178 protein-coding genes, 1 other RNA gene, 2 pseudogenes and 1 riboswitch (2 of these 182 only partly in view) are annotated in these 230,686 nt (G+C 37.4%); of the genes and pseudogenes, 158 read left to right on the forward strand and 23 right to left on the reverse strand.

Features of this window, described 5'->3' with window-relative positions; translation table 11 throughout:
• Together RBU59_RS18965 and RBU59_RS18970 are read left to right on the forward strand one after the other, a co-directional pair.
• Nucleotides 1-488 carry the 3' portion of an O-antigen ligase family protein gene (locus RBU59_RS18965; protein WP_308144045.1) on the forward strand. Its footprint begins 769 nt before the window's first position, so the window shows 488 of its 1,257 coding nt (coding positions 770-1,257); the start codon falls outside the window, past its left edge; it ends in the stop codon at nucleotides 486-488.
• A 54-nt stretch (nucleotides 489-542) separates the two neighbouring features.
• Nucleotides 543-1,466 (forward strand): AEC family transporter, encoded by a 924-nt coding sequence (locus RBU59_RS18970; protein ID WP_308144046.1) that lies wholly within the window; start codon nucleotides 543-545, stop codon nucleotides 1,464-1,466.
• Nucleotides 1,467-1,751: 285 nt separating this feature from the next.
• Here the strand turns inward: RBU59_RS18970 and nifJ are convergent, their stop codons facing one another.
• Nucleotides 1,752-5,282, reverse strand: coding sequence for a pyruvate:ferredoxin (flavodoxin) oxidoreductase (nifJ, locus tag RBU59_RS18975; RefSeq protein WP_308144047.1), 3,531 nt, complete (start codon nucleotides 5,280-5,282; stop codon nucleotides 1,752-1,754).
• Between the two features lie 522 nt (nucleotides 5,283-5,804).
• On the opposite strand from nifJ, the gene greA reads away from it, so the two are divergent.
• From greA to RBU59_RS19110, 27 genes and pseudogenes are all read left to right on the forward strand, one after another.
• The gene (gene greA / locus RBU59_RS18980; RefSeq protein WP_308144048.1) at nucleotides 5,805-6,287 is read left to right on the forward strand and encodes a transcription elongation factor GreA; all 483 of its coding nucleotides are present in this window, start codon (nucleotides 5,805-5,807) and stop codon (nucleotides 6,285-6,287) included.
• Between the two features lie 34 nt (nucleotides 6,288-6,321).
• Nucleotides 6,322-7,803: pseudogene (gene lysS, locus RBU59_RS18985) on the forward strand (lysine--tRNA ligase); the annotation flags it as partial.
• Nucleotides 7,804-8,558: 755 nt separating this feature from the next.
• Nucleotides 8,559-8,939 (forward strand): VOC family protein, encoded by a 381-nt coding sequence (locus RBU59_RS18990; RefSeq protein WP_308144050.1) that lies wholly within the window; start codon nucleotides 8,559-8,561, stop codon nucleotides 8,937-8,939.
• 519 nt (nucleotides 8,940-9,458) lie between these two features.
• Nucleotides 9,459-9,980, forward strand: a complete 522-nt coding sequence (locus tag RBU59_RS18995) for an AAA family ATPase (RefSeq protein WP_308144051.1) — start codon at nucleotides 9,459-9,461, stop codon at nucleotides 9,978-9,980.
• A gap of 15 nt (nucleotides 9,981-9,995) precedes the next feature.
• A complete protein-coding gene (locus RBU59_RS19000) occupies nucleotides 9,996-10,445 on the forward strand; it encodes an 8-oxo-dGTP diphosphatase (RefSeq protein WP_308144052.1) in 450 nt (149 codons plus the stop codon).
• A gap of 56 nt (nucleotides 10,446-10,501) precedes the next feature.
• A complete protein-coding gene (locus tag RBU59_RS19005) occupies nucleotides 10,502-12,181 on the forward strand; it encodes an aminoglycoside phosphotransferase family protein (protein WP_308144053.1) in 1,680 nt (559 codons plus the stop codon).
• A 420-nt stretch (nucleotides 12,182-12,601) separates the two neighbouring features.
• The gene (locus RBU59_RS19010) at nucleotides 12,602-13,042 is read left to right on the forward strand and encodes a LytTR family DNA-binding domain-containing protein (protein ID WP_308148605.1); all 441 of its coding nucleotides are present in this window, start codon (nucleotides 12,602-12,604) and stop codon (nucleotides 13,040-13,042) included.
• Nucleotides 13,032-13,454 (forward strand): hypothetical protein, encoded by a 423-nt coding sequence (locus RBU59_RS19015; RefSeq protein WP_308144054.1) that lies wholly within the window; start codon nucleotides 13,032-13,034, stop codon nucleotides 13,452-13,454. Before RBU59_RS19010 ends, RBU59_RS19015 begins: the two co-directional genes overlap by 11 nt.
• Nucleotides 13,447-14,061 (forward strand): methyltransferase family protein, encoded by a 615-nt coding sequence (locus RBU59_RS19020; protein ID WP_308144055.1) that lies wholly within the window; start codon nucleotides 13,447-13,449, stop codon nucleotides 14,059-14,061. The genes RBU59_RS19015 and RBU59_RS19020 overlap by 8 nt, the downstream gene beginning before the upstream one ends.
• 317 nt (nucleotides 14,062-14,378) lie before the next feature.
• Entirely contained in the window at nucleotides 14,379-15,224 is an 846-nt protein-coding gene (locus RBU59_RS19025) for a creatininase family protein (protein WP_308144056.1), read from the forward strand.
• A 3-nt stretch (nucleotides 15,225-15,227) separates the two neighbouring features.
• Nucleotides 15,228-16,034: a MerR family transcriptional regulator gene (locus RBU59_RS19030; protein WP_308144057.1), complete on the forward strand. Its 807-nt coding sequence runs from the start codon at nucleotides 15,228-15,230 to the stop codon at nucleotides 16,032-16,034.
• 334 nt (nucleotides 16,035-16,368) lie between these two features.
• Nucleotides 16,369-18,678 carry an AraC family transcriptional regulator gene (locus RBU59_RS19035; protein WP_308144058.1) on the forward strand — a complete coding sequence of 770 codons (2,310 nt, stop codon included), beginning with the start codon at nucleotides 16,369-16,371 and terminating at the stop codon, nucleotides 18,676-18,678.
• Between the two features lie 315 nt (nucleotides 18,679-18,993).
• The gene (locus RBU59_RS19040) at nucleotides 18,994-19,941 is read left to right on the forward strand and encodes an ABC transporter permease (protein ID WP_308144059.1); all 948 of its coding nucleotides are present in this window, start codon (nucleotides 18,994-18,996) and stop codon (nucleotides 19,939-19,941) included.
• Nucleotides 19,942-19,956: 15 nt separating this feature from the next.
• A complete protein-coding gene (locus RBU59_RS19045; protein ID WP_308144060.1) occupies nucleotides 19,957-20,826 on the forward strand; it encodes a carbohydrate ABC transporter permease in 870 nt (289 codons plus the stop codon).
• Between the two features lie 96 nt (nucleotides 20,827-20,922).
• Nucleotides 20,923-22,518, forward strand: a complete 1,596-nt coding sequence (locus RBU59_RS19050; protein ID WP_308144061.1) for an extracellular solute-binding protein — start codon at nucleotides 20,923-20,925, stop codon at nucleotides 22,516-22,518.
• Nucleotides 22,519-22,637: 119 nt separating this feature from the next.
• Nucleotides 22,638-23,516 (forward strand): hypothetical protein, encoded by an 879-nt coding sequence (locus RBU59_RS19055; protein WP_308144062.1) that lies wholly within the window; start codon nucleotides 22,638-22,640, stop codon nucleotides 23,514-23,516.
• A 32-nt stretch (nucleotides 23,517-23,548) separates the two neighbouring features.
• Nucleotides 23,549-25,561 carry a right-handed parallel beta-helix repeat-containing protein gene (locus RBU59_RS19060; RefSeq protein ID WP_308144063.1) on the forward strand — a complete coding sequence of 671 codons (2,013 nt, stop codon included), beginning with the start codon at nucleotides 23,549-23,551 and terminating at the stop codon, nucleotides 25,559-25,561.
• 369 nt (nucleotides 25,562-25,930) lie between these two features.
• Nucleotides 25,931-26,332, forward strand: a complete 402-nt coding sequence (locus RBU59_RS19065; protein WP_308144064.1) for a hypothetical protein — start codon at nucleotides 25,931-25,933, stop codon at nucleotides 26,330-26,332.
• 16 nt (nucleotides 26,333-26,348) lie between these two features.
• Nucleotides 26,349-27,404 carry a hypothetical protein gene (locus tag RBU59_RS19070; RefSeq protein ID WP_308144065.1) on the forward strand — a complete coding sequence of 352 codons (1,056 nt, stop codon included), beginning with the start codon at nucleotides 26,349-26,351 and terminating at the stop codon, nucleotides 27,402-27,404.
• A 37-nt stretch (nucleotides 27,405-27,441) separates the two neighbouring features.
• Nucleotides 27,442-28,320: a diadenylate cyclase CdaA gene (cdaA, locus tag RBU59_RS19075; RefSeq protein ID WP_308144066.1), complete on the forward strand. Its 879-nt coding sequence runs from the start codon at nucleotides 27,442-27,444 to the stop codon at nucleotides 28,318-28,320.
• Entirely contained in the window at nucleotides 28,301-29,527 is a 1,227-nt protein-coding gene (locus RBU59_RS19080; protein ID WP_308144067.1) for a CdaR family protein, read from the forward strand. Before cdaA ends, RBU59_RS19080 begins: the two co-directional genes overlap by 20 nt.
• Nucleotides 29,528-29,596: 69 nt before the next feature.
• Complete coding sequence (locus RBU59_RS19085) at nucleotides 29,597-29,860, forward strand: HPr family phosphocarrier protein (protein ID WP_308144068.1); 264 nt, start codon at nucleotides 29,597-29,599, stop codon at nucleotides 29,858-29,860.
• A gap of 267 nt (nucleotides 29,861-30,127) precedes the next feature.
• Complete coding sequence (leuA, locus tag RBU59_RS19090) at nucleotides 30,128-31,807, forward strand: 2-isopropylmalate synthase (RefSeq protein ID WP_308144069.1); 1,680 nt, start codon at nucleotides 30,128-30,130, stop codon at nucleotides 31,805-31,807.
• A gap of 221 nt (nucleotides 31,808-32,028) precedes the next feature.
• Complete coding sequence (gene tagD / locus RBU59_RS19095; protein WP_308144070.1) at nucleotides 32,029-32,424, forward strand: glycerol-3-phosphate cytidylyltransferase; 396 nt, start codon at nucleotides 32,029-32,031, stop codon at nucleotides 32,422-32,424.
• A gap of 15 nt (nucleotides 32,425-32,439) precedes the next feature.
• The gene (locus RBU59_RS19100; RefSeq protein ID WP_308144071.1) at nucleotides 32,440-33,693 is read left to right on the forward strand and encodes a CDP-glycerol glycerophosphotransferase family protein; all 1,254 of its coding nucleotides are present in this window, start codon (nucleotides 32,440-32,442) and stop codon (nucleotides 33,691-33,693) included.
• 59 nt (nucleotides 33,694-33,752) lie between these two features.
• The gene (locus RBU59_RS19105; protein ID WP_308144072.1) at nucleotides 33,753-34,922 is read left to right on the forward strand and encodes a glycosyltransferase family 1 protein; all 1,170 of its coding nucleotides are present in this window, start codon (nucleotides 33,753-33,755) and stop codon (nucleotides 34,920-34,922) included.
• A gap of 122 nt (nucleotides 34,923-35,044) precedes the next feature.
• Entirely contained in the window at nucleotides 35,045-36,235 is a 1,191-nt protein-coding gene (locus tag RBU59_RS19110) for a CDP-glycerol glycerophosphotransferase family protein (RefSeq protein ID WP_308144073.1), read from the forward strand.
• Between the two features lie 193 nt (nucleotides 36,236-36,428).
• On the opposite strand, the gene RBU59_RS19115 is transcribed toward RBU59_RS19110, so the two are convergent.
• Together RBU59_RS19115 and RBU59_RS19120 are read right to left on the reverse strand one after the other, a co-directional pair.
• Nucleotides 36,429-37,454 carry an LCP family protein gene (locus tag RBU59_RS19115; protein WP_308144074.1) on the reverse strand — a complete coding sequence of 342 codons (1,026 nt, stop codon included), beginning with the start codon at nucleotides 37,452-37,454 and terminating at the stop codon, nucleotides 36,429-36,431.
• A gap of 201 nt (nucleotides 37,455-37,655) precedes the next feature.
• Nucleotides 37,656-39,074 (reverse strand): undecaprenyl-phosphate glucose phosphotransferase, encoded by a 1,419-nt coding sequence (locus tag RBU59_RS19120; RefSeq protein ID WP_308144075.1) that lies wholly within the window; start codon nucleotides 39,072-39,074, stop codon nucleotides 37,656-37,658.
• Between the two features lie 356 nt (nucleotides 39,075-39,430).
• Between RBU59_RS19120 and RBU59_RS19125 the strand changes: the two genes are divergently transcribed.
• The 17 genes from RBU59_RS19125 to RBU59_RS19205 all read left to right on the forward strand — a co-directional run bounded on the left by RBU59_RS19125 (nucleotide 39,431) and on the right by RBU59_RS19205 (nucleotide 59,271).
• Complete coding sequence (locus tag RBU59_RS19125; RefSeq protein WP_308144076.1) at nucleotides 39,431-41,095, forward strand: S1C family serine protease; 1,665 nt, start codon at nucleotides 39,431-39,433, stop codon at nucleotides 41,093-41,095.
• 421 nt (nucleotides 41,096-41,516) lie between these two features.
• Nucleotides 41,517-42,968, forward strand: coding sequence for an ATP-dependent Clp protease ATP-binding subunit ClpX (gene clpX / locus RBU59_RS19130; RefSeq protein WP_308144077.1), 1,452 nt, complete (start codon nucleotides 41,517-41,519; stop codon nucleotides 42,966-42,968).
• Nucleotides 42,969-43,121: 153 nt separating this feature from the next.
• On the forward strand, nucleotides 43,122-43,799 hold the full coding sequence (locus tag RBU59_RS19135; RefSeq protein WP_308144078.1) for a hydrolase: 678 nt from the start codon (nucleotides 43,122-43,124) through the stop codon (nucleotides 43,797-43,799).
• Between the two features lie 59 nt (nucleotides 43,800-43,858).
• Nucleotides 43,859-44,116, forward strand: a complete 258-nt coding sequence (locus tag RBU59_RS19140) for a hypothetical protein (RefSeq protein WP_308144079.1) — start codon at nucleotides 43,859-43,861, stop codon at nucleotides 44,114-44,116.
• Nucleotides 44,117-44,426: 310 nt separating this feature from the next.
• A complete protein-coding gene (locus RBU59_RS19145; protein WP_308144080.1) occupies nucleotides 44,427-45,572 on the forward strand; it encodes an ABC transporter substrate-binding protein in 1,146 nt (381 codons plus the stop codon).
• Between the two features lie 315 nt (nucleotides 45,573-45,887).
• A complete protein-coding gene (locus RBU59_RS19150) occupies nucleotides 45,888-46,766 on the forward strand; it encodes a branched-chain amino acid ABC transporter permease (protein ID WP_308144081.1) in 879 nt (292 codons plus the stop codon).
• Nucleotides 46,767-46,773: 7 nt separating this feature from the next.
• On the forward strand, nucleotides 46,774-47,772 hold the full coding sequence (locus RBU59_RS19155) for a branched-chain amino acid ABC transporter permease (RefSeq protein WP_308144082.1): 999 nt from the start codon (nucleotides 46,774-46,776) through the stop codon (nucleotides 47,770-47,772).
• A gap of 18 nt (nucleotides 47,773-47,790) precedes the next feature.
• Entirely contained in the window at nucleotides 47,791-48,549 is a 759-nt protein-coding gene (locus RBU59_RS19160) for an ABC transporter ATP-binding protein (RefSeq protein WP_308144083.1), read from the forward strand.
• A 196-nt stretch (nucleotides 48,550-48,745) separates the two neighbouring features.
• Entirely contained in the window at nucleotides 48,746-49,456 is a 711-nt protein-coding gene (locus tag RBU59_RS19165; RefSeq protein ID WP_308144084.1) for an ABC transporter ATP-binding protein, read from the forward strand.
• 53 nt (nucleotides 49,457-49,509) lie between these two features.
• The gene (locus RBU59_RS19170; RefSeq protein ID WP_308144085.1) at nucleotides 49,510-50,133 is read left to right on the forward strand and encodes a cytidylate kinase-like family protein; all 624 of its coding nucleotides are present in this window, start codon (nucleotides 49,510-49,512) and stop codon (nucleotides 50,131-50,133) included.
• Nucleotides 50,134-50,700: 567 nt separating this feature from the next.
• On the forward strand, nucleotides 50,701-52,005 hold the full coding sequence (ltrA, locus tag RBU59_RS19175; protein WP_308144086.1) for a group II intron reverse transcriptase/maturase: 1,305 nt from the start codon (nucleotides 50,701-50,703) through the stop codon (nucleotides 52,003-52,005).
• Between the two features lie 225 nt (nucleotides 52,006-52,230).
• Nucleotides 52,231-53,523, forward strand: a complete 1,293-nt coding sequence (locus tag RBU59_RS19180) for a LysM peptidoglycan-binding domain-containing protein (RefSeq protein WP_308144087.1) — start codon at nucleotides 52,231-52,233, stop codon at nucleotides 53,521-53,523.
• Nucleotides 53,524-53,664: 141 nt separating this feature from the next.
• A complete protein-coding gene (locus RBU59_RS19185; protein WP_308144088.1) occupies nucleotides 53,665-54,855 on the forward strand; it encodes a pyridoxal phosphate-dependent aminotransferase in 1,191 nt (396 codons plus the stop codon).
• 129 nt (nucleotides 54,856-54,984) lie between these two features.
• On the forward strand, nucleotides 54,985-56,046 hold the full coding sequence (gene hisC, locus RBU59_RS19190; RefSeq protein WP_308144089.1) for a histidinol-phosphate transaminase: 1,062 nt from the start codon (nucleotides 54,985-54,987) through the stop codon (nucleotides 56,044-56,046).
• A gap of 106 nt (nucleotides 56,047-56,152) precedes the next feature.
• Nucleotides 56,153-56,428: a hypothetical protein gene (locus RBU59_RS19195; RefSeq protein ID WP_308144090.1), complete on the forward strand. Its 276-nt coding sequence runs from the start codon at nucleotides 56,153-56,155 to the stop codon at nucleotides 56,426-56,428.
• Nucleotides 56,429-56,687: 259 nt separating this feature from the next.
• Nucleotides 56,688-58,412, forward strand: a complete 1,725-nt coding sequence (locus RBU59_RS19200) for a glutamine--tRNA ligase/YqeY domain fusion protein (RefSeq protein WP_308144091.1) — start codon at nucleotides 56,688-56,690, stop codon at nucleotides 58,410-58,412.
• A 13-nt stretch (nucleotides 58,413-58,425) separates the two neighbouring features.
• Nucleotides 58,426-59,271 (forward strand): DUF2225 domain-containing protein, encoded by an 846-nt coding sequence (locus tag RBU59_RS19205; protein WP_308144092.1) that lies wholly within the window; start codon nucleotides 58,426-58,428, stop codon nucleotides 59,269-59,271.
• Between the two features lie 234 nt (nucleotides 59,272-59,505).
• Here the strand turns inward: RBU59_RS19205 and RBU59_RS19210 are convergent, their stop codons facing one another.
• On the reverse strand, nucleotides 59,506-60,252 hold the full coding sequence (locus tag RBU59_RS19210) for a DUF6062 family protein (protein ID WP_308144093.1): 747 nt from the start codon (nucleotides 60,250-60,252) through the stop codon (nucleotides 59,506-59,508).
• A 467-nt stretch (nucleotides 60,253-60,719) separates the two neighbouring features.
• Between RBU59_RS19210 and RBU59_RS19215 the strand changes: the two genes are divergently transcribed.
• The 6 genes from RBU59_RS19215 to guaB all read left to right on the forward strand — a co-directional run bounded on the left by RBU59_RS19215 (nucleotide 60,720) and on the right by guaB (nucleotide 67,892).
• Complete coding sequence (locus RBU59_RS19215; RefSeq protein ID WP_308144094.1) at nucleotides 60,720-61,007, forward strand: co-chaperone GroES; 288 nt, start codon at nucleotides 60,720-60,722, stop codon at nucleotides 61,005-61,007.
• A gap of 34 nt (nucleotides 61,008-61,041) precedes the next feature.
• On the forward strand, nucleotides 61,042-62,664 hold the full coding sequence (gene groL, locus RBU59_RS19220) for a chaperonin GroEL (protein ID WP_308144095.1): 1,623 nt from the start codon (nucleotides 61,042-61,044) through the stop codon (nucleotides 62,662-62,664).
• Between the two features lie 606 nt (nucleotides 62,665-63,270).
• Nucleotides 63,271-64,575 (forward strand): group II intron reverse transcriptase/maturase, encoded by a 1,305-nt coding sequence (ltrA, locus tag RBU59_RS19225; protein WP_308144086.1) that lies wholly within the window; start codon nucleotides 63,271-63,273, stop codon nucleotides 64,573-64,575.
• 380 nt (nucleotides 64,576-64,955) lie between these two features.
• Complete coding sequence (locus RBU59_RS19230; RefSeq protein WP_308144096.1) at nucleotides 64,956-65,114, forward strand: hypothetical protein; 159 nt, start codon at nucleotides 64,956-64,958, stop codon at nucleotides 65,112-65,114.
• Between the two features lie 213 nt (nucleotides 65,115-65,327).
• Complete coding sequence (locus tag RBU59_RS19235; RefSeq protein ID WP_308144097.1) at nucleotides 65,328-65,825, forward strand: DUF6106 family protein; 498 nt, start codon at nucleotides 65,328-65,330, stop codon at nucleotides 65,823-65,825.
• A gap of 612 nt (nucleotides 65,826-66,437) precedes the next feature.
• A complete protein-coding gene (gene guaB / locus RBU59_RS19240) occupies nucleotides 66,438-67,892 on the forward strand; it encodes an IMP dehydrogenase (RefSeq protein WP_308144098.1) in 1,455 nt (484 codons plus the stop codon).
• A 139-nt stretch (nucleotides 67,893-68,031) separates the two neighbouring features.
• Here guaB and RBU59_RS19245 read toward each other — a convergent pair whose 3' ends face one another.
• Nucleotides 68,032-68,727 (reverse strand): peptidoglycan recognition protein family protein, encoded by a 696-nt coding sequence (locus tag RBU59_RS19245; RefSeq protein WP_308144099.1) that lies wholly within the window; start codon nucleotides 68,725-68,727, stop codon nucleotides 68,032-68,034.
• Between the two features lie 231 nt (nucleotides 68,728-68,958).
• Nucleotides 68,959-69,438, reverse strand: coding sequence for a deoxycytidylate deaminase (locus RBU59_RS19250; protein WP_308144100.1), 480 nt, complete (start codon nucleotides 69,436-69,438; stop codon nucleotides 68,959-68,961).
• 262 nt (nucleotides 69,439-69,700) lie between these two features.
• Here RBU59_RS19250 and RBU59_RS19255 point away from each other — a divergent pair, with 262 nt between their 5' ends.
• The 7 genes from RBU59_RS19255 to RBU59_RS19285 all read left to right on the forward strand — a co-directional run bounded on the left by RBU59_RS19255 (nucleotide 69,701) and on the right by RBU59_RS19285 (nucleotide 76,911).
• On the forward strand, nucleotides 69,701-70,633 hold the full coding sequence (locus RBU59_RS19255) for a phosphate ABC transporter substrate-binding protein (protein ID WP_308144101.1): 933 nt from the start codon (nucleotides 69,701-69,703) through the stop codon (nucleotides 70,631-70,633).
• The gene (pstC, locus tag RBU59_RS19260) at nucleotides 70,633-71,553 is read left to right on the forward strand and encodes a phosphate ABC transporter permease subunit PstC (RefSeq protein ID WP_308144102.1); all 921 of its coding nucleotides are present in this window, start codon (nucleotides 70,633-70,635) and stop codon (nucleotides 71,551-71,553) included. The genes RBU59_RS19255 and pstC overlap by 1 nt, the downstream gene beginning before the upstream one ends.
• Before the next feature lie 22 nt (nucleotides 71,554-71,575).
• The gene (pstA, locus tag RBU59_RS19265) at nucleotides 71,576-72,730 is read left to right on the forward strand and encodes a phosphate ABC transporter permease PstA (RefSeq protein ID WP_308144103.1); all 1,155 of its coding nucleotides are present in this window, start codon (nucleotides 71,576-71,578) and stop codon (nucleotides 72,728-72,730) included.
• 25 nt (nucleotides 72,731-72,755) lie between these two features.
• Nucleotides 72,756-73,514, forward strand: a complete 759-nt coding sequence (gene pstB, locus RBU59_RS19270) for a phosphate ABC transporter ATP-binding protein PstB (protein WP_308144104.1) — start codon at nucleotides 72,756-72,758, stop codon at nucleotides 73,512-73,514.
• A 172-nt stretch (nucleotides 73,515-73,686) separates the two neighbouring features.
• A complete protein-coding gene (phoU, locus tag RBU59_RS19275) occupies nucleotides 73,687-74,334 on the forward strand; it encodes a phosphate signaling complex protein PhoU (protein WP_308144105.1) in 648 nt (215 codons plus the stop codon).
• 115 nt (nucleotides 74,335-74,449) lie between these two features.
• A complete protein-coding gene (locus RBU59_RS19280) occupies nucleotides 74,450-75,148 on the forward strand; it encodes a response regulator transcription factor (RefSeq protein ID WP_308144106.1) in 699 nt (232 codons plus the stop codon).
• Between the two features lie 14 nt (nucleotides 75,149-75,162).
• Nucleotides 75,163-76,911, forward strand: a complete 1,749-nt coding sequence (locus RBU59_RS19285) for a sensor histidine kinase (RefSeq protein WP_308144107.1) — start codon at nucleotides 75,163-75,165, stop codon at nucleotides 76,909-76,911.
• Between the two features lie 108 nt (nucleotides 76,912-77,019).
• Here the strand turns inward: RBU59_RS19285 and RBU59_RS19290 are convergent, their stop codons facing one another.
• A complete protein-coding gene (locus tag RBU59_RS19290; RefSeq protein ID WP_308144108.1) occupies nucleotides 77,020-77,691 on the reverse strand; it encodes a TIGR01906 family membrane protein in 672 nt (223 codons plus the stop codon).
• A 362-nt stretch (nucleotides 77,692-78,053) separates the two neighbouring features.
• A riboswitch (ZMP/ZTP riboswitch) is annotated at nucleotides 78,054-78,139 on the forward strand.
• Between the two features lie 92 nt (nucleotides 78,140-78,231).
• On the opposite strand from RBU59_RS19290, the gene purH reads away from it, so the two are divergent.
• On the forward strand, nucleotides 78,232-79,785 hold the full coding sequence (gene purH / locus RBU59_RS19295; RefSeq protein ID WP_308144109.1) for a bifunctional phosphoribosylaminoimidazolecarboxamide formyltransferase/IMP cyclohydrolase: 1,554 nt from the start codon (nucleotides 78,232-78,234) through the stop codon (nucleotides 79,783-79,785).
• A gap of 179 nt (nucleotides 79,786-79,964) precedes the next feature.
• Here the strand turns inward: purH and RBU59_RS19300 are convergent, their stop codons facing one another.
• Nucleotides 79,965-80,165 carry a cold-shock protein gene (locus RBU59_RS19300; protein WP_161836471.1) on the reverse strand — a complete coding sequence of 67 codons (201 nt, stop codon included), beginning with the start codon at nucleotides 80,163-80,165 and terminating at the stop codon, nucleotides 79,965-79,967.
• Nucleotides 80,166-80,449: 284 nt separating this feature from the next.
• Between RBU59_RS19300 and RBU59_RS19305 the strand changes: the two genes are divergently transcribed.
• Nucleotides 80,450-80,824 (forward strand): hypothetical protein, encoded by a 375-nt coding sequence (locus RBU59_RS19305; protein WP_308144110.1) that lies wholly within the window; start codon nucleotides 80,450-80,452, stop codon nucleotides 80,822-80,824.
• A gap of 75 nt (nucleotides 80,825-80,899) precedes the next feature.
• Here the strand turns inward: RBU59_RS19305 and RBU59_RS19310 are convergent, their stop codons facing one another.
• Nucleotides 80,900-81,544, reverse strand: coding sequence for an Ig-like domain-containing protein (locus tag RBU59_RS19310; protein ID WP_308144111.1), 645 nt, complete (start codon nucleotides 81,542-81,544; stop codon nucleotides 80,900-80,902).
• A 304-nt stretch (nucleotides 81,545-81,848) separates the two neighbouring features.
• On the opposite strand from RBU59_RS19310, the gene RBU59_RS19315 reads away from it, so the two are divergent.
• The 5 genes from RBU59_RS19315 to RBU59_RS19335 all read left to right on the forward strand — a co-directional run bounded on the left by RBU59_RS19315 (nucleotide 81,849) and on the right by RBU59_RS19335 (nucleotide 87,437).
• Nucleotides 81,849-82,541: a response regulator transcription factor gene (locus RBU59_RS19315; RefSeq protein ID WP_308144112.1), complete on the forward strand. Its 693-nt coding sequence runs from the start codon at nucleotides 81,849-81,851 to the stop codon at nucleotides 82,539-82,541.
• A 144-nt stretch (nucleotides 82,542-82,685) separates the two neighbouring features.
• Complete coding sequence (locus RBU59_RS19320; RefSeq protein WP_308144113.1) at nucleotides 82,686-84,173, forward strand: sensor histidine kinase; 1,488 nt, start codon at nucleotides 82,686-82,688, stop codon at nucleotides 84,171-84,173.
• Between the two features lie 62 nt (nucleotides 84,174-84,235).
• Nucleotides 84,236-84,414, forward strand: a non-coding RNA gene (gene ssrS, locus RBU59_RS19325) — 6S RNA.
• Between the two features lie 70 nt (nucleotides 84,415-84,484).
• Nucleotides 84,485-86,410 carry an NAD(+) synthase gene (locus RBU59_RS19330; protein WP_308144114.1) on the forward strand — a complete coding sequence of 642 codons (1,926 nt, stop codon included), beginning with the start codon at nucleotides 84,485-84,487 and terminating at the stop codon, nucleotides 86,408-86,410.
• 154 nt (nucleotides 86,411-86,564) lie between these two features.
• Nucleotides 86,565-87,437 carry a DegV family protein gene (locus tag RBU59_RS19335; RefSeq protein WP_308144115.1) on the forward strand — a complete coding sequence of 291 codons (873 nt, stop codon included), beginning with the start codon at nucleotides 86,565-86,567 and terminating at the stop codon, nucleotides 87,435-87,437.
• Nucleotides 87,438-87,650: 213 nt separating this feature from the next.
• On the opposite strand, the gene RBU59_RS19340 is transcribed toward RBU59_RS19335, so the two are convergent.
• The gene (locus tag RBU59_RS19340; RefSeq protein ID WP_308144116.1) at nucleotides 87,651-88,097 is read right to left on the reverse strand and encodes a hypothetical protein; all 447 of its coding nucleotides are present in this window, start codon (nucleotides 88,095-88,097) and stop codon (nucleotides 87,651-87,653) included.
• Between the two features lie 538 nt (nucleotides 88,098-88,635).
• Between RBU59_RS19340 and addB the strand changes: the two genes are divergently transcribed.
• The 5 genes from addB to RBU59_RS19365 all read left to right on the forward strand — a co-directional run bounded on the left by addB (nucleotide 88,636) and on the right by RBU59_RS19365 (nucleotide 99,584).
• Complete coding sequence (gene addB / locus RBU59_RS19345; RefSeq protein ID WP_308144117.1) at nucleotides 88,636-92,106, forward strand: helicase-exonuclease AddAB subunit AddB; 3,471 nt, start codon at nucleotides 88,636-88,638, stop codon at nucleotides 92,104-92,106.
• Entirely contained in the window at nucleotides 92,090-95,836 is a 3,747-nt protein-coding gene (gene addA / locus RBU59_RS19350) for a helicase-exonuclease AddAB subunit AddA (protein ID WP_308144118.1), read from the forward strand. The genes addB and addA overlap by 17 nt, the downstream gene beginning before the upstream one ends.
• A 249-nt stretch (nucleotides 95,837-96,085) precedes the next feature.
• Nucleotides 96,086-98,317, forward strand: a complete 2,232-nt coding sequence (locus RBU59_RS19355) for a methyl-accepting chemotaxis protein (protein WP_308144119.1) — start codon at nucleotides 96,086-96,088, stop codon at nucleotides 98,315-98,317.
• 143 nt (nucleotides 98,318-98,460) lie between these two features.
• Complete coding sequence (locus tag RBU59_RS19360; protein WP_308144120.1) at nucleotides 98,461-98,679, forward strand: small, acid-soluble spore protein, alpha/beta type; 219 nt, start codon at nucleotides 98,461-98,463, stop codon at nucleotides 98,677-98,679.
• A complete protein-coding gene (locus tag RBU59_RS19365; protein WP_308144121.1) occupies nucleotides 98,676-99,584 on the forward strand; it encodes a diacylglycerol/lipid kinase family protein in 909 nt (302 codons plus the stop codon). Before RBU59_RS19360 ends, RBU59_RS19365 begins: the two co-directional genes overlap by 4 nt.
• 269 nt (nucleotides 99,585-99,853) lie before the next feature.
• Here the strand turns inward: RBU59_RS19365 and RBU59_RS19370 are convergent, their stop codons facing one another.
• Nucleotides 99,854-101,014 (reverse strand): ROK family transcriptional regulator, encoded by a 1,161-nt coding sequence (locus RBU59_RS19370; RefSeq protein ID WP_308144122.1) that lies wholly within the window; start codon nucleotides 101,012-101,014, stop codon nucleotides 99,854-99,856.
• A gap of 201 nt (nucleotides 101,015-101,215) precedes the next feature.
• Between RBU59_RS19370 and xylA the strand changes: the two genes are divergently transcribed.
• The 22 genes and pseudogenes from xylA to RBU59_RS19475 all read left to right on the forward strand — a co-directional run bounded on the left by xylA (nucleotide 101,216) and on the right by RBU59_RS19475 (nucleotide 129,537).
• Nucleotides 101,216-102,535 (forward strand): xylose isomerase, encoded by a 1,320-nt coding sequence (xylA, locus tag RBU59_RS19375; RefSeq protein ID WP_308144123.1) that lies wholly within the window; start codon nucleotides 101,216-101,218, stop codon nucleotides 102,533-102,535.
• Between the two features lie 221 nt (nucleotides 102,536-102,756).
• A complete protein-coding gene (gene xylB / locus RBU59_RS19380; RefSeq protein ID WP_308148606.1) occupies nucleotides 102,757-104,229 on the forward strand; it encodes a xylulokinase in 1,473 nt (490 codons plus the stop codon).
• 495 nt (nucleotides 104,230-104,724) lie between these two features.
• A complete protein-coding gene (gene garR, locus RBU59_RS19385) occupies nucleotides 104,725-105,615 on the forward strand; it encodes a 2-hydroxy-3-oxopropionate reductase (protein WP_330698366.1) in 891 nt (296 codons plus the stop codon).
• Nucleotides 105,616-105,619: 4 nt separating this feature from the next.
• Nucleotides 105,620-106,510, forward strand: coding sequence for a dihydrodipicolinate synthase family protein (locus RBU59_RS19390; RefSeq protein ID WP_308144125.1), 891 nt, complete (start codon nucleotides 105,620-105,622; stop codon nucleotides 106,508-106,510).
• Nucleotides 106,511-106,612: 102 nt separating this feature from the next.
• Nucleotides 106,613-107,557: an ABC transporter permease gene (locus RBU59_RS19395; RefSeq protein ID WP_308144126.1), complete on the forward strand. Its 945-nt coding sequence runs from the start codon at nucleotides 106,613-106,615 to the stop codon at nucleotides 107,555-107,557.
• An 11-nt stretch (nucleotides 107,558-107,568) separates the two neighbouring features.
• Nucleotides 107,569-108,453: an ABC transporter permease gene (locus tag RBU59_RS19400; protein ID WP_308144127.1), complete on the forward strand. Its 885-nt coding sequence runs from the start codon at nucleotides 107,569-107,571 to the stop codon at nucleotides 108,451-108,453.
• Between the two features lie 20 nt (nucleotides 108,454-108,473).
• A pseudogene (locus tag RBU59_RS28815) lies at nucleotides 108,474-109,445 on the forward strand (ABC transporter ATP-binding protein); the annotation flags it as partial.
• 72 nt (nucleotides 109,446-109,517) lie between these two features.
• Nucleotides 109,518-110,501, forward strand: a complete 984-nt coding sequence (locus RBU59_RS28820) for an ABC transporter ATP-binding protein (protein WP_442871716.1) — start codon at nucleotides 109,518-109,520, stop codon at nucleotides 110,499-110,501.
• A 91-nt stretch (nucleotides 110,502-110,592) separates the two neighbouring features.
• Nucleotides 110,593-112,212 carry an ABC transporter substrate-binding protein gene (locus RBU59_RS19410; RefSeq protein ID WP_308144129.1) on the forward strand — a complete coding sequence of 540 codons (1,620 nt, stop codon included), beginning with the start codon at nucleotides 110,593-110,595 and terminating at the stop codon, nucleotides 112,210-112,212.
• Between the two features lie 189 nt (nucleotides 112,213-112,401).
• Nucleotides 112,402-113,367, forward strand: coding sequence for a mannonate dehydratase (locus RBU59_RS19415; protein ID WP_308144130.1), 966 nt, complete (start codon nucleotides 112,402-112,404; stop codon nucleotides 113,365-113,367).
• Nucleotides 113,368-113,501: 134 nt separating this feature from the next.
• Nucleotides 113,502-115,394, forward strand: a complete 1,893-nt coding sequence (locus tag RBU59_RS19420) for a sigma 54-interacting transcriptional regulator (RefSeq protein ID WP_308144131.1) — start codon at nucleotides 113,502-113,504, stop codon at nucleotides 115,392-115,394.
• Nucleotides 115,395-115,466: 72 nt separating this feature from the next.
• A complete protein-coding gene (locus RBU59_RS19425) occupies nucleotides 115,467-117,887 on the forward strand; it encodes a hypothetical protein (protein WP_308144132.1) in 2,421 nt (806 codons plus the stop codon).
• The gene (locus RBU59_RS19430) at nucleotides 117,884-119,233 is read left to right on the forward strand and encodes an FAD-dependent oxidoreductase (RefSeq protein WP_308144133.1); all 1,350 of its coding nucleotides are present in this window, start codon (nucleotides 117,884-117,886) and stop codon (nucleotides 119,231-119,233) included. The genes RBU59_RS19425 and RBU59_RS19430 overlap by 4 nt, the downstream gene beginning before the upstream one ends.
• 161 nt (nucleotides 119,234-119,394) lie before the next feature.
• A complete protein-coding gene (hisA, locus tag RBU59_RS19435; protein ID WP_308144134.1) occupies nucleotides 119,395-120,195 on the forward strand; it encodes a phosphoribosylformimino-5-aminoimidazole carboxamide ribotide isomerase in 801 nt (266 codons plus the stop codon).
• Nucleotides 120,196-120,198: 3 nt separating this feature from the next.
• Nucleotides 120,199-121,149 carry a class I SAM-dependent DNA methyltransferase gene (locus tag RBU59_RS19440; protein WP_308144135.1) on the forward strand — a complete coding sequence of 317 codons (951 nt, stop codon included), beginning with the start codon at nucleotides 120,199-120,201 and terminating at the stop codon, nucleotides 121,147-121,149.
• Nucleotides 121,150-121,329: 180 nt separating this feature from the next.
• Complete coding sequence (gene hslO, locus RBU59_RS19445) at nucleotides 121,330-122,208, forward strand: Hsp33 family molecular chaperone HslO (protein ID WP_308144136.1); 879 nt, start codon at nucleotides 121,330-121,332, stop codon at nucleotides 122,206-122,208.
• A gap of 342 nt (nucleotides 122,209-122,550) precedes the next feature.
• Entirely contained in the window at nucleotides 122,551-123,651 is a 1,101-nt protein-coding gene (locus RBU59_RS19450; protein WP_308144137.1) for an FIST signal transduction protein, read from the forward strand.
• A gap of 14 nt (nucleotides 123,652-123,665) precedes the next feature.
• Nucleotides 123,666-124,643: a methyl-accepting chemotaxis protein gene (locus tag RBU59_RS19455; protein ID WP_308144138.1), complete on the forward strand. Its 978-nt coding sequence runs from the start codon at nucleotides 123,666-123,668 to the stop codon at nucleotides 124,641-124,643.
• 318 nt (nucleotides 124,644-124,961) lie between these two features.
• Entirely contained in the window at nucleotides 124,962-125,672 is a 711-nt protein-coding gene (purC, locus tag RBU59_RS19460; RefSeq protein WP_308144139.1) for a phosphoribosylaminoimidazolesuccinocarboxamide synthase, read from the forward strand.
• Nucleotides 125,673-125,997: 325 nt separating this feature from the next.
• Entirely contained in the window at nucleotides 125,998-127,440 is a 1,443-nt protein-coding gene (purF, locus tag RBU59_RS19465) for an amidophosphoribosyltransferase (protein ID WP_308144140.1), read from the forward strand.
• A 351-nt stretch (nucleotides 127,441-127,791) separates the two neighbouring features.
• Nucleotides 127,792-129,225: an adenylosuccinate lyase gene (gene purB, locus RBU59_RS19470; RefSeq protein ID WP_330698367.1), complete on the forward strand. Its 1,434-nt coding sequence runs from the start codon at nucleotides 127,792-127,794 to the stop codon at nucleotides 129,223-129,225.
• 87 nt (nucleotides 129,226-129,312) lie between these two features.
• The gene (locus RBU59_RS19475) at nucleotides 129,313-129,537 is read left to right on the forward strand and encodes a hypothetical protein (protein ID WP_308144141.1); all 225 of its coding nucleotides are present in this window, start codon (nucleotides 129,313-129,315) and stop codon (nucleotides 129,535-129,537) included.
• 224 nt (nucleotides 129,538-129,761) lie between these two features.
• Here the strand turns inward: RBU59_RS19475 and RBU59_RS19480 are convergent, their stop codons facing one another.
• On the reverse strand, nucleotides 129,762-131,174 hold the full coding sequence (locus tag RBU59_RS19480; RefSeq protein WP_308144142.1) for a glycoside hydrolase family 43 protein: 1,413 nt from the start codon (nucleotides 131,172-131,174) through the stop codon (nucleotides 129,762-129,764).
• A gap of 107 nt (nucleotides 131,175-131,281) precedes the next feature.
• Nucleotides 131,282-132,670 carry a glycoside hydrolase family 43 protein gene (locus tag RBU59_RS19485; RefSeq protein WP_308144143.1) on the reverse strand — a complete coding sequence of 463 codons (1,389 nt, stop codon included), beginning with the start codon at nucleotides 132,668-132,670 and terminating at the stop codon, nucleotides 131,282-131,284.
• 533 nt (nucleotides 132,671-133,203) lie between these two features.
• Between RBU59_RS19485 and RBU59_RS19490 the strand changes: the two genes are divergently transcribed.
• The 4 genes from RBU59_RS19490 (at nucleotide 133,204) to RBU59_RS19505 (ending at nucleotide 137,965) form a co-directional block, all read left to right on the forward strand.
• On the forward strand, nucleotides 133,204-134,199 hold the full coding sequence (locus RBU59_RS19490; protein WP_308144144.1) for an ArsR/SmtB family transcription factor: 996 nt from the start codon (nucleotides 133,204-133,206) through the stop codon (nucleotides 134,197-134,199).
• Between the two features lie 19 nt (nucleotides 134,200-134,218).
• Nucleotides 134,219-135,976, forward strand: a complete 1,758-nt coding sequence (locus RBU59_RS19495; RefSeq protein WP_308144145.1) for an extracellular solute-binding protein — start codon at nucleotides 134,219-134,221, stop codon at nucleotides 135,974-135,976.
• A 112-nt stretch (nucleotides 135,977-136,088) separates the two neighbouring features.
• Entirely contained in the window at nucleotides 136,089-137,045 is a 957-nt protein-coding gene (locus RBU59_RS19500) for an ABC transporter permease (RefSeq protein WP_308144146.1), read from the forward strand.
• Nucleotides 137,039-137,965, forward strand: coding sequence for a carbohydrate ABC transporter permease (locus tag RBU59_RS19505; RefSeq protein ID WP_308144147.1), 927 nt, complete (start codon nucleotides 137,039-137,041; stop codon nucleotides 137,963-137,965). Before RBU59_RS19500 ends, RBU59_RS19505 begins: the two co-directional genes overlap by 7 nt.
• A gap of 99 nt (nucleotides 137,966-138,064) precedes the next feature.
• On the opposite strand, the gene RBU59_RS19510 is transcribed toward RBU59_RS19505, so the two are convergent.
• A complete protein-coding gene (locus tag RBU59_RS19510; protein ID WP_308144148.1) occupies nucleotides 138,065-138,619 on the reverse strand; it encodes a hypothetical protein in 555 nt (184 codons plus the stop codon).
• A complete protein-coding gene (locus RBU59_RS19515; RefSeq protein ID WP_308144149.1) occupies nucleotides 138,620-138,820 on the reverse strand; it encodes a helix-turn-helix transcriptional regulator in 201 nt (66 codons plus the stop codon).
• 225 nt (nucleotides 138,821-139,045) lie between these two features.
• On the opposite strand from RBU59_RS19515, the gene RBU59_RS19520 reads away from it, so the two are divergent.
• The 32 genes from RBU59_RS19520 to RBU59_RS19675 all read left to right on the forward strand — a co-directional run bounded on the left by RBU59_RS19520 (nucleotide 139,046) and on the right by RBU59_RS19675 (nucleotide 183,535).
• Nucleotides 139,046-140,041: a LacI family DNA-binding transcriptional regulator gene (locus RBU59_RS19520; RefSeq protein WP_308144150.1), complete on the forward strand. Its 996-nt coding sequence runs from the start codon at nucleotides 139,046-139,048 to the stop codon at nucleotides 140,039-140,041.
• 396 nt (nucleotides 140,042-140,437) lie between these two features.
• The gene (malQ, locus tag RBU59_RS19525; RefSeq protein ID WP_308144151.1) at nucleotides 140,438-144,196 is read left to right on the forward strand and encodes a 4-alpha-glucanotransferase; all 3,759 of its coding nucleotides are present in this window, start codon (nucleotides 140,438-140,440) and stop codon (nucleotides 144,194-144,196) included.
• A gap of 213 nt (nucleotides 144,197-144,409) precedes the next feature.
• Nucleotides 144,410-146,167: a sensor histidine kinase gene (locus tag RBU59_RS19530; protein ID WP_308144152.1), complete on the forward strand. Its 1,758-nt coding sequence runs from the start codon at nucleotides 144,410-144,412 to the stop codon at nucleotides 146,165-146,167.
• Nucleotides 146,160-147,182: a response regulator gene (locus RBU59_RS19535; RefSeq protein ID WP_308144153.1), complete on the forward strand. Its 1,023-nt coding sequence runs from the start codon at nucleotides 146,160-146,162 to the stop codon at nucleotides 147,180-147,182. The genes RBU59_RS19530 and RBU59_RS19535 overlap by 8 nt, the downstream gene beginning before the upstream one ends.
• A gap of 312 nt (nucleotides 147,183-147,494) precedes the next feature.
• Nucleotides 147,495-148,385 (forward strand): ABC transporter permease, encoded by an 891-nt coding sequence (locus RBU59_RS19540; protein ID WP_308144154.1) that lies wholly within the window; start codon nucleotides 147,495-147,497, stop codon nucleotides 148,383-148,385.
• 16 nt (nucleotides 148,386-148,401) lie between these two features.
• Nucleotides 148,402-149,286 (forward strand): carbohydrate ABC transporter permease, encoded by an 885-nt coding sequence (locus RBU59_RS19545; RefSeq protein WP_308144155.1) that lies wholly within the window; start codon nucleotides 148,402-148,404, stop codon nucleotides 149,284-149,286.
• 44 nt (nucleotides 149,287-149,330) lie between these two features.
• On the forward strand, nucleotides 149,331-151,070 hold the full coding sequence (locus tag RBU59_RS19550) for an extracellular solute-binding protein (RefSeq protein ID WP_308144156.1): 1,740 nt from the start codon (nucleotides 149,331-149,333) through the stop codon (nucleotides 151,068-151,070).
• A gap of 93 nt (nucleotides 151,071-151,163) precedes the next feature.
• Complete coding sequence (locus RBU59_RS19555; RefSeq protein ID WP_308144157.1) at nucleotides 151,164-151,940, forward strand: histidinol-phosphatase; 777 nt, start codon at nucleotides 151,164-151,166, stop codon at nucleotides 151,938-151,940.
• A 65-nt stretch (nucleotides 151,941-152,005) separates the two neighbouring features.
• Nucleotides 152,006-152,692, forward strand: coding sequence for an MgtC/SapB family protein (locus tag RBU59_RS19560; RefSeq protein WP_308144158.1), 687 nt, complete (start codon nucleotides 152,006-152,008; stop codon nucleotides 152,690-152,692).
• 453 nt (nucleotides 152,693-153,145) lie between these two features.
• Nucleotides 153,146-154,162: a LacI family DNA-binding transcriptional regulator gene (locus RBU59_RS19565; RefSeq protein ID WP_308144159.1), complete on the forward strand. Its 1,017-nt coding sequence runs from the start codon at nucleotides 153,146-153,148 to the stop codon at nucleotides 154,160-154,162.
• Between the two features lie 3 nt (nucleotides 154,163-154,165).
• Complete coding sequence (locus tag RBU59_RS19570; RefSeq protein ID WP_308144160.1) at nucleotides 154,166-155,965, forward strand: alpha amylase N-terminal ig-like domain-containing protein; 1,800 nt, start codon at nucleotides 154,166-154,168, stop codon at nucleotides 155,963-155,965.
• A 1-nt stretch (nucleotide 155,966) separates the two neighbouring features.
• Entirely contained in the window at nucleotides 155,967-157,286 is a 1,320-nt protein-coding gene (locus tag RBU59_RS19575) for an extracellular solute-binding protein (protein WP_308144161.1), read from the forward strand.
• Nucleotides 157,287-157,387: 101 nt separating this feature from the next.
• Nucleotides 157,388-158,272 (forward strand): carbohydrate ABC transporter permease, encoded by an 885-nt coding sequence (locus RBU59_RS19580; protein WP_308144162.1) that lies wholly within the window; start codon nucleotides 157,388-157,390, stop codon nucleotides 158,270-158,272.
• Between the two features lie 12 nt (nucleotides 158,273-158,284).
• Nucleotides 158,285-159,124 (forward strand): carbohydrate ABC transporter permease, encoded by an 840-nt coding sequence (locus RBU59_RS19585; RefSeq protein WP_308144163.1) that lies wholly within the window; start codon nucleotides 158,285-158,287, stop codon nucleotides 159,122-159,124.
• 80 nt (nucleotides 159,125-159,204) lie between these two features.
• Nucleotides 159,205-160,128, forward strand: coding sequence for a LacI family DNA-binding transcriptional regulator (locus RBU59_RS19590; RefSeq protein ID WP_308144164.1), 924 nt, complete (start codon nucleotides 159,205-159,207; stop codon nucleotides 160,126-160,128).
• Nucleotides 160,129-160,544: 416 nt separating this feature from the next.
• Nucleotides 160,545-161,882, forward strand: coding sequence for a carbohydrate ABC transporter permease (locus RBU59_RS19595; protein ID WP_308144165.1), 1,338 nt, complete (start codon nucleotides 160,545-160,547; stop codon nucleotides 161,880-161,882).
• A gap of 11 nt (nucleotides 161,883-161,893) precedes the next feature.
• Nucleotides 161,894-162,715 carry a sugar ABC transporter permease gene (locus RBU59_RS19600; protein WP_308144166.1) on the forward strand — a complete coding sequence of 274 codons (822 nt, stop codon included), beginning with the start codon at nucleotides 161,894-161,896 and terminating at the stop codon, nucleotides 162,713-162,715.
• 186 nt (nucleotides 162,716-162,901) lie between these two features.
• A complete protein-coding gene (locus RBU59_RS19605; RefSeq protein ID WP_308144167.1) occupies nucleotides 162,902-164,272 on the forward strand; it encodes a sugar ABC transporter substrate-binding protein in 1,371 nt (456 codons plus the stop codon).
• A gap of 12 nt (nucleotides 164,273-164,284) precedes the next feature.
• On the forward strand, nucleotides 164,285-166,147 hold the full coding sequence (locus RBU59_RS19610) for a glycoside hydrolase family 13 protein (protein WP_308144168.1): 1,863 nt from the start codon (nucleotides 164,285-164,287) through the stop codon (nucleotides 166,145-166,147).
• A gap of 188 nt (nucleotides 166,148-166,335) precedes the next feature.
• Nucleotides 166,336-167,412: a Gfo/Idh/MocA family protein gene (locus tag RBU59_RS19615; protein WP_308144169.1), complete on the forward strand. Its 1,077-nt coding sequence runs from the start codon at nucleotides 166,336-166,338 to the stop codon at nucleotides 167,410-167,412.
• Nucleotides 167,413-167,788: 376 nt separating this feature from the next.
• Nucleotides 167,789-168,928 carry a CdaR family transcriptional regulator gene (locus RBU59_RS19620; RefSeq protein ID WP_308144170.1) on the forward strand — a complete coding sequence of 380 codons (1,140 nt, stop codon included), beginning with the start codon at nucleotides 167,789-167,791 and terminating at the stop codon, nucleotides 168,926-168,928.
• A gap of 273 nt (nucleotides 168,929-169,201) precedes the next feature.
• Nucleotides 169,202-170,443 carry a glycerate kinase type-2 family protein gene (locus RBU59_RS19625; RefSeq protein ID WP_308144171.1) on the forward strand — a complete coding sequence of 414 codons (1,242 nt, stop codon included), beginning with the start codon at nucleotides 169,202-169,204 and terminating at the stop codon, nucleotides 170,441-170,443.
• An 82-nt stretch (nucleotides 170,444-170,525) separates the two neighbouring features.
• Entirely contained in the window at nucleotides 170,526-171,428 is a 903-nt protein-coding gene (locus RBU59_RS19630; protein WP_308144172.1) for a sugar phosphate isomerase/epimerase family protein, read from the forward strand.
• Between the two features lie 30 nt (nucleotides 171,429-171,458).
• On the forward strand, nucleotides 171,459-172,415 hold the full coding sequence (locus RBU59_RS19635; protein WP_308144173.1) for a D-2-hydroxyacid dehydrogenase: 957 nt from the start codon (nucleotides 171,459-171,461) through the stop codon (nucleotides 172,413-172,415).
• Nucleotides 172,416-172,514: 99 nt separating this feature from the next.
• A complete protein-coding gene (locus tag RBU59_RS19640; protein WP_308144174.1) occupies nucleotides 172,515-173,906 on the forward strand; it encodes an ABC transporter substrate-binding protein in 1,392 nt (463 codons plus the stop codon).
• Nucleotides 173,907-173,988: 82 nt separating this feature from the next.
• The gene (locus RBU59_RS19645; protein ID WP_308144175.1) at nucleotides 173,989-174,873 is read left to right on the forward strand and encodes a carbohydrate ABC transporter permease; all 885 of its coding nucleotides are present in this window, start codon (nucleotides 173,989-173,991) and stop codon (nucleotides 174,871-174,873) included.
• The gene (locus RBU59_RS19650) at nucleotides 174,857-175,714 is read left to right on the forward strand and encodes a carbohydrate ABC transporter permease (RefSeq protein ID WP_308144176.1); all 858 of its coding nucleotides are present in this window, start codon (nucleotides 174,857-174,859) and stop codon (nucleotides 175,712-175,714) included. Before RBU59_RS19645 ends, RBU59_RS19650 begins: the two co-directional genes overlap by 17 nt.
• A 105-nt stretch (nucleotides 175,715-175,819) precedes the next feature.
• Nucleotides 175,820-177,976 (forward strand): alpha-amylase family protein, encoded by a 2,157-nt coding sequence (locus tag RBU59_RS19655; protein ID WP_308144177.1) that lies wholly within the window; start codon nucleotides 175,820-175,822, stop codon nucleotides 177,974-177,976.
• Nucleotides 177,977-178,078: 102 nt separating this feature from the next.
• Nucleotides 178,079-180,124: a hypothetical protein gene (locus tag RBU59_RS19660; RefSeq protein WP_308144178.1), complete on the forward strand. Its 2,046-nt coding sequence runs from the start codon at nucleotides 178,079-178,081 to the stop codon at nucleotides 180,122-180,124.
• A gap of 159 nt (nucleotides 180,125-180,283) precedes the next feature.
• The gene (locus tag RBU59_RS19665) at nucleotides 180,284-181,222 is read left to right on the forward strand and encodes an ArsR/SmtB family transcription factor (RefSeq protein ID WP_308144179.1); all 939 of its coding nucleotides are present in this window, start codon (nucleotides 180,284-180,286) and stop codon (nucleotides 181,220-181,222) included.
• Between the two features lie 288 nt (nucleotides 181,223-181,510).
• Nucleotides 181,511-182,431: a glycoside hydrolase family 43 protein gene (locus RBU59_RS19670; protein ID WP_308144180.1), complete on the forward strand. Its 921-nt coding sequence runs from the start codon at nucleotides 181,511-181,513 to the stop codon at nucleotides 182,429-182,431.
• Between the two features lie 261 nt (nucleotides 182,432-182,692).
• Nucleotides 182,693-183,535 (forward strand): SAM hydrolase/SAM-dependent halogenase family protein, encoded by an 843-nt coding sequence (locus tag RBU59_RS19675; protein ID WP_308144181.1) that lies wholly within the window; start codon nucleotides 182,693-182,695, stop codon nucleotides 183,533-183,535.
• Nucleotides 183,536-183,561: 26 nt separating this feature from the next.
• Here the strand turns inward: RBU59_RS19675 and RBU59_RS19680 are convergent, their stop codons facing one another.
• Nucleotides 183,562-185,160, reverse strand: coding sequence for a response regulator (locus RBU59_RS19680; protein ID WP_308144182.1), 1,599 nt, complete (start codon nucleotides 185,158-185,160; stop codon nucleotides 183,562-183,564).
• A 36-nt stretch (nucleotides 185,161-185,196) separates the two neighbouring features.
• Entirely contained in the window at nucleotides 185,197-187,020 is a 1,824-nt protein-coding gene (locus RBU59_RS19685) for a sensor histidine kinase (RefSeq protein ID WP_308144183.1), read from the reverse strand.
• 310 nt (nucleotides 187,021-187,330) lie between these two features.
• Here RBU59_RS19685 and RBU59_RS19690 point away from each other — a divergent pair, with 310 nt between their 5' ends.
• The 5 genes from RBU59_RS19690 to RBU59_RS19710 all read left to right on the forward strand — a co-directional run bounded on the left by RBU59_RS19690 (nucleotide 187,331) and on the right by RBU59_RS19710 (nucleotide 192,303).
• On the forward strand, nucleotides 187,331-188,647 hold the full coding sequence (locus RBU59_RS19690; protein WP_308144184.1) for a sugar ABC transporter substrate-binding protein: 1,317 nt from the start codon (nucleotides 187,331-187,333) through the stop codon (nucleotides 188,645-188,647).
• A 125-nt stretch (nucleotides 188,648-188,772) separates the two neighbouring features.
• Nucleotides 188,773-189,648: a carbohydrate ABC transporter permease gene (locus tag RBU59_RS19695; RefSeq protein ID WP_308144185.1), complete on the forward strand. Its 876-nt coding sequence runs from the start codon at nucleotides 188,773-188,775 to the stop codon at nucleotides 189,646-189,648.
• Nucleotides 189,649-189,658: 10 nt separating this feature from the next.
• Nucleotides 189,659-190,507, forward strand: coding sequence for a carbohydrate ABC transporter permease (locus RBU59_RS19700; RefSeq protein ID WP_308144186.1), 849 nt, complete (start codon nucleotides 189,659-189,661; stop codon nucleotides 190,505-190,507).
• Nucleotides 190,508-190,702: 195 nt separating this feature from the next.
• Nucleotides 190,703-191,809, forward strand: a complete 1,107-nt coding sequence (locus RBU59_RS19705) for a glycoside hydrolase family 172 protein (RefSeq protein ID WP_308144187.1) — start codon at nucleotides 190,703-190,705, stop codon at nucleotides 191,807-191,809.
• Between the two features lie 107 nt (nucleotides 191,810-191,916).
• On the forward strand, nucleotides 191,917-192,303 hold the full coding sequence (locus tag RBU59_RS19710; protein ID WP_308144188.1) for a VOC family protein: 387 nt from the start codon (nucleotides 191,917-191,919) through the stop codon (nucleotides 192,301-192,303).
• A gap of 594 nt (nucleotides 192,304-192,897) precedes the next feature.
• Here RBU59_RS19710 and RBU59_RS19715 read toward each other — a convergent pair.
• The gene (locus tag RBU59_RS19715; protein ID WP_308144189.1) at nucleotides 192,898-193,509 is read right to left on the reverse strand and encodes a hypothetical protein; all 612 of its coding nucleotides are present in this window, start codon (nucleotides 193,507-193,509) and stop codon (nucleotides 192,898-192,900) included.
• A 614-nt stretch (nucleotides 193,510-194,123) separates the two neighbouring features.
• Nucleotides 194,124-194,561 (reverse strand): helix-turn-helix domain-containing protein, encoded by a 438-nt coding sequence (locus tag RBU59_RS19720; RefSeq protein ID WP_308144190.1) that lies wholly within the window; start codon nucleotides 194,559-194,561, stop codon nucleotides 194,124-194,126.
• Nucleotides 194,562-194,984: 423 nt separating this feature from the next.
• Here RBU59_RS19720 and RBU59_RS19725 point away from each other — a divergent pair, with 423 nt between their 5' ends.
• The 8 genes from RBU59_RS19725 to RBU59_RS19760 all read left to right on the forward strand — a co-directional run bounded on the left by RBU59_RS19725 (nucleotide 194,985) and on the right by RBU59_RS19760 (nucleotide 205,814).
• Nucleotides 194,985-195,230, forward strand: a complete 246-nt coding sequence (locus RBU59_RS19725) for a helix-turn-helix transcriptional regulator (RefSeq protein ID WP_308144191.1) — start codon at nucleotides 194,985-194,987, stop codon at nucleotides 195,228-195,230.
• A 31-nt stretch (nucleotides 195,231-195,261) separates the two neighbouring features.
• The gene (locus RBU59_RS19730) at nucleotides 195,262-196,398 is read left to right on the forward strand and encodes a CdaR family transcriptional regulator (protein ID WP_308144192.1); all 1,137 of its coding nucleotides are present in this window, start codon (nucleotides 195,262-195,264) and stop codon (nucleotides 196,396-196,398) included.
• Between the two features lie 319 nt (nucleotides 196,399-196,717).
• Nucleotides 196,718-197,962 carry a glycerate kinase type-2 family protein gene (locus RBU59_RS19735; protein ID WP_308144193.1) on the forward strand — a complete coding sequence of 415 codons (1,245 nt, stop codon included), beginning with the start codon at nucleotides 196,718-196,720 and terminating at the stop codon, nucleotides 197,960-197,962.
• A 280-nt stretch (nucleotides 197,963-198,242) separates the two neighbouring features.
• Nucleotides 198,243-199,655, forward strand: a complete 1,413-nt coding sequence (locus tag RBU59_RS19740) for an ABC transporter substrate-binding protein (RefSeq protein ID WP_308144194.1) — start codon at nucleotides 198,243-198,245, stop codon at nucleotides 199,653-199,655.
• An 83-nt stretch (nucleotides 199,656-199,738) separates the two neighbouring features.
• Nucleotides 199,739-200,671 carry a carbohydrate ABC transporter permease gene (locus RBU59_RS19745; RefSeq protein ID WP_308144195.1) on the forward strand — a complete coding sequence of 311 codons (933 nt, stop codon included), beginning with the start codon at nucleotides 199,739-199,741 and terminating at the stop codon, nucleotides 200,669-200,671.
• A 37-nt stretch (nucleotides 200,672-200,708) separates the two neighbouring features.
• Nucleotides 200,709-201,545 carry a carbohydrate ABC transporter permease gene (locus tag RBU59_RS19750; RefSeq protein WP_308144196.1) on the forward strand — a complete coding sequence of 279 codons (837 nt, stop codon included), beginning with the start codon at nucleotides 200,709-200,711 and terminating at the stop codon, nucleotides 201,543-201,545.
• A 126-nt stretch (nucleotides 201,546-201,671) separates the two neighbouring features.
• The gene (locus tag RBU59_RS19755) at nucleotides 201,672-204,251 is read left to right on the forward strand and encodes a hypothetical protein (RefSeq protein WP_308144197.1); all 2,580 of its coding nucleotides are present in this window, start codon (nucleotides 201,672-201,674) and stop codon (nucleotides 204,249-204,251) included.
• Nucleotides 204,252-204,428: 177 nt separating this feature from the next.
• Nucleotides 204,429-205,814 carry an FAD-dependent oxidoreductase gene (locus RBU59_RS19760; RefSeq protein ID WP_308144198.1) on the forward strand — a complete coding sequence of 462 codons (1,386 nt, stop codon included), beginning with the start codon at nucleotides 204,429-204,431 and terminating at the stop codon, nucleotides 205,812-205,814.
• Nucleotides 205,815-205,885: 71 nt separating this feature from the next.
• Here the strand turns inward: RBU59_RS19760 and RBU59_RS19765 are convergent, their stop codons facing one another.
• Nucleotides 205,886-206,716 (reverse strand): AraC family transcriptional regulator, encoded by an 831-nt coding sequence (locus RBU59_RS19765; RefSeq protein WP_308144199.1) that lies wholly within the window; start codon nucleotides 206,714-206,716, stop codon nucleotides 205,886-205,888.
• Between the two features lie 275 nt (nucleotides 206,717-206,991).
• Between RBU59_RS19765 and galE the strand changes: the two genes are divergently transcribed.
• From galE to RBU59_RS19800, 7 genes are all read left to right on the forward strand, one after another.
• On the forward strand, nucleotides 206,992-208,005 hold the full coding sequence (galE, locus tag RBU59_RS19770) for a UDP-glucose 4-epimerase GalE (protein WP_308144200.1): 1,014 nt from the start codon (nucleotides 206,992-206,994) through the stop codon (nucleotides 208,003-208,005).
• A gap of 480 nt (nucleotides 208,006-208,485) precedes the next feature.
• Complete coding sequence (locus RBU59_RS19775) at nucleotides 208,486-210,048, forward strand: aldehyde dehydrogenase (protein ID WP_308144201.1); 1,563 nt, start codon at nucleotides 208,486-208,488, stop codon at nucleotides 210,046-210,048.
• 71 nt (nucleotides 210,049-210,119) lie between these two features.
• Entirely contained in the window at nucleotides 210,120-210,404 is a 285-nt protein-coding gene (locus tag RBU59_RS19780) for a GNAT family N-acetyltransferase (protein ID WP_308144202.1), read from the forward strand.
• Between the two features lie 30 nt (nucleotides 210,405-210,434).
• A complete protein-coding gene (locus RBU59_RS19785) occupies nucleotides 210,435-210,776 on the forward strand; it encodes an arsenate reductase family protein (RefSeq protein WP_308144203.1) in 342 nt (113 codons plus the stop codon).
• Between the two features lie 3 nt (nucleotides 210,777-210,779).
• Nucleotides 210,780-211,661 carry a LysR family transcriptional regulator gene (locus RBU59_RS19790; RefSeq protein ID WP_308144204.1) on the forward strand — a complete coding sequence of 294 codons (882 nt, stop codon included), beginning with the start codon at nucleotides 210,780-210,782 and terminating at the stop codon, nucleotides 211,659-211,661.
• Nucleotides 211,662-211,875: 214 nt separating this feature from the next.
• On the forward strand, nucleotides 211,876-212,649 hold the full coding sequence (locus tag RBU59_RS19795; RefSeq protein WP_308144205.1) for an MBL fold metallo-hydrolase: 774 nt from the start codon (nucleotides 211,876-211,878) through the stop codon (nucleotides 212,647-212,649).
• Nucleotides 212,650-212,905: 256 nt separating this feature from the next.
• Nucleotides 212,906-213,418, forward strand: a complete 513-nt coding sequence (locus RBU59_RS19800) for a deoxyuridine 5'-triphosphate nucleotidohydrolase (RefSeq protein WP_308144206.1) — start codon at nucleotides 212,906-212,908, stop codon at nucleotides 213,416-213,418.
• 254 nt (nucleotides 213,419-213,672) lie between these two features.
• Here RBU59_RS19800 and RBU59_RS19805 read toward each other — a convergent pair whose 3' ends face one another.
• Together RBU59_RS19805 and RBU59_RS19810 are read right to left on the reverse strand one after the other, a co-directional pair.
• On the reverse strand, nucleotides 213,673-214,191 hold the full coding sequence (locus tag RBU59_RS19805; protein ID WP_308144207.1) for a ClbS/DfsB family four-helix bundle protein: 519 nt from the start codon (nucleotides 214,189-214,191) through the stop codon (nucleotides 213,673-213,675).
• Nucleotides 214,192-214,265: 74 nt separating this feature from the next.
• The gene (locus tag RBU59_RS19810; protein ID WP_308144208.1) at nucleotides 214,266-215,075 is read right to left on the reverse strand and encodes a helix-turn-helix transcriptional regulator; all 810 of its coding nucleotides are present in this window, start codon (nucleotides 215,073-215,075) and stop codon (nucleotides 214,266-214,268) included.
• Between the two features lie 184 nt (nucleotides 215,076-215,259).
• On the opposite strand from RBU59_RS19810, the gene RBU59_RS19815 reads away from it, so the two are divergent.
• The 7 genes from RBU59_RS19815 to RBU59_RS19845 all read left to right on the forward strand — a co-directional run bounded on the left by RBU59_RS19815 (nucleotide 215,260) and on the right by RBU59_RS19845 (nucleotide 225,809).
• Nucleotides 215,260-217,266 carry a beta-galactosidase gene (locus RBU59_RS19815; RefSeq protein ID WP_308144209.1) on the forward strand — a complete coding sequence of 669 codons (2,007 nt, stop codon included), beginning with the start codon at nucleotides 215,260-215,262 and terminating at the stop codon, nucleotides 217,264-217,266.
• Nucleotides 217,267-217,544: 278 nt separating this feature from the next.
• The gene (locus tag RBU59_RS19820) at nucleotides 217,545-218,495 is read left to right on the forward strand and encodes an ABC transporter permease (RefSeq protein ID WP_330698368.1); all 951 of its coding nucleotides are present in this window, start codon (nucleotides 217,545-217,547) and stop codon (nucleotides 218,493-218,495) included.
• 12 nt (nucleotides 218,496-218,507) lie between these two features.
• Nucleotides 218,508-219,377, forward strand: a complete 870-nt coding sequence (locus RBU59_RS19825) for a carbohydrate ABC transporter permease (protein WP_308144210.1) — start codon at nucleotides 218,508-218,510, stop codon at nucleotides 219,375-219,377.
• A 106-nt stretch (nucleotides 219,378-219,483) separates the two neighbouring features.
• Nucleotides 219,484-221,136 carry an extracellular solute-binding protein gene (locus RBU59_RS19830; protein ID WP_308144211.1) on the forward strand — a complete coding sequence of 551 codons (1,653 nt, stop codon included), beginning with the start codon at nucleotides 219,484-219,486 and terminating at the stop codon, nucleotides 221,134-221,136.
• 127 nt (nucleotides 221,137-221,263) lie between these two features.
• Nucleotides 221,264-222,940, forward strand: a complete 1,677-nt coding sequence (locus tag RBU59_RS19835) for a sensor histidine kinase (RefSeq protein ID WP_308144212.1) — start codon at nucleotides 221,264-221,266, stop codon at nucleotides 222,938-222,940.
• Nucleotides 222,937-223,674 (forward strand): response regulator transcription factor, encoded by a 738-nt coding sequence (locus tag RBU59_RS19840; protein WP_308144213.1) that lies wholly within the window; start codon nucleotides 222,937-222,939, stop codon nucleotides 223,672-223,674. The genes RBU59_RS19835 and RBU59_RS19840 overlap by 4 nt, the downstream gene beginning before the upstream one ends.
• Before the next feature lie 116 nt (nucleotides 223,675-223,790).
• On the forward strand, nucleotides 223,791-225,809 hold the full coding sequence (locus RBU59_RS19845; RefSeq protein ID WP_308144214.1) for a beta-galactosidase: 2,019 nt from the start codon (nucleotides 223,791-223,793) through the stop codon (nucleotides 225,807-225,809).
• 31 nt (nucleotides 225,810-225,840) lie between these two features.
• On the opposite strand, the gene RBU59_RS19850 is transcribed toward RBU59_RS19845, so the two are convergent.
• Nucleotides 225,841-226,749: a helix-turn-helix transcriptional regulator gene (locus RBU59_RS19850; RefSeq protein WP_308144215.1), complete on the reverse strand. Its 909-nt coding sequence runs from the start codon at nucleotides 226,747-226,749 to the stop codon at nucleotides 225,841-225,843.
• 375 nt (nucleotides 226,750-227,124) lie between these two features.
• On the opposite strand from RBU59_RS19850, the gene RBU59_RS19855 reads away from it, so the two are divergent.
• On the forward strand, nucleotides 227,125-229,236 hold the full coding sequence (locus tag RBU59_RS19855; RefSeq protein ID WP_308144216.1) for a glycoside hydrolase family 36 protein: 2,112 nt from the start codon (nucleotides 227,125-227,127) through the stop codon (nucleotides 229,234-229,236).
• 58 nt (nucleotides 229,237-229,294) lie between these two features.
• Nucleotides 229,295-230,686, forward strand: partial view of a glycoside hydrolase family 31 protein gene (locus tag RBU59_RS19860; RefSeq protein ID WP_308144217.1) — the 5' portion only. The gene runs 678 nt beyond the window's last position; 1,392 of the gene's 2,070 nt are visible here — the first part of the coding sequence; the start codon lies at nucleotides 229,295-229,297; its stop codon lies off the right edge, out of view.

The following is a 230,686-nucleotide window of genomic DNA, read 5'->3' on the forward strand; positions in this document are numbered from 1 at the left end:
TCATATTTGCTCTAAATATCGATCTGATACCAAGACTTTCCGATGCAGGAGAAACCATAAGACTTCGACTTAAGATATGGAACTTTGTTGTGGAGGAAATTAAAAAAAGTCCATTATTAGGCCATGGCTCCATGTCCTGTGCTTTTCTGAGTTCTAAAAGTGACAATTTAATACCCCACAGCCATAGTATTTATCTGGATTCCTTACTTAACTATGGGATAATCGGAGCTATCATAATGCTGGTATGCTTCGCTAAATACTTATATTCTGTATTATCCATCTGCTTTAAAGAGAAACAGACTACGGTTACGTCTCTTATATTGGCAATAAGTGCGGCAGCTTTAGTTCATGGTATTACAGATTTAACCTTATTTTGGCTTCAGACATTACCGCTTTTTATATTTATATTATCGGGGATTGGTACATTTGAAAATCGTGAGGAAAAACGATTATTTAATCTTCTTATAAGACAACGGTATGCGGAATAAAATTTTTTTATAACTCACATATACTAAATAGGAATATACGATCGGAGAAAACATATGCCATTAGCTAAGATTGTTTTAGACCAAATACTGATTATGTTTATCTTAATATTAATAGGATATATCTGTTACAGATTTAAAGTAATTGATCAGGGGCTGAATAAAAAACTGTCCGATTTATTACTGTTATTGGTATCACCCCTGTTAATATTTAATTCCTATCAAAGAGAATTTAGTAAAGATTTGCTGGCCGGTTTGTTAATATCATTAGGATTAGCTATTTTTACACACTTATTCGGTATCTTAACAGCTTATGTCTTTTTAAGAAATAAAACAAATTCTGATGTTGTAATTGAAAGATTCTCTACAATATACTCAAACAGCGGATTTTTTGGTATACCCATAATAAATGGAATTTATGGAAGTGAAGGGGTCTTTTATATCACAGCATATATAACCATATTTAATCTGTTTGTATGGACCCAAGGCCTTATCATGATGAACGGAGTTCAGGATAAAAAAACAATGGTAAAAACGTTGGTTTCACCCACCTTGATTTCTATTATACTGGGATTCTTATTTTTTATTACACAGATACATCTTCCGAAAATAATGTTCAATTCCCTGCAGTATGTGGCAGATATGAATACTCCGTTAGCTATGATTATTGCAGGAGTGACCATTGCGCAGACAAATATACTGAAAATTTTCTTAAAGTTTCGAATTTATTTTGTGGTATTTTTAAAGCTGATTTTTATTCCCGTAATATTGTTACTGATTTACAGCAGATTACCTATAGCGATTCCGGTATTAGCAGCGGCAGTACTTGGAGCAGCTTGTCCAACCGGTGCAACCGGTACGCTGTTCGCAATACGCTATGAAAAAAATGCCCTCTATTCCTCTGAAATATTTGCTATGACTACCTTAATATCATTGATTACCATACCGATTATTATGGGGCTTATGGATTATTTAAGGTAATTATTTTTATAATTTGTGATAATGTAAAAGGCAGATAAATAACATAAAAAAGCAAGGAACGAAGTTGCTGTAGACTACTAAGTCAGTTAATTTACCGATGCAGGTAAATTAGCGACTTAATAGTCTACAGTATTTTTTTGGTCCCTTACTTTTTTTTGGTCCCTTACTTTTTAATGATTATATGCAATTATTACGGTATGCAAAAAAAGAAAGCCCACTATAGTGAACTTTCTCTTTTGATAATATCTTTATAACCCGAAGGTTATTATTTAAAATTATTTGTAATTAGTCCTGAGCTAATTTAGCTAACTTAGCATATTTATCTTTCGCATTCTTTTCAGCCTTAGCAAATAGTTCAGCTGCTCTTTCCGGATTGGAACGTGCAAGGGAGCTGTAACGAACTTCGCTTGTTAAGAATTCCTGATAATCAGCAGTAGGCGCTTTGGAGTCTAACTGGAATGGATTCTTGCCTTGCTCTTCCAGACGAGGATCGAAGCGGAATAAATGCCAGTATCCAGCCTGTACAGCACGTTTTTCTTCATTCTGAGCACCTTTCATACCACCTTTAATACCATGATTGATACATGGAGCATAAGCGATGATAATGGATGGTCCGTGATAGCTTTCAGCTTCTACAAATGCTTTAACACATTGATTATAGTCAGCACCCTGTGCGATTTGAGCAACATATACATAACCATAGCTCATAGCGATTGCTGCAAGGTCTTTCTTCTTAACTTCTTTACCAGCTGCTGCGAACTGAGCAATAGCACCGGTAGGAGTAGATTTAGAAGACTGTCCGCCTGTATTGGAATAAACTTCAGTATCGAATACTAAAATGTTAACATCTTCACCGCTTGCGATTACATGGTCTAAACCACCGAAGCCGATATCATAAGCCCAGCCGTCACCACCGAAGATCCATTGGGATTTCTTGGATAAGAAATCTTTATTAGCTAAGATGTTTGCTCTATCTTCATTATCACAGCCGCAAGCTTCTAATGTTTCAACTAATTCTTTAGCAGCAGGAGCATTTAATGTGCTGGAATCTTTTGTTGCTAAGTATTGTTCACAAGCTGCTTTTACATCTGCATTATCAACTACGGAGGTAAGAGCTTCAACGGAGGAAATTAAACGTCCTCTTAAAGCTTTCTGAGCAAGTGCCATACCATAACCATATTCGGCGTTATCTTCAAATAAAGAGTTAGCCCATGCAGGACCATGTCCGTCTTTGTTTACTGTATATGGTGTGGAAGGTGCGGAACCACCCCAGATAGAAGAACAACCTGTAGCATTAGCAATGTACATTCTGTCACCGAATAACTGTGTAGCAAGTTTCGCATATGGAGTTTCGCCACAACCTGCACAAGCACCGGAGAACTCAAGTAAAGGTTTCTTGAACTGACTTCCCTTTACCGTTGTTTCTTTGAATTTTTCTACAACTGCATCCGGATATCCGATTTCAACACCGTAATCAAATAATTTCTGTGCTTCTAATTGAGTTTCCAAGTTCTGCATTACTAATGCTTTCTCACCCTTCTTACCTGGGCATACATTAGCACAGGAACCGCAGCCTGTACAGTCAAGAACGGAAACAGACATAGCAAATTTATAACCCGGCATACCGTTTAAGTCCATGCTTAAAGAACCTGCAGGTGCATTAGCTGCCTGTTCTTCTGTCATAGCCACAGGACGGATAACAGCGTGAGGACAGACATAAGAACAGAAGTTACATTGAATACAGTTATCCGGATTCCAAGTAGGAACATCAACTGCAATACCACGTTTTTCAAATGCGGAAGAACCGTTAGGTGCTGTACCGTCAACATAATCAACAAATGCAGAAACAGGAAGATTGTTGCCGTCTTGTCCGTTTACTCTATTTTGAATCTTGTTAACATAATCTACGATATCACCTCTGTTACCGGATACTTTTACAGCTAAATCTTCATCAGCTGCATCAGCCCAGGAAGCAGGAACTTTAACTTCTTTAACATCTGTAATACCGCGGTCAATTGCATCATGGTTCATCTTAACAATTGCATCACCTTTTTTACTATAGGATCTTGTTGCGGCATCTTTCATATAATTAACAGCATCTTCAACAGGAATGATGTTTGCTAATTTAAAGAAGGCAGCTTGAAGAACTGTATTAATACGTCCGCCAAGACCGATTTCTTTACCAATGCTGATACCATCTATTGTATAGAATTTAATATTGTGTTTTGCGATATATCTCTTAACCTGTCCAGGTAAGTGATGTTCAATTTCTTCCATTGTCCAACCGCAGTTAAGTAAGAAAGATCCGCCGTCTTTTAAATCCTGAACCATATTGTATTTTCTTACATAGGAAGGATTGTGGCAAGCTACAAAGTTAGCTTTACTGATTAAGTAAGTAGCTTTGATAGGATCTTTACCGAAACGTAAATGGGAGATAGTAACACCACCGGATTTTTTTGAGTCATAATCAAAATATGCCTGTGCATACATATCTGTATGGTCACCGATAATTTTGATAGAGTTTTTGTTAGCACCAACAGTACCGTCAGCACCAAGTCCCCAGAATTTGCAGCTGATTGTGCTTTCAGGAGTTGTATTAGGATTATCTTTAATTTCAAGGGATAAGTTAGTTACATCATCTACGATACCTATTGTGAAATTCTTCTTTTCAGTATTATTAAATACAGAAATTACCTGGGCAGGAGTAGTGTCTTTGGAACCTAAACCGTAACGTCCTGTGAATACTGGAACTTTATCGAATTTAGTATCTTTTAATGCAGCTACAACGTCAAGATATAAAGGTTCACCAAGAGCACCTGGTTCTTTTGTTCTGTCTAATACGCTGATTTGTTTTACACTATCAGGAATTACATCTAATAAGTGTTTTACAGAGAAAGGCCTGTAAAGTCTTACTTTAATAACGCCGACTTTAGCGCCGGAAGCTAATAAATAATCAATCGTCTCGTCAATTGTATCACAAACGGAACCCATTGCTATAATTACATGTTCAGCATCAGCAGCTCCGTAATAGTTGAATAATTTATAATCGGTGCCGATTTTAGCATTGATTTTATTCATGTATTCTTCAACAATGCCCGGTACTGCATTATAATATGTATTGCTTGCTTCTCTTGCCTGGAAGAAGATATCAGGATTCTGTGCTGTACCGCGGGTTACAGGATGTTGCGGATTTAAAGCACGATTGCGGAATGCTTTAACCGCATCCATATCGGTAAGTTCTTTTAAATCATCATAATCCCAGGTTTCAATTTTCTGAATTTCATGAGAAGTTCTGAAACCATCGAAGAAATGCAGGAACGGAACACGTCCTTTAATTGTGGAAAGGTGAGCTACTGCACCTAAATCCATAACTTCCTGAACATTGCTGGAACAAAGTAATGCAAAACCTGTCTGGCGGCATGCATATACGTCTGAATGATCACCAAAGATTGATAAAGCGTGGCTTGCTAAAGCACGAGCAGATACGTCGATAACGCATGGTAATAATTCACCAGCGATTTTATACATATTAGGAATCATTAGCAATAAACCTTGTGAAGCTGTAAAGGTAGTTGTTAATGCACCGGCTGCCAAGGAACCGTGAACAGTACCAGCTGCACCAGCCTCTGATTGCATTTCTGTAACCTGTACTTCGTGTCCGAAGATGTTTTTTCTACCTTGGGTTGACCAAGCATCGGTAACTTCAGCCATTACTGAAGATGGTGTAATAGGATAGATTGCCGCAACATCGGTAAAAGCATAAGAGACGTGAGCCGCAGCATTATTTCCATCCATGGTTTTCATTTTTCTAGCCATATTATATTATCCTCCTTATGAATGCAGCAATCAGGGTTACTAAGTACTGCTTTGCGTAGATTTCACTTAATTCGGCGCACACTATTTGAGCTGAATCTTAAGTAAAATTTACGCAAAACAGTACTAGCGTTAAGGACAGCACGAAAAAGGCCACCTCATAGCGCCCTGATTACTATGAATTATGTATTTAGAAAAATACCTATACTAGAGAATATCACTATTCGACACAAGTGTAAAGGGTTTATTGGTACATATTCAAAAATTTAATAAAAAAAATAAAAAATGCCAAATTTTTTATAAAATGGATTATAAGATTCTAGTTTTTATGGAATAATTTCATAGGCGACAAGATAAGATATAGAATAGCCACAAGACACGATATTAATTATATAAAAAATGATGCAAAACTATTAGGAACTATTAGGAAATAAAGCCTTAATATGTTGACAAGGAACAAGTGATACGTTATAATACTTTGAATGTATCGTAATATTGATTAAAACGGAGGAAGGGTGTTTAAATATGGCAGATAAAAAGAACATATTGACCTATGAGGGATTAAGACTTTTAGAGGAAGAAATTCAGGATTTAAAAGTAAACAGACGAAAAGAAGTTGCTCAAAAAATAAAAGAAGCCAGAGAACAGGGCGATTTATCGGAAAATGCCGAATACGATGCTGCAAAAGACGAACAAAGAGAGATAGAAGCCAGAATTGAAGAGATAGATAAAATCCTTAAAAATGCAGAGGTTGTAGTAGAAGATGAGGTTGAAGTTGATGTCATTAACATTGGCTGCAAAGTTAGAATACTTGATTTAGAGTATAATGATGAGATGGAATATAAAATCGTAGGTTCTACGGAAGCAAATAGTCTTAAAGGGAAGATCTCCAACGAATCACCGGTCGGAAAAGCATTGATTGGTGCACGTATTGGGGATATTGTTAATGTTGAGACTCATTCCGGTATGCTTCAGTATAAAATACTGGAAATACAGAAATCTAATTAAGAAACGAATGTTATAAAAGAAAGGAAGAACGATTGTGGCTGAGGAAAAGATTCAAGCAGAACAGGATTTGAACGAACTTTTAAAAGTTAAGAGAGCAAAATTAACCGAATTAAAAGAAAATGCGAAAGACCCATTTCAAATCATGAAATTTGATGTAACACATCATTCTGCAGATGTAAGTGCAGATTTTGATAATTTAGAGGGAAAAACCATATCCATCGCCGGACGTATTATGTCAAAAAGAGTGATGGGCAAGGCTTCTTTCTGTAATATACAAGATGTGAAAGGCGGTATTCAATCCTACGTTAAAAAAGATGTAGTTGGAGAGGATGTTTATGCTGACTTTAAGAAATTTGATATTGGTGATATCGTAGGTATTACCGGTGAGGTATTTAAGACCCACACGGAAGAAGTTTCGGTTAAAGCAAGTCAGGTTGTGCTCTTGTCAAAGAGTCTGCAGGTTCTTCCTGAAAAGTTTCATGGTTTAAAAGATACGGATACCCGTTACAGACAGAGATATGTTGATTTAATAGTGAATCCGGAAGTAAAGGATACCTTTATCAAACGTTCCCACATTATCAGAGAAATTCGTAATTATCTGGATGGCAGAAGTTTTATCGAGGTAGAAACCCCTGTATTAGTTCCCAATGCAGGTGGTGCGGCCGCAAGGCCTTTTATGACCCATCATAATGCACTGGATGAAGATATACATTTAAGAATATCTCTGGAACTTTATTTAAAGAGATTAATTGTAGGCGGTCTGGAAAGAGTCTATGAAATCGGACGCGTATTCCGTAATGAAGGATTATCAGTAAGACATAATCCGGAATTTACACTTCTTGAATTATATCAGGCTTATACAGATTATTACGGGATGATGGATTTAGCGGAAGAGTTATTTAGAACAGTAGCAAGTAAAGTACTTGGAACAACAACGATTTCCTATGATGGTGTTGAAATAGATTTGGCAAAACCTTTTGCAAGAATGACGATGGTGGATGCAGTTAAGAAATTTGCCGGTATTGATTTTAATGATGTTAAGACGGAAGAAGAAGCAAAAGCTCTTGCTGATAAACATCACATCAAATATGAAGACAGGCATAAAAAAGGCGACATTATTAATTTATTCTTTGAAGAGTTTGTGGAAGAGAATTTAGTTCAGCCTACTTTTATTATGGATCATCCGGTTGAAATTTCTCCTTTGGCTAAAAGAAAGCCAAGTGACCCTAACTTTACGGAACGTTTTGAATTATTTATTACGAAGCGGGAAATGGCTAATGCTTTCTCCGAATTAAACGATCCTATTGATCAAAGAGGCCGTTTTGAAGCACAGGAAGCACTTCGTGCGGCAGGTGATGATGAAGCAAATTCCATGGATGAAGATTTCTTAAATGCCCTGGAATACGGTATGCCTCCGACAGGTGGTATCGGTATCGGTATTGACCGTTTGGTAATGTTGTTAACCGATTCTTCAGCTATAAGGGATGTATTATTGTTCCCGACGATGAAGAGCTTGGATAAATGAAGCTAGGAAAATTAACGGGTTGTGAAATTAGGTGGTAAGATTTACGATCATTTTACTACCAATATAAGAGAACACGTTCAAATAGAATCTCTGAAAATTGAGATTCTATTTTTTTTTATCACATACGTGAAGAATGATAGAAAATAACCTATCCCTTGGGCAAATGGGAATAGAGTAAATTAATGGAAGTTTAAATGTATTCTATTTCTACTAAATTTTAGCATTATTTATTGATAAGAAAGAAAGCACGTGCTATAATAAGAATATAATAAAACGAAAGGAGAGGATTTGTTATGAAAAATACTATATTAAGTGAGGTATTTGGCATTTAACTTAATATGGGGATGCATTAAAAGAGATAGCCATAAATGGCTTTATTTTTGATGCTATCATAACTAATCTTCTTGTGAATATGGTAAAAGTATGGTCACATCTGGTTGGTGTGGCTATTTTTATACCCTGAATTAGGTTAAATGCCATGTTAGTAAAATTGTTTGAGAAAATAAAAGGATAATTATAATGGAGAAATTGCGTAAGATGGTAGAAATGATGAACATGATTATATAGACGTTGATAAATATACGAAAATGTGTAAGTTTAATAATTGTATCAGATGTATAATTTGACAGGACCATGTATTTATTTTAAATGTTGTGAGGGGCTAGTAAAGGTAATTATCAACTAAACACCCATATTTGTATTTCTTATTGAATTATTAAATGCGGGTAACATGATAAGGAGAAAGAATGAAAAAAATTGGTGAAATAAACTTTGACAAAGTAGTTTTAGATTGTAAAAATCCTGTAATACTTTCTGATTTTTATGTTAACTTGCTGGGCTGGCATAAAGGTTATGAAACTGATGATTTTATTATCATATACTCAGAAAAGTGCAACGTAAACATTGGTTTTCAAAGAAATGAAATGTATGTTGCTCCAGTATGGCCCGAAGAGGTTAACAAGCAACAGCAAATGCTGCACCTTGATTTTAGTATGGAGAAAGCAAAGCTTCAGGAATGGATTAATTACGCTTTAGAACTTGGAGCAAGAAAAGCAGATATACAATACGGAGATTGGGCTGTAATGCTCGACCCAGAGGGACATCCGTTTTGCTTTGATGTAGTGTAAGTGCAGTCATGCCGATGCAGAAATTACAATAGACATTTATGCAGAAGCAACAAAGGACTTGAAGAAAGCTGAACTTATCAACTTTGGGGATTATTTTGACGCACAGAAGAAAAAAGAAGACTGGTACAAATTAGCTTACGACCATCTTACGACAAATTTACGACTATTTATAAAGACTGGCATAGAACGATGATGTAAGAAGACGTATTTATCGCAAGGGAATAAGGTATCAGGAATTTGCAGGAGAATTGGAAAATGTATTACTCCCAGTTTACCAATCTGCAAAAAATTGTGGATTTTCAAACTGGATTTATGAAGCAAGGGGTTAAATATGAAAGAATATAATAAGTCAGTCAGAGATTAAATACCAGAAATTATAGAGGAAGATGGAAAGAAAGCGATAACGCATGTTCTTTCTAAAGAAGAATAAATAGGTAATTGCGAAACTACATATTCAAAAAAACTATTTAGTTTCGTAATTGCCTAAAGAAGAACAAAAATAGGGAGGAGTTATATATTTTGGTAAATAGAATTGCTATAGTTGGAGGCAATGGAAGTGGAAAGACAACTATGGGGGCTGCGCTTTCTAAAGCATTGGATTACAAACATATGGATATAGAGGACTATTATTTCGAGGACACAGAAATTCCGTATTCACGCCCCCGTACACGTAAAGAAGTATTGCAATTAATGGAGCAGGATGCTTTTGAACATTCGAATTTTATTATATCGGCAGTAAATGCCGACCTGGGTGATCAAATTAATTCACTATATGAGTGCGTAATCTATCTTAAGGTACCTCTTGAAATTCGTCTTAAGCGTGTAAAAGAAAGGTCTTATGATAAGTTTGGAGACAGAGTTCTTACGGGTGGTGATCTATATGAACAGGAGCAGGAATTTTTTGATTCAATCGTAACGAAAACCTTGGAAAAAACGGATGACTGGGTAAAATGTATACCCTGTCCCATTATTTACGCTGATGGGACAAAGCCGATTGATGAAACAGTAGGATTACTTTTGTCTAAAATGGCAGAGTTATAACAGGGAGGGGATGTAATGGCACGAACAGAAAAAGTTGAGTTAACAGTATTATGCTTGATACACAGGGATAATAAGTATTTATTACAAGATAGAGTCAAAGAAGACTGGAAAGGATATACTTTGCCTGGTGGACATGTTGAAAAAGGAGAATCCATTGTAGATGCTGTAATTCGAGAAATGAAAGAGGAAACAGGGTTAACAGTGTTTCATCCGAAATTGTGTGGAGTAAAACAATTCCCCATAGAAGATGGCAGATATATTGTCTTCCTATTTACTTCGGATAATTTTGAGGGAGAAGTTGTTTCTTCAGATGAAGGGAGTATGCATTGGGTAAATAAAGAGGAATTGTATAAAGAGGATCTGGTAAGCGATTTTACAGAATTACTTCAGGTTATGTTGGATGAAAAACTTACAGAATTTCAGTATGTAGTCACAGATGACAACTGGAAAGTTGTATTAAAATAAAGGAATAAAGTTGATCCGAAACAATTTGGAAAGGTTATAAAGATGAGGATTAGAAGATGGAGTTTGTAAAAAAGGAACCGATTAATAAAGGGTGGTCATGTGATAAAAAGTTTTGTGTAACTACTGCAGATGGCGAAAAATATCTTCTTAGAATTACACCGAAAGAAAAAAGTGGTAACCGGGCAGATATGATTCGTATGCAGCAGGTGGTAGCTTCTCTTGGTATTCCTATGTGTAAGCCAGTAGAGTTTGGAGAATTTGAGGAAGGCATATATACCATTCAGACATGGATAGATGGAGAGGATGCAGAGAAAATCATACCCGAGTTATCTGATTCGGAACAGTATGCCTATGGTTTAGAAGCTGGTAAAATTTTAAAAAGAATTCACGAGGTTCCGGCTCCAGATACACAACCAGATTGGGAGTCCCGATTTAATGAGAAAATGAATCGTAAAATCAAACTGTATGAGGAGTGTCTGATTAAGTTTGATGGAGCTGAAGATATTATTTCCTACATAGATGCAAATCGCCAGCTATTAAAGAATAGACCACAATCCTTTCAGCACGGCGATTATCATATCGGCAATATGATGATTGAAAATGGCAAGCTTGTAATTATAGATTTTGACCGGTATGATTTTGGTGATCACTGGGAAGAATTTAATCGCATTGTCTGGTGTGCCAAGGCAGCACCCATCTTTGCCAGCGGTATGGTAAATGGATATTTTGATAATAAAGTGCCGATAAAGTTTTGGAAACTACTGGCTTTATATATTAGTTCCAATATGCTTTCATCAATTCCTTGGGCTATTTCATATGGAGAAAGCGAGGTACAAACTATGCTGAATCAGGCAAGGGATGTACTTGAATGGTATGATAATATGAAAAATCCTATTCCTACCTGGTACTTCAAAGGATACTATTTACAGTATGTGGATGGAATACCATACAAAATGAAGTCTTTTTATGATTTAGGCTTTATGAACCGGTATGGTACCGTGTTTAAAGTTTATGATGATCAGGATTCGGGAAATATATGCTTTGGAACAGAAAAAGAGGGACAAAAGTTTTTTGTTAAATATGCAGGGTCTCCAACAGAAGCGTATGATGGTGAGGCAGAGGATGCTGTGAAACGATTACAAGCCACATTGCCAATTTACCGCGACTTAAAACATAAGGATTTGATTGAATTTGTTGATGCAGAAGAAATTGCTGGTGGCTATGCAATGATATTTAGGTGGGTAAATGGTGATTGCATGGGGAGAATGTACCCAAAAGCACATCGCAGATTTTTTGAATTGCCAGTGGAAGCACGGCTTAAGGTTTATCATGATTTGTGTTGTTTTGTTGAACACGTGAATACACAGGGATATGTTGCGTTAGATTTTTATGACGGAAGTATTCTGTATGATTTTGAAAATGAAAGAACCACAATTTGTGATATTGATTTATTCCGTAAAAAACCTTGTATCAATGATATGGGGCGTATGTGGGGAAGCTCAAAGTTTATGTCACCCGAAGAATATCGACTTGAAGCAGAGATTGATGAAATAACGAATGTGTATACACTGGGTGCATTTGCATTTGCTTTGTTTGGAAATTATGAAAGGTCTTATGATAAATGGTCTTTGAATAGTGAATTGTACAGTGTTGCAACAAAAGCAACATCAAGTGACAGAGATAAAAGGCATCAATCGATCAAGCAATTAATTAAGGAATGGAATGATGCTATGTAAAGAGGAATTTACAGGTTAGCTATGGTACCGCAACGTGTTTTTTATGATTATTTTAAACGAATGAATATAATTGAACATTATATAAGTAGCATGAAAGGCCGTTTGTCGAATGACATTCGGTCTTTTTTTACGCATAAAACAATAATGGAGGAAAACCAGGGGTGTGAACAATGATATTTACAGTATCAGTTTCAAAAATGGTATAAAAGTTTCTAATTATATTTTGAAAATAGCAAATGATAGAATAAAATTGAGACATGTTAGTCTTCCTCATAATAGAAGTAAGGAGAGGTGTTATTTACTGATATATACTAGTGTATGGCATAATAAACATGATACAGGGTATTTAAAACAAATTTACTTGAGATAAGAAATAAAATGATTTATATTGAACGTAAAGGAGGTGTTTCCTTGAAATTAATGTTGCAGCATAAAAAAGAATTACAAGAAATAGAGTTAGAGATCAGATACCCGGAAATGACGAAAAAAGTATCGCAAATGATACAATTAATAAGACAATATGATTTTGTAATAGAAGGTTTTAAAGGGGATAAAGTTTATCAAATCTCTTTAGATCAGATTTACTATATTGAGTCAACGGATAGAAAGACATTTATCTATTTAGACCAGGATGTATATGAAAGTCGAAAGACGATTCAGGTAATCGAAACTATGATTGACGGTTCTACTATGGTACGAATTGGAAAATCAATATTATTAAACATTGCTATGTTAAAAAGTGTAAAACCATATCCTAATCATAGGATTATGGTTGAGTTATCAAACGGAGAGCATTTAATTGTATCAAGAAGATATATTGGAAGCTTAAAGGAAAGGATTAGGAGAGAATATGGTACATAAAATTTTAAAAGTATTTCTTCCTGCAATTTCAATGTCTTTTACCATAATAATTATATTAGCGGGAATCATAAGTTGGGTAGTAGATAAAAATCGAAATAGTTTTATTTCCTTTGTCTTTGAAGTGTTTATCTGTTTGATTATTACTTGTGTTATGGATGAATTAATTGGAAAGATAGATTTTAAATCCTATATTAGTCATTTTATAACAGTAAGTATATTGATTTACCCAATTATTTTATGTTTCGGTATTACCTTTAAATGGTTTGGATTGGGTGCTGTTAATATATTATTTTACTCTATTATCTATTTTTGCATAATGATAGGTATTCATATTTATTTTTATTATATTGAAAAGAATAATGTTGCAGAAATTAATCGTTTATTAAAAGAAGGGAAAGGTAATAATGGGTGATCCATCAAAATTTTCTAATCTAAGCTTGTTTTATATATTTCATTTAGTATTATTATCAATGATACTGGCAGAGGTATTCATATTTTTATACACATATCAGAGGGGAACAAAAACACAAAAAGTAAACAAAACAGATAAAGGTACCAAATGGATGTTAATATTTAATTTTTATATATGTATATATATTAGCTTTTATATGGTTGGACTTAATGTTTCCGATAGCATTCGCAATATGAAATTACCTGTCATATTTTCATATGTTGGAGTTACATTAATGCTAGCGGGTATAATAGTTCGTTTATGTGCAGTATTAACTTTAAAAAGAGCGTTTACCTTATCAGTGCAAACAGCAGAATCACAACATCTTATTACAACCGGTATTTATAATAAAGTAAGAAACCCTGCGTATTCGGGTAGTATTTGTAGTTTGATTGGTACAACATTAGGGTTAAGGAGTATTTATGCACTTATAGTTGTGTTTCTGCTATCTATAGGTTGCTATTCTGCAAGAATACATATTGAAGAGAAAGCATTAGTAAAACATTTTGGAAAAGAATTTTCTGATTACGAAAATCATACCTATCGTTTAATACCTTTTGTATGGTAACATTAGTTGGTAATAGTATTATATCAATAAATATTTAAATAACTAACGTCTCTATAAAGCATTCAAGCCAAAAACTTGGGTGCTCTTTTTATTGCATAGGAAAATTCTCTGAACTTACCTATGCAATAAAAAGCCCTCCGGGCAGGATGCACATGACGCACTTAAGGAAGATGTCACTGTCGTGACGGCGCGTCAGCGCTAGAGTCTGGCAAGCCAGACTCTTTTTCATCAAAATTGGAATAATAAAAATTGCATCTTGACATTCCAGTGAATGGAACCCTTAAACTGAATTTATTAAATTCACAGGAGGGATACAATTGAAACAGAATATTATGGAAATGAATTGGACGGATTTTAAAAAAATGAATAAGGAAAAAACGGTGGTATTTCTTGGGTTTGCACCAATAGAACAGCATGGAAAACACCTGCCACTGGGAGTAGATGTTTATGAAACCCAGTATTGGATGGATCAGGTGATAAAAGAGCTGGAAGGGGAGTATAAAGAGTTTACGTTTCTTACACTTCCGGTGATTCCCTATGGACATGCAGAAATGAAAGGATTTCCAGGAAATATACACTTGTCCCAAAAATTATTTTATGATCTGGTTCTTGCCACACTTCAAAATGTGATAGAATGGGGGTGCAGCAATATTATTATCATTTCAGGACATGCAGATCCAAAGCATGCGATTGCAGTGGAGCAGGCTTGTGAAAGAATAAAAAAAGATACCGGAGTGGTCGCATATGCCCCGATGGGAGCAATTTTTTCAAAGAATATTATATCCAATTTAGAGAAACCGAACTTACAACTGCAGGATAAAATGCAGCAATATCCGAATGATTTTCATGCAGGATGGATTGAAACTTCCAATATGCTTACAATCAGGCCGGATCTGGTGTCATTCAACTACAAGGAACAGCCGGATATTGAAATCAACGGCAGAGATATGATAAATTCCGGATTTGTTTTGGATAAGACAAAAGGATACGGACACCTGGGGTTTCCGAAAGAAGCCACAAAAGAGCTTGGAGAAGCTTTAAATAACTCGGCAATTCAAAAAATAAGACATTGTGTATCAGCTTATCTGAAAAGAGAGAACTACGAACAATATGAGCACCATCAGTTGTATCATGTGCCTGTATTAAGAGTTAAGGAGGACTAGCCAATGTACAGTATCGGACAGTTTTCAGTGATGTTTAATGTGAATAAAAAAACATTGCGATATTATGATGAAATTAGTTTGTTTAAACCGGCTTTTGTAGACGAGAATAATCAATATCGTTATTATGGCGAGAATCAGATTGCAGTTATGAAGGAAATTCAACGCCTGAAAGATATTGGAATGCCATTGGAACAGATTAGCATAGCACTGAATAATCAGGATAATACAAAACTTATAGAATTTTATAACGAGCGTTTACGTGAAATTGAGGAAACACAAAAAATGCTTGAAAAACAGAAACGTCTAATTCTGCACTATAAAGGAAATGAAGGTGAAAGGAATGATTTGCGGCCTTTCTTAACTGTAGAGATGGGCCATTTCATTGAAAAAGGATCTGTTTATTATAGATGTGTAAACTGCGAAATGGATGAGATTCAGAAATTCATCGGAATGTTTTATGAAAAAGCAAAAGGAATATCATTACAGGGATCACATATTTTTAAAATGAGTATGGAGGAAGATACGAACAGTGTTTCTGAAATATTTGCTTATACAGTGGAAAGAAAACATGAGCATGTCAGAGATCAGGAGAGAGAGAGGTGTCTAAAAGTAACATGTATGGAAATAAATCAGAGGGTGGATGGTTATCATACGATATTTGAGCACATGAAAAAGAATCATTTTAAGTTAAAGAATATTTATGAAAAATATAGCATGGAAGAAGGACAAATGAAGTTAGAGATAATAGCCAGTATTTTGTTGAGCAGTAATACATTAAATTCTGAGAGTAAATTTGAAAATGTGTATTAAAAATGATTAATGAAAAGCCTTCCAGGCAGGATGCGCATGACGCACTTAAGGAAGATGTCACTGTCGTGACAGCGCGTCAGCGCTAGAGTCTGGCGAGCCAGACTCTTTTTCACATAACTAAGATAAAGCAGATTCAATGAAATCACAGGCGTGAACTCAATAATAGTATTAGGAACAAATAACCTGCACATGGGTTTATATCAACTCACATAAAATACTTTACAAGAAAAAGAAAATACGTTATGTTAATACATATAGTACAGACAGAAATACATAATTGGGGAATGGTTGGGTGTACATGAAAAATTTTTCACGCAGTATTAAGGAATTTCGGATGAATAGCGTATTTGTCAGAATTTTTTTGTATATTATTATACTGGTCCTTGGCTCGGTTGGACTGGTATCTTTTTTTTCTTATGGGAAATCCTCTGATACGCTGATCAAAGAAGTGCAAGTCAATAATATGCTGATTCTTGCGCAGGCACAAAAAGGGATAGACCAGGAAATCAATGCACTGCAGTCCGATCTGATGCAGATGGCTTTGGCACGCAACCTGAATAAGGTGCTTTATTTGTCGCTGGAGCAAAGCTACCAGGAGACGGAACTGATTCAGGATTCCATTGCATATTTAAGTGCTTTGAAATCCAATAGTAATTATATTGCAGATATATGGTATTACCAGAAAAAGGCGGATATTGTATTGGGAACAGGAGGGAAATATCAAAAATCCCTCTTTCTTTCGGATGTCTGCGAGTATGCAGGTGACATGGACTGGGATGAAATATTTAACCAGAGCGGCTTCCGGGTTCTGGGAAAACAATCTGTTCACCATGGAATGTTTGATGTTCCTGTGCTGGTTTTTTCAGAATCATTGCCTTTTATCAATAAGAAACCTAAAGGAATGATTGTTGTCAATCTCAGTGAATCGCTGTTTAAAAAAGAAATGGCCAATTCCAACGATGAGAAAATCGTATTTGATTATGTTATTGATGCAGCTGGTAACGTGATATATACCAATGAGCAGTCCTATCCTGATTTTGAGGACCTGAGATTGATTCGGGAAGCCGTTGGGAGCAGATCCGCAGAGATGGAAAAACCGCAGGATACTGTGGAACTGTCCATTGAAGGAAAACCCTTTACGGTACAGTATGTGAAATCAAGTGTATTTGACTGGCTGTATATTTCTGTGATACCAACGGAATATATCACCAAAAGTGTAAACCAGATCAAAGAGTTTACTATGCTGATATCTGTCATCAGTTTTTTCCTGGCAGTAATTCTTACCTATTACATCGTGGCAGGACTCTATCAGCCGATGAATAAGATCATGAATTATATTAATATCATAGGCAGTAAGAAATCCGTGATGCGACACGGGAAGAATAATAACGAATTTACTTTAATCAATGGAATCATTGATTATGTCTATAAAGAAAATCAATCCCTGCAGGATAGTTTTGAAAAGAATAAACCCATGCTCCAGGATAAATATATTTATGATATTATTAACGGGCAGATCAGAAAAGATAACTTTATAGATTCTGGTGCCGATGTTGGGATTGTATTTCCGTTTCCATATTATCAGGTTATTGTTTACGAAATCGGTGACAGGGCCTCTATGGAGTTAAAAAAATACGGGAAGTCCTGTAAAGAATATGTGGAAGAGATGAATAAAATTGCGGAAGACTCACTGGGAGAACAGTGTAAGTGCTATTTCCTGGAAAAAGATGGTCAGACCATCGTATCCGTATTAAACGCAGAGAAGTCTTTTTACGAATTAAGTGGAATCAATAATTATCTAGGTAAGATTCAGAAGTATCTGGAGGAAAGCTCCGATGCACCTTATACTATAGGCGTGGGCCAGAGCTATGAAAATATCTGGAATTGCTATCTTTCTTTCATTGATGCATTAGAGACGTTAAAATATAAGAGTGTGAGGGGACAGAACACAATCATTTATATCGATGAAGTCAATAATATTTCCAATGCTGTGATTTTATATCCCATTGAGGAAGAAATGCAATTGATGACTGTGGCCAAATCAGGTAACCAGGCAGCAGTTTTTGGGATTCTGCAGAAAGTATATCAGGATAATTTTAAAGAGAAAAATGTTTCTCCTGAGCAGGTGGATAATCTATTCCATGCGCTGACAGGGACAGCAATCAGAACCATATTTGAGATGCGGCTGACCAGTGACAGGATTTTTGGGATGAAAGAAGATATTTATAACGAAATAGATAACAAAAAAGGTCTTGAAGAGAAAGAAACATATATCTCCTATGTATTTGAGATGATTACCAGATTTGCGGAAGAGAACAAGCATAGCCAGCAGAGTCATGTTCTGGAGAATATTCACCAGTATCTGGAGGAAAATTACAGCGAAGATATCTCATTGGACACAGTGGCGGAAGTGGTTAATCTCTCTACTTCCTACTTAAGTTTTATTTTTAAAGAGATATCAGGAAAGAATTTTGTGGATTATGTAAATGAATTCCGTATTGAAAAGGCTAAAATACTTCTGGAGGAGACTTCATTTAATATTTCACAGATAGCGGAAAAAGTTGGTTATAACAGTGCCAACAGCTTTAGTAAAGTTTTTAAAAAATATGTCGGTATCTCACCAGGACAATTCCGGAAACTATAACAGGGAAATACAAAGATGGTATTATTTGTGAAGCACATGCCATTCAGAAATATAAAAGGGCTGTTACACCGCTGATTTCATGATAATCAGCAGGAGTGACGGCTCTTTTTATCGTGGACAACTAAAAATCTGCAGAAACACTGGAGATCTGCATGAAACTGCCCGGCACGAAATCTAAAAAATGGACACTTGCAATCATAAGAATTTCCACAAATCCTAAAAAACGGAAGATTTACAGAAAGGGTCCTCTATGCTAATCTAGGTCACAAGCAAGGAGCATAGCGAATGCTTAATAAAAATTGTGAGGTGTGATGCATGGGAAATATGAGAAAGAAGGCCACTGGTGATCGGGCGAAAAAAGGACACAAGTTAGCCATTAGGAAATACGTTCCATTCTATATTATGTTTCTTCCGGTACTGATATATTATGTTGTATTTCGATATGTACCTTTGATTTTTGCTTTTATCATTTCAGTAGAAAAGTATAAGCCGGCGAAAGGAATTCTCCATAGTAAATTTATTGGTTTGGAATATTACCGCCAATTCATCAGTTCGCCGTTTTTCTTGAGACTGATTCGAAATACGTTAGGAATCAATTTCTTACAGCTGACGATAGGATTTGTGGCTCCGATTATCCTGGCGCTACTGTTAAATGAAGTGGGAAGAACGCGATATAAAAAAGCGGTACAGACTGTTACATATCTTCCGAACTTTATATCAAGTGTAGTAGTAGTCGGTATGGTGGTTACGTTCTTATCACCAAGCACAGGTCTGGTCAATAACATTCTGGCGGCCTTTGGAATGGAGAGGGTGAATTTCCTGACAGAACCAGGTTGTTTCTGGATTATCTATACTTTGATGACAATATGGCAGATGGCAGGTTACAGCGCTATTATTTATCTGGCATCACTAACGGGAATCAGCTCGGATATGTACGAAGCGGCCAGGATTGACGGCGCAGGAAGATGGAAGCAGCTATGGTATGTAACACTTCCTGGAATATCCTCCACGATTATACTGATGTTCTTAATGAAAATCGGAGGCATTCTGGATGTAGGTTATGAAACTATCGTACTTATGTACAATCCAAGTACGTACTCCACGGCCGATGTTATTGGAACCTATGTATACCGAAGAGGTATCTTGAATGGAGAATACAGTTTTTCTTCTGCAGTTGGATTTTTCCAATCCGTCATAGGTCTGTTGCTCGTTGTATTTGCAAATAAAGTTGCAAAGAAATATTCAGAGGCTAGTCTATGGTAAGGAGGAAAGCGTGAAATGAAAGATAGTAAAAGCAGGATTGTTTTTCAATGTATAAATTATAGTTTTCTGTTTCTTTTGATGGTTGTTGCCTTATACCCGGTACTTTATGTTCTGGCAGCATCCTTAAGCAGCTTTGAATTCCTTGCAAAGGGCAAAGTAGGAATTGTTCCAATGGGCTTTACCCTGGATGCATACAAAAGAATATTGTCTTACCCCATGTTGGGCCGGGCATATTTAAATACATTTTTCTATACGATTGCCGGTACTTTCATCAGTATGCTGTTATCGGCACTGGCGGCGTATCCGCTGTCCAGAAGACCATTTCCGGGACAGAAATTCATGTCAAGTGTAGTTGTGGTAGCTATGTTATTCAGCGCCGGAATGATACCAACTTTCCTGGTGGTCACAAAACTGCATATATATAACACGGTATGGTCCATTTTATTGCCTACCGCAGTATCTTCTTTTAATGTGGTACTTCTGAAGAATTTCTTTCAGCAGATACCCTACGAGCTGGAGGAGTCAGCATCGCTGGATGGCTGCAGCCAGATAATGATTCTGTTTCGGATTATTTTTCCTCTTTCCATGTCGGGACTGGTTACGGTTGGATTATTTTACGCTATAGCCCAGTGGAACAGCTATTTTCCGGCAATGTTGTATCTGCGGGACAGGACTTTAGTGCCTATGCAGATTATTCTGAGAGATATTGTTATTCAGAATCAGACCAATGAGTTAGCCATCGACCTGGTCAATGGTTCCGACCAGATCAGTGAATCCGTTAAATATGCAACAATCATGGTTGCCACAATTCCGATTATGATGGTATACCCGTTTATCCAGAAATATTTTGTAAAAGGAATTATGGTTGGCTCTGTAAAAGGCTGATAAACATGATGTAATATTAAAGAAAGGAGGCTGTAGGCAGGGGAAACAGGAAGTAAAGTAAAAACTATCAGGAATGAAAAAAAGGAGGAAGTATTTATGAAACGAGTAATTGCATTGGCATTGGTATTAATTTTAGCAATGTCCACACTAGCCGGATGCGGATCCACAGCATCTACAAATGGAAGTAATGGGGAAAATGGTGCAAAAAAAACTGAGGACCAAGCTGCCGGCACAAACGATGAAAAAAAAGAGGACATTACAATCAGTCTGTTCCTGCAGGATTCTGCTGACCAGGCAATCAGCACAGATTTACCGATCATTCAGGAAATTACAAAGAGGACAGGTGTGAATTTTGATTTCATAGCAGCGCCTAATACGGAGGATCAGTTCCGCGAAAAGTTTAATGTTACGGTTGCTTCCGGTGAGATACCGGATGTTATGGTCAGCACCTATCGGGATGATATGATGAAAGTTGCAGAGCAGGGAACCTTTGCTCCGTTAGATGAATATATTGACAAGTATGCACCGAACTTAAAGAAAATCCTAGACGAGCATCCGGAATATATCAGAGATTTAAAATCTACCGATGGACAGATTTATTTTCTTCCGTTTATCGGAGCCGTAAGAACCTTCAAGGTGTGGATGTTACGCGGTGACTGGCTGGAAAAATTAGGGCTGGAGGCACCAGAAACATTGGATGACTGGTATAATGTATTAAAAGCCTTCAAGGAAAAGGATCCAAACGGCAACGGAGAAGCAGATGAGATTCCATATACCACGAGAAATACACAGGCTGGTGTTCTTGCTTTTATGGAAGCATTCGGAATCAGTGGTTTTGAAGCAAATGAGCAGTTCTTTATCGAAGACGGTAAAGTAAAATATGCATATACTGATCCACGCTGCAAGGAAGCATTAACCTATATCAATAAACTATACAAGGAAGGTTTAATTGATCCAGAATATGCCACGAACGATACCAATGTATGGCTTTCCCGCATCACCAATGAAGTTTCCGGTTCATGCCAGGATACCACCGCACGTGCTTATTCTTTGGGAACACAGGTACAGGCAGCAGGTTCTAAAGATGCACACTTTGTAGTAGTAGCACCACCAAAGGGTCCGGATGGAACTCAGATGACTACCAGCCAGATGCAGCCAATCAGAGGTTACACAGCAATCAGTGCAGATTCAAAATATATCAAAGAAATTGTGCAGCTGTTCGATTATTTCTACAGTGAGGAAGGAAGCAGGTTAATGAACTTTGGTATCGAAGGCGAAACCTATAACATGGATAATGGCAAACCTGCTTATACAGATGCAATTGCACATGATCCGGAAGGAAGATCAATTCTTTCTATGCTGAATATTTACGGACATAGAGAATGGGCATATCAGCAGGACATCGGGTATGAAGATTCCTTACTTAATCCTGAGTATGTCAAATACAGAAATGAAATGGAACAGTATATCCGTCCGACCATTCCGGCATTATCCTTTACAGAAGAGGAAAGAGATGTGATCAACAGTACTTATCCGGAAATTCAGACCTATAAAGATGAAATGATCAACAAGTTCATCATGGGTAAAGAATCCCTCGACAATTTTGATTCTTTTGTATCAAAACTTGAAAACATGAAAATAGATGCTGTTCTCGCAGCAGAGCAGGCGGCATACGACCGTTATATTCAGTAAGGAAAGGCAATAGAGCGACTTTAAGGTTTTGTGTCAGCAAAGCTTTTGAGCCGTTCAAAACAAGTATGCCCTGGTGCATTTGAACAGTTAAACATCATAGATTGAAGGAGGAAATAATCTTGGATCTGAAACAACTTAGAAACCCTGTATGGGAGAGATCGGACAATTTGCGGGATCCGTCTATATATAAAACGGAGGAGGGGTATCATTTATTTTATTCCCGTTATTCCAATAAAGACTGGAGCAAACCCGAGAACTGGGCCATTGGTTATACCTTTACAAAGGATTTTGTACATTATGAACAGGATCGTGACATATCAGCAAAAGGATTTGCATCACCGGGAGATCTGATAATATGGAATGGAAAATATATTCTTCCCTACCAATCTTATCCCGAGACACCAACGATGCTTTGCTATAGTGTATCAGAAGATTTAAAAAACTGGACAGAACCGGTTTTCTTTCTAGAAGAAGCAAGAAACCTGCCCTGGAATCAGGCAGAGCGTGTGATAGACCCTACCTTTGTGGTGAGTGGGAACAGACTGCATTGTTTCTTTGTAGGAACCGATCGTATGCATTATGAAAGAGCAACAAATCTGGTGGGACATGCGTACACGGATGACCCGGAACTTAAGAAGTGGGTTATTACAACTGTAGACAGTCCGTTAATCGGCGCAAGCAAGGCAGCACCGGATGGAGCGGAAAATGTCACTGTTTATCGGAAACAGGATGAATGGGTCATGATTTACAGTGAGGGATTGTTTGAACAGCATCTTGCATATGCGGTTTCCACAGATCTTATACAGTGGGAGTTTAAAGGTAAAATTGATATTGAGGTACAGAACTGGATGACTGTTAGATATGGAGCACCTTATGTCTGGAAGGAGACAGAATGTTTTATGATGATTCTTATGGGTGAAGATAAAAGCAATCATACAACCTTTGGGCTGTTATCTTCCGTAGACGGAATCCATTGGAAAATGCTGAAAGAAAAATAAAGCCATTTAAGAATGAGCGAGGAGGGATTTTCATGAAAATTTATGTATCAGGCAAAGCAAGAGGCGGAGACGGGACAAAAGAATATCCGATGAACTCCATTGCACAGGCGGCGCGTTTTGCACGTCCGGGGGACGAGGTTATCGTAGCACCTGGTATTTATAGGGAATATGTTGATCCGGCGTTTGCTGGAACTAAAGAACAGAGAATCATTTATCGGTCAGAAGTTAAAAATGGCGCGGTAATCTCAGGCGCAGAGCGGGTCAGGACCTGGATACGGTATCAAGGCACCGTGTGGACAGCCAAAATTCCAAATGGTATTTTCGGAACCTATAATCCTTATACCGTTGAAATCTTTGGTGACTGGTACGATGCCATAAAACCATTACATACCGGAGAAGTATACCTTAATGATAAATCTTTATATGAGACAGATACACTGGAGGAGGTACTAAATCCTACTCCGTGCAGTGGTTCCTGGGATCAACCGGGCTCTTTTTACAAGTGGTATACGAAACAGGATGGAAATAATACTGTTCTGTATGCAAATTTTCACGACTTTGACCCCAACGCAGAAAATGTTGAAATTAATGTAAGAAGAAACTGCTTCTATCCGTCCAGGGAAGGCATAGGTAATATTACACTTGCCGGGTTTACAGTTACCAAAGCAGCTACCCAGTGGGCACCGCCGACTGCTTATCAGGAGGGTATGGTGGGACCTCACTGGTCGAAAGGTTGGATTATCGAAGATTGTGAGATTTCCCATTCCAAATGCAGCGGTATTTCACTTGGTAAATATCTGCAGCCGAATAATAATAATAAATGGGCTGTGAAACATACCAAGACAGGAACGCAGACAGAACGTGATGCGATCTGTCAGGCACAGCGGGAAGGTTGGACAAAAGAAAAAATCGGTTCTCATGTCATACGCCGTTGTAATATCCACGATTGCGGACAGACCGGTATTGTAGGACATCTTGGCGGCGTATTTTCAGTTATAGAAGATAATGATATCCATCATATCAATAACAAGCAGGACCTTGCCGGTGCAGAAATTGGTGGAATCAAGATGCATGCGGCCATAGATGTTATCATCAGACGGAACCGTTTCCATCATTGTACCCGTGGATTATGGCTCGATTGGCAGGCGCAGGGAACGCGCGTGACACAGAACCTGTTCTACGCCAATACACCGCCGGATGGAACGGTTATGTCAGAGAATTTATCCGTAGCGGAGGACCTTTTTATTGAAGTATCCCATGGTCCGTCCTTAGTGGATAACAATATCCTGTTATCCGATGTCGCAGGACGTTTCTGTACTCAGGGAATTGCTCTGGTACATAACCTGATTGCAGGCTCTTTTGCAGGTGTCGGAAGCGGTGTGGACAATGGCGGCAAGAAATTCCCCTCCCCGCGTTATACACCTTACCATGTTCCCCATAGAACAGAGGTGGAAGGATTTATGACCATCCTCCATGGCGATGCAAGGTTCTACAACAATATTTTTGTTCAGCAGCCGGTAAGGCAGCTTCTTGTGGATTATGCAAGAGAGAGACACTTAGATTCCTTAGATCAGATGAATTATATCACGGGAACCAAGCCATACGATGGATATCCGGATGCAGAGACTTATTTTGCAAAATTCCAAGAAGACAATTACAAGATCCGCGAGGAGAGAGATAAATATTACGATCATCTTCCGGTCTATACAGGAGGCAATATCTACTTTAATGGGGCAGAGCCTTATGATGGGGAAAAAGACTACGTGAAGGATGACCTGCATCACATAGAATTGCAGCTGGTGGAAGAGAAAGATGGTATTTTTCTCAAAACAAATTTGTTTCAGTATCTGCCGGATTCCAAAAACGAAGTTATCACAACGGAGGTGTTAGGAGAAGCCTTTGAACCGGAAGAAAAGTTTGAGCATCCTGATGGCTCACCAATTACATTTAACGAAGATTATCAGGGACAACACAGAGGCATCCATCCGATGAGCGGACCTTTTGAGATTACGAAAGAGAGGAAGGTTAATGTAGTACCTGTCTAGGGGTACTTTTTTACAACTGGTCCGGCAAAAGGAACATCCGGATAAGAATCCTTTTGACGATGATAAAGCGTGGGTTAACCCTAAAATCTGGGCTTAAAATAAAATAATTAAATTAATATCATATATAAAATGCTGTCTATAAGGGAGCTTGGTGAAACATCTGTTTCACTGAACTCTTTCCCAGGCAGCTTCTTGTTATTTTAAGGGTGAGAATCCCAAATTAGCAAAAAAACATTTTTCTTTAAAAATAAGGCTCGAAAATAATTGGCTAATATGTTATAATGTATGATAATACTGTGAAAAATACAAATATAATTATTACAATGAAAAGGAAGGGGCAGGATTATAGTATAAAACGGAGGTAATAAGATGTTAAACAATAAAAAAATCAGAATTATGACAAAACTTGCCTTGTATGAACAAAACGAAGGTAAAGAAGATATTAAGCTGGGTAAATACTATAAAACCGATTATGTAAGACTTCAGGTATTAAAAACAGTAGTATGTGTTACTATCGGTTATCTTCTTATTCTGTTTATGATAGGGATGTATAAGGCTGAATATATAATCAGTAAATTAGTTACATTTAATTTTGTCCGCATCGGACAATACCTTTTAGGATTTTATATCATAATAATGGCAGTATTTATAACCGGCTCAATCATCGGATATTCATTAAAATATGATAATTCCAGAAAAAGTCTATCAAAATATTATAAATCTTTGAAGAAATTAAGCAATTTCTATCAGGAAGAAAAAGTGAACGGATAGTTGGGAGGCAAACATAATGATGACATTTTTAGTACTTAGGTCAAGACTTAGAAGCCTTTATCAAAAGTATGAAATATATCTTGAGACGGTAGTAAAGTTTATTATAGCATTTGCGGTATTCCAGATAATTAATAATTCAATTGGTTATGACCACCGGATTAAACAGATATCCATAGTCCTTGTATTGTCGTTACTAAGTGCATTTACTCCATCAGCCATTATGGTTTTATTAGCCGCACTGGTAGCCATCGGTCATGTATATTATTTATCAAAAATCTTGTCCGTAATTGTAATACTTATTATGTTAATCATGTATTTTTTATTTATACGCTTTACACCTAAATTGGGTTATGCGGTTATCGCCGTGCCTGTTTTATATTTCTTAAAGATACCGTATGTAGTACCAATCGTGCTAGGATTGTTTGCGACACCTATCGCCATAGTACCTACTGCCTGCGGAGTAATTCTATTTTACTTATTCCAGGTTATACAGGAAGCAGCTACTATGCAGATTAGTATCAGTGTGGAAGATACCCTGCAATTATATACTTATGTTGTTGACAATTTAGTTGAAAATAAACAACTATTCATGACTATAATTATTTTTTCTTTAATAATTTTAATAACATACTTTATCAGACGTAAGAAATTTGACTATGCTCGTGAAATCGCTGTAGCTGCCGGGGCTTTAACCTGTATACTCGGATTTTTATTCAGTGATTTAAGACTGGATGTATCGGAACAGATCGGGATCATGATATTAGGTACGCTGATTTCCGCTATTTTGGCATTAATAATACAGTTTTTCCATCTTGCGTTGGATTACACAGGTGTGGAACATGTACAGTTTGAAGATGAAGATTACTACTATTATGTAAAAGCAGTACCTAAAATCAATGTAACAGAACCGCAGATAAACGTGAAACGTTTTAATACACAAAAAAATGCCGGATTAAGTCAAAGAGTATCCGGTAAATTAAACAATGAAGTATTATCAGAAGAGGAAGACGATTACGAAGAGGATTATGAGGATTACAAACTTGGAACCAGCAGTAAAGACGATGCAAAATAATAGTAACTAATAATACTATGTAAAGCAGGTGGTTATTATGGAGACGATTATAAGTTTTTTTCAAGATTATGTAGCATGGCTGTCACTTCCCAGAATAGGAATTACAGATATTTTTGAAATTCTTATTATTGCTTTTGCAATATATAATGTAATAACCTGGGTAAAACAGACGAGGGCCTGGATCTTAGTGAAAGGTCTGATTGTGTTACTGATTTTATGGATTATTGCCTCCATACTCGACTTAAATGTAATCTTATGGATCTTTTTTAAAAGTATTAATGTTGGAATTATTGCCGTTATTATTGTTTTTCAGCCGGAATTCAGAAAGGCATTGGAACAGCTGGGGCAGAATAATTTAGTAACACCGCTGTTTAACTTCAATGATTCAAAAGACAGAAGTGAGAGGTTTTCTGACCAGACAGTTGCAGGTATTGTAAAAGCTTCTTTTGAGTTGGCTAAAACGAAAACAGGTGCTTTAATTGTAATTGAAAAGGATATTTCATTAATTGAATTTGAAAAAACAGGAATAGCAATAGATTCCCTGATAAGCAGCCAACTATTAATTAATATTTTCGAGCATAATACTCCTTTGCATGACGGTGCAGTGATTCTTAGAGGTAATCGTATCGTGGCGGCTACCTGTTATCTGCCGTTAACGGATAACATGCATTTAAGTAAGGATTTGGGTACCAGACACAGAGCAGGTATCGGCGTCAGTGAGGTCAGTGACAGTTTAACAATCATTGTTTCAGAGGAAACCGGTAAGGTTTCTATAGCCACCGGCGGTGCGTTAATCCGAAACGTGGATGGAGATTATTTGCGTAATAAAATTAATTCCCTCCAAAATAAAGTAACTGATGTTAAGAAAATTAAATTATGGAAGGGAAGAGTTAAGAATGAAAGAAAGATTGACTAGAAACCCAGGTCTTAAAATTCTATCCCTGCTTATGGCATTTCTGGTTTGGGTCGTTATCTTAAATGTTGATGATCCGGTTACTCCGGGCTCTTTTAAAAACATAGAAGTTACGAAGATTAATGAAAATGCTATAGCTCAAAAAGATAAAGTATACGATGTGATTTCGGGAGATACTGTGGATGTGAAAGTGAAAGGTAAACGCCATATCATTGAATCCCTTAAAACATCGGATTTTCAGGCAGTTGCAGACCTTTCAAAGTTATCTATTGTGAATGCTGTCCCTATTAATATTACAATTCCCAAGTATGGTGACAGTGTGGAGATCTTACCAGAGAATTATACCATGCAGGTCAGCCTGGAAGATCTTGAAACGAAGCAATTTCGTATAGATGTCGTTACAACCGGTGACGTTTCAGAAGGATATTATATAAAAGAAAAAACTGCCAGTCCTAACATTATACAGGTTTCCGGTGCGGAATCAGTAATTAATAAGATTAAAGATGTAGTTGTGGATGTAAATGTAGGAAATGCCAGGGAGTCCTTTAAGAAAGCAGGTGTTGTTCCTAAAGTTTATGATAAAAACGGTACCCTGATGGACTCTGGTAAAATGAAATTAAGTTATGAGGCAGTGGATGTGTCGGTTGATCTTCTTAAAACGAAAACGGTTAATTTGTTCATTGATCTAAAAGGCACCCCATATCCGGGCTATAAATATGGGAAAGCTGACTATGAACCAAAGCAGGTAGTGATAGCAGGTGAACAGAGTGAACTTGATAAAGTACAGTATATAATGGGTGAATACTACATTGATAATCAGAGGACAGATATTGAAGATGAAGTGAATATAGCCGATTTTATCAAGAATGATGTAATCTTAATCGATGAAAATAAGACAGCCGTTATTAATGTTAAAGTTGAAAAATTAAAAAGTAAAGATATCAGTTATAATACCAGTGATATAGAATTAAGAAATATACCGGCAGGTTTGGCGGCAGTATTAAATGAAAATAGCATCATACAGGTAGAAGTTATGGGTGAAGATGATATCCTATCCAATATTAATAAATATACGTTAAAACCTTACATTGATTTAGCAGATACCAAGATAGGAACAAAGCAGTTCAATTTAGAGTTCATTCCGCCCGACAGCGGTTTAACTATTTCGAATACCAGCGTCAGCGTAACAATAACTGAAGCAGCCGGTTAGTAAAATAGCAGTCGGTTAACGGATTGAATACATACAAATAACCAAAGGCGGTTTATAGGAGGTAGAAGAATGGTAAGTGGTAAAGTGGTAGTTAAAAATCCTACCGGATTACATTTACGGCCGGCTGGAATACTATGCAAAACAGCCATAGAATTTCATTCCAGGATAAATATAAAATTTAAAGATACGACTGCCAATGCTAAAAGTGTCTTAGGAGTATTAGGTGCATGTATAAAAACCGGAGATGAAATTGAACTTGTCTGTGAAGGTGAGGATGAGAACGAAGCTTTAACTGCCCTTATAAAAGCCATTGAATCCGGTCTGGGGGAGTAATACAGACTGAGCTCCAGAAAATAATGGTTGTAATATTGGATTTACAATGATATAATGAAGAACACATAAATTAAACATAGCAAAGGAATGATAAGGATGGGGCTAGAATAGACAATGCCAAGTTATTTATTGTAAAAAAATACAGCGTGATATACCGACTCCGTAGTAAATAAACACTTCCAATTGGTAAATCCAGGTGTTTGTTAAACAGGCATTTGTGATTTACATGTTGCAATCAACCAGTGTAAAACATAAGGAGGATATACCATGTTGAATTTTAGTAGATATCAAAGAGTACCCGTAGTAAATTTGCCACAAAGAGAATGGCCGGATAAGCAGATAGAAAAAGCACCAATCTGGTGTAGTGTAGATTTAAGAGATGGTAATCAGGCATTAATTGAACCTATGGTAGTAGAAGAGAAGGTTGAATTTTTTAATATGCTGGTTAAATTAGGTTTTAAGGAAATCGAAGTTGGTTTCCCTTCTGCTTCTCAGATTGAATTTGATTTTTTAAGACAGTTAGTCGACAGAAAATTAATTCCTGATGATGTGGTTGTACAGGTATTAGTACAGTGCCGTGAACATTTATTAAAAAGGACGTTTGAAGCTTTGCAAGGCGTTAAAACCGCAATCGTTCATATCTATAACTCAACATCCACTCTTCAGAGGGATGTAGTATTTGGAATGGATAGAGAAGAAATTAAAAAGATTGCAGTAGAGGGAACTAAGCTGGTGAAAGAATATGCCAAGGATTTTCCTGGTAAAATCATATTAGAATATTCACCGGAAAGTTTTACGGGAACAGAACTTGACTTTGCATTGGATATATGCACCGCGGTTTCTGATGTATGGGAACCAACCCCTGATAATAAGATAATTTTTAATCTGCCTGCTACAGTGGAGATGAATACTCCCAATGTATATGCAGATCAGATTGAATGGATGAATAATCATTTTAAAAATAGAGATAGCATTATTTTAAGTGTACATCCCCACAATGACAGAGGAACAGGTGTGGCTGGCAGTGAATTAGCTTTACTCGCTGGTGCCGACCGTATCGAAGGAACTTTATTCGGCAACGGTGAAAGGACCGGTAATGTAGATATATTAACGATAGCCTACAATATGTTTTCTCAGGGTATTAATCCCGAATTAAATTTAGATAATATTAATGATATTATAGAGGTCTATGAACGCTGCTGTAAGATACCCGTACATGTACGGCATCCTTACGCCGGCAAATTAGTTTTTACAGCTTTTTCCGGTTCTCATCAGGATGCTATTAATAAAGGTGTTCGGGCTATGAATGAAAGAAAGAGCAAGATTTGGTCAGTACCTTATCTTCCTATTGATCCATCTGACATTGGTAGAAAATATGAGCCGATTGTTCGTATTAACAGCCAGTCCGGTAAGGGCGGTGTTGCTTTTATTATGGAAACTAATTATGGATTTAAACTGCCGAAAGGAATGCATAAGGAATTTGCCAATGTAATCCAGTCCATCTCCGAAAAGAGTGGTGAAGTGACTCCTGAACAGATTATGCAGGAATTCAAGAAAAATTATCTGGATATGAAAGAACCTCTTCATTTTAAAAAGTGCAAAATTGAAGATTTATCAGATAAAGATTCTGCAGGTGATGATTCCTTTGATACATTAACCGTTGTTACCTATACAGATAACGGCGTAGAAAAAGTATATGAGGCAACCGGTAATGGTCCTATTGATGCGGTACAAAGAGGCCTTCAGAAAGAATTAGGAATACAAATTAAAATTCTTGATTATTCGGAGCATGCACTTGGTGAAGGTTCTAATGCACAGGCAGCTGCTTATGTCCACATTTTGGATATAGAAAGCGGTAAAGCAGTTTTTGGTGTTGGTATAAGTTCAAATATAACCAGAGCTTCTATTAGAGCAGTCTTTAGTGCTGTGAACAGATTAAAAAAATAAATACTTCAGAATTATAGATTTTAGAATGAGGCTTAACAAATGGAGGATGCAGCACGTGCAAGTATACGTACTTGTTGTGTCCTCTGTTTTCTATTGTTTGGACATTTTTTAAGCAAACATGTAATTTGTCTTGGGATTACAATATATTTTAATACAATTGGATAAAACTTATATATCCTTATAAGTTAAAAATAAATAGAAGAAGAAAGGTAATGCGTACTATGAAAAAAGTTATTACTTATGGAACTTATGATTTGATTCATGTTGGGCATATTAATTTATTAAGAAGGGCAAAAGAATTAGGAGATTATCTTATTGTTGTTTTGTCTTCTGACGAATTTAATGCGATAAAACACAAAACCGCCTATCACTCTTACGAAGATAGAAAAATTATTCTTGAAGCAATTAAATATGTAGATGAAGTTATTCCTGAATACACATGGGAGCAAAAGGTAAAAGATGTTGTTGATAACAAGGTTGATGTTTTCGTAATGGGAGATGATTGGAAAGGCGAATTTGATTTTCTGAAAGACTATTGTGAGGTTGTCTATTTGCCAAGAACAGAGGGAATCTCTACTTCAAAAATAAAAAATGACCTACACTTAGGAAAAAAATAAGCAGGAGAAACTTACATGGTTATTCCATCACCTGATCTAGTAAAAAAGAAGATTAAAAAGAATATTAAGGAATTTAAAAAAGCTTTTAAAATAGCAAAAAGAATTGCTAAAACGGTCGTAATAGCAGCTTATAGAATAGAAACAAAGATAATTCCTGTTCAAAAGAATATGATAGTTTTTGAAAGTAATATGGGACGAAATTATACCGGTAATCCAAAAAGTATCTATGAAGAAATGGTACGAAAGGGATTAGATAAAAAATATCGCTGTTATTTTATGTTAGATGATATAAATACGTATATTCCAGGTAATGCTAAAAAGATAAGAAGGACAAGAACCTGGTATTTCTTTATTATGGGGGTAGCAGGGATATGGGTAAGCGACTGCAGGCAGCCAAACTATATAATTAAGCGGAAAGGTGTCCATTATATTCAGACCTGGCATGGAACACCGCTAAAAAAATTAGCGCTGGATATGGACTCCGTCAATATGGCCGGAGAAACTGATATTGAAAAATACCATCATAACTTTTATAAAAATACCCGGACGTGGGATTATTTAATATCACAAAACAAGTTTTCTACTGAAGTATTCAGAAGAGCGTTCGCTTTTGATAAGACCATGTTGGAAATTGGCTATCCGAGAAATGATATATTATTTTATGGTAACAATTCGGAAAATATTATTAGGTTAAAGAAAAAGATGGGATTACCCCTTAATAAGAAGATTATTTTATATGCACCTACCTGGAGAGATAATGAGTATTTCGAAAAAGGTGCTTATAAATTCAGCCAAGCTCTGGATTTTGATTTATTCAGGGAAAAGTTGGGTCAGGATTATGTGTGCATCGTTAAGTACCATTATCTGGTAAAGGAAAACCTGGATTGGTCTGCATACACAGATTTTGTTTATAAATATGATATGTGCGATGATATAGCAGAATTATATCTGGTTTCCGATCTGCTTATAACAGATTATTCTTCCGTAATGTTTGATTACAGTTTATTAAAGAGGCCGATGTTTTTCTTTACTTACGATTTAGAAGAATATAAAAATGAATTGAGAGGTTTTTATTTTGATTTTCTAAAAGAAGCTCCGGGTCCGATTTCTTGTACTACAAAGGAACTGATTCATTCTATTCTTTCCTATCGTGCAGAAGATTATGCGAAACAATATGAAACATTTCATAATAAATATAATCACGTTGATAATGGGAAAGCCTCTGAAAAAGTAGTACAGTTGATTCAGGATCTCTATGCAAAGTCCTAATCTAAATTAAAATAGGATATGATTCAGTTTAAAATAACTGTGGAGAAAGGTAATTAGGTATGATCAATAAATGGAAAAGTATATTAAAAATCAAGGTAAAAGGAATTTCTCACAGCCTTCAGGCCACGGTAGAAAAAAGACAGGTGAACTCAAGACTTGATAATTATGATCCCGGCGCTATAAGCAATAATAAGCCTTCTAAAATTAATAAAATCACATTTGTAATAGAACGTATGGCAAAATATAGCGGAGGTCAGACTTCCATATTAAGATTAGGAACAGAATTATCTAAGTTGGGATATCAAGTAGGTTATATCGTATATAAACCTCAGACAAAATCTGATATGATAGAGTGTTCTTCCAGTAATTTGAGCAATTATGAGGGAGAAATGTATACGAACAAGTATCTGGACAAGTTGAATTCTGATATTGTTATAGCCAGTTCCTGGGATACGGTTGCTTTTGCTAAAAAAATGAAAGGTTATAAAATGTATTTTATACAGGATTACGAACCTTATTTTTATTCTTTTGGAGAGCTGTTTTTAATGGCTAAAAAAACTTATGAGCAAGGACTTCATATGGTAAGTTTGGGGCCATGGAATAAAGAAATGGTGGAGAAAAACTGTAAGATTATCTCCCCTGTGGACGAGATCGAATTTCCTTATGAGAGCCGTGAATATCCAACCTGTAATCGAGATTATGCTGCCTATGCAAAGAAAAAAGAATTTACACTGGCAGTATATTTAAAATATTACGGTAAAAGGTTGCCATGTATAACTCAATATTTATTAAGACAAGTTAAAGAAGAGTTTAAAAGAGATGGCATCACTCTGAATATTAAATATTTTGGAGAGGATAAAAGCTTTCGTTGTGATGCAGGAGAAAATCTGGGCATGTTATCGAAAAAGGAATTACTTTCATTGTATAAAAGATCCGATTTTGGTATGGTAGCTTCCATGAGTAATATATCCCTTGTGCCTTATGAAATGTTAGCTACCGGATTACCGTTAATTGAGTTTGAAGATGGCACATTTCCTTATTTCTTCCCTGATAACAGTGCAATCCTGACTTCACTTTCCTATAAAGATTTATATCTTAAAATGAAAGAAGTAATTAAGAAACCGCAGATATTAGAAGAAATGCATAATACTTCGGGTGATTACCTGAAATCTTTAAGCTGGCAGAAATCCGCGAAAGAATTTAGTGATATTTTAAACGGATTACTATAGCTTATGACATTGCCCTTAAATACAATGATAATGTTTGGAGCGTTAGGTGAAAATGAAAAGCAATTTTCACTTTCTATTTAGACATTTTTGCAAGTAAACTTGTGAAATGCATGGGGTGTAAGATGAGAAATCGAATAAAGCAAATGTTACCCAAATGGGTGTTGGAAATATTAAAAAACATAAGATATGTCTGGATTGTAACATTATTTCATATATTTCATCTCTTTCCGATCCGAAAAAGAAGTGTTGCAATCTGTAATATATGGGGGTTTGGAGATAATGCGAAGTATGTTGCAGAAGAATTAGCAAAGCAAAAGGATAAAGTAAACAGTCTTGATATTTATTTCATTGCGAATCATCCGGATTCTGCTTATGCGCCCAAAGGAATTACGGTACTAAAGACTAATTCTATAAGAGCTATCTTTAACTTGGCCACAGCAAGGGTCTGGGTTGATAATAACCGTAAAGAAAATTACATACGAAAAAGAAAAGGGCAATATTATATACAGACCTGGCATGGAGGTATAGCCCTGAAAAAAATAGAAAAAGATTATGCGGATAAATTAGGACCAAAGTATATAACCAACGCTAGAAGAGATTCTGCAATTACGGATCTTTATATATCCAACAGCAATTTCTGTACTAAGATGTACCGAAACAGCTTCTGGTATACAGGGGAGATATTAGAATGCGGTAGTCCAAGAAATGATATTCTGCTGAATCCTTCAAATCAGACACAGTCTAAAATCAGGACACGTCTTGGCGTAAACCCTGAGGTAAAAATAGCTGTTTATGCCCCTACTTATAGAGAAGGGGATAATAATACGGAACCTTACCAATTGGATTTTAATACATTATTAAAAGCTTTGGAAGATAAATTCGGTGGTAAATGGATTATTGCAGTCAGACTGCATCCTTTAGTTTCCGGACAGAGCGGGTTTATAAGATATAATACTAAAATAATCAATGCATCTCATTACAGGGATATCTACGAGCTGATGGCGGTGAGTGACCTGCTAATAACGGATTATTCCAATATAATGTTTGAATTTTCATTTATGAAAAAACCTGTGTTTTTATATGCCTCAGATGTAGAAGAATATGAGAAAGAAAGAGGGTTTTATTTTAATTATCAATCTCTTCCATATCAGAAAGCAGTTACAAAAGAGGAATTGATAACAAATATCAATAATTTTGATTATAATAATTATTTAGAGAATATTGAAGCATTTTTAAATAAACTAGCAATATATGAGAATGGTTACGCCTCTAAACAAGTAGTGGAAAGGATTATTAAGACCATAAAACATTAATTTAAAGTGTTACAATATGATAAGGCTTATTTATCAAATATTCAAAAAGCCCCAGGAATTAAGTGTCATCTACTAATTCCCGGGGCCTTTATATCTACTTAAGCTATTATAGTTTGTTATCTTAAGCTATTATATATTTTGTTATCTAAGATCTATCATAGTTTTCTATTTATATGAAGTTATTAATTAAATACTATTTTTTACCTGTTATTTCAAGAATCTTCCCACTGGTTTCCTGTACTTTAGCAGAAGGTACGTACGCGTCATCATCAAATAAAAACTTATGGAGTTTGGTTACATTAGCAGCTAAATCGACCGGAAAAACATAAGAAATTTTATTATAATATTCAGCTACATTATCAAACGGAAAACCGGTTTCATCTACGATATTATAAGAAAGAATATCCTTAGCGAGACTTAACATATCCATAGAATCCAAATTGGTATAAATCTGTGGAAAGATTTCATTCACAATGGAATTGATGGTCAATATATCTGCCTTTTTAGCTTTTTCAAAAATCTTTTGAATAACAAGCCTTTGACGTTCGGCACGTTTAAAATCACCTCCGGCAGTGTACCTGATTCTTGCATAAGCCGTTGCGTGGGTACCGTTAACTAACTGAGTGCCGGCTGATTTCATCTTGCCTACGTTAGTTCCGTTTATTTTATTTAATTCTTTGGTATAACCATTGACATATTTTAATTCCTCTTTCGTTATATCCAGAGTGATTCCGCCTAACAAATCAATTACTTTACATACGGAATCAAAATTTACGGTAAGGTATTCTTTTACATCTAAGTCAAAGTTTGTATTAATAGTATTTAATGCCAGAGGATAACCACCTTTAAAATACGCCGCATTAATTTTATCAAAACCCTTACCCGGTATATCAGAATAAGTATCGCGATAGATGGATGCTAATTTGATATCTTTTGTTTTCCGGTTTATACTGGCAATTACGATGGTATCACTATGGGTACTCTTTTCAAGTGCATTATCTCTGGAATCTACGCCAAATATGGCTATATTACGGTAACCGCCGATTTCCTCACTATCTATGCTGTTAGTTACAATGGCTCCATCTCCGCTGGTATCCAATTGTGTTTTACCAGTAATAAAAATGAAATAACCAAATCCAACGACTACTATTAAAAGTATTAAATCAATAAACAGAAGTACCTTCCTTTTTAATCTTTTTCTCTTTTTTTTCTTACTCATAAAGCTATCCTGACCCTTCTAATTTTGAATGGGCTGCCGTAAAAATGATTTAGTAACATTTTTATATCCTGTCACTAAATCATTTTTGCGGCAAGCCCTATTATTTCCGCGAAAGCAAAGTGAGAATTAGCAAGCTTGGTTGCAATAATTCGAACGCCCACGCGAACCGAAGAAACTGACAAAGCGTGTTTCTTCCGGTTTTTAATATGCATTTTTATTAATAAATCCGTTAAATACGGTAAGAAACAAAATTTTGAAATCTAACGCAAAAGTCCAATTCTCAATATAATACAAATCACATTCGATTCGTTTGCGGATGGAGGTATCTCCGCGAAAACCTTTAATCTGTGCCCAGCCTGTCATTCCCGGCTGAACCTGATGTTTAATCATGTAACGAGGAATTTCTTCCTTAAACTTGTCTACAAAAAACGGTCGTTCCGGACGGGGACCCACTAAACTCATTTCACCTTTTAATACATTAAATAACTGCGGTAATTCATCTATGCTGGTTTTACGAATAATCTTGCCGATCTTAGTAACACGGGGATCGTTAAAGGTTGTCCAGGCTTTTTTCTCTTTGGTTTCCGTCTGCACTTCCATAGAACGGAACTTGTACATTTTGAACTCTTTATTATGCCGTCCTATCCGTACCTGACTGAATATAACCGGACCCGGTGAAGTGACTTTAATGATAATAGCAACTGTTATCATAGGTATTCCAAAAATAATTAATGCACAGATACAACCAAATAAATCAACTGCCCGTTTAATAACACGGTTAAAGGTATTACTCAAAGGTACATTACGAATATTGATAACCGGTAGGCCATCAAGATCCTCAGTATAGGGAACAGTGGGGAAAAAGTTCTGGTAATCCGGTATAAATTTAGTGTGTACGCCTGATTTTTCGCAGATACCTACAATACGTCCCAGTTTTGAGTATTCATCAATGCTTAAGGTAATAGCGATTTCATCCAGTTGGTTTTGGGGGAGTATTTCTAACAGATCATCAATGGATCCAATGACCTTAATGTTCTTATATAAGGTTCCACGTTCCATGTTATCATCCAGAATACCGTGGATGTAATATCCCCATTGAGGATTTACCAGAATACGGTCAATATATTCTTCCGCAGCGCGGCTGTAACCGACTAAAACAATATGTTTTAAATTATAGCCTTTTTTGCGGGCTGTTTTCAGGGAATAGTCTAATATGGCACGAAAACCCGTATCCAGTATGATATTTACAATGAAGAAGATAAATATCATGTAACGGGAATAATTACTTTCCTTTATTATATAAAGAATAAAGGTGAAGTAAAAGGTACCTAAAAAATTAGCTTTAATAATATTCCAAAAACTGATCCGTTTACTTTGCACACGTTTCGGCGTATACAAATTACATAAATAATAAATAATTAAATAACCCGGTATTAAAAAGAATAATATTGTGGAGTATTCAGGAAGAGTATAAAACCAGGCATTCGGGTCCCATTTCAGCAGTCTGCGCAGCGGGCTGTAAAACCTTAAATAATAGGATACAACATAGGATAACGCCAGTAAAAATCCATCAATTATTACATGAACTCTATTAAATGTCTTTTGATTATCTTTTATCATAATTATCACCATAGCCGGTAGAAAGGCATTCTTATATCTTGGTATATTCTACTAAAGTATTGTCATAAAGCATCACTAATATAATACATGATTCAATGCCAATCCACAATATACAAAATTCTTAATATTTAATGTAGGAATCTTAAGAATTAGAAACAGGATGTATATACAAGCTGAAATACAAGCCGGATGCAAACACAAATATTTTCATTTATTTTCACAAACTATACACAAAATACTGTTAAAATAAAACCATAAAATAATAAATTAAGTTTATTTCTTGATATATGAAAAAAGGTACGATAAATATAAGTAACGTCAGGAATGGGTACCTTAAGAAAGGATGGAGCGTTTCTATGTCAGATGATTTTTTAAATAACACAAATAACTCAAATAACCAAAATAATCAGAATGATCAGTCCAATTCCAATACACAATATGACCAGACGAATCAAAGTGGTACCGGATTTCATCATTTTGAAAACAATAATAGTAGCAGTATTACAGGCAGTGACAATGAAGATTATACTGTTAAATATACAAGTAATGCTGCACAAAATAGTCCAATTGGTGTGGGTCAAAATATAACAAGTGATTTAACTCAAAATAATTCAGGTGAGGGGAGTCAGAATACCTCTGCTCCTTATAGTTTCTGGGCCGAGCAGATTGCAGCTTCTAACCCGAATGAATCAGGCTCAGCTTATCAAAGCGAACAGTTTTCCAGTTCTTATAATAATAACCCAAGTCATGTATTTGAAATGTCAGAAGAAAATGGAAACATAAGGAAAAAACCCAATGTATTCAAGAGGGCAGTTAAATTTGTATTAGGAGCAGCGGTTTTTGGTGTTGTTGCAGGAGCTTGTTTTCTTGGTTTTAACCTGGCTTATTATGAAATTAATCCGGATGCGGCTCCGATTTCTATTCGTGCCTATGGGGATAAGGGAGCTTTTGGGGGATTTCAGTTAAGCTTATCTGATTCTGTAAATAAAAAAATAGCAGCAACTACGGTATCACAGGAAGGAATTCAGCAAAAAACCGATGTTACAGATGTAGTAGATGCTACAATGCCATCAATCGTAACGATTACCACTACTTATACGCAATCCTATGACTGGTTTGGACAACAGTTTGATCAGCAGAACGAAGGCGGTGGTTCCGGTATTATCGTAGGTAAGAATGATAAGGAATTATTGATAGCAACCAACAATCATGTTGTTGAAGGAGCAGATCCTATTAAAGTAAAATTTATAGACGGCACCGAAGCAACTGCGATTATAAAGGGAACTGATGCGGTAGCAGACCTGGCGGTTATTTCTATAGATCTTAGTACAATTAAAGATGCTACTCTTTCTACCATAAAAGTAGCTAAACTAGGTGATTCGAAATCGGTTAAAGTCGGCGAAATGGCTATAGCAATTGGTAATGCATTAGGATACGGACAATCTACAACTGTAGGATATATCAGTGCGAAAGACAGAAAAGTAAAATTAGAAGACAAGACGATGGTATTGTTGCAGACCGATGCAGCGATAAATCCAGGTAACAGCGGTGGCGCACTATTAAATCTCAATGGAGAAGTAATTGGTATAAACACGGTTAAATATGCTTCCAGCGAAGTTGAGGGCATGGGTTTTGCCATTCCTATTTCAAGAGCTTTACCTATAATAAATGAATTAAAAAACCGTGAAATATTAAAAGATACTGAAAAAGGATATCTTGGTGTATATATTGAAGATGTAACGGAAGATATAGCAAGTACCTACAACTGGCCGGTAGGTGTTTATGTCAAATCTACTGTAGAAGGCGGAAGTGCTGAAAAAGCAGGTATTATTGCCGGAGATATTATCACAAAAGTAAATGACACAGAAATAACTGCAGGTACACAATTAAGAGAGAAAGTAACCTCCTATAGAGTAGGTACGGATATAAAAGTAACAGTTATGAGAAGTGCTAACGGTAAATTTACAGAAAAACAGATTACTGTAAATCTGGGTAAAAATCCGGAGACGAAAAAAAATTAATTCTATAATGATTGAATAATTAATTTATCAGGTTAAAATAACCGGGGATTGCTTTAACGTAGAGAAAGGATAAGAAATTTTACGGGAAAGCATTATCCGGTTATATTTAATTTTAAGAAACAATACCGATTTTTCAAATAATTTACATTTCTAGTGAAATTTGTATTTATTTGTGTTAAAATAGAAAAAGAAGAAAGACTTCATTATAATACTACAGTGACTGAATAGGAATTGAATAAAAGATATGAATTAGAAAAATTTATGTTTTCTATTATAATTGTTTATAAAAATTTAAATATTCTGCTATTGTACACCTGTTCGGTGTACGATATAATAATATCAATGTCTGGGGGATTCATAACACTTCGGACAGGGTTGTACTACTAACAGGATTTGCACAGGATAAGGAGTGATAAGATAAATGGCTGATGATTTTTTACATGATGATATAGATATTAAAAACAGCAGTTCCCAGGGGAAAGAAACACAAGAAAAAAAAGATAAGGATGATTATGAAGCTGTCTGTTATATTTGCAGGAGACCGGAAAGCAAAGTCGGTAAAATGATCCGAATACCAAATAATATATGTATTTGTTCAGATTGCATGCAGAAAACTTTTGATACCATAAATAACAGTGGGACACCTTATATGGATATGATGGGTTTCCCTCCTAATATGATGAATCTAAATAATCTTCAGAATGAGATTCCAAAAAGCCAGAAGATTAAGAAGAAAAAACCGGCAGAGGATAAGATAGAGGAAGAAAATATTCTGGACATTAAGAACATACCGTCACCTCATATCATAAAAGGACAATTGGATGAATATATTGTTGGGCAGGAGTATGCTAAAAAGGTGATTTCTGTTGCCGTATACAATCATTATAAACGGGTAGCTACCAATACAATGGATGAGATTGAAATAGAAAAATCCAATATGTTAATGATTGGACCTACCGGAAGCGGTAAAACTTTTTTAGTTAAAACACTTGCAAGGCTTCTTAACGTACCTTTAGCCATTACGGATGCGACTTCACTTACAGAAGCCGGATATATCGGCGATGATGTGGAAAGTGTTGTTTCAAAACTACTTGCGGCAGCCGGTAATGATGTGGAAAAAGCAGAGCGGGGAATTATCTTTATTGATGAAATCGATAAAATCGCGAAAAAGAAAAATACCAATAATAGAGATGTAAGCGGTGAATCGGTGCAGCAGGGTATGTTGAAACTGTTAGAAGGCAGCGACATAGAAGTACCTGTGGGGGCGTCCAGCAAAAATGCCATGGTTCCTATGACGACAGTGAATACCAGAAATATATTATTTATATGCGGCGGAGCCTTTCCGGACCTTGAGAATATTATTAAAACAAGATTGAATAAACAGTCCTCCATTGGTTTTTCTGCCGATCTAAAAGATAAGTATGACAGTGACCCTAACATCTTACAGAAAGTTATTGTAGATGACCTCAGGGAATTTGGGATGATACCGGAATTTATCGGACGTCTTCCTATTATATTTACCTTAGAGGGGCTTACCAAAGATATGCTGGTTAAGGTTTTACGTGAGCCAAAAAACGCTATTTTAAAACAATATCAGAAACTTCTTCTCTTGGATGAGGTTTTACTGGAGTTTGATGACGGAGCTTTGGAAGCAATTGCTCAGAAAGCTTTGGAAAAAAAGACTGGGGCAAGAGCATTACGCGCCATAATAGAAGAGTTTATGCTGGATATTATGTATGAGATACCTAAGGATGATAATATCGGGAAAGTAGTCATAACAGGGGATTATATTGAGAAAAGAGGAGTTCCGTATATTGAAATGAGAGGAAGCAGAACGAAACCATTTACTCCCATGTTAGAGCAGAATAATTAAAGAAAACCGATAATACCTGTCCCGAACTTTGATTATTTTGAAAGTTAAGGACAGGTTATTTTTGTAAAAATATGACAATGGATTAGTAGAAAAGTAGCGAGTCCAGTATAAGTTTGCATGGTCTTTAAATAGTTCGAATGGGAGGAAGCATGTATGGAAGATAAACATTTGCCGGAGATAGACGGAAATCTCAGGAAACATATGATCCGGGTACCTCAGGTTATCGATCAGGCAAGCGGTATCCGTATTTTTGGTAAATTAATTAAGTCCCTGGTATTTACAACAGATGTAGCTATAATTCGTAACTGCAATGCCAATGCAGTAATAGCGGTATATCCATTTACACCACAACCCATTATCACCCATTCCATAATCAATGTTTCCGATGTACCCGTATTCTGCGGTGTCGGGGGCGGTACGACGACCGGCGTAAGAGTACTTAATCTGGCGGAAGACGCTGAATTTCAGGGAGCGGTGGGAGTTGTTTTAAATGCTCCAACTCCTAATGAGACCATATCATACTTAAAGCTGAAAATAGATATTCCTATTGTAATAACCGTAGTATCTGAAAAAACTGACATTAAGAGCAGATTGGAAGCCGGTGCAGACATTATTAATGTATCAGGAGCCTCCAAAACGATTGAAATTGTCAGACAAATCAGAGAGGAATATCCTAAGGTACCTATCATAGCCACAGGAGGACCTACAGAGGAAAGTATTGTTAATACCATAGAGGCCGGTGCGAATGCAATAACCTATACACCGCCTTCCAATGGAGAAATATTTAAGAAGCTGATGAACAAATACCGTAGTGAGGAAAACATCATCTAGTTATATAAGTACTTATTGATTATAATTAAAATATTACCCGCAGGAATGTGAGGATTATTATGTTCATATTAAATAAACGGAAAAGGAAATCACAGGAAAAAGAAATTCAGAATAGCACAGCTAAGGATGAAACTCTGAATCAGAATGTTGAATCTGAAAAGGTTAAGGAAGAACAGGAGTATGAGATTGTTGAGCTGGAAATATTACCAGAAAAGATGATATGTCCGGACTGCGGTGGAATTACCCTGGTCGGCCTGGACTTTTGTGATAAATGCGGAGGCGAACTTATAAACCACGACAATGAAACGAGAGAGTAATATCCCTTGGGAGAACTGTTTGAAAGATATGGATATTCGGCTCTAAAATACCCGATAACCATTAATTTACTGGTAAATTAGCAGTTGACAAATATCTGTTACAATAGTAATATATATGCAGAATAAAGGCGTTCAGTAATACTCTATTGGAACGCCTTCTTTTCTATCTAAACACGATTCTTTAGTTAATGAAAGAATTGACATAGTTCTATACCCTGTTACTTTAGCGCATTACTATGAGATAAGTTCAAAGCGGTGAACAATGTAAAGGATATCATTATCTAATAATATATTAAAGGGAGGAAACTTTATGAAAAAAACAATCAAAAAAGTTTTATGTTTAGGCCTTATCAGTGCTATGGCAGTAGGTTCTTTAGCAGGCTGCGGAAAGAAAGCGGGAAGCTCTACAGAATTTCTTATCGGCGGACTTGGGCCGTTAACCGGAGCTGCAGCATCTTATGGTGTATCAGTTAAACAGGGTGCTGAGGTTGCAATCGATGAAATTACCAAGGCAGGAGGAGTAAAAGTCGGTGACTCAACTTTACAGTTAAAACTAAATTTTGCTGATGATGAAGCATCCGGTGATACTGCAATGTCAGCTTATAACAGTTTAATGGATAAAGGTATCCAGGCATTACTTGGTACCGTTACCAGCGGTGCAGGTCTTGCTATTGCGGAACAGACCAATGCGGATGGTATCTTCCAGATTACTCCGTCCGGTTCTGCACAGGACTTAACAGCTTATGACAATGCATTCCGTTTATGTTTTACCGATCCTGTTCAGGGTGTTACCATGGCTGACTATGCGGTGAAAGACTTAGGATTAACTAAGATAGCAGTTATTTACAATAATGCAGATGAATACAGTACCGGTGTTATGCAGGCTTTTGCAGATGAAGTAGCGAAAGCCGGAGGCGAAATTGTTGCCAGTGAAGCTTTCGTAACGGATGCGGTAGATTTTACAACTCAGTTAACCACCATTAAAGGAACCGATGCACAGATTATCTTTGTTCCGGCTTATTATCAGGATGCTGCCTATATTACGACTCAGGCTGCCGAGCTTGGTATGAATCTTCCTTTTATCGGTTCAGACGGCTGGGATGGTGTATTAGCTAAGGTTGTAGACCCTAAAGTATTAGAGGGCGCTACTTTCTTAAGTCCTTTCTACGCAACAGATACAGATCCTAAAATTCAGGCTTTTGCAGCTGCATATAAGGAAAAATACAATGCTGTTCCTGATCAGTTTGCAGCAGACGGTTATGACTCTGTATATGTAATAAAAGCAGCGTTGGAAAAAGCAGGATCTACTAAGAGTGAAGATTTAATTAAAGTCATGACTGAAATCCAGGTAAGCGGACTTACCGGTGATGTTACATTCACTGCTGACGGTGAACCGAATAAAGGTGTTAAATTTGTTAAAATTGTAAATGGTGAATATACGTCATTAACAAAATAATTCATTTAAATGAATTATTTGAATAATATTGTTGACAAATGAAGAACACTTATTAATAATATAAATCGAATAACAAGAAATCCGGAATTGCAAAGAACAAAAGGAAATTTTATAACATGATAGAATAATTTTGTACTTCTATCAAAAAGACTTCCTTTTGTTCTTGTAATTCATAAAGGTTTTACATATGTAAAATCTGAGCTTCTTCGCTTGGCGCAGATCAAGTTCAGTGTTTGGTGAACACTGCATTAGGAAGAGGATGTTCTGAGTTTAGCGAAGAATCTTAGGTGAAAAAGGAGAAAGAGGTGATATTTAATGGTAAGCATAATAGAACAATTAATTAACGGATTACGTTCCGGAAGTATATATGCATTAATTGCTTTAGGATACACCATGGTATACGGTATTGCTAAAATGATTAATTTTGCCCATGGAGATATCATTATGGTTGGGGCATATACATTATACGTAACAACAGCAGGATTAAATATGCCGGTTATACCGGCAGTATTGTTAACAATAGTAGTTTGTGCTGTTCTGGGAATTACAATAGAAAAAGTAGCTTATAAACCGCTTAGAAAAGCTCCGGCGCTTGCAGTATTAATTACGGCTATCGGTATGAGCTTTTTGTTACAAAGTATTGCATTATTAATATTTAATGCAAATCCTATAACTTTTCAATCAATTATTAAGATAAAATCGGTTAACATCGGAGGGGTAACTATTTCCGGCGTAACAATAGTGACATTAGTTGTTACCTTAATTTGTATGGTAGCCTTAACCTTGTTTATAACAAAAACAAAAGCAGGAAGTGCCATGAGAGCTGTATCGGAAGACAGGGCAGCTGCTGAACTAATGGGTGTTAACGTAAATAAAACCATATCCATGACCTTTGCCATAGGTTCTGCTCTGGCTGCTGTTGCTGGTATCATGTTTGTATGCCAGTATCAATCCATTAAACCTACATTGGGAGCTTTGCCGGGAATTAAAGCCTTTGTCGCCGCAGTTTTAGGCGGTATCGGAAGTGTACCCGGTGCTATGATCGGCGGTATGTTACTTGGTATAATCGAAAGTGTATCCAAAGCATATATTTCTACCGAACTTGCAGATGCAATTGTATTTGGTGTATTAGTTCTGGTTCTTTTAGTAAAACCGTCCGGTCTTTTAGGAAAGAACCGAATTGAGAAAGTGTAGGTGGGATATGAGTAAAGAGATTAATGGCAATATTCAGAATAAAAATAATATAGTAAATAAGAAAAACATCATTACTTTAGGAGTTATCATAGCCGTATATATCGCTTTAGTTGTTTTAGTGGAAGGCGGAATATTAAACCGTCAGGCTAAGTCCTTATTAGTACCTATTGGTATTAATATCATATTAGCAGTTTCCCTGAATTTGACTACAGGTTTTCTGGGAGAATTATCTTTAGGTCATGCAGGTTTTATGGCAATCGGAGCTTATGCCGGAGCTATTTTTACGCTTTATGCCAACATGCCGGAAGCCATAGAATTTTTTATTGGAATTGTTTTAGGCGGTGCGGTGGCTGCTGTCTTTGGTATTCTTATTGGTGTGCCGGTACTAAGGTTAAAAGGGGATTACTTAGCAATCGTAACCCTTGGTTTTGGTGAAATTATTCGTTCCCTTGTTAATTTTATGGGAATTACGGGCGGTGCTATGGGATTAAAGCAGATTCCCCGATATTCTAATTATACCTGGACTTATGTAATTATGATTATCACTTTATTAGTTATTACAAACCTTGTAAATTCCAGACACGGAAGAGCGATCAAAGCCATACGTGATAATTATATTGCAGCAGAATCCATTGGTGTTAAAGTCAGCCGTTATAAAATTATGGCTTTCGTTGTTGCGGCATTTTTTGCCGGTGTGGCCGGTGTATTATACGGACATAATCTAAGCATCGTAAAACCCGGCGATTTCGATTATAATAAATCCATTGAAATTCTTGTTATTGTTGTGCTTGGCGGAATGGGAAGTATCCGTGGTTCTGTTATTGCAGCAATAATATTAACCATATTACCTGAAATGCTTCGCGCAGCCGATGATTTTAGAATGTTATTATATGCTGTCGTATTAATTGCAATGATGTTGTTTAATTCTTCCGGTTTTCGTACCAGACTGGAAGAGAGCGGTAAATTGCCCAAGATTCCCTTACTTGCCAAGAGTAAAGGAAAATAAGAAAAGAAGGTGGATAATATGGCTTTATTGGAAGTTAAGAATTTAGGGATCTCCTTTGGAGGACTTAGAGCAGTTGATAATGTAAATCTTAATATAGAGAAGGGTCAGCTTTATGGTTTAATAGGACCCAATGGGGCAGGTAAAACCACAATCTTTAATCTTTTGACCGGCGTATACCGCCCAACGGACGGAACTATTAAAATTGACGGAGTTAATATTGTTGGTAAATCCCCCTCTGAAATTTGCCAGGCAGGAATTGCAAGAACGTTTCAAAATATCCGTCTATTTAAAAAAATGAGTGTTCTGGATAACGTTAAGACAGCTCTTCATAACCAGAAAAAATATTCTCTGGCAACCTGTTTTATCAGACTGCCCGGTTATTTTAAGGCTGAAAAAGAGATGGATGAGAAAGCAATGGAAATTTTAAAGGTATTCGACTTGGATGGCCAGGCGGATTACTTAGCAAGTAACTTACCTTACGGTAAACAAAGAAAATTAGAGATTGCCAGAGGTTTGGCAACCAATCCGAAACTGTTATTATTAGATGAACCGGCTGCCGGTATGAATCCTAATGAAACAGCAGAATTAATGGATACCATCCGCCTGGTTAGAGACCGTTATCAAATAACCATTTTATTAATTGAACATGATATGAAACTGGTAACAGGAATTTGTGAAAAACTACTTGTTTTGAATTTTGGTACGGAGCTTGCAGCAGGAACTCCGGAAGAAGTTTTAAATAATCCGGAGGTAATCACAGCATATCTTGGTGAATAATAGGGTACTATTTACAGCCGCATCACGCGAGGTGTTTTCGGGTGTGCTTTACACGAAAATCCCGAGTTAAACGGCGCAAAACGGTGTTTTTACCGTTTTTGTGCATCGCGAAGCGTGTTACGTTCACAGTTCTGCCGTTTTTTTGGCAGGGCTGTGAATAGTAACAATAATAGGGGAAAGAAATGGAGGAATTTCCATGGCAATGTTGACAATTAAAGACCTGGAGGTCTATTATGGAATTATACAGGCAATTAAAGGAATCTCTTTTGAAGTTAACGAAGGAGAAGTAATTGCTTTAATCGGTGCGAACGGTGCTGGCAAAACTACGATTCTTCATACCATAACCGGTCTGATAGCTGCCAAGTCAGGAAGTATACAGTTTGAAGGAAATGATTTAACAAAGATTCCTGCTCACAGTATCGTTTCTCTGGGTATGGCCCATGTACCGGAAGGAAGAAGAATATTTGCGGAGTTAACCGTACTTGAGAACCTAAAAATGGGAGCCTATACAAGAAAAGATAAAAAGGAAATTGAAGATACCATAGAAAAAGTTTATAAGCGTTTTCCACGTTTAAATGAACGTAAAAATCAGATCGCCGGTACTTTAAGCGGCGGTGAACAGCAGATGCTGGCTATGGGGCGTGCTTTAATGTCCCATCCCAGAATTATTTTAATGGATGAACCCTCAATGGGATTATCTCCGCTGTTTGTATCCGAAATTTTTGATATTATCAAAGAAATCAGTGAAAGCGGAACGACTGTTTTACTTGTGGAACAAAATGCAAAAAAAGCATTATCCATTGCGAATCGTGCATATGTTTTAGAGACAGGAAAAATTGTTTTAGAGGGTGATGCGAAAGAACTTATGAACAATGATTCTGTAAAGAAAGCTTATTTGGGTGAATAATCCTGAAATTTATGCGTGTTAAGACACGCAGATATGAGTTAAGGAGGGTTACAATGGAGCACTATGTAATTACAATCGCAAGGGGTTACGGCAGCGGCGGTAAAACGATAGGTAAGATGCTGGCGGAAGAATTGGGAATTCATTTTTACGACCGTGAACTGTTACGTCTTGCATCGGATGAAAGCGGGATTAATGAAGAATTGTTCGGAAGAGCGGATGAACAGTTAAGGCAAAGCCTTTTGTACCGTATCGCAAGAAAAGAATATAAAGGGCAATTGATTCCCCCTGACCGTGAAGATTTTGTTTCAAATGATAACTTATTTAATTACCAGGCCAAGGTGATAAGACAGCTTGCCGAACAGGAATCCTGTGTTATCGTAGGTAGGTGCGCGGATTATATCTTAAGAGATATGGATAATGTAGTTAAAATTTTCGTTCATGCTTCCTTAGAAGATTGTGTAAAAAGGCTTACCGATATGTTCAGCTTGCCTGCTAAGGAATTAGAGAAGAAAGTAGTAGCAACCGATAAACGCCGTGCGGAATATTATAAATATTATACCGGACGTAATTGGGAAGATGCCAAAAACTATGATCTATGTTTAAACAGCCAGCAATTAGGGTTTGATAAAGGGGTTCAGATTGTTAAGAATTATCTGGATATCCGGTTTCAGATGTAAGGGATAATAATCTAAGATATTAATATTTTTTAAGGAGGACAGTTTAAGCTGTCCTCCTTTACTAGTGTGCCAAGCATGGCACTAATCTAACTGGTGCAAGTCCAGTCGCGGGTATTTACCGCCAAGTGTAGCGAACCACAAGTTGGTATCAGTAATGGTATGGATGAAGGAAGTGGTGTAGCAAAGTTCTTGAGCCTACGTACAGAAACTTGATAAGGCGATTAGGTGGGTAAGGTTGCTAGACAAACCAAAGCCCAAATGGTAAACGTAAACCGAAGTTGTAAATCAAGAGGTTGTGGAACGAAAGATTAGTGTCTTACCTTGGGAGACCCTACCCACATATCATAGATGTGGTCGAAAAAGGTTTAGGGAGGGAGTCAGATGAAGTTATAGTAGGTGTAATAACCGAAGGACTGAAACGATTTATAGTACAAATCGTTATTAAGAGAATAATACGCAAGCCAGAAATCGGATGGATAAAGAAAGTAGGAACGTAACCAATGACAATTATCTATATCCAGAGGGGTGATGTGTATAAATTTAGTAATAAGCAGAGGAGTAACAACAGTGGAATTAATAGATATGATTACATCGAAAGAAAACCTAAACAGAGCCTATAAAAAGGTGGTGGCGAATAAAGGTGCAAGTGGAGTAGATGGAATGACTGTAGATGAACTTGGTGCATACATCAGAGAAAATAAAGACACAATCGTACAGTCAATTCGAAACAGAACCTATATGCCCAAGCCAGTGCGTAGAGCATACATTCCAAAGGATAATGGGAAGAAAAGACCACTGGGAATACCAACGGTTTTGGACAGAGTGATACAACAAGCCATTGCACAATCGATATCTGATATTTATGAAGAAATATTTAGTGAATTCAGTTATGGGTTCAGACCTGGAAGAAGTTGCCATAACGCTATAAAGCAAGCATTGGATTATCTTAATGAGGGATATGAATGGGTCATTGATGTTGATATAGAACAATTCTTTGATACGGTGAATCATGACAAATTAATTCAGATTCTTAGAGAACAAGTAAATGACAGTACAACATTAAATCTGATTCGCAAATATTTAAGAGCAGGAGTAATGGAAAAAGGACTGGAAAAAGCAACAATCACCGGTGTTCCACAAGGCGGACCGTTGTCGGTTGTGTTGTCGAACGTCTACCTTGATAAGCTAGATAAAGAGCTGGAACAAAGAGGTCTGCGTTTCACGAGATATGCCGACGATGCATTGATATTCACGAGAAGTGAATTGGCGGCAAACAGAGTGATGAAGTCCATAACAGAGTGGATTGAAAGAAAGCTGTTCCTAAAGGTGAATGCAACAAAGACTAAGGTAGTCAGACCGACAAGGAGTAAATATCTAGGATTTACATTTCTGAAACATGGTGGCGAATGGAAAGTGAAACCAACCACAGAGAAGAAAAAGAAACTGAAACAGAAAATGAGTGAATACCTCAAAAGAAACAAAGCGATTTCACGACCGCTTGCGGAAACAACAAAGAGAGTGAATGAAATAGTAAGAGGATGGATTAACTATTTCAGAATCGGAATGATGAAACAGTTCATGGAAGAGTTTGGAACATGGCTTAGGCATAAAATAAGAGTAATTGTTATAAAACAATGGAAAATGCCTAAGACGATATACAGAAATTTATGTTATCTAAATCGAAAAAATAAGAATGGATTCGACCATGAGGCAATCTATAAAGTTGCAAATTCAAGACTGGGTTGGTACAGAAGAAGTGGAATGAACGTAGTGAATTTTATTATCAGCCCAGATTTGCTTGAAAACAAAATAAAGGACAATGCAGGTTTGCTCAATCCTTTAAATTATTATCTAAGAAAAGTTGGAATATAAGTTGTAGAGCCGTATACGTGACCCGTATGTACGGTTCAACGGGAGGGAAATAATGTTAACCATTATTTCTCTACCCTATTATAGAGCCAGCTTATAATTATCGCGGTTAAGCCACCTTGTATATCCGAATAAATTCCCATAATAAAAAGCCTTTTAATAAGTTACTAATAATCACATAGTCATTTTAAGCTCATATAATGCAATAAAAAGTTGTCTGAGGATTGTATGGAAATATATGTAGTACAGCCTGGAGATACCATTTACACTATTGCACAAAAATATGGAGTTTCTACTGCCAAATTAATAAGAGATAATGAAATGCCCGACCCGTATATGCTGGTACCAGGAGAGAACATAATTATTTTATTTCCCGATAAAACCTATTATGTTAAAGAAGGAGATACGCTGGAGGAAATTGCTGCTTCCAATAATATAACAGTAGGTGAATTGCTGAGGAATAATCCGTTTATATCGGATATGGAATATATTTATCCGGGCGAGGAGTTGGCGATCAGCTATAATCGTACGGGAAGAGTATCTACCCATGGATATACTAATACTTTTATTGATAGAAAGACCTTAAGAAAAACATTGCCATATCTGTCCTACCTCACCATCTTTAATTACAGAACAGCACAAAACGGGGAGGTAATCAGTAACTATGATGATACGGATATTATACGAATAGCCAAGGAATACGGAGTTCTTCCTTTCATGCTTATGACAACCCTGACAGTTCAAGGTGAGGTAGATTTAGAATTGACCTATGATGTCTTAATTAGTGAAGATATTCAAAACAGGCTGTTTGATAATGTATTAAAAATTGTAAGAGAAAAAGGATATTCCGGAGTAAATATATCAGCTCAATTTATTACTGCTGCCAATCAGGAACTTTTTAATCGGTATACCCAAAATTTATCTGAACGGTTAAAACAGGAGGGTTATTTATCGGTGATAACAATTAATCCCAAGCTTGATATGAGTAATAATGATATTACATTTGAAACTATTAATTATACTGAGATTGGCAGTGAAGTGGACGCGACACTATTTCTCCAATATAAATGGGGCTTTAATTTTGGTCCTCCGTCGCCGGTAAGCTCTATTAATGCTACAAGCATTTTTCTGGATTATGTCCTGACACAAATACCATCAGAAAAAATATTCGTTGGTATCCCGACCATTGGTTACGATTGGGAGCTTCCCTATGTACCTGGTTTCTCCAGAGCCAGCGCACTGACACTTGACTCTGTAATAGTTCTTGCACGTAATGTCGGAGCAAACATTGAATTTGATGAAATATCTCAGACTCCTTATTATTATTATGAGGATCCAAATGATAAAACACAGCATAAAGTGTGGTTTATAAATGCCGTTACAATTAATACACTAATTGAATTAACCTTGGAAAAAGACATAACAGGCACAGGCATATGGAATATCATGCAATATTTCACTCAGCTATGGATGGTAATTAATAGTCAGTATGAGATCCTAAAATATTTACCTGAGTTTTAATTTTAAAATTTTTGCATCATAATTTAAATTAACATAAAGCTGTCAGCTATTTTCTTTCATTATCAGTCTTGCAATTTAGTACGTTACTATGCTATACTAATCAAAATTAGATGGTATAAATTAAGAAAAGAGGATACGGTTATGATATCAAATAAGATGATTGGATTAGTACAAAATAGTTCTGTTATCCGGGCTATGTTTGAAGAAGGTAAAAGACTTGCTTCCATTTACGGCGCTGAGAATGTATATGATTTCAGTTTGGGAAATCCCAGTGTGGAACCCCCCAGGACAGTAAAAGACGCGGTTATAGAGACGATTAATGAAGAAAGTGCTAATTTAGTCCACGGATATATGAATAACTCCGGATATGAAGATGTCAGGAGAGCAATAGCCAACTCAATTAATAAAAAGTTTAAAACCTCGTTCGGGGAAGAAAATATAATCATGACCGTAGGTGCCGCCGGCGGACTTAATGTAATATTAAAGACCTTGCTAAACCCAGGGGATGAAGTTATTACATTTGCACCTTTTTTTGGAGAATACCGAAATTACGTAAGCAACTTTGACGGAGAACTGGTAATTGTAAGCCCCAACACAATTAATTTCCAGCCGAATCTGGCTGAATTTGAAGAGAAAATAACGCCAAAGACAAAAGCGGTTATTATCAATACTCCAAATAATCCTACAGGAGTAGTATATTCTGAAGAGACGATTATAGCTCTTTCTGATATTTTAAGAAGAAAACAAACAGAATTCAATACCTCTATCTATTTGATTTCCGATGAACCGTACAGGGAATTGGTTTATGATGAGATAGAAGTCCCTTATCTTACAAAATATTATAAGAATACTATAGTGGGTTACTCTTTCAGTAAATCCTTATCTCTTCCGGGGGAGAGAATCGGCTATCTGGTAATTCCTAAGGAAGTGGATGATTTTGCCGATATAACTGCAGCGGCGAATGTGGCAACCAGAATTTTAGGATTCGTAAACGCACCGTCTCTACTACAGCGAGTAGTAGCAAAATGTCTGGATTCGGAAGTAGATGTATCCGTCTACAACCGTAACCGTGAGTTATTATATAATAGCTTAATTGATTACGGCTATACCTGCGTAAAACCGGAAGGTGCATTTTATTTATTTGTAAAAGCTTTGGAGGAAGATGATAAAGCGTTTGCCGCGGCAGCTAAAAAGTATAATATCCTCATCGTACCCGGTTCTTCCTTTGGATGCCCCGGTTACTGCCGCATCGCTTATTGTGTGGATTATAAAACCATTTTAGGATCCCTGGAGGGCTTTAAGAAGTTAGCTGATGAATATATAAATAAATAAGCAAAAGGAATCGAATAAGCATATTTATTGCAATCACAAGTTTAAACCGGTGGCCCGTAAGTAAATATTTTAGATAGGTTTCATTATGCAAGTGAGCTGTAGAAACAAATACAGGAAGAGGAGATTACTATGAAAGCATGGGAAAATAATATCAGGAAAGTTGTTCCGTATACACCGGGTGAACAACCTGATTCACCAAATATGATTAAACTCAATACCAATGAGAATCCATATCCTCCGGCACCGGGTGTACAAAAAGCGATTAGGGAATTTAAAATGGAACGTTTAAAATTATACCCTGACCCCAAAGCTAAATTATTGATAAAGGCACTTGCAGATTATTATAAACTGGAAGAGAGCCAGGTTTTTGTGGGTGTGGGTTCGGATGATGTATTAGCTATGGCATTTATGACATTTTTTAATTCGGATAAACCTATTTTGTTTCCGGATATAACCTACTCGTTTTATGATGTCTGGGCAGATTTGTTCCGTATTCCTTACGAACAGCCGGCTCTTGATGCTAATTTTAGAATTAGAAAAGAAGATTATTACAGAGAGAACGGCGGAATTGTTATAGCTAATCCCAATGCGCCCACCTCTATTTATGAGGGTGAGGATTTTATCCGGGATATATTAGAACATAATCAGGATTCTATTGTTATCGTAGATGAAGCATATATTGACTTTGGAGGTAGAAGTTCCCTGGAACTCATTAAAGAATTTGATAACCTTTTAGTTGTTCAGACTTTCTCCAAATCCCGTTCCATGGCAGGTATGAGAATCGGTTATGCAATGGGTAATCCGATACTGATCAAAGCGATAAACGATGTGAAATATTCCTATAATTCGTATACCATGAATCAGACTTCATTATATTATGGTGTGGAAGCAGTCAGAGACGAGGCTTATTTTAAGGAAACCCTTGAAAAAATCATGAAAACCAGAGAATGGGTGAAAGAAGAGATGAAGAGATTAGAATTTACTTTTCCCGATTCTAAAACCAATTTTATTTTCGCTTCTCATAAATACTTTCCGGCAGTAGAACTATTTAATGCACTTAGGAAGGAGAATGTTTTTGTCAGGTACTTTAATAAACCAGGGATTAATAATTATCTCCGTATCACCATAGGTACCGATGAAGAAATGAAACAATTATTAAAAGCTCTTGAGCAAATTATAAACCGAAAATAGATTATGGTATAATTACATTTGTTATTATTTATTAACAGGTAAAAGTTAACAGTTTTTTTATTGAAATATTAACAAATTGAATTAATAAAATAAAGGCAGCTATAATTTGTTTGTTCAAAAGGGTGTACAGTTCAGTGTTATCATAAAAGATGACAAAGGAACAAGTCCCTTTGGAAAAGCATTATATTTATATGACTCAAAGAAATATCAAAATACGTACGAGAAAGATAATATGGAAGAGTCGATCAAAGCCGCAAAAGCTGCACTGGAGGGTGAAAATAATATTGGGGATTACCTGTATTTCAGCGGTGATAGCAGCAGCCTGGAAGAGAAATATTCCGTTCATGTTGTTCTGGGCGGACATATTTTTTATAATAATTAATTAAATTACTTTTGCCTTTCCTAAGATAATCAGGAAAGGCTTTTCTTCTGTGTGGGAGCGTTTGTTTGCCAGATTTTTGTCCTGAATATTTGTAGTAATTTTGCCCCATGGGGTATAAATAAAAGGATAGAAAGATATAATAGGCTGCATTATGTATTATATTTCATACTAATAATATTGTTTACCTGCTTTGACTAATAAATACAATTGTGGTATTATATAGCTTATGAAAATACACTGCTTTTAAGGAGGAATTGCCATGGATAAGGAAGGCATAGGGCTAGAACTTAATTCAAATACAAATAATGACACGGATGTGCAGTCGGATAAAGAATCCACTTCTAAAAATTTTATAGAGCAAATTATTGAAAAGGATATCAGAGAGGGGAATTGTACCACAGTAATGACAAGATTCCCACCGGAGCCTAACGGGTATCTTCATATTGGACATGCTAAGTCTATTTTACTTAATAACGGATTGGCAAAAAAATATGGCGGTAAATTTAATTTAAGATTTGATGATACCAATCCAACCAAAGAGAAAACGGAGTTCGTAGAATCTATTATTGCCGATGTTAAATGGATTGGCGGTGAATTTGAAGACCGATTATTTTTTGCTTCTGATTATTTTGAACAAATGTATGAGGGTGCAATCAAGTTGATAAAAAAGGGAAAGGCTTATGTGTGCGAGCTTACCCCGGAGGAAATCCGAGAGTATCGCGGTACCCTAACAGAACCTGGTAAAAACAGCCCTTACAGGGATAGAACCATTGAAGAAAATCTGGAATTATTTGTGGCAATGAAAAATGGGGAATATCCGGATGGATCAAAGGTATTACGTGCTAAGATAGATATGGCATCCCCTAACATTAATATGAGGGATCCCATTATTTACCGCATTGCCAGGATGACGCATCACAATACCGGTGATAAATGGTGTATTTATCCTATGTATGACTTTGCTCATCCCATAGAAGATGCCATAGAGGGAGTAACCCATTCTATTTGCACACTGGAATTTGAAGACCACAGACCTTTATATGACTGGGTAGTAAAAGAATTAGAATATGTGAATCCTCCGAAGCAGATCGAATTTGCCAAAATGTATTTAACCAATGTAATTACCGGTAAAAGATACATTAAGAAATTAGTAGAAGAGGGAATCGTAGACGGCTGGGATGATCCTAGATTAGTTTCCATCAGTGCTTTACGCAGAAGAGGGTTTACTCCGGAATCCATAAAGATGTTTATGGAATTATGCGGTGTATCCAAAAGTCAAAGTTCCGTTGACTACTCTATGCTTGAGTATTGTATCAGGGAAGATTTAAAATTGAAAAAATCCAGAGTAATGGCAGTATTGGATCCGGTTAAATTAGTAATAACCAATTATCCTAAAGACCAGACAGAATATGTAGATGTACCGAACAATCAGGAAAATGAAGCGATGGGACTTAGAAAAGTTCCGTTTAGCCGAGAATTGTATATCGACAGACAGGACTTTATGATTGAACCGCCAAAGAAATATTTTCGTTTATATCCTGGAAATGAAGTACGTTTAATGCATGCATATTTTGTAACCTGCACGGACTATATTACGGATGCAAGCGGTAAAGTGACTGAAATCCATTGTACCTATGATCCTGAAACAAAAAGCGGAAGTGGTTTTACAGGGCGTAAAGTAAAAGGTACGATCCATTGGGTATCTGCGCGGGCGGCAGTAAAAGCGGAAGTTCGCTTATATGAAAATATAGTGGATGAGGAAAAGGGTGTATACAAGGAAGACGGCAGTGTTAATTTGAATCCAAATTCCATTACTGTTTTAAAAGAGTGTTATATAGAACCAAGTGTTGAGAGTGCAAAAGCTTATGACAGTTATCAATTTTTAAGACATGGTTACTTCTGCGTTGATTCGAAAGATTCAAAACCGGAGCAATTGGTATTTAACAGGATTGTATCACTTAAGAGTTCCTACAAACCCGAATAGAGGAGGAAGAAGAATGGCTAATTTATTTTCAGGACTGGAAGCCTTTGGACTTGGCAAGATGTCTAATTTGGAAGTATACGCAGCAGAGGATAAAAGTAAAAAACCCGGTGACGGAACGGAAGCAGAAGAAAAGAAAATAGTAGAAGCAGACTTAATATTTGACAAAAGTTACACTTGTCCGGTTTGCGACAAAGAGTTTAAGGCGAAAACAGTAAAAACCGGTAAAGTTAAACTTATTTCGGCAGATACGGATTTAAGACCGAAGTATCAGCTTGTGGATTCCCTTAAATATGATGCGATAGTATGCCCGCATTGCGGATATTCGGCTTTAAACCGCTTTTATAATTATATGACATCGGTCCAGGCAAAACTGATAAAGGAACAGATTTCGGCTTCTTTTAAGGGAATAAAAACGGAGGGAGAAGCATTTACGTATGATGAAGCCATAGCAAGGCATAAGCTTGCGCTCGTTAATACCATCGTTAAAAAAAGTAAGTTAAGTGAACGCGCTTATACCTGTTTAAAAACAGCTTGGCTGCTGCGAGGGAAAGCAGAGAGTCTGATGACAGAAAGTAATGGTGCCGAGGTGAAAGCACAGATTGATGAACTGCAGAAGGAAGAACTGGAGTTTTTGTCCAATGCCTATGATGGCTTTCTGGAAGCTTTTTCAAAAGAAATGTTCCCTATGTGTGGAATGGATGAAAATACAATGACCTATTTAGTTGCAGATTTAGCCAGAAGAGTAGGAAAATATGGAGAATCCAGCAGATGGATATCAAAAGTACTTACTGCCAGAGATGCTAATGAAAGAATTAAAACAAAAGCCAGAGAATTAAAAGAACTGTTAAAACAAAATTAATTTAGTTGAATAGCTGGGAATTTATATAACCGGATAAAACATGGGATAGGGTGTTTATCCGGTTTGTTTATACCAGGGATTACGTAACGTGCCGGCTTTTTATGCAAAAGGAAATTGCGTCCTATTGCATAAAAAACCTTCCAGGCAGGATGCACATGATGCGCTTAAGGAAGATGTCACTGTCGTGACAGCACGTCAGGCTGGAGTCTGGCAAGCCAGGCACTTTCTTATAATTTAACCCTCTTGTTTGGACATCAGGCTTTCGTGTAGTATACTGTTTGTTTTTACCATAGACCTTTGGAGTGCATCTTTTGAATTTTTCCAGGGTTCATTTACATAACGATAGTCAAATTTATCTATAAACCATTCTAAGTCATCCCGAACTCGTTTCATATTATCTAAATAGATTGTATCTAAAGTTTTCCTGAATTCTTCAGTTTTATCGGCATTAAAATGATTGGAAGCTTCCTGGTGCAGAAGTCCGTAATGAGAGGTACAAAACCCTTTTGAATGTATAAATTTACTACGAAACTGGTCATCATTTTGATAAAGTGAGAATATGGTATCGATATAACGTAAAAATGTATTGTTGATTTTATCGCAGATATAGCAGGAATGATCTAAGTTATCAATATATGTTTTGACTCCGGATATTTCTGCTTTTCTTTTAAATAAGGAAGGAGAAGATAATTTACTGCTTCCTGGTGCCGATTTTTCTATATCTTTAATGGTTTTATCCATGTGAGTTTTAAGCATGAGCGCCAGACCCAGTCGGTTCTGATTTTTATATAATTTTTCAATATGAAAACCACAGAAACCGATTTTATCTGTTTCAGCTCTAACGTCATCTTCCATATAACTTGGACCCATTACAAAATCGATCGCATTATCTTCTAATGTTCTTTTCATTAGACAGATAGGGCATTCACTATCTGCTTGAAATGCGTCATTTACCGGTATGGTATATAACTTTTCTTTCATTTTTACTCCCATTGCAAGAAACTCTGATATTATTAGTTTCCCGCATGTTTTTTTCATTTATTATAGCATAGGGTTTACTTCTTAGCAATGGTATAGAGGAAGCTGGTTTATCCGGGTTTCATAGGAGACGTTGACTTGTGAAAAAAACATATTGAAATGGGTATGATTCTATAAATTATGGGTATGTTTTAATTAATTGCTATTTTCTGATTGTCAAATTATAAAAAAGTGAGAAATAATGAGATAAAGAGACTATAGATTAGAATTAGTAAAATTAAAGGCTGTTTCTCTTACTTTTTAAACAGAAGTAAATTTGCATAATAAAAGCAAATTTACTAATATATAGTTTATCAGTTAGCACTCAACTTAACCGAGTGCTAATAATAAGTAAGGGACTTACCCTTAGGGATGTCTTTAAACATAAGCCTTTTAATCTTAAATAATTTATTTATAAGGAGGAAAATGATATGAAGTTAGTACCATTAGGAGACAAAGTAGTTTTAAAGCAATTAGTAGCTGAAGAAACAACAAAATCTGGTATCGTTTTACCAGGTCAGGCGAAGGAAAAACCTCAACAGGCTGAAGTAATTGCAGTTGGCCCTGGCGGTGTGGTAGATGGTAAAGAAGTTTCTATGCATGTGAAAGCAGGGGATAAAGTTATTTATTCCAAGTATGCCGGAACTGAAGTAAAATTAGGCGATGATGAATTTATTGTTGTAAAACAAAACGATATTGTAGCTGTTGTGGAAGACTAAGGATTTAAAAATATCATTATAGGAGGCAATTATTATGGCAAAGGAAATTAAATATGGTGCAGAAGCCAGAGCAGCATTAGAATCTGGCGTTAATCAGTTGGCAAATACAGTAAAAGTTACATTAGGACCAAAAGGAAGAAATGTAGTATTAGATAAATCTTTTGGAGCTCCTTTAATTACCAATGACGGTGTTACTATTGCGAAGGAAATTGAATTAGAAGACGCATTTGAAAATATGGGAGCACAGTTAGTAAAAGAAGTTGCTACAAAAACCAATGACGTAGCAGGTGATGGAACAACTACAGCTACTGTCTTAGCTCAAGCTATGATCAATGAAGGTATCAAGAATTTAGCAGCAGGTGCTAATCCTATTATCTTAAGAAAAGGTATGCAAAAAGCTACTGATTGTGCAGTAGAAGCTATCAGTAAGATGAGTTCCACCTTAACCGGTAAGGCACAAATCGCCAGAGTAGCAGCAATTTCTGCAGGAGATGATTCCGTTGGTGAAATGGTTGCGGACGCTATGGAAAAGGTGTCCAATGACGGTGTTATTACGATTGAAGAATCCAAGACGATGAAAACAGAATTGGATTTAGTAGAAGGTATGCAGTTTGACAGAGGTTATGTATCTGCATACATGGCAACTGATATGGATAAAATGGAAGCTAACTTAGATAATCCTTACATCTTAATTACTGATAAAAAAATCTCTAATATTCAGGAAATCCTCCCTGTATTGGAGCAGATTGTTCAAACCGGCGCAAGGTTATTAATTATTGCTGAAGATGTAGAAGGTGAAGCTTTAACTACATTAATTATCAATAAATTAAAAGGAACATTTACAGTAGTAGCTGTTAAAGCTCCTGGTTATGGTGACAGAAGAAAAGCTATGCTTCAGGATATTGCTATCTTAACAGGCGGTACCGTAATTTCTGATGAATTAGGATTAGACTTAAAAGAAGTTACTATGGATCAGTTAGGACGTGCGAAATCTGTTAAAGTACAAAAAGAAAACACTATCATTGTTGACGGTGAGGGTGAGAAAAAAGAAATCAATGCAAGAATTGCACAGATCAGAGCCCAGATCGAAGAAACAACCTCTGAATTTGATAAAGAAAAATTACAGGAAAGACTTGCTAAACTTGCAGGCGGTGTAGCTGTTATCCGTGTTGGTGCTGCTACAGAAACAGAAATGAAAGAGAAGAAACTTCGTATGGAAGACGCTCTTGCAGCTACCAGAGCAGCTGTTGAAGAGGGTATCGTTGCAGGTGGTGGATCTGCTTACATTCATGCTTCCAAAGAAGTTGCTAAATTAGCAGCTGAATTAGAAGGGGATGAAAAAACCGGTGCTAACATTATATTAAAAGCACTGGAATCTCCTTTATACTGTATCGTAGCGAATGCTGGTTTAGAGGGTTCTGTAGTAACAAGTAAAGTAAAAGAACAAAAGGCTGGAATGGGATTTGATGCATTAAAAGAAGAATATGTTGATATGGTTTCTTCCGGTATCCTTGATCCTGCTAAAGTTACCAGAAGTGCACTTCAGAATGCAACCAGTGTTGCATCTACATTATTAACAACAGAATCTGTTGTGGCTAATATTAAATCCAATGAACCTGCTATGCCGGCAGGAGCAGGCGGAATGGGAATGATGTAATTTCGTTTTGTTAACACAGACATTACTAAGAATAATTTAAAATGAAATAAAGAATAGAGAAAAGTTCCAAGATATTAAAAATTAATACTTGGAACTTTTTCTAGTGTGCCAAGCATGGCACTAATCTAACTGGTGCAAGTCCAGTCGCGGGTATTTACCGCCAAGTGTAGCGAACCACAAGTTGGTATCAGTAATGGTATGGATGAAGGAAGTGGTGTAGCAAAGTTCTTGAGCCTACGTACAGAAACTTGATAAGGCGATTAGGTGGGTAAGGTTGCTAGACAAACCAAAGCCCAAATGGTAAACGTAAACCGAAGTTGTAAATCAAGAGGTTGTGGAACGAAAGATTAGTGTCTTACCTTGGGAGACCCTACCCACATATCATAGATGTGGTCGAAAAAGGTTTAGGGAGGGAGTCAGATGAAGTTATAGTAGGTGTAATAACCGAAGGACTGAAACGATTTATAGTACAAATCGTTATTAAGAGAATAATACGCAAGCCAGAAATCGGATGGATAAAGAAAGTAGGAACGTAACCAATGACAATTATCTATATCCAGAGGGGTGATGTGTATAAATTTAGTAATAAGCAGAGGAGTAACAACAGTGGAATTAATAGATATGATTACATCGAAAGAAAACCTAAACAGAGCCTATAAAAAGGTGGTGGCGAATAAAGGTGCAAGTGGAGTAGATGGAATGACTGTAGATGAACTTGGTGCATACATCAGAGAAAATAAAGACACAATCGTACAGTCAATTCGAAACAGAACCTATATGCCCAAGCCAGTGCGTAGAGCATACATTCCAAAGGATAATGGGAAGAAAAGACCACTGGGAATACCAACGGTTTTGGACAGAGTGATACAACAAGCCATTGCACAATCGATATCTGATATTTATGAAGAAATATTTAGTGAATTCAGTTATGGGTTCAGACCTGGAAGAAGTTGCCATAACGCTATAAAGCAAGCATTGGATTATCTTAATGAGGGATATGAATGGGTCATTGATGTTGATATAGAACAATTCTTTGATACGGTGAATCATGACAAATTAATTCAGATTCTTAGAGAACAAGTAAATGACAGTACAACATTAAATCTGATTCGCAAATATTTAAGAGCAGGAGTAATGGAAAAAGGACTGGAAAAAGCAACAATCACCGGTGTTCCACAAGGCGGACCGTTGTCGGTTGTGTTGTCGAACGTCTACCTTGATAAGCTAGATAAAGAGCTGGAACAAAGAGGTCTGCGTTTCACGAGATATGCCGACGATGCATTGATATTCACGAGAAGTGAATTGGCGGCAAACAGAGTGATGAAGTCCATAACAGAGTGGATTGAAAGAAAGCTGTTCCTAAAGGTGAATGCAACAAAGACTAAGGTAGTCAGACCGACAAGGAGTAAATATCTAGGATTTACATTTCTGAAACATGGTGGCGAATGGAAAGTGAAACCAACCACAGAGAAGAAAAAGAAACTGAAACAGAAAATGAGTGAATACCTCAAAAGAAACAAAGCGATTTCACGACCGCTTGCGGAAACAACAAAGAGAGTGAATGAAATAGTAAGAGGATGGATTAACTATTTCAGAATCGGAATGATGAAACAGTTCATGGAAGAGTTTGGAACATGGCTTAGGCATAAAATAAGAGTAATTGTTATAAAACAATGGAAAATGCCTAAGACGATATACAGAAATTTATGTTATCTAAATCGAAAAAATAAGAATGGATTCGACCATGAGGCAATCTATAAAGTTGCAAATTCAAGACTGGGTTGGTACAGAAGAAGTGGAATGAACGTAGTGAATTTTATTATCAGCCCAGATTTGCTTGAAAACAAAATAAAGGACAATGCAGGTTTGCTCAATCCTTTAAATTATTATCTAAGAAAAGTTGGAATATAAGTTGTAGAGCCGTATACGTGACCCGTATGTACGGTTCAACGGGAGGGAAATAATGTTAACCATTATTTCTCTACCCTATTTTTCATTCTATATAAGGTTGATAGGTTTTTTCCTTCGCTAAACTAAAGTTTAACTATTTTGGATGAGATGCATATATTATGATAAAGGTGTATTTGTGGTGAATTACGAAAACAGAAAGTTATTCAATATCATTTTTTGGACTTGATACTCAATATTATACAAATGCTATTATTGGAGATATCTGGAATATAGCAGCAATTAGAGTATATCAAGAAACAGGTATTAGTATTACCGGGGAGGTACATGAAAGATATTTTGTTAGTCCAGACATTGGAGAACTTAACGGCAGCATTATTTTTATGATTGAAAGCAAAGAAGTTCGCAATGAAGAAGCAACGGAACAAGATTACTGGAATGCATATAGGTCGGTTGTTGAAGAGGTTAGAAGCAGATTGGGAAATCCCAGCATGAGTCTGACAGTAGAGACAATTGATATTACCTATTTTGAAAAAATCTGACGTGTGGTAGTAAATACCACTTACTTAAAAAGTGTACAAGCAATATAGAGGTTAGCTAGCTAAACGAAATTTAGAAAAATATTAGAATTATTTTAAGTATTAGGCTTTATATTTAGTGGAATTTTTAGTATAATATTGCATAGAGGACAAGTTTTCATTAGAACGGATAAATTTATAATGTTTATATTATGGGAAATAACAGGAGGTAAGGTAATGAATGAATTATATGCTGAAGCAGGAGTAAAACGTAAGGAGACTGCTGGAAGTTATGCATTGCGATTCTTATTAATTATTGTTGCAGTTGTAGCTTTCTTCTTAACGTTTCAAAATTCCATACTGCTTTTTGTATCAGCTATATTAATTGTCGCAATTATTTATATATTCCCAAGACTTAGTGTGGAATACGAATATGTATTTTGTGACGGGCAATTAGATTTCGATAAGATTATGGGTAATGCAAAGCGTAAAACTGCTTTAAAGATTGACTTTGAACAGGTTGAAATTATGGCTCCGGAAGGCTCTCACGCTTTAGACGGATATACACATGTAAAAAGTGTAGTTAAGGATTTCAGCTCCAGAGGTAAAGATGCGAAACCTTACGTCATTGTTTTAAGAGAAGGAGATACTGCAACCAAGATATTATTTGAACCTAATGAAAAAATGATTAACTGCATTAAAATGAAAAACCCAAGAAAAGTCGCCCAATATTAAAAGGGCAATTTGTTGTATTAGCATAACCTATCTTAAAGTAACGAATAATAAGTTTTAATATACGGGAGAATGAAATAGTATTCTTTCAATAAACTGTGCAAAATAGGAACGATAAATCGTGTTTCGATTACACCGATCCGATTGCCGGTTTAATGGAGATATGTTTTCATTCTCTTTTTTATTACATAGGAAAGCTCTCCAAATTTCCCTATGTAATAAAAAGGCCATTCCGGGCGGGGATGCACACGAGATGCAAAAAAAAGATAGTATCCTTTGGTAGATGTCACTGACGTGACTGCATTCGGCGCACAAAGCGGTCAAGTCCCTCGTGATTGAGGGATTTTGGGAGTTGATGCGGACTTGTCTGCTTTGATCATTAAAATCTGTATAAATTTTTTATACTTTTAAAAACAGACAAAACAGAAAAAACAAATGTGCTTGTGATGCGGACTAGCGTATTAATTTGTTTCTAATGAAAAGACAAGATAATATATTTTAGTTATTGACAAGCTTTCCTTAATTGGTTATACTTTTAAAAATCAACAAAATTATTAATTTATAAACGAAAACTCGAAAACAAACAAAATTTAAAAGAAAGTGAGGATATTTAAGATGGGAACTATTATCGGTGAAGGAATTACCTTTGACGACGTCTTACTGATACCGGCTTATTCAGAAGTGATACCGAATGAAGTTGATGTATCTACCTATTTAACGAAAACGATCAAGTTGAATATTCCAATGATGAGTGCAGGTATGGATACCGTTACGGAACACAGAATGGCTATTGCGATGGCCAGACAGGGTGGAATTGGTGTTATCCATAAGAATATGTCCATAGCTATGCAGGCAGATGAGGTAGATAAAGTAAAACGTTCAGAGAATGGAGTTATCACAGATCCATTTTATTTATCACCAGAACATACATTAGATGATGCCAATGAATTAATGGCAAAATATAGAATTTCTGGAGTTCCTATTACCGAAGGCAAAAAACTGGTTGGTATTATTACAAATCGTGACTTAAAGTTTGAAACAGATTTCTCGAGGAAAATTAAAGACTGTATGACATCGGAAGGTTTAATAACTGCTGAAGAAGGTATAACCCTGGATGAGGCAAAAAAAATATTAGCTTCCGCTAGAAAAGAAAAGCTGCCTATTGTTGATAAAAAGGGTAACTTAAAAGGTCTTATAACCATAAAAGATATTGAAAAGCAGATTAAATATCCGTTTTCCGCAAAAGACTCACAGGGACGTTTAAGATGTGCCGCTGCTGTTGGTGTAACATCAAATATATTGGAACGTGTAGAAGCATTAGTAAATGCAAAAGTAGATGCAATCGTAGTAGACACTGCCCACGGACATTCTGCCAATGTATTAAAAGTAGTTCAGCTGGTTCATGAAACCTATCCCGAACTGCAGATAATTGCCGGTAATGTAGCAACCGGTGAAGCTACGGAAGCATTGATTAAAGCTGGTGTCAGTGCGGTCAAAGTAGGTATTGGTCCTGGCTCCATCTGTACTACAAGAGTAGTTGCCGGTATTGGTGTACCTCAGGTTACAGCAATTATGAATTCTTATGAAGCAGCTAAAAAATGCGGTATTCCGATTATCGCAGACGGTGGAATTAAATATTCCGGAGATATGACTAAGGCGATTGCAGCCGGAGCAAATGTATGTATGATGGGGAGTATATTTGCAGGTTGTGATGAGAGCCCCGGAGAATTTGAATTATTCCAGGGAAGAAAATATAAAGTATACCGTGGTATGGGATCTATCTCAGCTATGGAAAATGGAAGTAAAGATAGATATTTCCAGACAAATGCAAAGAAATTGGTTCCGGAAGGTGTAGAAGGACGTGTAGCATATAAAGGTACGGTAGAAGATACGGTATTCCAATTAATTGGCGGACTCAGATCCGGTATGGGTTATTGTGGAACACCTACCGTAGAAGCACTAAAAGAGAATGGTCAATTTGTTAAAATATCTGCGGCTTCCCTTAAAGAAAGTCATCCTCATGACATTCATATAACCAAAGAAGCTCCGAACTACAGTGTGGAAGAATAAAAAGAGTAAATATCGGAGCTTCTTTTAGAAGCGTCCGAACTACAGCGTAGAGGAATAGAAAAAATGGATATAGTAAAAGGATGTCTCCCAAATGTAAATATTTGTGGAGGCATCCTTTTTTGTTTACTATTCTGCAGATTTAATTCTCTACCGCATTTTTATCGATGTAAGCCATCACATCACTTTTTAATTTTTCCCAGGCATCTTCATGCTCTACATAATAGAGAGGGCATAATTTGCCGGATACGTCATAGTGCCTGATAATATCATCCTTATCTAAATTATACTGACAGCATAACCATGAAACCAGGGCAATTAAGGATTGATAAGTCTTATCATTGAATTTGCCGGTTTCATCCGGATGGCAGCATTCTATGGAGATAGTATCATTGTTACGGTTATTGGAGGCAAATGAGATTTCATTTAAAGGAATACATTGAATAATCTCACCCTTAAGACCAATCACAAAATGACTGCTGGCGGAAGTAGTTTTGTTAATTCTCAAATTCTCAAAGTAATTGCGGTTTGATTCAGCTCCGGTACCCGGATTAGCGGTATAGTGTATAACAACGTTGTTTACTTTGTTTAAAGGAGTCTGTGGTCTGGAATACTCATTGGGGGTTAGAAGCATTTCAGATATTTCCGGTTTACTTATCACTTTGGATGGCTGGAAGAAACCGAATGCAGTGGGAGAGCTGATATCCGCATTTTTTAAAACTGTAACTAACATCATAACGACTGTAAGGATAATTACCATGGCCATAGTTGTTACAGCAATTAACCTAAGGTATTTTTTTCTGCGTTTTTTTCTGTAATATTGTTTCTTGGTAAGCAAGTCAGATCCTGCCTTTCTATCTTAAGCGAATAAAATTAGTGTATTTTCTTACTATATTATTTTTTCATAAATAGAGACTAATTTCAAGAAGAAAAGAATTAATCTTTTTTGCGAATATCTTAATTAAATATGAAGTGAATTTAAGGATTTGGCAAACCTAGAACATAAACATTCCCATGCAGCAATAGAAAGAAGCAAAACCTGCATGGGAATGTTAAACTACAAAAGGATTTATAAAGAAATTACGATATCCCGGTTTATAGGGGTATAGCTGCGGTAGGATATTCCTGCAGCGTTTAACATACGTTTAGAGGCCTTTACAATGTCTGTATCCGCATATTTATCAGATAGATAGATTATTTCTGAAATACCTTTCTGGATCAGTGCTTTCGTACATTCATTACACGGGAAGAGTGTTACATATAATTTAGCACCTTTCATATGGGTTCCTGTATAATTAAGGATAGCATTCATTTCTGCATGGCATACATAAACATATTTAGTTTCCAAGGTTGATCCTTCTCTCTCCCAGGGAAATTCATCATCGGAACAACCTATGGGCATTCCGTTATATCCAACGGAAAGAATTTTGTTATCTTCACTTACAATACAGGCACCCACGCTTGTATTTGGATCTTTGCTGCGCTCCGCTGACAGAAGAGCAATACCCATAAAATATTCATCCCACTTTAAATAATCTTGTCTTTTCATCTGTTAATTCCGCTCCTGTTCCTATATTATTCACTAATATATTTTTGTTGTACATACAGGTAAATTTATTTTAATATTTTAACATATAAAAATTAGAATGTAAATTATATATAAGGGCAGAATAATCCTGTTAAGAGGATAAGTTTACAAAGACTTTACAATATAAAAATACAGGTATAACAATTGAAGTATAAAATTCATCTTGTAAGATAAAAAAACAAAAAATTCTTAGGGGGATACCCAAATATCAGGAGGAAAGAGAATGAAAAAGATAAAGAAAATATTAGTTGCAGTTTTAACAATAGCTATGATAGCTGCATTAAGCGGTTGCAGCAAACAGGGCGGCACCACAACAGATACTACAGAATCAACCAATGAGACAACAAACGAAACAGAGGTAACAACAAAACCGGAAGACACAGCAGAACCTACGGAAGCACCGGCTGGGGATGACTTATCCGGAACGATTACCATAACCGGTTCAACATCAGTGGAAAAACCCTTAACTGCAATGATAGATGAATTTACTGCATTAAATCCGGATGTGACAATTAATTATACCGGAACCGGTTCTTCTGCCGGAATTTCCGATACATTAGCAGGATCTAATGACGTTGGCGCTTCTTCAAGAAACTTAAAACCGGAAGAAAAAGTGGATGGTTTAAAAGAAGTAACTTTTGCTTATGATGGTATTGCGGTGGCAGTAAATCCTAAAAATCCGATTACAGACATATCAACCGAAGATTTAGCTAAAATTTACAGCGGTCAGATTACGAACTGGAAAGATGTAGGTGGTAACGACGCTGATATCGTGGTTGTATCCAGAGAAGGTGCATCCGGAACAAGATCCGCATTTGAAGAGTTAATCAAATTAGAAGATGCAGGCGGTTTAGTAGAAGATGCAACAGTTGTTGAGGGTAACGGTAACGTACAGACTTCAGTAGCAGGCAATGAAAATGCAATTGGTTATGTTTCTTTCTCCTTTATAGATCAAACTGTAAAAGGCATTAATGTAAACGGTGTTGAGGGTACTGCAGAAAAAGCAAAATCAAGTGAATATCCTTTATCCAGACCATTCCTCTTCGTTTACATGGAAGATAAAGCAACACCGGAAGTGAAAGCTTTCCTTGATTTTGCATTAAGTGATGAGGGACAGGGATTTGTTGAAGAACACGGAGGCATAAGAGTAGATTAATGAATAATAATGCATACAAAGAAAATCAGATAAGCAAACGAAAAGAATACCCTGAGAAGGTCTTTCACGGAATATTTCTCTTAAGTGCCTTAGTAAGTGTACTCAGCGTTATCGCCATTATCGTCTTTGTGTTCTCCAAAGGATTAAAACCTTTCTTTGGAGATGATGCATACAGCTTCCTTAAATTTATAACCGGATTAAAATGGGATCCCGGCCATGATGTATATGGTGTATTTTATATGATAGTCGGATCAGTATTAGCAACCCTGGGTGCAATTGTGCTCGGGGTTCCCATTGGTTTATTAACAGCTGTATTCATTGCTGAATTGGCCCCGAACAGATTAGTGGCACTTATTAAACCGGCTATTGAATTGTTGGCCGGTATTCCGTCCGTTATTTATGGAGCTTTTGGTTTGGGGGTAATTGTACCTTTAATTAATAAAGTATCACCGACAGGACAAGGTGAATCCTTACTGGCAGTTATCTGCGTATTAACGATCATGGTATTACCTACCATTATTTCTCTTAGTGAAGCCAGTATCAGGGCAGTTCCAAAATCCTACCGGGAAGCATCCTATGGTTTAGGAGCTTCAAAAATACAAACCATATTTAAATCCGTCGTTCCGGCAGCCCGTTCCGGTATATTGACTGCAACCGTTTTAGGTATTGGCAGGGCAATCGGTGAAACTATGGCAGTAATGATGATTGCAGGTAATAATATTGGTGGACTTCCTACCAGTATCTGGTCCAAAGTCAGACCGTTAACCACTAACATAGCGATGGAGATGGGGTATGCATCGGGAAGACACCAGGATATGTTGTTTGCAACCGGAGTAATTCTCTTCCTGTTCATTATGGTAATAAATATTACATTGATTAAATTGACTGGAAAACTGGGTGAGCAGGGAGCAAGAAATTAATTCGTAAATAGGAGCAAAAGGAATGGAAAAAAGAAATTGGAATGACAGAAAACTGAAAGATGGCATTTTACAGTGGTTCATATATTTATCCACCTTATTAACCGTTATGATTCTGGCTGTAATAATTGGTTTCATTCTATATAAAGGTATCCCCGGAATTAATGTACGCTTTCTCACAAGACAATGGGATGACAAAACAACCTTTGTAAATGTGGTTCAGAAAACAGATTCAGGAGCGAACAAGGAGGCTGAGTATGTTCCATCTCTTGGAATTACTTTAGTCCAGGATGGAGAAAATGTTGTTATAGCAAAGATAGACAGTAATTCGCCGGTAAAAGCAGCCGTAAATATGAAAAAACAAGCTTATGCTTTAAAAGTAAAAGATATTATAACTAAATACGGTGATGTAAAAATTGAAAAAATGACGGTAGAAAAAGCGGCAGAGGTTATGAAAGACGGAACCGGAACGGTCCGTATTAAAGTGACAAGACCAGGCGGAGGTATCGTTCCGATGTTGGTTTCCACGATTTATATTATTTTATTGTCACTGGTAATCGCAGCACCGATTGGGATCAGTTCTGCCATATACTTAAATGAATATGCAAAACGGGGAAGAATTCTTAGTCTAATACGGTTTGCCATTCAGAACCTGGCAGGTATTCCTTCTATAATATACGGTTTGTTCGGTATGTTGTTATTTGTTCAGATTGCAAAAATGGAATATTCCGTATTAGCAGGTGCTTTAACATTAAGTATTTTGTTATTGCCGACGATTATTTCTACTACGGAAGAGGCACTAAAAGAAATACCAAAAGCATATCGGGAATCATCTTTCGGGCTTGGAGCCACAAAACTGCAAACCATAAGCAGAATTATATTGCCGGGTGCCCTGCCTGGTATTCTGGTCGCTATTATTTTAAGTATTGGAAGAATTGTGGGAGAATCTGCGGCATTGATTTGGACTGCAGGTACGGTTGCACAGATTCCGGAGGCCTTAGTGGGTGGCAAGGCCAGTGCCGCAACCCTCACAACTAAAATGTACTGGCTTATAAAAGAAACAGCGGATTTATCCACTGCCAGTTCCATAGCAGTTGTATTGCTGGCTTTAATAATTGCTTTGAATATTGCTTCCAAAATGATTACCAGGGTCTTCTTAAAGAAAAGAGGAACGAATTAATTTGGAGTTAACAGGAGGAAAAAAGGTGAATGATATAATAAAATTTTCGGTGTCGGATTTAGACTTGTTTTACGGTAATTTCCAAGCCTTAAAGAATATAAATATGGAAATAGCAAAAGGAAAAATTACTGCTTTTATCGGACCTTCCGGGTGTGGTAAATCTACTTTTCTTAAAACAATTAACCGAATGAATGATTTAATTGAGGGGGTAAAAATAACCGGTACTATTTCAATGGATGGAGTTGATATTTATAAGGATATGGATGCAATCCAATTAAGAACCAGAGTTGGAATGGTATTCCAACAACCAAATCCATTTCCTATGAGTATTTATGATAATGTTGCTTATGGTCCCAGAATACATGGAATCCGCAAGAAAAATGCATTGGATGAAATAGTGGAAAAATCTCTCAGACAGGCAGCTATCTGGGACGAAGTAAAAGATAAATTAAAGAAAAGTGCTCTGGCGGTTTCCGGGGGGCAGCAGCAGAGAATCTGCATTGCCAGGACGTTAGCAATTGAGCCTGAAGTTATTTTGATGGATGAGCCGACTTCAGCCTTAGACCCCATATCTACGTTAAAAATTGAAGATCTTGCAACAGAATTAAAGCAATTTTATACCATAATAATTGTAACCCATAATATGCAGCAGGCAGGTAGAATATCAGATAAGACCGCATTCTTTTTAACCGGTGAAGTAATAGAATATGGCGAAACAGAACAGATATTTAATAAACCAAGGAATAAAAAGACAGAAGATTACATTACCGGAAGATTTGGTTAATTAATGCTTGATAAATCAGTAAAAAAAACTTAATATGAAATTGTAATAAATTTATTTTTTACGCAATAGATATAACCAATAATAGAATCGTATAAGATGTTTATTATTGAGAAAATATTAAGATAGTCTTTTAAGTTAAGCAGCCTGTGATGGCAGGCAGATAGGAGTTAGAATGAGACAAAGTTTTATTGCACAACTTGAAGAATTAAATAATAATGTAATAAAAATGGGAAGTATATTAGAGTTATCAACAAATGAAATGATTCTGGCACTTAATAGTATCGATGTGGATATAGCGAAAAAAATTATAAAGCGTGATGACGAGATTGATTTACTGGAGCAGCATATAGAAAGAGAGTGCATTAACATTATAGCCAAACAGCAGCCCCTCGCAACCGATCTTAGAAAAATAACATCAATTATGAAAATAATTACTGATATTGAAAGAATTGCTGACCAATGCTCCGATATTTCGGAATATATTATCAAACTGAGTAAAATGCCAAAGATAAATTCTCCGAAATATCTAACAGAGATGATCAGCGCGATGAAAAAGATGGTGATTGATACTATTGACAGCTTTGTAGAAGCAGATTTGGAGAAAGCCTCCAGCGTAATTCCGGCAGATGATGAGGTAGATAAGTATTTCCATATGATAACGTTAGAATTATCTGAAATGATGCAAAACGATTCAAAAACTGTACCTCAATGCATTTGCTATCTTATGATTATAAAATATCTGGAAAGAATGGCAGATCATGCAACGAATATTTCGGAATGGATTACGTTCATCATAACAGGTGATTTGGCTTTAGGCTAAATATATTTAAATGCTTAGCGTTAGTGGAGCGCCAAGGAGCTAAGTTGAAAATAATATTTCAATTAGTAATAACGAATATCATAACTACGTTTTTGATATTAGAAAAGAGGTTATTATGAAATCTATATTAGCGGTTGATGATGAAGAACACATTTTAGAATTGCTTGCCTATAATCTGGAACGAGATGGATATCATGTAATTAAAGCTGAAACAGGGGAAGATGCACTGGATATATTGGATAAAGAAAAAGTAGATATTGTATTATTAGACTGGATGCTTCCCGGAATTGACGGTATAGAAGTATTAAGAAGAATCAGAGCAAATAAAGGACTTCGTACCTTACCGGTTATTTTTTTAACTGCAAAAGGAGATGAAATCAGTAAGGTAGTAGGCCTTGAGGTCGGATCAGATGATTATTTGGTGAAACCTTTTGGAGTTCATGAACTTTTAGCAAGAATTAAAGCCGTATTAAGAAGAAGTGAAAGTAATTTTGAGATAGCAGAAGCAGAAAAAGAAGAGAAGATAGTCGTTGATTATCTGGAAATAAATCGTGCCAGGAGAACCGTCACCGTAAAAGGTGTTCCAGTGGAGTTGTCATTTAAAGAATTTGAGTTACTATATCTGCTTGCAAAAAACAGAGGTATCGTTTTTACCAGAGATAACCTTTTAGAAAAGGTATGGGGATATGATTACATTGGGGAGACCAGAACCGTAGATGTTCATGTAAGTAACTTAAGGAAAAAAATTGAACAGGATGAAAGTCATCCTGTCTATATTAAAACGGTAAGAGGAATGGGGTATAAATTTGCATAAGGGAGGTTTTACTAATGCATAAAAAATTAATTATAAGTTATTTGACAATAATCTTATTGGCCATTGGTATCTCCACAGGTATTTTCTGGAGTAAAGGGTATCAGTTTATTTATACGCAGAGCCAGAACTATTATTTAACTCAGGCGAAATTAATGGCAGATATATTTTCGAATGAAGATTTTAAAAATATTCAGGATTATGAAACCTTTGTTAGCAGATATGCTGATAAATATAATGTAAGAATTACGATAATTGACCGGAATGGTGAGGTTTATGCTGACTCCGATACAAGTCAGCCGCTAGAGAACCATAAAAACCGGGAAGAAGTAAAAAAAGCTTTAAACGGTGAGAGTGTTACAGTTAACCGTTATTCGAAAACTATGGGACAACAATATTCTTACAGCGCAGTACCGGTTAAAAGTGATGATCTGGATGGAGTACTTAGGGTATCGTTGCCGCTGTCTGAGCTCAAAGCTTTAAACGGACATATGTTTTATTCTATTATATATGCTATCCTGATTTGTTTTATTATTGCTGTAGTTGCTGCAATTCTATTTACCGGGATTTTGGCGAAACCATTTCATGAAGTTGCTGAAGCGGCTGAGCGTATATCAAATGGAGATTATAACATTAAAATTTATACAAGGGATAAGTCGGTGGTAGGTAAATTAGCGGAATCCTTTAATATTATGTCTAAAAACCTAAAAGGTACCATAGAGAATCTGACACAGCGAAACGCGGAATTGGAAGCAATGTTAAGCAGTATGACTGCCGGGGTTGTAGCAATTGATGATTCGAATGAAATATTATTCTTTAATAAAGCATTTTTAGAAATCGTAAATCCTGCAAATAAAGAAATTCTGGGTCATTCCCTTTATAATATATTAAGAAATGCGGCTGTTTTTGATGCAATTGATGAGGTTCGTGACAAAAATATTAGCGTGGAGGAAGAGGGTACCCTTGCGAGGGAAAACCTAAGGAATATCCGTGTAACTGCTACCCCCCTGGGGTTGGATGATGCTAAATATTTTGGAGTTTTATTAATTATTGAGGATATTACCAAAATTAAGAAACTGGAAAGTATACGAAGTGATTTTGTATCAAACGTAACACACGAGTTAAAAACACCGCTTACATCAATACGTGGTTTTATCGATACTTTAAAAGGCGGGGCTATTAAAGAGGAAGCGGTGGCAAACCGTTTTCTTGATATTATTGATATAGAAGCCGAACGTTTATTCAGCCTGATTCAAGACATTCTTCTCCTATCGGAAATAGAATCAAAAAGGGAATATGAAACCATACCCTTGGATTTAAATGAATGCATTAATTCTGTAATAGAACTTTTAGAATCAAAACCATCGGATAAGGTTACGATTATTTTTGAACCGGAACCGTATTTAAAACCGTTCCTTTGTAACCCTGACCGTATGAAGCAATTATTAATTAACCTGCTGGACAATGCAATTAAATATACGGAGGAAGGCAGTATAACCATAAGTTGTAAGGAAGAAGACAATAAGTTAATTATCAGGATTAAAGATACCGGAATCGGTATCGGGAAAGAACATTTATCACGTATCTTTGAACGTTTTTACCGCGTGGATAAAGGCCGTTCACGAAAACAGGGAGGAACCGGTCTGGGATTGTCTATTGTTAAGCATATAGTAGAACTTTATAGCGGTAATATTCAGGTGGATAGTAAACCGGGAGAAGGTACGGAATTTAAGATAAGTTTTCCGTATAGTGGTAATCAGAAATAAGTTGTTGTATAATTTGAAATTGACCTTTTGACCTAGAAGCTAAAACAGGTAATTGCAAAATAATTGTTATCTTTCAGAAAACAATATAGATTTGCAATTACCTGTTTTTTAATAATACCTATGATTATTCGTGAAATCGTAACTATTACGGCCTCTTTTTTTACTTTTGGAGAATAGAAACAAAACCAGACTGCCAAGTACTACAAAAGTTATAATTACCATAAGTTCATGTAAGAAAAAAGTATCCGGCAAAATAGTTATAACAGGGTCTGTAACCGGATCAAACAGCCAATAATTATTTCGAAAGAATATCTTATGGAATAGAATAAAGGTCTCATCAAAATTAATAGAGCAGCCTATTGCCGCTATGGCAGGAATAACAAGAACGGTGACGGAAGATACCATCAGGTAACTAAAGTCCTTTTTCCTGCGTTTATAAAATATAATAATAATAGCTGCAATTAAAGCTACAATACCAATGTAATAAAAGGATACAAAGATATTTTTAACTTCAGAAAAATGTGTAAGCCCAGAGGAAGAAGCAGGCAGGGTTGGAAACTTAAGATCTCCTTTATAAAAAGGAGAATTATAGTCAATAAGAGCATCATAGTTTTCGATTATAACATCTCGGCTGATTCCCGAGGATGCTTCAATATTTAAGTTCGTTATATCCAGATAATAAATAAATCTGAAGTTAACGGCAGCTATAACACCGATGGAAATGAACAATAAGGTAAATACTAATCCGATTAAAATGTCTGTAAATTTAAACCTTTTCATAAAAAGACTCCTTATATTAAGTATGGCTGCGCTAATTAAGTGCAGTGCAGTAGCTGGAAATTCAAGCAGGTAATTGCCATGATGTCAGGCGGTTAATACTCTAGTATAACCAATTATTATAATAATCATTATATAACAAAACACATAGTTATTCAATTCATGATTTTCTAAGGCCGGCTAAATCATTACAGTCCAGTCTTGCGGCTAAATTGTAATATGCAATCATACTGAGTAATTTGAGCTTAGAAACATAACATTTCACTTAAATTATTAGCAGGATTTATGGCTTTTCATTAACATAAATGAAGAATAGGAGACATAAAAGGGATTGTAATTTAAAATAATGTATAGTAAACTATAAATAGAATTTGTACGACTGGCGGAAAGTGGGAGTTTACCCATGGGGAGTACAAAATAAAATAATCAGCCGACCGCCTGGGCAGCCTAAAGTAACCTTATATATTATAAGGAAGTTACTGGGTTACCTGGGCGTTTTTTTATTTCATTATCGAAACATTAACCATTGAAAAGGAGAGTAACATGAGAGCATTAATTAGCGTATCGGACAAAACTGGAATAGTTGAATTTGCAAAGGAATTGGTATCGATGGGAATTGAAATCATTTCCACGGGAGGCACTTATAACAAGTTGAAAGAAGCCGGAGTAGCTGCCATAGAAATTTCTGAATTAACCGGTTTCCCTGAATGTCTTAATGGACGGGTAAAAACCCTGCACCCAATCGTTCATGCAGGTCTGCTTGCCATGAGAAGTAAACCGGATCATATGAAACAATTAAAAGATTTAAACATAGAAACCATTGACCTGGTCGTGGTTAATTTATACCCCTTTAAAGCAACTATATTAAAAGATAATGTAACCAGAGACGCAGCAGTTGAAAATATCGATATCGGCGGTCCTACCATGCTGCGCTCTGCAGCGAAAAATTATCAGGATGTTACGGTCATTGTGGATCCGGATGATTATAAAGAAGTATTGGAGCAGTTGAAATCCAAAGGGGAAGTATCCTTAGACACCAAATTTTATCTAATGCAGAAAGTATTTATGCATACTGGGAGTTATGATACCATGATTGCTGATTATTTAAAAAATCAAAGAAATGACCATGATCTTCCTGATACCCTGACCTTAACCTATGAAAAAGTGCAGGATATGAGGTATGGTGAAAATCCTCACCAAAAAGCTGCATTTTACAGAGAAATCGGTAAGAAAAAAGGTTCTATAACGGACGCGGTACAACTGAATGGGAAAGAACTGTCTTTTAATAATATTAATGATACCAATGGTGCTCTGGAATTATTAAAAGAATTCACAGAACCTACGGTGGTAGCCTGCAAGCATGGTAATCCATGCGGTGTTGGCAGTGCTGATAATATATTAGACGCCTGGACGAAAGCCTTTGAAGCAGATAAAGTGTCTATTTATGGCGGTATTGTGGTAATTAACAGAGAAGTTACCGTTAAGTTAGCCGAAGAAATGAAAAAAGTCTTTCTGGAAGTAATTGTGGCTCCCGGTTATGAGAAAGCAGCACTTGAACTCCTGCAAACCAAGAAAAATGTCAGAGTGTTGGAATTAAAGGATATAAGTGTACCACAGGATGAGAATGCCTATGATTTAAAGAAAGTTAACGGTGGTTTAATTGTGCAGACGATAGACAGTAAACTATTAGTTGAAGAGGATTTAAAAGTTGTTACCGATCGTAAACCAACTGATAAAGAAATGGAAGATATGCTCTTTGCCTGGAGAGTGGTTAAATTCGTAAAATCGAATGGTATAGCTCTTGCAAAAGATAAGCAAACCATAGGAATCGGACCGGGCCAGGTTAATCGTGTATGGTCTACAAAACAATGTATTGAGCATGCGGCAGAATTAATTAATGAAGATGCAACGAAAGGTGCCGCACTGGCATCCGATGCATATTTCCCTTTTGATGACAGTGTGGAAGCTGCTCACCAGGCTGGCATTACTGCCATTATTCAACCAGGCGGCTCCATCCGTGATGAGGATTCTATTAAGAAATGCAACGAATACGGTATAGCAATGGTATTTACCGGAATGAGACACTTTAAACATTAAATTTAAAAAACACAAAAAGACAAAAAAGAGGATGTCTGGTCTTAGACCTTAAGACATCCTCTTTTCGTTATAACCTTTACGTATAAATCCATATATATGATTAATTAAAATTAAATTCATTAACATGTTTATCATTTATTACGTATAACTCTTGATTATAACTAACTTCATAAACGAAATTAAAGCTTTGTTACATTAGCAGCCTGAGGTCCTTTTTCTCCGTTAACAACTTCGAATTGAACTTCCTGTCCTTCTTCCAAAACTTTGAAGCCATCCATATTAAGCGCGGAGAAATGTACGAATACATCATTACCTTCTTCGTCTGATAGGAAACCAAACCCCTTTTTAGCATTAAACCATTTTACTGTACCCTTTTTCATAAATTGCCTCCTAGTGCTCTTAAAAAATTGAATTATGTTATATACCATTATATTTAATGATAGACTTAATTTACCACAAAAGGTATTAAATGTCAATCTTTGGAGCAAATACAAATGCCCAAATTTACTGATATTTTTTAGTATAAATGTCTTATTAATCAATAAATAATTACGTATTAGAGACTGATTTTTAATCAAATTTTAATTTATACATAAGGCTGGTTTAATCTATAAGGCATATGATAAAAGTAATCAAGAGAAAAAGAATGAAAGGAGGGAACGATATGCTGTTAGCTTTTCAGGTCTTAATATCATGTATGGCTGGTATTTTTGCAGGTGTTTCAGTGTACAAATTAGTGCTTGCTCCGTTAAGAAAGGCACAAAACACCTGTGAGCCTAAGACAACAGAATTAGTGGGATTAAAAGCAACGGTGTCGGAAGACATCAGTTTTGAAGAATTCGGTGAGATAAGGTATGTTTTAAACAGAAACAGTTTCACCTCACCTGCTAAAGCAACAAATAGAGGTCAAATAAAAGCAGGGAAAGATGTTGTAATCTGTTGGATTGAAGACGATGTTTTCTATGTAGCCAGTATGGATGATATGGAAGAGCTGGATACAGCTAAGATAAGAGCAGATTCGGTTTTTGATCATTCATAAGAGAGTTTTAAATTGTAGAGCAAAAAAATATAAAGACTGCCAGCTTGCACTTTGGCAGTCTTTATAAAGCCCCGATTATTTAACATCACCTGTATTAACTTCTTCTTCTACTACAGTTACTTTACACATACCCATTTTGCCATTGCTGATAGCAGCAAATATATATGTGGAGCCAGCCTTTTTGGCTGTAATTCTCCCACCTGCGCTAACACTGGCTACTTCTGGGTCATTGCTGGAGAATTTCGCTTCTTCCACAGTATTATTTGGCTTTAAAATTGCTGTTAATGAAGTTCTGCTTCCAGCTGTCATGGTAACTTCAGATTTGGTCAATATAACGCTGATTGCCGGAGGTCCTACTGTTACTTCACATTCCAGTGTAGCAATAGTTTTCAGGCCGTCCTTGACAGTTACGGTAATAATTGCCTTTCCGAAATCTACAGCTGTAATAATACCTGTATCATCTACGGTAGCTATGGAAGTAGAATCCGATTTGTAGGATACCTTATGGCTGTCCAAAATATTATATATTTTAAGAGCATATGTGGTATCTTTTACAAGTGATGTACTACTTACATTGAGCTTAATCGCATTTTGATCCTCATCAACCGTGGATGCTTTCGCAATGATACTATTACCGGCAATAGGAACTGGTATGATTACAGTGAAGAATAAATACAAGCCCAGTGCCAACAGACACTTTCTAAATAAAAATTTTCTCATGGCTTTGTCCTCCAAAATTTCATTCTTCCCCAGGTTGTCTGCATATGCAAACATAATAGTAAAAAAAGAATTTTTCACACTCACCTATCATAAAATTACTATAATACTAGTTTTTGTCAGAAACGTGGCAAAATCTTAAAAAAAACTTAAGAATTAAAGGAGAATTTTAATATATATTGTTCCATTTACTCTTGTTTTTAACCGGACTTATACGCTATAATATTTAAGGATACAAAAATATACAAAACATAATTGTACTATATCTAATATATATAATGTTTTAAATTAATCGGAGGAAAACACCATGCAATATATTTTAATTGCGGATGACAATCATGATATCACTGATGTATTATCTACATATTCCAAAAAAGAAGGATTAGAGCCAATCATTGCTTATGACGGGGAAGAAGCATTTCGTTTATTCGAACATTATAACCCGGCTGCTGTGTTACTTGATGTTATGATGCCTAAAGAAGATGGTTATGAGGTATGCCGTAAGATTCGTGCAAAATCAAATGTGCCGGTTATTTTAATTACAGCCAGAGGTGAAGATTTTGAACGAATTATGGGACTGGATATCGGAGCAGACGATTATATTGTAAAACCTTTTAGTCCAAGTGAAGTAATGGCCCGTATCAGGGCAGTTCTGAGGAGAATGACGCGGACAGAAAAAGATATAAAGTCCGGTAATATAATATCCTTATGTGATATGATAATTAATCTAGATGAATATACCCTACATATAAACGGTAAAAAAATGTCACTAACCAAAAAAGAGATTGAAACCATGTGGACTTTAGCAAAAAACCCGAACAAAGTCTTTACCAGGGATAATTTATTAGACAGTTTGTGGGGGTTTGATTATTTTGGTGACAGCCGTACTGTAGATTCACATATTAAACGTCTCAGAGCAAAATTAGACGCTGTGGAACATCCGGATTGGAATATTAAGACAATCTGGGGCGTTGGTTACAAATTCGAGATTGCAGAGTAAATATTAACGTAAAGGGAGTCAGGGGTACCCAAAGGCCAGTGCAAAATCTGTTTATATTTTCATCATACACAAGATTTTGCAGACCTCTTCCTTTTATTTTGGATACAACATCACATTCAGAAATGTGAAACGAACAGGTGTAAAATGGATAAGAAGAATAAAGGCAGGTCAAGAAGCCGGCTTTTTTTAAAAGTATACATAAATTATGCAATTATGTTAACGGTATTAGCTATATTAGTAGGGCTTATATTTTTAAATTTATATAAGACAAAAACTGTGGAAAATTACAAACAAAAGTTATTAAAACAGGCTACAAGTATATCGATAAAATTAGCAAAAAGAATCATAGATAATGATGATGATAGTTATTTGGAGTATATTCAGATATTAGATGATATGGATACGGAAGAATCGGATATCTGGACTATATCAAATCCAAATGCTGCTTCTCCCATGGATAAAAAGCTGGAAAATGTAGATTTAAATGATGTTACTTTGTCAAAAGATTGTGTTGATGTAATAAACGCAGCATATCATAATGAAAAGATGTACGCCAGCGGATATTTTGAAGAATTTGGTGGAGTATTTGCTATTTTAGGAATGCCGGTAAGAGTGAATGGAGAAGTAGTAGGTGCTATTTTACTCAGGTCAGCAATCAAGGATCAGGAGGATATCATACGAAGCAGTATGTATCTTATATTTCTTAGTGTCGGAGTGGCTCTTTTTATATCCTTTGTCATTTCTATTTTCTTTGCGAAAGGAATATCTAATCCAATCTCCAGAATGCGCAATACGGCATTGGAATTAGCAGACGGTAAATATGAGAGTAAGACAAATATTAACCGAAAAGATGAAATCGGAGATTTAGCAAAAACCATTGATATTTTGGCTGACGAACTAAAAGAAAATGAAATTGAGCGCCAGAACAGGGAACAGGCACGGATTGATTTCTTTGCGAATGTATCCCATGAACTCAGAACTCCTATTACCGTTATCCGTGCTTATACGGAAACCTTGGTTGACGGTGTTATTACGGATGAGGAAAAGAAAAATCAATACTACTCAAGGATGTTATCGGAATGTAAAGGTATGGAGCGGTTAGTCGGCGATCTTCTGCTGCTGTCTAAAATGCAAAATCCTGATTTTGTTGTTGAGAAAGAACCTGTTAATATAATTCAGGTTTTTGATGAACTGATACGAAGTATACGCGCCATCAGTGAGGAGAAAAATATTTCAATCGAATTTAAAAAGGATCAGCCGTTTTATATGATGATGGGTGATTATGACCGCCTACGGCAGATGTTCCTTATCATTTTAGATAATGCCATTAAGTTCTCAAATGAAAATTCTACCATACACATAATTTTATCTAAGTTGGACAAACTAAAAATATCAATTAGAGATGAGGGCATTGGAATTTCGAAAGAAGATTTACCGAGTATTTTTGATAAATTTTACAAGTCAAAATTAAAACAAAATAAACAAGGATCCGGCCTTGGACTTGCTATCGCCAAACAAATTGCAATGAAACACGGTGGTAATATAGAAGTTTACAGTACCTTAGGAAACGGTACGGAATTTGTTTTTACTTTCCAATGCTTGGAAGAATATGTAGAAGAGTTAAACATTTAGGGCTAATTATGTCACAAAAAACTTGAAAAATTGATTATTGTAAGGTATAATAAAGTCACAAGTAGTTCCTGGGATGTACGACACTCCTGTTATTTTGAACCTACATGATATAAAAAGGGATTCCTACATCTGTAAGATTATGTCAGGCCACCATATGCAGTGGAAGACAGAGGCTTATGTGCGGAAACCCACCTAGCTTGGCTAGGAGTCAAAATACAGGAAACGGCGTTTCGGGTACATGAACAAAAGATGAAGGGCAGCTTTAGCTGCCTTTTTTTAAAGTGTTATAAAGAGCGCAGATGGGAGTCTAAATGAATCACGGATTTATTAAAGTTGCAGCGGCAACACCTAAGATACAGGTTGCAGGGTGCAAATACAATGCAGACAGAATAATTGAGATCATTGATAAAGCAGAGAATAATCATGTGAAAGTACTGGTGTTTCCTGAATTATGCCTAACCGGATATACTTGCGGGGAGTTGTTTTTACAGGACACTTTATTAAATAGTGCGTTGGAACAACTAGGCAGGATTGTAGAATTTACACTTGGTAAGGATGTTTTCGTTACTCTTGGAGTTCCTGTATGTACCGAAGGAAAATTATATAATACCGCAGCAATGATACAGAACGGACAGCTGTTAGGGTTGGTACCGAAGAAAAATCTGCCGAATTATTCTGAATTTTATGAAGCAAGATATTTTAATCCAGGCCATGAGAAAATCGAATTTATTATGGTTAATGGTAAAAAAATACCTATGGGTATTAATATACTGTTTCGATGCGCTAATTTACCATCCTTAACCATTGGTATTGAAATCTGCGAGGATTTATGGGTTCCAGAACCGCCGAGTGTCAGACATTCAATGGCAGGAGCAACAGTTATATTGAATTTATCTGCCAGTGATGAAACGACAGGGAAAGATATTTATCGACGTGATTTGATTAAAATGCAATCCGCCAGATTAGTCTGCGGATATATCTATGCGGATGCCGGAGAAGGGGAATCGACGACGGATTTAGTATTTGCCGGGCATAACCTTATTGCTGAGAATGGAACTATATTAAAACAATCAAAACGTTTTGAGAATGAATTTATTTTTTCTGAACTGGATGTGCAGAAGTTAATGAATGAAAGAAGAAGGATGACTACCTTTACACCTACGTCCTTTCAGGAATATGAAATTATAGAATTTAAGTACCGGTTAAGTGATCCTCTGCCGGAAACAAAATTAACTCGATTTATAGATAAAGCACCGTTTGTACCTGGTGTAAAAGAAGACCGAGACAGAAGATGTGAGGAAATTATTCATATACAGGCTTATGGTTTAAAGAAAAGATTGGAACATACCAGTGCCAGGAATGCTGTAATCGGTATATCCGGCGGTTTGGATTCTACCCTTGCACTGTTAGTTACCTGTAAGGCCTTTGATCTGCTTAACTTAGACAGAAAAGGAATTATTGCAGTGACCATGCCTTGTTTTGGTACAACGGATCGTACTTATCAGAATGCCCTTTCTTTAGCTGAACATCTTGGAACTTCCTTAATGGAGATCCCGATACAGGAAGCTGTGTTACTTCATTTTAAAGACATCGGTCAGGATAGGGATAATCATGATATTACCTATGAGAATTCACAGGCCAGGGAAAGAACACAGATTATAATGGATTTAGCCAATAAATATAATGGTTTTGTTATTGGAACGGGAGATATGTCAGAGCTTGCGCTTGGTTGGGCGACCTATAACGGCGATCATATGTCCATGTATGGCGTAAATTCTTCCGTACCTAAGACATTAGTGCGGTATTTAGTTTCTTATTTTGCGGAAACAGCAGAAGAGGTAAGTTTAAAACATGTCTTATTTGATATTTTAGATACTCCTGTCAGTCCGGAACTACTGCCACCGGTGGAAGGTTTAATCTCACAAAAAACGGAAGACATTGTAGGGCCTTATGAATTACATGATTTTTATATGTATTACATCTTAAGGTTTGGTTTCACCCCATCCAAAATATACCGATTGGCCGTTATTGCGTTTGACGGGACATATGAGAAAGATATAATTTTAAAGTGGCTGAGAGTATTTTACCGTCGTTTCTTTTCTCAGCAGTTTAAGAGATCCTGTCTGCCGGATGGGCCTAAGGTCGGATCCGTTGCAGTATCTCCCAGAGGAGATCTTCGAATGCCAAGTGATGCCAGTGCTGCTCTGTGGCTTGAGGATCTTAACAAGATACAGTAAATTATATTACTAACTAAATAAGAAAAATACAGGGGGATAAATGTGAAAGAAAAAATACTTAAAGAAAGGGAATGCCACAAATTAAGATTCTTTCACTTTTTATTTGTGGCAGTAACACATCTGAGAACAGATGTGTTATGCAATGGGTATTAAAATGGCTTTAAGAATTATTACAGATTCTGCTTCCGATGTGCCGAAATGGCTGTTAGAGAAATATAAGCTGCATGTTATACCTACGCCGGTTGTTATAAATGAAAAAGATTACTTTGACGGTGAAACCATAATGCCGGAAGAATTTTATGATATCCTACGGGCAGGGACAGAGGTAAAGACTTACCATATCAATTCTTTTATGTTCCATAATAATTTTGAACCATATGCCATAAATAAGGATGAAGTAATTTATATCTGTTTTTCTACCGGTATAGCAGGGACTTATAATGCTGCTAATCTGGCTAAAGCAGAACTTTTGGAAGAATACCCTGATTTTGATCTTACTATTATTGATACCAAATGTGCTTCTCTTGGATTTGGTATTGTAGTGGAAAAAGCATTACAGATGGTGGAACGCAATATTCCTAAACAGGTAATTATAGAGGCAATCCGTTTTTATTGCGATAATATGGAACATATTTTTACGGTTGAAACACTGGAGTACCTTTATAAAGGCGGAAGATTAAGCAGAACTTCCGCGATTGCAGGAGGACTGCTTGATATTAAACCCATTATCGAAGTAGATGATAAGGGAGCATTAGTTGCGATAGAAAAAGTCAGAGGGCGTATGCGCTCTCTTAAAAGGTTAGTTGATATTGCAGGTGAACGGGGGGTGGATCTTTCAAGTCAGACCATAGGGCTTGTCCATGGTGACGATAAAGAGACTCTGAATCTTGTAAAAAATATGCTGATAGAAAAATACGGCTGCAAAACTTTTTTAGAGAGTTATGTAGGTTGCGCAATTGGAGCTCATACAGGTCCTGGAATCATCGGAATCATCTTTTTAAGTGAAAAATCACCATATGTAATATAATAAAAATAAAATTCCTATAACGTACTCTTACAAGAGAGTACCGTATACTATCAATAACTCGAAAACGGTGTTTGATATGTTATCTGATATACATAGGAAATTAGCCTCCCCATTTCTTATCTTCAAATAAATTATGGTAGGGAGGCTATTATTTTATGTAAGTATTACGAATAACTTATGATTTATGAATCTTACCGGCATTAATGATTCTAATTAATTATCTTTTAAATCGGGCGTAGCTTTTGCCAGAGCAGCTTTAATTGCATCCAGTAATAAAATCTGAGTATATTTACTGTCCTCAGAAATCTCGATTGAGTTTATATCAACTCCGTCGACTAATTGCTCTGAAATATCATTTAATGATGGTTCTACCAATGGATACATGGTAGTAATGGAGTCATCGATATTAACAATACGAACGGAATTAATATGATCCTTATCCAAAACCACTTCCAAATTCAACGCGGTGTCATTCAGAACCAATGTTGAATTATATACGCCGGGTGTATATTGGGTTCCTGACATAGTTGCTGTAGTATCTTCCTTTTTGTTCATAAACATAATTACTAAAAGGATAATCAGCAGTATACCCAGGCCTGCAAATAGTGCCGTATATATAATTTCTTTTAAGTGAATAACAACAATTTTTGTTTTTGACATATTTTGCACCATGCCTTTCCTGGTAGACGTTCACATTTTTCAAAGTATAAAGCAGATATTAAATTCAGGTGAACCATACCAATTTCAGTTCAATATGTGTGATGAGGAAATTCACACATTAGCCTCCATAAGAATACTTTATATATCTTATTATTGTTTTTTAAGATTTATGATTATTTCATTAATAAAAGTCCAAATAATTAGAAACTTATATACTATTAATATACAAATTTATCTATAAGGATAAAAGGTATACGAGAATGTAATTGTTTAGTCTGTTAGAAACAGTTCCTTTTTTAACACGAACCTATTCGTAAATAAAGCAGAATTATGGTATAATATCGACAGATATTATACCGGTGCCGAACCAAAGTGAGTGCACATAAACGCCACAAAGTGGCGCGGTACCATGGGAGCTAGCGGACATGGTATAATGAAAGCGGAATGAGTAACTGGGAGTTTGCCAGGGAATTGCGATTGGAGCAATAAAACTAAGAATGTTTTGTCATTTATATATACATATCAGGGAGGAAATTATATGTCCTTACAATTTGTGATAGGAAGGTCCGGTTCGGGAAAATCTTATCAATTATATAAAGAGATTATAACAAAATCAATACAGAAGGAGGATACCAGTTATCTGGTTATTGTACCGGAACAATTTACCCTTCAGACACAGAAAGACATCGTATCCAGGCATCCGAACCGGGGAACCATGAATATTGACATATTAAGTTTTAACCGGCTTGCTTTTCGTATCTTTGATGAGGTAGGTGGCAATGACAGACCGGTGTTAGAAGATACCGGGAAAAGCATGGTTCTGCGTAAAATAGTGGCGATAAAGAAAAAAGAGCTGGAATTATTTAATCATGATGTTCAAAAGCAGGGTTTTATTGACGAATTAAAATCATTGATTTCTGAAATTTATCAATATAGCATCAGTATCCCTAAACTTGAAGAGATGAAAGAGGCCATGGCAAATAAGCCGCTTCTACATGGGAAACTCCATGATATAATTATTATTTATAAAGCCTTTAGAGAATATCTGGATAAAAATTATATTACTGCTGAAGAAATACTGGATGTTCTCTGCGAGGTAATAGACCAGTCGAAACTGATTGAAAAGAGTATCATATGCCTGGATGGCTTTACCGGTTTTACTCCTGCCCAATATAAATTATTAACTTTGCTGATTAAGAAGGCTAAAAAGGTTTTAATAACAATAACCATAGATAAAAAAGAATTGGATATCCCGGATGAGGAATACCAACTCTTTCATTTAAGCAAAAAAACGATTAAAAAACTTACAGATATAACGGAAGAGGAGAAGATGGAACTGGATTCTCCTCTGTTTGTGGAAGACATTTCTCCTGTAAAGGTACCTTATCGTTATCGTAACAGTCCTGCACTGGCTGCCCTGGAAGCCAATTTATTCCGCTATCCGTCAAAAAGCTTTGAAGAGGAACAGGATAATATCAGTATTCATGCTGCAAGAGATATAAAGCAGGAGATTATTTTTGTCGTACAGGAAATTAAGAAGCTGGTTCGTGACAGGCAATACCGTTACCAGGATATTGCTGTTGTAACAGGGGATATCGCTTCTTACGGCAGAGAGTTTGGAAGAGAATTTGAGAAAGCAGGAATTCCATGTTTTATAGACAATAAGAGGGAGGTATTGTCCAATCCATTTGTGGAAATGATTCGTTCTGCACTTGACATAGTACAGAACAAGTTTGATTATGAGAGTGTGTTCCGATATCTGCGTTGCGGCCTTGCCAATGTAGAAATGGCGGATGTAGATATACTGGAGAATTACGTCATAGCCTTAGGAATCAGGGGACAAAAGAAATGGCAGGATAATTGGACGCGTCTCTACCGGGGACAACCACAAGGAGAATTAATCAGGATAAATGAAATCCGCCAAGCATTTTATGATGAAATAAATCCTTTATATGAAGTTCTCTCCGACAAAGAAAAAACTGTTAAGGATTATACCTTAGCTTTATATGAATTTGGGTTAAAAATGCAGGCAGCCGAAAAATTAGAGGCTTTTGCCCTTGCTTTCAGTGAAAATAACAAACTGGGTGCAGCAAAGGAATATGAGCAGATATATGGAATTGTGATGGAATTGTTTGATAAATTAGCTGAACTTTTAGGAACCGAAGTGATATCCTTAAAGGAATACATTGAAGTTCTTAAGGCAGGTCTTACAGAAGCAAAAGTTGGTCTTATCCCGCCGGGACTTGACCAGATTACAGTGGGTGACATTGAAAGAACAAGGTTAAAAGACATAAAAGCTTTATTCTTTGTAGGAGTTAACGATGGAATAATTCCTAAAGTTAACGGCAGCGGCGGCATCTTAACGGATATGGAGAGACAAACCTTCTTAGAGCATAAAATTGAAATGGCACCTACCATAAGACAGGCCGGCTTTACGGAAAAATTCTATCTGTATCTGAATATGACCAAACCACAGGACAAACTGTACATTTCGTTCAGCAAGTTAAACGGGGACGGAAAAAGTATAAGACCCTCTTATATGATAGAAACCATACGAAAATTGTTTCCTAAAATAAAGATTTCAGATGAAGATATGGAAAATGAAGATATCTCCCACATCCTGGGTAATAACGGCGGAATGGATTATATCATAGATGGATTGCGGAAATATCCCTATGAAGATCCAACGCAGGTATGGAATGAATTATTCAGCTATTATTATGCCAAAGAGGAAAATAAAGATCAGATACAGAGTTTGATTCAGGCTGCCTTTTATGTGAATAAAGAAAGGGGATTATCAAAGCAGATAGCGAAAGAACTATACGGAAGTTCTCTGACCGGGAGTGTAACCAGATTCGAACAGTATGCAGCATGTGCATTTGCCCATTATATCAGTTACGGATTAGAGTTAATGGAACGGCAGGAATACCGGTTAGCTATCCCGGATATCGGTAATTTATTTCATAATGCCATTGAACTCTTCTCAAGAAAAATGGCTGCCAGCGAATATAGCTGGCATACCATTCCGGAGAATGTGCGAGAGGAATGGGGAAGTCAGTGTGTGAGGGAAGCTGCCGACGGTTATGGAAACTCCATTTTTGGAAGTTCAAGCCGGTATCAATACATAGTTAAACGGGTTGAAAGAATTACAAAGAGAACCTTATGGGTTTTGTGCGAACAGATCAAGAAAGGTGATTTCGAACCGATTGGCTTTGAAGTGTTTTTCTCCGGAGATAATGAACTTAACAGCCTTAAGATCGATTTGTCCGAGAATGAGGGCATTCGCCTCTTAGGCCGCATCGACCGACTGGATATCTATGAAGAAAATGATAAACTGTTAGTGAAGGTTATTGATTATAAATCCGGCAATACTTCCTTTGACCTTCTTTCTGTTTATTATGGCTTACAGATACAGCTGGCAGTTTATATGAATGCAGCCATGGAATTAATGGAGAGGGAACATCCTGGTAAATCGGTGATCCCAGCCGGTATCCTGTATTATAACATCGATGACCCCTTAGTAGAAAAAAGCAGTCATGTGGAAGAGAGTATTCTAAAGGAACTTAAGATGAATGGAATTGTAAATAGCAGCGGAGAAGTAATCAAACATCTGGATAACAGTTTTCTAAGCGAAGGGGAGGAGTTAAGGCCCTCGGTGAAATCTGACGTGATTCCTGTTGAAACGAATAAAGACGGATATCCGACGAAACGTTCCAGTATTGCAGACCAATACAAACTAAAAGCGATTGAAAAATATGTAAAAGATACGGTATATCATTATGGTTTTGATATATTAGACGGAAAAACAGATATAAAACCTTACCAAATGGGCAAACGAAGTGCCTGTGATTATTGTATCTACAATAGTATCTGCGGATTCGACAGTAAGTTAAACGGATATTCTTATCGTAACCTGGCCTCTTTATCTGCAGAAGAGGTCTGGGATAGAATAATGAAACAGCAGAAAACGGTTAAGGAAGGAGTGGATAAGGATGCTTTGGACCAGTGAGCAGCAGAAAGTAATAGACTTAAGGAACAGAAATATCCTGGTATCGGCTGCAGCCGGCTCCGGTAAGACTGCTGTATTAGTTGAGCGTATTATATCCATGATCACGGAAGGGGATAATCCGATTGATATTGACCGCCTGCTGATTGTTACCTTTACCAATGCAGCCGCAGCGGAAATGCGGGAGAGAATCGGTGAGGCCATTGAGAAAAAGATAGCGGAAATGCCGGATAATATTCACCTGCAAAAACAGGTGACGTTAGTCCACAGCGCCCAGATAACCACCATTCACAGCTTTTGTTTAAGTGTTATTCGAAATCATTTCAACAGTATTGATTTAGACCCAGCTTTTCGTATAGCAGATGAGGCGGAACTGACCTTAATAAAATCCGATGTAATCAGTGATCTTTTAGAGAATTACTATGAAGAGGGAGAGGCGGATTTCCTGGATTTTATTGAGAGTTTTTCTTCCGGGAAATCTGATGGAGGCATAGAAGAGCTGATATTACGGCTTTTTAATTTTTCCACGAGTTATCCCTGGCCGGAGGAATGGCTGGAGGAGAAAAAGGGAACTTTTTCAATAAATACACTGGAAGAAATGAAAGCCTCCGATTGGATGGGTGCTTTACTTAACTACCTGAAAACCGTTTCAAATGATCTTGTGATACGATGCAGGGAAGCAATATCGATCTGTGAAGAAGCAGACGGACCCGGTGCTTATACTGCGGCTTTAAAAAGTGATGAAACTTTATTGCTTTCTTTATCTGAATTAAATGATTACGATGATTATGCAGATCTTTTAAATGGTTTTTCTTTTGCAAGACTATCCGGTAAAAAAGAAGAGGGTGTAAGTGAAGAAAAGAAGAATCAGGTTAAGGTCATACGGGATGAGATTAAGAAAGCAATAGGAGACCTGTGCAAGAATTATTTCTTCCAGTCTACCGAAGAAATGTTAAACGATATAAAGGCTATGGGTGGTCCGGTTACAGTATTAATTAATTTATGCAAGGATTTTTCAGAAAAGTATGCAAAACGCAAATCTGAAAAAAATATAGTAGATTTTTCTGACCTGGAACATTTTGCTCTGAATATACTGGTGCAGAAAAAAGACGGAGAAATGGCACCTACTCCTGCCGCGGATGAACTCTGTGAGTTTTACGCAGAGATTATGATAGACGAATATCAGGATAGCAACCTGGTACAGGAGACTATATTAAACAGTATCTGCAGAGAGCGGTATGGAAATCCGAATTTATTTATGGTCGGGGATGTGAAGCAAAGTATATATCGGTTTCGACTGGCAAGACCTGAGATATTTATGGAAAAGTACGATACCTACGATTTAGAAGACAGTAAGCACCAAAGAATCGATCTTCATAAAAACTTCAGGAGCAGATCTGTGGTATTAGACAGTATTAACTTCATCTTTGAGCAGATCATGACGAAAAAACTGGGAAATATTTTATATGATGAGCAGGCCGCATTATATCCCGGAGCTGACTTTGGAGAGCAGACAGAGGGAGTTTCAGCGGATACTGAGGTTATCTTAGTTTCGGTAGAACCCGCCTTAAAAGAAATGGACAGGGATAGGATAACAGAGAAAGTGACAGGGGAAGAAAATGAAACGGAAGAGAATGAATACACAGCCAAAGAGATAGAAGCAAGAGCCATTGCAAAACGAATGAAAGAATTGACCGATTCCAAGAAAGGGCTGATGGTATTTGATAAGAAAGATAAGATTTACCGCAGGGCAAAGTATGGAGATATTGTAATCCTTTTAAGAACTATGAGTAACTGGGCTGAAATATTTGCTGATACCCTGGCTGCGGAAGGGATTACCTCTCATACGGAAACCCAGTCCGGTTATTTTTCCACGTTAGAAATCCGGACGGTATTAAACTTATTAAAAATCATAGATAATCCGAGACAGGATATTCCTTTTACTGCGATTCTCCGCTCACCGATTGTAGGTTTAACCAGTAATGAACTGGCCTTGATCCGAATACCCAGAAGGCGTATTTCCATGTATGAAGCGGCACAGGAATATACTGAGGAAGGTTCGGATGAACTTTCCGATAAATTAAGTAAATTTATGGTTAAATTAGACCGGTATCGTGATATGGTGTTCCATTATTCCATTCATGAATTAATACTAAAGGTCTTAGAAGATACCGGTTACTACAATTATGCGGCGGCAATGCCGGCCGGTGAGAAGAGACGGGCTAATATTGACATGTTAGTACAGCGTGCAATTCGTTTTGAGGGCAGCAGTTACAGCGGATTATTCCATTTTGTACGTTATATTGAGAAACTTCATAAATACGATATTGATTTCGGTGAAGCTAAAATAGCCGGAGAAAACGATGATACCGTTAAAATTATGAGTATTCATAAGAGCAAAGGGTTGGAGTTTCCTATTGTTTTTTTGGCAGGTATGGGAAAGAGTTTCAATAACCAGGATTCCAGAAGTAATCTTTTAATCCATCCGGATTTAGGAATCGGAATTGATTATATTGACCATAAGTTAAGAATAAAAGCTCCAACCTTAGTTAAAAAAGTTATTCAGAAGGAATTGGTATTAGAAAATCTGGGGGAAGAACTGCGGGTGCTTTACGTAGCTATGACCAGGGCTAAGGAAAAGCTGATATTAACCGGAGGGGTTAAAGATTCAGCCAAATTACTGACAAAATGGGGCAGTATCTGCAGGCAGAAAGAGAAACAGCTTCTTTATTATCAATTAAGTAATGCGGCCTCTTATCTGGACTTCCTAATACCATCCCTTATGCGCTACCGGGGATTTGAAGAGATTCTGAAAGAAATCGGTATCAGGCAGGACTTAAGCAATACCTTATATAATGCAGATACCAGAATAAGTATAAAACAATATTCCTATGAGCAGGCAGCTGAATATGAATATATGACACAGCTTTATAATAAAGTAAATCAGAATGATTTTATAGATTGGAATACAGAACGGATATATAATGAGGAGGTACGAAACACAATTTACTCTTACATGGAATATCAATATCCTTATCAGACAGAAACTAATATTCATACGAAACTTACCGTATCGGAACTTAAGAGATTAAGTCAGTATGAGGCAGAGGATTTTGGAGTGCCCATGAAAGGAACTACCGGATCAGGAAAGGAAATTCCGGTTCCTAATTTCAGTAAAGATACGGATATCACCCGGGGTGCCGATCTTGGTACACTCTATCATACCGTATTGGAGGCTTTGGATTTAACGAAAGTAAGAAGCAGAATGGATATTGAGGAGACACTTTTAGACTTGGTGCACAGGGGAAAAATAAAAGAAACGGATAAACTGGTTCTGGATATTGATAAGCTGTACTTATTTATTGGAAGCTCAGTTGCAGTTAGGATGCGAAAAGCAGCAGAATCGGGAGGACTTTATAAAGAACGTCAATTTGTCATGGGATTAAAAGCCTGCGAGATTAACAGCAGTCTAAAAAGCGAAGAAACAGTTTTAGTGCAGGGTGTCATTGATGTATATTTTGAAGAAGACGGTAAATGGGTATTACTGGATTATAAAACAGATGTGGTAAACGGAACAGACGGGGAAGCACAGTTAATCAGACGTTACCGGGTACAGCTGGATTACTATCAAAAAGCCCTGGAACAATTAACCGGCAAGAAAGTGAAAGAGAGAATCCTGTATTCTTTTGGTTTAGGTAAAGAAATACAGGTACAACAGAATAACTCATTTTAGATGGATAAATGTATTATCTTGAAATAAGATGTACAATATGACAAAAATGAGATAATTTGTAGAAAAACATTTTATTTTGATAGTTTATGTGGTATAATTATACATATGTTAGACAAAATACATAAAGGGGAGTATATGTTTTTGTATATGTCGAACAAATACTGTTTCATATAATACTCTCATATAATATTATGTAAATTTACAAACCTAAAAGTCATGACCTACAAGGGGATGCAGGAGGATCAAAAGATGAAATTGAACAATGATTCAATAACGGGGAATGAAAGTAAGAAAAAGTTAAAGGACTTTATGAAAGCCGAGAAAAAGAAAGAAGCTTTGGAGGCTAAGGCGAAAGCGAAACTTGAAAAGGAAAAGAAGAAACTGGAAGAAAAAACTCAGAATGTAAAAGAGAAGAAACAGAAAGTAAAAACAGAAGTAAAAGAAAAGAAAAAAATCTTGAACCAGTTTAGAGGCATAAGAGCTAAAATATTACTTGGGTTTTTTATCCCTGTAATATTATTGGGGATTTTTGGAATAGTTTCTTATCAAAAATCTGCAGATGCAATCATAACGAATTACGAGAAAAGCACAAGTGATACTTTAAATGCAGTAAGCAAATACCTGGAATTGGGGTTATCTTCCGTATCTGACAAAGCAATTGAATTTTCACTTAGTAAGTCTGTGGAAGATTACTACAGAAGAGTGAACGAAAAGGACACGCTTGAAAATGTAACAGCATTAAGACAGCTCCAACAGGAAGTTATCGTAATCAGAGAAACGAATTCCTTTATTAATTCCATTCATATTATGGCTAATGTAGGTACTCCGATTTCTACTTTGGCTACTCCTCCGAGAGATATTTTTGCTCAGTACAGCACATCGGAAGACGCCAAGAAAATAAAAGAGAATACCTCCAGAAATGTATGGGTCGGAAAACATGAAACCCTGGACAAACTGTTGTCAATTAAAGATACAGATTATGCAATGTCAATGATTACCAAGTTATCATTCAGTGATGGATTAGTATTTATGGATGTATCCATGGATGAAATCACAAATGTACTTAAAGATATCAATGTCGCTGAAGGCAGTATTGTTGGTTTTGTAACCGGAGACGGAAGAGAAACGTTAACAAATCCTGATTTAAAGAACGTTTTTCCGGAAACCGAATATTATAAAGCTGCGGAATCGGGTGAAAAAACAGATGGATTTTCCTACCAGAACTACAATAACGAAAACTATCTGTATGTATACAGTAAAGTTGGTGAGACCGGTGCTATGGTTTGCGCATTGATTCCTAAGACTGAAATCTTAAAACAACCCAGTGCGATTAAGAATTTAAGTATTATCTTTATTGCATTTGCATGTATATTTGCTCTATTGGTAGGAACGGTTATTGCAGGCGGTATCGGCAGTGCGATTACAAAACTTGTTAATTCCATATCATTAGCAGCACAGGGGGATTTAACTGCTAAGTTTAATACAAAGCGTAAGGATGAATTCCGTGTATTGGCAAATGGGCTGTCGGATATGACGGCAGGTATGAGTAATCTGATTGGTGAAGTCGCGGGTGTCGGTCAGAAAGTTACGGAGTCGGCTGATTTACTTTCAACTACATCGGAAAAAATCTTGGGTGCAACCAAAGATATTTCCTTTACCATTGATGAGATTGAAAAAGGAGTTGTACAGCAGGCTGAAGATACAGAGCATTGTCTTGGTCAGATGTCCAATCTATCAGAAAGAATCAATCAGGTATACAGCAGCACCTATGAGATTGAAAAAATCGCTAATAATACAAAGGGTATTGTCGGTGAGGGACTGGTTATTATTGATGAATTAAATGATAAATCAAAAGCTACTACGGATGTTACTCAGGTAGTAATTAAGGATATTGAAGCATTGGTAGAACAGTCACATAATATCGGTAACTTTGTAGGTATTATTAACGAGATTGCATCCCAGACTAATTTACTTTCCCTGAATGCTTCCATTGAGGCAGCCAGAGCAGGTGAAGCAGGACGTGGATTTGCAGTTGTAGCGGATGAAATACGTAAATTGGCTGATCAGTCCATACAGGCGGCCAGTCAGATTCAGGGAATCGTAACAGAAATCCAGAATAAAACACAGGGCACGGTGGTATCTGCAAAACAGGCTGAGAACATTGTAGAATCCCAGACAGAATCTTTAAATAAAACAATCAGGGTATTTGAAGATATTAATAAACATGTTGGAAGCCTTGTTACGAATCTGGATAATATATCAATTGGAATTAAGGGAATTGAAACTGCCAAAGAAGACAGTATGGATGCAATCCGCAACATTTCTGCAGTAGCTCAGCAGACGGCGGCAGCTTCGGAAGAAGTTAGTGCTACGGCAAATGTTCAGATTAATTCCGTTGAAAACTTAAGTGAATCCGCATTAGAACTTGCTAATGATGCAAAGAAATTAGAGCAGGCAATACAATTATTTAAAATTCAGTAAATAAGTTTTATTGCAAAGGTATGAAATAAATAGATCAAGGCTACACTTTATATAGAATACTAAACAAGGGACTGTTTCACTACGAGAGATAAATTGTAATGAAAAGCAGTCCCTTGTTAAAATCTAGAAAGGGTGTATAATATATGAGTAAAAAGAAATCAGAAACGAACAATATAAATTTAAGTGATTTAAAACCGGACGAAAAATTAAAATATGAGATAGCAACCGAACTGGGACTTTTAGACAAGGTAAAAAGTGATGGATGGAAATCACTTTCCGCTAAGGAAACCGGGCGGATTGGCGGAATTATGACAAAGAGAAAAAAGCAAATGCAGATGGAGGGGATAAATAAACAACAATGAAAAAGAAGCTTTTGTTTATCTATAATCCACTTGCCGGAAAAAGTAAAATTAAAAACTGGTTGTCAAGTATCATCGAATCTTTTGTAAAAGGTGATTATGAGGTAGTTATATATGCTACAACCGGCAGGAAGGATGCTAAGAATATTGTGATGGACTGCTTAAGCCGTGAGACATACGACCTTGTTGTATGCTCCGGCGGTGATGGGACTTTAAATGAAGTAATCAGTGGAATCATGCACAGTGAGCAGAATACATGCATTGGTTATATTCCATCAGGAACAACCAATGATTTTGCCTATAATCTAAAACTGCCCAAAAATCTGCTGGGAGCGGCTAAAGTAGTATTAAGCGGAGAAGCATTTCCTTGTGACGTTGGTATCATTAATGGGGAATACTTTACATATACTGCGGCATTTGGCCTCTTTACGGATGCTTCTTATGAAACACCGCAGACAACTAAGAATATGCTGGGCAGATTGGCATATATTCTGGAGGGTGTAAAGCGTTTACCTAATTGGAAATCATACCAAATGGAAATAACCTGTGGTGACAAGGTAATGAACGATAATTTTATATATGGTATGGTAGCAAATTCCATATCCGTCGGCGGGATAAAAGGTCTTACCGGCAAAGATGTACAATTGGATGACGGCCAGTTTGAAGGAATATTTATTAAAATGCCGCAAAATGTAATGGATTTTCAAAGTATTATAAATGATTTGTTGAAAGGAAACTTAAACAGTGACCATATTTTTTCATTCCCTGTAAAAGAAATATTATTGACATCGGAAGAGATGGTGCCCTGGTCCATTGACGGGGAATTCGGCGGAGAATTCCAGACAGTAAATATCTCAAATTTAAAACAGGCCGTTAAGATAATAAGGAACAAAGAAGAAATAGTATAATAACAAATGAGCATAATAAAGATAATAAAGAAAGTCATTGACAGGCACACATAAATACCCGTATCTTTGTTTGATACCGGAGGTGACCTGCTGATGACTTTCTTTATGCTAGACATATCTTTATAGGATAGGTATTATCTAACTCCGGGACTAATAAGATTAGGGATTCAAAAGGTCCCTCAACCTGCATTTTATGAATATCTATACGCTGGTATTCATTCATAATGTAAAATTGACCTTTTGATCCCGGCAATCATCTTAATAATGAATTAAAAAAGTTCATTATTCTGTAATTTTAATGTGCTTATGGCAAGAAAATTCTTTATCACAACACTGATTCCGCCTAGAAGTATGGAAGAGTCCTGTAAGGCAGAAGGTACAATATGAGTAACACTGTTCATTCTGCTGCTTAAGGATTGCTCGATTAATTTTGTTAACCCCGGAAAGAAGTTGGTAAAGGAACTATTGATAATTACAATATCCGGATTATAAGCATTCAATACATTGTTGATACATACGGACATATATTTTATAAATTTATCAATAATATAAATGGCGTCTTTATCTCCTGTCTGATACATAGAAGATAAAAGCTCAAAGTCAATTTCAGCCAGCCCTTTTCGTTTGGCAAATTCCTTTAATAATGCACGTTCGGAAACATATTGTTCTAGACACCCATGATTACCGCAGGGACATTCTTTTCCGTCAACTTCAACAATGGTGTGGCCAAACTCACCGGCGCGGCCGTTATAACCGGTATACAGGGTGTTATTGATTAATAATCCTAAGCCAATTCCGGAATGAACACTAATATTGGCTATATTGGGATAATCAAACATAAAAGTTTTTTCTCCCAATACGGATAGATTTGCTTCATTTTGTAAAAATATAGGTGTATGAAAATGTTGTTCCAATTCATCTGCTAAATCAATACCGGCAAGATCATAATAAGGAGTAAAGGATACTTTGTTATTATATACAACACCGTGAATTCCCAACGAGATACCTACCAAACCATAAGTAGTATCCGTACCCGCTGGTTTCATGGTTTCTATCAGACTGCATAGTACCTGCACAATATTCTCATTGGCTTTTGGTGTTTTAATTTGTTTTAAACTGCAATCTTCCCCCTCCAGATCCGTAAGTAATGCAGAAATCGTTTCAACACCGATATCGATGCTGATGACATAACCGGCTTTTTTATTAAAGCTAAGCAAAATGGGTTTTCTTCCAAGATCCGTATCATCGCTGCCGATTTCAATTACCAGGTCTTTATTAATCAGATCCTGTACAATCGTTGAAATAGTAGCTTTTGTAAGCCCAAGTTTTTTGGATATGGCAGCTCTTGAGATTGGCTTAGTATTAATGATAGTCTCTAATACCAAAGTACTGTTTATGTCACGAATAAGTTCCTTGCTTCCTGTAATCATGTTATCCATCCTTTTATCTATGACAGCAATGATATTGTCATAATTTAGTGAAAATTTTAATTCAATCATAACATAAAAATAATTGATTGAAAAGGGGTCTGGTTAAAGAACAATATCCCTTGACAAAGGGAAAAAATGTTGCTATATTGTAATTATAAACATTAGTTCAGTCAAAAAACTATATATAGGAGGTTAAATCGTATGGCTTATTTTGAAGGAGTAGGAAAAATCAATTACGAAGGACCGGAAAGCAAAAATCCGTTAGCCTTTAAGTATTACAACCCAGATGAAATTGTTATGGGTAAAACAATGAAAGAGCAGTTAAGATTTGCAATGTCCTATTGGCATACATTTACTTATATGGGGAATGATCCATTTGGAGTAGGTACTATGTTCAGACCATGGGATAATGCGGATTGCCCAATGGAAGTTGCTAAAGAAAGAGTACATGCTGCTTTTGAATTTATGGAAAAAGCACAGATTCCTTTCTTCTGTTTCCATGACAGGGATATTGCGCCGGAAGGAAAAGATCTGGCTGAAACCAATGCCAGGCTGGATGAAATCGTAGCAGTAATTAAAGAAGAAATGGCCCGTACCGGAATCAAATGCTTATGGGGTACAACCAATGCATTCAGTAATCCACGTTTTGTTCATGGTGCCGGAACATCCTGTAATGCAACCGTATTTGCTTATGCTGCGGCACAGATCAAAAAAGCAATGGAAGTCACCAAGGAACTTGGCGGTGAAAATTATGTATTCTGGGGCGGCAGAGAAGGATATGAAACCTTACTGAATACCGATACGGGACTGGAACTTGATAATCTGGCGAGACTTCTTAAGATGGCTTGTGATTATGCGGAAGAAATCGGTTTTACCGGTCAGTTTTTAATTGAGCCAAAACCAAAGGAACCAACCAAACATCAATATGATACCGATGTAGCTACGGTTCTTTCTTTCCTTAGAAAATATAATCTGATCGATAAGTTTAAACTAAATATAGAAGCAAATCATGCAACCCTTGCGATGCATACATTCCAGCATGAATTGAATCAGTGTCGTATTAACGGTGTTCTTGGAAGTGTAGACGCTAACCAGGGTGATTTAAATCTTGGATGGGATACCGATCAGTTCCCGACTAATATTTACGATACCACTTTAGCGATGTATGAAATTTTGTTAGCCGGTGGATTAACAAAAGGAGGGCTTAACTTTGACTCCAAGGTCAGACGTGCATCTTTTGAAGAGATTGATTTGTTCTATGCATACATTGCAGGAATGGATACTTTCGCAAGAGGGTTAAAGGTTGCCGCTAAGTTAATCGAAGATAAAGTATTTGAGAACTTTATAAATAATCGTTATGCCAGTTATAAAGAAGGCATTGGTAAAGATATTATGGAGGGTAAAGTCGGTTTTAAGGAATTAGAAGCATATGCTATGAATAACGGTATAACTCCTAATGTATCCGGAAGACAGGAATTGCTGGAATCAATTTTAAATCAATATATTCTTGAAACAAGATAAAAGATCAGGAGAGATAAGTTGAAATATTAATTTTTTCAACTTCAAATTTACACATTTTACACTTCATCATCAGGGCAGTACCGCAAGCAGGTTTGCGGTAAGCCTTGGTGTCAGGTTGAAAGAAAATTAAATAAGGAAAGGTGCCACGTGATAGTTCTTTCAACTTTTATGTTGTGGCAGTAACATATCTGCAAGCAGATATATTTACAATGGGTGATATTATGTTATACATTGGTGTTGATTTAGGAACAACCTCCGTTAAATTATTATTGATGGATGAAAGCGGGGATATTAAAAGTATTGTAACCAGAGAATATCCGATATTTTACCCGCAAGCAGGCTGGTCTGAACAGAATCCGGAGGATTGGTATTTTGCTTTAATGGATGGCATTAAGGAATTAACAAAGGACTGCGATAAGTCAACCGTCGACGGTATCAGCTTCAGCGGTCAGATGCATGGTATGGTTATCCTGGATGAAAACGATAAGGTAATTCGTCCTGCTATTTTATGGAATGACGGACGTACTCAGGCTGAATGTGATTATCTGAATAATGAAATCGGAGTAGATAAAATATCAGCTTATACCGGTAATATGGCTCTCACCGGATTTACCGCACCGAAGCTGTTATGGGTAAAGAGACATGAACCGGATAATTTCGCCAGAATTAAAAAAGTTATGCTTCCAAAAGATTATGCGGCTTATCGTTTATCCGGTGTTCATTGTACGGATGTTTCTGATGCTTCCGGTATGTTATTATTAGATGTTAAACATAAATGCTGGTCTAAGGAAATGCTTGAAATTATCGGATTAAAAGAAGAACAGTTAGCTAAAATATTCGAAAGTTATCAAGTAGTTGGTACAATGAAGAAAGAAGTGGCAGACGAATTAGGTCTTCCAGAAACGGTAAAAGTAATCGCAGGCGGCGGAGACCAGGCAGTTGCCGCTGTAGGTACCGGAACCGTTGGACATGGTATGTGTAATGTATCCCTTGGAACCTCCGGAGTTGTATTTATTGCAAGTAAAGAGTATGCGGAAGTTGAAAAAAATGCCCTGCATGTATTTGCCCATGCAGACGGCAAATATCACTTTATGGGAGTTATGTTATCAGCAGCAGCTTCTAATAAATGGTGGCTGGACGATATTATCGGAACCAGGGATTATAAAAAGGAAGAATCGGGAATCACTAAGCTTGGGAAAAATAACGTATATTTCCTGCCTTACCTGATGGGTGAGAGAACACCCCACAATAATCCCAATGCCAGAGGTACTTTTATTGGTATGACAATGGATACCACACGCAGCGATATGACACAGGCTATGCTGGAGGGAGTAGCTTTTGCCCTTCGTGATTCCTTTGAAATCACCAAAAAGTTAGGAGTTTCTATCGACCGTATCCGGATTAACGGCGGTGGTGCCAAGAGTCCTTTATGGTGTAAAATAATTGCAAATGTCCTGGATGTAAAAGTAGATAAAATTAACAGTTTAGAAGGCCCTGCATTTGGAGCAGCTATTTTAGCAGCTGTTGGCTGCGGTAAATATGCTACAGTAGAAGAAGCAGCCGGTAAGCTTATTAAAGTAATTGATACTACGGAACAGGATAAAGAAGTTGTTCAGTTATATAATAAGAAATACGATATATTTAAAGAATTATATCCGACCTTAAAGGATATGTTTGATAAGATTGCGGAATAAAGCTTATATAAAGGAATTAGTATAACTTAATACTGTAAATTTTTTATAAAATTATTTTTCTGATAGATTTACATGGACCTGATATTTAATGAATTAGTAAAGCGTAGTATATAACGCTGATCTGATTTATCGAATATCAGGTCTTTTTTATTACATAGAGATGTACTCCGATACATCCCTTGTAGTATTTGTACAGAAGTTAAAAAGAATTATTTAGCGGTAAAACAAAAAATCCATAAATAACGTCAAAGTTTTATTAAAAAATATTTTGTCAATTCTACTATACGGTGTAATTATACGAAACTAATATTTCAAAAATGAAACATATACATGAAAAAACCGAAAAGTGTTTTTCAAGAATTGAAATTTATAACCTAATGCACAAAATACACAAAAAATAATAGCGCTAATAGCGATTGATATGGCAATTTCCACATGTTATACTGTGAAAGCGTTAAGAAATAAACAAAGGATTAAATTGAAAGGGTGAAAAAATTGGTAGGATTTATTGGATTAGGAATCATGGGTAAACCAATGAGTAAGAATTTATTGAAAGCCGGTTATGATCTGACGGTTTTTGATTTCAACAGTGAAGCAGTTAAAGAGATCGTAACCTGTGGAGCGAAAGCTGCAGAAAGCGGTGCAAAGTTAGCAGAAAACTGTGATGTAATCATTACAATGCTGCCGAATTCTCCTCATGTAAGAACAGCAGTTTTAGGAGAAAACGGGATAGCGGAGACAGCAAAACCGGGAACGATAATTATAGATATGAGTTCTATTGATCCCATGGAATCAAGATCCATCGGTACGGAATTAGAAAAAAGAGGTATCGAACTTATGGATGCTCCGGTAAGCGGAGGAGAACCAAAAGCGATTGACGGAACGATTTCCGTTATGGTTGGAGGCAAAAAAGAAAGTTTTGATAAATATTATGATCTGTTAAAAGCTATGGCAGGTTCTGTTGTATACGTGGGTGAACTCGGCTCCGGTAATATAACAAAATTAGCAAATCAGATCATCGTTGCATTAAATATTGCAGCCGTTTCAGAAGCATTAACTTTAGCGGTAAAAGCAGGGGCAGATCCGGAACTGGTTTATCAGGCGATCCGCGGAGGTTTAGCAGGCTCTACAGTTATGGATGCCAAGGTTCCCATGATGCTGGAACGTAATTTTAAACCCGGATTTCGAATTGAGTTACATATAAAAGACTTAAACAATGCATTAAATGCATCCCATATGGTGAATGCACCACTTCCGTTAACTGCAGAAGTTATGGAGTTTATGCAATCATTAAAAGCGGATGGATACGAGAAAGAAGATCACAGCAGTTTATTGAAATATTATGAAAAAATAGCAGATGTAAAAATTGAAAAAAAGAAGGAGTAAAACGATGGCATTCAGACCCTATGGAATAATTCCTCCTATTATTACCCCGACAACAAAAGAGGGTAAGATAAACGAGAAAGTATTAAGACAGCTGGTAAATAAATTTATTGAGGAAGGGGTTCACGGCTTATTTCCACTGGGAACTACGGGAGAGTTTTATGCTTTTACGGAAGATGAAATGAAAAGAATTTTATTTACCGTAGTGGAAGAGACCGGAGGAAGGGTTCCTGTTTATGCAGGTGCTAACCACATTACCACAAGAGGTGTGATTGAATATCTGAAAGTGGCAAAGGAAGCAAAAGTAGATGCGGTATCCGTATTAACACCCATGTTTATATCCCAGACACAGGATGAATTATATCAATATTATAAATCCATAGCAGAAAGTACTGATCTACCAATTATTATTTATAATAACACACCAAAAACCAATATTAATGTAACGCCTGAAACCATTGCAAGATTAGCTGATATTGATAATATTGTTGGTGTTAAGGACAGTACAGGTGATATGACCAATACGGAAGAATATATTCGTCTAACCAGAGACAAAGAGAATTTTGGCGTTTTGGTTGGAAGAGATACTCTTATTTATGCGGGATTATGTTACGGTGCGGTAGGTGCAATTGCGTCCTGTGCCAACATAGCTCCCAAATTAACTGCAAGCATATACAACAAATATACAGAAGGAGACTTAGTGGGAGCCCTGGAAGCACAATATGATCTTGCTCCTCTCAGAATATTATGTAATATGGGAACTTTTCCGGCAGTCATTAAAGAAGGACTTGTTTTACAGGGATTTGACGTAGGGAAATGTTTAGATCCGATTCAGGAACTTAAACCGGAAGAAAAACAAAAGTTAAAAGACCAATTAAAAATCCTGAATTTAATCTAACCTTACAAGTATGCCCCACGCTTCTTAGTGCAGCGTAGAGTATTGTGAATATCCGCTCTGCCTGCTTAACATTTTATAAAGGGAAAGAAGGGAGAAAGTTTCATGGGAAGATATGTGATTAAGCGAATTGCTCAGATGGTTCTGATCTTATTCCTCATATCAATTTTTATATTTATGCTTATATCGTTTATTCCGGGAGATCCGGTATATGCAATGCTTGGTGATGAAGTTTCACCGGAAATGTACAATAAAGTTTATATGGAGCTGCATCTGGATCAACCGGTTATTTTTCGGTATTTTACCTGGCTTGGTAATGCGCTTACCGGGGATTTCGGACAATCCACACAGTTTCATATGCCGACAATGGCATTATTGGCAGAACGTATGCCGGTAACTTTGTATTTTACATTTTTATCGTTTTTTATCAGTATACCAGTAGGGGTTTTATTAGGTGTTTTAAGTGCTGTTTACAGAGGTAAGCCAATTGATACCATAGTGACCCTGATTGCCAATATTACGGCATGTCTGCCGCAATTCTGGATCGGTATTTTATTAATGTATGTATTTGCAATGAAGTTAGCCTGGTTTCCATCCTTTGGTTTTGTATGGCCCTGGGAGGACTTTGGAAAAAGCATAGCATCTACTATAATGCCGTTGTTTTGTCTTGCAATCGGCGGTATTTCTTCCATAGCCAGACAGACCCGCTCCAGTATGTTAGAGGTGATCCGTCAGGATTACATCCGTACTGCAAGGTCCAAAGGTCTTAAGGAGAAAAAGATTATATTTATACATGCTCTAAAAAATGCATTGATTCCTGTTATTACTCTTTTTGGTATGAGACTGGGTTTATTAATCGGCGGTTCCATGTTTATGGAAACGGTATTTGCCATTCCCGGTATGGGTTCTCTGTTTGTTAAAGCAATTACATCCAGAGATATACCGGTAGTACAAGCCTGTGTACTTGTAACGGCATCGATTGCCTGTCTGGTTAATTTATTAACAGATATCTTATATGCAGTTGTAGACCCTAGAATTAAATTCGAATAGGCGGTGATCAGATGGAAAGAAAAGAGAAAAACAGGAACGAAAATAGAAAAATGAGTAAATTAAATAAATTTATCCGTCTATTATTTAAACGCAAAGTAGTTGTATTTGGAGCAGTGGGGGTAGTATTTTTTACTCTGCTTGCCATCGGAGCACCTATTTTTGCTCCTTTTGATCCCAATAAAGTGGATTTTGCCGCATCTTTAGCCGACCCATCCTTAAAGCATCTGCTCGGAGCCGATATGCATGGAAGAGATGTACTGTCAAGAATTATATACGGAACAAGGGTTTCTTTGATTATAGGGTTCTTAGCTGTTATCATTGCCTGTGCCATTGGTTCGGTCCTTGGTATGGTGGCAGGTTATTTTGGCGGTATCATTGACGACATTATAACCAGGTTGACAGAAGCGATCCGTGCAATTCCGCCAATTATTCTCGCTATGGCTTTAACCGCCGTCTTTGGAGGCGGAATCCGTAATATTGCAATTATACTTGGTATTTCTAATGTGGCTGCTTATATCCGTATGATGAGAGGGCAGGTTTATTCAGTAAAAGAGTCAGACTACATAATGGCAAGTAAACTTCAGGGTGTCAGCAATCTGGGGATTATGTTTAAACACTTATTGCCCAATAGTATTTCTCCGATCATAGTCCTTATGACTCAGCAGGTTGGCGGAACTATTTTGTCAGAAGCCGGACTTAGCTTTTTGGGACTGGGTATCAGCGCTCCCACTGCCTCCTGGGGAACTATGGTCAGTGAAGGCAGAAATTATCTTCTGGATAATCCGGTTATTTCCCTGGCACCAGGTATTTGCGTAGCATTGCTGGTTATTTGCTTAAATATGTTTGGTGACGGTATTCGAGATGCCTTAGACCCCAGACTTAGAGGAGAATTATAATGGAAAAAGATGGTGTTAAAATGGAAAATCTTTTGGAATTGAAAAATATTCAGACCTGTTTTCGTATGGATGGAAAAGATGTACGTGCGGTTGACGGTGTATCCATGTTTTTAAAGCGGGGTGAAATAATCGGCATTGTAGGAGAATCCGGCAGCGGTAAATCAGTTACCATGTTAAGTATGCTTCAGCTTGTCTCCTCTCCGGGCAGAGTGACAGGCGGCGAAGTATACATGGAGGGTGTTAAGGGAGATTTCTTAAAGTATTCCGCCGGAGGCTCCCATATGCGGGAAATCAGAGGCGGTAAAATCAGCATGATATTCCAGGAACCTATGACTTCCCTTAATCCGGTACTTACCATCGGTTATCAGATTCAGGAAAATATAATGCTTCATCTTAAGTTAGATAAGGAAGAAGCGAAAAAAAGAGCGGTTGAAATGCTGAAAATGGTGAATATCCCGGATGCGGAGGACAGATTTAATTACTATCCCCAGCAGTTTTCAGGAGGAATGCGCCAAAGAATTATGATTGCTATGGCGATGTCATCCAAGCCGGATGTTTTAATAGCAGATGAAGCAACCACAGCATTAGATGTAACTACACAAGGCCAGCTTCTGGAGATGATCCGCGACGTTGCCAAAAAAACCAATACCGCAGTAGTAATAGTAACGCATAATTTAGGTATTGTGGCGCGTTATGCAGAAAGAATTTATGTTATGTATTCCGGCAGTGTTGTTGAGACCACGGATACCGTAAGGACTTTTAAAAATCCGAAGCATCCCTATACAAGAAGCCTGTTAAGGGCAATACCAAGGTTAAATGATCCAAAGGACCGCGTACTGATTCCCATAGACGGATTACCTCCCAATCCGGCTACCAGACCGGTATATTGTCCCTTTTATGATCGATGTGAATACCGAATGGATAAATGTTTAGAAAAAGGTAAACCACAGCTGACAGAGGTGGAGCCGGATCATTTTTCCTCCTGCTGCCTCAGTGAGGAAGAGCTGGCCAAAAAAGAAATAGAGATTTTAAATAAAGAAATTCATACCGCTCCCGTTAAAAAGATTCGGGAAGAATTATGTCTGGATGTAAAAGAGGTAAAGAAATATTTTGCAATCTATGAAGGGGTATTACATAAAAAAGTCGGTGATATTAAAGCAATCGAAGATGTGACATTCCAGCTGAGAAAAGGTGAGACACTGGGAATTGTAGGAGAAAGCGGATGCGGTAAAACAACTCTTGCAAGAAGTATTATGAGAATGTATAAACCGGACGGAGGCCAGATTTTCTTTAACGGTGAAGACATAGCTGTATATCCGGATAAAAAATTAAAGCCATTCCGGCCCAAGATGTCAATGATCTTCCAGGATCCGTTCTCTTCCCTGGATCCAAGGCAGACGGCAGGTTCTGTTGTGGGTGAATCTCTTCTGGTACACAAACTTGTGAAAAACCGGGCGGAATATGAAACACGAGTAGATGAATTATTTCGCATTGTAGGTCTTGACCCCGCATTAAAAGACAGGGTTGCCCATGAATTTTCCGGCGGACAGAGACAGAGAATCGGTATAGCAAGAGCGATTTCTTCAAATCCATCCTTAATTATATGTGATGAGCCGATCTCTGCCCTGGACGTATCCATTCAGGCACAAATTATTAATTTGTTAGAAGAACTTCAGGCTAATCTGGGTATTTCCTATCTTTTTATTGCCCATGATCTGGCAGTGGTGAAACATATCAGCGACCGGATTTTGGTTATGTACCTTGGCAGAATCGTTGAGATTGCAGACTGCCTGGACTTATATGAAAATACCTTACATCCTTATACGAAAGCATTATTATCCGCAGTTCCGGTTGCAGATCCGGATGTGGAAGCACAAAGAAGCAGGATTGAAATCAAAGGTGAGGTTCCAAGTATAAGAAACCGTCCTAAGGGATGTCCTTTTCATAACCGTTGTCCTCATGTTATGGAAAAATGTAAAGCAGAAGTTCCTGAACTTAAAACCATACATGGAAACCATCAGGCAGCGTGTTTCTTATATAATAAATGACAGTACGATTTGGAGGGTTGCCAATGATTTAATGCAGCCTCTCTTATATCAATATAAAGTACAATAATAATTCAAAAAGGAGAAGTGTAAAATGAGAAAAAAATTTTTAGCTTTATTAATGTCTATTGCACTGGTTGGGGGACTTTTAAGCGGCTGCGGCAGCAATAAAACTGACAAACAGGCAACAACTGAGACAGCATCGAAAGAGGCAGCCGCAGGAGATTCATCGAAAGATAATGCAAAATCAAAAAATGGGGATGGTAAATACGGCGGAGATTTAAAAATCGCAGCAGTGGAAGGCCCTACTACATTATTCCCGCCTCAGGCACCGGATACAGGAGTTCCTTATTATGTATCACCGGCAGCGGAAGAACTTGGCAGATTAAATGCTGACGGTACGGTAACACCCTGGCTTGCTAAGGAATTAATTACTGATCCGGATATCCTTACTTATACGATCAAATTAAGAGAAGGTGTTAAATTCCAAGATGGATCTTTATGTAATGCGGAAGCTGTAAAATGGAATTTTGATAAATTTATAGAAAACGGAAAAGCTGCTGAGCTTTGTAATCCGGTAACCGTAGAAGCAACAGATGATTTAACGGTAGTGATTCATTTTGATACCTGGGCTAATAACTGGGATACCGTAATTGGTGGTGTCCGTATTGTTTCCAAAGAAGCATATGATAAAAACGGAGAAGAATGGTGCAAAACCCATGTTGTCGGAACCGGCCCATTTAAATTTGATTCTTATACACAGGACAGTTCATTAAAATATGTAAGAAATGATGAATATCGTCTGGAAGGACAACCTTATTTGGATTCTGTAGAGTTTGTAATTATCCCGGATCCTAATACACAGGTATCTGCTTTCCAAAACGGTGAAATTGATACGATTACTACTTATGATCCTGTGGTAACCGATACGTTAACACAACAGGGTTACAGCAATATCGCACAAAAAAATGCAAATCTCGCAAATTTAAAATATGTATTATTTAACAGCAAAGATAAGGAAAAACCTTTTGGGGATTTAAAAGTCCGCCAGGCAGTTATGCACAGTATTGACTGGGAGAATATTGCAAAAGCACTTTCCGGCGGATACGGTGTGGCATCACCTTTATTTGCAACGGAAGATTCCTGGGCTTATAATACAGAAGCTGAATTCTATGAATATAATCCGGAACAGGCGAAAAAAATGTTAGCAGAAGCAGGTTATCCGAATGGATTTGAAACAGTGATCAATACAATTGAAAAGAATCAGGATATTGCAGTTGCTATGCAGGCGTGTCTGCAGGAGATTGGAATTACCGCTAATATTAATGTAATGGATTCATCTGAAATGTCGGCTAAACAGCAGGCAGATAACATAGAAGGACTTATCATGGGTAACGGCAGCAGCCAGATGGATTTTACCAACAATTATATTCGTTTATATTCCTCAGAAGGTATCAAGAATTTAGGTATCATCGATTATCCAAAAGATTATGAAGAAGCACTTTTTGGAGCAAGAGAAGCTAAAACTATTGATGAAAAGAAAGTATTGCTTCAGAAAGCGGCTAAGATGCTGGTTCAGGATTATTGTTTATTGTTCCCGGTTTCCATCATCTATAACAACAATTTTGTACAGTCAAATGTTTACGATACAAACTTTTTCCAGGTATCTGCTTCCCAGTGGACTCCTGAAGCAGCTTATAAGATAGGTAACTAAGGTATACTTTATAAAGACTGTTACAAAATAACACTTTAATTGCCATGATATATGGGTTGGTGCAAAATAAATCAGCGTTATTTCTTGCCGGTAACTATTGTAATAGGAAATATTACTTGGCAGGGATAATAAATTGGTATTTTGCAGCAGCCCTATATTCCAAGTATAAATAGAAAAGGAAAGAGCAGAATGAAAGTACAATATGGAATTAATTCAGATTATTCGGATGATCAGTTAAAATTTATCAAACAAATGGGAATTGATCATGTATATGTTATATTTAAAGATAATCATATCGATTATGATTCGGTTATGCGGTTAAAAGAACGTACCGATAAATTCGGACTTACGATTACGGATGCAGGTAATACGAATAATTATAAAAATCCATCCATTCATCTGGGATTACAGGACCGGGATTATCACATCGAACGTTATATTTCCTTTATGCGGATTTTAGGAAAAGCCGGTATTCCGGTTGGTTACATGACCTGGGAACCCAATAATGTTCTTACAACAAAATTTGATATCGGTGAATATACCAGAATGGCTCCCAGAAGAATTGTTGATATCCATGAGTTAGAGAAACGCGGTTTTACCCACGGCAGGGAATTTACAGAAGAAGAAATCTGGAGTAATTTTAAGTATTTTATAGATTGCGTATTACCTGTATGTGAAGAAATAAATGTAAAAATAGCCTTACACCCCAATGATCCTCCGGTACCTTCCTTAGTAGGAATCCATAATCTGATTCATAACAGCGATTGTTACCGAAAAGCCTTTGATTTGGCAGGTGACAGTCCTTATTTAGGTATGAAACTCTGCTGTGGCTGCTGGCTGGAGGGCGGACCGGCATTCGGTGATCTGCTATCGGATATAAAAGAATTTGTAGAACGTAAAAAGGTTTTTGCAGTACATTTCAGAAATGTCAGTGACACCATCCCGTATTTTGAAGAAACTTTATTAGAGGATGGTTATATGGATATGTATAAAGTAATGAAACAGTTGGTAACCTGTAATTATGACGGAACCATTCATGTAGATCATGTTCCTGATTTTGTGGAAAGCTGCGGCGGTAAATATTCTGCATTTGCTTATTCCTTTGGTTATATGAAAGGGTTATTAAACAGCGTAAAATCTGAAATGTCAAAATAATGGCGAATCTTCTGAATAATTGATATAATACTTAAATTAGCTATAAATAAGCTGTTGCAAATACAACGGTATGCTGCCGCAATCAGGTAAATAAGTTTAGAATAACCCGGCAATATTAATTAGGAGGAAGTAACATGTCAGGAATCGTAATTTTTGTACCCCAGGAAAAAATGTTACTGGATGTAAAACACTTATTGGAAAAAAGGGATTATGAAATAGATGAAGTGACTTATGTACAATCATCGGAAGTAGTTAATGAAGCCTACCGTGTTGTATCAAATGGAGCAAGTATTATTATTTCCCGTGGTATCCACGCACAGTTAATTAAAAACTTCACCCAGATCCCGGTAGTTGAAATTACATTAACAGGCCAGGAAATAGCTTTGTTAATTGTAGAAGCAAAAAAAAGGGTAAAAAAACCGAATCCCAGAATCGGTATTGTGGGTATAAAAAATATGTTTTGCGACATGACGTATTTTGGACAGATTTTTGATGTTGAACTGTTATTTTTTCTGGCTGAGAGGGAGAGAGACTTTCACCAGGTTATACGCCGGGCCGTGGAAGCAAAACCGGATATGATTATCGGCGGAGATATGGCATGCCTTGAAGCAGAAATGTCTCAGATTCCCTGTATGTTCTTAAGTTCAACGGAAGATTCCATTCAGGTGGCTATTGAAACAGCCATACAGATGAAATATGCCCAGGAAGTAGAGAAAAGAAACAATGCTAATATAGAAGTTCTTACGGAATATTCTTTTAATGGCATTGTAAAGATAGATCTGGAGGGGCAGATTATAATGATCAACCCGGTTATGGAAGAAATGCTGGGGATTAAAAAAAACACGGTTATGCAGTCTTTTGTCTGGGATATACTTCCTGATACGGACCGCGAAAAAATAAGGAATGTGCTTTTGGGTAAACGGGAAGACTATTCCACTTTGATTCAGCAGAATAATCAGAATCTTTCTATTACTCTAGTTCCCATAAAAGTAAATGACACCGTAGATGGTGCAATTCTATACTGCCACAGGTTGTCAGGTATAACGAGAATTGAAAACGATAAACTCCAGGAAATGTACTTAAAAGGTTATGTGGCAAAAACAAGGTTTGAAGACTTAATGTATCATTCTCCCCAAATGGAAGAAGTGATTGGATTGGCAAAAGTATTTTCCCAATCCAATAACCCTGTTTTAATAACAGGAGAAACCGGTACGGAAAAAGATAAATTGGCTGCCTGTATCCATAATAACAGTATTAGGAAGAGCGGTCCTTTTATTACCGTAAACTGCGGAGGCCTCTCCGAAGAAGAACAATCTAAAATGCTGTTCGGAACGGATAAAGACCATCCAGGGGCTTTGGTAACCGGTTATCGCGGAACCGTATTTGTACAGGAGATAGAAGAGTTAAGTCTTCATAACCAGGTGCTTTTATATCAGGCGATTAGAAATAAGGCATTGGTAAAAGAAGGTGCTGAAAAAATAACCATGTTAGATGTCCGGTTAATTGTCTCCGGTAACGAAGATTTAGGTGCTAAGATGAGTGAAAATATGTTCCGTCAGGATTTATTTTATTGCCTTTCCGGATTATATCTGTATATTCCGCCCCTATCCGAGCGTAAGGAAGATATTGAACTTTATGCAATGCATTATATAAAAGAATATATGAGCTGGTATTCCAGGTTTTATGTCTTAACAGAAGAAGGCAAAAAAACCATAAGAAATTTCAATTGGGGCGGTAATCTGATCCAGTTGGAAAGTTTTTGCGAACGTCTAATTTTAACTACCAATCAAAGAAAATTAGATGAACAGGTGATTCGAAAACTTTTAAATCAGATGTATGCCAATAGGAAGAAAAAAGAGGATTATATCTTACTGGAGGGTTTGCAGGACCCCAGAGCACTTCCTATTATTAAAGCATTGGAGAAACATGGTGGAAACCGCATAAAAGCGGCGGAAGAATTGCATATAAGTACAACCACTTTATGGCGTTATATTAAAAAATACGGAATTGAAAATAAATACAATTAATAGATAATAATGATTTGGATATAAAAAGTCACTCAAATCATAATTAGGAAATGTGAAATGGGGAGAGGCAGGATGTTAAAGGAAAAATTAAAATTTTTGAGTTTCTGGGCTATTAATGACAACCTAAACCTTGATAAAATGAAACTTCAGCTTTTGCAGCTAAAGGAACTTGGGTTAGACGGTGTGGTTTTTCAGCCCAGAAATTATCCCGGGAACCCGGAATATTTAAGTTTAGAATACATGAACATCCTATCCGAAATAATTCTATATGCAAAATTATTAAATATAAAATTTTGGCTTTATGATGAAAATGGATGGCCGTCAGGAAGAGCCGGCGGTCTGGTTAATAAAAGATATCCTGAAGCGAAATGTTATTATTTAATGAAAACGGAGGAAGGAATCAAAGTTCAATCTAAAGATGCAATTAGTTCGTTAGATCCAGCAGCCGGGAAAATATTTTTAGAGGAAACTTTTGAAAGATATCGGAAAGGGTTAAAAGCAGAAGCCTTCGATTATGTGGAAGGCTTTTTTAGTGATGAAGTGGGTTATTTAGATGGTTTTGGTGCTTCCTTAACTTTAGGTGGTGTACCTTGGTGTGAAGAGATAGCCCCCCTTTATGAGAAAAAATATAAGGAAAGTTTATTAGATTCTCTTCACCTGTTATTTGAAGACGGAGAAGAATGCCAAAAGGTAAGGTACCAATATTGGGAGACATTAAACGAACTTTTGGTAGATAGCTTTTACCGGCCGATTAATGAATGGTGCAGCAGGTACAAAAAGAAATATACGGCTCATGTAAAAGGAGAAGAAAATCCATATTTTCAAGTATCTTTCAGCAGTTCCTGTTATCAGATTTTAAAAAATGTATCAGTACCGGCAGTAGATGCTTTGGAAAGATATTCAGGAAATGCCTATTATCCCAGAATTGCAAGTTCTGTTGCAAAACAGTTTCATTCCGGCGAAAGTCTGTGTGAAGCAATTGGTGGCAGCGGATGGGGATTAAGTCCGGAAGATTTCATAAATTATATAAGTTGGCTGGTACAGTGCGGCATTAAAACATTTGTCCTGCATCTACAGCAGTTTCAGTTAAAAGGGGAGGCAATCAGGGACTGGCCTCCGTCACTGCCTTTACATATGACCTGGAAACATGGTTTAACCAGCGTAATTCAGGAAATCAGGCAGTGGGAAAAAGAATTCGGAAAAGAAGAAGAGAAAAAACCTATATTTTTATTGGTAGCACCTACAAGAGGTGTTATGGGTGGTTTTCGTCCCGGAGATTCCAAAACAGTTAATATCCACGATGGAAGTAATGTACCGAATAGTACCGGCGGAAGGATATCGAATGAATTTATGGATTTTGTGGAACAATGCAGTAATCTTAGAATACGTTTTGATGTTACAGAGGAAAAAATACTTGAAGAACATGCTAATATAACTTCAGATGGAGTTCAGATCGGACATACAACCTATGAAAAGGTAATATTATCAAACGGGTGCCTTTGGGAAAACGAAGATATTATAAAAGTGATAAAAGAAAACGGTTTTCTTATGGCACGCGAAAGTTTAAGACAGAGGGATTACCGGCAGGAAGAAGTCCGCAAATCAAAAAAACTTTCCCTTTCCCAGACACCATGGAAATATATAAACAGCGGAGAAAATCAATTGCTTCTTCCCTTTAATACGAATCAAAATCTGGTTTATGAATGTTGCATAAGGATTCAAAATGAAATGGAATTGAAAAATATCTATCTTTACAGCAGCGATTTGGCAGATGATATAATCTTTAATGGATACAAATTAGAAAAGAAGACAGATAAAGATGGATTCATATATCCGATTCCGGATAAATTAGTAAGGACACCTTTATGGAATATCAAGATTGACGTATCCTGTTCACCGGAGAAAGAACCTTTTATTTATATAAGAGGACAATTTCTTGTATTCAGCACTGATAACTATAGTAATAAAGGAAAAAGAGAAGTTATTACAAAAGGTCCGTTTTACCTTTCCGGCAAGATTGAAAAGGTGAATTGCAGTAATTTCATTGAAAGCGGCTTTCCGTTTATCGGTACTGAAATTACAATATCAAAAGAATTTACCAATGCGGAACTACTTATGTCAAACAGTTTAAAATTTGCAGGAGTTTTTGCCGATATGCTAAAGATCAGGATTGATGACCGGCATGCATATATTCACGGAAGTGATTGGAGTGTACCGTTTGAAATTAAGCCGGGGACACATGAGATGGAATTAACGTGTTATCCCAGTACATACAACACCTATGGACCTCATCAGTATATGGGAGGAGATTACAAGATTATATCACCGGCTCAATATAAAGGAATTAAAAATTTTGCAGACCCGACCCGTTTCCCCAAAAAAACCTGTACAGACAGCTGGAATTTTGTTAAATTTGGTATAGAGAAAGAATTAAATGCTTACGCGGTAAGCTATGATAAAAGAGAATTAAACAGATGGGAGTTAGGTATATGAATCAGACTACAGAGGTATGTATAGCAGGAGGAGGAGTATCCGGGTGCGCAGCAGCAATTGCTTCTGCAAGAAATGGTGCTAAAACCATATTAATCGAAGAAAGCGGTTATCTGGGGGGAAGTCTAACTTTGTGCGGTGTTGGCCCTATGATGACTTTTTTTTCCGGAGATAACCAGGTTATTAAAGGAATAGGGGAAGAAATAGTAAGCCGATTGAAAGCAATAAACGGCAGTTCCGGACATGTAGAGGATACAACGAAATATGTGAGTTTTCTTACTCCTTTTTCCAGTGAAAAACTCAAGCTGGTGCTGGATGAGATGATGGAAGAGACCGGGGTAACGGTTCTTTTTCATACTTCTGTGGCTGAGGCGAAAAGTGAGGATAGTAATATCACCATGGTAACTGTATGTAATTGTGAGGGATTATCAACCATTCAGGCAGATATCTTTATTGATGCAACCGGAGACGGTGATTTGGCTGCTATGTCCGGTGCACCTATGACAAAAGGCCGTGAGGGTGATCATAAGATGCAGCCAATGACTATGAATGTAAAATACTGTAATGTGGATATCTCAGAATTAAAAATGTATCTGGTAGAACATATAGAGGAATTTCCAAGATTAAAAGGTAAGGAAGAGCTGATTCATTCTAAGAAACCTTTTTGTATGGCCGGATTTGCCAAAGAAATGAAAGCAGCAATAGATAGAGGGGAATTGTCTTTTCCCCGAGAGGAACTGTTATTATTTGAAACTGACGTACCTGGTGAAGTAATTGTTAATACAACCAGAATTATAGGATTGGATCCTACAAAAGCCAATGACTTAAGTATGGCAGAAAAACTGGGGCGTAAACAGTGTTATGAACTGGATTTATTTTTACGGTGTGAGATTCCGGGGTTTGCAAAAGCAGTTTTAGAATTTACCGGCCCCAAAATCGGTGCCAGAAGTTCCAGACAATTAGCCGGTGTTTATACCTTAACGGCAGAAGACATTATTTCCTGCAAGTCATTTCCTTCTAAGATATGTAAAAGTGCTTATCCTATTGATATCCATAATCCAAACGGAGTAGGTACCGAAAGTGCCTTTTTATCAGATACAGATACTTTTTATGAATTGCCTTTTGAAATTTTATATTGTAAGGAAATAAATAACCTGCTTGTTACAGGCAGATGTGTATCTGCATCTTTTGAAGCTCAGGCTGCAATAAGAGTGACACCCAGTGCATTTGCCCTTGGTCAGGCAGCAGGGACTGCGGCTGCCTTATGCATAAGAAAGAGCAGCAAAATATCTGAGTTAAATGTAAAAGAACTGCAGGAAGTATTAATCCAACAGGATGTCGTATTATAGGCTTTAATCATAGGATAACTTAATCAAGGCAGCTGCCGTAAATCAGGATCTTACCTGTTAACGGCAGCTGTCTGTTGTATATATAAAACCGTGGACCTTGCACATCTAGTTTAAGTATGTTAAGATATAATCCTAATTTTGGCATAAGGCAGGAAAAAGGTATGAAATTCAGACCATGTATCGATATCCATAACGGAAAAGTAAAACAGATCGTTGGAGGAAGTTTATCCGATCAAAACAGCAAAGCGGTAGAAAATTTCGTTTCAGAACAGGATGCGGGTTTTTATGCAGCTCTTTATAAAAAAGATCATTTAACAGGCGGTCATATTATTTTACTGAATCCTAAAGGGACGGATTATTATATAGAGGATTGCACCCAGGCAAAAAAGGCATTAAAGGAATTCCCGGGAGGAATGCAGATCGGAGGAGGAATTACGGAGGAAAATGCCGTATCTTTTTTAGAAGATGGAGCATCCCATGTGATCGTAACCTCTTATGTATTTAAAGACGGGAAGATAAATTATGATAATTTAAATAAACTGGTGAGTACAGTCGGTAAGGAGAAACTGGTCCTGGATTTAAGCTGCAGGAAAAGAAACGGAGAATATTATATAGTAACAGACCGTTGGCAGAAGTTTACCGATGTTGTCGTGAATCAGGATACTCTGGATGTCTTATCCGAATTTTGTGATGAGTTTTTAGTTCATGCGGTGGATGTGGAAGGCAAAGCTTCAGGGATTGAAAAAGAATTAGTAAGACTTCTTGGAGAATGGAGTAAAATTCCCATTACTTATGCGGGAGGAGTAGGCAGTTTTTATGATTTAAAGTTACTAAAGGAATTAGGTAAGGACAAGCTGGATGTTACCATAGGAAGTGCATTGGACTTATTTGGCGGTTCTATAAAATATTCTGAAGTTGTGAGCGGTTTAGGACAGGATAAGCAGCTCCCGGAAAGTGAGTGAATAATGCAGGCATACAGCGGATTTGCACAGGTATATGATATATTTATGGACAATGTACCTTATGATGAATGGGTAGATTATCTGACTAGCCTGTTATCGGAACAGGGTGTGAAAGACGGGCTGGTGTTGGAGCTTGGCTGCGGTACAGGTAATATTACAAGGCGCCTTTCCGGTAAAGGATATGACATGATAGGTGTTGATCTCTCTGATGAAATGCTGGAAATTGCAAGAGAGAAAGAATATAATGCAGATACAGATACAGATACAGATTATATAAATTCTGTTGATGTAGATACTGAAAAAAATCAGGAACAGTGGAACATAGACTCCGCCGGTTCTGGCTATGAATTGGAATCATACCAGTCGGGTAAAAATCCTATCCTGTATTTACAGCAGGATATGCGGGAATTTGAATTATATGGAACAGTCTGCGCCGTGGTGAGTATATGTGACAGTATGAATTATATCACTTCGGAAGAGGATTTGTTAAAGGTTTTCAGGTTGGTGAATAATTATCTGGACCCAGGCGGTATTTTTATATTTGATATGAATACAGAGTATAAATATAAAACTATTCTTGCTGATAATATCATAGCAGAGAACCGGGATAATTGTAGTTTTATATGGGAAAATTATTACCATGAAGAAAATAAAATCAATGAATACAATATGACCATATTCGTTAAATATGAGTACAATCCATTCATAGAGGATGATGAAGAAGCGGAAGAAGAGGATTATGATACTGCCCGGCTATTTGAGCGTTTTCAGGAAACCCATTACCAGAAAGCCTATTCTATTGATAAAGTAATAGAGTTAATAAACCAGGCAGGTTTGGAATTCATTACGGTTTATGATGCATTTACAAAAAATAAACCCACTGATAAGAGTGAGCGTGTTTATTTTATAGCAAGAGAAAAATATCAGGAAAATAAGAAATATATCAGTGAATAGGTAGTTGCGAAACAATTTACTTTTTGAATATACCATATACAAATTCATACGAATTTCATAGCTTCAGTTGCCTTTGGGCAAGATTCAGCTCTGAAATTGTATGAATTATATGGTATATAGATTAAGTCACCATGTTTCGCAAATACCTATATATCAGTGAAGAGTGAAAGGAGTTTTAATATGTCTGATTATATAGTAAGAGCAACTGCGGCAAATAACCAGATACGTGCGTTTGCGGCAACTACCAGAGATTTAGCCGAGTATGCAAGAAGCGTTCATAATACAAGTCCGGTTGCAACAGCAGCATTGGGAAGATTATTAACAGCAGGAGCTATGATGGGCAGTATGATGAAAGGGTCAAATGACCTTCTTACTCTGCAAATTAAATGCAATGGGCCTATTCAGGGCTTGACCGTAACGGCGGATGCAAATGCCAATGTAAAAGGTTATGTTTATGACCCGACGGTTATGCTGCCTCCAAGCCCAATCGGTAAATTAGATGTGGGAGGTGCTTTGGGCGCCGGTGTCCTTAGCGTGATTAAGGATATGGGGCTAAAAGATCCATACGTAGGACAGACTGAGCTGGTTACGGGAGAAATTGCAGAAGACATTACTTATTATTATGCAACTTCAGAACAGATACCCTCCTCCGTTGCGCTGGGAGTTTTAATGAATAGAGACAATACGGTTAAAAGATCCGGTGGTTTTATTATACAGCTTATGCCCTTTGCTGAAGATGAAATTATTAATAAACTGGAGAAGAAGATCAGTGAGATTTCATCTATTACGAAGCTGTTAGATGACGAATTAACACCGGAGCTGATTCTGGAACATGTTTTAGGAGAATTTAACCTGGAAATACTGGATACCATGCCGACAGCTTTTACCTGCAACTGTTCCAAGGAACGAGTAGAAAAAGCGATTATTAGTATTGGTAAAGAAGACATCCAGGAAATGATTAATGATAATGAACCTATTGAGGTAAACTGTCATTTTTGTAACACAAAATATCATTTTTCAATAAATGAACTGGAGACGATTCTTCAGAAAAGCAAATAATCATTTATCCGGTTTTGGTGTCAAATTACTACACAAAGACCAGAAAATCCAAGGCTGCCATTTATTTAATGCAGCCTTTTTACATTAAAGTTAGTACTAATATGAATTTATTTGATAAATATTTTACAGTAATTTTACTTGTAAATACTTCCAGACCATGTTAAAATTGTAACGATGTAATAGATAACAGTCATTCTTTTAAACTATTACAGAAGCAGCAAAGGTGGTTTTATAGTATATAAATCAGGGGAGCGTTTCCGGTTAGATCGGAAATACTCTTTTTTTGTTTATTTATAGTATTAATATCAATTCAAGAAAGGTATATTGTACAAAGGTGAATGTATGGATTACAAAATAGGAAAAAGCTCAATAAGGGATTCCAAACAGGCTGTATCGGAAGCGGCAGCGGGTTTAAATAATCCTAAATTAGTATTATTCTTTTCCGGAGTGGATGGGTTTGAAGAATATACCAGGGAGATGAAACTTACTTTTCCGGATAGTATTATTATGGGAGCTACTACTTTTGCTGGGTTTTGCAAGGAGGGAGCTTATAAAGAGACTCTTATGGTACTGGGAATTGAAGAGGGAATAGAGTGTTATGGAGATGTTCTGGAAGAAGTGGATAAGTATCCGTTGAAATACGTAGACAGGGTAGAAACTTGTGTAAATAAATTCAGTAACTATGCCAATACGGTATGTCTGGAGTTTTCCACAGCTTTAATAAGCAGTGAAGAGTTAATATTATCTACCCTGAATTCAGTACTTATGGAGAAAAAGATCCCGTTATTCGGCGGTTCGGCAGGAGACAGGGGTACGGCGGAGAAGACAATGATTTCCTTTAACGGAGTTGTGCTGGACAAAGCCTGTGCTTTTGTAATAATTAAAAATCTCCGGGGCGGAATCAAGTTTTACAGGGAAAATATCTATAAGCCGACGGAACATTATTTTACCTCAACCAAAGTGGATGTAAGGAAACGTATAGTTTATGAATATGATTATAAGCCTGCGGCAGAAGTTATGGCAAAGGCATTAAATACGGATGTATCCCATCTGGACAAGTATCTGGACAGTTATCCCTTAGGCAGGATTATCGGAAGTGATATGTATATTACCGCCAATCAAATGGTGACGAATCAAAACGGTATGGCTTATCATGCCAGGGTTTACAATAATTCAAAAATGGTTTTATTGGAACCGGATGATTATAAAGAAGTAATAGGCAGGACAACAAAGCAGATAAAAGCAGAAGTACCAAAACCTTCCCTTGCAATCATGGTAAATTGTCTGGCACGCTCCATTTTATTTGAAAAAGACGGTTATTTAAATGACTTCGCTAAACAGATGGGTAATACCCTTGGAAATTATATCGGATTTGCCGGATATGGGGAACAGTTAAACCAGCAGCATTTTAACCAGACTATGGTTATAGCAGTATTTGAATAGCAGGAGGTATCAGGATGAAATTATTTAGGAAAAATAATGGTATGGTGCCGATAGCTGATATGGAGCAGAAAGAGCTGTCTGTGCAGGAAGATTTTAATTTTGATAAATATATTAATTACGGTATTTTACATATAGAAAATAAAGTGGAAGAATTTATGGATGAAGAAGCATCCGTATCCCAAAGTTTTGGTTATATCAATAACACTTTTTCAGAGATCAGCCATATTAATGAAATGATTGATCATTTAAACCGGGATTTTAACGCATTCAGTGAATATGCCAATCAAATCGGCGGTATTATGATTCGTTCCGACCAGGCGGTAAAAGAAGCTGACAATAAAATGGATAAATTAGCAAATCAGATTGAGGGAACCTGCGGTAAACTAAATTCCATAACGGAAGCCTTTGTAACTTTAGAAAAGGATTTTGGTAACATACAGGAAATGTCGAAAGGTATTACCGGAATTGCTACCAGTACCAATCTGCTGGCATTAAATGCTTCCATTGAAGCTGCCAGAGCCGGAGAAGCAGGCAGGGGGTTTTCTGTAGTTGCCGACCGAATCAGGGAATTGTCTGCGTCTACAACCAATATGGTTAAAGGGATTGATGAAAGTGTTAAGATGCTGCATCAAAGTATTGATGTTTTAAGGGAGGAAATCGAGATTTCCAAAGCAGCTATTCTTGATAATCTGCAATCAGCCAAAAATGTACAGGAGAACTTTACACAGGTAACAGAATGTACGGATGAGGTTAAAGACTTCAGTAAACAGATTATTTCTGGTATTGAAAATACCAGTAAGGAAATTAACGGTGCTGCTAAAGGCGTCAATTCCATATCGGACCTTGTTCATACTTTTGGTGATAAGCTTTCGGATTTAAATATAAAGATGAGCAAGAAATCCATAATTATATGTGAGATCGTTGACTTCCTGCAACAACTGGAGAATATGGTTAAAGATTCATTAAAAAATCGTAACAATAAAAAAATATAGAAATTCCCCTTATCTTAGCTAAAAATAAGTCCTGCTGCGAATTTTTTTATAAGCCAGAAAACCGGTTATTTATAGGTATTAATAATACAAAAAGGTGATTTATAAGCAACACTTATTAAAAAGATTAGGAGAAAATAATGGTTATTCCCCATTATCTGATAAAAACATATTGCCAAACTTTCCAGGTTCGCTATAATAGAAGTGTAAGTTACAGACAAGTTACACTACTTCAAAGTAACAATATTTGATTTACTTTTTCAAGCAAAGTAATCAAAGTGAATGAATGTGGCGTGACATACACGCAGATAGGAGCCAAACATGAAAAAATTAGACATGCTTTATGAAGGAAAAGCCAAAAAGGTATTCAAAACAGATAATGAAGACATATATATTGTTGATTATAAGGATGATGCAACAGCTTTTAACGGCTTAAAAAAGGGAACCATCGTAGGAAAAGGTGTAATTAATAACCGAATGTCCAACCACATATTCCAGTTGCTTGAGAAAGAAGGCGTACCCACACACTTTATTGAAGAATTAAGTGACAGGGAAACCGCAGTAAAGAAAGTTGAAATTGTTCCTCTGGAAGTAATTGTCCGTAATGTTTCAGCAGGAAGTTTTGCGAAAAAACTTGGCATGGAGGAAGGCATTAAATTATTATGCCCGACTTTAGAATTCAGTTATAAAGATGATGACTTAGGCGATCCGATGATTAACGATTATTATGCCATTGCCATTGGTGCAGCTACCAGAGAAGAAATTGACCGTATCTCGGAACTTACTTTTAAGGTAAATGAAGTACTTTGCAAATATTTTGCAGAATGCGGAATCGAATTAATAGATTTTAAAATTGAATTCGGCAGATATAAAGGAGAAGTTATATTAGCAGATGAAATCTCTCCGGATACCTGCAGACTCTGGGATATCAAAACACATGAAAAATTAGACAAAGACCGCTTCAGAAGAGATATGGGTAATGTTGAAGATGCTTATCAGGAAGTATTAAAACGTCTTGGTCTAGCTAAATAATAATAAATTACACCGCCTGTCCAGATCAGACGGTTTCGATTTACAGGAAATGGACAATAGTATAACTTATTGTCCATTTTTCAACCATATAAGGTAATTGATACATTTTTAACTATTAGAGTGACAATTCTAATTAAGGAAGTATTTAGGCAATTGCGACACTATGCAGTTTTTTGAATATACCATACAAGTGATACTTGTTTCTAGCTTCAGTTGCCCTTTGAGACAGATTTGGCTCTGAAATTGTATTAATTGCATGGCATATAGATACAATATGTGAGTATCACAATTACCTTAAGGAAGTATTAATAGAAAGGAATTAACGATGAATAATAGTAATAATGTAGATAACTATATTTCAGATGAAATACATGAAGAATGCGGTGTTTTTGGTATTTATGATTTAGACGGCAAAGATGTGGCTTCTTCCATTTATTACGGTTTATTTGCACTGCAGCACAGAGGCCAGGAAAGTTGTGGTATAGCAGTAAGTGATACCAATGGTCCTAAAGGAAGTGTGAAATCTTGTAAAGGTATGGGTTTGGTAAATGAAGTTTTTACTCCGGAGAGTTTAGAGGATTTAGAAGGAAATATTGGCGTAGGGCACGTACGTTATTCAACTGCAGGAGCCAGTAACAGGGAAAATACCCAGCCTCTGGTTTTAAATTATGTAAAAGGAACATTAGGTCTTGCCCACAATGGCAATTTAATCAATGCCTTGGAATTAAAAGATGAGTTAGCTTATACCGGAGCTATTTTCCAGACTACTATTGACTCGGAAGTAATTGCTTACCTGATAGCCAGGGAACGTTTAAAGACCGGCAGTGTAGAGGAAGCAGTCGGAAAAGCCATGTTAAAATTAAAAGGTGCGTATTCTTTGGTAATCATGAGCCCCAGAAAATTAATCGGAGCCCGTGATCCTTTTGGTTTTCGCCCGTTATGTATCGGCAAAAGGGATAATACCTATGTATTGGCTTCCGAAAGCTCTGCGTTGGATGCAGTGGATGTGGAATTTGTCCGTGATGTTTTACCGGGCGAAGTTGTTATGATTAATGAGGACGGAATCCATTCCGATATGTCCATGGCTCAGCCTAAAATCTCCAAATGTATATTTGAATATATTTATTTTGCAAGACCGGACAGCTGTCTGGATACGGTAAGCGTATATAATTCGAGAATTATGGCAGGCAGAATCTTAGCCCAGACCCATCCGGTAGAAGCGGATCTTGTTGTAGGTGTTCCTGATTCTGGTAATGCTGCGGCTATGGGTTATTCCTTTGAATCCGGTATCCAGTATGCTACCGCATTTGTGAAAAACAGTTATGTCGGCAGGACTTTCATAAAACCAAAACAATCCATGCGGGAATCCAGCGTCCGTATTAAGCTAAATGTTTTAAAGGATGTTGTGAAAGGAAAACGTGTTATTATGATTGATGATTCCATTGTTCGTGGAACAACCTGCGAGAGAATTGTTAAAATGTTAAAAAATGCCGGTGCAACCGAAGTACACGTTCGAATCAGTTCACCACCGTTTTTATATCCTTGTTATTTTGGAACCGATGTTCCCTCTGACGATCAATTAATTGCTCATAATAATACGGTGGAACAGATTCGGGATATGATTGGAGCCGATTCCCTTGGTTATCTGTCCGTAGACCGTTTAAGTGAACTAATTGAGGGTGATACCGGTTACTGTGATGCATGCTTTAGCGGTAATTATCCGATTGAACCTCCGAAAGACGATATCCGCGGGGAATATGAGAAATAATCAGGGACAAATTGATAACAAGTACCTGTTTGAGAATAATGGGAAAAATAGTATAAACCTAAAATTCCAAATAATCAGAGGGTTTGATAGAAAATAAGAAAGATAAATAAAAGAAATCCGGAATAAATAACTGCTTGTTTACTGAGCTTGAATGGTCTATACTGGTAGAATAAAATATGTATATAGATATGTCCAGTTTTGTTCAGTATCAAAATATTATTTTGGGGATTCTAATATTTCATTTCAGATATTTTATTTAAGATAAAAGAGAATAACAATATATATAATCAATCATAAAGATTACAACGATTTGATATTGAACAGGAACACGAGGAAAAGCAGGAGGAAATTATGAGTTACGATAAATATGTCAGTCCTTTATCCGAGCGGTATGCCAGTAAGGAAATGCAGTACATCTTTTCACCGGACATGAAATTTAAGACCTGGAGAAAGTTATGGATTGCATTAGCGGAATCGGAAAAAGAACTGGGTTTAAACATTACAGAGGAACAGATAGAAGAATTAAAGGAATTTCAGGGTGACATCAATTATGATGTTGCAAAGGAAAGAGAAGCACTGGTACGTCATGATGTTATGTCCCATGTTTATGCTTACGGTGTGCAATGTCCCAAAGCAAAAGGAATCATCCATTTAGGAGCAACTTCCTGTTATGTAGGAGATAATACGGACATTATTGTAATGACCGAAGCGCTGAAAATAATCAAAAAGAAACTGATCAATGTTATGGACGAGCTTTCTAAGTTTGCGATGGAATATAAGGCCCTCCCTACTCTCGCTTTTACTCACTTTCAACCTGCCCAGCCTACCACGGTCGGCAAAAGAGCTGCTTTGTGGTTAATGGAGTTAAAGCTGGATTATGATGATCTAGTATATCTGATTGACAGCATGCTCTTATTAGGCTCCAAAGGAACAACCGGAACCCAGGCAAGCTTTTTGGAATTGTTTGACGGAGATCATACAAGAATTAAAAAGCTGGATGAAATGATAGCGGAAAAAATGGGTTATACCGGATGTTACCCGGTATCCGGCCAGACCTATTCCCGCAAAGTGGATATGAGAGTTGTAAATATACTTGCCGGAATCGCTGCCAGCGCCCATAAATTCTCAAATGATATCCGTTTACTGCAGCATTTAAAAGAAATTGAAGAACCCTTTGAAAAAAATCAGATTGGTTCCTCTGCTATGGCATATAAAAGAAATCCGATGAGAAGTGAAAGAATTGCATCACTTTCTAATTATGTGTTATCAGATGTAATGAATCCAGCTATAACCTCCGCTACCCAATGGTTTGAAAGAACCCTGGATGATTCCGCGAATAAACGTATCAGTATTCCGGAAGCTTTTCTTGCAGTGGACGGAATTCTGGACTTATATCTGAACGTAGTCGATGGTCTTGTAGTATATAAAAAGGTAATTGAAAAACATCTTATGGCGGAACTTCCTTTTATGGCCACGGAAAATATTATGATGGATGCGGTAAAACTAGGTGGTGACAGACAGGAACTCCATGAAAAGATAAGAACTTTATCCATGGAAGCCGGCAGAAATGTAAAGGAAAACGGTCTGGATAATAACTTATTGGAATTAATTGCAGCGGACCCCTCTTTCAATATGTCCCTGGAAGAATTAAAGAAAACCATGGATCCTGCTAAATATACCGGCCGTGCCGAACAACAGGTAGAAGAATTTATAAATGAAGTTATCCGTCCGATTCTTGATGAGAATAAAGATTTGTTAGGCTTAAAAGCAGATATTAAGGTGTGATTAAGGTGTCTGAAAGGCTATGGCGGTGCCAACGGAAATAAAATCAAAATCAATCAGCGTATCTATGTGTTTCCTACTGCAGCTATTTTGGAAAACGGTAACAAAATTTCCTACTTTGATTATATATCCTCACTGAAAAATGAGGATTGTAATCAGGCGCTGAAAAGGATTGCAGGACGTATTGATATAGATGTACTCAATAAGCTTGTAGAAGAAACGCCTGGGATTACAGAGATACAGAAAGATTTTTATAAGGTTATGCTCTCGGAGCGAAAGAAAAAATACTTGATTATAGTATGGAGCTGTTGTTGAAACAGGAACTTTCACAGTAAGAACAAGGAAGTTCTGTGCTAAAACAAAAGTTTACAATGTTATATTAAGATGATATCACTCGCTTCATGGCGGGTGAGGAAAAAGAAATGTATTGAGTTAAACCCTTTTGATTAAGAAAGAGTAGTATTTAGAACCGGCGTAAAGGCTCAGATTATCTGATTTGGGCCTTTACGCCGGTTTAATTATCATAGGCTTTCTCTCTTCTAATGATTTTTCTCAGCCAGCTTTAACGGATAAGCCTGTGGTGTGACGGTCGGGCCATACACCTCCAGCCGGTCAGCCTTACCCTCCTCTGGAACAAAGCGGATACGGTCAATGCAAAGGTTTCTTGGTTGGACTGACTTTGTATCATGATGAGAATGATATAGGATGAACATATCCTCTCCGTTTGGTGATTTTACAATACAGTGATGCCCTGTGCCATGGGACAGGTAGTGATAGGAGAGAATTGGATTCCCCTCATATTTTACATAAGGTCCTTGCGGGTTATCCGATACAGCATATCCCACAGCGTACCCGATGCTTTCAAAATGGCTGCCGGAATAGGTTAAATAATATTTTCCGTTATGCTTTATGACATATGGAGCCTCAGCTACAGGAGACTGCTGCTGTTCCCATTCCTCGTCAGCCTTGATTACCAGGGTTTCCGTAGAAAGAATAGGCGTTACGCAGTCAGCCTCCATCTTCATACTATAGAGTGCATAGGTTTTTCCTTCCCGCCAGGAGACGTAAAAGATATAAACAGATCCGTTTTCATCAACGAAGTAATGTCCGTCAATACTCTTATCAAATAAAAAATCGGGCTCGGGTATAAAAGGTCCCAGCGGAGAAGAAGCGGTTGCGATTCCAAGGTGTTCACTAACGGAAGCTAACAGATAGAATTTGTTGTTTAATTCCATAATGTCGGGGGCCCAGTAGCAATCTTTCATTCCCCAGGCTTCGTCCATTACCTTACCACCGTATTCCCAGTGGATTAGATCTTTGGACAGATAAGCCTCATATCCTGTTTTAAGAGTGGAGGAGGTAGCATAGAGGTAATAAACTCCTTTGTGGTATAAAACATCGGGATCTGCATACCCCTTTAAGATTGGATTCTGGTACTTTTCTGTTTTAGCGGTATCACATGTCGAGTCTAAGTTTGTGAGGGGTTCAGAATAAAAATTTTTCCATAAACCATTATTCTCATCTGTCAGGAGTTCTCCCTTGGCAGGATCCGCTGCGATTGCGGAAAGTCTGCATTCTGTGTCTTCCATGGGGAGTTCGAATATTGGCCAGAGAGGAAAGGATGAGGAGTTCTCTCTCAAAGTTATATCTTCTAAAAAACCTGAACAAATATTATCCTGTTTTTTTATGGTAATACGATAGGTATGTTCCGGTTCAATAATTCCTGACTTTCTCTTTTGCAGGATACTAGTCCTGCTTTCCCTGGAAAAGGAAAGCAATTCGATAAAGCCGTCCTTATTGAGGCAAAAGAGATAACCCTTAGCCGGCTGGGCAAGAGAATCTGCCATAAACAGAATCCCGCACCAATTAAAAACAGGAAAAGGTTTTATGTCTGCATGAATAGTAAAATCCTTACCTGGAAAACTTTCTTTACTTAATATCTGCCAATCCATTAAGTATTTCCTCCTGAATATTGAATTGTTTTTAAACATAATGATTGTTTATTAAAGTACTGCTGTGACGGTACTGGGAGTTAATTGCACATTTTTTGTCCTGTTAATTAATTCTGCTTTATAACCATGATTTCTGACAGGCCAAGCTCTTTTACTGATGCTTTTGGAGTTAGTATCAGTTCTATTTTCTTAACAGTCTGTTCATTAAAGTTTAAAATAGCTGCACGTTCATCGGTATTCTCAGATAGGGAATATTCCTCTGTTATATACCGGTCGTCCAGGACTGCTTTGACCTTTGAGAAGTCCTGGCTCTTGTTAACACCTCGATAGACAAGGATATTGGATACTTTAACAGGCTCTTTAAATTGAAGAGTAACTAATGCAACATCTTCTGCTACGGGGATAGTACAGTCATACCTGGAATCACCTTTGTGCAGGGTAAAGATACCGTCTGTCAGAAGCTGTGGATCACTTACACCGGTGATATCTGCCTTGCCAGTCACATTAGCATAGGAACCGTCGGATGGAATGGGCTGTGAGCAGAGAGTTGGGCCGTCCACATACATTTCGCCCGTCCTTGTAAAGAGTACCTTGTCAATGTTCAGCTTTCGGTTGCCACCGCCGGTCTTCGGGTCCGTATGGGTGTGATATGCCATCCAGATTTCTGTTCCATCAGGGGAAACCGTAAAGCTGTGATGGCCCGGACCTGATATTGTTGCCTGGGTGCCGGAGGTCAGAATGGGGTTGTGATTATATTTCTCAAAGGGGCCCAAGGGAGAAGAACTGGTGGCATAACCTACCGAATAGGATGAATTTGCATAACAATTGGCGGAGTAAGAAAGATAGTAGGTATTATTATGCTTTATGACTTCAGGACCTTCATTCCATAAGGGATTAACGGAGGCCATTTCCCATTTTTGAGCAGGTGTAATTAAAAGCAAGGGTTCGCCTTTTATAGAAAGCATGTCATCGTTTAATGGTACACCATAGATTTCACTTTTTTTGATGTCTCCGATACCATTTTCAGAGCAGTCTCTTGAAAAATAAAGATATTTTGAGCCATCATCATCTATTAGCACATTGGCGTCTATGGCAGCATAACCCAGATCAAAAAGAGGTGCATTTTTAACATCCTCAAAAGGTCCATCCGGTTTATTGGAAAGCGCTAAACCGATACGAAGACTTCCCTTTGAATTTCTTGCGGAATAGTACATATAGTACTTGTGATTATATTCTACTACCTCCGGGGCCCAAAAACTGTCAATGCACCAGGAATCCGATTTTTTGATATAACACAGATTTTTACCTGACCAGTTGACCAGGTCTTTAGATTTCCAGCAATAATATCCGTTTGATGCCGAGGTACAGTATAAATAATAAGTATCATCTGAAGCTTTTAATATAAAAGGATCACCTATCTGTGTGATGCCAAGGTCATTTTGAAAAAAAAGCTTTTCTTCAGTTGTGATTAGTTCCAGTGTTGTATAAGATTTCATATGATTGCATCCTCCTAATATAAGGGTCATTATACAGAAAATTAAAAGATTCAAAAGATTTTTACTTCGTTTTTTCATATTACAAAAATAACCTCATTTCCGAACTGATATTTCAGATGCCAAGCTTGCGATTGCAGCACTGGCATAAACTCGATTCGTATGACTTTTTAACAAGTTCCATGAAAACTGTAGGATTATCTCATGAGAAAGACGTAAATTACAAAAAAAATGTAACAAATAAAATACAGTAATTTCCATGGAACTTATTTACTATAAAGTACACGAAAAATAGTTGTAATACAATATAAAACACAACTAAAAAAATATGAAAAATTTGTGCAATATTACTTTGCGAAGTAAAAAAGTATAAATCAATAATGTTAAATAAACGATTTATAGAAAAAATTCCAAAGCTAATATTACATAAAAAATGTAATAAATAATTGACTACATGAAAACGGTATGCTATATTGAGATTATGAGAGACGTAAAATTACATAGATATTGTAATAAACAAGAAAGGAGGAGTTTGATTGAAGATTAAGAAGAAAAGGATTGTCCTTGACTTTGATAACAAAGAAAATATTATACAAGTTGGAAAAGCGCTGTCATCAGATATAAGACTTGATATTTTAAAATTGTTAATTGACAAGTCTGTAAATATCAGTGAAATAGCAAATACCTTTCAGATTCCCTTATCTTCCGCTGCGCTGCATGTGAAAGTGCTGGAAGAAGCAGGCATGATAACAGCAACGGAACAGCCGGGAGTAAGGGGGGCACAGAAGGTATGTGGGATTGCCTTTGAAGATATTTATTTCAACGCATTCCGACATAAGATGGGCAGGAATAATAATAAAATTTATCATTTTCCTATGGGAATCGGCAATTACTATAATTGTCTGGTAAATAAAAACTGCGGGATTATCAGTGAACGTTCTTACCTTGGAGTGGAAGATTCTCCTTATGGCTTTTATGCACAAAACAGAAACGAAGCCCAGCTTATCTGGTTTATGTCTGGTTATCTGGAATACCGCTTTCCCAACTATATGCTGAAAAATGGCAAGGCAAAAGAATTATCCTTTTCTTTTGAAGTCTGCTCGGAAGCACCGGGGTATCAAAATGACTGGCCTTCCGATATAACCGTTTGGGTTAATGACAGGGAAATCGCAACAATTTATTCCAGTGGAGATTTTGGAGACAGGAGAGGGCACTTAAATCCGGAATGGTGGAGTGATACCATGACACAGTACGGGGTTTTAAAGAATGTCACTGTAAATGGACAAGGCTGTTTTGAGGATTTAGTCAAGACATCTGACGAAACATTAGATACTCTTAGTATTTATGATGGATACTATATCAGTTTTAAAATCGGAGTAAAGCCCGATGCTAAAAATCTTGGGGGAATGAATCTGTTCGGAGAAAAATTCGGAGATTTTGCCCAGGGCATTATCATGAGTGTGCAGATGGACAGCAGCGCAGAGGATGATCCTGTGGCAGAAACAGAGGTAGATTTAAAGGCATTTAATTAATATGAGGAGGAAATAAGTTATGAAAATTAAATTAAAAAAACAGATTTGCTGTTTGCTGGTTTTTGTATTTGCAGTTACCATGTTTTCGGGCTGCGGCGGCAAGAACAGCAAAGTTACTGGTAGTTCAGATATAAATTCTGCGGCAGAGGTAACGAATGAAGCGGAACCTGCGGCAACTGCCGAGACCAATACTCTTGCAGCCAATATTGCAGGAAATACGGCACCCACTGATGAAGAAAAAGCTATGGTAAATGATACTTTGGAAGATAGCTATCTGGGAGATGTGTTTGATACTAAGATCCCCAATAATTATTCCGCTTACCCCATGGATGCGACTCTGGATGTATGGATGCCGTCTAATTCTATCCTGGCGTCGGTGTGTGATGATATAAATAAACAAAGAGTCTTTGAACAGGTTGAAAAGTTGACCGGAATTAAGCTTAATTTTATAATACCGCCATTAGGAGAGGAAACAACGAATTTTAACCTTATGATTGCATCCGGAGAACTTCCTGATATTATTCTGGATGCAGGAAGATATACCGGAGGTATTGCGGCAGGTGTTGCGGATGGTGCATATCTTCCCCTAAATGATATTATTGAAAAAAATATGCCAAACTATAACGAATGGCGTAACTCTGACGATGAGAGACGTGTAACATCGGTTCTGGATGACGGTACCATCGGTGCTGTATACGGCCTGGCACCTTATAACGAATGGTGCTGGTTTGGTACGCTTATAAAGCAGGAAGCTTTGGATAAGACAGGATTGGAAGTTCCTGAAACCATTGATGAATGGCATGATTTCTTAGTAGCATGCAAAAACGCCGGGTATAAGGAACCCCTTAACTACGGTTCTACCTATGGACAGATATTTACAGGTATTTTAAATGGTGCTTACGGTGTATGGGACTGGATGTACGTGGATAAGGACGGGAAAGCAGCCTGGGGCCCTGCTGCACCGGGTGCAAAAGATTACCTGACTATGATGCAGCAGTGGAATAAGGAAGGGCTTTTTAATAAGGATTGGGCTACAGCAGATTTTAACCAGAGAATGGCAGAAGCTGCTTCTTCTGATTGTGCAGTTATGATGGATTCACCTGATACTATGTGGGGTTACTGGAAGCAGGATAACAATATTGATTTCGTAGCAGCCTTAAATCCTGTGCTAAAGAAAGGGGATAAGCCTCAGCAGACCTATCATAATTTCAAATCTGTCGGCAGCATAGCAGCTATAACAACCCAGTGTGATAATGTGGACGCAGCTTGTGCATTCCTGGATTTTGCTTACACAAAGAAAGGCTGGGAAGTATATAACTACGGTACTTACGGTGATGTTCATTTAGTTGATGACAAGGGACTGCCTTATTTTCCTGAGAACAGCCTTATGTACAACGATCCCGACGGACAGCCTGCATCCAATCTGATTTGGAAATATCGTATCCATGACTTTGCAGATATCCGTGATGAACATAATTCTAACCCTCTTATAACTGCAAAGGGAAGTTATTCCGGAAAGATTCGTGAATTTTGGACTGAAAATACAGATGATTCCATGACCATGCCCCCTGTCAGCTTTACATCCGAGGAAAGCTCCAGACAAGGAGAACTTGGGACTGTTCTTTCTACTATGAGAAATGAGTACTTCGCAAAGATTATAATGGGCCAGCTTCCTGTCAGTGCCTATGATGAATTCTTAGAAAAAGCAAAAGCCCAGGGTATGGACGAATTTGTTCAGTTATGGCAGAGCGCCCTGGAGCGTTACAATGCAAGATAATCATTAATAATACATAAGATACAGATTCCAAAGTGCCGTATCGGGAAACGGCTGTCTTAGTGGCAGCCCCCGGCGGCTATCATTCAGTTTTAAGTAAAACAGGGGGTGCCTCTTGGGAAATAAATATGGAAATAAAAAGTTAAAAAGAAAAAGCATACTTACAATGGAAATGATAAGTAAGGATTTTAAGAAGAACTATTTTGCGTATTTGCTTATTATACCTGTATTAGCCTGGTATATCGTCTTTTGCTATGGCCCTATGTGGGGTATTTCCATAGCTTTTAAGAATTTTAAACCCCTTCTTGGCTTTTCGAGCAGTCCATGGGTTGGATTTAAGTATTTCAAGGAGTTCTTTACGGGGCCTTATTTTTACAGGACAGTAAAAAATACTCTTTTATTAAATATATGGGGACTGGCCTTTGGCTTTACCTCACCAATTTTGTTAGCATTACTGCTAAATGAGATACGAGGTAAAGTATTTAAGAAAACGGTTCAGACGATTACATACATGCCGCATTTTATTTCCCTTGTGGTAATAACCGGCATGATTCATATATTTACGCAGTCGGGAGGAATTATAACGCAGGTTGTGGATTTCTTCACAGGGACGGAGCATACCTCTCTTCTTGGGTATCCTGGTATGTTCCGGCCTCTATATACTTTCTCGGGAATATGGCAAAATATAGGGTGGGATAGTATTATCTATCTTTCAGCCATGAGTTCCATTGATCCCGGATTGTATGAGGCGGCAGAAATTGACGGCGCAGGAAGACTGAAAAAAATGTGGCATATTACTCTGCCTCAGATACAACCTACCATTATTATTCTCTTTATATTTGCCGTGGGTGGGTTAATGGGTTCCAGCCATGAAAAGATTATTTTGCTGTATAATTCCTTAACCTATGAAACTGCTGATGTGATTGCTTCTTATGTGTACCGGAGAGGTTTGCAGGAGGCAAGCTACAGCTTTGCAACAGCTGTCGGGTTGGTAAGCTCGGTTATAAACTTTATATTATTATGGGCAACCAATAAGATTTCAAAGAAATATTCGGAGGTAAGTATATGGTAAAGGAAAAGGAAAAACACTCTATAGGCAGATGGAAGTTTACCAATGTTACCTTTAACATTTTCAATTATGTGTTTCTGACATTTTTAACTCTTATTTGCTTATATCCGATTCTGCATATAGTTTTTGCCTCCGTCAGCAATCCCAACGAGCTGATGATGCACAAGGGAATTCTTTTACGGCCTCTTGGCTTTACATTAAATGGATATAAGCTTGTATTTAAGGATAACAGTATTTTTACAGGGTTTCTCAATACAGGTGTGTATGTCGGACTGGGAACCTTAGTCAATATGATGATAACTATTATGGGTGCTTATACCCTTTCCAGAAAGGATCTTTTGTGGAAAGCTCCAATTATGATTGTTATTACGATAACGATGTTTTTCGGAGGCGGGCTGGTTCCCTGGTTTCTTCTGATGAAACAGATAGGATTATATAACAATGCGATGGCAATGATTCTCCCAACAGCACTTAACACCTGGAACATGATTATTCTTCGTACAGGTTTTCAGTCCGTTCCGGTGGAACTGGAGGAAGCAGCTGTAATGGACGGTGCCACACAGGTTAAAATACTGTTAAAGGTAATAATTCCTCTGTCAAAGCCGGTACTTGCTGTAATCCTTCTGTATTATCTGGTTGGTAACTGGAATTCCTGGTTTAATGCCATGGTTTTATTAAAGGATAGAGGGCTCTATCCCTTACAGCTTTTGTTAAAGGAGATTCTGGTAACAAATGACTCTTCAACGGCGACGGTAGGAAGCGCAGGAGGTATAGCTATCAGTAATGTTCAGGGAGCTACAGCCTATCGTGAACTGGTGAAATACTGCGTTATTGTAGTAGCTACGGCGCCAATATTGGTTGTATACCCCTTTCTTCAGAAATATTTTGTAAAGGGTGTCTATGTTGGTTCTATTAAGGGATAACAGAGAACATATTTTTCTATATAATGAGATACAAACAAGGGTTTGTATCTCATTATGGAAGAAAGCTAATAGGGATAGTAAATATCTGCATATTCTCTCTTACGTATCTTCCCCGACATCTTCCATAGTCTTTAGAAATTTATCATATTCTCTGACTTTTTTTTCTTTGATTATTATTTCATAAAGATAAGAAAAGGCTAACAGCATGATAAACAAAGAGATTATTTCTTTTACGAAACCAGTATTTTTATAAAAGCTTTTACCATCAATATAGAAAGAAAACAAACAGTTCAGAATAGATATACTAATGGATAAAACAACAGAATCTTTAAAATATTGTATCAAGCGTTTTTTCTTACCCTCTTTTGAAACTTCAAGATTCAGCGATTTTCCTCGGATAGAAACGGGTATTTCCGGACTATAATCCTTATTTGATTTTAAAGAAATTAAATAGGTAACGGTTATCAGAATAAGTAATACTACATCAGAGTAAGCGGATTCAAAGCTTTTCGTCAGGACGATTTTATAGAGCATTATAATAATCAAATAAATATAGGTAAGATATAAAGTTATACTTGCTGCCTTTCCTACGGTTACAATCGTTCTTTCATCACCTCGTGAAGCAAAATTTTCAATATACTTATTAATTTTCATTTAGTTATTATCCTCCCAGAATAAATCGTTTAGTGTTTTGTTTAATTTCAAACAAATGGCAATACATAACTTTAATGTTGGGTTGTAATCTCCGGACTCGATCATACTGATTGTCTGTCTCGTTACACCAACGGCTTTTGCCAGATCATCCTGTGTCATATCATATTCAATTCTGGCAATTTTCATTTTTTTATTTTTCATATATTAAGTTTCGCCCCATTCAATTCAAACTCCATTGAGTCTCCATTGACTCACTACGTATAAATAGTATATTATTTTTATACAATTGTCAAATATATTTGACAAAATTCCATTTTTAACTGAATGAATACCAATCTTTTTGTAAGACAAATAAAAAAATTATTGACAATGTGAATGAAAAATAATATTATAGTTTTAAAAGAAACCGGTTTCCGGGAGGTAATTATGGCATCGATAAATGACGTGGCGAGAAAAGCCGGTGTGGCAAAATCAACGGTATCCAAAGTTTTAAATAATTATCAGTTAGTCAGTGAAGAGACGAAAGCTAAGGTTGAAGCAGCCGTATTGGAATTGGGTTATGTGCCGAATTCTGTTGCTGTTTCACTGTCCAGGAAGGAATTCAACAGAGTTGGGCTTATTGTAGATATTCGGCATAATAGTCAGTTCATTGACGAAATAGATATGCAATATCTAACAGGAGCATTTGAAATGTCAAAAGAATACCAGATTGAGGTAGTCACTTTTTTCAGCTCTCAGTTTGACAGCATGACAGCAAAGCAGGTGGTTTCTTATTTAAAAGCTCAAAGGATTAATTGTCTGATTATCTATAATTTATCCATAGAGAATCAGAATTTAGTTAAATTAATAGAGAAGCAGGAATTTTATTGTGTTTTAGTGGATTCTCCGATCGTGAATGAAAAAACCTCCTCCGTATCCATTGACCATTTTACGGCTCAGTATGATGTAGCAAAAAAAACAATCGAAGAAAACGAATATAAACGTAAAGTGTTATATATAGCAGGAGGTAAGGGCAGTTATATAACAGATCAAAGATTAGCGGCCATAAAAAAACTTAAGGATGAGTTGCACTTTGAGTTGATTGTGAAATATGGTGATTTTAATGAGTTTAAAGCCAGGGAGATTATCTTTAAATGGGCAGAAAAAGCTGATATTATAGTGTGTGCCTCGGATATGATGGCAATTGGTGCAGTGTTTGCTCTCACTGAGATGGATATCTTCCGTCCGGTATGCGGATTTGACGGAATACCGCTTATGGGATATACAAAAATAGCTATGAATACAATCAGGCAGAATTTTTTTGAGAAGTCAAAACGGGCTTTTTACGAGCTAAAAAAGCTTCTGGATGGAGAAAAGGGTCAGCATATAGAGATGCCCTATGAAATATGCAGAGTGGACTATATTGATGTCATTCAAAAATGAAACGGATGAGGTTTATTTTTTTAAGTCTTTCCGGAAACCGGTTTCCTAATTCTCAGATATTAAACCAATAAATAAGGTTTAACATATAAAAGGAATAATATAAAAAATTGAAAAAGGAGGTATTCGTTTTAAAATAAATAGTGCGAATAGTCTTATAAAAGAAGCTGTTAAAATGTGCTGTTTAAACGCAGTGCATAAATTTTATGTTCGAATGAGAATATCAAAAAATATACTACAAATTTTATGCCGAATAAGCTGCATTTCAAAACGTCAGGTTGATAGAAAATATGAATTTAGAAAGGGCCACGATACACTTCTTTCAACCTACAAAACTAGTTCGATTTTTATAAGTGGCGGTACCGCAAGTATGTTTGCGGCACAAAGTGGATGTAAATTATGAGAGAAGCAGGAATATTAATGCCTGTTGCTTCCATGCCCTCCGATTATGGGGTCGGAGATTTTGGGAAGTACAGCTATCAGTTTATTGATATTTTAAAGAAAAGTAATATTAGAATATGGCAGATTTTGCCTTTAAATCCATTAGGATATGGGGAATCACCTTATCAGCCCTATTCTTCCTTTGCCGGAGATGAATTATATATTGACTTAGTCAGATTATATGAAGAAGGTCTTTTAGAAGAGATACCGCCAGTTTTCCGTAAGGGAAGCATTAGAATCAGCTACCAGGAAGTGAGATGTTATAAAGAAAAATATTTAAAAGCTGCATTTTTAAACTTCGTTCCGGATCAGGAATATGAAGAATTCGTAAGTCAGGAATGGGTTTATCTATATGGGGTTTATCTTACCTTTAAGAAAAAAAATCAAATGAAATGCTGGAATGAGTGGCAGGAAGATCATAAAAACTGGATAAAGGATCGTATTTTTGATGAAAGTATCTATGAAGAAGATATCCGATATGAAATGTTTCTTCAGTATGAGTTTTACCGTCAGTGGATTGCATTAAAACAATATGCCAATGATCTGGGTATTAAAATTATGGGGGATATACCTTTTTATGTTGGAATCGATTCATTGGATGTGTGGGGAGATCAGGAAGATTTCTTATTAGATAAGGATGGCCACCCGGTTTTTATTGCCGGAGTGCCGCCGGATTATTTCAGCCGTACCGGTCAGAGATGGGGGAACCCTATCTACAACTGGGAGTACATGAAAGAAAACGGATTTCTTTTTTGGCTAAACCGTATCGGGTATAATGCTAAACTATTTGATATTGTACGTATTGATCATTTTAGAGCTTTTGATACTTACTGGAAGATCCCTGTTTCCTGTGAGACAGCGATTGAGGGAGAATGGATAGAAGCTCCCGGTTATGAATTATTTGAGCTGCTCTTTGAAATCTATCCGGATATTAATATCGTAGCGGAAGATCTTGGGAATATGAGACCGGAGGTATATAAATTAAGGGATTATTATAGGTTAAAGGGAATGAAAATCATACAATTTACCTTTGATCCGCTAGAGGGGAATAACAACTTCGTGGATAGGGAAAATATGATAGTTTACACCGGAACCCATGACAATGAAACCATACTGGGATGGTTCGAAAACCAACCAGGACAGGTACAGAATGAGACAGACCTGGAATTGTATTCCTTAGGATATGATACCGGTTCCATTTCCCACAGATTTATTCGTTATACTCTGGATAATGTCGCCGATATGGCTATCATACCTGTTCAGGATATTCTGGAATTAGGTAATGAAGGTCGGCTTAATACACCCGGTACCTTAGGAGCCCCTAACTGGGTATGGAAATTAGACAGTTTGGAGAAATTAAACAGACAGGCAGAATTTCTTAAAGAGGTTGTAAATGACAGCGGACGTGCCGGTGAAAACGGTAAAGTAAGTATAAGAACCAAAAATCCAGAAAGAATTCTAAAGAAACTTCTGGAACAACAGTATGGTAAAACCATAGAACAGTGTACGAAGAAGCAATTACTTTACGGATTATTAGGAATGGTGAAACGGCTTGCGGTAAGCAGGGAGGTAACTGGAGATAAAAGGAAACTATATTATATATCAGCAGAATTTTTAATCGGTAAGCTGTTATCCAATAACCTGATTAATTTAGGAATATACGAAGATATGAAAGAATTACTGGCTTCTCACGGGCAGAGTTTGTCCGAGATAGAGGAAGCAGAACCGGAACCATCTTTAGGTAATGGAGGCCTTGGACGTTTGGCAGCCTGTTTTTTAGATTCCATTGCAAGCCTTGGTCTGGCCGGCGATGGGATAGGACTGAATTATCATTTTGGGTTATTCAAACAACTGTTTGAGGATAATCTTCAAAAAGAAGAGAAAAATCCCTGGATAGAGAAAACCAGCTGGCTGACGAAAAAGAATACTGCCTATGAAGTAGAATTCGGCGGATTTAAAGTAAAGTCCATCCTTTATGATATTGATGTGATAGGGTATCAGAATCGAACCAATAAGCTTCATTTATTTGACACGGAACTGGTGGATGAAAAACTGGTAGTGGAGGGGATTGATTTTGATAAAGAGGATATTAAACGAAATCTTACTCTTTTCTTATATCCGGATGACAGTGATGAAGCAGGGCAGCAGCTGCGTATTTACCAGCAGTATTTTATGGTAAGCTGCGGAGCACAGTACATTTTGGAAGAATCAAAAAGAAGGGGAAGCAATCTACACGATTTATATGAATATGCGGTAATACAGATCAATGATACCCACCCTAGTATGGTAATTCCGGAACTGATCCGGTTACTGACGACACAGGGAATTAACTTGGATGAAGCGATAGAAATCGTATCCAAAACCTGTGCTTATACAAACCATACCATTCTTGCTGAAGCTCTGGAAAAATGGCCGATTGATTATTTAAAGAAAGTAGTTCCCCAGCTGGTGCCGATTATTGAAGTACTGGATAACAGGGTAAGACGAAAATTCGACGATGAAGATGTTGTTATAATAGATAAGCAGGACAGGGTGCATATGGCTTCCATGGATATTCACTATGGTTTCAGTGTAAACGGAGTAGCCGCATTGCATACGGAGATTTTAAAATCCTCTGAATTAAATCAATTTTATAAAATTTATCCTGAGAAATTCAACAATAAGACCAATGGTATTACATTCAGGCGTTGGTTGTTACACTGCAATCATGACCTTACCTCCTATATTGAAAATCTGATCGGGAATGGCTTTCATAAGGATGCCATGGAATTAGAGAAACTGATGAAATTTAAAGAAGAGGAATCAGTCCTTAACAAACTTCTGGAGATCAAATTCAATAACAAGTTAAAGTTAAAATCATGGTTTAAAATAAATCAGGGAATTGATATAGATGAAAATTCTATTTTTGATATCCAGATCAAACGTCTTCATGAATATAAACGCCAGCAGATGAATGCACTTTATGTTATTTATAAATACCATGAAATTAAAAAGGGAAAACTTCCGGTACGACCAATTACGGTTATCTTTGGTGCGAAAGCTGCTCCTGCTTATGTTATTGCAAAAGACATCATTCATTTGATTCTTTGCCTGCAGGAGTTAATCAACAATGATAAAGAAGCGAGCCCTTACCTTAAGGTCGTGATGGTGGAAGATTATAATGTTTCGAAAGCGGAAATGCTGATACCGGCTTGCGATATTTCGGAGCAGATTTCCTTAGCTTCAAAGGAAGCCAGCGGTACCGGCAATATGAAATTTATGTTAAACGGAGCCGTAACCCTGGGGACATTAGATGGAGCCAATGTTGAAATCAGCGAGTTAGTCGGAGAGGATAATATCTATCTGTTCGGAGAAACCAGTAATCAGGTTATCGAGCATTATGAAAAAGCAGATTATATCGCCGGAGAATATTACCGGAAAGATGAAGATATTAAAAATGCTCTGGATTTTATTATCAGCGATCAGATGTTATCCATTGGCAATGAAGAAAATCTTGTAAGACTGTATAAGGAAATTCTGAATAAAGATTGGTTTATGTCCTTGCTTGATTTTAGAGATTATGTGAGAGTAAGAGAGATGGCCTATAACGGTTATGAAAACCGTTTAGCCTGGGCATATAAAATGTTGGTTAATATCAGCAAAGCCGGTTATTTCTCTTCCGACCGTACCATTGCCCAGTATAACAAAGATATATGGAAACTAAACGAGGAAGAATAATATAGAGGCCGGTAATATATTCTGAACGGAACAAATAAAAAGAAAAGAGGGGGTGTCTTAAATGTCAGAATATGAGTTTAAGGCACTTTCGCTATTCTTACCAGCTAAGTGCAAGACTGGAAACACATAATAGTTGTTTTTCGTATCAAATTATGGGATAATCGATTGAATAAATGCACAATACGCTAAAACAGAGAATGGTGAAATAGCAAGATGAAAAGGATTAGATGGAAACGAAAAAGGTTGTCGTCCATAAGGCAGCGATTAGTAGCGATAATATTAATGGTTACCATTGTGAGTCTGCTTTCTCTCGTGATTGTATCCTATGCCGCGCTTCATTCGATGGAAAAAAACAAAACCGAAGCAGCCTTAAAAATGTCTTTAAAACAAATGACAGAACATATGGACGAAGCATATTACAGTATGGTACGGATTACACAGCAGATGAAAGAAAGTGGATTTATAGGTGGCTTGTTAGTAGACTATATGTCCCAGAAGAATGCTTTTTATATTTATAAGACAAAAAGAAAGTTATCGGATGAGTTGATTAATGTGAGTTTTCCTAACTCCTCTGTTAATTTTGCCGGTTATTATGATCCTTTAAACGGTAATTGTCTATTTGATGAAAATTTAATGATTCCCGGTTATGATCTTTTTGATGCTCCGGAACTGGTAACGGCAGCCGGAGACAACTTACGGGGATTATCCGAATCAAAAACAAAAAAGAGTAATGGCATGGTTATCTCTATGCTTGGACAGGATAATTTTCAAAACAGGCAATTATATACATATGTTGAAATGAATGTTAACATAGATGAATATCTGGAGCAAAATTCTGATTTAACAAATAACGATATCGTTCCCATTGATTTGCTGCAGCTAGATACAACACAAAAAATCAGGTACAGCAGCAATAATGATTTTAAGCCCGGTGAGATTTTTAATTTGGATAGTTTTGATTCTGAAAAAATGTATTCCGGGATGAAAAACGGATATTTTATTGTTGCAAAAAGAAGTGAAATAGGATATATTAATGTTTTTGCAGTACAGGAGAAATTTTATAGAAAAGAAATTTATCAATGGAAAAATCGGATATTTTTGATACTCTTTATATCAATTATTATGCTTTATCTCTCAGTTTTAATGATCTATCGGTTAATCTATAGGCCTTTGCAGCTATTTGGGCAGGAGATTGAGCAGGCAGGGCAAGGAAATCTGGAAGAGGCGGACTATGAGCTTGGTATTATAGAGTTTGATCAACTGCTAAAACAGTTCAGTAATATGAAAGGGCAGATAAGGCAGCTTTTGACAGATGTAGAGGAAGAAGAAAAAAAGCGCAGTAAAACCGAAGTTGAGAAACTTATGTATAAAATCAATCCGCATTTCCTGCTGAATACCTTAAATTCAGTGCATTGGATGGCGCAGATAAATAAACAAAAGGATATAGGAGATTTTTTATCAAGTCTTATATTTTTATTATCTTATAATTTGGGCAAACAGGACCGAATTGCTACATTTCGTACTGAACTGGAATTCTTAAGAAAATATATCAAACTTCAGAGGATGCGGTATGATTTTGAAGTGGATTTACAGGTAGAAGAAGGAGATTATCTGGATCAGCCGACGATAAGGCTTTTATTACAGCCTCTGGTAGAAAATGCATTAAGGCATGGTCTTGGAGAAACCGGTAAAATATTTTTATATTTATTTAAGGATGTTAAAAGAGGGTATATTGTAATAACGATTAAGGACAATGGGAAAGGTCTGAACGTAGAACAATTGGAAAGATTAAACCGGCCGTTCCAGTATAAATCAGATGGAAGTGTGGAAAATGACGGAGTTGGATTACGTTATGTCAGATCCATGCTGGAATCTTTTTATGAGGGGCGTGCATTTCTTACAATTAACAGTGAACTCGGTAAAGGTACAAAAGTGACTTTATTATTACCATTGGAGGGAAACTATGATTAAGGTCTTAATTGTGGATGATGATAAATTGGCAAGAAAAGGTATTATTTCTATAATGCCCTGGGATAAATATGATATGAAAATTATTGGAGATGTTCAAAACGGAAGGGCAGCATTGGAATTTCTTAAGGATCAGGAAGCAGATATCATGTTTGTCGATATTGACATGCCGGAACTTGGTGGTATTGAGTTGATGGAGGAATGCCGTAAAAATTTCCCTAATGTACAGTTTGTAGTTTTAACATTTTATGAAGAATTTTCTTATGCGCAAGCTGCTATCCGGTATGGAGTTTTAGATTACATTTCTAAGGTTCAGATGGAAAAGGAAGATGGAGAATCTATACTTAAACGTGTTTTTAGCAATTATAAGCAACGGAATAATACATCTTCTAAATATACGGATACTCATATGACGCAGGATGAATGGGATGTTCTGAAAAAAGAATGGCAGAATTTTTATTGGCTTTATGATACAGCTCAATTTGAAATACTTATAAATAAAACAAAACAGTTAAAACCGGATAATAGAAAATTAGAACGTCTATTTTTAAAATGTATACAATCCACTGATAACAGTTTCGGAAGAGAAGAGACTGCGATGCCGTTTTTAACGGAAATTGATTTGATCCTGGATTGGCTTAAGGAATGGAGATATGCATTATATGAATGGGCTTTACAAAGAAGTAAGAATGTAGGAATGCAAATCTGTATTATGAGAGCGATAAACTATCTAAAGATACATCTCACTGAAAATTTGAAAGCGGAAGAAGTAGCAGATGAAATAGGTATGAGTCGTAGTTACTTTAGTATAAATTTTAAGAAATTTACGGGAAAAACATTTCATGAATATGTGAAAGGAGAACGAATGGCTGTGGCTGCCGGGCTGTTAACTAAAACTGATAAGAAAGTTATAGATATCGCAAAAGAATCAGGTTTTGATGATATTAATTATTTCAATCGTGTTTTTCATGAAGTTATGAAAAGTTCTCCTACGGATTTTCGGAAAAATTTAATATAGCAGGTATAAACTTAGTGGAATAAGCCGGAGATTTAGTTCATATAGACTAAACTCCGGCTTTTTTATTACATAGTAAAGTTCTCGGAACTTACCTATGCAATAAAAAGCCTGAAAAATGTTTACTAAAGATAAAACAATTTTTACAACTCTTATAAGAAAACATGTTAATGTTAGGTGAAGGTATAACATTAGACCATAGATAAGAAAAAGCGAATTTGGTACTATTTTAACAGACGTGTTGAGGATTAAAAGTAAGGATTCATGGTCGTGTAAGCGCTTGAATGGAATCAGAAAAATGGGAGGATAACGTTTATGTTCAATAAAAAGTTTCTGAAGCAATATTATATCATGCTGATACCGGGATTTATCTGGCTTATCTTATTCAGTATTGTGCCGATGTTCGGAGTTGCAATGGCTTTTCAGAATTTTAATCCTGTGGATGGGATTTTAAAATCAGAATTTGTGGGACTGGATAATTTTAAGTATATGTTCCAGATGAGTGATACCAGGCAGGTATTTATAAATACGATTATTATCGCTGTTGGAAAACTAATAGGAAATTTAATTGTTCCTCTGATTTTCGCTTTATTATTAAATGAATTATGTATTAAAAAGTTATTCCGCCCGATTCAGACCATAGTGTATCTCCCATATTTTCTTTCTTGGGTAATACTGGCTAAAATTATTTTGAATATTTTTGGATATACAGGACCAATTAATAATTTCTTGCAGTATTTGGGGGTGGATTCCATAAATTTCTTTGGACGTGCGGATTTATTCCGCCCGCTGGTTATCGGCACCGACATATGGAAAGGTTTTGGATATAATGCAGTCATTTATTTAGCTGCGTTACTTGGTATTGATCCTACTTTATATGAGGCAGCGGCAGTTGACGGATCGGGTAGATTTTCTCGTTTATGGCATATTACCTTGCCAGGAATCAAAACAACCATTGCACTGCTTGCAATCTTGTCACTGGGCAATGTATTACATGCGGGATTTGAGCAAATATTTAATCTTTATAATCCGTTGGTCTATTCCACTGGTGATATTTTGGATACCTGGGTATATCGTGCCGGACTGGTAAATCTTCAATTCAGCCTTGCAACAGCAGTAGGTCTATTGAAATCTGTTGTGAGTTTGATTCTTATAACACTTGGTTACTGGCTGGCAGACAAATTTGCTGGTTATAAGATATTTTAATAAAGGAGGCGGCAAAATGATTGAAAATAGATCAATAGGATCAAAGATATTTGATATATGTAATGTAATTATTCTCATTGTAATAACTTTAGCATGCCTGATCCCTTTATGGTACATATTAATGGTATCTTTAAGCAGCAAGGAAGCAGTCAATGCAGGTCAGGTTACATTTTGGCCCGTTGGTTTCAATTTACTATCTTATCAGAAGATATTGGGAGAAGCAGCTTTTTTAAAATCTTTTCTGGTTTCCATACAAAGAGTTATATTAGGGGGAATTTTGGGGGTAGGGTGTACGCTTATGGTGGCTTACCCGCTTTCCAGAACAGAAAGGCAGTTTCCGAAGCGTAACATATTCATGTGGACTTTAATATTTTGTATGCTTTTTAATGGAGGAACCATCCCTTGGTATATGACCATGCGGAACTATCATTTGATTGATAATATATGGGGGCTTGTGTTATCAGGAAGTCTCCCGGTATTTAACGTAATTATGGCAATGAATTTCTTTCGAAATCTTCCATCTGAATTGGAAGAAGCAGCTTATGTAGACGGAGCCGGACCCTGGATTTCTTTTATAAAGGTTAATATACCTCTTGCAAAACCAATGATTGCGACGATATCGTTATTAACGATAGTCAGTCATTGGAACGATTTCTTTCAGGGACTGGTATTGAATACGAAACAAAGCAATTATCCGTTACAGACCTATATCCAGCAGATGGTTGTCTCTCAGGATTATTCTTCTATGTCAGTAGAACAGATAAAAAAGGTAATTCAACTGAATAATCAATCTTTAGATGCGGCAAAAATATTCATAGCCATGGTTCCCATCTTGCTTATCTATCCTTTTCTACAGAAATACTTTGTAAAAGGTATTACGTTAGGCTCAGTGAAAGGCTGAGTCTTATGCAATATAAATAATTTAATGATAAAGGAGGAAGTCAATTGAAGAAAAAGTTATTAGCACTATTAGTAGTTATGACAATGTTAGGAACGTTAAACGGATGTTCCAGCGGTGGGGGGAATGGAAAAGAATCAGAGAAAACGGCTGTGACACAGTCAACCGCTGATGAGGTTTCATCAGAAGCAACAGAAGCGGGGGGACCGCTGGATCCTTATAAGGACACAGTTACGATTCATCTAGGGCAAGGATTAAATCCAAATGTATCTTTCCCTGAGGGACAATCTATAGAGGATAATGCATTTCTGGATGCGATTAAAAAGGATTTAAATATTGATATTGTTTATGACTGGGTTAGTTCCAATACGGATTTCCAGCAAAAAATGAACCTGTGTATTGGAAGCAATACACTTCCGGATATTATGAATGTTGGTTCCAACCAGTATCGTGCAATGTTAAAATATGGGCAGCTGCAGCCTCTTACGGATGCTTATAACAGTTATGCCTCCGACATGTTAAAAAGCTTTGTAAGCAGCGGTGGAGATCAATTAACTGAAATGATAACGAAGGATGGACAAATGATGGCGATACCGGCTCCGAATATTAAGGCCGGAGGAGTTAATGTAATGTGGATTCGTCAGGATTGGCTGGATAAGTTAGGGTTAGAGGTACCACGTTCTTTAGAGGATTTAAAAACAGTTGCTAAGGCATTTGTAACTCAGGATCCGGATGGGAATGGTAAGGATGATACCGTTGGTATCATTGGACCTGCCAACTCCGGTGCACTTGACGGTATCGGTGGTAATCTCTGGGGCTTGGACCCGATTTTCGGTTCCTTTAAATCTTACCCGCAATATTGGTTGAAAGATGAGTCTGGTGAAATAAAATATGGTTCCATACAGCCGGAAACCAAAGATGCATTAAAGGAACTGGCATCTATGTATAAGGATGGATTAATTGATCCTCAGATGTTAATCCGTGATGACAGTTCAGAACCTGTACTTGCAGGAAACGTAGGTATCTTCTTTGGACCATGGTGGGCAGGATATACAGTTGCAGACAGCTTATTAAGCGGAAAAATTGACTGGCAGGCTTATAATACTCCTTTGGCTTCCGACGGAAAATATTATGCACATATGGCAGAACCTACAACCCAATACGTTGTTGTTAATAAAAACTGTAAGAATGCGGAAGCTGCCATGAAAATCATAAATTACTTGTTATACAATGAACCAACCTGGGTAAAAAACGGTATTGGTGACAGCGGTATTACACCGGAAGAACTGGATACATCCGATGTATATCCGTTATTCAATGTTTATGATAATGCAGATGAAATTGAAGTATCCTATGATACATTGAAAAAATATGTGAATGGAGAAATCACAGAAGACGATGTAGATTTTTCAACTCATAAATTATTGAAGAATGATATGGAAGCAATTAAAGTTTTAAAGAAGGAACCTTTCGATGATTATAGTTTAAAAAATTGGGATTTAAGCAGTGACATAGCATCCACCAATCTTCCGAGACTGGTTTCCATTATGGTTGGTGAACGTCCATCCGTAGAAGAAGGGTATGAGGAGGTTTACAGCGCATTTTATGGCCAAACGGATACAATGGAATCAAACTGGGCTAATTTAAAGAAGATGGAAGACGAAACATTTGCAAAAATTATAATGGGTCAGGCTTCCATAGACAGTTTTGATGAGTTTGTTACAAATTGGAAAAGTCAGGGCGGAGACAAGATTCTGGAAGAAATTAAAGCAGAAATTAATAAATAATAATACTTAATTCAAACATAAGCAGCCAAATCAGGTTAGTTATAAATATTATAACTTGTTTGGCTGCATTTCTACATAGAAAGAAAGTGTAATATGAAAAAGGTAAATTATCACACCCATTGTGCAAGATGCAGGCATGCGATTGGGACAGAAGAAAATTATGTGGAGAAAGCTCTGGAGTATGAACTGGATGTTTTAGGTTTTTCGGATCATCTTCCCTTTCCCGGAGATATCTTTGGGATGCGGATGCCATATGCAGAAATAGATGAATACATAACTACAGTACTTTATTTAAAAGAAAAGTACAAAAATAAATTAGAAATTTTATGTGGTTTTGAAGGGGAATATATTAAAGGTTATGAATACTTTTATGATAGTTTATTAAATGAAAAAAAATGTGATTATTTAATAATGGGTCAGCATTTTTATGAAGATTCTTCCGGCAATATGATTAACGTTTATAATATACATAATTCAGAACAATATATTGATTATACCAATTATTCCATACAAGGTATGAAAAGCGGTTATTTTAGTATATTTGCCCATCCGGATATTATCTTTGTCAATAATTTGGCGTGGGATAATAATTGCAACAGAGCTTGTGATCTGATAATAGAAGCAGCGGCAGAGAATAATTTTATTATTGAATACAATGCGAACGGATATCGAAGAGGATTGCATGAATTTATTGATGGTAAGCGGTATCAATATCCTCATATTCAGTTTTGGAAAAGAGCAGCTGATGCTAAAATCCCTGTGATCATCGGTTCAGATTGTCATGAGCCCATTCAGATTTATGATGATATTGTTAAAAAAGCATATCTGGAGGCAGGGGAGTTGGGGTTAAATATAGTTTTGGACATATAATTTATGAAAGATCAGGTGGAGTTTTATAATTACCTATAAGGTGATAGAAGAAAAGGGGATAATAATTGATAGATAATATTCTTAACATACTCCATTCCATATCCCCGATAACCATAGCATTTCGACTATTGTTGGCTTTGATCTGCGGCGGAATCATCGGATTTGAAAGAGGGAGAAAAGGACGTCCTGCTGGTCTTCGTACCCATATTCTTGTTTGTATCGGATCAAGTTTAGCGATGATAACAAATCAATACTTATATAATATGGGTACCTCAACTGATGTTGCCAGAATGGGGGCACAGGTAATCAGCGGAGTCAGTTTTCTGGGAGCAGGAACAATTATAATTACGGGAAGGCATCAGGTAAAAGGCTTAACGACAGCGGCCTCGCTCTGGGCATGTGCCTGTCTTGGACTGACAGTTGGATGTGGATTTTATAGTGCTGCCCTGCTGGGGACTTTATCTATATGGGTTGTTAATTCGCTTCTGCATCGATTAGAAGTTCCTATACATTCACGTGTTAAAATATTTCGGGTATACATAGAATTCAGAGAAATAAAAGTAATACGGGAGATGATGACCTTTTTAAAAGAGAACAAGGTTAAAGTTTCTGATTTGGAATTTATCAAAGCAGATGATAAATCGAAAATCGGTGCAACTTTAACTTTAATACCTTTAGTTAAAGTGGAGTCTGAAAAACTACAGCTATTAGTAAATTCTATTGACGGAGTTGAATATCTGGAGGAAATATAAAGACTCTCAGTAGGGATTGGAGTATGCTTCGGAAGAGAAATGCTTGAGAAAGAAACAATAAAAGCAGTTTTCCTGAAAAAATAATTAAGCCGCAGGTGCTTAATTATTTTTTTTTGGCCGGATTTAAATGAGCCTTAGCTTTTGCCGGAGATGGTACCGTCAGGTATTTTTTGTTTCTGAAGCGAAGCAAAAGTCACATAAAAATCCGAGACTTACATGTCTGAAATTATGCAGAATGCATAATTTCTGTGCATCATTTGTTACAATTCAGCCGTAGGCTGAACTGTAACAAATCAACCGGTTTATTAACATAAATACTTAATTTATTATTGACAATCACAAAATAATATAATATTATTAGACTATGCAAACGGTTGCATCATATATTAAAGTGTTAATACTTATTTTTTTTGATTGATTATGCAAACGGTTGCATGGAAAGGAGGAGCAAATTTGACAGTTACCATAAAAGATATAGCCAAAAAAGTAGGGGTATCTCCCTCTACCGTTTCCAGAGTTGCAAACGGCAGCACGGCTATTTCGGAAGAGACAAGGCAAAAGATCCTGGAGGCCATGGAAGAAATGAAATACCATCCCAACAGCCTGGCAAGAAATTTTGCCAATGGGAGTACGAATACAATAGGACTGGTCATTGATGCGGAAGAAGAAAATACTTTTTCGAATGCATTTTTTAACAGAAGCGTATTTGCAATTGAAGCAGTTGTCCAAGCCAACGGATATAATCTTTTAATCACAAACAACAGGGAAAACAAAAACAGGACCGCCGTAAAAAGCCTTGTTCTGGAGAATAAAGTAGACGGTATTATTTTACCGTCCTCCAGTGTAACTTCTAAATTAATAAATCTGTTAATTGAGGAAGATTTTCCGTTTCTGGTGTTGGGAGAACCGGAGATTGAAAAAGACAGGATAAGCTGGGTCGATATCAACAATACGGCCGGCAGCGAACTGGCTGTGAAACACCTGGCGGATATGGGATTTGAAAAGATTGCTTTTTTATATGAAAACCCGGATACGGTTTTTTCAAAAAACAGGCTGACCGGATTTCTTGAAGGCTTAAGAAAAGAATCTCTTCCCTGTAGGGAAGAATTCATAAGAACCTGTAATGAAAGTACCGGTAATTTGGATGCACAGATGGATGAGCTGATATCCGGAGAAATTAAACCGGATGCATTCATATGCTCTAATAATATGATTGCGTTCCAGGTACTCAAATTTTTAAAGAGCAGGAAGATTCGGGTGCCGGAGGAAGTCGGAGTAGTCACTTTTGATAACTATCCTTTTGCAGAGTATATGGATCCTCCGTTATCTGCAGTGGATGTAGACACCTATACCCTGGGAGAACAGGCAGCTGCAAACTTATTAAACAAAATAAAGAGGACAGACAGTGGGAACCGGCAGACGGTCATCTCCACCAGGCTGATACTGCGTCAATCCTCCAAAAGAAGGTGAGCTATGATAAAAGAGGCTATAAGACATATAAATACGAAAAGTTATGTTTACCTGCGTAACAGAAACCGTCTAATATTCCGGATAAGGACGGGCAGGGAAGATATAAAAAACTGCATCCTGATTTACTGGGCAAGGACAAACCCCGCAGAGAAAAAAGAAGTTAAACTTGTATGCAAACAAAGAGATGCCCTGTTTGATTATTATGAAGTGGAAGTAATATTTTCCAGAGTCGCAAGATACCAGAAATATTATTTTAAGCTTGAGGGTCATAAAAATGATACTGTTTTTGTTAATTCTTATGGAATTTATGACAGGGAGCCGGATGATGGGTATTTTGAATTTCTGTATGCTAATCAGAATGATATATTTGAGATACCGGATTGGGCGAAAGGGATTATCTATTATCAGATTTTTCCCGAGAGATTTAATAACGGAAAAAAAGAAAATGACAGAAGGGACTGCGTTCCCTGGGGAAGTTTACCGACCAGGGAAAATTACATGGGAGGAGATCTGAAAGGTATAACAGATAAAATAGGATACCTTAAGGAATTTGGTATCCAGTGTATCTATTTAAACCCCATATTTAAAGCGGATTTTAATCATAAATATGCAACCACCGACTATTATGAAATCGATCCGGAATTCGGTACTTTAGAAGAATTCCGGGAACTGGTTGCAGCCTGCCATAATAATAATATCAGGATTATCCTGGACGGAGTATTTAACCATACCGGAGTGCAATTTGAGCCCTTTCGGGATTTACTTAAGAATCAGGAAAAGTCGAACTATAAGGAATGGTTTCATGTTACTAAATATCCGGTAAATATTTCGAATAACTGTTACGAATGTGTAGGTGCATATAAGTGGATGCCCAGACTGAATACCTCAAATCCAGAGGTAAGAAATTATATTCTTGGAGTTATGTCTTACTGGATTGAAGAATTTCATATTGACGGGTGGCGGCTGGATGTGGCGGATGAAGTAGACAGCCTGGTATGGCAGGAAGCAAGATTGCAGATTAAGTCCAAATATCCGGATAAACTGCTTCTTGGTGAAACCTGGGGATATGGAAGAAATATGCTGCAGGGAAATTCCCTGGACAGTATAATGAATTATGTTTTCCGCGATGTCGTAATGAATTATTTCGCTCTTGAGAAAATCGGTGCAAAAGAATTTGATGGACGGATTAACCAGATGCTGGCGGCTTATCCAAAAGAGACTAATCAGGCCTTATACAATCTGCTGGACAGCCATGATACGGAACGTTTTCTTACCTTATGCGGTGAAAATACAGAGAGATTTAAATTAGCTGCCTCTTTTCAATTTTTTATGCCGGGAGCACCGGCAGTATATTACGGAGATGAAGTTGGAATGACCGGCGGTAATGACCCTGACTGCAGGAAAGCTATGATATGGGAAAAGGAAGAACAAAAAAAAGAGCTGCTGCAATGGTATCAATGGCTGATACGTATCCGGAAAGAATATAACTGCATCCGATTTGGGGATTACCGGACTGTTATATGCGAGGAGGAAAAAAATATATATGGTTTTGTCAGGTTTCTAGAAGATGAGGAACTTTATGTGATATTCCATAACAGCGGGAATAGTACAACAACAGAACTTCCGGTTTTAGGAAAGGGGCAGTATGTCAGTTTGACAGACGGTGAAGAATACTTCGCAGGAAATATTGTGGGTGAACAAAATTTTTATAACGGGGACATATTGGAATACAAAGGAACGATTCACATCGATCTCGGTACATATTCCATGAAAGTCATAAAAAAAGTAAACGGAGGTATTTAAAATGAAAGGAAGCAAAAAAATACTGGCAATTATACTAACAACTGCAATGTGCTTGGCGGCTATAACAGGTTGTAGTAAATCACCAGTAAAATCTGAATCCGGTCAGGAAGACAGGAAAACAGAAACGACAGAAGATAAAACCGAAAGTAAAACCGAAAAGGTTACAATTAATTTCTGGCATCATTATAGTGCTCAGTCAGCTGAAAACGAAACACTAATGAAAGTGTTAATTCCTGAATTCGAAAAAGAAAATCCGGAGGTCAAGGTGAATGCGGTATCCCATGAATGGGCCGATTTACATCAAAAACTAATAATCAGTGCAACCTCAGATACCCTGCCGGATGTAGCACGGCTGGACAGCGCTTGGATTCCGGAATTCCAGAAAATGGGAATACTGATTCCTCTTGACGAGGAAATGAGTGACTATCAGGAAATTGCGGATAAACTATTGGATAGTGCCATGAGCACTGCTAATATAGGTGGTCACTCCTACGGTTTGGCATTAAACACCAATACCAAAATACTTTTTTATAATGTCAAAGCTTTGAAAGAAGCCGGTATAGCTGTCCCAACTACAATGGAAGAATTCGCAGCAGCCGTAAAAAAACTATCAGGAACCAACAGTAACGGCCAACAGGTATGGGGATACAATGAACCCGCACTGGCCGGCTGGAATATATGCCCGTACATTTGGAGTTTCGGCGGTTCTTTAACCAATGAAGAACAGACCGTTGCCACCGGTTATATAAACAGTCCGGAAACCGTAGCGGCAATTAAAATGCTTGCCGACCTATATAAGAATCAGGCCATTACCGGATGGAACAGCGGGGATATTCCTATGACCGACGGTTTTGGAACCGGCAGATATAGGATGATACTGGAAGGCCCCTGGAAAATAGCTGAAATGGCCGGAGCTTATCCGGATTTTGAATATGCGACAGCTGAAATCCCGGCAGGTAAAGGCGGTTCTCACTCCGTACTGGGCGGTGAAGATATTTCTATGTTTAATACCCCTAATAAAGAGGCAGCTTGGAAATTCATAAAGTTTATGACCGGTGAATATGCCCAGGAAGAAATGGCAAAATGCGGTCAAATACCTGTCAATAAGGCAACACTCGAAAGTGATACTGTTAAAAATTCAGATTTTGCACCATTTATTGAAGCAATTAAAAATGCAAAAGCTCGTCCAACGGTAGCAAGCTGGTCTGAAATAGACAACGAACTTTCAATTGCAGTGCTGTCAGTTATGCTTGGTGATAAAACAGCACAGGAAGCAATGGATGAACTTGCTGTAAAAATGGATCGCCTTTTAACAGAATAATATAAGTAGTACGATAAGATTAAAACCTTGTCGTACTACACAGTTATTATATAACGATAAAATCATGAAGTCAACCAAGTGTATTTAAATAAGGAGCGGAAATGAAGAAAAGAACAATCAGTTATAAAATACAAATTGCAGTATTGCTCCTTCCAGGGTTACTGATATTTGCTTTATTTACACTCTATCCAATAGCCAGATTATTTATAAACAGTTTTTTTGAATGGGATTTTGGATCGATTTTGGAGCAGAAATTTATTGGACTAAATAATTATAAAAATGTTCTGCAGGATGAATATTTTAGGATTTCTTTTGTCAATACCATTGTTTATACTATTGTAACAGTACCGGCACAAATGGCCGCAGGCCTTTTCGTAGCAATGCTGATTAACAGTATCAGCCACTTTAAGGTAGGATTCCGGGTTTTGTATTACCTGCCGGTAATCACTTCCTGGGTTATTGCATCTTTAGTATTTAAATATATTTTTAATACGGAAGGATTGCTCAACTATTTTCTGGTTCATATTGTACATGCTGCAGAACAAAATATCAGGTGGCTGGACAACCGGTGGGCCGGTCTTACAGTTGCTATGTTGCTGGGAGCCTGGAAAGGAATTGGATGGAACATGGTCGTATTTCTGGCCGCACTACAAACTGTACCGGCCGAATTATATGAATCGGCTGCAATGGACGGGGCAGGAGCAATTAGAAAATTTATAAGCATTACGTTACCGTCCATTAAAGGGACTGTTTTATTTGCATTAGTTATGCTTACCATAGGCGGTTTCAATGTTTTCACCTCCATTAAAATGATTACCGGAGGAGAACCCGGACATCAGACGGATACTGTTTTGACCTGGATGTATTATAAAGCATTCAGTACCGGAAAATTCGGTTATTCGGCAGCCTTGTCATTTATCATTGCCGTTACCCTGGCAATATTGGCCGTAATACAGTTTCGTCTTATAAAAACAGAGAAAAATTAAGGACCGGTGAATATGAAAAAGAGATTTTATATGCAGGGTATTTTGTATTTTCTTTTGATTGCGGGTATTTTTATAGTAGTACTGCCGATGGTCTATATGCTTAGTACATCATTAAAGCCAAATGGAGCTTTGTACGAATTCCCTCCGAAGTTTTTACCAACTTTTAAACAGATAACATTGGAGAATTACAATTATATAATAAGGCAGTCAAAATTTTATATTAATTTCTTAAACAGTGTTTTAGTATCGTCCGTAACGGTTTTACTGGTTGCAATAATAGCCTCCGCATTAGGGTTTGTGATTGCTAGATTTGAATTTCCGGGGAAATCTTTTTTATTTGCTTTTATTATGCTGACTATGATTATACCGGGAATGACATTGATAGTCCCGCAATACGAATTGGCTGTTAAAATGAATACCATTAATAAACTGCTGGGATTGATACCTTTTTATACAGCGTGGGTAATACCATATTCTACCTTTATGATAAAGGGATTTGTGGTAAATATACCCAGGGAATTAGATGAAGCGATATACATGGACGGTGGGAGTATTATAACAGTTTTTGCAAAAGTCATATTACCTCTGGCCAGAGCTGGTATCGCATCGGTATCCATATTTAATTTTCTGACTGCCTGGGAAGAATTTCCCTGGGCCAATACCGTAATAAATGATGACAGGATTAGAACGTTACCAATAGCCATATCCGGATTTTTCGGACAGCACCAGTTTACCCAATGGGGTTATGTATTTGCTCTATCAGCCCTTAGCCTTATTCCTGTCCTGCTGATTTTTATTTTCTTCCAAAGATTTTTTGTGGCAGGACTAACAACGGGAAGTGTGAAAGGTTGATAACCCGGTGTTTTAAATTGACAGTATATTAGCAAAATGGTATACTTAACCGCATAAGGAATCTGCTCCGGGAGGTTATTATGTCAGATAAACGGGTTACCATGAAGGACATAGCAAAGGAAGCGGGAGTTTCTACTGCTACGGTGTCCTATGTGCTTAATTATTCGGAAAAGGAAAAAATCAGCCACGAGACAAGAATGCACATTTTTGAAGTCGCTAATAAGTTAAAATATGTTCCCAATATGAATGCGAAAACCCTGGCAAGCCAAAGAAGCTATTTGGTAGGGATCATAATTAACATGGAGGGACGGAACAAAAAAAGTAAAATCTACCAATATTATGATCTATCCAGAGAAATTCAACGGAACCTATACCCGAAAGGTTATGATGTGGTTCTATTACCTGCCAAAGAAATGGAAAAGGATATTGTAATAGGGCAGAAACGTTCCTTAGATGCCGTATTTATTTTTGATATGGATGAAGAAAGACTGAAAACCATTGCCAACAGGTTTTATGTGCCTGCTATTTTTATAGAGGGATATGTTGAAGATCCGATTTTCTGCAAAATACTTACAGATTATGAAAAGGTTTTACAAATAGCAGAAAAACAGCTGGGTAACAGCTTTTATGTAGTTATGGAGGATCACTTTAACAAGAATGTTTATGAGACTATTTCTAAAAGGATACCTCCTAAAGATATATTTGTTAATCGCTATGACAGCAGTCTGATACAGTTTCTGCGGGAGCATCACAATCAAAAAGGACTGGTAATCGGTGAATTGTTGGGAATGCAGGTAGAAAATTATGCAGATAACCGCAATATATCAGTGGTTGTGAATTCCGAAAAGGATATTATGCTATTACCTGATACCAAAGTTATTATTGTAAGTAATAAAAAGAAAGCAGAAAAAGCAGTTGAGATTATGGACAGGCTACTGCGCCTCGATAATACCAACGAAGTGGAACGGGTTACCTATATACGGCCGGAATGGCGGGATAATTGATTGAATTGGATTTTGTGACATTTAAATCTTAGAACAAAACGAATAAATAATAGGAAAGAAATCGTGATAATCACCAAAACACGATTTCTTTTTTATTTTAACTGAAAATGAATTAAGTACTTAACAAAATTGTATAACATCCAATTATAATGGAAAATAAAAGCTTAATTTAAATTACTTTTACTTAAATGAATAAAATTAAGTATGTTAAGTTAAATTGAAATAAAAATTAATTGTATATTATGATGAAAATATATAATATGCACAAAAATAATTGACTATAAAAATTAAAAATACTATAATTACAGTAGTTTAAGCGCATAAGTAATAATGTATTAATTTAGGGAAAAGTGGATGTATCATACCAGAGAGGATATGAAATTCGAAAAGAGAAATGAGAGACAGGTGTTAGAATAATGAAAAAAACCAAAGCGTTATGTATGTCTGTTTTTATTTGGGGAAGCGGGCAGTTTATCGTATGCAGACAAAGAATGAAAGGATTACTGATTTTTGGAATACAGGTGTTAATGATTTGCATCGAGTTGTTTAGCGGTTATTGGCTGGAATTTGCAGAAGGGTTAATACCGGAGTTCTCAATCCGTCTGCATGGCGGCTTTTTTACCAGGGGAATATGGGGGTTGATAACTTTAGGGGTGAAAACCGGTGGCAAATATGGGGATCACTCTACAATGTTATTAATTAAGGGAGTTATCTCGCTATTTGTATTAGGAATATTTATAGCGGCTTATATATGGAATGTCAGGGATGCTTACAAAGCGGGAGAGCAAATTGATAAAACCAGCGTATATATTAATTCTAAAGATTACTTCAAGCAGTTTTCCAGTAAAAATTTTGCTTACATAGTATTATTACCCATAGGAATCGTATTTTTGTTTATTGTGGTAATGCCCATTGTTTTTTCTGTTCTGACGGCATTCTTAAATTATAATAGAGATCATCTGCCGCCGGGACATCTCCTTGACTGGGTGGGATTCTCAAATTTTCGCAAATTGTTCCTGGTTCCCATTTGGTCCCATACATTTTTGAGAGTTTTAGTCTGGACAGTGATCTGGACTTTGGCGGGAACACTAAGTACTTATTTTTTCGGAATGCTCCAGGCTCTGATTTTGAATCATCCCTCCGTTCATGGTAAAAGTATATTCCGGACGATTTTAATCCTGCCATGGGCTATTCCACAGATGGTATCCCTTTTGGTATTCCGTAATCTTCTGAACGGACAATTCGGCCCGCTTAATCAGGTTCTGTTAAAGATTGGTATTATTACAGATAATATCCCTTTTTTGACCAATCCTGTAATCGCTAAGATTTCAATTATTATTGTAAATTTATGGTTGGGATTTCCCGTATTTATGGTAATGATGCTGGGAGTACTTGCGAATCTTGACCAGAGTCTGTATGAAGCTGCTTCAATAGACGGAGCGGACAGTTACCAGAGTTTTTGTAAAATTACTTTGCCATTGGTTTTGCAAGCGACCTCAGCAAATTTAATTATGAGTATGGCAGGAAATTTTAATGCATTCGGTGCTATTTACTTTCTGACGCAGGGCGGGCCCAATAATGCGGATATGCAGTTTGCAGGGAGTACGGATATCTTGATTTCCTGGATTTATAAACTGACGTTGAACCAGCAGATGTATGACATTGCAGCCGTTATGAGTGTTCTGCTTTTTGCCTTAGTGGGTGCCGTTTCTTTCTGGAATTTTAAAAGAACCGTTTCCTTTAAGGAATTATAGGAGGATCAGGAATGAAGAAAAAAATTACGTCTGTTTTAATCCATACGGAACTGGTCTTGATGTCTTGTTTGGTTCTTGTACCTGTTATCTGGATCGTATTGTCATCTTTTCAAAAAGGAAGCGGTCCATCGGAATATATAAGATTTGACGAACTCACAATCGCTAACTATAAACGTCTGTTTGCAGAGACCAATTATGGAATATGGTTTTTCAATACGTTAAGAGTAGCCCTTGCAAACATGGTTTTGTCGGTTGCATTGATTATGGTCACAGCCTGGATTATGTCCAGATTCCAGTTTAAAGGCAAAAAATACGGTTTGATGGCAATTATGATTTTGTCCATGTTTCCGACTTTTTTATCCATGACTGCAATCTATACGCTGTTTCTTACATTAGGTTTAATCGGTAAGCCTATTACCCTGATTATCGTGTATTCGGCAGGTGCAATTCCATATAATACCTGGCTGGTAAAAGGTTATCTGGACGGGATACCACTGGCTATTGATGAAGCTGCTTATATGGATGGCTGTACAAGGTTTAAGACCCTCCGGTATATTACACTTCCTTTGTCGAAACCGATCATCACATATTGTGCGGTATCACAGTTTATGCTGCCCTGGATGGATTATATCCTGCCGAATATTCTCTTATCCGGTGATAAGACCAGAACACTGGCAGTCGGATTATTTGCGCTTATCAATGGGAAAGAAAGTACTAACTTTACAATATTTGCTTGTGGCGCCGTACTGATAGCAGTGCCGATAACGGCTATGTTTATTATTTTTCAAAAATACCTGGTTCAAGGTGTTTCATCCGGGGCGGATAAAGGATGAGAGATTTGTGCATTTTTTTAATGAACATATTCCTGGAGGGTAACTGAAGCTCTGAAATTCGTATCAAGTATATGGTATATACAGAAAACTATTAGTTCCGTAATTGCCTAATGAACAAAATTATATGGGAGAAAGAATTATTATAACAATATAAAAATTATAAAAAATAAAAAGGAAGAGGTTAAGATGATGAAAAAAATACTTAGTTTATTACTGGTTGTTACATTGGTATGCGGTGTTTTCGCCGGCTGTGCTAAAAAAGAAATACCTTTAGAGCAGGATGAGAATACCGTGGAAGCAGCAGGTGAATCGGCAGCAGGAAATAATCCAAAGTCAGCTGATGAGAGTTCAGGATCATCCGAAGTGTCCGGAAATGAGACACAGACGGGTGAAACCGTAAATTTAATACCGGAAGATGGGGCTAAACTTAATTTCTGGACCTTGTCAGGATATTTGGAGTATGGAAAAGCAGTCGCCGAATTATTTGAACAAAAATACGGAGTCAAGGTGGAGGTGCAGGAAAATGGACTGGATACGGTTAACAAAATGATGTTAGACGGACCTGCCGGAAATGGTGCAGATGTCTTTATGGCTGCCCATGATTCCTTTTTAACAGCAAAAGATGCCGGAATTCTGGCTGAACTGAGTGCGGACAGTGCTCGGACTGTTTCAGAAAAAATCAATGAGACTGCAGTAAAGACAGTGACTGACAACAAAAAGATATACGGGGTACCTGTATCCATTGAAACCTATGCCCTGCTTTATAATAAGACACTGGTAACCGGAGAACCGGCATCTACCTTTGAACAGATTAAAGAAGAAGCAAGGGCCTATAATAACGCGGCTGAAAATAAGTTCTGGTACCTGACGGTTCCAACCGATGGTTATCCTGCCTATCCTTTCTTAAGTCTTTATGGATTTCAGCTATTTGGTGCGGATGGAACAGATGGGGATAATCCTGGATTTAATAGACCGGAATTTGAAAAAGGACTGGAAGCAATCGCATCTCTAAAAGAAATAATACCAATTAAAGCAGATGATCTTAAAATAGAGACCATGTCACTTTTGGAGCAAAAATTCAAAGAAGGCAAGACTGCATACTATCCGATCGGACCCTGGCTGATTAAATCCCTCAAGGAAGAAAATATTAATTTCGGAGTAACACAACTTCCAACCTATGATGGTAAACCTATGAAATCTTTCAGTGCGGTGCAAAACGCCTATGTATCTGCCTATACAGAGTACCCGAAAGCAGCGGAACTGCTGGCAGTATTTCTAACTTCCGATGAGGCGGCTTCCCTTTTGTACAGTAAGGCCTATAAAATTACGGCAAATAAAGATATATCCAGTATTGAGGGCTTGAAAGATGACCGGGAACTAAAGGTTTTTTCAGAAGAGTTTACAAAATCCGTACCTATGCCCAGTACAAAACGTATTTCATATTACTGGACAATTATGCAGAGTGTATTAAGCGCTGTATTTGATGGAAAGCTGACACCACAGGAAGGGGCAAAGAAAGCCCAGGATGATTTTGAAGCACTTGTTGCCAGTGAATAAGGAGAGACCGGAATGAATTTTTCAGCAATTATACATGAACCCAAAAGTGCATTATCTTATGCATATGACGAAAATACACTGCATCTCCGACTGAAAACAGCCAGAGATGAGGTGAAAAAAGTAGAATTAATGGCAGTAGACCCATTTAACTGGATTCCCCGTGGGGATGACACTCCGATTTATGACTTTGACAAAAATTCTGTCATTCATATCAATATGCAAAAAGATCAGGTCACCAGCTTCTATGACTGTTGGTTTGCAGAAGTACCGGATATTAAATGGAAGCGTACGAAATATTGTTTTATTGTTGAAAATGACAGTGAAAAATATATCATTGGCAGCCATGACTGGATTCCTTACACAGAGGAGGAGAGTATACTATACAATCTGAATAATTATTTCAACTATCCATACATTAATGAAGAAGACCTTTACCATGCCCCTGACTGGGTTTCTGACACCATATGGTATCAAATATTTCCGGAAAGGTTCTGTAATGGATCACCGGAGGATGGGAGGGATGTTCTGCCCTGGGGAAGTGATGAACTGGATGGATCTAATAAAAAGTTCGGCGGAAATCTGGCTGGGATTATTAAAAAGCTTGATTATATCAAAGCATGTGGTTTTAACGGTATTTACCTGAATCCGATTTTTACTTCGCCAAGTTCGCATAAATATGATACAACTGATTATTTTAAAGTGGATGCTGATTTTGGAGATAATGAAATCTTTGGCCGCTTGGTAGAAGAAGCTCACAATCGGGGAATTAAAGTAATGCTGGATGCTGTTTTTAACCACTGTGGATTCTTTCATCCTTTCTGGCAGGATGTGATAAAAAATGGGAGGAATTCCAGGTATTATGATTGTTTTTACATATTGGATGCGGATAAACCGGTTTTATTTGGAAAACTGGTGAATGGGATGCCGGAAGACTGTCCCAAAGAATGCCTAAATTACCGTACCTTTGCATATACACAGTCTATGCCAAAATGGAATACCGGAAATCCCATTGTGCGTGAATACCTGTTGAAAGCAGCTGTTTATTGGATTGAACAGTACCATATCGATGGCTGGAGATTGGATGTATCCAATGAGATATCCCATGACTTCTGGCGGGAATTCCGCAAAAGGGTAAAAGCGGTAAACCCAGAGGTCTATATTCTCGGAGAAAATTGGGATAATTCCTATCCCTGGCTTCAAGGTGATCAGTTTGATGGAGTGATGAATTATGAATTTACGACCCCTGTCTGGAATTTCTTCCGGAGGGATAACAGTAACGGTGTTAAGTACCATGCACAGGAATTTAAATTTGCTGTAGGAAAATTGATATCTGATTACCCGAAACACGTATCAAGTAATATTCTCAATCTTCTGGACAGCCATGATACAGAAAGAGTTCTGAGTGTGATGGGGGGAAATAGTAAAGCTGTAATACTGGCCTATATTTTTCTGTTTACCTATCCGGGATCGCCTTGTGTTTACTATGGAAGTGAAATTGGAATGGAGGGAGGAAATCATAGTAACAGGCAATGTATGATCTGGGAGGAAAGCAAGTGGAATAAGAGTCTATCCACTGTGATTCAGAAACTTATAAATTTAAGAAAGTTATATGATAGTTTTAAAACAGTAAATTTCAGCTGGATTACTTTAACCTCGGATATGGATACGGTTATGTATAAAAAGATAACATCAAAGGAAACGCTTTATGTTCTTCTCCATAATGACGAGAGAGAAGTAATACTTAACCTGCCGGAAGAGTTGACAGGAGTGAAATGTAAAGATCTTATGAGCGACAGTAACATTAAATTAGGAGAAAAAATAAAACTAAGTTCTTATGATTACAGAGTATTTTGTGTAAATTATACTGGATGGTGAAATGAAAGGTGGACAACCAGGCTGTGAAAGGGCAAGGCTGTCCATACTTTTTTATATCAGTCTCATAAAATAGCAAGATTATATGTACTATTAGCACCATAATCATATAATTTTGACCGCTAAAATTATACTATAAGAAGGTAGAATAAATTCGGATTTTTAAGAATGACTTTTAAGGAGGAAATGACATGGAAAAGATCAAAATTGGTATTGTTGGCTGCGGCGGTATTGCAAACGGTAAACATCTTCCGGCCATAAAAAGAAATGGTAATTATGAAATAGTAGCTTTTTGTGATATTATAAAGGAACGTGCTGAGGAAGCGAAAGAAAAATACGGAACTGCGGAATCAAAAGTTTTTACAGATTATAATGAATTATTAAAAGAAGACGTAGTAGCAGTTTATGTCTTAACACCGAATAAATCTCATTCCGCTATTTCTATAGCTGCTATGAAAGCCGGTAAAAATGTTATGTGTGAAAAACCAATGGCAAAAACATATGCAGAGGCCAAACAAATGGTTGAGACTGCGAAAGAAACCGGTAAGATCTTAACAATCGGTTATCAGAACCGTTACCGTGCAGATTCCACATACCTAAAGAGAGCTTGTGACAATGATGAATTAGGAGAAATCTATTATGCCAAGGCTCATGCTGTAAGAAGAAGAGCAGTACCTACCTGGGGTGTATTTTTAAATGAAGAGGAACAGGGAGGAGGACCGTTAATTGATATCGGAACTCACGCTCTGGATTTAACTTTATGGATGATGAATAATTATGAACCGGAATCCGTTACCGGTTCGGTATACCGTAAACTTGCGGATCAGACAGAGACCGGCAATGCGTTTGGTGAATGGGACCCTTCCAAATTTACCGTAGAGGATTCCGCATTTGGTTTTATAAAAATGAAAAATGGCGCAACCATTCATCTGGAAGCTTCCTGGGCATTAAACACCCTTGATGTGGATGAAGCTAAAACAAGTTTATGCGGTACAAAAGCAGGTGCAGATATGAAAAACGGTCTTCGCATTAATAAAGTAAAATACAATAAACAATGCGTGGAATCACCTGAGTTATCTGCCGGCGGAGTTGCCTTTTTTGACGGCGAGGGAGAAAAAGATTCCGATGTGGAACAACGTGTATTCTACAACGCTATCACAAAAGGAACCGACTTGGTTGTAAAACCGGAACAGGCTATGATCGTAACTAAGATTCTGGAAGCTATTTATGAATCTGCAAAAACCGGAAAAACAGTTTATTTTGATTAAAATGATTTTTATTTAAAGGACTATGATATTTTTTCATCAGACAAAGACAAGTAAAATTTTTAAAGATGTTCTTAACAAAACCCGGCTTGGATACCATTCCAAGCCGGGTTTTGTTATTTTTTTACCGAATAGTCCTCTGAACGTCCCCTGTAAATAAAAAGTCCTCTGGGCAGGAAAACAGCATATTAGAAATGCCAGTAATTTTTAACCTCCGGAAAAGATAAAAAAGGTTATATAACTTGTTTTGTATCTAAGATACAAAAAAAAGTGCGAATTTTGTCAAAAAATATGTGGTATGATTGGATTAGGCTAAATATAATAAACTTATGAAATAAATATCATACACTTATTTCATAGGATTGGAGGGGTAAAGATTATGCTGGATCCGGTTTTTGCAAATCAGTTTATTGAAAAGATAAAGAAATATACAGATTATAATATTAATATCATGGATGAAAAAGGTATTATTATTGCCAGCAGAACTGAAAGTAGAATTGGGACTTTTCATGAGATTGCCTACCGGATTATTCATAGTGACGAAGACGAGGTAATCGTAAATAAAAGCTGTCAGTATGTAGGGGTAAAGGAAGGGATAAATGTTGCTTTTTTTTATAAAAGCAAAAAGATGGGGGTAATCGGAATCACAGGTGAACCTGAAAAAATACGCCCGATATCTTTGATTATCCGTATGTCAATGGAAACTATGCTGGAATACGAGATTTATAAAGAAGAGCGATATCGAAGAAGAAACATGAAAGAACAGTTCCTTAACCATATACTTTATGGGGAAAATATTACGGAAGAGGAACTGATGGATTATGCGAAACAGCTGAATCTGCAGGAGGAGTTAATACGGATTCCTATTCTGATCCGTTTTAAGGAAAAATCGAATCTTGCGGAGAAAATTTTATCAGGAATCAGAGAAAACCAATTTGCCTCAAAACAGGATATTATGTGTGTTACCAGAAATAACTGCATTATTATCTTTAAACATTTTAAAGGTGAATTATTAGAATTAATGCAGACCTATAAGCTTTTTATCGGTGAGAGCATCAGCCAGATTTTACGGTATTTAAAAACAAATGATATTGATTATAGCTTGTATATTGGCACCTTTCAAAATAATTTTGCACACTATCGTATGAGTTACCTGCATTGCAGGTGGGTTTTTGAAAATATCAAAGAAGAAAAACACAGTTATTTTTTTTATGATTATCTGGATGAGTATTTTCATACACTTCTTCCGGTAATGGAATTGGATGGTGTTTACAGTGTTTTTAAAGAGCAATTTGATAATAAATTTATTGATAATTATCTGGAAATAGTAAATGCACTGATTACTACCGACTATAATTTATTTGAAGCCAGTAAGCTGATACATATTCACAGAAATACTATGGTTTACCGGTTGGAAAAGTTAAAAGAGATGCTGGGGATAAACCCACTGACGAAACATCAGGACAGGGAGTTTATGAGCGAATTTTATTATTATTTATCCAAAACGAACAATAGATAAGGTCGTTAGCAGGTATATAGCGGGCCTAAGAATATCCGTTTTGAATAATTAATAGATCTGAAATAATAGAATGTACAATGAGGCAGTCGCAAATTTCTTTCAATATTAGTAAAAATGAAAGAGTTTGCAGCTGCCTCAATTTTGTATTCCAAATACAAAAATAGCTTCAAAATTCGTCATGGTAAAGGTACCGGATCGGGATCGTATAAACTATAATCAAACCATATCAAATACATTATTTGTTAAAAAGTATTAAAACAGGAGCTGGAAAACATGCATAAAGATGCAAACATAATCATTGAAAAATCTATCAGGGATGTATTGCCGGATCAGGCGGTTTTGGCAGTACTAGAGGCCAGAAAATTTATAAATGGGGTTTATGTTATCGCGGTTGGCAAAGCGGCATGGCTGATGGCAAAAACCGCAAGAGAATTGTTAGGCAGCCAAATCCGTAAAGGACTGATTATCACAAAATATGGGCATGCTAAAGGCGAGCTTGAAGACTTTGAAATTATCGAAGCCGGTCATCCCATACCGGATGATAATTCTTTACGGGGAACGCAAAAGGCCATTGATATGGTTCGGGAACTGGGTGAAAAAGATGAAGTGCTGTTCTTGTTATCCGGAGGTGGTTCCGCTTTATTTGAAAAGCCGGTAACGGGAATTACTTTAGAGGATATACAGGAAGTGACACAGATTCTCCTAAAATGCGGTGCCGGTATTACCGAAATTAATACGTTACGTAAACGTCTTTCAAAAGTAAAAGGAGGAAAATTTGCCCAGTACTGTGCGCCTGCGAAAATGTACTCCATTATCCTTTCTGATGTATTGGGCGGAAAACTGGATATGATAGCATCCGGACCGTCCTGTCCGGACACCACTTCCTGTTCGGATGTATTACATATCATAAATAAATATAAACTCAACTTCAGCAGTCACATCTTAGAAGCGTTGCATCGTGAGACACCCAGAAACATTAACAATGTGGAAACCTATGTAACCGGAAGTGTAAGTGAATTTTGTACTGCGGCTGCAAAACATGCCAGACAGCTTGGTTATGAACCGTATATCATATCCACATCTTTGGACTGTGAAGCAAGAGAAGCCGGTAAATTTATTGCATCTGTTGCACGTATGGTAAAGGAGGGAGGCAGTTATCGGATTAAACCGCCCTGTGCCATTATAGCCGGAGGAGAAACAGTGGTAAAAGTGGGAGGGAACGGACTTGGAGGAAGAAACCAGGAAATCGCTTTAAGTGCTGCAATTGGAATCAAAGATATGGATAATGTTGTCATATTCTCCGTCAGCTCCGATGGAACAGATGGACCTACCGATGCAGACGGAGGAATCGTTGACGGTAATACGGTAAACCTACTTGAGAATATGGGGATTGACTGTGAAAAAATACTTAATGACAATGATTCCTATCATGCCCTTAAAAAAGCAGGCGGTTTAGTTATTACAGGAACCACAGGCACCAATGTCAATGATGTGACAGTTGTGCTGTGTAAATAAAGCCAAAATAGATTGCAGATATCTAAGAAGCGATGAAGATTTAGAAATAATCTAATAAAGCGAAAAAGAAGGAGAGAGGAAAATGAAAGATTCCATACATAAGTATTTTCAAATGGGTACAATTCAATGGATGAGCCATCCGCCTGTTAACTATGAAATTCTGGATTCCATAAAACAGATATCCTGTGACGATTTTTTTGATGCAATCGAAATAACGCAATTTAAGGATGAGGAAAAGCGCATCAAGGCAAAAGCCATACTGGAGCAGGCACATATGAAAGTTTGCTATGGAGCACAGCCAAGGCTGTTAGGACCAGGACTTAACCCAAATGATGTGGATGAAGAAGGAAGAAAAAAAGCAGAAGCTACCTTAATTGAAGCCATAGATGAGGCAGATTATCTTGGAGCGAAAGGAATTGCTTTTCTGGCAGGCAAATGGGAAGAAACCACAAAAGAGCAGGCATACAGTCAGCTAATAAAGACAACCAGGCATGTATGTGATTATGCAGCTGAAAAAGGAATGACAGTGAATCTGGAGGTATTTGATTTTGATATGGACAAAGCAGCTTTAATCGGTCCGGCGCCCCTTGCAGCTAAATTTGCAGCGGATATGAGGACAGTATGCAACAATTTTGGGCTTCTGGTTGATCTGTCCCACTTTCCCACAACATATGAAACTTCCAAATTTGTGATTCAAACTTTAAGGCCTTATATTAACCATTTTCATATAGGAAATGCAGTTGTACATAAAAACTGTGAAGCATATGGGGATCAGCATCCCAGATTTGGTTTTAATAATAGTGCCAATGATACACCGGAACTGCTTGATTTCTTTCGGGTATTAAAAGAAGAAGGATTTTTAAATGCAGAAAACCCTTATGTATTATCCTTTGAAGTTAAACCCTGGAAAGACGAAGACGGAGATCTGGTCTTAGCAGGTACCAAGCGGGTGATCAACAGGGCATGGGCACTGCTGGAAGATTAGATTACGGAATTAAAAGAAAGGAAATGCAATATGAAAATAGTTATTTTAGATGGTTATACGGAAAATCCCGGGGACTTAAGCTGGGAGGGATTTGAAAAACTGGGTGATTTAACAGTATATGACCGCACACCGGCAGAGAAGATTATAGAGCGTATTCAGGATGCGGAAGCAGTTATTACAAATAAGACACCGATTGGCGCAGAGATTTTCGCTGCCTGCCCCTCTATTAAATATGTTGGGGTCCTGGCTACAGGATATAACGTGGTAGACGTAACAGAAGCCAGGGATCGCGGAATTGTTGTTGCTAATATTCCTACTTACGGAACTACTGCAGTGGCGCAGATGACGTTCGCCTTGCTGTTTGAAGTATGCCACCATGTAGGAGCCCATTCCATGGCCGTAAAAAACGGTGACTGGAGTAATAATATCGACTGGTGCTTCTGGAATTACCCCCTTATTGAGCTGGCCGGAAAAACGATGGGAATTATCGGGTTTGGCCGTATCGGACAAGCAGTAGGTAAAATAGCTATGGCTTTTGGTATGAAAGTATTAGCATACGATGAATTTCAGAATGAGGAAGGGAGAAAAATCGGGGAATACGTTTCTTTAGACAGGCTTTTAAGCGAGTCCGATGTTATTTCATTACATTGCCCACTGCTTCCATCTACCCAGGGTATTATTAATAAATCAAACATAGATAAGATGAAAGGGGGTGTAATTATTCTCAATACAAGCAGGGGACCTCTGATTGTGGAGAAAGATTTAGCAAAAGCCTTACAATCAAAAAAAGTATATGCGGCGGCTTGTGATGTAGTCTCCACGGAACCTATTTTAGAGGACAACCCTTTACTTGGCTGTTACAACAGTATCTTAACACCACATATTGCCTGGGCACCCAAAGAGAGCAGACAGCGGCTGATGGATATCGCAGTTGAGGACCTTAAGGCATTTAAGGATGGAAAACCAATTAATGTGGTGAATCCTTAAGTGGTGCAAAAAAGTCAGTACACTATGGGGGATACATAAGTACTTGATCATTTTGAATTAGTACACAAAATTTTACCTAAGAAGAAAGGAAACTGTATAATGAAAAAATATTTATCTTTAATTCTTGCAATTGTTATGGTCATAAGTTTAACAGCATGCTCAGGCGGTAAAAAAGAAGAAGTAGCTACGAATAATGGGACTGCCGAAGCGGGCAGCAGCACAGAAGCAAGTTCTGCGGCAGAAGATTCAACCGGAAAAGCTCCATTTTCAGGAACATTAACTATTGCCTGCGGCCCGTTGGAAGCAGCGGCACTTGACAAAGTGTTAGCGGAATACCAGAAGACAAATCCGGATGTAAAAATAGACACCATTGTTACCCAGACAGTAACAGATTTTGAAACAATGATGACGAGCTGGATTGCATCCGATAACCTGCCGGATATGTATCTTCAACAGAATGGCGCAACGGAGCAGGGGTATGCAAAAAGCGGATATTTACTGCCTTTAACCGATACCGGCTTTAAGGACAGATTAGTAGACGGGGATTTAGACTTATTATCTTATAACGGAGATTTATATGCTTTCCCTATGACCTTGGAAGTTTCAGCTGTTATTGTAAATAAAGGAGCTTTATCTGCAGCCGGAATTGATCTTAACAATGACAATTATCCTAAGAGCTGGCCCGAATTTTTAAGCCTCTTAGACAAATGCGCAGCAGCCGGAATCGAAAAACCTTTAGGTATAGCAGGAAAAGATACCTCAGAGGTAACCGCATGGACATTCCAGTATGTATATCAGTCTATCTATGGTAAGAATCCTAACTGGTATGCGGATATTTTAAGAGGTAAAGCGGCCTGGAATGACGATTTATATTTAGGCATGTTTGATAAATATGCACAAATGCTTCCCTATATTCCTGATGATGCCCTGGGAGCCGATAAAGATAGTATGAGAAAGAGTTTCATAACCGGAGAAACACCAATTATATTTCAGACAGCCATGGTTGTGGGAAGTATTAAAGAATTAGATCCGGATGTTGAAATTATGGTTCTTCCATCCTGCTTTACGGATGATTCGAAAGATCAGACGCTTATTTCAAGTTTTGGCTGTGGTGCCAGTATTACAAGTAAAACTAAAAATAAAGAATTATGTTTGGACTTTTTAGATTTCTTAACGTCGGAACAGGGTTCTACTATTTTTAATGAATCTACCAAATACCTGCCGACTACAAAAGATAACAAAGCGAAACTGGATCCTGCGTTTGATCTGATTGCAGATATTTCTTCCAACAATAAACTTCCCAACAGCCGTATCCTTTCCCGTGAATGGATTCCGGGAATCAAGGAAATTGTAAAAAACGGACAGCAGAATTGGTTTGCCGGTCAAGATGCCAAATCAGTTGCAGACCAGATTCAGGAAGAGCATAAACGTCTTGTAGAAGCCGATCCGGAATGGGTGAAAGATTTCCTGGATAATTATGTAGATAAATAAAGATATCAGATAATTCTACAGAAAGAAGTTTCGGGTTGTGAGAACGGGTTTCACACAACCCGAACATATTTGGAGGAAGATAATGAAACCACATAGATTAAAAAATACATATTTCGAGTTTCTGATTGTATTGCCGGCACTCATTTTTTATATGGTATTTGTAATTTACCCGTTATTCGGAGGGATATATTACAGTTTTACTGACTGGAATGGTGTTGACGCAAACTTTAATCTTATCGGCTTAAAGAATTATTTTACTTTGGCACAGGATAAGTATGTAATCGGACCTTTAACGAATACATTTATATATGCTTTTCTCTCCATGATTTTATTAAATGTTCTGGGACTGGCACTGGCGGTTGGATTAGATCGTATTGCCAAAGGAAAGAATTTATTCCGTGCTCTGTTTTTTGTTCCTGCGGTATTAAGTTCCCTGGTGGTTGGTTATATCTTCAGTTTTATTTTTTCAGAACCCTTATCATTACTCGGTAAAACCCTGGGAATTGAGGTTATGGCAAATAATTTACTTGGCAGTAAACAATTTTCTTTATATATGGGTGTTTTAGTAGGTGCCTGGAAAATGGCCGGCTGGTATATGGTAATTTACATTGCAGGTCTACAGAATATCGATCAGTCTTTATATGAGGCAGCAGATATTGATGGTGCTACCGGCTGGAAAAAGTTCCGCTATGTTACTTTCCCATTAATTGCGCCGGCTTTTACCATTAATATGATTCTTTCCGTAGAAAGAGCATTTAAGGAATATGATCTTATGTTTGCATTAACAGGAGGAGGCCCCGGCGGGTCCAGTGAATTGATTTCGCTGACTATTTATGGGGAATCCTTTACCAATAAACGAGCGGGATACGGTTCTGCGTTGGGAGTGGTTTTATTTCTAATTATCCTGGCAATTACTTTATTTCAAATGTTTGTATTACGGAGGCGTGAAAATGACATCAACTACTAAAACAAAAAGTTTAAGCCATCGTAAAATAAAAGCTATTATTGTGGAAGTTATTATGATTCTGGTAGCTTGTATAATCTTATACCCGTTTTTGATCATGATTTTTGTTTCATTAAAATCTACGAAAGAAGCACTTTTAAATCCCAATTCATTTCCTTCAGAATTTCATTTTGAGAACTTTGCCAAAGCCTGGGATATCATGAATTATGACAGAGTATTCGTTAACACATTTTTAATTACAGCCTTTAGTTTATTGGGAATTGTAATAATATCAGGTCTTGCAGGTTATGTTATTGCGTGGTCAAAACATAAGAAATTCTACAATTTTATGTATGTATTTTTCCTTTTAGGAATTATGATACCCTTTTATACAGCGTTAGTCCCTTTAGTAAAATTAATGTCGGATATAAAAATGACAAATTCGATTTTCGGTATGATTCTTTATTATTCCGGAAGAAATATACCGATGGCCGTATTTTTATATGTAGGATTTATCCGAGGAGTATCCGCAGAAATTTTGGAAGCCGGTAAAATTGACGGCGCAAATATCTGGAAACTTTATTGGAGAGTTTTATTCCCAATATTAAAGCCGATAACAACCACGATTGTTATATTAGATGCATTACATATCTGGAATGACTTTTTGTTTCCGCGTCTTATGTTAACCAAGTCAAATCTGCGTACCATAGCATTATCCCAATATTACTTTACCGGTGAATTCGGGAATAAATGGGAACTGGCATTTGCTGCATATCTGCTCACTATTATCCCGATACTGATTCTTTATTTTATCATGCAGAAGAATATTATTAAAGGTGTAGCTGCAGGAGCTGTAAAGGGCTAACTGTCAGAAGATAATAAGACGGTCTAATTTTAATTATCTTAGCCTGGATATATATAAATTTAAATATATAAGTGATGCCCAAGGAGTGGTATCGGGACGGAAAGGTTGAAAGAAAATAGTAAAGACGAAAGGATGCCACATAGTGATTCTTTCAACCTGTTTTATTGTGGCAGTACCGCATACCGGCTGCGGTATCAGGTGGATGTAAGAATGAGTGATACATTGTGGTGGAAAGAACCGATGAGGGTGATACAATTTAATCTGCAGGTAAAGGATACCCCCGGAATGGATCCTGCTAAAATTGCAGGAGAAACGAAAGAGATGGCTGCCAATGTTGTTGTAATGAATGTAGGCGGAATCTATGCCTGGTATGAAAGTAAGGTAAAGTATCACCACATCAATGAGTATCTGCCGAAGAACCGGGATCTGCTAAAGGATTTAATAGAAGAATTTCATAAAAGAAATATCAAATTTGTTGCACGTTTTGATTTCAGTATTACGGATGATACCACTTATCAGGAAAAACCACAGTGGTTTGCAAGGCATAAGGATAAGTCTCCTTATTACAGGGGCGAGAAACGTATGGGTGAATGGTCTTTGTTACTAAATACCTGCGCAACAGGTGGGTACCGTAATGAAGAGGTCGCTGTTCCGGTTATTAACGAGGTACTTGACCATTATGACATTGACGGAATCTTCTTTAATGCACCCTCTGCCTCTGCCTGCTTCTGTGAAAGATGTCAGGATAAATATCAGAAGAAATACGGAAAACCAATGCCGGAGAGCGATCTGGAATTTGAGGACGACTGGTTATCCCAGTGTACCAAGGACAATATTGCCGTGATCTACAAAGCAATTAAGGCGAAAAAAGCGGATGTTCCAATGATTTTATATTATTATCCCAATTCTGCCATATCTAAATCCTTTGGACGGTTTGACAGAGACAGTATTTACGACAGATATGCAACGGCAGACCTAATCTGTACGGAATCTCAGGATGTTTTATCTAAGGGGATAAAAGAAATCCCGGATACCATACACCCAATTGTCGCTATGAAATCGGGACAGATAGAAGATAGCAGTTTGCTTCCCTTTGGCATTATTCATTCCTGCCCCGGTATGGATTGGAGACATGTGGGGCTTCCGGAAGCAGAGTATCTGCCCTGGATGTGCCAGGTTCCGGCTTCCCGTGGTGTTATCTGGCACTCACTCACGGGTTATAATGATACGATTGCCGATAAGCGTATTATAAGAGCAGTGACTAAAGTAGATAAGATGATTCAAAAAACGGAAAAGGATATGAAAGGAGCTGTTAGTAAGGCGGAAGTGCTGCTGCTAAGCAATGGAACACCGGCTACCAGAGGTTGGGTTGAGGCACTTGTGAAATCCCATATCCAATTTGATTTTATGTTTGAGTACCGGATGAATCTGGAAATCATGAAAAAATACCCGGTGGTGATTGCACCGGAAAGTTTTATGGTATATGAGGGTGTGGCTGATATGTTAAAGGAATACGTATCAGGCGGTGGCAGTTTGATTGCAGAAAATACCGATTATAACAGTATTGTAAATAACTGCGATTTCTTTGGTATAGAGAAAGATATCAGTGTTGGGGAATTCCTTTATGCCAGCTACTTACGCTTTGAAGAGGAGGGTGCCGCCTTGAAAGCGGGAATGGATACGGACAAGATAGCGTTCCGCGGAGTGGTAAGTTATTGTAACCCAAAGGAAGGGGCAAGGACATTGGCAACCCTGGTGCCGCCATTTGCACCGCTTGAAGTGGTAGGGGCTCCCCCGGAACGTTCTTCTATTCCAAGACCTTATACGGATATTCCATTATGTATTCTCAATACCTATGGGAAAGGAAAAGTCCTGTTCCTTTCGTTTTCTCTAAATATGCTGATTTCCGAATTTAAGATGTCGGATCACTACAAAATGGTTTCCAATGCTTTTGATTTTATGTTGGGCAGAAGAAGAGAACTGGAAGTGAGCGCTCCATCCGCCGTACAGGTAACCATGTATGAGAAAGATAAGCAGATATTAGTTCATTTCGTAAATGAAATCGGACAGAGACCGTTAATGGAAAATATACCTTTCCATGGATTATCTTTTAGTGTGGGACTGAATAATTCCCAAATAGTAAAAAATGTCCGCTCCGTGATCGGAGAAGAAACCGTATCCTTTAAAACCACTGACGGCAGGGTGGAAATAACAGCGGATAAACTGGAAATATGGGATATGTTTTCTATCGATTTAGTATAGTCTCGCAAAAGATAAACAGGTAAACAACCCGGAGACGAGGTTTATAAGAATAGCAAAAGAGGCGATTCTTACGAATTTATATCAGGAGGTTATGGTGTTAGTATGATACAGGAAAAAACTAAACTTAAATTAACCGAAGCTATGAGATTTGCTTTAGAGCAATTACATAAAACGGATGGCTGTATGAAAGGAAAATCATCAGTCATACTGGAACTTGAAATAGATAATACAATTGCACCCCAGGGATATCGGTTGGAACGCACTGGGAATATAATTACAATATCCGGTGGGGATGAAGCCGGTGTTATGTATGGTATATTGGACCTGGCGAAGCATATCAGTCATGAAAAAAGCATAGAGGGTATTACATCTACAGAAATAAATCCGTACCTAAAGAACAGGGGGATAAAATTCAATATTCCTCTGGATGCAAGAACCCCAAGTTATTCCGATGCTGCGGATTGTGCATCTTATAACATTAAAAATATGTGGGATTTCAATTTTTGGACGGAATTTTTAGACCGTATGGCATTAAATAAATATAATGTCTTGTCCTTATGGACGTTATCACCGTTTCCATCCCTGGTCCGAATTCCGGAATATCCGTTAACTGCGCTGGAAGATGTAAAACGGACCACCAGGCCTTTTAAAGCAAGTTTAATTGGATGGGGTATTTATGCCGACGATTTCGAAAACAGCCTGGTTACTGTTAAAAAAATTACAATGGACGAAAAGATATCCTTCTGGCAGGAGGTAATGGAATATGCAAAGAACCGCTGTATTAAAATTTACCTTTTTACCTGGAACCTGTTTACCCACGGAACAGAAAAAAGTCCCTACGGTATTACCAGTGAACAGAATAATCCGGTTACAAAAGATTATGTATACTGCGGCACCAAAGCATTGTTAAGGACGTATCCTTTACTTGCAGGCCTTGGAGTAACTGCCGGAGAGCATATGTTTGGAGATGATACGGATGTTCCTTTTTTGGCGGATACCTATGGCAGAGGTGTTAAGGAGGTATTAAACGAACAAAAGGACAGAGAGTTCCGTTTTATCCACAGAATGCAGATGACCCGATATGACAGTATCATGTCTGAGTTTGAAGATTTTCCATGTCCTTTTGAAATAAGTTTTAAATATTCCCAGGCACATATGTATTCCAATACAAAACCGGCATTTATAAAGAAGTTTCTTCTCGAAAAAAAGCCGGATATTAAAATCTGGCTGACCGTACGCAACGATGATTTTTATATGTATCGCTGGGGTAACCCTGATTTTGCACGGGAGTACTTACGCGGAATGCCTGCAGATACCATGACCGGTTATTATATGGGTGCCGACGGTTATACCTGGGGCCGGGATTATATGGATAAAAGGGACTTATCCCATCCGCAGTTTGTGGATAAAATGTGGTATATGTATTCTATTTGGGGACAATTATCTTACAATACCGATCTTACGGAAAGTTATTTTAAGAATGAATTAAAATTGCATTTTAAATCAGATGAGAACGATCTAATGTATGAAACCTGGAAACATGCTTCCGACATTATTCCTGAAGTAAACTGTACCCATTGGCATGATTTTGATTTTCAGTGGTATCCGGAAGGCTGCTGCATGTATGAGCCGAAGACAGATAAGCTGGTATTTGCCGATATTAATGAATTTGTTTTCTGCATAAGTGTTCCGGGAGGAGAATATATTTCCGTGTCGGATTACTGCAGAGCGACATTTAATAATGAATGCATAGAGGGAAAGGATCCCCTAGTTATGGCTGATTCCATTTGGAATCATGCGGATAAAGCCATGAAAGGGGTAAAGAAACTTGAAAAAAGCAGAGGGGCTAACCGGGAACTTAAATATACCCTGGATGATATGGAAGCCTTAAGTTATTTGGGATTCTATTATTCTCTGAAAATAAAGGCAGCAGTTTCCTTGTGTATGTACCGATTAACAGGGAAAAGGACTTTACAGGAGGAAGCGTCTTCCATATTAAGTGCGGCAAGCGAATACTGGAAGAAATATTCCGCTAAATCAGCGGAAATGTATACACCTCAGGTACTTACCCGGTTATGCGGTTATGTAGATGTACAGCGCTTTGATATACAAACGGAATTGGATGTTTTGCTTGCATTAGAAGATTAAATAAGAAAAATCATTAGGATGTAATAGGGAACCTATGGAATAGATAATTAAAAAACTATTTCTATAGGTTCTTTTTTTTGCTATTTTATAAAAAATTTTGTAGAAGAGCATGTAACTGTGATAGAATAACCTAAAGAGAATTATGATATGGAGGAAGTTATGGGGAGCGGAAAGCAATCGTATAATTATAATCTTAACAATATTGACCAAACATGTAAAATGGCAAAAGCATTATCTTCACCGATTCGTTTGGAGATTCTAAAATTATTGATCGGTAAATCTATGACAATGGGTGAATTGGCACAGCTACTTTTTGTTTCCGTGTCCTCTGTCAGTATGCACACAAAAGTTTTGGAGGAAACAGAGTTGATTACCATAACGCCCAAGCCGGGAAAACATGGTGCCCAGAAGGTTTGCGGGATAAGTGCAGATAAAGTTTTGTTCGATTTTTTTGGGAATTCTGGAAGTGAACCCCGCAGACCTGCTAAAGTTATGGATATTGCAGTGGGAAACTATTCGGAAGCCGAAATCAATGAGCCTTGCGGAATTGCAAGCGGTGAGAATTATGTTGATATAGAAGACACCCGGTATGGCTTTTATGATCCGGCACATATAGATGCACAGCTGATCTGGTTTACATCCGGTTATCTGAGATATCGAATCTCCAATAAATATTTAACCGGTGAGAATGTAAAAAGTTTAAATATAAGCTTTGAGATTTGTTCGGAAGCTCCGGGGTATAATAATATCTGGCCATCTGATATATACTTGAAAATAAACGGTATCTTGCTTCATTCTTTTCGGGTAAACGGTGATTTTGGAGGAATTCGAGGTATTAACAATCCTGAGTGGTGGCCCGATTCCAATACACAGTTTGGTGAGCTTAAAAAGATTTCCATTACAAAATTCGGGACTTTTTTTAACGGGAAATCCGTTTCCGGAAATACTTTGACAAATCTCAAAGTAAACGAAAATTATTATTTTACCTTTGAAATCGGTGTAGATAAGAATAGTGAGTGCCCGGGGGGAATGAACTTATTTGGAAGAAAATTTGGCAACTATGCTCAGGATATTCGGTTTGAAATACAATATAACTAGTATATCGCTGAGAAAAATACCTGGTATTGAATAGGAGTGATATTTTTGCAAAGTATACAGGCATTTAACACCCTTAATCTTAAGGGTTAAGTGCTAATTACTTCAATGAAATTGTAGTAATATAGAAATAATATACAAGATGGCTGAAAATTATTGAAATAGACATAAAGAGCATGTAAAGTATACTAATACTATGATTAGCCTGATTAAAACAATACAAATAATTTACAATTGTCTATTTGCGGATTGTTTAGGCAGAGAACAAAAGTGTAAGGAGATGACTAGTTTATGAATATCAAAAATCCTGTCCCTATAGAAAATATAGGGGATCCTTATATCCTATTTTTTGAGGGAAAATACTATTTATATGCTACCAGCCATTTTGACGGATATTATTGCTGGATTTCAGAAAATCTAAATGACTGGAAAGAACCTGTGGTCTGTTATAAAGCTACAGATAAAAGTTTTGGCAATTCCTGCTTTTGGGCACCTGAAGTATATAATTTCAATGGTAAATTTTATATGTATTATACCGCCCAATGGAAGAAATATGAGGAAGAGGCCTTACGTATCGGGGTAGCCATCGCGGATAAACCGGAGGGCCCTTTTGAGGAGGTATTTGAGGAACAGCCTATGTTTGATTTTGGATATGGTGCCCTAGATGCCCATATATTAAAGGATGGAGAATATAATTATTTATATTATTCCCGAGCCGGAGCCGATCATTATGTTAACGGAGCGAAAGAATCCGAAGTATATGTTGTCAGGTTAGATGAAGATTTCATTTCTGTGAAAGGTGAGGGTAAGTTGATTCTTCAGCCGGAACAGGAATGGGAGCGTATTTATGAGGGGGAAAAACAATTTTGGAATGAAGGACCCTTTGTTATCAAAGAGGAAGGGCGGTATCATCTGATGTATTCTGCTAATTTTTTCGCTTCGAAACACTATGGTATTGGATGCGCCGTAGCAGATAATCCTATGGGACCTTTTGAGAAATATGAGAATAATCCGGTATTACATACTTCGGATACCATTTCAGGCCCCGGACATAACAGTGTGGTAAAAGACAATGATGGGAATTACTATTGTGTTTATCACGCTCATACCCATTATGAGAAGCCCAGCGGGGACCGTCAGGTATATATTACTCCCCTGAAGTTTAGAAATGGTAAGATATCTATGGAACATCCGAAATTAAGGAATGAGTAGCAACCAGACCATAAACGGTTGTGTTTCGTTATCACAGAAATGTAATTAAATATGATTTTCATGCATAATACAAGCCTTTACAGTTGATTAATATTGTAAAGGTTTTTTCTTTTTACTAAGTTCGGATAGATATGTAATCCTTTAGAAGAAACAGATCGAAAGCATTGTTATCATGCTTTAAGTTTGATATAATATACAAATAAATTAATTATTATAAATAGTTGTTTTATTGCCTAAAATCACTAGAAAGGGTAACCTGATATGAACGAAAAACCAATATTAGTATTCCAGACTGATTTTACTTATAAAGAGGGAGCAGTTTGTGCCATGTATGGAGTGGTAAAATCCGTTGACCGCTCATTGGAAATATTCGATGGTACACATGAAATACCCAGGTTTGACACCTGGAGTGCCTCTTATCGTTTATACCAATCCATGCAGTTCTGGCCAAAAGGGACCATATTTGTCTCCGTGGTTGACCCGGGAGTAGGAACATCAAGAAGAGCATGTGTTGCAAGGACTATCGACGGATATTATGTTGTAACTCCGGACAACGGAAGTTTGACCCATGTTAAAAAATACATTGGTATCGCAGAAATAAGAGAAATTGATGAAAAGGTTAACCGTCTGCAATCTACCCTGGAAACCAGTATATTTCATGGACGTGATTTATTTGGATATTGTGCCGCAAGACTGGCAGGCGGTATTATATCTTACGAAGAAGTTGGCTCCGAATATCCGACGTGTGAAATCGTAGCCCATGAAATACAAGAACCAAAGTTGGAATTTGGGAAAGCGGAAGGAATATTTGAAATCGGAGATCCTAACTTTGGTAACCTTTGGAGCAATATACCGGTAGCTGAGTTTTTAAATAACGGATTTCAATATGGTGATCTCTTAAATGTGACTATCTGCCATGATCATGAAGTCGTTTTTAATAATAAAGTTCCTTTTGTCAAAGCTTTCGGATATGTGAAACGAGGGGAAACAGTCATATATACCAATGAACTTATGAAAATATCAATCGCTGTCAGCCTGGGTGACTTCTGTGAAACTTACCGTATTACCTACGGGCAAGATTGGAAAGTAATCTTAGAAAAATAAAGGTAAAGCCAGACTCTTTTTCATACTTAACCTTTTACCCGATTCCGAAATTCCGACGGTGATTGTCCCATCCTCTTTTTAAAACAGGAACTGAAGTAATATTGATTGGTATATCCGATTTTTTCACTGATTTCTTTTAAGGATAAACCCGAGTGCAGGAGCATCTGGCAGGCCGCTTCAATCCGGACAGAGGTAATGATATCGGAAATGTTCTGACCGGTACATTTTTTATATATTACACTGAGATGGGAGGGACTTACATTCACGTAGTCGGCGATATCATTCAGACAGAGTTCGTTTTTGTCGTAATGCTGTTTGATGTATTTGAGAACAGAGTCGCACACCTGTTTATGATAGGTTTGTACCGAATCGGATAGTTTTCTGCATACATTCTGGCAGATTGAATCTAACCAGTGGAAGATTTCTACACTTGTAGTATAAGAATCCATTTTGGAATACACTTGTATGATATCTTTTTCTATATCCGTACTATCAATATCCATTTCGTATAAAAATTTCAGGATTCTTCCTAAAACTGAATAAATCCTTATGAACAGAAGATTTTTGGTCTGATAATTTTCTAATATTTCTTCCGAAAACTGTTTAATCCAGCCGGTTATTTGTACGGTATCTTTCTTACAGATGTATTGAATTAACAATTCTTCCTTATCAACGGAGAACAATGTGACTGACAGACTGGAACCCATAGAGTCTCTGGCGTCAAAGATATGCTGTTGAGGAAAGAAAAACCGGTATTCCAGTGCTCGTCTTGCACTGAGATAAGATTGATTCATGTCCCAGAGATATTTTATAATATTACCGATTCCTACATTAACCGACAGGAGGTTATCCTGATAGTGTTCTGCCACATCCGTTATGATATTATAAAGCATCTTCTGAAAATATACCTGGTTTGAATAATTGTGGCCGAGAATACAGGTTAATCCATGTAAATCATTTAAAATATAATGCAGATTAAGGGATTCAAACAATTTTTCAAGATAATTGTGGAGGTTTGTTAATTCCAGATGGTATTTCTGTATTCCCAAGGAGGTTTTAATTTCAGCTGCATTTTCTATATCCAAAGAAATAACTACATAAAAATGACAGTTTAAATCCAGGTGCAGATAGTTTGGATAATTATTCAGATTATATTTGGCTTCATCACTGTAACTGTGGATCAGACTGGAGAAAAAACTGTCAATCATTGCAGGACGGCTGTTTTCAAGGATTTGTAAATTGGATTCTTCTTTTTCTATTAAAAATAAAGCATTTTTAACTTTTTCATTTAGGTATTGGTAATCGACCGGTTTTTCTACATAATCATAAGCACCGATTCGGATTGCCTGTTTTGCATATTCAAATTTATCAAAAGCACTGATTAAAATTATTTTAATAAATGGATTTTTTTGTAATGCTTTACTTGCTAAATCCAATCCGGTAAAACCCGGCATTACTATATCTGAGATAATTAAATCTATGGGTGTGGAATCCAGCACTTCTAGCGCGGCAGCTCCGTCATACTGCATTTCACAGACTTCGGCACCCAATGAGGCCCAGTTAATGTTTTTATAGATCCCCTCTACAGAGATATGATTATCATCCACTATCATTACTTTTTTCATAATTACCTCCCATCTGCCGCTTTAGCGGCATGAAACCTAATCTTTATCCAGTATCTGTTGAAATTCAATGGTTACAGTAGTACCGGAACCAACTTTACTTTGAAGTTTTATACGACCGGAACCGTAGAGAGTGCTTGCTATTCTGGCATTTACATTACTGATTCCGAAATTTTTGGAATAATCCACATTATGTTCATCCAAAGAATGCTGAAGATTCGATAGATAATTCTCTGGTATTCCTGCACCGTTGTCCTCGATAGTTATTATAATCGTATCGTCTCCATACTTAAGGTCAATCTTAATATGGATTGGATGATTGCTGCGTTCTATTCCATGGAGAAGACAATTTTCCAGAAATGGCTGCAAGGTAAATTTGCAGATCATAAAGTTTTCAATTCCATCTTCATAGTTGATTTCCCAGGTAAAGCTATCCTCGCGGCAGAGGTGTTCCAGTTCCAGATAGAGAGTGGCTATCTCCAGTTCATCCCGGATAGTAATAAGATCATTATTTTTTCTTAAGGTCATACGGTAGAATTTGGATAAACCGCTTATCATCTGATGGGCAATGTCCGTTTTACCAATGGTCAGGCAGGTCTGTATCGTTCCTAAGATATTGTACAGGAAATGAGGATTGATTTGCGATTGGAGCAATTGATATTTTAATTTTTCCTCCATAACGGATAATTCCAGGATATTGGCAAGGTTATGATCGATAGTCTGGAGCATCCCTTCATAGGTAGAAGCCAGGTCATCTATTTCGTCTCCATATTCCGAGTTGATTTTAAACAGGTGTCCGAATTCTTTAGCCGTAATTTTATTACTTCTGATCTTGGTGGAACGAACTACTCTGGTAAGCCTGCTTAATTTTTTGGTTAAATTAAGAGAGATAAAAACAGTAATACCAATCATAACCGGTACCATAATTAACAGGGAGGTAAAGATGGTACCAATAACGGGTTTTATATTATTAGTAATATAAGTAGTGGGAACTTCCGTAATCAGGTAAAAGCCGTTATTCAAGGGTTGCACCAGATATTGATTTTCATCCCAGTTAATGGGAGCCCCGTTAACCTGAGCCGTTAGGCGGTTAAATTTGTCGGTTTTTAAGTAAGCACCAACCATACTTTTATTATTATGGGCCACAATCTGCCGGTTGGAGGTACAGATATAACTGACAATGGGAGTATCTAAGAAAGAGTCTGCCAGTAATCCCGATAGTTCATCTGATTTAATACTTGTAAATAAAGCATAAATCATCCTGTTATCCCGGGTCAGGGACTGACAGCATAAAATAGAGTCAATACTTCTGTCATTTGGAGAGAGCATAACCGGAAATGCCAGATTACTGCGGTAAAGCCATTTATTTGTTACACCGATACCTGAAAGCTCCGCTTTATCTATATCATACATCTTTAAACCGGAAATACCGTAGAACATAAGCCCTTCTTTACTGATTAGATAGCTGTCCGGAAGAAATACACAGGTTTGAAACAAGTGAAAATTGTTATTTAAAGAATTAATATTACTCCGCGCATTGCTGAAATAGTCCATATATTCGGAAAAGGATTTTTCTGTTTTACCTGTTAAAGAATATACGTAATTATTAACGGAATCAGCAACATTTGCCATTTGGGAGAAACGGCTGTTAAGCTGCTGTACCAATTGAGTATTGGAGACATAAACGGACTGCAGGATTTTCTCCTGTGCCAGAGAATACGTCGTGCGGTAGCTGATGATACCAATAATAAAGAAAGGAAAGATGGAACATAATAAAAAGCAGGTTATTAATCTTGTACGAAAACGATGGAACAGTTTACGGATGCCATGAGTAAATTTATTATGAAAATAATATTGTACCATAGAATTAGTTCCTTTCATTTTATTTACACATAATGACGAAAAAACATTGATAATGCTGGATTTTATTATATATAAGTTTATGTTATTTTACAATAGAACGAGTGTTAAACCATAAATATTATAAATACTGCGTAAAATTTTATATTCTCTTTATTTATAATTTTGATTAAAATAAATTCATTACTAAGATCTGAGTAATGAAGAGACTTAAAGGAGAAGGAAAGTTGAAAGAAGATCACTTTCAACCTACGTAATCAGGTCTGATTCCATTTTGGGAAAGGCTTAAAACGGGAAAGGCAAGGGTGTAAAAATGAAAAAGAAATTAACTGGTTTGCTGCTGGTTGTTGTAATGATTGCAGGAATGTTCTCCGGATGTGCGAAAAACACAAGTCCGGCAACCGGTTCAAAAGAAGAAACAAAAACAGAAACAACAGCAGGGGATACGGGGGAGACTGCTGGTACAACGGAAGCAAAATCCGATGGAGCTTATGACTTAACATTATATAGCATTCAAACAACGGATGCTGATTTTAATACCTGGTTAGCAGACTGTGAGAAGGCTACCGGATTAAAGATTAATGTAATTGCAGCACCTACTGACTCGGATACCCGTCAGCAGAAGATTACTACCATGTTATCTACAGGGGACAAAAGTGTAGATATCTTTGAAATTAATGACGAAATGGCAACAACCTTTAAGAATTCCGGATGGCTTGAGCCATTAAACGATACGGTAATGACTAAAGACATTTTAAATAATTTTGCTACCGGTTACATATCCGATATGATTACATCAAGCGACGGAAATATAATCGGTGTTCCCGGATACTCAGGTTATTTAGCTCTTTGGGTTAATCAGAAAATCATGGATGAAGTAGGGGTTACTTCCCTTGATACCCTGGATGATTTCAAAAAATATATTACGGCAGCAACCGGAGATGGAAGATATGGTTATGGCGGGTCCTGGGAAAAAACTTATGTATTTAATGAAATTGCCCAATTTGTAAATATGTTCGGCGGAGATTATTTTGACTGGACCAACAAAGGAAACAGGGAAGCATTGCAATTTATGTATGATATGGTAAATACCTTAAAAGTAACACCGGTCGATCAAATCGCTGATAAATATGAACAAATGAACCAGAAATTCATTGATGGTAAATACGGCTGTGTATTTATGTGGGGAACAGGGTCGGACTATGATGCGGCAGGTATGTTAGGATCCGATAAGATTCATATGATAAAAATCCCAACCTTTAAGAAGAGCAGTATTTTTACAGATTCCTGGAGTTATGTATTGAATTCTTCTTCCGAACATAAAGATGCGGCTGTGAAGTTCTTAACTTATATGGCTAATGAGGGCGGAATGAAAGCTTCCTGGGAAAACTTTGACCGTTATCCGGCGAGAAGTGATGTAGCTGAAAAGGTGGTTCCAAATGACAGCCCGGTTAAAGAGATGTATTCCATCTATGCACAGGAATCTGAAGTAAGAGGCCGTCCGATGTTATCTCAGACTATGGAATTTATCTCCGATATCGGCACCATATTCCAGGATTATATTCAGGATAAGATAACGTTAGATGAGTTCTGTGATAAAGCACAAAAGTATGTAGAAGAGTGTCAATAGCCACAACTAAAACAAGGGTTAAAGGCCTAAGGATGCAGGCGTAAAAGCCTGCATCCTTTATCAATGCCTGCTAAGTATGGTTCGCAATTACCTAACACTTTCTAAGTTATGAAAGGAAGATAACTATGTCAAAAAAGAAATCTTTGCAGTGGGTGGCTTGGCTCTTGGTTTTGCCGGTACTGCTAATCCGTGGTTTTACCACGATTTACCCTATTTTTGTTACATTTAAAAACAGTTTATTTAATATTCGCATTTTAAAAGGAACCAAAGAATTTTATGGTTTAAAAAATTATATTAATGTATTTTCAGATGAAAAGTTTTTAACTTCGATTGAGTTTACTGTGCTATTTGTAGTTTGTTCTATGGTATTTCATGTATTATTAGGCGTTATGTTAGCCATGATTTTAAATATGAAATTTAAAGGACGCCGTTTTTTACGTACCATTGTATTGATTCCCTGGGCAATGCCTGCCGCAGTAACCGGTATGGCGGCTAAATGGGCTTTTAATAATGATTACGGTTTGATAAATGATTTCGTACGCAGATTTTTACCGGATTTTCAACTGAATTGGCTGGTCAATACGGGTTCTGCCAGAGCAGCGGTTATTGCCATGGATTTATGGAAGGACCTTCCTTTTTTTGCGATTCTGGTTTTATCCGGACTGCAATTCATATCCAGTGACATATATGAAGCTGCCAAAGTTGACGGGGCCAATAACATACAGACATTTATAAGAATTACTTTACCGCTGATCTTAAGGAATGTGGTTACCTTATGTATCCCATTCACCTTATGGAGATTGACAACATTTGATCTTGTTTATTCCATGACCTCCGGCGGTCCCGGTGAAGATACAGCGCTAATTGCATACCGTATTACAACGGAGGCATTTACCAACTTAAATATAGGCTATTCGTCCGCTATGGCCGTATTGTTGTTTGCTGCTATGGCAATCTTTAGCGTGATTAATATAAAAGTTTCAAATAAAGTAGAACATTAGGAGGGAAGCCATGAATACAAAACAAAAATTGTTCAAACTAGGTGCAGCCCTTATAAAATGGTTGTCAGTTTTTATCGTATGTTTTTTGATTTTATTCCCTATGTACTGGATCTTTATGTCGTCCATTACACCATCCGGAGAATTGTTTAATTCTCCGATTGATTATTTGCCGGATCATCCTACCCTGGAAAGTTATATCTTTCTGATTCAAAACGTAGGCTTGTTGAGCAAGGTAACCAATACGATTATTATAGTGGGAAGTACCTTAATCATAAGCACCCTTTTTAGTATTATGGCGGCTTATGCATTTTCCAGATTTAAATCCAGAGGAATTTCTCTTGCTTTTGCCTTTATCATCGCAACCATGTTGATACCGGAAGTTGTTACGGCAAGGCCGTTGTATGAGTTTATGCAAAAGGTAAAATTATACGATACATATCCTGGATTAATTCTTTTATATATCAGTTCGGTAATACCTTTTACCGTATTGATTCTGAAAAATTTTGTAGCGGAGATACCAATTTCCCTGGAAGAGGCAGCAGCAATTGACGGTGCGGCTTTTATGAAAAGAATATTTTATGTAACGCTGCCCCTTATGAAACCGGCAGTGGCAACAGTATGTATCATTAACTTTGTTTCCTGTTTAAATAATTTCTTCACTCCGCTGTTTTATTCCAATGGGATTCAGGTTTTATCCGTTGCTATCGTACAGCTTCCATTAAGGGACAATATGTATTCCGTCCCCTGGGATCTGGTAAGTGCCATGGGTTGTGTTATTCTTCTTCCCATAATCGTATTTGTTGCGGTTTTTGAAAAGCAGATTATGGATGGTATCATGGCAGGAGGAGTAAAGGCTTAAAATTAGAGATTATAATAGGGAATTACGAAACTATTTAGTGTTCCAAATATACGATACAAATTGAATTTCATAGCGTCAGTTGCCCTCTGGGCAAGATTGAGCTATGATATTGTATTAATTGCATGGTATATAGATGCAATAGTTGAGTTTCGCAATTTACAATCAGAGGTTATAAATTCGAAAGGAGAAAATAATATGCAGTCATTTATAGGAGGGTTAGGGGCTTTACCCCTGGCTAAACACGGGAAAAGCAGGGCAATTAATGCAGAGAATCCCCATGGAGAAAAAGGAAAAGGCGGAATGGCAGCCAGCCGTTTAGGTCCGTCCAGAAAAGGAGCGCCCTGTATCAGAGGGCTGGCACCGGGAAGTGTTACTACCTTAGCTGAGATGGAGGGCCCGGGAGTAATTCAGCATATCTGGATCACGGTTACGGACAGAACGGAGAAAGATTATCATGTCCTGAGGGATCTGGTTATCCGTATGTATTGGGATGATGAGACAGAACCCTCAGTAGAAACCCCGTTAGGTGATTTCTTCTGCTGTGGTTTTGCCAGAGGCTGCGAAGTGAATTCCCTTCCGATTGTTGTGAATCCCAAACGTGCCATGAATTCCTATTTTCAGATGCCATTTAAAAAGAAAGCGAAGATTACCATTGAAAATCAACATGAAGCAGAAGTGCCCGCTTTCTTTTATCAGGTAGATTATTGCTTATATGAAAACTTACCCGAGGATATTTCCTATTTTCATGCACAGTGGAGAAGAGAACGATTGACGAAGAAACAGGTGGATTATACCATAGTGGATGGTATTAAAGGGAAAGGTCATTATGTTGGTACCTATATTGCACTTACCGCATTAGAGCGTTATTGGTGGGGAGAGGGTGAAATCAAGTTCTATCTGGACGGGGACGAAGAATATCCCACAATCTGCGGTACCGGAACGGAGGATTATTTCGGAGGTGCCTGGAGTTTCGGCGGTATTGATGAAAATGGCAGAATGATCGAGAAAAATTATTGTACACCATTTATGGGATATCCTTATTATTCCCATCATGATACGGAAGTTTTTAATCAATACCATAACGATGATACACCTGCCCAGAGAGGTTTCTACCGCTGGCATATTATGGATCCTATTCTCTTCGAGGAAGATCTAAAGGTGACCATTCAGCAAATCGGTACCTGTCATAAGGGAAACTTTGAGCGTCAGGATGATGTGGCCTCCGTTGCCTACTGGTATCAGACGGAACCGCATAATCCATTTCCAAAATTAATGGACAAGGAAGACCGGTGGCCGAGATAAATACTCGCTTTGTACTTTTCACCCTCCATTCTTTGTGTTATGATGTAAGAAAATAGTGAGAAGGTAACTATGAATCAACATTTTTTATTGATATCAGGAGGGTACATATGAGACTTATGGAATTTTGTGACGGAATACAGCATATAGGTATTCCCACTAATCGTTATGAAGAGACAATAGCTTTTTATGAAAAAATCGGATTTGGTACTACTTACCAGACTGTTAATGAGGGTAATAAAGTAGGGTTCTTAAAATTCGAAAGTTTAGAATTAGAAGTTTATGAATCAACCGACATATCACCCAGGGATGGAGCGGTAAATCATTTCGCAGTAAATTGCAATGATATTGATGCGACTTATGATAATGCTGTCAAAGAGGGGTTTGAAATTCTTGAACCGGGAATCAGGGAATTACCGTTCTGGGCAAACGGTATTCGGTTTTTTATTATTGTAGGACCAAATAAAGAGAAAATTGAGTTTTGTCAGATATTATGATTTGCCCGGCAAGAGCCCGATTTATTTTCACAGATAAATACGGGCAATATTCAATTTCCTGCCTTTTTCTCAAACACTATATTTTTTACAAGCCTCAAAACGGTGCAAAAAAAGCCGACGGACGTGATTTTTTGTCAAAGTAAAACATAAATTATATTATAATAAGTTTACAGGAGGAGCGTGTTGCAAAACTATTTTTATAAATAGTTTTGCAACACGTTCTTTACTTATGGATAAAAAAATAAGACATATCATATAGATTGTCCTTTTCTAAGCTCTGTTTTCATATTTTGGCATGACTTTAATAAAGCCATGTGTTTTTTCTTTATTCAGGCACTGTTATGTAAAATAAACCTTACATTAATGGATAAGGGTTTGCAGAGAATGACTGCATGACATAAAGCTGTAGAAAGAGGAATGTCGGAAAGCCGTATGAGGGAAAACCTCACGTACGGTTTGATGAGGGGAAAGAGGTCTTGCGACCTCCGACCCACTCTACAAGTTCTCCGATTTTCCCTATGAAATAAAAAGCCCTAGAGATTTATACCTCATTAGCTCCACCGATTATTAGGTTACTGACAATCTGCAAGAGTTTCATATCAAAATGTTTTCAATCTGTTTTATTGCTTTATTATCCAGTATTCCACCGGAAAGAGAATTGAAAATAAAGCTGTCAATTTGCGGATTTTTGATGTTTTTTCGAATGGAAACAAGAACATTAAGAATATCAAGCAGCACTGATTTTCTCATAGTTTCTTTTATTTCCAGAATATTAATAGACATAAGCTTATTGGATATTTTTTCATTCAGATTCGGTTTAGCTTCTGCGATTATCCCTAGTGATTGAATACACTGACGCACTGTGATAGGTTTTTCATCCTGTAAGAGTTCCAGGCAGTCATCAAGTAAAGCATCCATTTTATTATCCAAATCCCATTTAGCATTTTCTGCGATCAACATAATGCCTATGCTTCTTTGGTATGAGTTGTTATCTTTCAATTTCAATCTAAAATTTTCCAGATATGGATAAACATCATTAAAAAGCTGAGAACGATATTGGAGAAGCATAAATGCCTGATACCTGATTTTATCATTCTTTTCAGTCAATAGTTCCACAAGGTTTGGAATTTCAGAGCTGCTTATGACTTTTACTGCTTCTGGTAATTGTTCTTTATCGATTGACATTAAGTTCTCAAGTGTTATCATTATTGAACCACCTTCCAAATGGATAATTTTTTATTTATCATTTACTGCAATGTATACATTCATTTCAGATATTATTTTCTTGCCCATCATACTTAGAAAAAATTATATCAATGATAATATGACAGCAGTATGTCGCATTAAAAATAGAGTGCCAAATTTTTTAACCGCTCATATATGATATTCTGTATGTATGTTGGACCTTAATTCTTGCAAAGAAAATGAATGATAAAATATATCCATAGACCCAATGGTATTACCATTTTCGTTCGGCACAAGTCAAAAAGATTACCACGCCGATTGCCAGCGGTGCAGGGGGGTACTCCTGTCATAATGCTTCTCTCGCAGGAATTTATTAAGTTTAATAAAATGTACTCCTGCCCCTAGGATAATATATAAATTATAACAATGTATTTCCCGTTAATCAAGACTAGCGGATACGTTACATTAATTATTGAGCAAGCCTAGAAAACGTGGGAAAACGAATACAGTCAATATAGTCACAGACTCAATAACAAAAGACCAGTCACGTCAAGCTATAATGCTTATATATGACTGGTCTCTTTTTGCTCACGTAAATATAATGATAGATAAATCTATCAATTAGGTCAAAAAAATCAATCTTTCTTAATTAAAGAGCTTCCAAAATCTTCGTCAGTTTCTTCCGCAACCCGGTCGACAGAATAACGCTGGTAATGGGAGGAATCTTTGTACACACGCTTATATTTGTAATAAATATTATCGTATGCATCTTCCTGATCACGTCCATCTAACAGGCGGAACATGGAAATCAAGTCAGTTTCCGTATCTGTTAGTTTTAACACGGGAGCACTTTCGGGAGAATTATTTAAATATTCCTCCCCGGTCAGAAGCCAGTCTGTAGATACTTGAAATATACGGGAAAGGGCGATGACAGTCTGTGCCGAGGGTTCATACTTTCCTTTCTCATATTCGCTTATATTACCTTTTGATTTGCCCAGTGCATCAGCCAGTGCCTGCATGGACATTTTATATGTCATTCTTTTATAGCGAATACGTTCGCCTATTGTCTGCATAATTACCTCCTTGAGAAAGTTCTAAAAACAATACTTATTCTATTGACACGTTCTGATAACAGTACTATACTGAAATTAGGAAAGCCAATACATAGAATTATCATAGCACATTACTGCTGAAAATGAAATAAAGCCGGCGATTTTTAAGCAGTAAAAGAAAGTATTTGTTATTGATCACAGGTAACAAACGCGACGTGTTTTTTGTGAAAGCATTATCACAAAAAACCGGAGAATTGCAGCACCAAAACGCTGACTCTGCGTTTTGTGTGCATCGCGAAGCGTGTTATTGTTCACGAAACTGCTGCTTTTTGCAGGGGAGTGAACAGTAACGTATTTGTTATTGATCACAGGTAACAAACGCGACGTGTTTTTCTAAAATAAAGCGCTAAATTCTGCTTAATATGTCCGGAAGGAGTATGACTGATGAAAAGTAGAAAACTGACACCCCTTGGTGCCGAGATTAAAAAATGTCTTGTTGACAAGGAGATGACCCAGAAAGAGCTTGCTAAGATAATCGGAGTATCTCCGAAATATATCCATCTGATTCTTTACGGTGAGCGGTCTGGGAAAAAGTATATTCCTGCCATCTTATCATACCTTGGATTGGATTCTGACATAATTAAGGACAAAAGTAAAACGGTAGATAAACCTGGTGAAGGAGAGAAATAAAAGGCTGTGATGGGGAAGGGGCGGTTATTATATGTTGGATTCGGTTTTTGCACAACGATTTATTGAGAAAATCAGGAAATATACAGACTATAACATAAACATAATGGATGAAAAAGGTATTATTATTGCCAGTAGGACAGAAAGCAGAATAGGTACTTTTCATGAGATTGCATACCGGATAATCCATGGGGAAGAAGATGAGATTATTGTTGAAAACGACAATCAGTTTGTAGGAGTAAAAGCAGGGATTAATGCAGCATTTTTTTATAAAAATAATAAGATTGGAGTTATCGGCATTACAGGTGAACCATCAGAGATACGGCCGATTTCCCTGATTATTCGGATGTCCATGGAAACTATGCTGGAATATGAGATTTACAAGGAAGAACGGTATCAAAGAAGAAATATAAAAGAGCAGTTTTTAAACCTTATTCTTTACGGAGAAAATGTAACGGAAGAGGAACTGGGAGAGTATGCGCAACGTTTAAATTTTAAGGAAGAACTGATACGGATTCCAATTCTTATACGATTTAATGAAAAATCTGATCAGGCAGAACAGATATTATCTGGTATAAGAGAAAGACATCTTACTTCTTCACAGGATATTTCAGGGGTAACCAGAAATAATTGCATTATTATTTTTAAACATTTTGACGGTAAGCTGTTGGAGCTATTGCAGACTTACAAAATATTCATCGGTGAAAGTCTGAGCCGGATACTTCAATACCTAAAAACGAATCATATTGATTACAAATTATATACAGGTTCTTTCCAAAATAAATTTGCACAGTATCGAATCAGTTACCTGCATTGCAAATGGTTGTTTGAAAATACAAAACCAGTTAAAAACAGCTACTTTTTTTATGACTATTTACAGGAATATCTTCATTCACTTATACCTTTAACGGAATTGAACGGTATCTTTGAGATATTTAAGACACAGTTCGATGATAAATTCATTAATAATTATATAGAAATAGTAAGTGCTCTGGATTCTACAGACTATAATTTGGCTGAAGCAAGCAAGTATATTCATATTCACAAAAATACAATGAGTTATCGGCTGGACAAGCTGCGGAAAGCTTTAGGGATGAACCCATTGTTGAGGCATCAGGAAAGAATATTTTTTACTAATTTTTATGATTATTTAGTTAAAACAAAAAAATAAAAAAATATTAATGTCTTTTATAATACAAAAATTCTTAATTACTCCAATGATAAAGACCACCATTTAAACTAAAACGTAATTTCTTAAAAAAATACTCGATACAAAAAGCATATTTTATTTCTTTCTGTTTCTATAGAAGCACCCATAACGGAATATTTAAACTTAAGATTATCATTCGGTTTTCTTTTTGTGTCGTTGTAACAAAAAAAGAACGAAAATTCGTTCCCCATAGGGTATTAGGATATTAACAATTTAATTATAATGAAATCCATAAATAAATAATATTTGATAACATTCACAGAATAAACAGGAGAAGAATATGATCCACGAAGATGCAAGTATAATTATCAGAAATTCTATATCCGATGTCTTACCGGATAAAGCAGTTACTGCTGTGTTAAAGAATAAAAAGTTTCTAAATAAGGTATATGTGGTTGCCGTCGGTAAGGCAGCCTGGATCATGGCAGAAACAGCGGGAAAAATATTGGGAAACCAGATACAGAAAGGCCTTATTATAACAAAATACGGCTATTCAAAGGGGGATTTGGAAGGGTTTGAAATCTTAGAAGCAGGACACCCGGTTCCGGATAATAATTCATTATTGGGAACACAAAAAGCCATTGATATGGTGAAAGGATTAAGTAAGGAGGATGAAGTGTTATTTTTATTATCCGGCGGCGGTTCATCCTTATTTGAAATGCCGGTACAGGGAATTACTTTAGAAGATATACAGGAAGTAACCAGAAAGCTTTTAAGTTGCGGAGCAGATATAACGGAAATCAATACAATCAGAAAGCGTTTGTCCAGTGTGAAAGGAGGTAAATTTGCTAAATATTGTGAACCGGCAAGGGTGTGCTCCATCCTATTGTCGGATGTTATAAAAGGAAAAGCAGATATGATTGCTTCGGGCCCGGCTTATCCGGATGTCTCAGCCAGTACGGATGTATATGGAATATTGATCAAATATGATTTGATTTTAGAAGACCATATGATAGAAGCGATAAAAAGGGAAATACCCCAGGAAATAAATAATGTTGAAACTTATGTTACAGGGAGTGTGAGAGATTTTTGTGAGGCGGTAGCAAAATATGCACAGCAGCTTGGGTACAAGCCTTATATTATATCTACTACATTAGATTGTGAGGCCAGAGAAGCGGGGAAATTTATGGCATCCATTGCACGTAGGATGAAAGAAGACGGTAATTACAGGATAAAACCTCCTTGTGCTATTATTGCGGGTGGAGAGACAGTGGTTAAGGTAGAGGGAGAAGGACTCGGTGGAAGAAATCAGGAAATTGCTTTAAGTGCGGCCATTGGTATCAAAGATATGAATGATGTAGTGATATTCTCAGTAAGTTCTGATGGTACTGACGGTCCTACTGATGCGGATGGAGGAATTGTAGATGGGAATACAGTGAATATATTAGAAAATATTGGGATTGATTGTACGAGATATTTAAAAAACAATGATTCCTATCATGCTTTGGAAAAGGCAGGTGCATTGGTATTTACAGGATCAACCGGAACGAATGTAAATGATGTGACGGTTATCCTGTGTAGATAAAAACATAAGGAGGTAAATGAAAATGAAGACATAAGTTAAGAGAATACAAATAGGAGTTAGTGTGAATAGTCCCGCTAAGAGCATGCGGGCCATTAGAAGAATAGCAAAGGCGGCTATTCTTCAGGATTTATGCCCATAAGGCATGGGCGTTAGTGTGAGAATTAATTTTTTTGATTAATTGTAGGTGTGGTAATAATGGGGGATCTAATTAATTCGGAACAGAACTTACATCATTAAATTTCTAATTTTATTTGGTTTAGTAATGGGAGGATAAGAAAAAATGAAAAATATGAAAAGAATGTTAACTATTACAGTTTCCTTAATGATAATTGCAGCGGTTCTGACAGGATGCAGCAGTAATGGAGCCTCAGAAAGTTCCACCGTGGGAACGAAAGAGCAGACTGCTGCTGCTTCGGGGGATGTTTATCAGGTTCACTTTTATGCCTGGACGAATCCGGACAATGTCAAACCGTTAGAAGCAGCATTTAATAAGGAATATGCGGGAAAATATGAATTTGTCTATGAAAAATTGGCGGATGCATCGACTTTGACTATCAACACTGCATTGGCATCCGGAGAAAAAATTGACGTAATGACACAGTCCAGTCAATTTGATCTTCGCCAGCGTGCGGATGGTGGAGCATATATGGGGCTAAAACAGTTCTTTGACAAGGAAGGCTGGGATTATGAAGATATTTTAGGTGACGCTACCGAGGAAACCCAGAATATGAATGGGGATTATTATTCCATACCTTATTGCAACAATATAAATATGGTATTTTTTAATAAGAAGATGTTTGATGCGGCCGGCGTCGAATATCCTAAAACAGGCTGGACCTGGCAGGATTTTAGGGATACTGCGGTTAAACTTACCAGCGGATCAGGAGCTGATAAAGTGTATGGTGCTATGGTAGATGTTGTTGGTGAAGATTTTGCATGGGACTTAATTGCCAGACAGAAACTTGGCAACTTTGCCTATTATAACAAAGATTTCACCGCTTCAACTTTTGATACTCCGCAGATGAAAGAAAGCCTTCAATATTTTGTGGACTTGTCATTAAAAGATAAGTGTATCGTACCACTTGATGAATATACAACCTTAAAATATGAAAATGATACAAACGGTATGCAGGGTCTATATAACGGGAAATATGCAATGTGGATTGCTCCTGTTTATGGTAATTTATATCTTAAATCAAGTTATGGTGAGATTCCGGAGGGAACGGACATTGGTATGGTAAATATGCCGACTTCTGACGGGGGACAGTCAATAACTACCTGCTATTCTTCTACGGCCAGTATTCCTAAAAGTGCTGAAAATCCGGAAGCAGCCTGGGCTTTATTAAAGTTTATAACAATTGACCATGCCGACTTATTTGCAGGACCTAAAGCAATGAGTCCCGGGTATGAGTTTAAAACAGAAGAGGAGGCTACAGCCTTTAATGATCTTATCTTTGATCATGGAAACAGACCGGGTTTTGACTATGATATGGCAATGAAAACCATGTCAGAACCACGTACTTTAGTCAGTAAGGATAATACCCTTATTCAAGGGCAGGCAACCACTACCGAGGTTATGGATGCAGTTATGACATTGGTGTTTAACGGTGAAATGGGTGTAGAGGAAGGCTTGGCGGAACTTAAGACAAAAGTTGACGAGGCAATAAAAAAAGACTTAGCTAATATGAAATAATCCTTTGATATATGGTTCGGTAAAGTCTTAAAATAACAAGCTGCGGAATAATTTGATATATTCCGCAGTTTGTATGAAAGGTTGTGATTAAGATTTCTACTTTAGCAAAAATAAGAACTGAAAAAGCAAAAACGCTGAATCTGCAAAGAAAAGAAAATCTTGCTGGGTATGCTTTTATTCTCTTAAATTTTTTCGGTTATATTGCTTTTAAACTGATTCCTCTTTTATTTGCGTTAGGTCTGAGTTTTTCGGACTGGAATTTTGTTTCCGGACTTAAAAATATTAAATTTGCGGGGATATCCAATTACAGTAAGCTTTTTTCGGATAGTGTTTTTATAACATCCCTGATTAATACGGTAATTTATGGTGTTGTTATGGTACCCATTGCTATTTTCTTATCCCTGTTATTTGCAGTAATATTAAATGAATATGTATTTGGGAAGGGTTTGCTTCGTTTGGCATTTTATCTTCCTAATGTTTCTTCTATGGTGGCGGTTTCCGTTGTGTGGATGATATTATTTCTGCCGTCCTATGGACCGATAAATCAGTTCTTAAGTGCAATTGGATTTGAGAAACCGCCCAGATGGCTCAATGCCAGCAGTACCTCCTTACTTTCCATTATTATTGTTGGTATTTGGCAGAGAATTGGTTACAACATTATTATTTTTCTGGCAGGGTTGCAGGGAATATCAAAATCCTTGTACGAATCGGCTGAAATTGACGGGGCGAATGGCATACAAAAATTCTTTTATATTACAATACCCTCTCTTTCTAATACAATGTTTCTGATAACCATGTTATCTTTTATCAGTTCCTTTCAGGTATTCACTCCTGTTCAGGTTATGACACAGGGCGGGCCGGGTAATTCATCTTCGGTTCTTGTATATTATATTTATAAAACTGCGTTCCAATACAGTGATATAGGATATGCAAGCGCTATGTCCTGGGTATTGTTTTTCCTGGTATTTATCTTTTGTGCAGGCCGAATATTGGTATCAAATAGGAAAAAAGAATAAGAGAAGAAATATTACAAATAGAAAGAGGTGGTTTCTGATGAGTTATAGCGACCGAAAGAAAGCAATAAAAATTGTTTTTACTATTTTAATGGGTGTCATTTCTATCTTAATGATAATTCCTTTTGTATGGATGCTTTCCGCATCTTTTAAACCGGATAACGAGATTTTTAGTTTCCCGATTGCCTGGATTCCTAAAAAAGTTACTTTAACCAATTATAACCGTGTATGGAATTCCAATGTACCATTTACTACGTTTTTTATGAATTCAGTAAAAGTGACTACGCTTTCGGTAATTGGGGAAGTATTTACCAGCGCTCTTGCAGCATACGCCTTTGCCAAAATTAAATTTAAAGGCCGGGAGCTTATTTTCCTGATTTACCTTTCTACACTGGCTTTTCCGAATCAGATGATGTTAATTCCGCGTTTTGTTGTTTTTCGTGAAATAGGAATATATAACACGCATCTCGCACTGATTTTACCAGGGATGTTTACTGCTTTTGGGACATTTCTTCTACGTCAGTTTTTTATGTCGGTTCCGGAAGAATTGTGTGAATCCGGTAAGGTAGACGGAGCAAGTCATTTAGTTATTTTTCTAAGGATTATGATACCACTTGCTATACCGGCTTTTAGCGCACTTATTATTTTTCAATTTGTTTCATCCTGGAATGAATATGAATCTGCCCTGGTATATATCCGGGATAAGCGGTTAGCGACTATTCCGTTAGGACTTAATTTTTTTAAAGATGAGAATTCAACCAGTTATGGTGCAATAATGGCGGCATCTGTTTGTTCTCTGATACCAATTTTTACGGTTTTCCTCATTTTTCAGAAACAATTTGTGGCTGGGATTGCTACTACCGGAATGAAAGAGTAAGTCACGGAGTAGGTGAAAATCATATAATTGCAGGAATGATATCTGCATATATATAAACTGTAAATGAGAAGGATTAACAGAGATTTTAATAGCTATTTGATACAGAAATAAAGGAGAATTGAATATATGAATGAGGATATTTATCTATCCGTGTGTTATTTAGATGTTAATAACAGCTCTTTATTTGGGAAGAAAGAATTTGAAGAAGCTTTAGCCGACAAGGGAGTAAAGTTACATATCTATAACCACTGGATTCAGTGGGATAGAAGCGAAGATTATATTGTGGTCATTGGCACCATCTTGGATCAGCGTATTCAGGTATTACTTGAAAGCAATGGAATAGATATGTTACGTGAACCGGAAAGTATTATCTGTGAGTGGTGTGATACACAGAATGGAAAGGCCCTGGTACTTACGGGGGCGGATGATGTGGGATTGATGTACCTGCTTCTTGATATGGCACGAAAGATACGAAGTAAGGGTTTGGCTGCACTTAATAAAACTGAAAGTTATACAGAGGCGCCGGAGAATAAAGTAAGATGCCTGGACCGATATCTATTGGGACATCTTGATAATGAATGGTTTCTGTCGGAGGATTTCTGGAATTATTATTTACCACGTCTTGCAAGAGCAAGATTTAACCGGTTTTGTCTGATTATCGGTTTTGATACGGCGTATATGTCACCTCCGTATCCTTTCTTTTTACAGGCAGAGGGATATGAACATATAAAGGTAACGTCATATAACAGAGAAGACAGGAATAAAAATTTGGAGGCATTACGTAACATAGCAGCATTATGCCATAAGTACGGAATGAAATTTATATTGGCGACCTGGCAGCAGAGACCCTGGACAACAGCACAGGATCAACTGGTTGAGGGGCTTCCAAAAGGCGAACAGGAATTGAATGCTTATTGTTATGAGGGTTTGAAAGCTATAATAAAGGCTGTTCCGGATATTGATATAATTCAGTTTCGGGTTAATCATGAATCTGGTGTGGGTACACAGGTGTCGGCAGAAGACTTTTGGAACCATTGTACGGATGCCGTTGCAGATGCCTCTTTGGAATTAGGGAAAGATATGACCTTGGATCTTCGGGCGAAAGGACTCACCGATTCTATGATAGCCCATGCATTTTCCAGAGGCCTAAAAGTAGAAGTACCTACTAAATACTGGTGTGAGCATGCTGCCCTACCTTACCACCTGTCGGTTATGCGCAGCGAAGAGCTTGCGCAACTGGATAATTATAACCATTCAAGGCGGTATTCCTATGCAAATATGTTAAAAAAACCAAAATATTATAATGTAATTTACCGTCTATGGAATTATGGCTCTACCAATCTATTCTTATGGGGCGATGCGGATTATGCAAAACGTTTTTCTAAAAGTTGCAGCTTATCCGGTTCCACAGGCTTTCAGGTAAATGCGCCGTTATCTTTAAAATACGGTCACGAGTTATCCCACAAAGAGGCCTGGAATACGTTTAAAGATCCGGGTTTACGTTCCGGCAGGTGGGAAGACGAAAGATTTTGGATGTGGTATACCGTCTTCGGACGCCTGGGTTACAATTCCGATACAGCTTGCGAAGTGTGGGCAGAGGAGTTTATTTCCCGTTTTGGTGAGAAATCCGGCCTGATTTTAGAACAAGCCTTAGGGGCAGCCAGTAAGATTATACCATTGGTCACGACCGTGCACATGCCGGTTCATCCGTCTCTTCGGTATTGGACCGAAATGAATACAGGCTGGGCTCTATTTGCCGAAAATAATTTAAATAAGACCGAAGACTATGATTATCAAAAAGATATAACCTATGGTTCAACCGAACCAAGTGATCACGGTTTGTTTTATGGCATTGATGAATACGCTTATGCTTTGGTAAGAGGGGAATTTTCCGGAAAATATTCACCGGTACAATATTCTGAATGGCTTGATGATCTAGCACATCAGGTAGAGAATTCGTTAGTTTTATTAAAGGAGTTCGATGGTAACCAGGATAAGGCGGAATATCTGGCGATGATTACAGATTTAACAATGCTGATAGAGTTTTCGCGTTATCATGCTTACAAAATAAAGGCAGCTTTAGCACTTGCCTATTGGCGATTCTCCAATAAAGCCGGGTATCTGTCTGATTGCAGTCTGCTATTAAATAATGCGGTAAAACACTGGAAGGCTTTGGCTGAGCTTGGACTTAAAGTTTATTATGATGACTTAAATTTTGGTTCGGCTGGTTCTAAGACCCGCCGGGGTACCTGGGATGATCTGACTTGCGAATTAGTGGCTGATCAGGATACCCTGGAAAAAATTATTATCCAAAACCAAATTAAGAAGGATGATTCTCTTATGAATACCTATTTACCTGGTGAAGAGATAAAAATAAAATCAGTATTTCCTGATAAAATTAATGCTTTAGAAAGTTTAAAGGTAAAAGTAAGTATTGTTGGTAATACCCATATACATGAGCTTCCGCTCCTGCATTACCGCCACGTAGATCAGACAGAGGGGCTGTTTCATTCTATAAAAATGTACCCGGACGGTGAGGAATATAAAGCGGTAATTCCTGCGGATTATATAACGGCTCAGTGGGACCTTATGCTGTATATTACTGTACAGGAAGCTTCCGGTGACTGTACCATGTATCCGGGTATTTACCATCCGGAATTTCTTTTTCCGTATCATGTTATTAAAGTCGAAAGACAGGTAGTGTAAATAGTCTCGCCAAGAACGTGTGAGCCAAAAGTCGTTAACACGAGGCTTCTGAAGTAACAGAATGGCTTTTCATCAGAATTTAAGCTGGAGCCAGCAACAAAATATTTTAGTGTAAAAATGAATTTTAGCATATAAATTTGTTCCTGCGGATCAGAGTTCGCAGGTTATGAGAAAGGTATGGTTATTTTAATGAGTGAAAAATATATTACAGAAAATTTAAAAACCCGTATCCGCTATGAATGCGATACGGTTGTTGCCGGCGGAGGTACGGCAGGTATTGTAGCAGCAATTGCCGCCGCAAGAAACGGTGCCAGGACGATTCTCATTGATCGGTATGGCTTCTTAGGAGGGACCATGGTAAATGGAGCAGGTCCTTTACACAGTTTTTTTAATTTATATAAAGCATTTGAGGGCGTGGAGAAACTTCAGGTAGTACGGGGAATTCCGGGTGAAATTATTGAACGTATGAAAGCCTGCGGTGGTTCTCCGGGACATCTGGATCAGGATAAAGGCGGTAATTATGATTCTGTAATTACCCTGATAGACTGGGAAATATTTAAGGATGTTGCCTTTCAAATGATGGAAGAGTGTAACGTAAAAGTTTTATTACATACCATGGTATCGGGTGTAATGAAAGAAGGCAATGTTGTAAAAGGTTTAATTATAGAAGGAAAGTCCGGCCGTGAGGCGGTTATGGCTAAGACAGTAATTGATACGACCGGTGATGGTGACGTTGCTGCTTTCTCCGGTGCCGGTTTTAAAAAGAAGCATGACACAACTTCTGCTGGGATGCCCTTTGGTATGCTTAATGTGGATCTGCCGCGGCTTGTTAAGTTTTTGGAGGAGCGGGATATGATCACCCAGCTTGTCCGTTCAGACAAGGGCAGTGAAACAGATGATATCCTGCGTTTAGGTTTTGATTTGAAGAAAATTCCTGTTTTTAAAGAATTTATGGATAAGTCCGGTATGTGGGGGCCACTTGGGTTTTCCATTTATGAAGGTAATTTTACCTATATAAACTCCGCTACTTTGCGCAATATTGATGCGACAGACACAGAAATACTATCAAATGCTGCGATTATACTTAGGCATCAGGTAATGACATTTGCAAAAATGTTAAAGGAACATATTCCCGGTTTTGAAAAAGCTTATGTCAATTGGACACCGGACAGCATTGGAGTGCGTTATACCCGTGTGGTGGAATGTGAACATGATATGTCTTTGGAGGAAATTGTAGAAGGAAAACGTTTTGATGATGAAGTTATGCTATATGGATTTCATGATTGTGCACCAAGAATTATGATTAAAAACGGTGGATATTATGGAATTCCGTACCGTGCCTTATTACCAAAAGCTATAGACGGACTTTTAGTGGCCGGCAGGTTGATAACCAGTGAATGGGAAGCACATATGTCTACCCGCAATACCGTATCTTGTATGGCACAGGGCCAGGCCGTCGGTACTGCCGCGGCTATTTGTGCCAGGGAGGGAATACAACCCCGGGAACTGGATGTTAAGGAGCTGCAGAAGACACTTCGGGAACAGAATGTATTCCTTGGATAACTATTATAATGTATTAAAGATTAAGGTTGATTAATGGTCATAAAATTGAGTCAAAGGAGGTGATGGTATTCTTAAGCAAAAATTTGACGTATATATTCCTTTGGAGAAAAACCCATAATTTTTTTAAATACTCTGGAAAAATAAAGACTATCCTCAAACCCAACGGAATACCCAACGGAACTTATGGATAATTTTGTGGTACTTAATAACTGGCAGGCCTGGCGGATACGATATTCCATAATAATGTGGATCGGTGATTGCCGGTATTGTCCCATAAAGAGCCTGTATAATTGGCTTCTGCTTATACCTGTATAATCAGCAACATCCTGTACAGTCAGGTGCCTAGAGTAATTTTGTTCTATGTATTCCATTGCTTTGATCAGATATATTGCTGATACATTATGATTCACTTGTTTCTGTGATTCTGTCTTCACAAAGGAAGAAAGTGCCAGCATCAGTAAACCTGACATCCTGATTTTGGAGAAAGCATCGTTGCCTTTTGAATTAAATATATCTGTCAGCAGAGAGGTAAAGTTATTTTCTAAATCGGTATAAATTACTGGATTATCCTTTGTGAAAGCGGTCTGATTTAGTATTATACCTGCATCGTTACCATTAAAACCAACCCAATAATATTCCCAAGGATCATTTTCATCGGCATAGTAAGTTACTTCGGTATTCGGATAGATGAGAAAGGTATTTCCGGCTCCGATTTCATAAATCGACTTTCCGGTCTGATAGACTCCTTTTCCGGTGATAACATGATGAATTAAATAGAAGTTGCGGATTCCCGGACCCCACTGATACAGGCTTTTACACTTTTCCATTCCGACATTGTAAACACGGAGGGAAAGGACATCATCTCCATTTGAATGAAAGGATAATTTATTGTTTTCCGGCATAATATTTCTCCTTTTTTATGATTGGTTTATTGGGCTGGATTTCGCAGGAAGTAGAATTGGTATTATTTTAATACGATATAGCTGGTATAAGATTAAAACAACAGCTTAGCTGACCCGGAAACCCCTTTAATAATGATTATAGGATGAGTAGGATTAAAATGCAATAATAATCCATATAATTACAACATTAGTTAATTGCGGATTCATTTGCAAAAAGATATACTGTAATTACAGTAAATCGATTTACAAGTTAATAATAATAAAGGAGAAATCCCATGAAAATCCTCATAACAGGTGGAGCCGGTTATATTGGGTCCCATATAGGTATTGAATTGTTAAACAATGGCTATGATATTATTATAATCGATAATTATTGTAATTCTGACCGTAACGTTATTCGGATTATGCAACAAATAGCAGGAAAAAGCTTTCTAAGCTACGATTGTGATTTACGAGATAAGCACCAGATGGAGATGGTCTTTCGGGAAAATGCTATTTCAGCAGTAATTCATTGTGCAGGCTTAAAATGTGTTCCGGAATCAATTGCAAATCCAATCCCGTATTATCAGAATAACATCGGGGGAACATTAAATCTGTTAGAATGTATGAAAAGATATGGTGTGTATAAAATCGTATTCAGTTCTTCTGCAACCGTATACGGATTAAATAATCCGGTGCCATATAAAGAAGAAATGTTACTATCTGCAACCAATCCCTATGGTTGGACAAAAATTATGATTGAACAGATATTAAAGGATTTTACAACAGCTGAGAAAGATATGAAAGCGGCAATACTAAGATATTTCAATCCAATCGGTGCCCATCCCAGCGGACTGATTGGTGAAAAACCGGAGGGTATCCCTAACAATCTGATGCCTTATCTATGCCAGGCAGCAGCAGGAAAATTACCATCAATCAAAATATGCGGAACGGATTACCGGACAGCAGACGGAACGGGTGTGCGTGATTATATTCATGTATGTGACCTTGTGAAAGGACACGTTAAAGCGCTGGAAAAGCTTGACTTTTTGACGGGAACAGAAATCTATAACCTGGGAACCGGAAAAGGAAGCTCTGTTCTAAAGCTGATTACCACTTTTGAAACAGTTAACGGAATTAAGTTGAAAAGGGAAATCAGTAAAAGACGTCCGGGTGATATTGATGAAAGTTATGCCGATGTCAGTAAAGCAGATAAAGAGCTTGGCTGGAAGACCGAACTTAGCCTGGAGGATATGTGCAGGGACAGTTGGAATTATATTAAAAAGAATTACGCAGTTAGTACAGAGTGAATCCTAAGAACATGAGAATCCTTTGTAATGTTCTATTATAGACTTATGTGATATACTTTCTTTTGTGCCTTTACGTTCGGCACAGTCAGAAAATATAACCGGACCGTTTGAATTTAAAACGGTCCGGTTATCAATTTCTTCAATCCACCTTCCCTAAAGTTACGGTCAAAATATTATAACCAGCGATGAAAAGGTTATACTGTTATAAAAGAAATTAAAGGTTACTGTTCACCGAATTGCTGCTTTTTGCAGGGGAGTGAACAGTAACAATTAGAGAATTCGAATAGAAAGAAAAACAAATATTACCTTGCATTTATAAATCAAACATCTTAAAATAAAAGAAATAGAGCGCTAGTGTAAATAGTCTCGCAAAAGACCTGCGAGGCAAAAAAGAATAGCAAAGGACGCTGTTTTTCACATAGCAAATTTGTGCTAACGTCCTAATTCGCGGGTATCTGCAGAATGGAGGGTTTATAAGCAATGACGGTTCAGGAAATTCTAGTAGGGCAAAGGGAATTTTTTAATACCGGTTCAACCAGATCGGTTTCTTTTCGAAAGAATGCGCTGAAGAAACTAAGGATGGCAATTATTAATAATGAAAATCAAATTGCAGAGGCACTTAAGAAAGATTTAAACAAATCCGGATTTGAAAGTTACATGACGGAAATCGGAATTGTTTTAGATGAAATCAAAACATTAATAAATCATCTGTCAAAGTGGTCAGCCGCCAGGTACGTTAAAACGCCACTGGCTCAATTTTATGGCAGAAGTTTTATTTTACCGGAGCCTTATGGAGTTGTATTAATTATGTCACCTTGGAATTATCCGTTTCAGTTAAGCATTGCCCCTCTGGTAGGAGCCATAGCAGCAGGAAACTGCGTTATTCTTAAACCGTCGGCTTATGCACCCAATGTATCACGTGTTATGGCTGACCTTCTAACCGGGTGTTTTCCACCCAAATATGTTAGGGTAATACAGGGAGGCAGAAAGGAAAATACGGAGTTATTAGATCAGAAATTTGATTATATTTTCTTTACCGGAGGAGTTGAGGTAGGAAAACTGGTTATGGAAAAAGCAGCGAAGCATTTAACTCCCATCAGCCTGGAACTAGGAGGAAAAAGTCCTTGTATCGTTGACAAAACGGCGGATCTTGATTTAGCCGCAAAAAGAATTGCCTTTGGTAAATTTATTAACTCCGGGCAGACTTGTGTAGCTCCTGACTATTTGTATGTACAGGAGGAAATTAAAGAAAAGCTTGTTAATTTACTTAATAAATATATAAAGGTATTTTTTGGTGAAAATCCTTTGGATAATCCGGATTACCCTAAAATTATTAATGAAAAACATTATAAGAGAATTATTGGATTAATTGAGGGCGAACACATTCTAACGGGCGGTTATGGTATTATCAAAAATTTTGAAGATAATAATTTATCTAAGGATAATAAAATTTCTGAAGATGATAATAGTTCTAAGAATAAAAATACCTCTGAAGATGACACTATATCTAAGGGTAACAATAGCCCTGAGGTTAATAAGTTATCTAAGGATAGTAAAAGTTATGAAGATAATTATAATTCTAAGATAACTGATACAGAGAATAAAGTGTATCAGATCGCACCCACTATTTTAGATGGAATTATCCCGGATTCTAAAATAATGCAGGAAGAAATATTTGGGCCCGTTCTGCCGATTATGACTTATAAGAATATAAAAGAAGTAACTGGTTATGTAAACAGTAGACCTAAACCATTAGCTTTATATCTGTTTACAACAGATAAAAAAACGGAACGATCCATATTAAAAAATGTTTCGTTCGGAGGCGGATGTATTAATGATACCATTATACATCTGGCAACACCATATATGGGATTTGGCGGTGTAGGTGAAAGCGGGATGGGAAGCTATCATGGTAAATACAGCTTTGAAACTTTCAGCCATATGAAAAGTATCGTAAAAAAAGCAAACTGGATTGATCTTCCTATGCGTTATCATCCTTATACCAAAGAAAATGAGAAGTTAATCCGATTTTTTCTAAGATGAAAGATTTAGCCGCCCAGCTACCTAAACTGGTATTATGAAAAAGGAGCTGGTATTATAAGAAAGGAGATACTATGGAATTTAAACATGAAAGTAACCGAATCTATCTTAACGATGAGAATGGTAATATGATTGCGGAGGTAACCTTTCCGGCAATTTCTGAAAATGCAGTGAATATTGATCATACCTATGTAGATGATTCCTTGAGGGGTCAAGGAATTGCAGGAAAATTAATGGAGGAAGTGGTACAACAGTTAAAAGAAGAGAATAAGAAAGCAAATCTTACCTGTTCTTATGCAGTAAAATGGTTTGAGAAAAATATACAGTACAGGGATTTGCTATTAAGCAAGGACTATTAAAAAAGTTTAAAAGCTGTTTTAGGAGCGGTGATGAATATACAAATATTTGGTAAATCAAAATGCTTTGATACAAAGAAAGCAGAACGATATTTTAAAGAAAGAAGAATTAAATATCAGCTTATTGATCTTGGAAAATACGGAATGAGCATGGGGGAATATAAAAGTGTTAAATCAGCTGTCGGCGGATTAAGCAAGTTGATGGATGAAACCTCTAAAGAATATGAAGAAAACTTTGTGAAATACTTGTCGGATGAAGCAGATAAAGAAGAGAAACTTTTAGAACATCCGCGAATGTTTCAGACTCCCATTGTAAGAAACGGAAAGCTGGCAACGGTGGGGTTCAGACCGGAAATCTGGAAGGATTGGGTTTAATACATGAATATGAATCTTGAATATTATAAAATATTCTATTATGTTGCTAAATTCGGAAGTTTCACAAGTGCAGCAGAAGAATTATGTATTTCACAGCCTGCTGTTAGTCAGGGTATTAAGCTGTTAGAAACTAATTTAGGCAGTAATCTGTTTATTCGTACCCAGAAAGGAGTTAAACTTACACCCGAAGGTGAAGTTTTATACTCCTACATAGCAAGAGGTTATGAAACTATACTTCTTGGAGAAACCAAGTTTAAAAAGATGATTGATTTGGAAAATGGTGAAATCCGTATTGGTGCAAGTGATATGACACTCCAATTTTATCTGCTTTCTTTTCTGGAAGCCTTTCATATGAAGTATCCGGGAATTAAAGTGACGGTTACCAATGCGCCTACACCTGAGACTTTGGAGTATCTCTATGACGGCAAAATTGATTTTGGAGTAGTTAGTGCTCCATTTCAGGCGAAAGCTGAAATAAATTCCAGAAAGGTGAAAGAAATACGGGATATATTTGTTGCAGGCAGCAGATTTCAAAACCTGAAGGATAGAACCCTCGAATATGCCGATCTGGAAAAGTTACCGATTATTTGTCTGGAACGAAATACCAGTACCAGAAGATACCTCGATGAAATACTAAAAAATAATGGAGTTATCTTGCAGCCTGAGTTTGAATTGGCAACCAGTGATATGATAGTACAATTTACCTTAAGAAACCTTGGTATTGGCTCCGTGGTCAGAGACTTTGCAGAAAAGTTCATTAGAAGCGGAGAGCTTTTTGAACTAAAGTTTCAAAGGCAAATACCGGCAAGAAATTTTTGCATTATTACCAGTGACAAAAACCCTGTTTCAACCGCAGCCAGAGAATTATTGGATATGATGAAATAAGAATTATAATTGATACGATGAAATAAATATTTATAATTGATATGTGTCAATAAATTAATAGATATTTCAGATACATTTAATTAATAAATATTGCAAGCAATATTTGCTTGCTAACTTACAATATTATCAGGGAGATGGAGTGAAAATTACAAGTAATATTCAAGTTTTATTTAGGCATTTTCGCAAGTAAAAGTGCGAAATGCGAGGGGGGTATATGAAAGAATGGTTTACAACAGAACAACTAGATGAGAATACTTATGCCATAAGTGAATACGGTCATTGGGAACAGGCACATTCCTATCTTTTAATGGGAAGTAAGCTTGCTCTTTTAATTGATACCGGGTTAGGAATAGGAAATATTAAAAAAGAGGTAAACAAACTGACAGACCTGCCTGTTAAGGTGGTCACTACACATGCTCACTGGGATCATATCGGCGGGCATGCTTATTTTGATGATATAGCTGTACATAAAGCGGATGCTGTCTGGCTAAAAGACGGATTACCCATTCCTAAATCGGTAATCATATATAATATTATTAGTAAGCCTTTCAAGATACCAAAGCCGAAAGAATTTCAGATTGAAAATTATGAGATTTATACCGGTAATCCAAACAGTCTTTTAGAGGATGGAGATAGTATTGATTTAGGTAACAGGAGTGTCACTGTCATTCATACGCCGGGACATTCACCGGGTCATATCTGCTTATGGGAAAAGGACAGAGGGTATTTATTCACAGGGGATTTAATTTATAAAGGAACCTTATACGCTTTTTATCCCAGTACCAACCCCTTGCAATTTAAGCAATCTGTTGATAAAATAAGTAACCTGGATTTTGTCAGAAGAATATTGCCTGGACATAATGAAATCAATATCAAACCGGAATTAATACAGAAAGTAAAAGACGGCTTTGAAATGCTTGACCAGCAAGGAGTGTTAAAGCAGGGAAGCGGGATAATCCGATTCGAGGAATTTAGTATTCAACTGTAATCTACAGGCGTATTAGTTACTAATAGGTAATTGCGAAACAATATAGTTATCTAAATATGACATACAATTGATACGAAATTTATAGCTTCAGTTGCCTTTAGGGGCAAGATTCAGCTCTAAAATTGTATGAATTATATGTCATATAAATGCAAGTTTTGAGTTTCGTGGTTGCCTATAAATTACTATTAGAGAAAGGGATGCCATATTTTCTTTATATGGCTGTATTGCAGCAAACTGTAATATAAAAGGTTTTAGGATGAAACGAATAGCAAAATTTCATAAAGTGAGTTTAGAACAGTTTAGTAAGGATTGGATTGATACTTTTCCGGACGCGGATAAGGAATCAGTAAAAAAAGTTTATGAAGAAATAAAGTTACCCAAACGTGCAACAACAGGATCAGCGGGTTATGATTTTAACACTCCCTTATCTTTTACCTTAGCTCCGGGTGAGTCGATTAAGATACCTACCGGAATTCGTGTAGAAATGGAGGAAAACTGGGTACTAAAGTGTTATCCCAGAAGCGGTCTTGGATTTAAATTCCGTCTCCAGATGGATAATACGGTTGGTATTATAGACAGCGATTATTTTAATTCGGATAACGAGGGCCATATATTTGCAAAGATTACAAATGATACCAATGGAGGAAAAACGGTAGAACTGCAAGCCGGTACCGGATTTATGCAGGGAATTTTTGTAGAATACGGTATCACTGTTGATGATGAAGTGGAAGAGAAAAGAAACGGCGGATTCGGAAGTACTACGAAATAAAAAGATACCTGCCCGATGTTCCCTGTAGAAAAATATAAAATAAAAAAATTACTTTATGTGCTTCCCGCCAACTTAAATACTGCGTATGCGGTATGAAATATAAGTGTATTGTTACAGTAAAATAGAAAATTTCATAGTATTAAAGAATAGGAAGAGCAGTATTGCTTTGGCATTACTGCTTTCGCCTTATATACCTAATACTCCCAATGCTTTGGTATGGAAATCATGTAGTGGAAACTTATACCAAATTCTACTCAGTTTGCAGCTCTTAGTTTTTTCCACTTGCGGATTTTGCTGCGGAAAGATATAAAAGGTGCCACCGTATTAATATGAATCCATTTCCAAATCGGCCAATTTGACGGAGTTGAGGATGCCCACTTCCTTTTGCCCGTGCCGAATAGTTCATCGTCAATCAATGTATTGACCCATTCGGTAAATTGACCAACCGCATCAACAAACATCCGTTGCAGTTCCTTAAGAGAATAACCCTGGTATTGTTTATAAAATTCATGATATAAATCGCCCAGGTGATTCCATTTGTAACCGGGAGCAGGTGTAATTACTTCCTTGCCCTTCAACTCATCCTGATCCCAGTGGAGTATTAATTGCATCCAGCCAAGTTGGTAGGCTATCATTTCCTGCGGAGTTTTATCTACTAATTCAAAACGCAGTTCCTTGTCTGCATCTTCAACATCTTCATATTCATTAATAAATAGATCCGCAGTTTTCTTAATTTCATTTATTAAAGATTCTTTATCTTTATATTCCTGCATATTTTTCACATCCTGTACTATTTGTAATGGTCTTTAAAGCTGGCTGTTAATAAGTTTGTAGAGTAAGATTTCAATCAATGATGCAGCTGGCGAAATTCCAATGGAGTAAAACCGGTTGTATTTTTGAACATTGCGATAAAATGGCTTGTATCATGATAACCCACAAGAAAGCTTATCCGACTGATGGCCAGATCCTGGCGGTTTGCAAGTAGTTCTTTTGCTTTGCTCATTCGGTAATTGGTCAAATACGTGTAAGTCCCGCAGCCAAGAAATCGTTTAAACAGCCGGGAAAGGTATTGGGGAGATACATAAACTGTATTTGCGAGATTCTGAATCGTGATATCCTCATTATATTTTGTTTCGATTTCTTTTATTACCGGTGCAACATATCGTAAGTAAAGTGGGTGGTCCAGCTGCTCCAGATAATCCCGAGAGCAGTTCACATTCATTAAGAAAGCATAGCAATCAATGGACAGCTGAACCGGATTAATTTGTCCGGTTTCATGTAAGGATATTATATGGTCAATCCAACCCTGAGAAGAAAAGGCGGTATTCCCTGCTACAGGTATATAACGGTCATTTCCTACTATTTTATGGATATCAGCCTCCAGTTTTCCGGAAAAGGTTACGAATGAGGTTTTCCATATTACCTCATTTGCATGATAGGAATGAGGAATATATGGTGCAATCAGAAGACCGGACCCTTTCGTCAGGTGGAGATGTTTTTCTTCGATGACGACTTCTCCTGCTCCATGTTCTGTCTGTAGCCAATGATAATGGGGGAAACCGTTTTGGCGTTTTACACTTTCCTGGTTCCAGCGGTTACCTATGCTGCCGGTGGTTAAAGGAAGTTCCTGTGAGGTTAGATCAAAGTAAATGGGCATATTCTATCATCCTGTTTCATAATGTTATATTATTTAGTTTAACATATTATACATTTTTTAGATAGCAGCATTTATAATATAGTTTAAATAAACTGTCGAAGACAAGCTGATAGAAAGGTCACTTTTAAACTTTATATATGGCAGTGTCACTGGTCTGTCTGAGATATACTATTAGGAGGTAAGTATGAAAAAAAATTTCAAAAGAATTTTATATGGCGGAGACTATAATCCGAATCAATGGCCGAAAGAAATCTGGGATGAGGATATTCGCCTTTTTCGCAAGGCGGGAATTAATAGTGCGACCATCAATGTATTCTCGTGGGCAAAGATTCAGCCGTCAGAAAATGAATATTATTTTGATGAGCTGGATGAAATAATCGAGATGCTCAGCCGCGAAAACTACGATATTGTATTGGCAACTTCCACAGGAGCATTGCCGGCATGGATGTTCAAGAAATATCCGGAAGTTGCACGGACTGATTTTGAAGGGCACCACCATAAATTCGGACAGAGACACAACGCATGTCCCAACAGCCTGGTTTATCAAAAATTTGCCGGTCGTCTTGCGGGAAAGCTGGCGGAACGTTATGGCAGCAATGAACATGTCACCTGCTGGCATGTCAATAATGAATATGGCGGAGAATGTTTTTGCGAAAACTGTGAGAGGGCATTCCGTGTCTGGCTAAAGGATAAGTACAAAACCATGGAAGCGCTGAATAAGGCGTGGAATTTGGAATTCTGGGGACATACAGTCTACGACTGGGATGAAATAGTCCTGCCGAATGCCTTAAGTGAGGGAATCGATTACGAGAGAACCGCCTTTGCAGGAATGTCTATTGATTACCGCCGTTTTAATTCAGACAGTATGCTTAATAATTATAAAATGGAGCGTGACGCTATTCGCAGTTTCGATCCTCATACACTCATTACAACAAACCTTATGGGAACTTACAAGAATCTGGATTACTTTAAATGGGCAAAAGAGATGGATATTGTATCCTGGGACAGCTACCCCGCTTATGACACACCCTGGAGTATGGTGGCTATGCGCCATGACTTGATGCGCGGGCTGAAAGGGCAGCCTTTTATGTTAATGGAGCAAACGCCAAGCCAGCAAAACTGGCAGCCCTACAATTCTCTGAAAAAACCAGGACAGATGCGTGCACAGAGTTACCAGACTATGGCCCATGGCGCAGATACTATCCAGTTTTTCCAACTTCGCCGTTCGGTGGGTGCCTGTGAAAAATTTCATGGTGCCGTAATTGAACATGCGGGAACGGAAAATACACGGGTTTTCAGAGAAATCAGCAGGCTGGGTGAGGAACTTAAAGCCCTTGGTGACCGGCTTATTGGAGCAGAAAATATTGCTCAGGTAGGAATTCTCTTTGACTGGGATAACTACTGGGCACTGGAATACACCAGCGGTCCGAATAAGGATTTAAAATATGTGGACCAGATACATCAATATTACCGTTACTTTTATGAAAAGAATATCCCAGTGGATATGATTCCGGCAGATGCGGATTTCTCCAAATATAAGGCAGTAATTGCTCCGGTTCTCTATATGGTTAAGGATGGAATGAAACAGAAATTAGAGGACTATGTAAAAAACGGCGGTATATTGGTAACCGGATTTATGAGCGGTATCGTAGACCAGTCGGATAATGTCCATCTGGGCGGTTATCCCGGTCCCTTACGTAAACTTGCCGGTATCTGGGTGGAAGAAATTGATGCCCTTGCCGTTGAGCAGAGTAATACGCTGCGTTTTAAAGATGGTACGGAAGCTGAGTGCCAGTTGTTATGCGATATTATTCATCTGGAGGGTGCGGTTAGTTTAGCTGATTATACCAGTAATTTTTATGCGGCTTCACCCGCGGTGACTAAAAATTCATTTGGACGGGGAACAGTTTATTATGTAGGAACACAACCGGAACCGAAAGCTCTTGATAAAGTTTTGGAGCAGGTTATAACTTTGGCAGAAGTCAAACCTGTCATTGATGAGGAGACCAGGCTGGAGATTGCCTGCCGTTCCATAGCAGGTAAATACTACTACTTTATTATGAACCTGACAGGGGAGACACTTATGCTTCCACAGCTCTTCTTGGGAAAAGAGGATATTTTGACCAGAAATGTATTGACATCTCAAACTACTTTCGCACCATATGATGTTGCACTGGTGTGTGAGGAATAGAATAATGGCTTTTAAATTTTTATAAAATTCTTGAAACAGGCAGCAATACTATAAAGTATCTGCCTGTTTCTTTTGAATAGAGTACTAAGCTAGTGATGCATTAGCTTTATATTCAGATTCTTTCTCTAGAACGATTACAAAATCCATCCCAAATGTGAAAAAATGTTAAAATCGGGTACATAACCTTAAAATCGGGGTGTATTATTCTATGCCTGCAATATTATATACTTTTCTTATGAAATAAAAAAATAAGTACAAGGTGGATGGGAGCATGAAAAATGAATGAGAATCCGAAAAAAATCATGACCAAAAAACAAACAGTTTCGCGCAAAACCTGGAAGCAGGAAATCCAGCACAACTGGCCGCTTTATATAATGATTCTTCCAAGCTTCGTTCTGGCAATTGTTTTCTGTTATGTGCCTATGGGCGGCCTGATCATGGCTTTCCAGAACTACAAGCCATGGATGGGAATCTTTAAATCGGAATTCGTGGGAATGGAAAATTTCAGGCAGATTTTCGAATTTAAAGAATCCTACCAGGCCATTATCAATACACTAATCATAGCCGTCAGCAAAATTATCCTTGGACTTATCGTACCGGTCATCATGGCACTGCTTCTGAATGAGGTAAGGAATGTGGGACTAAAAAAGGGAGTTCAGACGCTGGTGTATCTGCCTCATTTCCTTTCCTGGATAACGGTAGCCGGTATGCTTCGGGATATTTTGGGACTGGATGGAATTGTAAACAGTTTTCTTCAGAAATTCGGCGTGGAGCCTATTTTTTTCCTGGGCGAGGCGGGAATGTTCCGGCAGATTGCAGTCATCTCAGACCTCTGGAAAGGCTTCGGCTTCGGTATGATTGTGTATCTGGCAGCTATTTCGAACATTGACCAGGGTCTTTACGAAGCGGCGGAGGTGGACGGAGCCAATCGTTTGCAGCAAACTCTGCATATTACACTGCCGGGAATCGCACCTATGATTATTGTCATGGCAACACTCAGCCTTGGAAATGTGCTGAATGCCGGGTTCGACCAGATCTTCAACCTGTATTCACCCCTTACCTACAGCACAGGGGATATCATTGATACCTATGTATACCGGCAGTCACTCGTAAATGGACAGTATAGCTTCGGTACGGCGGTGGGACTTTTTAAGTCGGCCATCGGATTGTTCCTTACGGTTGTCTCATATAAGATTGCATATAAATTTGCAGGTTACAGAATCTTTTAGGAGGAATATATTATGAGACGTATATCTTTAAGCAGAAAAATATTTGTGGTATGCAATACAGTATTCCTTGTTACGGTAGCACTACTGTGTCTGCTGCCGCTGGTCAATTTGCTTGCCATCTCCCTTAGCGGTAAGAGTGCGGCAAACAGCGGAATCGTTACTTTCTGGCCAGTAGATTTTACCGTACTGGCCTATGTGAAGACTTTCCACAACAGTAATTTCATCCGTTCCATTGTGATATCTGTTCTTCGGACATTTACCGGTACGTTTCTTAGCATGTTCGTTATAACGACAGCGGGTTATGCTCTTTCAAAGGAGTTCAGAGGCAGGACAGCACTGATGTGGTTCTTTGTATTTACCATGCTTTTTGGAGGCGGTCTGATCCCGTCCTACTTGGTAAATACTTCTCTGGGATTAAAAAATAATTTTCTTGTATACATACTTCCTGGAGCTTTCGGTTGTTATAATCTGATTCTGATTATGAATTTCTTCAAATCAATTCCGAAAGCCCTGGAGGAAGCGGCACTAATTGACGGAGCAAGCTTTTTCACTGTTCTAATAAGGATTTTTCTACCGCTGTCCAAGGCAGGCTTAGCCACCGTTGCTCTTTTTATTATGGTAGGCAATTGGAATGAATGGTTCACGGGAATCCTGTACATGTCGAATACCAAAAACTATCCGCTGGCCTCCTTTCTCCAGGTAATTGTGGTACAGGGCAACCAGCAGGATCTGGCCCTGGATCCTGCTTCGGCAGCGTCCATGTCGGAACGCACCATTAAAGCAGCACAGGTATTTATTGGCGCACTGCCTATACTGATGGTTTATCCGTTTCTGCAGAAGTATTTTGTAAAAGGAATAGTCGTGGGGGCTGTAAAAGAATAACGCACACTAAAAAGTAGAATCAAGTACCTTGTTGTCAAGGTTTCATGATTAATAAGTTTCATAATAAAATTATACCAAATAATAAAATTAATTGAGGAGGAATAGTATGCAAAACAAAAAGGCAATCCTTTCATTCATACTGGCATCCGCACTGCTCTTTGCAGGCTGCAGTCAGAATGGGGGAGACAACAAAGAAACAGCCGCTGTCAAGAATGTGGATGGAAAATACGATCCGACCATCACCATCACCATTGCAAAACAGCTGGATGAGAACACGGGAAGATACGGAGATGGGGAAGATATTAATAAGAATCCCATGATGGAGCTTGCAGAAAAGAAGCTGGGAATTAGGATGGAGACCACACTTCTAGGCGGAGATGCTAACAACTATGATACGAAACTGCGACTGGCACTAACAGGTTCCGAGGAGCTGCCGGATGTATTTCCGGTATACGGTACGCAGATGATTGCCGATATGATCGAATCCGGACATGTGAAAGCCATTGATGATGACATTGAAAAATACATGCCGGAGCGTTTGAAAAAGATCTATGACAAATATCCCCAGTCATTCTATCCGGTGACTAAGGACGGCAAGACTTATGGCATTGCATGTGCACCTGCATTGACAGAGGGGCAGGTTATGATTATCCGTCAGGATTGGCTGGACAAATTGGGACTACAGGCTCCCACTAATATGGATGAATTCGAAGCAGTAATCAAGGCGTTCACTGAGGATGATCCTGATGGAAACGGTAAAAATGACACGTATGGTTTCACTTATACAGGTAACGATATCTACAGCAGTGGATGGGTAGCGGATCCCGTGATATTGTTCTCTGCAAATTCAGGGAAACATATTCCTGGAAGCTGGCAGGAGGATACGGATGGCAATCTGACCTACGGATCTATAGATAAGGGCAACAAAAAGACCCTGGAACGTATGGCCGGGTGGCATGCCAGTAGATGGATCTTCCAGGAAGCAGCAGCAACCGGTGCGTGGGATGCCATGAATCAGTTTACAGAGGGAAAAGCCGGTATCTTTATTGGACGTCCCTGGGCTATTGATTCAGTCAGAGATGTTACGTCCGTAGCACCGGATGCCGTTATTAAAGCGTACCCCAATATTCTTCAGGACAATAAAGAGCCAACCTACCAATCCGCACAGATTAACGACGGCTGGTTGATGTTCAATAAAAATTTTAATTATATGGAAGCATTCTTCAATTACTATGACTGGTTGTACGATGCAGCATTTGGTACCGGCGATTTCCAGTATGGATATCTGGAGGGTTATGATTATGATATTGTGGATGGTAAAGTGTTATTTGACTCAAAATTGTTTGAACCAGCCGTAACCGATCCGTTTATGCCTGGTAAATCAACAGTGCTCAAGAATTCACCGGCTCTTGACACGATGCAGGATTATGCTGATGTAAGCGAAAAAAAAGAGGCGGAGACCAGTGCACAAATCAGGGCGAAAGCTGCTTTTGAGACCACTCCGGATACAGCAGAAGGTTATGTGACTGCTAACGGGCACAGGGATGAACTGCTTCCGAATCTGTTTAACGGTGAACCCACTCCTACCATGAAGAAGAACTGGGAGCAGCTTCAGACAATGGAGAAACAGGTGTACACTAACATCATATATGGCAAAGAGTCTCCGGATGCTTTCGACAAATTTGTCCAGGACTGGAAAGCCCAAGGCGGCGATGAAATCACCAAAGAAGTTAATGAGTGGTATCAGTCTGTGAAATAAAATCTATTTATATAAGGAACTGTTACAAAGGAGTAGCGGTTCCTTATGCTTATATAGTAAACATTTGCTAAATTTGTTATAATGATAACAGATATCAATGGATTTATTGAGAGAAATGGGATGGCATATGAAAAAAATAAAGTCAATCTTTAATATTTTTGCTTTATTTCTGGTTATGATTATCGCAGGTTTTGCCATTTTGTGCGAGTATAGCACATCAAGTTTGAAGGAATCTCTGATGCAGGCGGCGAAGATTCAAATGGAGTATTCCAAGATGCTTCTCGGACAGAAAATCAAAGAGATTGAAATTGAAGCAGACGGAATTCTTAACAGCAATGATCTTAAGACACTGCACCTCACACTCATGGAGAAATATGATGCTTATCGGTATGTAACTGATGTCAATCAGATGAAAGAATATTTAGGGCGGCGCCAAAATAGTAATGTGGGTATGGCACAGTTTATTTTGTACTGGCCAAAACTGCAGCGTATTATCACCACCACATCGTTAAATATGGTAAAAGATACTATGCTTAAGTCGGTGGAAGACAATCAATGGTTTATCTATGATAATGAAGTTTATTTCGCCAGGCAGTACATAACGGATTGGGTTGAAACAGATGATGAACCGTACCTGATCATACGGATGGATAGGGATTATCTGTATAAGGTCAAGACTATGGCATCCGGTATGAATCCGGGAGGAACGATACTCCTTTATTCACAGAAGAAAAGTCTCTTCTCCGGCAGTGAGAAAGAGAAAGAACTGGTCCGGTCCGTGGGTGAAAGGGAAAATGGTGAATTGACTTATGAACTGTCCATCGCCCAGGGCAAATTTCAAATGATACGGTCTGGGATTGTTAAGAATGGTCTGGAGCTGGTTTCTTATTATCCTCTGAAAGCGATGATGCGGCCGGTTGCAAATATTACCCGGATAACAGGAGGTCTTTTGGTGTTACTCCTTTTGATTGGCCTGATATTCATGATTTTGTATTACAGCAATATTCTGCTTCAGCTGAGGATTATCACAGGAAAGTTAAAACAGGTAGAAGGCGGAGATTTTAACGCTCAGATTACAGAAATGCCAAACAATGAATTTACCTATGTCTTCGGTCAGTTTAACCGCATGGTGACCAGAATCCGTCAGCTGATAGAATCCACTCTCATAGAGCAACGCCTCCGAAATCAGGCGGAGTTTCGACAGTTACAGCTCCAAATCCATCCCCACTTTTTGTATAACAGCCTTTCTTATATAGTAACTGTGGCTGACCAGCCGGAAGCAGTTACCGAGATGGCAGTACATCTATCCAATTATTACCGTTATTGTACCAAAAATAAATCAATTGCAACCGTCGGCGAGGAAGTATCCTATGCGAAAGCATATCTGGCGATTACTGCAATACGCAAAGAAATTGAGTACACCATAGAAGCTTCGAAAGAGATCTATGACAGGAAGATTCTTCCCCTGATTCTTCAGCCAATCATTGAGAACGCCATTGAGCACGCCATCGAGGAACGGGAAAATGCAAGTCATATCTATGTGAAAGTTTATGAACCGGGAAGAGATGTTTTACGTTTCGAGATCTCCGATGACGGAGACGGGATGACAGACGAGAAAATCGATGAACTAATAGCGCGGATTAACAGAAAAGAAAGGGCGGAAGATGAGAGTGTGGGTTTATGGAATGTGAACCAGAGGTTGATTAATTACTATGACGGATCTGCCGGCCTTAGATTTGGAAAAAGTATTTGGGGTGGGCTGTTAGTATATTTTACTATTTATACCGGAGGATATGGAGAATGAGGGTATTAATCGTAGATGACGAACCATATATGATTGAATATATCAAAAAGCTGGTGGACTGGAGAAACTATGGCTTTTGCCAGGTACTGACGGCAAAAGGCGGTTCCATGGCCAGAGATCTGCTGCTGGAATACCGACCGGAACTTCTGGTCACAGACATTAAGATGCCCAAACTCTCAGGGCTTGATCTGTCTAGAATCATTAAAGAAAATCACTATCCGACGAAAGTTGTTATTATATCCGGGTACAGCGAGTTTGAATATGCAAAACAGGCTATACGATATGGTGTGTCAGAATATTTAGTCAAACCAGTTTTGAAGAATGATTTTGAGGAATCGTTGGAGCGTGTTTTGGAAAAAAGCTTCGATAGACAGGCTGGTGTAGAGAATAGGGAGGGAGTAACAAACAATCAGGCAGATGTTATCTACTGTATAAAAAAATATATTGGAGTGAATTATGACAAAAATCTGTCGTTGGATGCCCTGGGAGAGCTTGTCCATCTTCATCCTGCATATCTGTCAAAAATTTTTAAAGAGGCCACAGACGTAAATCTATCTAATTACATCATGGAGGTCAGAATGCAGAAAGCAGCACAGCTGCTGGAGCAGACGGAACTTCAGATACGTAAAGTCATGGAGCAGGTGGGGTATCAAAAAAGCCAATATTTCTCGAAACTTTTCAAAGACAAATATGGAGTGACACCAAAAGAATATAGAAGAATAAAGCAGAAATAAAAAGAATTATGCTATTTTAGAGCCAAATAACAGAAAGGAATGCCACATTTTGATTCCTTTCCATATTTTATTAGAGCAGTTTCGTAAGTAAGCTTACGAAATGTTTGGAGGAAAAAATGCAGAAAATTAAAATTCAAAACAAAATTTTTAATAAGGGGATTACATTGCTTGAAAGAGATGGGGACACTGCCAAGCTTCGGATGGCAGCGGAGGGGGCAGGCTTACTCCTTCCTGAACTGATTGATTGTCAGGAAAGATATGTATCCTTTTATATTGAGGCTTGTGAAAATCACAGCGTGGTGCTTGCCCTTCGAGTATATGTAAAGGACAGTGGGAAGGGTCCGGCTTTTGATGTGCAGTTCGGTATTCTTCCGGGAGTACGTACACCAATCTGCATCGACCGGAACTGGATGGACGGTCATGTATTGTTCCCGGAGGCTGGTGTCGGACAGCTTAAGCAGGTCTGCCATGGCAGAAGAGTAGTTCAGGAAGAAATCGAACAGATCGTTCTGGAGACACTTCCTGTCTTCCATGATTTTACGCTGAAGATAACTGATATTGTACTCTCCGAGGAATATCCGTCTTTTAAACCGCTTGCAGGCGGAAAGATGGTAGATGAATTCGGTCAGAACAAGCAGAAAATGTGGAGTTCCAAAGTAAAGGATCTAAGTGAACTAAAGGAAATACTTCAGAAACAGGAAGCTGAGAATCGAACGGAGTATCCTTTTGGCGATTGGTCGGTCTTCGGCGGATGGAAACTTAAAAAGCTGGGTGAGGAGACGGGATATTTTACAAAATACAAAGCAGATGGCAAATGGTTTCTGGCAGATCCATCCGGGTATGCATTTTTCAGCGTGGGTCCGGACTGTGTGGGCCTTAGGGCTGACTGCCGCGTGGACGGCGTGGAGAAATGGCTGGATTGGCTGCCGGACCAAGCTGAGCCCGAATATCGTAAAATGTTTCGAAAGACCAAAGGATGGAGTACTGAAGAAAAGGCCGGGAGAAACGGACTTCTATTTTCCTACAGCCAGGCGAATCTGTATCGGGCCTTGGGTAAGAACTGGTATCCCCTATGGCAGAAGATGATTACAGGGCAGCTCCGCCGTTTCGGCATGAATACCTTGGGCAATTGGAGTGATGAGCGGTTATTTGGGACAACAGAAATGCCGTATGTGATGTCTCTTCCGGAATTTCCTGGCACCAGCCGGATGATCTTTAGAGATTTTCCGGATGTATTTAGTGAAGAATACACAAGAGAAGCCAAAAGATGCGCCGCAGCACTTAAGCCACGAAAAAATGATCCCCTGATGATTGGCTATTTTCTTCGGAATGAACCCAATTGGGCGTTTGTTAATAATCTGGTTCTGGCAGATGAGGTACTCTACAATATTGAGCGGACAGAATGTAAAGAGGAGCTGATTCGTTTCCTGAAAGAAAAATATGGTGAAATCACGGAACTGAATAAAGCTTATCACTCTGTGCTGGAGGATTTTGATGACTTTTACCAGCCCAGGCAGAATGTTTCCCACTGGTCTGAGGAGGCAAGAAAGGATATGAGGGAATTTTCCAGAAGAATGCTGCAGGCTTATGTGGAAATTCCCTGCAGAGAGTGCAGGAAAGTGGACTCCAATCACATGATTCTAGGAATGCGATGGGCCTGGGTGTCTGATCCGGATTTAGTCACGGGATGGGAAAATTTCGATGTATTTTCCATAAACTGTTATTCTGTAGATCCCACTGTTAATATTCAGAATATCGTAGATCTGGGCGTGGATCTGCCGGTAATGATCGGAGAATTTCATTTTGGCGCTTTGGATGCAGGACTTACAGCAACCGGTCTTGAGGGTGTTGCAAGCCAGAGGGACAGAGGAGCTGCTTACCGGTATTATTGCGAACGTGTGGCAGCACATGCCTTTGGGGTGGGATGTCATTATTTTCAATGTTATGATCAATTTGTCCTGGGACGTTTCGATGGAGAAAATTATAATATCGGACTCTTTGATATCTGTTCCCAGCCTTATACAGAGATGGTGAAAAGTGTGCAGGAATGCAGCAGGAGCCTTTACCTGGTTAAAGATGGGCAGCAGAGTCCGACAGAGGAAAAGGCGGTATCGATCCCAATGATTGCCTTTTGAATGAATCGTTTGAAAAATAACTTTCGATAAGTTATATAAAACGTCTGTATTTTCCCGGAGATATGCCTACTACATTAGTAAAGACACGGTTAAAATGATATTCATTTGGAAAACCGGTTAAAGCAGCAATTTCAAAGATTTTCATATTACTGTTAGCTAAAAATTCTTTTGCTTTGTTTATCCGCAAGATTCTAAGGTATTCAAATATGGTCATTCCAATTTGGGTTTTAAACAGTCTGTTCAGATAATCAAAATTCATATGAAGTTGTTCTTCAATATCTTTACCTGTTATTCTGGTTTGGTAAAGATTTTGAAGGAACGACAGAACATGTTCCACCCGGATATCTTTATTAGCAGAGAATTCGGTATTGGAAGCCGCCGAAGTTATATGATCTAAGTAACACTTGGAAAGACAAATTAGTATGTCCAGGATAGTTTTAGAGCAGATCAGTTTATAATATTCGTCCCTAGAAGCAAGAGAGAAAGTCACTTCTTCCATTTTGCTGTGTATTTGGGAAAAAACCGAGTTATCAAGGTGCATGTTCTTGGGTATCAGAGGTTTTAAGGAATCGTATAGTTCATACCCAAAAGGGTCGGACTTATAATAGTTATGTTTATTTTGCTGAAAATAGTTCATTAGTTCATTTCTTGATTCGAGATCGATAGGTTGAAATGTATCCGAAGGCATATGAATAAAATAGTAATCCACAAAGGATGTTTTATATCCCACGTGAAAATGTCCCGGTTCCAATAATAACATATCACCTGCATGCAATTCATATTTAACAGCATCTTCACTGATATATAAAGTTCCATCATTAATCATAAATAACAGATACTCATTAGGAATCCGGGGAAAATGCATCCAGTTTTCAGGAAAAATATTACGATTCATAAAAGACGATTTCGGAAAATTGTCTGTTGTCAGATAAAAGGGCATATAAAAACCTCCTATATAATAGTTTCATTTAAAGCTTATATCGTTCCAGAGTAGTCGTGAAGAATGGCGGGCCTATTCTTATAATAACATTTTTACTACAAATTACAATGGTCGCTAACAGATAAGATTTTGTCGCCAGTATGTATTTACTAATTACCATAACCAGGTAGACTGATAATAGAAATGAATCGTTGCAGGAAAGACATACGGACACAAAACCCGAATTCGTGGACTGTAAAAATAATATAAGATAAAAGGCTATGTTGTGCTAGAGTTAAATTCTAGTTTAGTAAATGTGAAATAAATATGGTGAAAATAGTTTATATTAACAGATACTGTAATAACTCAAAAGTTTACTTAAGAATGGAGAAGACAATGGAAAGAATCAATATTAATGAAAATGGGATTTACATGGTGTTTGAGATTGCGGATGATAAGTGTTTTAAATTATTGCATTTTTCGGCAAAACCGTTTCGGGAAGAGGATATTATAGCGAGGTCTACAGAGTATGGATTCCGTTTTGTAGAGATAAATTTAGCAGGATATGACCGCCCTTATGAGCGTCATGGCAACAAATACATCGTAACTGCTCCGGGTTATCATATGCGCTATGAATCTCATACGGATGAACAAAATGAAACCGAGCGTAAATTAACGTTTACACTGGTGGATGAAATCACAAAAGTTTATGTTTATTCCCATATGCAGTTCTTTAAGAAACTTTCTGTAATCCGCCTGTGGAATGAAGTCAAGAACTGCGGTGAGGATGTTCAGACACTTGACTATATTTCTTCATTTAACTATGAGGGTATTGAGAAAGAAGGAAAGCTTTCCAGAGATGAGAAAATGAGTGTGTGGGTACCTCATAACAGCTGGCAGCGTGAAATGAACTGGAAGAAGTATACGCTTCCGGAGCTTGGTATGGAACTTGTTCAGCCGGCGAAGGAACAGCGTTCTTCTAACCTGATTCAGTTTTCCAATACCGGTAACTGGTCTGCCAAGGAACATTTACCAATGGCTTATTTAGAAAATACTGAGACAAAAACCGGTCTAATCTGGCAGATTGAGCATAATGGTTCCTGGCATTGGGAGATAGGAGACCAAAACGGACACCTGTATCTGGCGGTAAGCGGACCGAATGAAACTTACTCTCATTGGTTTAAGAATCTGAACCCCGGAGATACCTTTACAACAGTTCCGGTTGCAGTCGGTGTAACAGAGCGTGGATTTGAAGATGCAGTAGGTACACTGACGAATTACCGCCGCAGAATCCGCAGACCGAATGCAGATAATGAAAGTTTAAGAATTATTTTTAATGATTATATGAACTGTCTTTGGGGAAAACCTACTGCGGAACAGGAATTCCCTCTGGTAGATGCAGCAGCGGAAGCAGGATGTGAATACTTCTGTATCGATGCCGGCTGGTATGCGGATGGTGACTGGTGGGATGAAGTCGGAGAATGGCAGGAGAGCAGGAAGCGTTTTCCTAACGGGTTGCGTGAAATAACCGATTATATTCGGGCTAAAGGTATGATTCCCGGTGTGTGGCTGGAACTTGAAGTTATGGGAATTAACTGTAATATGGCTAAACAAGTACCGGATGACTGGTTTTTTACAAGACATGGCAAGCGTGTCTATGACAGAAGCCGTTATCAGCTAGATTACCGTAACCCTGAGGTTACGACCTATGCCAATGGAGTGATTGACCGGCTTGTGAAAGAGTACGGTGTCGGATATATAAAAATGGATTACAATATTGAGCCGGGAATCGGAACGGAAAGGAATGCTGACAGTGTTGGAGACGGTATGCTGGGACATGAGAGGGCATATCTAAACTGGCTGGATGGAGTATTTGCAAAATATCCGGAGCTCATTATTGAAAACTGTTCCTCCGGAGGTTTACGCATTGATTATGCTATGCTTTCCCGCTACAGTATCCAGTCAACCAGCGATCAGGACAATTACCGCTGTTACTGTACCATAGCTGCCAATTCGCCAAGCGGTTTAACACCGGAGCAAAGTGCTATCTGGTCTTATCCCCTCACGGAAGGAGATAAGGAGGAAGTAGTTTTTAATATGGTAAATGCAATACTTCTTCGTATCCATCAGAGCGGGCATCTTGCTAATTTAAGTACGGAACGGAAGGAACTGGTTAAGGAAGCACTCGATATTTATAAATCCATACGTCAGAAGTTAAAGACCGGGTTACCGGTATGGCCCCTTGGATTATCGGAGTATTCCGACGAATGGGTTAGTTTTGGACTGCAGTGCGAAGAAACACTTTATCTGGCTGTGTGGAGAAGAGAAGGAAGTAATCATAACTGCACATTACCGATACCGGCTTTTAACAGTAAAGCTGTAGAAGCTAAATGCCTTTATCCGTCCTATTCAAAAGTGCCCTACAGTTGGGATTCTCAGGCAGGTGAGTTTAACGTGACAATGGATGGGGATTATATGGCCAGGTTATTTAAATTAAGTATAAAATAGAGCGTTTATGTTAGACACAAAATAAGAAAGATTTAATCAGTAAGTAGGAGGATTTAGGATGCACTTATATAAAGAAGAAAACAGGTTGATCATTGCGGAGGGCAAAACCCAGGTGTGGATAGAACCCTGGGGTGAAAACTCTTTTCGAGTCCGTATGACGGCAGAAGCAAAAATGGATGAAAACAACTGGGCTTTAACGGAAGAAGTGCCGGAGTGTAAGGCTGAAATTACATTTACAGAAATTGATGTAACGGACCCCTGGTATAAGTCAGAGGAATATGCCAGGTATCATCAGACCGGAACCCAGGCAGCTATTACGAATGGTAAGATTACAGCTAAGGTAAATCACGAGGGATGGATCAGTTTCTATAATCAGAAAGGGGAACTGTTAACGGAAGAATATTGGAGAAACCGTAACCGTATTAACCGCTATTGTGTACCTCTTCGTATTGATGCCAGAGAATTAAAACCGATTCAGGGTAGTTCGGATTATACCTTAACAGCACGTTTTGAGGCTTTTGATGATGAGAAGATTTTTGGTATGGGTCAGTATCAGGAAAAAAATCTGAATAAAAAAGGTGCCTTATTAGAGTTAGCACATCGGAACAGTCAGGCAAGTGTTCCATTTATGGTATCAAACAGAGGTTACGGATTTTTATGGAATAATCCTGCAATCGGAACAGCAGCATTTGGAGCCAATAAGACGGAATGGTATGCAGTGAGTACAAAAAAACTGGATTACTTTATTACGGCAGGAGATACACCGGCCGATATTGAAAGACAATACAGCCAGGCAACGGGACGTTCTCCTATGATGCCTGAATATGGTTTGGGTTACTGGCAGTGTAAACTTCGTTACCGGAACCAGGAGGAAGTACTTAGCGTTGCCAGAGAGCATAAAAGACGCGGTCTTCCCATGGATGCGATTGTTATTGATTTTTTCCACTGGACGAGGCAGGGGGATTTTAAGTTTGAACCCAGAGATTGGCCAGATCCAAAGAATATGGTGAAAGAATTAAAAGAACTGGGGATTGAAACCGTTGTATCCGTATGGCCGACCATTGATGAGCAAAGTGAAAATTATGGTAAGATGGCAGAGCTTGGATACCTGGTAAATGCTGACCGTGGTAATCAGAATCATATGAACTGGATGGGAAATACCGTATTCTATGATGCAACCCATCCGGGGGCTCAGAAATTTGTTTGGGAACGCTGTAAAGAAAACTATTATAAGCTGGGAATCCGTTGCTTTTGGCTGGATGAAGCAGAGCCGGAATACGGCCCTTATGATTTTGATAATTACCGGTATTATGCAGGCACAGCACTCCAATGTACCAATACGTATCCTGTAGGATATGCAAAAGGCTTTTATGAAGGATTAAAAGCAGAAGGAGAAGAAGATATTTTAAGTTTAGTCCGCTGCGCATGGGCCGGCAGCCAGAAATACGGG

Origin of the sequence: Anaerocolumna sp. MB42-C2, from assembly GCF_030913705.1 — a bacterium.
Classification (GTDB): Bacteria; Bacillota; Clostridia; order Lachnospirales; family Lachnospiraceae; genus Anaerocolumna.

Bases quoted from the DNA above. Each gene is read 5' to 3' on its own strand.
- RBU59_RS19530 (WP_308144152.1), top strand. From the start codon at position 144,410: ATGAAAAGGATTAGATGGAAACGAAAAAGGTTGTCGTCCATAAGGCAG.
- RBU59_RS19535 (WP_308144153.1), top strand. From the start codon at position 146,160: ATGATTAAGGTCTTAATTGTGGATGATGATAAATTGGCAAGAAAAGGT.
- RBU59_RS19050 (WP_308144061.1), top strand. From the start codon at position 20,923: ATGAAACGAGTAATTGCATTGGCATTGGTATTAATTTTAGCAATGTCC.
- RBU59_RS19615 (WP_308144169.1), top strand. From the start codon at position 166,336: ATGGAAAAGATCAAAATTGGTATTGTTGGCTGCGGCGGTATTGCAAAC.
- addB (WP_308144117.1), top strand. From the start codon at position 88,636: ATGTCCTTACAATTTGTGATAGGAAGGTCCGGTTCGGGAAAATCTTAT.
- RBU59_RS19765 (WP_308144199.1), bottom strand. From the start codon at position 206,716: ATGCCGGAAAACAATAAATTATCCTTTCATTCAAATGGAGATGATGTC.
- RBU59_RS19045 (WP_308144060.1), top strand. From the start codon at position 19,957: ATGAAAGATAGTAAAAGCAGGATTGTTTTTCAATGTATAAATTATAGT.
- RBU59_RS19155 (WP_308144082.1), top strand. From the start codon at position 46,774: ATGAGTAAAGAGATTAATGGCAATATTCAGAATAAAAATAATATAGTA.
- RBU59_RS19000 (WP_308144052.1), top strand. From the start codon at position 9,996: ATGGCACGAACAGAAAAAGTTGAGTTAACAGTATTATGCTTGATACAC.
- RBU59_RS19680 (WP_308144182.1), bottom strand. From the start codon at position 185,160: ATGAAAAAAGTAATGATAGTGGATGATAATCATATCTCTGTAGAGGGG.
- RBU59_RS19290 (WP_308144108.1), bottom strand. From the start codon at position 77,691: ATGAAAAGGTTTAAATTTACAGACATTTTAATCGGATTAGTATTTACC.
- RBU59_RS19015 (WP_308144054.1), top strand. From the start codon at position 13,032: ATGGTACATAAAATTTTAAAAGTATTTCTTCCTGCAATTTCAATGTCT.
- RBU59_RS19135 (WP_308144078.1), top strand. From the start codon at position 43,122: ATGGAAGATAAACATTTGCCGGAGATAGACGGAAATCTCAGGAAACAT.
- RBU59_RS19420 (WP_308144131.1), top strand. From the start codon at position 113,502: ATGTCAGGAATCGTAATTTTTGTACCCCAGGAAAAAATGTTACTGGAT.
- hisC (WP_308144089.1), top strand. From the start codon at position 54,985: ATGAAAGCATGGGAAAATAATATCAGGAAAGTTGTTCCGTATACACCG.
- RBU59_RS19370 (WP_308144122.1), bottom strand. From the start codon at position 101,014: ATGATTACAGGAAGCAAGGAACTTATTCGTGACATAAACAGTACTTTG.
- xylA (WP_308144123.1), top strand. From the start codon at position 101,216: ATGGCTTATTTTGAAGGAGTAGGAAAAATCAATTACGAAGGACCGGAA.
- RBU59_RS19740 (WP_308144194.1), top strand. From the start codon at position 198,243: ATGAAAAATATGAAAAGAATGTTAACTATTACAGTTTCCTTAATGATA.
- RBU59_RS19430 (WP_308144133.1), top strand. From the start codon at position 117,884: ATGAATCAGACTACAGAGGTATGTATAGCAGGAGGAGGAGTATCCGGG.
- RBU59_RS19305 (WP_308144110.1), top strand. From the start codon at position 80,450: ATGCTGTTAGCTTTTCAGGTCTTAATATCATGTATGGCTGGTATTTTT.
- RBU59_RS19695 (WP_308144185.1), top strand. From the start codon at position 188,773: ATGTCAAAAAAGAAATCTTTGCAGTGGGTGGCTTGGCTCTTGGTTTTG.
- RBU59_RS19425 (WP_308144132.1), top strand. From the start codon at position 115,467: ATGTTAAAGGAAAAATTAAAATTTTTGAGTTTCTGGGCTATTAATGAC.
- RBU59_RS19715 (WP_308144189.1), bottom strand. From the start codon at position 193,509: ATGATAACACTTGAGAACTTAATGTCAATCGATAAAGAACAATTACCA.
- RBU59_RS19210 (WP_308144093.1), bottom strand. From the start codon at position 60,252: ATGAAAGAAAAGTTATATACCATACCGGTAAATGACGCATTTCAAGCA.
- RBU59_RS19595 (WP_308144165.1), top strand. From the start codon at position 160,545: ATGAAAAAAACCAAAGCGTTATGTATGTCTGTTTTTATTTGGGGAAGC.
- RBU59_RS19515 (WP_308144149.1), bottom strand. From the start codon at position 138,820: ATGAAAAATAAAAAAATGAAAATTGCCAGAATTGAATATGATATGACA.
- RBU59_RS19835 (WP_308144212.1), top strand. From the start codon at position 221,264: ATGAAAAAAATAAAGTCAATCTTTAATATTTTTGCTTTATTTCTGGTT.
- RBU59_RS19720 (WP_308144190.1), bottom strand. From the start codon at position 194,561: ATGCAGACAATAGGCGAACGTATTCGCTATAAAAGAATGACATATAAA.
- RBU59_RS19585 (WP_308144163.1), top strand. From the start codon at position 158,285: ATGAAAAAGAGATTTTATATGCAGGGTATTTTGTATTTTCTTTTGATT.
- RBU59_RS19060 (WP_308144063.1), top strand. From the start codon at position 23,549: ATGAAAATTTATGTATCAGGCAAAGCAAGAGGCGGAGACGGGACAAAA.
- RBU59_RS19180 (WP_308144087.1), top strand. From the start codon at position 52,231: ATGGAAATATATGTAGTACAGCCTGGAGATACCATTTACACTATTGCA.
- RBU59_RS19495 (WP_308144145.1), top strand. From the start codon at position 134,219: ATGAAAATTAAATTAAAAAAACAGATTTGCTGTTTGCTGGTTTTTGTA.
- RBU59_RS19570 (WP_308144160.1), top strand. From the start codon at position 154,166: ATGATAAAAGAGGCTATAAGACATATAAATACGAAAAGTTATGTTTAC.
- RBU59_RS19790 (WP_308144204.1), top strand. From the start codon at position 210,780: ATGAATATGAATCTTGAATATTATAAAATATTCTATTATGTTGCTAAA.
- RBU59_RS19705 (WP_308144187.1), top strand. From the start codon at position 190,703: ATGCAGTCATTTATAGGAGGGTTAGGGGCTTTACCCCTGGCTAAACAC.
- RBU59_RS19620 (WP_308144170.1), top strand. From the start codon at position 167,789: ATGCTGGATCCGGTTTTTGCAAATCAGTTTATTGAAAAGATAAAGAAA.
- RBU59_RS19485 (WP_308144143.1), bottom strand. From the start codon at position 132,670: ATGAAATCTTATACAACACTGGAACTAATCACAACTGAAGAAAAGCTT.
- malQ (WP_308144151.1), top strand. From the start codon at position 140,438: ATGAGAGAAGCAGGAATATTAATGCCTGTTGCTTCCATGCCCTCCGAT.
- RBU59_RS19440 (WP_308144135.1), top strand. From the start codon at position 120,199: ATGCAGGCATACAGCGGATTTGCACAGGTATATGATATATTTATGGAC.
- RBU59_RS19140 (WP_308144079.1), top strand. From the start codon at position 43,859: ATGTTCATATTAAATAAACGGAAAAGGAAATCACAGGAAAAAGAAATT.
- hisA (WP_308144134.1), top strand. From the start codon at position 119,395: ATGAAATTCAGACCATGTATCGATATCCATAACGGAAAAGTAAAACAG.
- RBU59_RS19540 (WP_308144154.1), top strand. From the start codon at position 147,495: ATGTTCAATAAAAAGTTTCTGAAGCAATATTATATCATGCTGATACCG.
- RBU59_RS19725 (WP_308144191.1), top strand. From the start codon at position 194,985: ATGAAAAGTAGAAAACTGACACCCCTTGGTGCCGAGATTAAAAAATGT.
- RBU59_RS19625 (WP_308144171.1), top strand. From the start codon at position 169,202: ATGCATAAAGATGCAAACATAATCATTGAAAAATCTATCAGGGATGTA.
- RBU59_RS19160 (WP_308144083.1), top strand. From the start codon at position 47,791: ATGGCTTTATTGGAAGTTAAGAATTTAGGGATCTCCTTTGGAGGACTT.
- RBU59_RS19085 (WP_308144068.1), top strand. From the start codon at position 29,597: ATGGTAAGTGGTAAAGTGGTAGTTAAAAATCCTACCGGATTACATTTA.
- RBU59_RS19755 (WP_308144197.1), top strand. From the start codon at position 201,672: ATGAATGAGGATATTTATCTATCCGTGTGTTATTTAGATGTTAATAAC.
- phoU (WP_308144105.1), top strand. From the start codon at position 73,687: ATGAGACAAAGTTTTATTGCACAACTTGAAGAATTAAATAATAATGTA.
- RBU59_RS19635 (WP_308144173.1), top strand. From the start codon at position 171,459: ATGAAAATAGTTATTTTAGATGGTTATACGGAAAATCCCGGGGACTTA.
- RBU59_RS19600 (WP_308144166.1), top strand. From the start codon at position 161,894: ATGAAGAAAAAAATTACGTCTGTTTTAATCCATACGGAACTGGTCTTG.
- RBU59_RS19230 (WP_308144096.1), top strand. From the start codon at position 64,956: ATGATTGAAAGCAAAGAAGTTCGCAATGAAGAAGCAACGGAACAAGAT.
- RBU59_RS19855 (WP_308144216.1), top strand. From the start codon at position 227,125: ATGGAAAGAATCAATATTAATGAAAATGGGATTTACATGGTGTTTGAG.
- RBU59_RS19800 (WP_308144206.1), top strand. From the start codon at position 212,906: ATGAAACGAATAGCAAAATTTCATAAAGTGAGTTTAGAACAGTTTAGT.
- RBU59_RS19110 (WP_308144073.1), top strand. From the start codon at position 35,045: ATGAGAAATCGAATAAAGCAAATGTTACCCAAATGGGTGTTGGAAATA.
- RBU59_RS19660 (WP_308144178.1), top strand. From the start codon at position 178,079: ATGATACAGGAAAAAACTAAACTTAAATTAACCGAAGCTATGAGATTT.
- RBU59_RS19840 (WP_308144213.1), top strand. From the start codon at position 222,937: ATGAGGGTATTAATCGTAGATGACGAACCATATATGATTGAATATATC.
- RBU59_RS19845 (WP_308144214.1), top strand. From the start codon at position 223,791: ATGCAGAAAATTAAAATTCAAAACAAAATTTTTAATAAGGGGATTACA.
- RBU59_RS18990 (WP_308144050.1), top strand. From the start codon at position 8,559: ATGAAAAAAATTGGTGAAATAAACTTTGACAAAGTAGTTTTAGATTGT.
- RBU59_RS19005 (WP_308144053.1), top strand. From the start codon at position 10,502: ATGGAGTTTGTAAAAAAGGAACCGATTAATAAAGGGTGGTCATGTGAT.
- galE (WP_308144200.1), top strand. From the start codon at position 206,992: ATGAAAATCCTCATAACAGGTGGAGCCGGTTATATTGGGTCCCATATA.
- RBU59_RS19630 (WP_308144172.1), top strand. From the start codon at position 170,526: ATGAAAGATTCCATACATAAGTATTTTCAAATGGGTACAATTCAATGG.
- RBU59_RS19120 (WP_308144075.1), bottom strand. From the start codon at position 39,074: ATGATAAAAGATAATCAAAAGACATTTAATAGAGTTCATGTAATAATT.
- RBU59_RS19850 (WP_308144215.1), bottom strand. From the start codon at position 226,749: ATGCCCTTTTATCTGACAACAGACAATTTTCCGAAATCGTCTTTTATG.
- cdaA (WP_308144066.1), top strand. From the start codon at position 27,442: ATGGAGACGATTATAAGTTTTTTTCAAGATTATGTAGCATGGCTGTCA.
- RBU59_RS19410 (WP_308144129.1), top strand. From the start codon at position 110,593: ATGAGAAAAAAATTTTTAGCTTTATTAATGTCTATTGCACTGGTTGGG.
- RBU59_RS19710 (WP_308144188.1), top strand. From the start codon at position 191,917: ATGAGACTTATGGAATTTTGTGACGGAATACAGCATATAGGTATTCCC.
- groL (WP_308144095.1), top strand. From the start codon at position 61,042: ATGGCAAAGGAAATTAAATATGGTGCAGAAGCCAGAGCAGCATTAGAA.
- RBU59_RS19010 (WP_308148605.1), top strand. From the start codon at position 12,602: ATGTTGCAGCATAAAAAAGAATTACAAGAAATAGAGTTAGAGATCAGA.
- RBU59_RS19665 (WP_308144179.1), top strand. From the start codon at position 180,284: ATGGGGAGCGGAAAGCAATCGTATAATTATAATCTTAACAATATTGAC.
- RBU59_RS19750 (WP_308144196.1), top strand. From the start codon at position 200,709: ATGAGTTATAGCGACCGAAAGAAAGCAATAAAAATTGTTTTTACTATT.
- RBU59_RS19105 (WP_308144072.1), top strand. From the start codon at position 33,753: ATGATCAATAAATGGAAAAGTATATTAAAAATCAAGGTAAAAGGAATT.
- RBU59_RS19400 (WP_308144127.1), top strand. From the start codon at position 107,569: ATGGAAAGAAAAGAGAAAAACAGGAACGAAAATAGAAAAATGAGTAAA.
- RBU59_RS19545 (WP_308144155.1), top strand. From the start codon at position 148,402: ATGATTGAAAATAGATCAATAGGATCAAAGATATTTGATATATGTAAT.
- RBU59_RS19700 (WP_308144186.1), top strand. From the start codon at position 189,659: ATGAATACAAAACAAAAATTGTTCAAACTAGGTGCAGCCCTTATAAAA.
- RBU59_RS19685 (WP_308144183.1), bottom strand. From the start codon at position 187,020: ATGGTACAATATTATTTTCATAATAAATTTACTCATGGCATCCGTAAA.
- RBU59_RS19590 (WP_308144164.1), top strand. From the start codon at position 159,205: ATGTCAGATAAACGGGTTACCATGAAGGACATAGCAAAGGAAGCGGGA.
- RBU59_RS19250 (WP_308144100.1), bottom strand. From the start codon at position 69,438: ATGAAAAGACAAGATTATTTAAAGTGGGATGAATATTTTATGGGTATT.
- RBU59_RS19335 (WP_308144115.1), top strand. From the start codon at position 86,565: ATGGCTTTAAGAATTATTACAGATTCTGCTTCCGATGTGCCGAAATGG.
- RBU59_RS19785 (WP_308144203.1), top strand. From the start codon at position 210,435: ATGAATATACAAATATTTGGTAAATCAAAATGCTTTGATACAAAGAAA.
- RBU59_RS19065 (WP_308144064.1), top strand. From the start codon at position 25,931: ATGTTAAACAATAAAAAAATCAGAATTATGACAAAACTTGCCTTGTAT.
- RBU59_RS19640 (WP_308144174.1), top strand. From the start codon at position 172,515: ATGAAAAAATATTTATCTTTAATTCTTGCAATTGTTATGGTCATAAGT.
- RBU59_RS19830 (WP_308144211.1), top strand. From the start codon at position 219,484: ATGCAAAACAAAAAGGCAATCCTTTCATTCATACTGGCATCCGCACTG.
- RBU59_RS19310 (WP_308144111.1), bottom strand. From the start codon at position 81,544: ATGAGAAAATTTTTATTTAGAAAGTGTCTGTTGGCACTGGGCTTGTAT.
- RBU59_RS19610 (WP_308144168.1), top strand. From the start codon at position 164,285: ATGAATTTTTCAGCAATTATACATGAACCCAAAAGTGCATTATCTTAT.
- purC (WP_308144139.1), top strand. From the start codon at position 124,962: ATGAAAAAATTAGACATGCTTTATGAAGGAAAAGCCAAAAAGGTATTC.
- RBU59_RS19215 (WP_308144094.1), top strand. From the start codon at position 60,720: ATGAAGTTAGTACCATTAGGAGACAAAGTAGTTTTAAAGCAATTAGTA.
- RBU59_RS19035 (WP_308144058.1), top strand. From the start codon at position 16,369: ATGAATAGCGTATTTGTCAGAATTTTTTTGTATATTATTATACTGGTC.
- RBU59_RS19185 (WP_308144088.1), top strand. From the start codon at position 53,665: ATGATATCAAATAAGATGATTGGATTAGTACAAAATAGTTCTGTTATC.
- RBU59_RS19340 (WP_308144116.1), bottom strand. From the start codon at position 88,097: ATGTCAAAAACAAAAATTGTTGTTATTCACTTAAAAGAAATTATATAT.
- RBU59_RS19520 (WP_308144150.1), top strand. From the start codon at position 139,046: ATGGCATCGATAAATGACGTGGCGAGAAAAGCCGGTGTGGCAAAATCA.
- RBU59_RS19365 (WP_308144121.1), top strand. From the start codon at position 98,676: ATGAAAAAGAAGCTTTTGTTTATCTATAATCCACTTGCCGGAAAAAGT.
- RBU59_RS19735 (WP_308144193.1), top strand. From the start codon at position 196,718: ATGATCCACGAAGATGCAAGTATAATTATCAGAAATTCTATATCCGAT.
- RBU59_RS19170 (WP_308144085.1), top strand. From the start codon at position 49,510: ATGGAGCACTATGTAATTACAATCGCAAGGGGTTACGGCAGCGGCGGT.
- RBU59_RS19795 (WP_308144205.1), top strand. From the start codon at position 211,876: ATGAAAGAATGGTTTACAACAGAACAACTAGATGAGAATACTTATGCC.
- RBU59_RS19505 (WP_308144147.1), top strand. From the start codon at position 137,039: ATGGTAAAGGAAAAGGAAAAACACTCTATAGGCAGATGGAAGTTTACC.
- RBU59_RS19730 (WP_308144192.1), top strand. From the start codon at position 195,262: ATGTTGGATTCGGTTTTTGCACAACGATTTATTGAGAAAATCAGGAAA.
- RBU59_RS19670 (WP_308144180.1), top strand. From the start codon at position 181,511: ATGAATATCAAAAATCCTGTCCCTATAGAAAATATAGGGGATCCTTAT.
- xylB (WP_308148606.1), top strand. From the start codon at position 102,757: ATGTTATACATTGGTGTTGATTTAGGAACAACCTCCGTTAAATTATTA.
- RBU59_RS19125 (WP_308144076.1), top strand. From the start codon at position 39,431: ATGTCAGATGATTTTTTAAATAACACAAATAACTCAAATAACCAAAAT.
- RBU59_RS18970 (WP_308144046.1), top strand. From the start codon at position 543: ATGCCATTAGCTAAGATTGTTTTAGACCAAATACTGATTATGTTTATC.
- RBU59_RS19165 (WP_308144084.1), top strand. From the start codon at position 48,746: ATGGCAATGTTGACAATTAAAGACCTGGAGGTCTATTATGGAATTATA.
- RBU59_RS19320 (WP_308144113.1), top strand. From the start codon at position 82,686: ATGGATAAGAAGAATAAAGGCAGGTCAAGAAGCCGGCTTTTTTTAAAA.
- RBU59_RS19815 (WP_308144209.1), top strand. From the start codon at position 215,260: ATGAAAAAAAATTTCAAAAGAATTTTATATGGCGGAGACTATAATCCG.
- RBU59_RS19020 (WP_308144055.1), top strand. From the start codon at position 13,447: ATGGGTGATCCATCAAAATTTTCTAATCTAAGCTTGTTTTATATATTT.
- RBU59_RS19390 (WP_308144125.1), top strand. From the start codon at position 105,620: ATGGCATTCAGACCCTATGGAATAATTCCTCCTATTATTACCCCGACA.
- RBU59_RS19100 (WP_308144071.1), top strand. From the start codon at position 32,440: ATGGTTATTCCATCACCTGATCTAGTAAAAAAGAAGATTAAAAAGAAT.
- RBU59_RS19330 (WP_308144114.1), top strand. From the start codon at position 84,485: ATGAATCACGGATTTATTAAAGTTGCAGCGGCAACACCTAAGATACAG.
- RBU59_RS19205 (WP_308144092.1), top strand. From the start codon at position 58,426: ATGGCTAATTTATTTTCAGGACTGGAAGCCTTTGGACTTGGCAAGATG.
- nifJ (WP_308144047.1), bottom strand. From the start codon at position 5,282: ATGGCTAGAAAAATGAAAACCATGGATGGAAATAATGCTGCGGCTCAC.
- RBU59_RS19480 (WP_308144142.1), bottom strand. From the start codon at position 131,174: ATGGATTGGCAGATATTAAGTAAAGAAAGTTTTCCAGGTAAGGATTTT.
- RBU59_RS19675 (WP_308144181.1), top strand. From the start codon at position 182,693: ATGAACGAAAAACCAATATTAGTATTCCAGACTGATTTTACTTATAAA.
- leuA (WP_308144069.1), top strand. From the start codon at position 30,128: ATGTTGAATTTTAGTAGATATCAAAGAGTACCCGTAGTAAATTTGCCA.
- RBU59_RS19030 (WP_308144057.1), top strand. From the start codon at position 15,228: ATGTACAGTATCGGACAGTTTTCAGTGATGTTTAATGTGAATAAAAAA.
- RBU59_RS19805 (WP_308144207.1), bottom strand. From the start codon at position 214,191: ATGCAGGAATATAAAGATAAAGAATCTTTAATAAATGAAATTAAGAAA.
- pstA (WP_308144103.1), top strand. From the start codon at position 71,576: ATGGAAAAAAGAAATTGGAATGACAGAAAACTGAAAGATGGCATTTTA.
- RBU59_RS19395 (WP_308144126.1), top strand. From the start codon at position 106,613: ATGGGAAGATATGTGATTAAGCGAATTGCTCAGATGGTTCTGATCTTA.
- RBU59_RS19580 (WP_308144162.1), top strand. From the start codon at position 157,388: ATGAAGAAAAGAACAATCAGTTATAAAATACAAATTGCAGTATTGCTC.
- guaB (WP_308144098.1), top strand. From the start codon at position 66,438: ATGGGAACTATTATCGGTGAAGGAATTACCTTTGACGACGTCTTACTG.
- clpX (WP_308144077.1), top strand. From the start codon at position 41,517: ATGGCTGATGATTTTTTACATGATGATATAGATATTAAAAACAGCAGT.
- RBU59_RS19115 (WP_308144074.1), bottom strand. From the start codon at position 37,454: ATGAGTAAGAAAAAAAAGAGAAAAAGATTAAAAAGGAAGGTACTTCTG.
- RBU59_RS19650 (WP_308144176.1), top strand. From the start codon at position 174,857: ATGACATCAACTACTAAAACAAAAAGTTTAAGCCATCGTAAAATAAAA.
- RBU59_RS19455 (WP_308144138.1), top strand. From the start codon at position 123,666: ATGAAATTATTTAGGAAAAATAATGGTATGGTGCCGATAGCTGATATG.
- purF (WP_308144140.1), top strand. From the start codon at position 125,998: ATGAATAATAGTAATAATGTAGATAACTATATTTCAGATGAAATACAT.
- RBU59_RS19040 (WP_308144059.1), top strand. From the start codon at position 18,994: ATGGGAAATATGAGAAAGAAGGCCACTGGTGATCGGGCGAAAAAAGGA.
- hslO (WP_308144136.1), top strand. From the start codon at position 121,330: ATGTCTGATTATATAGTAAGAGCAACTGCGGCAAATAACCAGATACGT.
- purB (WP_330698367.1), top strand. From the start codon at position 127,792: ATGAGTTACGATAAATATGTCAGTCCTTTATCCGAGCGGTATGCCAGT.
- RBU59_RS19070 (WP_308144065.1), top strand. From the start codon at position 26,349: ATGATGACATTTTTAGTACTTAGGTCAAGACTTAGAAGCCTTTATCAA.
- RBU59_RS19415 (WP_308144130.1), top strand. From the start codon at position 112,402: ATGAAAGTACAATATGGAATTAATTCAGATTATTCGGATGATCAGTTA.
- RBU59_RS19690 (WP_308144184.1), top strand. From the start codon at position 187,331: ATGAAAAAGAAATTAACTGGTTTGCTGCTGGTTGTTGTAATGATTGCA.
- RBU59_RS19280 (WP_308144106.1), top strand. From the start codon at position 74,450: ATGAAATCTATATTAGCGGTTGATGATGAAGAACACATTTTAGAATTG.
- RBU59_RS19760 (WP_308144198.1), top strand. From the start codon at position 204,429: ATGGTTATTTTAATGAGTGAAAAATATATTACAGAAAATTTAAAAACC.
- RBU59_RS19285 (WP_308144107.1), top strand. From the start codon at position 75,163: ATGCATAAAAAATTAATTATAAGTTATTTGACAATAATCTTATTGGCC.
- RBU59_RS19080 (WP_308144067.1), top strand. From the start codon at position 28,301: ATGAAAGAAAGATTGACTAGAAACCCAGGTCTTAAAATTCTATCCCTG.
- RBU59_RS19510 (WP_308144148.1), bottom strand. From the start codon at position 138,619: ATGAAAATTAATAAGTATATTGAAAATTTTGCTTCACGAGGTGATGAA.
- RBU59_RS19360 (WP_308144120.1), top strand. From the start codon at position 98,461: ATGAGTAAAAAGAAATCAGAAACGAACAATATAAATTTAAGTGATTTA.
- RBU59_RS19820 (WP_330698368.1), top strand. From the start codon at position 217,545: ATGAATGAGAATCCGAAAAAAATCATGACCAAAAAACAAACAGTTTCG.
- RBU59_RS19200 (WP_308144091.1), top strand. From the start codon at position 56,688: ATGGATAAGGAAGGCATAGGGCTAGAACTTAATTCAAATACAAATAAT.
- RBU59_RS19555 (WP_308144157.1), top strand. From the start codon at position 151,164: ATGAAAAAGGTAAATTATCACACCCATTGTGCAAGATGCAGGCATGCG.
- RBU59_RS19810 (WP_308144208.1), bottom strand. From the start codon at position 215,075: ATGCCCATTTACTTTGATCTAACCTCACAGGAACTTCCTTTAACCACC.
- RBU59_RS19355 (WP_308144119.1), top strand. From the start codon at position 96,086: ATGAAATTGAACAATGATTCAATAACGGGGAATGAAAGTAAGAAAAAG.
- RBU59_RS19450 (WP_308144137.1), top strand. From the start codon at position 122,551: ATGGATTACAAAATAGGAAAAAGCTCAATAAGGGATTCCAAACAGGCT.
- RBU59_RS19235 (WP_308144097.1), top strand. From the start codon at position 65,328: ATGAATGAATTATATGCTGAAGCAGGAGTAAAACGTAAGGAGACTGCT.
- RBU59_RS19605 (WP_308144167.1), top strand. From the start codon at position 162,902: ATGATGAAAAAAATACTTAGTTTATTACTGGTTGTTACATTGGTATGC.
- RBU59_RS19315 (WP_308144112.1), top strand. From the start codon at position 81,849: ATGCAATATATTTTAATTGCGGATGACAATCATGATATCACTGATGTA.
- RBU59_RS19575 (WP_308144161.1), top strand. From the start codon at position 155,967: ATGAAAGGAAGCAAAAAAATACTGGCAATTATACTAACAACTGCAATG.
- RBU59_RS19300 (WP_161836471.1), bottom strand. From the start codon at position 80,165: ATGAAAAAGGGTACAGTAAAATGGTTTAATGCTAAAAAGGGGTTTGGT.
- RBU59_RS19780 (WP_308144202.1), top strand. From the start codon at position 210,120: ATGGAATTTAAACATGAAAGTAACCGAATCTATCTTAACGATGAGAAT.
- RBU59_RS19145 (WP_308144080.1), top strand. From the start codon at position 44,427: ATGAAAAAAACAATCAAAAAAGTTTTATGTTTAGGCCTTATCAGTGCT.
- RBU59_RS19645 (WP_308144175.1), top strand. From the start codon at position 173,989: ATGAAACCACATAGATTAAAAAATACATATTTCGAGTTTCTGATTGTA.
- tagD (WP_308144070.1), top strand. From the start codon at position 32,029: ATGAAAAAAGTTATTACTTATGGAACTTATGATTTGATTCATGTTGGG.
- pstC (WP_308144102.1), top strand. From the start codon at position 70,633: ATGAATAATAATGCATACAAAGAAAATCAGATAAGCAAACGAAAAGAA.
- RBU59_RS19255 (WP_308144101.1), top strand. From the start codon at position 69,701: ATGAAAAAGATAAAGAAAATATTAGTTGCAGTTTTAACAATAGCTATG.
- greA (WP_308144048.1), top strand. From the start codon at position 5,805: ATGGCAGATAAAAAGAACATATTGACCTATGAGGGATTAAGACTTTTA.
- RBU59_RS19775 (WP_308144201.1), top strand. From the start codon at position 208,486: ATGACGGTTCAGGAAATTCTAGTAGGGCAAAGGGAATTTTTTAATACC.
- RBU59_RS19825 (WP_308144210.1), top strand. From the start codon at position 218,508: ATGAGACGTATATCTTTAAGCAGAAAAATATTTGTGGTATGCAATACA.
- RBU59_RS19150 (WP_308144081.1), top strand. From the start codon at position 45,888: ATGGTAAGCATAATAGAACAATTAATTAACGGATTACGTTCCGGAAGT.
- purH (WP_308144109.1), top strand. From the start codon at position 78,232: ATGAGAGCATTAATTAGCGTATCGGACAAAACTGGAATAGTTGAATTT.
- addA (WP_308144118.1), top strand. From the start codon at position 92,090: ATGCTTTGGACCAGTGAGCAGCAGAAAGTAATAGACTTAAGGAACAGA.